This is a genomic window from Pseudomonas lundensis (genome assembly GCF_015377145.2).
GTDB lineage: Bacteria > Pseudomonadota > Gammaproteobacteria > Pseudomonadales > Pseudomonadaceae > Aquipseudomonas > Aquipseudomonas lundensis.
The window spans coordinates 2,118,847-2,349,532 of the sequence record NZ_CP062158.2 but is presented as its reverse complement, the minus strand read 5'-3'; the positions used below and the strand labels follow the sequence as shown (position 1 = coordinate 2,349,532).

Genomic DNA, 230,686 nt, shown 5'->3' with positions numbered 1-230,686 from the left:
ATCAACGAATTTTCCAACAAAAAACAGTCCGCCAGATAATCTCGCAGGTGCTGGAAGAGCACGGCATTCTGGCCTGCGATTATAAATTCCAGCTCAGCGCGACCTACCCCGAACGCGTGTATTGCGTGCAGTACGACGAGTCGGACCTGACGTTTATCCAGCGCTTGTGCGAAGAAGAAGGCATCCACTTTCACTTTGAGCACAGCCCGGATGCGCACTTGCTGGTGTTCGGCGACGACCAGACGATCTTCCCGAAACTGGCGCCGGTGCCCTATCAGCAGGACACCGGGCTGGTGGCGGACACCCCCGTGGTCAAACGGTTCGGTATGCGCCTGGCCACCCGCACCACCCGTGTCACGCGCCGCGATTACGACTTCACCAAGCCACGCATCGAGCTGCAAAGTGACGCCAAGAGCAAGGCGTTGCCGGACCTGGAGGACTACGACTACCCCGGACGGTTTGTCGATCGCGAGCGCGGCACTCACTTGGCCAACCGTAATCTGGAACGCCATCGCACTGACTATCAACTGGCCAAGGGCAAGAGCGACCAGCCGCTGCTGGTCAGCGGGCATTTTCTGCCGCTTACCGGTCACGCCAATGCAACGTGGAACGACCTGTGGCTGCTGACTGAAATCACCCACCACGGCAAACAGCCGCAGGTGCTGGAAGAGTCGGTGACCAGTGATGTCACCGATTCAAAAGACGACTTTCATCAGGGCTATCGCAACACCTTTAGCGCCATCCCGTGGGACGTGCCCTACCGTCCCCCGCTGAAAAACCCCAAACCCAAAGTGCTCGGCAGCCAGAGCGCCATCGTCACCGGCCCGGCCGGCGAAGAGATTTACTGCGACGAGTACGGGCGGGTCAAAGTGCAGTTTTATTGGGACCGCGAAGGCGCGTTCGACGATAAAACCAGTTGCTGGATGCGTGTGGCCTCGAACTGGGCGAGCCAGAGTTTCGGGTCAATCAACCTGCCGCGCATCGGCATGGAAGTGCTGATTACCTTCCTTGAGGGCGACCCCGACCAGCCACTGATCACGGGTTGCCTGTACCACGGTGTGAATTTGCCGCCGTACAAATTGCCCGAGCTCAAAACCCTCGCCACTGTCAAAAGCAAGGAATACAAAGGCAGCCGCGCAAACGAACTGCGCATTGACGACACCACCAGCGAAATCAGCATCGCGCTGCGCAGTGATCACGGCGCCAGTGCGATCAACCTGGGCTATTTGACCCATCCCCGGCCTTCGGGCGGGCAGCCTCGCGGTGAAGGGTTTGAATTGCGCACAGACCGGCACGGGGCCGTGCGCGCCGCCGCCGGTTTGCTGATTACCACCGAACCGCGCCCCAATGAGTCCAAGCATCACAAAGACCTGCCCGAAACCGCCGAGCGGTTGGCCACCGCCAGTGACCAGCAGGACGGCTTGTCGATGCAGGCCATGGAAAACAAGGCGCAGGAAGCCGGTGATCAGGATGCCGTGGCCAAGGCCCTGCACGCCCAGCATCAAGGGATTATCGGCAGCGGCCCGGCCAACGTCAGTGCCAATGAATTTCCGGAGTTCAGCGAACCGCATCTGGTATTGGCGAGCCCGGCGGGGATCGCGCTGAGCACGCCGCAATCGACCCACATCGCCACGGGCGAGCACCTGGGCTTGAGCAGCACCGGGCACACGAGTTTGTCCATCGGCAAGAAATTGCTCGCCAGTGCCAGTCAGGGTATGCGCCTGTTTGTGCAAAACCTGGGCTGGCGACTGGTGGCCGCGTCCGGCGACATTGATGTGCGAGCGCTCAAGGACAGCATCAACCTGCTGGCCAAACTGAACATCACCGCCAACGCCGACCGCATCACCCTGACGGCCAAAACCGAGCTGGTGATTCAGGGCGGCGGCAGTGCCACCACCTATAACGCCGGTGGCATCACCCACGTCACCACCGGCCCGTATACCGCTCACGCGTCCAACTTTGCGTACACCGGCGCCAAAAGCCTGGCCGGTGTATTCCCCGAACCGCTCAAGCCCGGCAAAGGCAATCTCGAACTGTTCAACCAGTACGCCAACCGCCAGGGCATCAAGGGGGGCGATTACGAAGTGATCGACGCGCTGGGCAAGCGCATCAAGGGCGCACTCGACCCCAAAGGTTTTGCGGCCGTGGCTGGTGCAGCCCCCGGCCCTGCGCGGGTCACGTTTGGGCCTGACCCGGCAGACACCTGGAGCGACGGCAGTTACATCGGCAAGCCCGAATGGCCCCTTCAAACACCCGGCGCATCCGCGGCAGACAGCCTTCCCGGCCCAATCCAGAGCATGGTCGCCGACCTGTTGCCGCGTCAGGGCAAAAGTGCCGACCTGCTAGAGCAAGGAAAAAGCCTGGGCAAAAGCGGCATGGACATGGCCAAGACCGGTATGGCCACAGTGCAGCGCGGCATGAGCGTGATCCAGACCGCCCAAGGCGCGATGCAATCGGCGCAGACCGTTAAAACCGCGCTGCAAGCAGGCGTAGCGGGTATCCCGCAACTGGCCAGTGCCGCGCTGCCCAGCGCGTCAAGTTTGCTGAGTCTGGCCAATAACAGCGGCGCATTGCCGAGCCTGCCGGCGCTGCCGACCTTCACCCCCCCTTCGCTTTCCTTCAAGACCCCCGGCCTGTTGGCGGGTGAGATGCTTTCATGACCACTGAAAATACGGCTGTAGAAAAACGCGGCCCGCAGGTCGCCATTGTTCCGCTCAGTGCCATCGACGTCAAAGACGTGGCCAGTGGCGCCGCCGTGTTCGATGCCTGGTTACAGGAGATGAGTGGCGGGATCGTCACCCTCGAACGGATCCAGGGGGTGGCCGGGGCTTTGCCCGTGGTCGGTAACATCATGGCGCTGGTAGACGCGTTGGGCGACGTCGTCACGCTGAGCAAGACTGAAAAACGCGACCTGCTGCTGTGGGCGAGCCTGGCGATTAACCTGATCGGCGTCTTGCCCTTGCCACCGACCATGGCCGCTGCGCGCATGACCCTGCGCCCGACCTTGCACCTGGTGCGTCAGGAGATGCGCTCTACCACCAAACTGATGCTCAGTGCCTCGGTCATCGAGATTCTGGTGGGCCACCTGAACGCGTCCATCGTCGGCAGTCTCGATGACTTCGTCGAGCAAGCCCGGGCCAAGCTGCCGCAGATCCTCGCCGACGCTGGCAAGCTCGGCGAAGACATGCTCAACGAAATCGCCAAGGGGCTGGAAGCCGCCGTCAACGGCACCCTCGATGCCGGTGGGGATCTGGAGGCAGCAAGTGCGCAGATCAGTACGGCGGGCGATCAGTTGCTGCATGACCCCAAAGCGGCCATCAGCAACATCTTCGGCGGCTTGTTCAGCGCCTACAAAGCCGCTGGCAAAGGCATGGCCAACAGCGCCTCGCAGCACCTGCTGCCCGACGACATCAAACGTTCCGTCACCGCCCACGCGGCTCAACTGCGGGCGATGGGGCCAGAGCTGCGCACGCAACTGAGCGCGCTCACCACCGAAGACGTTGAGTACTCGATTGGCTGGTTGTTGCTGATCCTGTCCAGCGCCACGGCCTTGTGGCGCAAGCGCAATGTCCATGGGCAAAGCACTAACGTCAAACCCACGGAAACCAACAAAGCCAAGCAAACGGCGGCTGAGGGACAGATCGACTCCACCGGTAAACAAGCGTCTGCAACAGGGATGGCCAATCCCGCAAAAAACTGCGCCTGTGACCGTACACCGCGCAGCATAAATTTCGCGCTGGGCTCCGAATCCCTGAGCCACACCGACTTCAGCTTGCCCGGCCCGTTCCCGATTGACTGGACACGCACCTACTACTCGCGCCTGAGTGCCTACGACCAAGGCGCCCTGGGCGCGCGCTGGATCACCGAATTCACCACCCGCTTTGACCTGCACGACAAGGGGCTGGTGTTCCACGATTCTGACGGCCGTGAGCATAAATACGCACTCAAACCCGTCGGCCAGGCGCACTACGACGCCATCGAAAACCTGACGCTGGTGCGCGTCACTGAAAATTCCTTACTCCTCTGCCGCGGCTTTGAGCGCAGGGAAACCTACGTGCGCCACGGCGACTGCTTCCTGCTCGCGCAAATCGAACTGCGCAACGGCGCAGGCGTCATGCTGCACCACGAATACCGCCACGCTGACCAACCGGTATTGTCCGACCTCATCACCTACCAGGGCGACCTCGACAACGTCCATTTACATCTGGGTACGATGATGGACGAACACGGGCGCCTCACAGGCCTGTGGGAAATCCGCGACAGCGCGCCGGTGCGCCAACTGGCGGCTTATTACTACGATGCCCACGGCGACCTGATCAACGCCCAGGACGAAAACGGCGCAGCCTGGACGTACGAATACCAGCACCACCTGATCACCCGCTACACCGACCGCACGAATCGCGGCATGAACCTGCAATGGCAAGGCACCGGCCCCGACGCGAAAGCAGTCCGTGAATGGGCCGACGACGGCAGTTTCGACACGCGCCTGGAGTGGGACGAAAACATCCGCCTGACCTACGTCACCGACGCCCACGGCCACGAGACCTGGCACTACTACGACATCCTCGGCTACACCTACCGCATCCGCCATGCTGACGGGCGCTCGGAATGGCTATTCCGTGACGACGCGAAAAACATCGTGCGCCACGTGCATCCCGACGGCAGCACCGACCGCTACGCCTACGACGATCGCAGCAACCTGCTCGAACATACCCGCGCCGACCACAGCGTCATGCACTACGCCTACGACGATCACGACCAACTGATCAAAATCAGCGACGCCGAAGGCGGCCTGTGGCTGCGTGACTACGATGACAGCGGCAACCTGATCGAAGCCGTCGACCCGTTGGGTAACACAACCGAATACGCCTACACCGCAGCGGGCTTGCCGAGCGCCATCAAAGATGCCAACGGCAACGAAAAAGCCCTCGCTTACAACGATGCCGGGCAACTTATCGAGTACACCGACTGCTCCGGCAAAACCAGCCAATGGGCCTACAACACCCTCGGCCAGATGGTCTGCTTCACCGATGCGGCGGGCAACACAACCGAGTACGAATACAAGTCCGGGCAACTGATCCTGATCACCCACCCCGACAATACCGAAGAACGCTTCAGCCGCGACGCCGAAGGCCGACTGCTGGCCCACACCGATGGCCTCAACCGCTGCACCACCTGGCGCTACACCGCCGCCGGTTTGATCGACGAACGTATCGACGCCGCCGAACAGACCCTGCGCTACCGCTGGGACCGCCTCGGGCAACTGCTCGCGCTGGAAAACGAAAACCGGCAACAGGCGACCTTTCATTACGACCCGGTCGGCCGCCTGCTCAAAGAGACCGGGTTTGACGGACGCAGCACCCTGTACGCGTACGACGAATCAACCGGGCGCCTGGCCAGCACCGTCGACGGCCAGCGCACCACCCAGGTCGAGTTCGACCCCACCGGCCGCCTCATCGAACGCACCGCACGCCTGGGCGGCACCACCCAAACCGAAACCTTCGCCTACGACGGCAACGGCAATTTGGTCATGGCCAGCAACGCCGACAGCCGCCTGCAATGGTTCCACGACCCGGCGGGCAACCTGCTGCGCGAACACCAGCACTACCTGAGCCTGCAAACCCCGGTGGTCGCCGTGTGGCAGCACGAATACGACGTGCTCAACCAACGCATCGCCACCACCCGCCCGGACGGCCACAGAGTGAGTTGGCTGACCTACGGCAGCGGCCACCTGCTGGGCCTGCGCCTCGACGAACACGAACTGATCGGCTACGAACGCGACGACCTGCACCGCGAAGTCGCCCGCCACCAGGGCAACCACCTGCTGCAGACCCAACAATGGGACCCGGCCGGGCGCCTGCAAGAACAGCTTTTAGGCCGCAGCGACGACAAAACCACCCTGCTCAAACGCGCCTACACCTACGACGCCGCTGGCCAACTGACCGACATCCACGACAGCCGTCGTGGGCCGCTGTCCTACCGCTACGACCCGGTCGGCCGACTGCTCAACGCCACCAGCCGTCTGGGCGTCGAAACCTTCGCCTTCGACCCGGCCAGCAACCTGCTGGATGAAAAAAACCAACAGGTCCAACGTCCACAGGACCAGGACGCCAAGCGCAACACCCTGATGGACAACCTGCTGCGCGAATACGCCGGCAGCCACTACGACTACGACGAACGCGGCAACCAGATCCGCCGCTGGCACAACGGCCAGCAAAGCCGCCTGCACTGGGACCTGTTCGACCGCCTGGTGCGCTTTGAAAACAGCCAACTGAGCGTCGACTACGCCTACGACCCGCTGGGCCGTCGTTTGTACAAACACTCCAACGCCCACCACCTAAACCGAAGCGAAGCCGGCTCGCAGTGGAACCGCAACGAACAGGCGCGCAAACAGCGGGAACTGGGGTGCGGCTTCACCTTATTCGGCTGGGACGGCGACACCCTCGCCTGGGAAAGCAGCCCCGCGCAGGCCGACGGCGCGAGCGGCAAAACCGTCCATTACCTCTACGAACCCGGCACCTTCGTCCCCGTGGCCCAGGCCCTGCGCCACCAACCGATGCGCCTGCTGGCCCAACCGAGTTACACCGGCGCCTACGACATCGACCAAGACCCGCTATGGACCCACACCCCGCAAGCGCTGCCGATTGACGTACTGGCGTGGTACCAGTGCGACCACTTGGGCACACCACAAGAACTGACCGACCCCACCGGCCAAATCGCCTGGAGCGCGCAGTACAAAGCGTGGGGAGAAGTCAAAGAACAACGCTCGGACTGGGCACAACGCCAAGGCCTGACCAACCCGATCAGGTTTCAGGGGCAATACCACGATCACGAAACAGGGCTGCACTACAATCGGTATAGGTACTATGATCCACGGGTCGGACGCTTTATCAGCAAAGACCCGATCAGCTATGCGGGTGGGTTGAACCTTTATGCGTATGCGCCTAATCCGGTGGGGTGGGTTGATCCGCTGGGGCTTCAAAATGAAACTCTCCCACTCGGTAGTGAAAAAAATCCGTTTGTAACATCAAGAGCTGCCCGACGTGAAGCGATGAGACAAGCACGAATACCAACTAGCCAGCAACCGATAAGTCAATCTAAAAACAACTCAGGATGGGAGTATCGTTATGAAACCCCTCAACCGGGTGGGGGTAAGGGATTAGCTTCTGTACAACAACAAACAATGGACGTTAGCCACCCCGATCAACCCCACTGGGAAGCCGGGAAAGTGAAGCTTGATGACGACGGAAACCCAAGAATGAGTAGGCACGGGCGGCCGCAAATTCGTAACGGTAAAGGAAAGGCCTTCTACATAAAGGAGTGCTGCAAATGAATATCGACCCTTACAAAAAAGAGCTTTTATATAGAAAGGCTCAAGAGAAAAAAATACTAAGCGCATTTGAAAAAAAAATTAGCGGACTTTTTTTAGATCGCCACCTGAAAAAGTTAAGATTAAACCTGCCAGAAACAGATCGAATTATAAGTTTTATTAGATCATTGCACGTGGCTCAATGCATAGAAAAGACTTACACCTCTCTTAGTGATTGCTTTGGTTTTGTTTCGGCTGAAATTGAAGAAAGAGAATTCTACGTGCTGGTTGATGAGGACTGGAAATACTGTGGAGCAGTATTGGTGAGGTCTGGCGGCACACTTAATTGCAGTTTTAATTTCGATGACAATACCAGTGACGAGCTAAGGTTTATCGTAGCGGATTTTTCCACTCAAATAACTGTAGATTACGTTCAGGACTCAGGCGAATGCCTGTATGAATGCTCAATCAAAAGATATATGAGGCCGAATATTTAAGCGCCATTACTTCTTGAGCTCAAACAGATTAAAGATATTGCCAGGCAACCTTCCCAAAAAAACAGGAAAATCCGATAATAATGAAGCTTAAAAAAGAAAAATATATGAGACTGCTTACAATATGATTGAAAACTACATAGGTGCGTTTAATAAAAAATATACTAAGCTCGAGACCGACTTTGATATGGCCCCAGCTATATATAATGAGGCGCGCGAATACCTAGATGACTATTTTGATACTGACCAATACCTGCTGAAGCCCCCCCAAAAAAACCACTTCCCCGCATCTTCTAGAACCTAACCTTTTAGATATCTACGGTGCCGATGAAGAAACTGATTGTTGGAGAATAAATTGCAGGCTGTTTAGCGAGCAGGGTGAAGAGGAGATCTCAGCAAGCTTTGATCTTTTCTATAGCAAAGGAGAATTTAAACTTAAATATCTATATACAGCATCCTGATATGCTTGATTGAAATATGCTAATAGCTTGCCTTAAATATGCCGCCGAGTACGACGGTGTAGTTACCGACAATCACCCCTCAACACTAACTTAGACTGCAGTTGATGGCGGATTTGGCTCACGGCTCAGCCATTCACACCAGCGCTCTTTAACAAATAAATGTCACCTGCAATGGCCCAGCGTCGCCAATCCAAGCTCGTTGTATGTTGATCACGCCATGCTTGGCTTCCTGTCCATGATAGGAGGTAATTCGATAGACAACCTTCGATTAAAGGATGCAGAAAAAATCTAAATCCCCCAGGAATATCAGTTCTTTACAGCTGCTGTTCTTCCGACGCATCAAGACAAATGCGAGAAGCGTTTCCCAAAGCAAGTGGCTTGCTACGTGCGGCAGAAACCGTCGCATCAGGATCCGCCGATAAAATCAGAGCAGCTGGCTTTGATGTTATAGAGGATCCCACGAACAAGTTTCCCAACCACGCGAGGATCATCCATCCAAATGGGGAAGCCGGGTTTAACGATTATAATTTAGGAAAACTATCTGACGCACTAGGGAGCACAACAAAATGCCTATAACTACTCATGCATTCATTCTAATGGACAAAAATGGAGCGATCATAGGGCGGATAGTTTCAGCAGGACTTACTCCGAGGGTGCAAGGTGCGTTTATACCAACCATTGAGTTTTCGAAATACGAGTCAGTCTTTTCCAAGCTGGAACATGCCGCAAACAATATGTTATTTACCCATACTGATAAAATACAGACAAAAATAGATAGGATGGATTTTTATGTAATTAGAGACGATCAGCCTGCAGCAAAACTTAAAGTAAAAGGCCTCCAGGTAATGGAGGGAGAAGCGATATTTTAACTTCAACAACCATTGAATCTATCACCTACGCCAACGTCATAGGTATCCCGATGGAGGGCGAACATAGCGTGATGATGTGTCAATTTGTACAAGGGGCATTCCGGATTGTCGAAGACAGTAGCACCCAAGCCGTCAATAACTTCCAGTGGCTCTGGACGGCATGAAGCCCCATCTGCCCCCCCCTTGACCGTCAGGGTGCTTGCGCGCCGAGCAGCACAGCTGACCATGCAATAGACTGCTCTTTAACAATCTGGTATCACAGGCATTGGCCCTGCCCGCCAATGCCTGCGACGCCCCAACAATCTATCGACGTATCCCCCGATCAATAGGCCTATCGCAATATGCGCCCCTGCGTCTAGAAGATCGCGTGTATAAATATGAGTCGCTCGGCCGCCTGATTGCCTGCAATACCGGACACTATCAGGCTCTGAGTGGCAGACCGAGACCTTAGTTTACGACCGCAACGGGAGTATCTTACTGGGCGTGGAAACCTTCGCCTTCGACCCGGCCAGCAACCTGCTGGATGAAAAAAACCAACAGGTCCAACGTCCACTGCACTACGACCCCAAACGCAACAACCTGCTGCGCGAATACGCCGGCAGCCACTACGACTACGACAAACGCGGCAACCAGATCCGCCGCTGGCACAACGGCCAGCACAGCCGCCTGCACTGGGACCTGTTCGACCGCCTAGTGCGCTTTGAAAACAGCCAACTGCGCGTCGACTACGCCTACGACCCGCTGGGCCGTCGTCTGTACAAACACTCCAACGCCCACCACCTAAACCGAACCGAAGCCGGCTCGCAGTGGAACCGTAACGAACAGGCCCGCAAACAGCGGGAACTGGGGTGCGGCTTCACCTTATTCGGCTGGGACGGCGACACCCTCGCCTGGGAAAGCAGCCCCGCGCAGGCCGACGGCGCGAGCGGCAAAACCGTCCACTACCTCTACGAACCCGGCACCTTCGTCCCCGTGGCCCAGGCCCTGCGCCACCAACCGATGCGCCTGTTGGCCCAACCGAGTTACACCGGCGCCTACGACATCGACCAGGACCCGCTATGGACCCACACCCCGCAAGCGCTGCCGATTGACGTACTGGCCTGGTACCAGTGCGACCACTTGGGCACGCCACAAGAACTGACCGACCCCACCGGCCAAATCGCCTGGAGCGCGCAGTACAAAGCATGGGGAGAAGTCAAAGAACAACGCTCGGACTGGGCACAACGCCAAGGCCTGACCAACCCGATCAGGTTTCAGGGGCAATACCACGATCACGAAACAGGGCTGCACTACAATCGGTATAGGTACTATGATCCACGGGTCGGACGCTTTATCAGCAAAGACCCGATCAGCTATGCGGGTGGGTTGAATCTTTATGCGTATGCGCCTAATCCGGTGGAGTGGATTGATCCGCTGGGCTTAATGGCAAAGATTGCTTGCCCAATATGCTGCGACGGGTCCCATGGAAGATCAAATAAGCAAGAAAGACTCCGAGCACTGGCTGATGATCCTAAACAACCACGTTATGTTCGCGGCTGGATACGAAATGAACTACGCCATATTGATACGCGAAATCGAAGGTCGATTCGGCTCCCCGGCAATTCCCGAAAATCCAAATCGCCCGGCCTTGAATTGGCGCATGGACACACTACACCAGCCAAAACAGGTCACTGCTATCGCCATTCTGAACCGCAAAATGCAGGCTTGCACAAAACTCAGCACAGGATAGGTGGCTACTAATGAATGTACACCCGAACAAAATTCAAAACGTCATATTTCTCACCAAAGAAGCGAGATATGACTATTTTTTACGAAAAATAGCAGATTCAATGTGCTTATGGGGTTTATTCAAAGAAGGTTGGGCAACCTCCAAAGGAAGTTCCATTTTAATTCCATTCTGGCCTGAGGAGTGTTTTGCAAATCTTTGTGCTACTGATGAATGGGGCGGGCTAAGTGCAGAGTGTATTGACACGGAAAAGTTTTTGAATGCCTGGATCCCGGGGATGGAAAGAGACAAGAGAAAATGTCTAATTTTTCCCACACCTACAGATGACGGACTTATAAAGTCACCTCAAGCTCTCAAGCTCGACCTAATAAATGAGATTAGTCAGTATAAATAGACGCTCCAATAGATATTGATAGGCCTCAATACTCAGAAAAAAGAGATCTCTCTATGACAGATACCCTCTGGACGGGCGATTTACGATCCGCGGCGGACGTCGTTCCAGAAACATTCTCGGACAGACTTTAACGAGAAACCGATTAGCATAGTGGCAGCGCTACTTACTGCGTAAATTGAGTTGCCCCCCCTGAAAGAAGCCCATAGAAATTATGAGTGGTTGAATATTAATACCGATCTTTAAAATTCAATTTGGATTAAATTATAACCTGCTAGAGTATGTCAAAACCTTTTGCAAGGTCCCTAGACCGTGCCCTCCCGTAGTTGATCCAACTAAGAAGATTCATGGAAATAGCCGAAACAGCGAGGCGACAACAACACTTTATGGTCGGTTTGATGCGGATGAGAAATTTCTAAAATGGGGTATTTCTCAGGATCCAAACACTAGATATACATGAAAAGAACTAGATGGCGGTGAAGTCCGACCATATCGATCAGGAAATCGTTCAGATATTCTTATGAGAGAGCGAAGGCTTGTTGAGCGGTTTCCCGGCCCTATGAACAAGGAATCGTGGGCTGGATCAAAAGCGCCGAAATAGGAGAGCAACATGGAAATCCAAATTAGCGGGCAGTACGGCGACCCATTATCGAGTAAAATATTTTCGCCATTGAGAATAGAATTAAATCAATGCTTTAAAAAAAATATAAGTCGAGAATATTTTAATACGCTCATAAAGCTTGCAATAGTGTTGCGAGTATCGGGGGAAATTAGCGATTTTAAATCACAGGGTGCAGAACGCCTTAGATACTGGAAGAAAGATAAGGTTCTTTCAATTGATCTAGTATTTTTTGAATCTCAGTGGCTGGGTGTTGACCTAAGTGTAGTGAGAAAAATAATGGCAGAAGGAATAAAAGAATGCCTTAACCTAATGATAGAGAGGGCAGTCAAACTGAATGAGGTAGTAGACAAAGAAGCTTTAATGGAAGGTATAGAGAATGCCTTAGCAGATTTCTTAGAATAGATTGGCGCATGGGATGGGCGATAGGCGAATTGCTCGCAGCTCAGACATACTCAAGAGAGGGCGAACACTTATTGAGCACTTTCAAAACATTGCGAATTATCTGTAGCCGGCTAACTATGAGGCCTTGTGCAGAAGATAAACCTCCCATAAGAGCTTAAGTCGTGCCGAATCATTATCACAAAATAATTTTCGAACTCACACCAGACGAAAACAACTATCCACCAGTCTCAGCAGAATCGCCGTGGGGTATATCTAAAGAATCAGGCGTATATGAAATTGATAATTCGCCATACTATGTTTATGGCGTCAGCAAGAGCGACTGCGTTTTGATCACCGAAAAAAATGGAGCCAAAAAAGCCATAAGAATAGTTCGCCAAGGAGGCCATTCCACACTCAGTGGTTTTTGCTGAAAAAGACGTCATTAAAAGACAGATAATAAAAAAACTTGAAACGCCAGGATGCATATGCTCAGAAAAAGAAGGTATCTCACTTTTTTCTGTTGATATTCCTGCGAGCTGTGATTTTTTAGAGATTGACAACTATCTTTCATCTATTTCAGATGGCGAGAAAATTGCTTACGAAGATGCATGCTTACAACATAAAGAAATTGACCCATCAAGAATCACTGAATCATTGTCAATCGCCTCATTAGTCAGTGAGTTACCCTGATGTAGTGGCTTAGTATTCGAAATTAAATCATGCAACTAATGGAGTACATCATCAGCCTTAAAGGCCCAATCACCCACGGTAGAGTGGTTCTTAAACTTTTCTTGGGCCAATCTCTAGGGCAAGCAAATTACATGGATTGGTTTAGACGTCAGTTGTGCGTTGTGCAAGGGGGGGGGGGGCATCTACCGAGGATACTCGGTCGAATTACGCGAGACGGAGACTATTTGTATTACCGCATTAATTGCCAGCGGCCTGATTAAAAGGTCGTAAACAGTTGAAGTGAAGAATTGTTCTTTAAAAATTAACTTGCATTAAAGAATTCCTGGGGATTGCATCTCGGTGATTTTGCACGGTCCCTTGGAGCGCGCAGTACAGCGCGTGGAGTGAAGTCAAAGAACAGCGCTCGGAATGGGCACAACGCCAAGGCCTGACCAACCCGATCAGGTTTCAGGGGCAGTACCACGATCACGAAACAGGGCTGCACTACAATCGGTATAGGTACTATGATCCACGAGTCGGACGGTTTGTCAGCAAAGACCCGATCAGCTATGCGGGTGGGTTGAATCTTTATGCGTATGCGCCGAATCCAACGGGGTGGGTTGATGCGTTGGGGCTTTGGAAAGGGCAACCAAGAAACCCTAACGGTACTTTCGGTAAAGGCGTAAACCCTGAGAGACCGTGCCCTCCCGTAGTTGATCCAACTAAGAAGATTCATGGAAATAACCGAAACAGCGAGGCTCCAGCTACGCTTTATGGCCGATTTGATGCTGAAGGCAATTTTCAGAAATGGGGTATTACTCAAGATACGAAGACCAGATACACAGCTTCAGATTTGAATGGAGGCCGTTTGAGACCATATCGAACAGGGAGCCGCTCTGAAATTTTAAATAGAGAGCGCAGACTCGTAGAACGTTTTCCAGGTCCAGACAATAATAAACCATGGGCCGGTTCGAGAACCACAAAGTAGGAGATATTAATGGAAATCCAAATAAGCGGACAATACGGAGACCCACAGGCGGACGATATATTCTGGCCTATGCAAAAAAAAATAAATGACTACTTTAAGAAATATATCGTAGGCGAATACTTTAAAAGCATTACAAAAATCGCAATAGTGTTTCGAGTGTCCGGCAAGATATGGGACTTTAAATCCCAAGGCGTGGAAAACCTGAGGTATTTAAAAAAAACCAAGACACTCACAGTTGATCTAGTATTCAGTCAATCTCAATGGTTGAATGCTGACTTGAACGAATTAAGTGAAATGATCGCACAAGGGACATTACAATGCTTTGAGTTAATGATAAAAAAAACAGAAAAACTGGGTGAGCTGGTTAAAAAAGAAAGTTTATTATCAGACATCGAGAAAGCAATATCTGAATTTATGCATTAGCCTTTCTTGCTGACATATACTAATCACACAGATCCGATCGCTCGACTTAGTGAATAGGATAGTACTAGAGGTACGAAACACACTGCACTACAACCGGTATAGGTACTATTATCCACGGGCCGGACGGTTTGTCAGTAAGGCCCCGATCAATGATGAGAACTCTACCCCTCCCCACTCGACTCTGTATCAAGCCAGATTGGCGTCTCTAATTTATCTCAACCCACACTTTAGCAACTGCTTAAACGGAGATGAAAACAATGTCACCTGCAGAGAGGGTTAAAATATTTAAAAATCAGATAATCGTGCGGGAAGCAGCCTTTCATGCTGAAAGACAAATCTTACATTACACACATAATACTAAATACAGCCGTCATGCTAACGCTGGTACGAAGGCGCAGTTGATTAATATTTTTCTGAAGAAATCAGTGCAGAAAGCTTGAATATTCCTGGCGCTGGTCGACTTAAAACCTTAGGTATTGGGCGGCATTCTGAGTATGATCAGGCTGTTTTAGTTGATACCGAGACTCGCTCCGGCATGGAGGGGACGGTTGAAACAATGAAATTTCACGGTATTAAACAGCGTTACCAATACGTGTTAAATCTGGAAAACGGCACGCCTAAAATGATTGGCGTAAATACCTGGCGTGACAGTGCAGAAAAATGGGAGCACCGTAACGTTATCCAGAGGATGCATTGAGTATTTTGTATTTTCGATGTGTAAAAACCAGAAGGAATTGAGTGTAATGAAAGACATCATTCGCCTAGGCGATACCACCACCCATGGGGGCGTCGTTCTTGAAGCTTTTTCCCGGACTGATCTCAACGGCAAGCCGATTGCGGGGGTCGGGCATAAGGTTAGTTGCCCTTTATGCAAAGGGATTTTTCCGATTGTCGAGGGCAGCGCAACTCACTCCGTAGACGGCATCGCAGTTGCGCTCGACGGGATGAAGACGGCCTGTGGGGCCGCGCTCATTGCCAGCGGCCCGAAAGGTGCTGTAAGCCGTTGAACAGCCTGTGCATCTCACGATAGGACACGGCACTTCAGCATTGAACCTGTTTGACGCTGTGGTGCTTTTTATCTGCCCGGGCTTTTCTGGAACTGGGCAGGCTTAACCCCTGCAAGTTTAAACTTGCATCAACATTAATGGACTAAACATGCACATCAAACTTTCGACCGTGTTAGTGGCTGCCTCCGCTTCGTTCTGCTCTGTGATTCAAGCGGCCCCTGCCCCGGCTATGCCTGATGCCGCAACCCTCAAACAAATTTATGACACCAGTCGTTCCATGTCGGGACTGATCGCCTACTGTGTCGATCAGAGCCACTTGAAGAAAGACAGTCTTGTGCAAGCCGAGAAGATGGTGGATTACGTCAGCAACATGCCTGCTACTTTCGATAAAAGCTCAGGTGACGCGATAGAGAAAGCCGGGCGCCAAGGCAAGATTCCGGGCAGTGATGGCCAACTGGTGAATATCAGCGATGCCCCTCAAGGTCTCGAGGCGTGGTGCAAAAGTGCGGATGAAGGCCTGCGTCTAGGTCTGAAATCCATTCAGCAATAAATGAACCTGATCCTTTAACCACGCTGTTTAAAAGTGGTTAATCGTTTCGACAGCCTATTGATTGTTGGGCTGTCGACGCGATGAACGTCAGTTGGATTTAATGCGAATAGATGCGCACTTTCTTATTTATCAGTCAGTAGGTATCTGGTTTACCCTCACAAGGACTTGTGTTGTCATGGAAAAAACATTCATTGCTCGCCTTATGCCTGTGGCGCTTTCGTTATCGGCGTTATTTCTGGCGGGTTGTCATGAAGACGCTGCGACCCACTCCACTGCCCCGCCCTCAGCTGTCCCTTTGGCTGCCATGGTGATCCCCGTGTGTGTGAACGGTGAGTGTCTGGTGCTGGACCAAAAGGGCTCCGTGTTAGTCAACGGCGATAACACCTACGCCGTCGCCCTCTCAGTGCCGTTGAACAGCACGTTCATTTATGCCGAAGACGGTCAATGGAACGTGGCCAATGCCGACGGTACACAGGTTATAAAACCCGCGTTCACCGAGGGGCTGCGCTTGCTGACACCCGGTTTTTTCGGATTTGAGCGTGACGGCAAGTGGGGTGTCATGGACCAGCAAGGCAATGAAGTGCAACCGCCAGCTTATGATGATATCTATCCCGGCGGCGGGACTGCGCAAGGCCAGTACATCGTCTACGGGCTGGACGATAAATACGGTCTGCTCAGCGCTGAGGGGCATGTGATCACAGCCCCGCTCTTCGACTCGCTCTTGACCCATAAAGACAGTGCCCTGGCGGGCGGTTGGGTGAGTGCTGAACGTGACGGCCAGAACTGGGCAATCAACCTGCAAACACGCGAGCTCAAGTCTGTCGGCTTCGACAAGTTCGTTGAATACGCCAATGAGCATTTCGTCGTTTCACAGGGCAGAAAAAAAGGCTTGGCAGACGCGTCGAATACGCTACTGACCGAGCTCAAGTATGACTGGATGGGCGTACCTGGCGACGGTTTGGTGGCCTTCAAGGAAAACTTCGACAGCCTCTGCGGCTATCTGGACTTCAAAGGTCAGGTTGCCATCGCGCCGAGCTACGACGCTTGCGAGGTGTTTGGTCACAAAGGCGCACTGGTCAAGGCCGTGGGCGACGATGGAAACAAGGGCAAATATGGCTTTCTCGCACGTTCAGGTGAGTGGCTGATTCAGCCAAGCTTCGATTCGGCAGAACCGGCGGTGCACTCACCGTTGGGGATGCTCACGTCTGTTCCGGGCTTTACCCAAACCGGTAACTTACAGAACATGTTCACCGTCTACTTCGGCCTGTTCGACACCGATAAAGGGGTTGAGCTGTTCAAGCCTGAATATGCACAGATCGGTGTTTTGACCCCTGATCGGTTTGTTTTCGCAAAACCTGATTCGCCGAAAAAGACCATTACTTTCCTGGGTTCGGCCAATCAATTGGCAACGCTGGGGCTCATGGACGCCAAAGGCAAAGTGCTGATTGAACCCGGGCAATACGTCGCGCTTACGCTGGATAAAAGTGGCCGTTTCATCCGTGCATGGACTGATACATCCCGCCTGGCAACGACCGCGTTGTATGACCTCAATGGCAAATTGTTGGTACCCGCCCACTGGCAAGAAGTGGTTATCGATGAACAGCGTGGCGCCCTCTTCGCCTATGAGCTGGAGGGTACGCCATCTGATGAGACCCGCAGCTTACGCGCCCTGTACAGCCTGGACGGGACCCCCGGTTTTGAAACCCGAACGGTAGGATGCGACGTGCAACAAGTGATCGATGGCAGCGGCAAGGTGTTATGGCCTACCGATCCAGAACACCTGTGCGGCGAGTCAGACGACGCAGCCGAGACCCAACAGCAGGGCTGAAACTATTGCCCCCTGCGCCCCTTGGAGTGCGCCAAGGGGCGCCAAGTGCACCCGTAACTTTCAAATGGAGTTGAGTGTGACCAATTTAAATGCACTGAGCGGTATCGAGCTGGATCAATTCATGGACCGGCTGGACACGCAATATCAAGATTGCGATAGCAGTTCCCTTTTGACCTCATTGCGGGCTCAGCCGCTAAAAGCAGACTCACTGGACGCGATAGAGCGTCTGCATGTGCTTTGGGTTAACGCCGGGGACTCGAATGCCGCTAAAGCCGTGTTGGAACATGACGCTGCCGCGCTATTGAGCAGCGTGCCGGATTCACAACAGCCTGAGTTGGCGATGAACCTGATCATGCTGCGCTTGCGGCTGGCCAATTATCTGAATGACGACAGCGCTCTTCTTGAGCAGCTTGAAACACTGGCGGCAATGGCTGAACGCTCTCTGAATTTCGATGTGGAACACTATCGTCACCATCACATGTTTGAAGAACTTGAATGCGGCAGCCTTGAAGTGGCGCTCAAAGCTATCGAGGTGCGTTACAGCCTGGCCACGTCCAATCCCGATCGCGCTACCGTACAGGCCTGGGATATGGCGGATCGTCTGCAACGCCGAGCGCGGGTGCTGGCTTCCTTTAATGACGATGAGCCAGCCCGTGAGGCCGCACTGGAAGCGGTTGCTGCGCTGCGCACGGCCGGCCCCGAACAGAGCGTGGATGCCACTGACTGGCTGTGGCTGGGCAATGCGCTGATTACCATCATCCCTTTACGACTGGCCATGTTCGAACAGCCCATCAGCCGCTTGATTGCACATTTGCCTGCGCCTCAACAACGCGAATGGGAAGTACGCATGGCGCGCCTGGCCGCGCGTTCGAAATACGCCCAGGGCGAGCTGGATCAAGCCCTGCGCCTTTGCGCCACTGCGTCATTAAGCCTGGACTCTGACGCCAGCAATAATTTTATCGAGTGTCACTTGCCTTGGTTGGTGGAGAGCGGGCAAATCGATGCCGCAGGGTATCGCGCATTTATCGATGTGTATGACCAGCGCACCGAGGTATGGCCCGGTACGGTGCGCTTGGTTCACGATCGCCTTCAAGACCCGGACGACCAACGCGTGTGGTGGCCTTTGTGTGTGATGCGGGCTTGTGATAGCCCCGAAACATTGCAGGCTTTTTCGGCCGCGTTGCCCTCTGTTGAACACTGCACCGTCGAGCCCTCTACCCTCCTCGCCCTGTTGTACCGGGCCGCTCGCGAGCCAGACTTGCTGAGCGACGTGTTTGCGCATGCCCGGGCTGAGGCACAGCGTCGCGCACCCGATCATCACTGGATCAAGCGGCTGGCCTCCGTGCATGATTACGCCGCGGGGGTTATTGAAGCATCCACACAAGTCAGGCTGTTGCAGGAAGCTGTACGCGATGGCTCGTTGCAAGACAACCGCACCGCCTTCAGCCTTTTTAGCGCCCACGTGCAGGTTGAGGGCGTCATTGCAGCACTGCGTCAGCCGACGCCTGTTCTGGCCAGTGGTTGGCATGCCTATAACTACGCCTTGACCATCGATCGCCTGGTCGAAGAAAAGGCTGAAACGTTGACTTCAACAGAGCGTCAAGAAGCGTCAGATCTGTTGGCCAGCGCTCAGATCAACGCTTATGAACAAGGGCGTACGCGCATGGAGCAGTACTTCGCCTGCGGCACCGGGCACCCGTACGATGCTTGCGCGCATCTGTACTCCATGCTCTGCAACAACCTGGCGATTCTATACAGATGCACGCGCAACCCAGCCACGCATGACCTGTGCCTCGACCTGCACCGGCGCGGTATTCAGGCCAGCCCGTTCGCGGAGCACTACCAGGGAGTTCTGAATGTTTACCGCGCACAGGATGACTACCTGGCCCTCATAGACGCTGCCGAACAGCTTTGGCATTACGCTCAGGACTACGGCTACAGCCGCCACGACCTCGACGATTATATTTGTGACGTTGCCTACGCCCTGCTTATGTTGAATCGCAGTGGCGAAATTCTGATCTGGGTAGAACGCCTGCTTAAATGCCAGCAAGAACAGGGCATTAGTGATCAACAACTGTCTGTGTGCCAATTGCATACCCGCGTCGCATTGGCTCGTTTCCTGGCCCAGACCTACCCCGACAACGCCTATGGCTTGTGGTTGCGTTATGCGCGCTGCGTCGAGGCCGCGAACATGATCACGCTGATGCTCGAAGTGGCCAAAATGTTTGAATACTTGGGTCGCAATGCCGAGGCCATTGAGTATTACTTGCGCATTCAAGTCACGCCACCCACCGAGGCAGACTGGGTAGATCCGGACTGGCCAGCGATTGAAAACACCCTCGCCAGCTTGCAACGCGCAGAAAAAGCCTCACACAAACGGTGGTGGCAAGTATGGAAATAGTGCCACCTGGCTCTCGCGGGCCGTACGCTGCACGTAACGCCCTTAATGCAGATCAACTCAAACAGGGTATTACTCAACGAAGTGGCGAACGGGGGGACACCGCTTCGATTCGCGCCTGGCTGCAGAACCACTTTTATCGCCATTTAGTGAGTAATTTTGAGCCGGCGCGTCGCCTCCACTCTTTGGAAGAGAGCATGGCAGTACTGGGCTCAACCCCTGCTCCGCCCTGGCTGAGCCGGTTTTTCAATGCGTCCGGCAATAACGTTCCACTGGTCTGGGTTGCCCCTGAAGATCCGTTACTGTTGCAACAGGAAGCCCTGCTGGTCGAGTTTCTGACGGCACGCAAAGGTACACCCCTTGAAGGAAAACTGGAGCGTATCAACTGCCCTCAAGCGCTGATGCTATGGGAAAAAGAGCACGCGCAAATGACAACCCGTACGGCACAAGGTTGGCGCACCAGTCAGCCCGATGCGCTGGGTCGTATCGTGACGTGTACAGACCATGCCTGGGTTGAGCTGCTGCCCGACAGCCATGCACTTCGCGCCGAAATGGCGTTTGAAAGCTATGTCATGCGCCATTGCCTCGGACAGTTCGCCGATCGTAAAGCGCTGACTGGCGGCTATGGCGGGCACTACGCCGATGCTGTCGAACAAGGTCATATGCGCCTGTTCAGCTTGCGCGATGCTCAAGGCCAGCCGCACATCACCGTCAGTTTGACGGTACAGGCCAATGGCGATTTGACGGTTGATCAAGTCAAGGGGAAACAGAATCGCCCGCCCGTGGAGCGCTACCTGCAACCCTTGTTAATGTGTCTGAACGCGCTGGGCACTGATCAACAGTCACCACCAGACTGTATTGCCATCGGTGTGGTACGCACCCAGGCGGGCTGGTTACGCCTCGAACAGGTAAACGACCCGACCGCCCAAACGCAACTGGTGGCGCGCTACCCGCAGTTGTTCTCTCGGCTCGAATCGCCATCGGCCATGACGCAATGGCTGGTCGCTGCCCGACAGGTCGAGATGTTGCAGCGAACCGCGCCCGCTGCTCCGTCGGTCAGGTACGCCGCACGCCACGTACTCGATCCCCTCAGCCCACCCGACCTGTCGGATAACCGGCACTTCACCACCGAAGGAGTACCTTGGGTCGGCCTGTCCTCCGGGCACGCAGCGGCCATCATTGACTGGCAGGCATCCATAAGGTGAGAAATTTCACATGACTACTCTTTTGATTATTGCGTGCGTGTGCCTGATCGTGTGGCGTATAAGACGCCCGCCAGCTTTGCCTGAAAAGGCTTTCACTCAACGCAAACACTGGGCGCTGATGCTGTCACAGCCCATGGTGGATGCGGTGGGTTTGACAAGGTTTTATGACGCTGGCACTACCGGCTTTATCGAACAGATTCAGGCTGCGCTCAGAGCGCCACTTTTGCATCAACTGGGTTTTCGTAGCCACGCAACGGATGACGAAGTTCGTGCCCATTTGGATGCAACCTTGGAGCGCCATTGGTTTGGGCTGGATCTTGAGCACTTATCACCCACTGACGATCCTCGCGCGGCCATGGCATTTGCCTGTATCCGCACGGCGTTTTTGATGCGTTGCATCATGTTGTTGAACTGGGTACCGCAGGACACGGCCTGGCGTGTGTTGTTGCTCAATGCGCAACGCGCCCAGGAGTGTTTTTCGGGCTGGGAAGACTTGGGCAAGGCCTTCATTGACGGTCGTCAGCAATGGATAGCCGCTTTCCGGGCCGATCCGCTGGGTCAGCGCTTCAATGAAACCTTATTAAATCAACTGCTCGCGCCCCGTACTGGCGCATGGGCCGCTCTGCCGTGGCGCGAATTGCCTGCCTTCAACCCGACACCCGCCTGAACAGCCCCACCTGCGGATCAACCCGGTATACGCGCCAGCATCAAAGGTGCGATATACCGGTGAACCGGAGCGACCGGCAGCATGTACAGGCGGCCAAGACGGTTATGGGTATGCACCACGGTGGCCACTACGATTTCTCGCGTGCCGTCGGCTTGAACGTCAGAACGGCTCAATGACACGTACACATCAAGATGCTTGTCTTTGTCTGCGACCAACACCTCATTGGGGGTGTTGGCCAGCAAGGTGAAGATGCCAAGCCGGTCATGCACCTGATAGGTGCTTTCTTCCCGGTTCAAATCGATATGCCCCAATCGGCCGAGGTCTTTGAGCCCCAACAGCTTGACCACACGATTGCGCGTCGTCATCAGTGCGTCGATCCAGCCCGGCGTGGCCGCCATGAGATGCAACAAGTGGCTTAACGCTGTGCGTTCTGCCTCCCGGGTGAACGTGCGCTGACTGTCAACGAATTGCGCGCCTTCAACGTAGGCGCTGATCAGCGTACCCGGCGGCACTGCACAGGGGGTGACGCGTGGGTTCATAAGGTTGCGCTCCTTGCCAGATAGCTTCATTGCCTTCAAAAGCCAAACGGGGCCTGCCATACATCTTCACGGGAAACGTCTTTTAACCGCTGCTGAAAGCTGGGGCATTGCCCGTGACTGCGCGCTGGGCAGGCCGCTGCACTGCGCAGCTCATCGCGTACTGCGGCGAGCTTGGCCATTAGACGGTCCAGCTCATCGGCTTTGCGGGTGAGTAACTGCCGGTCAAGGGTGACATGGCCATTGGCTGTCAGCATGGGGGCAATTTCTTCCAATGAAAACGTCAGCGACTGCGCGAAGGTGATTAACGCGAGCTGATCCAGTACATCTGCCTTGAATACCCGGCTCAACCCCCGTCGTCCCGCGGAACGGATCAGCCCTTTTTCTTCGTAGTAGCGCAACGTCGAAGCCGGAACCCCCGAACGCCTCGCGACTTCCCTAATGCCGAACTCTTTCATGCTTGACCTCAAGTCGACTTGAACTTGCACACTGGCCATTCAAACAACTCGCTACCTGGCCGACAAGGGGAACGTGACATGGACACTACGCAGTGGATTGCAAGCGCCACGGGGCTTGGCTTGGGGGCCACGTTTTTCATGGATCTCGTCGCTCTGCTTCGCCGGCGCTTATTCAACGTGCCATCGCTTGACTATCGGTTCGTTGGCCGCTGGCTGGGGCATATGCCTTCGGGCCGATTTCGCCATGACTCAATAAGCCGCGCTCAAGCGGTACGGCATGAGCGACTGACCGGCTGGCTGTTTCATTACCTGACGGGCGTCGCCTTCGCGGCGGTGCTGCTGGCGGGCGCAGGCGAGCGCTGGCTTTATCAGCCAACGCTGGTGCCAGCACTGCTGGTGGGCGTACTCAGTGTTGCAGCACCGTGGCTGATCATGCAGCCGGCGCTGGGGATGGGGGTTGCCGCCTCAAACACGCCGCACCCACGACTGGCGCGACTCAGGAGTCTGGCCACGCACCTCTCGTTCGGCATTGGATTGTATGTAACGGGCTGGCTATGGGCTCAGTGACAGGAGATTCTCCACAGCTGATCCAGCCGCGTGGTGTAACTCTGACTCATCAAATCCCGGCGCATGCCCCAGTCCGGATGGGCCGGTACGCTTGCCGCACGCAGTGTTCCCCGGCCCCAGCGGTTGTTGATCTGGTCCAGCACGGCCATCACCCGTGAGGCTTCGGCGGGCTGATTGAGGGCAAACAGGTCATCGGAAAACTCGCCGGGCTGACGCAAGTCCAACAGCATGACTTCAGCCTTGCTGTAGTTGAATCCGGGTTGAAAAACATGCTCCACGGCGTCGACGGCGGTTTTTGTCAGCAGACGCACGTCATCGGTGGGATAGGGCAACGTCACGACGATGCCTTTGGCGTATTTGGCTTCGTGCGGGTTGAACATGCCGGTACGGATACTGACCCGCACCTTGTGGCAGTAAGACTGTTGCGCCCGCAGTTTTTCCGAGGCACGCATCATGTATGTCGCGACTGCTTCTTTGATCGGCTCGATGGCTGTCAGACGCCGGCCGAACATTCGGCTGCAGCAGATTTCCTGCTTCGGCGGATCGGGTTCGTCCAGCTCCAGGCACGGGGTGCCCGCCAGCTCGCGGGCCGTTTTTTCGATGACCACGCTAAATTTTTTACGCAACGTCCACGGGTCGGCCCGCGCCAGGTCCATCGCCGACACAATGCCCATGCCCTCCAGATGCGCCGTCATGCGCCGTCCGATCCCCCAGACATCCGACACTGAGGTATTGCGCAGCGTCCAGGCCCGTTCGTGATCCGGGCACAGATTGACCACGCCTCCGGTGTGCGCCTGCAAGCGCTTGGCCGTGTGGTTGGCCAGTTTGGCCAAAGTCTTGGTAGGACCAATACCGACCCCCACCGGGATACCGGTGCATTGCAGGATGCGCTTTCGCAACTGGCGACTGACCTGCGTGACATCCGCAATGCCGGTCATGTCAGCAAAGGCTTCATCAATGCTGTACACCTCGACGGCAGGGACTTGAGCTTCGATCAGGCTCATCACCCGCTCACTCATGTCGCCGTACAACGCGTAGTTCGAAGAGAACGCCATGATCCCCTGCTGCTCCAGTTGCTGTTTGATCTGGAAATAAGGCGCGCCCATTTTGATATACGGTTTGGCGTCATAACTGCGGGCAATGACGCAACCGTCATTGTTGCTCAGCACCACGATCGGCACCTTTGCCAGGTCCGGCCGAAACACGCGCTCACAGCTTGCATAAAAGCTGTTGCAGTCAATCAGGGCAAAGACCGGCCGGGGTTCAGTGGCCATGGTTGCGCACCGTATGGGTGATCACGCCCCAAATCGACAGCTCATCACCTTCCATGATGTAGCGATTGGGGTATTTGGGGTTGTCAGAGACCAGCATGACCGTGCTGCCTTTCAACCACAGGCGTTTACAAATCGGATCATTATTTAGCAGCGCCACCACCACATGGCCGTGGGCCGCTTCAATGGCACGATCCACCACGGCCAGATCCCCGGAAAAAATCCCCGCGTCCTGCATGCTGTCGCCGTCAATGGTGACCAGGTACACGTGTGCCGCTCGAATATTAAGTGCCTGATCGAGCGAGATATGTTTCTCGACATGGTCAGCCGCGGGCGAGGGAAAACCGGCCGGCACTTTGAACGAACACCACGGACGGCGAACACCACCTTCAGCCAGAGGACCCAAAACCGTGAAACCCATGACGCTCGCCTTTCTGTTAACTGTATGTTCATACAGTTAACTGCGCCGCGGGCCGAAGGTCAATTTATCTGTAGGAAATTACGACGAGAGGCCATGTAAATCAGCCCTGAAATAACGAGTCTTTTCTCTGGGTGAACCCTGCAATTATCACTGCAAAACAATATTTAATTATCGTTTTACAATCATTTTTTCTGCGCTTATGATTCCGCCGTCGCCCACTTGCCGCGACCCGATTCACCTCTACTCCCCACTACAAGATTTCCCACACAAGAAGGATTGTTGAATGAACACAGATCGTTTGGCGAAGTACAGCAAAGTCCTTGCAACCGCGACGCTGGGCCTGGTTGCCCTCATGCTGCTTTCCAATATTGCCTACTGGCTGTTTCCGGACGTGATGAATCTGTATGGACCTGGTTTCAATCTCACGGCCCTGACCGAAACGCTGGACGCCAATATCCATCAGATGCCCTGGTGGCAGATTACAGGCGGCATTGTCCTGTCCAGTATTCCGCTTTTGATTCTGGCCAAGGGGTTGGTGGCGTTGAGTGCATTGTTCAAGTTTTACGCCAACGGGGAATACTTCGAACCCGAATCAGCAGACCTGTTGGGCAAGGTCGGAAAAAGTGTCGGTCTGTGGGTATTGATCAGCTTCTTGCTGGGCCCTGTGTTGAGCGTATGGATCACGATGATGCGCCCGGCGGGTGAGCGTTTGTTTACCATCAGCTTTGGCCCTTCGGATGTGGTGGCGCTGTTTCTCGCGGCAAGTGTCATGATTGTGGCCCGTAGCCTGCATCGTGCGTGCATGTTGGCACGTGAAAATCAGCAGTTTGTTTAAGAGGTCAAAATGCCCATAGAAATCAAACTCGATGTGATGCTGGCAACGCGCAAGGTCAAGTCCAAGGATTTGGCGCAGATCATCGGCATCACCGAACAGAACCTCTCGCTGCTCAAGCAAGGCAAGGTCAAAGGTATTCGGCTCGGGACGCTGGAAGCCATTTGCTGCGCGTTGAATTGCCAGCCGGGGGACTTGCTGCATTACCAGGCAGAGCCAACCGATTAAGACAAGCGCTCGCTCACACCCCGTAAGGAATCGCCCGTTTACTGCTCCTGCGAGCGTAAGCGGGCAATATTTCGCCTGGAAAATAATCCATCAAAATAAAATCCATTAATCCACCAACTAATAGAAATAAAATCTAATAACCGCCCAACAAACAGAAATAAAAGCAAAATTAAACACGCTGAGCGTCCGTATCATTCTCCTACGTTCATTGAGGAGAGACGCCCATGCATGACGCCACCCACTACCTGCATTGCGGTCGAGATTCCGAAGCGTACGGCGGACTCATCAATACACCGGTGTTTCGGGGTTCTACCGTTCTGGCCAAAGACTTCAACAGTTGGGAGGCGAGCAAGAAGGACGGTAATCCGTACGCCAACTATGGCCGCTTTGGCACGCCGACCACCCGCGCCTTTGAAGATGCAATGGCCGGGCTGGAAGGTGGTCATGCCAGCCTGGTATTCCCTTCAGGCCTGGCAGCCTGCGTTCATGCCCTGTTGGCGTTTGTCAGCGCCGGTGACCATGTGCTGATCACCGACAACATTTACGGCCCGACGCGCACGTTTGTCAGCACGGTACTGACCCGTCTTGGCGTAGAGGTGGAGTTCTTCGCCCCCGCTGCCGGAGCGGGTATTGCCCGCCAACTGCGCCCCACTACTCGGGTCGTATTTACAGAGTCGCCGGGGTCACTGACGTTTGAAGTCTGCGACCTGCCGGCCATTTGCCAGGCGGCCCATAGCGTGGGTGCCTTCGTACTGCTGGATAACACGTGGGCCTCGCCGCTGTACTTCAAGCCCTTTGAGCATGGCGTGGATGTGTCCATACAGGCGGCGACCAAATACATCGTGGGGCATTCGGACGCCTTGCTCGGCGTTGCCACCGCCAATGAACGAGCCTGGCCACTCTTGAAAGCCGGGGCGCATGATTTTGGCCAGACCGCCAGTCCTGATGACCTGTTCCTCGCGTTGCGCGGGCTGCGCACATTGCCCGTGCGCCTGCAACGCCACTGGAGCAATGGGGTCACGCTGGCACGCAGCCTTGAACAGCACCCACTCATCACCCGCGTCATGCACCCCGCACTGCCCAACGATCCCGGCCATGATCTGTGGAAGCGCGATTTTCTGGGGGCCAGCGGCTTGTTCGGGATAGAGGTCAACACGCAAGACCCGATGGTTTTGGCGCGCCTGTTCGATAACCTCAAGCTGTTCGGGATTGGCCTGTCGTGGGGCGGTTTCGAAAGTCTTGTTGTGCCCGTCGGGCACCCTGTCCGTCAGCACACCCCCGCACCGCGGGGGTATCTGATCCGTGTGCATGCCGGGCTTGAGCATGTCGACGACCTGATGCTGGACTTCCAGCGAGCGCTGGACATTGCCGTGCAAAAACCGTGTGTCGCTGCGTAAACCGGGACTGAGCTATGGGTTTTAGGCGCTCAAGGCGCGTAGCGCAGAGGCAGGCTGGTTGAATACTTGATTTGCTCCATGGAGAAACTGGAACTGATATCCGACAGTCCGGGGACCTTAATAAGCTGTTTGTAGACGGCGTCATAGGCGGCCACATCAGGCACTGCAACGCGCAACAAATAGTCCGTGTCCCCGGCCATGCGATAAACCTCGACCACTTCTTCGATCGAAGCCACGGCAGCGCGAAAGCTATCGAGCCATTGGGCATTGTGCTGAGTGGTTTTGATCGACACGAAAACAATCACCCCCACGTTCAGCTTTTTGCCATCCAGCAACGCGACCCGACCGCGAATGATTCCGGCCTCTTCAAGCTTTTGAATGCGCCGCCAGCAGGCCGTCGTGCCAAGACCGATCTGCTCGGCGATATCCCCTACCGCACGTGTGCAATCGGTCTGCAGGATGTGCAGAATTGCCCTGTCAAGCTTGTCCATGAGAAGTCGAGGCCTTGTACGGATCAAAAGAAAACAACGGTGCGCGAAAGCCCGGCATTCTCCAGCAGCTCACCCTGCCCGCGCTACCCCGTCCTTCCCTGTCTGTCGCCTGAAAACCCTCAATGCGGCGCCAGAACTTCGCGCACACCTGCAACGCCAAGGATCTCTTTGATCATTTGGTCCGCCACCACACGGGTGACGCCCCGGAACTCGATGGTCACTGTTTCGGTGTCCTTGACCGGGCCTTGCTCAACGATGAATTGTCTGATTTTTTTGGACCGCTCACCCAGCAGTTGCTCAAGCTGACTTAACGACAGCGTATTGGACGGCGCCACCAGCTTGACCACCTGGATCTGCACGATATCCCTGAGCACGCGTTCCATGGGCCGAATGGCGATCAGGATGATCAGAATCAAAAAGGTTGCCGCAGTGCCCAACACATACAGTCCGCCGCCCACGGCCAGGCCGATAGCTGCAACCGCCCACAAACTGGCGGCCGTGGTCAGGCCCTTGATGACCTCACCGCGCATCAGAATCGAACCGGCCCCCAGAAAGCCGATCCCCGAGACCACCTGTGCGGCAATTCGCGAAGGGTCCAGCTGCGTGCCTGGCATGGTCAGCGCCTGTTGAAATCCAAACGCCGACACAATCATCACCAAACACGCCCCCGCACACACCAACATGTGCGTACGCAGGCCTGCCGTCCAAAACAGGTGTTCGCGCTGAACGCCAATCAAACTGCCGAGAAAAGCCGCCAACAGCAGCCGTATGCACATTTCCCAATCAGAAATCATTCAGTCCCTTCCCGCAAATAACCTGTGGTGTGTTTAAACAAGCTCTGGCGAGCATAGTTAAGGATTAACAGGTGTGCCCGATCAGGTTTTTAGGGAACGCGCAGGTCTGTACACTGCACGCCTTCGCCGTGGCTGCGATCAATGCCGCCACCCTTACCCGTTCAAGCAGAGGTGTTCATGGCCCATAACGAACTGACTTTTACCCCTGATCCTGATCCTGAATCCATTTCGTCTGACGTCGCCAGCTTTGGTGGCGTAATGGTTTCGACGCAAATCCCTACACGTGCCGATGGCAGCCTCGAACTGGGCGGCATCACTGAGCAAAGCGAATGCACGTTGCAAGCGCTGAAAGTGGCCCTGGAACGTGCGGGCAGCTCTATGGACCGTGTCATGCACTTGACCATCTACCTGACCGATATGGCAGACCGTGCGGCATTCAATGAGGTGTACAAACGTTTCTTCAGCCAGCCATGGCCGGTGCGTGCTGCTGTAGGGGTCGCGTCGTTGGCCGTCGAAGGCATGCGTGTTGAAGTCACCGCCATGGCAGCCAAAGGCTAATACTGAGCCCCTGTCGGCGATGGAAGCGGCCGCTGATGCAGGCCGCTTCTGTACGCCTGAAAGACCATTCACGTTCATTTCCTTTAGCAGCCCCCCTGCGCATAACGCTGATTGCAAAAGAAAATCCGCCACTCGGTGAATTTTTTCGTATCTGCATGTATCTCATCCCCAAGAGCGCGTGCCATCAGAACGATAGCATTCGGCGCTGGCAAAACGCGTCTACCCTTCATACGACTGGGGTTTAGCGGTTTTAAAAGGATAGATCAGCTAATAAAGGGGCTTGCATGAGATCTCGTAAGAAAAAGGTCAATCCAATCGGATTGCAGGACATCACCATTGTCGATGACGCCAAGATGCGTAAAGCGATTACCGCTGCGGCACTGGGCAACGCGATGGAGTGGTTTGACTTCGGCGTGTACGGCTTTGTTGCCTATGTGCTCGGGAAGGTGTTCTTTCCCGATGTGTCTCCCAGCGTGCAAATGATCGCAGCGCTGGCCACGTTCTCGGTTCCCTTCCTGATCCGCCCCCTGGGCGGGCTGTTCTTCGGTGCGCTGGGTGACAAATACGGGCGACAGAAAGTCCTGGCCGCGACCATCGTCATCATGTCCCTCAGCACGTTCGCCATTGGCTTGATCCCCTCCTATGCCACGATTGGTATCTGGGCGCCGATCCTGCTGTTGCTGGCCAAGATGGCCCAAGGCTTTTCGGTGGGTGGCGAGTACACCGGCGCGTCGATTTTCGTGGCCGAGTATGCGCCTGACCGCAAGCGCGGGTTTCTCGGCAGTTGGCTGGACTTCGGCTCCATAGCCGGTTTCGTGCTGGGGGCCGGTGTGGTGGTGCTGATCTCCACACTTCTGGGCGAAGAGCAGTTTCTGGAATGGGGATGGCGCGTGCCGTTTTTCCTGGCCTTGCCGCTGGGGATGATCGGGCTGTATCTGCGGCACGCCCTGGAAGAGACACCCGCCTTCCAGCAGCACGTGGAAAAACTTGAACAAGGGGATCGCGAAGGTCTCGCACGGGGCCCCCGGGTTTCTTTCAAGGAAGTGGCCACCAAGCACTGGCGCAGTCTGATGACCTGCATCGGCGTGGTAGCAGTCACCAACGTGACCTACTACATGCTGCTCACGTACATGCCCAGTTACCTGTCGCACAACCTGCATTACAGTGAAAACCATGGGGTGCTGATCATCATTGCAATCATGGTCGGGATGCTGTTCGTTCAGCCCCTGATCGGTTTTGTCAGTGACAAGATCGGCCGCCGTCCTTTCATCATCTGCGGCAGTGTCGGTCTGTTTTTCCTCGCCGTCCCGGCGTTTTACCTGATCAACAGCGGCAAGCTGGGGCTGATCTTCGCCGGGTTATTGATGCTGGCCGTGTTGTTGAACTTCTTCATCGGTGTCATGGCCTCGACCCTGCCGGCGATGTTCCCCACGCACATCCGCTACAGCGCGCTGGCCAGTGCGTTCAACGTCTCGGTACTGATCGCGGGCCTGACGCCGACGGCGGTGGCCTGGCTGGTGGAAAGCACCAATAACTTGTACATGCCTGCCTACTATCTGATGGTGATCGCGATCGTGGGGCTGGTTACCGGGGTCACCATGAAAGAAACCGCCAACAAACCGTTGCGCGGGGCCGCACCGGCGGCTTCGGATATTGAAGAAGCCAAGGAGCTGCTTCAGGAGCACCACGACAACATCGAACATAAAATCGAAGACATCGACGCCGAAATTGCCGAGCTGGAAGCCAAACGTAAAAACCTGGTGCAGCAACATCCCCGTATCAACGACTGAAACGGGCACTGACGTAAAAATCCCGCCGGGTGCAGTGAACAACCGGCGGGATTTTTTTTAGCCTGCGCTCTGCGCCTGTGCCAGCAGGTCAGTGATCCAGCGCACCTGGCGTGCGGTGTCCTGTACTTTTTCTTCCGGGACAGTCAAACGGGCCCGGCTCAAGCTGAGCAGAGTCTTGTGCTTTTGAGACAGCTGACGCTGCCACTTTGCAAGAAAAGCCGGGCTGCGTGCTTGCATGTGCAGCGGACCGAAGTACAGCTCCTGCGCGCTGTACTTCACCGTGCCGGAACGGGCAGCGACGATAATTTCGTAATCAAAACGGTTTTCCCGTAGCACTTCTTCACAGAGGATACGGTAGCCATTTTCCATCAACCATTGGCGCAGAGGGTGTTCACCGCCATTGGGTTGCAGGATCAGGCGCTCCTCACCGCTCAAGCGCGACTTACCCTGCTCAAGGATGTCCCGGATAGTCTCCCCTCCCATCCCGCACAGGGTAATGGCAGTGATAGCGTCTTCGGGTTCAATCGCCATCAGGCCATCAGCCCTGCGCACCGTAATGGCGTCGGCCAGATCATTTGCTTGAACCGTACGCCGGGCCGCAGTGAAAGGCGTCAGCGCCACCTCACCGGCTACTGCGCCTGCGATTGCACCCCGACGCATCAGCGCCACCGGCAAATAGGCATGGTCCGACCCGATATCAGCCAACCGGGCGTTAACCGGAACGTGTGCGGCGACGCGCTCCAGGCGCATGGACAATGTGTGGGGGTTCAACAGTTGTTCCTTCCAAAACCAGTGCCAGACCTGCGCGGCATTTATCAAAGGGCGCCATCATGCATACACAGTCGCGCCGGGTAAAGCATCGGGGCCGGGGTGGATCCGCCCCATCCGCATTGTTAAGGTGCAGGCGTCATCAAGAGGATGTGTTTATGGACTTCACAGGGAAAACCGCAATTGTCACAGGTGCCGGCCGTGGCTTGGGCTGGGTCTATGCCCGGGAACTGGCGAAATTGGGCGCAAATGTCGTGATCAGTGATATCGGCGCCGACAATGTGGGTGACGGGGCTGACGCCAGCATCGCACGAGAGGCAGCTCAAGCCCTTCAAGCTGAGGGATATCACGTGATTGGTGATTCCAGTGACCTCTCCAGCGAGCAAGGTTGCCGAGGCTTGATTGACGCCGCTGTCGACGCGTTTGGGCAACTGGATATCGTGATTCACAACGCCGGTTGGGTGGGTTACCAACCCATTGAACAGGCCGATGCGGCATTCATTGCCCGCGCACTGGACATCAACCTCTATACGCCGGTCTGGCTCTGTAAATACGCCTGGCCTCACCTCAAACACTCATCGGCTGCACGTATAGTGCTGACAACTTCGGACCGCGCCATGTATCAGTGCTATGCGCAGACCGGTCTGGTGGCGTACGCCGCAGGCAAAATGGCGCAATTGGGCATCATGAATGCCCTGAGCATGGAAGGCGCACCGGACGGCATTTTGGTCAACGCGGTATCGCCCGTGGCCAAAACCAGAATGTGGGGTGTGACCCAAACACCGGAAAACCTGAAACCCGAGTGGGTGGCGCCCGGCGTGGTTTACCTCGCGTCGCCAGCGTGTCAGGACACGGGTTACATCCTGCGGGCCAGTAATGGCCAGTTCACCGCCACCCGATTCGCTGAGAACCCTGGCGTTGATTACCCTGTGGATTTGGCGCGGGTCAAAGCCGCCAATGCAGAACAGGTGGCAGCGCTGTGGGGGCAGATCAAAGAAGCGGGCGCATCATAAAGACGTCTGACACTCCACAATCAAGCACACTCACTGATTACGCAGCTTCCAGCCCGTCAGCATGAACGTGACACCCGGGATCAACAGGCCGGGTGCCATGTAGAGAAATGTACGCTCGGTCAGCAGGCCGTTAAGGGCAAAGGTGCCGCCGCAGATGACCAAGGCGAACCCCACCAGAAAGAGCGGGTTGCGAAAAGCTTTATCCATGGGTTCAGGTCCTGTGATGAAAATGGCGGCACATGATAAAACCTGCGCAGCCGTAAGGGCCAGTCGACTCTCGCGACGCAGGTCGTTAAGCTGGCGTTTTTTGAGGCCCTATGCACGTGAACAAGGTCTATCTGGGTAGCTGCCTGTGTGGCGGCGTCCGCTACGAGCTGCTGAGCGAACCTAAAGCAGTCAGTCACTGCTATTGCAGCCAATGCCGCAAGGGCCATGGCGCAGCGTTTGCGTCCTATGGCAGCGTGCCGCGCAGCGCCTTCACCTTGCTCAGCGGCGCCGAAGACCTCAAGGCCTACCGATCATCAGAATCGGTAAGCCGGGAGTTTTGCATGCAGTGCGGATCGACATTGTTCTGGTCGTGCTCCCAAGGGGATCGCGCCGGGTGGATTAGCGTGGCATTAGGGACGCTGGACACACCTTTCAAGCCCAGCAAACAAAAGCATATTTACACCAGCGACACAGCAACCTGGTTCGAGATCCCTCACGCGTAACGGCCAAACCATGGCAGCAAGGCTCGCCTCTGCTTGGGCAGTGGGTACATCCATCCTGTAGAGGGAAGTACCCGAGCCTTTAAGACTGACTTATTCAACACTGACACACTGAGCAAAACCTATGAATCGTCGTAAAAAAATCAACCAAATTTTGAAAGCTAACGCCAAAAAAGCCAGTGCCAAACTGGCTCCCAAAAATAAACCTAAATACATCTGCAAAGCGGATCGCTTGAAAATGGCCGCTGAATCCAGCAGTGACTTGACCGCCGCTGCTCCAGAGTGAACAAGGTCCACTCAAGAGAAAAAAACAAAGCTCGCCAAACGACTTCCGCTCTTTGCCGCTGCAAGTCGGGGTTTTAGGTACAAGGTTGTGGGCAGTGAAACACAGCATGGCTGGCAGCGTCTTGATGACAAGTGGGCTCTAAAGCCAGCCAATTCAGGCTTCGGGCACTGCCAGTCGCGATGATCCTTACAACCTGCACGCCATGCGCGTTGATCTGAATGATCTATAAACCAGGTCTGGATAATTGCGGCGCGCCCGGTAAGAGCACTTCATCAGGCTCATGCAGAGGTTGCATTCAGAACGTGGTAACCCACCCAGCCATCTTGGCCGCCTTAACGAGGTTTAAGGCCGCAAGGCTGCGACCTCTTTGCCAGCGCTATCGTCCCATTCCAGCACTTTGATACGTTGATCCAGAAAGTGCTTCCAATGGGCGGTCGGGGTCATGTCGTCCAACTCAACCCACTCCTCCAGGCCTTGTCTGAGCCATCCGTCAAAACCGTCTGCGTACACAAACGGGTTTTTGATGGAAATGGGGCCCAGATCAACGTACATCAGACGCATGTTCAGGGGCGTTCCATCCATATACCTGACACCTGCGTATTGGCAAGTCACGTCTTCGATCGGTGGAGCCCCCACGTGATTACCCGCCCTGAACGCAAGCTTGACTGCAGGGTAAACAAAGGTCGCCATGCCCCGCTGAACCAAGGTTTTGTAGCGAGACTTGACCTCAAATGCATCCGTGTCCGTCTTGGGCAACGTATCGAAGCCATCCGGGAAGATCCTCGCGCTGAGCAACCTCATGTCTAAAGGTGCGCGCACCAGACTCAGGACCGCTGCTTCGCAATTCTCCAGAACCCCGAAAGCCAACCGGGGGTTGCTGCCAAAACGGTAATAGCTAAACAATGCGACCAACAGGCCAAGGCCCGCTACGACGACACATGCACTCAACGTTTTTATATAGATAGGCCGCACGTTCATGCTCTCAAAGGAAAGCGCTGAACTTAGCACCTACCTTTTTTGCTGTATGCCAGCCGGTTCTGTCAGATGGTTCTTCAGTGAAACCTCGCCTACTTCCTGCTCGTCTGCGTCGATCCGTCCGCCAGCCCAGACAGGCAGTAGATCCAGTGCGCGGACTTTGGCTCCTTGAGCTTGAAATAAAGCGGCACCCGTCATGGCAACACGTGCATTGTCACGCTGTGGAAGGACCCTGACACCGTAGAATCTCCAGCTTATGCTTAGACGATTCAAAGCAATTAGGCGTAATTCTGACTTAACCACCCGCTGTTATTTCTTCACTTCCACTTCCCCTGCAATCAGACGGCAGGCGCACTCGCCCGGATATACCCTCTCTGTGAGCAAGGCTCCGTTCTAACAGGTTGCTAACGCCGTTCTCAGTCTGACTAAATTTCGTGTAATGGAGATCCACCATGACTTCTACCAAAACTCTGCAAGGCAAAGTGGCTTTCGTACAAGGTGGCTCTCGCGGTATAGGGGCGTCCATTGTCAAACGCCTGGCCCGTGAAGGCGCGAAAGTGGCTTTCACTTACGTATCGTCTGCCAAACGGGCCGACGCTCTGGTCAATGAAGTGATTGCCGACAGCGGTGAGGCCTTTGCCATTATGGCTGACAGTGCGGATGCCGCAGCCGTACAGCAGGCGATACGCACTGCTGTCGCACACTTTGGCGGTCTGGATATTTTGGTAAACAATGCGGGCGTGCTGGCTTGGGGAAGCACCGAAGAACTCACCCTGGAGCAGCTTGATCACACCTTGGCGATCAATGTGCGCAGTGTGTTCGTGGCCAGCCAGGAAGCTAGCAGGCATATGACCGACGGTGGGCGAATCATCAATATAGGTAGCACGAACGCGCAGCGCATTCCGGTTGCTGGCGGCGCAGTGTACGCCATGAGTAAATCGGCACTGGTCGGATTAGCCAAAGGTATGGCCCGCGATTTAGGGCCGCGCGGCATTACTGTCAACAACGTACAACCGGGGCCGGTGGATACCGAGATGAACCCTGCGGATGGTGAGGGCGCCGAGTACCTGAAAGGTCTTATGGCTCTGGGGCGCTACGGGCGAGCAGAGGAAGTTTCCAGCTTTGTTGCCTATCTGGCTGGTACCGAAGCAGGCTTCATTACTGGCGCCAGCTTGACCATTGATGGTGGCTTCTCCGCCTAAAAGCTTGCCACTGATACTAGACGGGCGACCCATTTATTGCCAAAGGGTTGCCCTTCTCAATTTCAGCCATTTATCACAGGCAGTTACCCATTTGCTCCAAAATTCCACCCCCAACGGCTCCAGCTCCCAATTTAATGCGATCAACTCCTCAGCCTTCCGTAAGCGGATGGCGAACACATCTTTACTTCGCTCTGACATCGCTCGCCTTCCAACTGCTATTTAAGGCACTGGATCGCCCTTGATGTCGTGGGCATATCCTACTGACTGCATTCTGGCCGGTTAGCAACGACCTGACTCCGACCGTCGCCATGCGGCCAAAAGTGGTCATAGGAGGCTTATAAAAGGCTAGGCAATTCAATTGATGACGTTTATTTTCCCATTAGATAAATTTACAATCCTATCGAGTCACCATTAAAAAAATTAAAAATTTAAAATCCATGTATCAGGGAAGCTCATGAAAAATATTTTTATTGCATCTCTCTTGTTCAGCTCCGCGCTTCCTTTAAAGGTGTTGGCGGGCGGATTAGAGGTCGAGCACAGACTAATTGAGCAGCGCTGGTATACGTTCGAAGACGTGATAGAAAAGAGAAGCAAATATAATAGGGTCGATATTTCGCGAGGGTATATCGAATATTATTTCGAGGGTGAGAAATATACTCCAGAGTATCCCGAAGAAAAATTGTCGCCGCGCCAAAAATTCTATTCCAATCATGGCAGCGTTGGAATATATGCGGCTGCTGATTATGAAACTGAGCTAGACAAGGCGTGCATAGATGTTGTCTCTGGTTCTTTAGGATCATTTATAGGTGACTATAAAAACTCCAAAAGACCGGATAGACAACAATATAAGCGCATCGTAGTCGGCATAAGGTCTTTAACGTACAAAGGCCCCGAGTATAACTTCAAGAGCCCTTCATCCTGGTCACCTGTAGCGTTACCCAAGAACAATAGAAGTCTTCTTTGTGATATTTATGAAGTCAATAACAAAGAGAGTGATGTGAAATACATTGTTTATGCTGCTTCAGTGGCAACCGCTATGTTTGACGAAATTCACGCTACCTCACTGCCAGATAATAAGGTCGAGTAACAATAACTCTTCGCTCTCATGCTGCAGCATCCATTGTTGCGGCATGAGCTGGATCAACCTTGAGGCGGTGAACTGAATAATGGGCTTGAGCAATTGGCTCAGCTACGTGACCTGCTTCGGGCTGGGGAAGAGCAAGTGCTCTCTGTCACGAAGGGCGGTAGCGGCAAAAGCTCTTTGATTGACCTGCAACTGTCCCCGGAGGTTGAAGCCGGTGCACTGCGTGTAGTGGCATTCCTGTTCAGCTATTACGACACCAGTGATGCAAGCGATATTGCAGCGCCCGCACCAACTATTACCACCCGTGACCGCTTGGCACTGGTCACCGTGACCATTAAAGGCACGCCGTATGTGATCGTCGATATCTGCCTGCGGATGCTGCAACCGGCCGAGCGGTACAAGGCCCAAGGTTTCCCGGCCGACTACATCATCAGCCACGTCGCCGACGGCAAGCCATTCACCAAAACCCAACAGGTGCACATGTGCGGAAACAGCGTCAGCCCGCCGCCGATGGCTGCACAGTCCCGGGCGAATGAATCATGGCGAGCAATGGAGCGTCAGGCGAAAGCAGCATAAATCAAGCTTAAGGTACCGCCTCCGCCCACTCGGTAATACGAATCAGCAATTGACTCAATAGCTCGATCAGGACGTGGTACATCAGGCCTGCAATAAATCGCTTCATTTGGTAATGCCTCAGCTTGGTTTGAGACATTGAGCCACCGGCCCTGCACTACTTCCTCTGGGGTTTTTTCCACGATTTCACTACCGCCCGGGCATGCCCTCACTGCCGCTACTTGGTCCGATTTCGTGCAGCGCCTGCGCTACGACTGCAAGGGTGAGCGTGTCCACGATCATTGCACAGCTGACGCTATCTTTATTGTCGAGGCGCGCAGAATCGTGTGCGGGCTGGACATGGATTACACCGAACAGCGCATGGTGTATTGGGATAGCGGCGAGTCGGATGCTGAATCGATTAAAGATTACTGGGGAGGTTTATCCAGGCACGAGAAACTCTTCCACTCCATATGCAGAGATTTCGCGTGTGCTGCTGTGGCGTTGTAGCAGAGTTGAAAGCTTAAGCCGCCGCGCTGGATCGGGAAATTCAGGCGATGGAGGAAGACATGCGCAACGAGCGCGGATAGTTAGGAAAATACGGTGAACAGATTCCGCAGTAAGCCGCTACGCGATCAGTACGCAGCAATGGTCGATGCCTACCGCAGCGGCCATCAAGGTCTGTTCACCGACGCTGGCCAGCCTCACCGCGCAAGCGGTCTTGCATTGGCTTTCTGGAACGGCTTTGACGGCGTTTCGATAGTACCAGGGCCGAGCGCAGTTCGCCTGCCTACGCTTGCTGGAGAGCTGGCCAAGACTGCAAAAAATTGACCGTCGTGGCTCAGGCCGCAAGTTAAGGGAACCGTCACCAATGATGCCAATTCGAAATCGCAGCCCGCGTAGTCAAGTAGGAAAAAAACGCTCGTTACGCACTCAAGCCCGGCCGATGCATCTGGTGCAACCACTGAATCCCATCCACGTGAAGCGATTCGAAGGCCCTGTGTCCCCCTGGCTGGAGCTTTTCGTTTGGGATTCTGCGTGGTAGTGAGATTATGTGGATGAGATGAATAAAAGGGTGAACGAGATGCAAAACGACAAAGTTGAGTGCCAGTGCTGCAAAAAGATGATGATCCCTAAAGTTATCACTAGCCCCCCTTTTTACTTCTGGGGCGTCCCTGTTGGTGGACGTGACCCAGAGTATTCGGTTTGTCCGTTTTGCTTGTCGCCCAAGTGGATGCTAACTTAGAAACAAGTTCTCATTGGCACAAAGGCGAATGCTGAATTTTTCGGAATTATTGTGTTGCTTTTGATCAACATCGTTGTGTTCACCCGCTTGGGTGCTGAGGCGCTCGGTGTAAGCGTAGGCCTGTCAGTTTTGCTGTTCCTGTTCCGGGACCGTATCGCAAAGGCGGCGAAGGATCGGCTAACTGAAATTATCAAGGGTTGAAACATGCAATTAGTTAAGAAAAACATATGAACGATCAAGCCAACAAGTACTTCAACCAAGCCCAAATGATGCTGCTGGATCTGCACAGCTCGATACTCCGTCATCTGATGGCTACGCAATCCATGGAAGAAGCACGGCAAGATAATCAAGACACGGTTGATCTATTCGATGGTGTTGTACAACGTGATGTGCTTAGAGATGTATGCAGCGTAGGTTTGGACAGGGTCAAGCTTAAGCTCAACGGCAATATCCGTGCGATTGAAACCTATGGGATTTTGGTCAACATTGCAGCAGGCGCGTTACTCCAAATTTCAAAACAAGCCCTCTCTATCGCATACGGTAAAAGAGAAAATGCTCCCACAGGAGCGAGCGTTTCGTCCACGTGCGTTAGGGATTTGATTTGACATGGGCGCAATCAGTCGATGCATTATGAAGAAACACGCTTAATGCCATTGCGGAACGAGAAGGGCAAGGTAATTACTGGTTGCAGCTCCTGGGTTGAAATATTTCAAAAACTGAACGATCAGAGACCCGGTAGTTTTGAAATGTCGCCTCCTTACCGATCGCTTGCTAAGGATGTTCTAGACACTCTGGAGTGGACTTACGATTACACCAAATTCGAGCGTGACATGAGGCATTTGCTCGGGATTTGCACTTGATTGCTGAAGTTTAGGAATAGAACGTGAACAAGCAAAAAGCACACGATGAGCGTCTAGCAGCAAACATTCATGTCTGGGGGATTTCGGTTTTCTTGATCGGTTTTGTCGCGTGCATAGCCATTTGGGCTTTTTACTAGGGAAAAAGTTCGATGACCTTTGATTCAGCGATGAAGGCTTTCATAAGGCCGATAACAATTGCTTGCGACGACGACTATTACCAGTTCATCGGCAGTGGCACAGCCTTCATCTGCCAGTATAGAGGGCAGGTTTTCGTAATTTGTGCCCGTCACACTTGGGAAAATATGGGGATTACGATTGAGAATTTTCGCATATTTATCCCTGGGTATGATTGGGCGCTATCGTTCGATTATGAAGCCGTTGTTGGTCCCGAAGAGCGCAGTGATCTGAAGGTTCTGCGGGTCGATAGCCAGATAATGGGCAGCTACCCAACAGCCCTGATGAGAGCGTTTGATTTGAATTCCTTCGTGGTTCCGGCCGAAGATTTCAAAGAGGGTTCAGTGTTTCTGGCTGTGGGATACCCGCAATGTCGAAGAGAATTTCACTACGATAAAAAACGATTTATGGCTGACTTGGCAGCGTTCAGTGGACCGCTGGTAGGGGGGCTTACTGACGCGGTAATTACGATGCGTACTGATTTTGGTCATGTGGATGATATTGATGGTTTGAGTGGATCTCCCGTTTTCATATCAGGCGACCCTCACTTGTTTGCAGGTGTAGTCATCAGAGCTGGACAAGACGCTGGGCTTATCCATTTTATCCACGGAGCATGTCTCATCCATGCGATGGACGCACTGGTAGTGCTTCCCCCTCGGCTAATGATGAATTGATCTAGGAAAACTATGACGATCTATGGACGGCTGTCAGTCCCTATTATTACGACTATTTTGCTATCGGCCTGTGGCGGGGACGAGGTTCATGACACGAGCCCGCAGGAGCGCATGATGAGGGAGGCAATGTGCGTTGCGGCGTCAGAACGCTTTGCCCTGTATGACGATGCAAAAAAACATTTCGCTCACGGGATGGATGCAGCTTCGGACCATTTCAGGACGTCTGGCGAACCCCCGCATTTTCCGAAAATGATCAATGCTGTGCGTTCATCGCTCGTTTCTAAGCAAAATGAATTCGTAGTCGAGCTGATCGCGACAAAGTGCAATGGCCAAGTGACATTCGGGCAGGTGGCTGATTTTTAGCCGCTAAATAGCAACCTGCACCAACGCAGCTTAAGCTCAAGGAAAAGAACGCGAGACATGGAAAGCCGAGTGAAACGATGAGTAAGATAATTCTGATAGGTCTGGTACTGGTGGCTTTGGGTGCTTGCCAAGCAAGTCCACCAACTAAAGTGCTGGACAGTGAACGGCAGTTTTTGATAGACAGCGCTCGTATCAACGCGTTTACCGATCGTCACCCCTGGAGCGCTGAAGAAGTGTCAGGTGACATGGGAGATGCAGTCACGAAGATTGAATACTTGGAACACATGGGGCCGGGATATCTCAAGCAGCGTGACGACGAATACACCAAGCAGGAGTATGTCGATCAGCAGGAGCGAACGGCAGACCAAAATGTTGAGCGGAAGAGAGTCGCGCAATACGAACAACGGGTTGCAAGCAAGGTACATAAGCGGCCCATGGGATCTTTTGGAGAAGCCTATTACCGGCTGTACGCCGCTAATCAATTTGCTGGGCGATCTATGAAAGCACCAATTCTGCAATCAGGCCTGCTCGACGGGATATTCAACCTCGACCTAGCATTTCGCGTACGTCGCTGTAACGACAATGCGTGCTATGCAGTTGCTGAAACGGGTATAGGGAAAAATTCTGAAAGGATCACAGTTTCTTTCATACGCCCTGTGCCTTTGGTAGCTGGTGACTTAGTACGTCCCTCTTATGTCGAAATTCTGGGGGAAGATGCTCAAGGAACACTCGTAGCGCGAGTGCTGGCACCTACGCTTAATTAGGTGCGATGACTTCTAGGAAATCGCCCAGGTCCCCAATCCGGATTGCTCGGAACACTCGCCGCCCTCAACGTCCCCCTCCCCCAGCGTCCGTTGATTTCATCCAGCACGGCCATGACCCGTGTGGCTTCTGCAGGTTGATTTACGGCAAACAAATCATCTGAAAACTCTCCGGGCTGTCGCAGGTCCAGCAGCAAAACTTCTGCCTTGCTGTATTTGAATCCCTCCCGAAAAACATGGTCCAGAGCCTCTACTGCTGCCTTGGTCAGCAACTGCACATCGCCAGTCGGATATGGCAAAGTCACCACAACACCTTTTGCGTATTTGGCCTCATCAGGATTGAACATGCCCGTGCGGATGCTGACACGGACTTTTTTGCAATAGGACTTCTGCGCCCTGAGCTTTTCGGAGGCGCGCATCATGTAGGTGGCCACAGCTTCCTTGATCGGTGCCAGTTCAGTCAGTCGCTTGCCAAACATTCGGCTGCAGCAGATTTCCTGTTTCGGCGGATCCGGTTCATCCAGCTCCAGGCACGGCGTTCCTGAAAGCTCTCGCGCGGTTTTCTCAATCACCACGCTGAATTTTTTGCGCAGGGTCCATGGGTCAGCCTTGGCCAAGTGCATCGCAGTGGTGATGCCCATGCCTTCAAGGTGTGCGGTCATGCGCCTACCGACACCCCACACTTCAGACACAGCCGTGTTGCGCAGCACCCAGTCCCTTTCGAAATCACCGCACAAGTTGACCACGCCGCCGGTGTGGGCCTGGAGCCGTTTGGCAGTATGGTTGGCCAGCTTGGCCAAGGGCAGCTCAGCCTGAAGCCGATCTAACCACTAACGGTCCGGCTAAGCACTCAGACGTGCCGTCACTTCATTCAACTGCCCTGATAACCCGTGAAGGTTCCGGCTTGCCGCTTCGGTGCGCTGCATGTTGTCTAGGTTTGTACTGGCAATCGTGGTGATTTCGGTGAGGTTGCGCGAGATATCTTCCGCCACCGAGGTTTGCTCTTCGGCAGCGGTGGCAATTTGGCGGTTCATGTCTCGAATGGCTTCCACAGAATGGGTGATGCGCTGCAGCATCGCTCCGGCCTCATTCACTTGCGCGACACTTTCTTCGCTGCGCGACTGGCCACTTTCAATGGCCTGAGCCGCGTCCACCGCGCCGGTTTGCACCGTTTGGATGATCTGGTTGATTTCGATGATCGACTCGGCCGTACGCTGGGCAAGGTTTCGCACTTCGTCGGCCACGACCGCAAAACCGCGTCCGGCTTCACCGGCACGGGCCGCTTCGATCGCCGCGTTAAGCGCCAGCAAATTAGTCTGCTCGGCGATGCCGCGAATCACTTCCAACACCTTGCCTATGCGGCCACTGTCGGTTTCCAGGCGACGGATGACCGTGGCTGTGTTGGCGATCTCACCACGCATTTGGGTGATGGTGTGAATGGTGCCCTGCATGACTTTTTCGCCCTGCTGCGTGGATTGGTCGGCATCATCGGCGGCGCGTGCAGCATCGGCTGCGTGACGAGCCACTTCCTGGGCGGTGGCGGACATTTCGTTCATCGCCGTAGCCACCTGATCGGTACGGTTGAACTGCTCGTTAGTGCCGCTGGCCATGAGACCTGCGATGGCGCTTAACTCGCCACTTGCGCTGTCCAGATCCTTGGCGCTGCGCTGCAAGCGGTTGAAGGTTTCGGCGAGAAAGTCGCGCAAAGTGTTGGCGGCCATGGCTAGTTTGCCCAACTCGTCTTCACGGCTGCTGGCAACGCGTTCGGCAACTTTCCCTTGGCTCAGTTGCGCCACGTAGTCGATCAGCTTGCGGATGGGGTCAATCAAGTTGCGGTTAATCAGCCAAAGGCTCAACAGGCCGATCAACAGACCCGAGGCGAGCATCACGATAATCCCCAGCATCACCGTGCGATTGGCAGCGGCGCTGATCAGTGTAGATTGCTCGGTGCCCTGCTTGCGCAGTTCGCCAACAAGTTCGCTCATCTGATCGCTGGTGGTACGGTCAACTCCTTTGACGGCGGCGTCGCCTGCAGTGGGGTCTGCACCCGCGGCGATATAGGCATCGCGACCTTTCTGGTAAGCGCTGCCCAACTGACGGTGTTCGTCACGCAGGCGCTCGATGCGGGTCTTGAGTTGGCCCTCCAGTCCTTTCTGGTTAGCCAGTTCGCCAAGGATCCCTTGTACGTCGCGCTGACGGTCTTCGAATTGCTTCCAATATTTATCCAGGTCTGCCGGCTGCTTGCCCCGTAGTAATACGTTTTTCCATTCCTGAACCTGCACCTTGAATTGCAGGTTGGCCTCGTCGATCAATTGCGAAGTGTGCAGCGGACCTTCGATTAAGTTGGCGTAGTTTTGCACGCCGTTGGACAGGAAATTAAAGCATGCTAAAGCAATCAGCAACATCGCCAACAGACTGCCGCTCAGCAGCGCGAGGATTTGAGTTCTCAGGGATTATTGCAGCATCGGATGATACTCATGACAGGAATGAAGTACGCCTGGTTAGGCGTGAAAGACGTCCAAACATCCCTGTCTGCGGTTCAGGTTTGTGGCCGGAGCCGCGCAAACTAACACTTACGTCATCGGCGTGCCAGAGCGCTTCTTGAGGGGAGTCAGACCGTTGGTGCCTTGGAAATTCTCGGTTATCGTCCTTCCTATTATTTCCGTTGGTTTGGAGATCAGATGAATGACAGCTTTTGGCCGGTAAGCGGACGCTTACAAGCGGCGACCGCTAGTGGCCGGGAGCCGCCCTTCGTGACAGGCAGCTATCGGCCGATTCTGTTGAAAAAGTAGCTCCCCTGTCTGGCCTGCGGCAAAATTCGCGCAGCGGCCAGCAGGGAAGCACGCAGCATGATGGGACAGTTATCGAGTGGGCAGGAACGGCTGTTTTACTCGTTCAACCTTGAAGACCACACCCCGCCAATCACCTTCTGCGTAGCATTGATCGGTGTCTCGATCTGAGCGTTTTACGCCATTACCTCGCCGATTTTTACAGCCCAATTGGGCGTCCTTCGATTGACCCAGAGTTGATGATCCGCATGCTGATCGTGGGCTATTGCTACGGCATTCGCTCAGAGCGTCGGCTGTGCGAAGAGGCCCATTTGAACCTGGCGTATCGCTGGTTCTGCCGGTTAAGCCTTGAAGATGAAGTCCCCAATCACTCGACCTTTTCCAAAAATAGACACGGCCGTTTTCGGGACAGCGATCTGTTTCGCTGGTTGTTCAATGAAGTGCTGCGTCGCTGCATGGACGCCGGTTTGGTTAAAGGCGAAGGCTTTGCCGTGGACGCCAGCATCATCAAAGCGGATGCGAGTCGGCAGCGCGGCATACCGGGTGATGAACAGGTCAACTGGAGCGATCCGGCCCTGAGCACCCGCGCCGTGCGAGAGTACCTTGAAGCCCTCGATGAAGAGGCTTTGGCCGAAACGCTACCGAAGCGCCTGTCGCTGACGGATCCTCAGGCCCGCTGGACCGCAGCTCCAGGCGGCCCAGCGTTCTACGCGTACTCCACGAATTATCTGATAGATACCGAGCACGGCGTGATCATGGATGTGGAACCCACACCGGCTCATCGAACCGCAGAAGTCGAGAGCACCAAGACGATGATCGACCGGGTCGAAGCGCAGTTCGACATCAAGCCGGAACGCCTCATTGGCGACACCGCTTACGGTACAGCGCCGATGTTGGCCTGGATGGTGGAGGAAAAAGACATCGAGCCGCATGTGCCGGTGTGGGACAAAACCGAGCGCAAGAACGACAGCTTTTCGAGTAACGATTTCCACTGGAATGAAGAGGCCGAGGAATACCGCTGCCCAGCCGGCAACGTATTACGCAGCGAATGGCGAGCCTTCAAAAACGAGCGTTCGCACGTCACCAAAGCCAACACTATCATCTTCCGATCCCGGCAGACCGACTGCGCGACATGTCCGATGAAAGCCAAGTGCTGCCCGAATACTTCGATTCGTAAGATCGTCCGCAGCGTCCATGAAGCCGCTCGTGATGTGGCTCGACGCATCGCAGCGACACCGGAGTACGTGCGCTCTCGCCACGAACGTAAGAAGGTCGAAATGTTGTTTGCCCACCTCAAGCGCATCCTGAAAATGGATCGCTTGCGACTACGTGGCATGAGTGGCGCGACCGATGAATTCACGCTGGCCGCTGCGGTGCAGAACCTGCGTCGGTTGGCCAAATTTACCTCTCAAGGGCCACCGGTTACGGGATAGGTGCGTCTGCACAAAGCAAAAACCCTCAAACCAACCCAATAACCGAGCTGCAAAGCTCAACGAAGGGCCAAAAAACCACTCAATGTGGTGATTAGGTTCTCCGGTGGTGATCGTGCGTGAGTTCAGCCGATCTGCAAATCAGACTTTTTCAACAGAATCGGCCAATAGGAGCCGCTGGACAGCTTGGGCAGGTGTTGTCGTTCTGCGTTTGCCTTCAACGTTCGCGGGTTCGCACTGGGTTGGGGGCAAAGAGAGCATGGCGGCGGCCTTTTCTCTCTCCCGAAGTGTCGCGCGTACAGTCTGCCCTGTTATGCTGATTCAGCCGTCCGGCGTGTAGATAAGATGCTATACGGCGTTAAGTGACAGGTATGTTGGCTAATTGATAGTTAGGGAAAACTGAGTATGCGTCGCTTAAAAGCCAACGGGTTTGTGTTTGTCAGCATTGCGATACTCTGTTGCGGCTGCACATCTTATTCGTCCCAGCCGACAATCAACGAACCCGTTGAACCCGAAACACAAGAAATCATCTCCAGCTTCAGTTACGCAATAAACTCCCCATGGAAAGACAGTCGCTTCGGCAAGGACGCATACGCAGCGACACTCAACGTTATTCCCGATGCACAGGATAAGAACTCCAGCCTTGCCGCCCCGAGCCTGCCGGCATTAGAAATAAAGATCTCGGAGTTCTCATCTGGCGGCGCTTGCGGACAAGATTACTTGACGGGCCTGAGTCTGGGTTTGATCCCCAGTTGGTGTACGCGGACAAACCTTTTCAAGTTTGATTTTATATTGAATAAGGACCAGCGCTTTTGCAGGCAGAAAACCTACTCGATAAACTCCACGTCGTTTTCACATCTCACGATGATTCCGTTTGCACTCTTCAATACGGGCAATCAGCCATTGACGCTCTATCAGGCGGCGCTTAAAGATTTTCTTCGCAGAGGTCAATGTGCGACGCGTTAAGAGGCTGCTTTTGGCCGAAAGCAGGCTACCCAGGCTATAGGGCAAAAGGCACACCCCAGCCCTCCGTCACAAGGCTCCAGCTTACGGAATAAAGAGGCTGCTTGCGGAAGCGATCCCAAAAATTGCGGAAGTGATCGTCAAATCGCAGCCAATAAAAAACCCCGCAGACCGTGATCTGCGGGGCTTTCAGGATGGAGGCCGAGGCCGGAATCGAACCGGCGTGGGCGGATTTGCAATCCGCTGCATAACCATTTTGCTACTCGGCCATTTGTACATGACATTTAAAACGTCAGATACAAAAAAAAATCGTAATGCTGTAAACCTATGATTCTTCAGCGGTTAAGGCTGTGTGCCGTGCTGATGGCGCGCATTATGTACTAGAAGAAAGAAGCTGGCAACCCCCTGAATTCTAATAATTTTTAGCCTCTCAATCCGGTGCTGTTTCTACCTGAAGCTACGCAGCGGGGGGATAGAGAGCAGGTAGTAAATCCCACCTTTACGATCACACATCCGAGACCCGCACTTTCATGCATCTATTCACCTGTCGCCATGTGGGTGCTGTTACAGGGCGCAGCACAAATCCTACCCAATGGAGTTACTACTGCCCTCAACCTAGCAGGATTTGACCGACTTTATTGCTAGAGCCTCTCACGTAAAGTCTCGCCGCCGTTAACGAACGGACCGACACCTTTACTGGAGCTTTACGATGAAAAAAATATGGATGCCCGTGGCTATTGCCGCAGCAGTTTTGGCTACCAGCGGTTGCATGAGCCATAACGTGAGCCAGCCCAACGCTCCTATTGCCGGTACTGTTACAGCTGACCTGAAAGCGAAAATTGAAGTGGGTGGCGAAATTACAGGCCAATCCACATCGAACGTTCTGTTCGGTGTATTGAAAATCAGTGGCGACAGTGAATTCGCCGATGGCGTGACTTACGGCGGCCCAGCGCCTGCATTTAGCCTGCCTGATCCTGTTTCTGCGACAAAAGCCGCTGCCGCTTACAAAGCAGTTAAAAGCTCAGGCTCTGACCTGATTGTTGCACCACGCTATGCGGTGTCGGTTGAAGACTATTTCATTTTCAAAAAAGTGAATGTCACCGTGACTGGCAACAAAGGCAGCATCAAGAACATCCGCTAAACCGCAATGTTCCAGGCAGCATCAAGTGGGCAGTAGCTCGGGCTGATCCCCATTCAGCACATACTCAGCTGTGACAGCACAACCTAATGAACTGGCACTGCTGCGAGCAACTGCCTATCAAGCCGCCTGGTTCGGCGGGACGTAAGTCCCGCCACCTGCCTCAAATCACTACATTTCGTATAAAGCGCACGACTGTATCACCTGCATTTCGATAGCTATGCGGCCTGTTACTGGCATAGGTATAAAAATCACTGGCATTAAAGTGCAGCACCTGATCATCCAGCACCAAGGTTAAGCAACCTTCAATAATGTACAGCTGCTCGCTCCATCCTTCTGCATCAGCCTCTGATACGTATTCCTCTCCCGGCTCCAAACGCCATTCCCACAATTCGACCTCTTTTGTCGCGGCAGCCTTGGCCAATAACACAGCCTTGCTACCCGAAACGGAGCCGCTCCAGGCCACTTCGTTAATACGTCCGGGGTCCGGCGACCCGGGGGCCTGAATCAAATCACTGAATGCGGCATTCAGGGCTTCAGCTACTCGATCAAGCGTGCTCAGGCTGACATTTTTTTCACCCGCTTCTATCGCAACCAGCATCCGACGACTGACTCCGGACGACTCCGCCAACGCGCTTTGACTGAGCTGTGCGAGCAGCCGCAGCCGTCGTACGTTTTGACTGACGTGCTGAAGAACCGATGCACGCTGGGAAATTTCTTTGGGCACTATATTGCTCACTGTGTGGGGCTGCGCAGTATACTGCTCAGCTTTGGCGCATTGTGCGTCTCACCTTTGTAACGCGCAAGGTCGTGACACCATTGAAAGCTTCCAGACTGTCGTCTTTGACATCTCGCATCAGTAAAGCCGAATGCGTGCTGATCCTGATCACTATCGTGTGGGGGGGCACATTTTTGCTTGTACAACATGCTCTCACTGCAAGCGGCCCCCTGTTTTTTGTCGGGTTGCGATTTGCCGCTGCCGCCAGCATCGTTGCGCTGTTCTCAATCCGCAGCTTAAGCGGCATGACCTTGCTTGAACTGAAAGCCGGATTATTCATTGGCATTGCCATCATGCTGGGCTACGGTTTGCAAACCATTGGTTTGCAGACTATCCCCAGCAGTCAGTCGGCCTTTATTACTGCACTCTATGTTCCTTTTGTTCCATTGCTGCAATGGTTGGTTCTGGGTCGCCGCCCGGGATTAATGCCCAGTCTGGGCATCATGTTGGCTTTTACGGGGTTGATGTTGCTCTCAGGCCCCAGTGGAGCGTCGTTAAATTTCAGCGCCGGTGAAATAGCGACATTGATGAGTGCCATCGCCATCGCTGCCGAAATCATCCTGATTAGCGCCTATGCCGGTCAGGTGGACGTGCGCAGAGTGACCGTAGTGCAATTGGCGACAGCTTCCGCGCTTGCCTTCGCAATGACCGTACCTACCCATGAAGCAGCCCCCGAATTTTCATGGCTACTCTTAATAAGCGCAGTCGGATTGGGTATTGCCAGCGCAGTCATTCAGGTCGCCATGAACTGGGCGCAGAAAAGCGTATCCCCTACCCGTGCCACGTTGATTTATGCGGGAGAACCCGTCTGGGCCGGTATCGCCGGGCGTCTGGCGGGCGAACGTTTGCCCGGCATTGCACTGCTGGGTGCCGCATTGATTGTTGCAGCGGTGATCGTGAGTGAGTTAAAAACAAAAGGTAAAAACATCGACATGCCCGATGAGAGCGAAAGCAATAAAGCATGCGATTGATTCTGCAGCGCTGAAATCAGATGCACACACCCCTGTCCGGGCGTGCTCATACAAGGATGCTGCTGGGCAAGCCATTAAACAGCTTGTACACATTTTGTAGGATTCGTCCTCAGCCTGACTGTTGGTGATCCCCTGCCCGCCACGTATGATCGCTCACAAACTCCTGCAGATTAGAAGCCTATGTCCCTGATAGTTCTACTGCTTCTGCCCTTTATCGGCAGCTGTCTGGCGGCTGTTTTGCCGCACAACGCGCGCAACAGTGAATCACTGTTGGCCGGCCTTATTGCACTCGTAGGCACCATTCAAGTCGCTATGTTCTATCCGCAAATCGCCCATGGGGGTGTGATTCGGGAAGAGTTCATGTGGCTGCCCAGTCTCGGCCTGAATTTTGTATTGCGCATGGACGGGTTTGCCTGGCTGTTTTCAATCCTGGTGCTGGGCATCGGTACGCTTGTGTCGTTGTACGCCCGCTACTACATGTCACCTGAAGACCCCGTCCCCCGCTTTTTCTCGTTTTTCCTGGCCTTCATGGGGGCAATGCTCGGTCTGGTGCTGTCAGGCAACTTGATCCAGATCGTATTTTTCTGGGAGCTCACCAGTCTCTTCTCATTTTTGCTGATTGGGTACTGGCACCACCGCTCGGATGCACGCCGTGGCGCTTACATGGCATTGATGGTCACAGGCGCGGGAGGGCTGTGCCTGCTGGCAGGGGTCATGCTGCTCGGCCATGTTGTCGGCAGCTACGATCTGGATGCCGTATTGGCGGCGGGCGACCAGATTCGCGCCCACAGCCTCTATCCGATCTTGCTCACTCTCATCCTGATTGGCGCGCTCAGCAAAAGCGCGCAATTTCCGTTCCATTTCTGGCTTCCCCACGCGATGGCGGCTCCCACGCCGGTGTCGGCGTATCTGCACTCAGCAACCATGGTCAAGGCCGGTGTGTTTCTGCTGGCAAGGTTATGGCCTGCGTTGTCCGGCAGTGAGCAATGGTTCTGGATCGTCAGTGGGGCCGGTGCCTGCACGCTGGTATTAGGTGCTTATTGCGCCATGTTCCAGAACGACCTCAAAGGCCTGCTGGCCTACTCCACGATCAGCCACCTGGGCCTGATTACACTGCTACTGGGCCTCAATAGCCCGCTGGCTGCGGTCGCGGCCGTGTTTCATATTCTCAACCATGCCACCTTCAAAGCTTCCTTGTTTATGGCAGCCGGCATCATCGATCACGAGAGCGGCACCCGCGACATACGCAAGCTCAGCGGCCTGTTCAAGCTCATGCCTTACACCGCGACGCTGGCCATGGTTGCCAGCGCTTCCATGGCCGGTGTACCTCTGCTCAACGGTTTCCTGTCCAAAGAGATGTTCTTCGCTGAAACCGTGTTCATCAATTCCACAAAATGGGTAGAAATCGCACTGCCGGTGATTGCCACCGTCGCCGGGACCTTCAGCGTCGCCTATGCCCTGCGCTTCACGGTGGATGTGTTCTTCGGACCGCCCGCCACTGATCTGCCGCACACGCCCCATGAACCACCGCGCTGGATGCGTGCGCCCGTTGAATTACTGGTGTTTACCTGCTTGATGGTCGGTATTTTCCCGGCCCAGACCGTTGGACCGCTCCTCGCTGCCGCTGCCCAGCCTGTCGTCGGTGGCCAATTGCCTGAATACAGCCTGGCCATCTGGCATGGCCTCAACGCACCGATGATCATGAGCCTGATCGCCATGTCGGGCGGTATCGTGCTCTATGTCCTGTTGCGCAAACAGCTCAAGCTCAATCGTTTCCCGCTACCGCCCCTGATCCGCTTCTTCAATGGCAAGCGTTTCTTCGAGCGCAGCGTGGTGGTCATCATGCGAGGCGCGCGACGCATTGAGCGCCGTGTCAGCACTCAACGCCTGCAAAGCCAGCTGTTTCTGCTGGTACTGGCCGCTGTGGTGGCAGGTTTGATACCCATGATTTACAGCGGCCTGAGCTGGGGGGATCGTCCTAAAATCCCGGGATCGATCGTGTTTGTCACCCTGTGGCTGATGGCAATTGCCTGCGCCCTCGGCGCCGCCTGGCAAGCCAAGTATCACCGTCTGGCCGCACTGACCATGGTCAGCGTATGCGGGCTGATGACCTGTGTCACATTCGTCTGGTTCTCGGCACCGGACCTGGCGCTGACGCAACTGGTGGTTGAGGTGGTGACCACGGTCTTGATTCTGCTCGGCCTGCGGTGGCTGCCACGTCGGATCGAAGAAGTCTCCCCGCTGCCAAGAATATTGCGCAAGGCGCGCATCAGGCGCCTGCGTGACTTGCTCTTGTCGACTGTGGTTGGCGGCGGCATGGCGTTGCTGTCCTACGCGATGCTGACCCGTCAGACCCCGAATGATATTTCTTCGTTCTACCTCAGCCGCGCACTGCCTGAAGGCGGCGGTAGTAATGTGGTGAATGTGATGCTGGTGGACTTCCGGGGCTTCGATACCTTGGGTGAAATCACCGTGCTGGCGGCGGTGGCGCTCACCGTTTTCGCCCTGTTGCGCCGCTTCCGTCCCCCCAAAGAAAGCATGGAGCTACCCGCCCAGCAGCGTTTGCTGGCCAAGGATGTGGTCACCGATCTGGTCAACCCGCGCAGCGCCAGCGACACCGCGCTGGGTTTCATGATGGTGCCCGCGGTCCTGGTGCGTTTGTTGCTGCCGATTGCGTTCGTGGTGTCGATGTACCTGTTCATGCGCGGCCATAACCAGCCAGGCGGCGGTTTCGTCGCCGGGCTGGTGATGTCAGTCGCGTTCATCCTGCAATACATGGTTGCCGGCACCCAGTGGGTAGAAGCTCAGATGAGCCTGCGTCCGTTGCGCTGGATGGGCACGGGCTTGTTGTTTGCCACGATCACCGGCCTGGGTGCAATCGGCTTCGGTTACCCGTTTCTCACCACCCACACCGCGCATTTCAGCTTGCCGGTACTGGGCGATATCCACGTCGCCAGCGCCCTGTTTTTTGATATCGGCGTATTTGCCGTGGTGGTCGGCGCCACCCTGCTGATCCTGACCGCTCTCGCGCACCAGTCAGTCCGGGCCCACCGCCCGAGCCTGCAAGCCAATGCACAACCTAAGACAGGAGCCGCCTGATGGAAGAAGTCATCGCGATCGCGATCGGCGTACTGGCCGCCTCCGGCACCTGGCTGGTGCTGCGTCCCCGGACGTTTCAGGTCGTCATGGGACTGTGCCTGCTGTCCTACGGGGTCAACCTGTTCATATTCAGTATGGGCAGCCTGTTCATCGGCAAGGAGCCGGTGATCAAGGACGGGGTTCCGCAAGACCTGCTCAACTACACCGACCCGCTGCCCCAGGCACTGGTGCTCACTGCAATCGTTATCAGTTTTGCCATGACCGCGCTGTTCCTGGTGGTCTTGCTGGCCTCACGGGGCCTGACCGGCACCGACCACGTGGATGGCCGGGAGCCTAAAGAATGAACCTGATGCCGCATTTGATTATTGCGCCCATTCTCTTGCCGCTGCTGACTGCCGCGTGCATGTTGCTGCTGGGCGAGAAACACCGGCCAATGAAGGCCCGCATCAACTTGGGCTCAACGCTGCTGGGGCTTGCCATTTCCATCACCCTGTTGCTTTGGACACAGCAACAAACCGAACCCGCCTCCATTGGTGTGTACCTGCCCAGCAACTGGCAGGTGCCGTTTGGCATCGTGCTGGTCGTCGATCGCCTGTCAGCCTTGATGCTGGTGCTCACCGGGATCATCGCCAGTTGCGCCTTGCTGTTCGCCATGGCTCGCTGGGACCGGGCCGGTGCCAGTTTCCATGCGCTGTTTCAAATACAGTTGATGGGGTTGTACGGCGCGTTTCTGACAGCCGATCTGTTCAATCTGTTTGTGTTCTTCGAAGTGCTGCTGGCAGCGTCCTACGGGCTAATGCTCCACGGTTCGGGCAAAGCCCGGGTGTCAGCCGGGTTGCATTACATCTCGATCAACCTGCTGGCATCGTCCCTGTTCCTGATCGGTGCCGCGCTGATCTACGGGGTCACCGGCACGTTGAACATGGCTGATCTGGCCCTGAAGATCCCGCTGGTGCCTGAAGCCGACCGCGGTTTGCTGCACGCGGGTGCGGCCATTCTGGCCGTGGCGTTTTTGGCCAAGGCCGGGATGTGGCCGCTCAATTTCTGGCTGGTGCCGGCCTACTCTTCGGCAAGCGCACCGGTGGCTGCGTTGTTCGCGATCATGACCAAGGTCGGGATCTACACCGTGCTGCGCCTGTGGACGCTGATGTTTTCCGGCCAAGCGGGCGCTTCCGCCTACTTTGCCAGCGACTGGCTGATCTATGGCGGCATGGCCACGATCGTCTGTGCTGCGATCGCAATCGTGGCGGCTCAACGACTCGAACGCATGGCCAGCCTGAGCATTCTGGTGTCGGCAGGCATTTTGCTCTCGGCTGTCGGGTTCGCCCAACCCAACCTCACCGCAGCCGCCCTGTTCTATCTGATTAGCTCAACGCTCGCCCTCAGTGCGCTGTTCCTGCTGGCCGAACTGATCGAGCGATCTCGCTCCTCCAATGAAATGCTCCTTGAGGATGATGTTGAGCAGCTCCCCAGCTTGATGGAGTCGCTTAACCCGCCCCGTGGCACCAACCTGGATGACGAACAAAAGGCCGTGGTGGGCCAGATCATTCCCTGGACCATGGCGTTCCTTGGCCTGAGCTTTATCGCCTGCGCGTTGCTGATCATCGGCATGCCGCCACTCTCAGGGTTCATCGGCAAGTTGACCCTGCTCAATGCGCTGCTCAACCCCGTGGGGCTGGGCCACCTCAGTGAACCTCCGGTTTCCACAGCGGCCTGGTGCCTGTTGGCCCTGCTGATTCTTTCGGGTCTGGCTTCGCTGATCGGCTTCTCGCGACTTGGCATACAGCGCTTCTGGACGCCACTGGAGCGCCCCTCTCCGCTGCTGCGCCGTTATGAGTGCATTCCCATTGTTGTATTGCTCGGGCTCTGCGTTGTCATGACCTTCAAGGCTGAGCCCGTGATGCGTTACACCCAGGCGGCCGCTGATACGTTGAACAACCCGGAGCGCTATGTCATGGCGGTCATGGGCTCACGCCCGGTGCCCAGTCCTGAAGCGAAAGCCGCCATGCAGAAGGTGCAGCCATGAAACGTCTGTTTCCCGCGCCGTGGTTATCACTGGCCTTGTGGGCATTGTGGTTGCTGCTCAACCTGTCACTGAGTGCGGGGAACCTGTTGCTAGGGGCCGCGCTAGGTTTTTTGGGGCCGCTGATGATGGCACCGTTAAGACCGTTGCCCATCCGCATTCGTCGTCCGGGCGTGATCATCAAATTGTTTTTCCTGGTCGGGCGTGACGTCATTCTTTCGAATCTGGCCGTGGCCTGGGGCGTGCTCAACACCGGGCGCCGACCGCCACGCTCACGGTTCATCAAAATCCCGCTGGATCTGCGCGACGCCAACGGGCTGGCGGCCCTGTCGATGATTACCACCGTAGTGCCCGGCACCATTTGGTCCGAATTGGCACTGGACCGCAGCATTTTGCTCTTGCACGTGTTCGATCTGGACGACGAAGCGCAGTTCATCCAGCACTTCAAGTCCACCTATGAACGCCCACTGATGGAGATCTTTGAATGAGTGCGCTGCTCTCCAACGCCATTTTGCTGAGCCTGTTCATCTTCAGCCTGGCCATGGTGCTGACCCTGATCCGTCTGTTCAAAGGCCCTTCTGCACAAGACCGGGTACTGGCGCTGGATTATCTGTACATCGTGGCCATGCTGATGATGTTGGTGCTGGGCATTCGGTATGCCAGTGATACCTATTTTGAAGGCGCGCTGCTGATTGCCCTGTTTGGCTTTGTCGGGTCGTTTGCGCTGGCCAAATTCCTGTTGCGCGGTGAGGTGATCGAATGAGTTCCATCAGCGAGCTATCCCTGTGGATTGAGGTTCCAGTGGCGGTGCTGCTGGTGCTGAGCAGTCTGTTCGCCTTGTGCGGGGCAATCGGCCTGTTGCGGCTCAAAGACTTTTTCCAGCGCATGCACCCGCCTGCACTGGCCTCCACCCTCGGCGCCTGGGGCGTGGCATTGGCCTCGATCCTGTATTTTTCGGCGCTTAAATCCACCCCTGTTTTACACGCCTGGCTGATACCAATCCTGCTGTCCATCACCGTACCCGTGACCACCTTGCTGCTGGCGCGCACGTCATTGTTCCGCAAGCGCATGGCGGGTGAAGACGTTCCGGCAGAGGTCAGCAGTAAAGGCGGCAGTTGACGCAATCCCCCAACGGCTGACTGCTCCGACGGTCAGCCCGCCGGTAGCAGCCTCGCGTTATCCGCCGGCGCCGGGTCTACATCAAGCCCAACCATTTCCAGTACGTTGCGCCAAAGCCCAACATCAAGACATACCCCACCACGGTGACAATCAGTCCGACTTTGGCGAACTGCTTGGCGGTGAAGGTCTGCGTGCCCAGACACACCATGTTTTGCGGCGCATTGATCGGCAGAATGAACCCGTAACTGACCACAAAACCCAGCAACATGGTCATGCCCAAACGGTTGAACTCACCGGGCAAGGTTTGCAGCACGGCAATCAGGATCGGCAGTAATGCCGAGGTCAATGCCGTGGCACTGGCGAACCCCAAGTGAATCAAAATCAGGAACGCCCCCAGAATCGCAAAAATCCCCAGCGGCCCGAGCTGATCCAGCCCGGTATGCTGCACCACCTGCCCCCCCAGCCATTGACCGGCCTGAGTGGTGAGCAACGCCGTCCCCAAACTGATGCCGACCCCGAAAACAATCACCGTGCCCCACGGGATGCGCGACTGCACATCCTTCCAGGTCATCACCCCATAGCGCGGCAACAGCAGAAAGACCAATCCGGCGTAGGTGGTCGAGGTGGTGTCAAAACTGTGCAGCTTGCCCTCGGTGGCCCACGCCAGCAGCAAGGCGACAGAGACGGCCATCAGACGTTTCTGCGGCGCGGTCATCGGCCCCAGCGCGATCAGCGACTGCTCCACGGCTTCCTTGCCACCCGGAATGCTGTCGCTTTCTGGCGGCAACATCTTGAGCACCACAAACAGCAACACCGCCGACATGATGATCGCCCAAGGCGCACCGGCAATCAGCCAGTCGATCCAACTCACCCGTGCGCCCAGCATTTTGTCCATGAACCCGACCGTCAGCAGGTTTTGCGCCGCCGCCGTTTGAATGCCCACGTTCCAGATGCTGGTGCCCTGCGCCACCACGATCATGATCCCGGCCGCAATGTTGGAGCGCTTATCGACACCAAACGCCAGAATCACCCCCATCATGATCGGCACCACACACGCGCTGCGCGCCGTAGCGCTGGGCACTACGAGGCTCAGTAAAATGGTCACGGCAATCGCCCCAAGCAAAATTCGCCGGGTACTGGTGCCGATTTTTGACAGGGTTACCAACGCAATGCGTCGGTCCAGCCCGGTGTGGGTCATCGCCGCGGCAATAAATAACGCCCCGGCCACCAGGGCCAGGGCGGCATTGGAAAACCCGGTCAGGGCCATGGTGATCCCGGCCGATGTCCCGTAGAGGCGCGACGGGTCGTCCAGCATCGGCGCCATACCGATCAAAAACGCCATCAGCGACGTGATCATGATGGCGCTGGCTTCGTACGACACCGCCTCGGTGATCCAGACCACCACCGCGAAGGCCAGGATGGCCAGCATGCGGTGCCCGGCGACCGGCAGGTCAGGCGGTAATGGCAACAGCAAAATCCCGACCATGACCAGGACAGCAATCACCAGACCCAAGGGCAGTTTCAATTTTGCCGGGGTCGGCTCCGGGGTGGTTGCAGGCGCATTCATGGCCATCTCCTTATGCATAAAATCGCCTGCAGCATAGGTCAGGAATGCAAATCGGGCGTTGATGCCTGTCAGCTTCACGCCAGTCGGGACGGCGCCCGACGTCAAACAGGTTTAGTGGATTTTGTAGTGAAAGGTGTTTCGCACGCCCGCCACGCTGACGGCCTGACCGTCCACCATGCGCGGCTTATAACGGAAGGTCGCCGCAGCGAGTAGCGAAGGACGAATAAACATCGGGTGGCAATTGCCCACCACTTTCGGGTTCTCGACCTTGCCTTCAGGCGTCACCGAATACTCCACCGTGCAATCCCCTTCGATGCCTTTATCCAACGCCCGCTGCGGGTAATCCGGCGCGTCCTTGCTGATGGGTAAATATTGGCGCACGTCGGCAGCCGCTGCCTGCTGTTGCGCACGCCGGGCGTTATCTGCTGCAACCCGCGCCTGATCGGCCAGCGCCTGCTGACGCTCCGCCTGCGCCTGTTGCTCGCGTAGCCGGGCTTGCTGCTCTTCAAGCTGACGGGCTTCAAGTGCCTGCTTTTGCTCAGCGACCCGTTTGCGCGCCAAAGCAGCCTGTTCAAGTTTGCGCGCCTGAATCTGCGGGTCGATCGGCGCAGGTTTGACCTCGGGTTTAGCCTCGACCACCGGCGCCGGTACCGCCACGGGCAAGGGATCCGGCGCTGGCGCGGCCACCGGTTCGGCAGGCAGGGTAATCAAGCGGGTCTTGAGTACAGCGGGCGCGCTCACCGGCGGCTGTTGCAGCGTCCAGCCGACCACCAGCAGCGCCACCACTGCCCCGTGCAACGCAACCGTGACGACCCACGCCTGTGCGTTACGCCACAGTCGCCCCCAAGGCATGTGCCGGGCCGGCGTGACCGCGCACCCCATGACTGCGGCGCTCATTGCGGCGCCTCGGTCACCAGCCCCAGGTTGCTCACGCCGCCCTGCTGCAAGGCAGCCATCGCCTTGACCACACTGCCGTAACCGGCGTCGTTGTCGGCCCGGATATACACCTGCGTGTCGCCGTTTTGCGCCACCACCTGACCGATCTTGGCCTGCAACTCCTCAAGGTTGACGGCGCTGTCCGTCTGGTTTTTGGTGTCCAGTTCACGGCCCAGGTTCCAGTAGTAACCGCCGTCGGCCTTCACCGATAACGTCAGGATCGTCTGCTGTTTGTCATTGACCAGCGCCTCACTGGCCACCTTCGGCAATTCGATTTTTACCCCCTGGGTCAGCATCGGCGCGGTCACCATGAAGATCACCAGCAATACCAGCATCACGTCGATATACGGCACGACGTTCATTTCGGCCTTGGGCCCGTGTTTACGCTGTGGTCGAGCGAGCATGATCAAACTCCCTGTCAGGCAACCGCCGCCATGTTTCGCGCGCCTGCATGCAGACCCCGGTACAGGCGCATTTGCACTTCATTGCCGAGGCTGTAATAGCGGGTGAGCAACGTCTGGCCCCTGGACGAAAAACGGTTGTAGGCAATCACCGCCGGAATCGCCGCAAACAAACCGATCGCGGTGGCAATCAAGGCCTCGGCAATCCCCGGGGCCACCGTGGACAACGTGGCCTGCTGCACCTGAGACAAACCGATGAACGAATTCATGATCCCCCACACGGTGCCAAACAGGCCGATGTATGGGCTGACCGAGCCCACCGTCGCCAGAAACTGCAAACCCTTTTCAAGGCGCACTTCCTGCTCGGTAATCGCTACGTATAACGCGCGTTCGACCCCCTGCATCACCCCGTCAGGATCAATCCCCGGCTGCTGCTTCAGCTGTGCGTACTCGCTGTAGGCCGCTGCGAATACCTGCTCGGCACCGGCATCGTCGTGGTGATTGTCGCGGCTCTCGCGATACAGCGCGTTCAGCTCGCCCTGACTGCGCAAGCGCTCAGCGAAGGCGTCCATGTCCCGTTCACTGCGGCGCAAAATGGCACTGCGGCGCACGATCAAAAACCAGCTCAGCACAGAGGCCAGAAACAACACCAGCATGACCCCTTTCACCAACAGACTCGCGTCGCTGATCAAACCCCAAATCGTCATATGTTCCATGGTTGCTTGCATACCTGACTCCTTGCTCAAGACGGCGCCGCTCAGCGGGAGTGGCGCACGGATTAAATTCAAAACCCCAGCGGTGACCGGTTGATGACAACCGGCTCAAGGCAATTTCAGGGTCTTGGCCACTTCGGCCCACGGGATGTACTTGTAGTTCTGGCTTTGCTCCGGCATGCGCTTGCGGCCGTCCTGCACCACCAGCATGCCTTGGGCAAACGGGCCGCCGAGGTTGGCCGAGGTCACGTCCAGACCGTCCGTTTCCGACGTTCCGTCAATCCCGGCGTCAGCGTTGACCCCGACACGAAAAGCGCCGCGCACGGCATACGGTGGTGCGGCATCCAGCACGACGTAGCTGTCATTGCCCTGGCTGGAAATCACCAGATAGGACTGTTTGGCGGTCTGATACAGCGCCAGCCCTTCGATGTCGTCCTGCACCTGATCGCCAACGCCGATCACACGGGTCAGCGTGACCGGCTGATCGGGGCGCGCATCCACCGCCCACACCGCCACATCTTCTTCGCCCACGAACAACCGTTGCTGCCGGTCGTCCGCTACACAGCCTTCCGGTTGGGTCTGAACCTTGAACTGACGCACCAGCTCACCATGCACTTGATCGCCCCTGGCGCTCAGGCGGTGCTGGACGAACGTGCCGTCTTTGTCGTTGGCGAAGCTGTAGAGTTCGCCCCCCGGCGCTTTGAACAGGCAGAACCCGTAGATGTCCTTTACCGGTGTCGGCACTTCACCCACTGCGCGCACCTCACCCGTGGCAGGGTCGATGCTGAACACACTGAGGCTGTTGTGGTCACGGTTGGTGGCCACTGCCAGGTCCACGGTGCGTTCGCCCAACGTGAATCCGGGGCGCACATCGACATTGTTCAGGCGCCCCACTTCAAGGTGTTGCAGCCGCTTGCCTTGCAGGTCGTACACCTCAAGGCCATTCTTTTTATTGGTGCCCAAGACCCGGCTCAGGGCCGGATTTTGCGGGTTAACCCAGATGGCCGGGTCATCCGCTGCATCGCCCTGACTGACCACCGGTTCGGTTTGCACCACGGGTTTGATCACCGGCAATGGCGCAGGGGCACGGGCCGGGGTCGGCTGCCAGTTCAACAGCCCCTGGAACACCTGTTGGTTGCTGTCATCCTGCACCAGCACCTGCAACCCTTGAGGCGTCTGGCGCACCGCCAGGTGTTCCGGCTCTTTGAACGTGTCCAGCGCCAATCGGGCCACTGGCGACCAACCGTTACCGTGCTGCTGGTAGAGGTGCAGGTGCGCCGCTTTCGGGTCCAGGCCGAGCATCCCGCCCGGTACCAGCGCCATGGCCCCGGCGGCCTTTTTCACCTCACCAAAGGGCTCGATCAGCGCCACGGGCACCCGCGAGGCATCGGCCTCGGCGTGGGCCGGGTACACCCACCAGCCGACCTTTTCTTCATTCACGAACAACTGTTGCCCGGCATCGTCAACCTGACAGAACTCGGCATTCGGCGGTAACGGCAGGCTGCGCACCAGACGTGGCTCGGCCAGTCGTTTGCGGTCAGCCGCCACCAGCCATTGTTCGCCCTTGCCCTCTTCACCCACGGTGAACAGATAGACATTGCTCGCCTCGTCGCGGTACAGGCACACGCCGTTGACTGCGTAATCACGGGGCGGCAAGTAGACCGGTGCCTGCCACTCATGGCTGCGCGGGTCGAGGCTGAACAGGGCCACTTGCTGCTTTTTCTCGTCATGGCTGGCAACCAGCACCTGATCGCCCATCGGACGGCTGTCCAGCGACGCGAAAGCGCCCGCTACGTGGCTCAGGGTTTTGCCCTCTGCGTCGAGCAGCAACACCCCGTCACGCTTGCTCACGGCCAGCCGCTGGTGATCGGGGGCAAAGCCCAGTGCCTGCACGTTGCCCGTCCCCCAGGCCTGCAAAGTCGGCGCTGCGATGTCAGGTGCGGCCTGCGCCGTGGCTGCGCTGAGGCAGGCCAAGATCGGCAACAGACACGGTTTACGGATAAAACGCATGATGGGAAATTCCTTCTACTGGCCCGCTCGGGCCGCCTTTAAAAATGGGTGAACGTCAGGCCCAGCGAATAGGTCGGTCCGTACTCTTCGTACTGGTTGTTGTAACGACGGTGGCCGCTGTAGACGAAGTAAGGCTGGTCCGTGAGGTTCTGCGCCTCGAAGCTGACTTGCAGGTTTTTGGTCAGCGAGTAACGGGCGCTGAAATCGACAAAGGTTTGCGCATCGACATGCAGGTCGTGGGCTTTGTCACTGATCCCCGCCAGCTCATAGAGGTACTGCGATTTGTAGTTGGCAGAGAGGCGCAAGCTCAGTGTGTCGTCCTCCCAGCCGAGCATCAGGTTGCCCACGGTGTCGGACTGGTTGGGCAGGTCGATGTCGCGCTTGCGGTTTCGCCCCGTGGCCTGATCGAACCCTTCAATGCTCGCGCTGGAACGGCTGAAGGTGGTGTTGGCGCCGAGCAACAGGCCATTCCACGGTGCGGGCAGCCAGTCAAACTTCTGCGAATAGGCCAGCTCCAGCCCGTACAGCTTGGCGCTGTCGCCGTTGGCGTAGGTATGCGCCTCGGTGAAATCGACCCATTCGCCACTGCCCGCCAGGTCGTTGTTGTAGACAAAGTTCTTGATGTCTTTATAGAAGAGGAACGCCGACACCGTGCCCGCCTGCCCCATGTAATGCTCAATGCCCAAGTCGAAGTTGCTCGATTCCAGCGGCTTGAGGTTGGGGTTGCCGAAACTGGCCTCGTCATCGTCAATCACAAAACCCGGCGCTAACTGGCCGAAGGTCGGGCGCACCACGGCGTTGGTCCACGCCGCCCGCAGCTGGGTGTTTTTGTCCAACTGATAGCGTGCGTGCAGCCCCGGCAGCCAGTGGTGGTAATCGCGTTGAGTGTCTTGTGCTTCAAAGGCGCCATCACGCACACCTGTGCCTTTGGCCTCGAATTCAGTGCCCTCGTAGCGCATGCCGGCGATAAAACGCCAATCGTCGATATCGACGGTGTTCATCACGTACGCAGCATTGATGTCTTCGCGCATTTTGAAATCGTTGGCCCGCGACTCCTGTTCATCGTAGTAATCGCCGGGGTTGAGGCCACCGATCAGGTCTTTGATCGCACCACCGCTGATGCCGGGGCCGAACTGGCCCAACTGATAGTGCACATTGCCTTTGTCGAACGAGGTCATGTTCAACTGCGCATCGTTAAAACCGGCGTCATCGAAATCCTTGTAGACCCAGGCATTGAGGTCATTGTCCTTGTTGCGACGGCTGACCTTGCCGCCGAATTTGACCTGCGAGGCATAGCCCTCAACGTCGTAGTCACGGGCCAGGTCCAGGCGAAGGTTTTTCTCGGTGTCGCGGGTGTCCTGCTCTTCCCAGTCCACTTTGTCGAGGGTGAAGTTGGACGGGTCATAAAAGCCCGCGCCAATGATCGGCCGGGGCTTTTCAGTAATGATCGGCCGGGGCTTTTCAGTGTCGTAAAAACCGCTGTTGGGGAAGCTGGAATTGCCTTTGAACGTGGCCCCCGCGATGTGCCCCGGGCTGTCTTCGCTGGAGGTGCTGTAACCCGCCTGCCCGCTGAGGGTCCATAAGCCCAGCATGCGTTCACCACCGAACACATACGACTGGATTTCCTGGGTCTCTTCGCGCTGCTTGAGCTTGCGCTTGGCTTTGGCCTTGCCCAACTCACCTGCCGCCTGTGGCTTGTCGAATTCGAGGCTGGTGGAGTTGCGGGTTTCGCTGTCCTTGAAGCGGCTGTACAGCGTGCGCAGGTACAGTTGAGTCGCGTCATCGGGCTTGTAGTCGAAATTCAGCCCGCCGCCGGTGCGTTCACGGCTGATGTCGTACACGCGTTGCTCGAAACTGTTGAGCCGGGCGCCGTCATTGAAATCCCACGCGCCGCCGGTTTCGACGTTATCGGAGCCGAAGTCACGTTTGTTCCAGCTCAGGGCAGCGGCCACACCGAAGTTGTCGATACCGTCACCCAGGCTGAAACGATCACTGATCGCACCTGAAAACTTGGGGCTGGTCTGGTGGGTGTTCTGGTTGTAACCGGCCTCACTGGTGCCGGTGTAAAACAGCCCTTTGTGGTCGAACGCCGACAGGCTTTGCACGTCCACGGTGCCGCCCAGCGAGTTGGCATCCATGTCCGGGGTCAGTGTTTTGATTACCGACAGGGATTGCACCAGCTCGGAAGGCAACACATCCAGCGCCACAGCCCGGCGCGCGCTTTCCGGCGAAGGCACCAGCGTGCCGTTGATGGTGACGCTATTGAGGTCCGGCCCCAGGCCGCGCACGCTGACAAACCGGCCTTCCCCCTGATCGCGCTCGACACTGATGCCCGGCAGGCGCTGCACGGCTTCGGCAACGTTGGCGTCGGGCAACTGCGCCACGCCATCGGCGTGCACTACGCTCTCGATGTTGTCGGAGTTACGTTGTTCCTTGAGCGCCTGATCGATGCTCGCCGCCTGCCCGACCACCTCCACATGCTCGGTGGCGCCTGTGGCCGCCGCATCGGCGGCGCTCAGGCGTTCACTGGCAATCGCGATGGCCAAGGCGCTCACTGTAAACCCGACCCACTGTGCCTTACTGCGACACTTGTACATGCTTGTGCTCCCCCAGCGTCCCGTGACCGGCCGGGCAAGTGGCCCGGCAATTGGTAGCGAAAACTAGGCAGCGCGGATGACAGTGCTGTGACAGCAAGTGGCGCGAGCCCCCGGAATCAGCGGGTTTGGACCCAGATGAAGGGCGAAATGAGCTGATTTGACCTCACGCGGTGCGCAATGGCTGTTCACGCACGCCACCGCGATCAGAGCCAAGCCCCCGTGCCGACTCCGCCCGGTGAATGGCGCCTCAAGTGTTCAACTCGGCAGGCCCTGCACACGCTGTTGTTTACAGAAATTTCTTGCAACAGCTCTGAGCTGATTCGACCCGGCGCGCCCGTCACACGGTTGTCACATGGCTCTGTTCTGCTGACCGGCAATACGTTTTGGTAGAACTTTCATGAGCGGGTTAAACGTGCTGACACATCATCGCTGGAAGCTCGCCCTGCTGGTACTCGGGGCCAATATCGGCCTGCTGCTGAATCTGGCCTTCGGCAGCGTAAAACCGGTCAGTGAGTGGCAGTGGCTGGACATTCTGGGCGAAGGCGGCACCGCGCTGTTTATGCTGTTCTGGCTGGGACTGGTGCTCAAAAGCCGACCTGCCGGGCGCGTCACCAACTACTTGGCCAGCGGTTTATGCTTCATGTTTTTCTCGTGGTGGATCGATGTGCTCGACGAATTCATCCGCTTGCCCAAGCACATCGGCTGGGACCACTGGCTGGAGTCGGCACCGATGCCGGTGGGCATGATCTTGCTGACCATCGGCCTGTTCCACTGGCACCGCGAACAATTGGCCATCAGCCAGCAAATGGAGAAGCGCGAGCGGGTATTTCGGGAGCACCGCCTGTTTGACAAGTTGACGCCGCTGGGGGGCGCCGATTACCTCAAGCGTCAGGTCAGCGATTGCCTGAGCCACAGCCTTGAGCATCAGCAACCGTTGTCGCTGCTGGCGCTCGACCTCGATCATTTCGCGTCGATCAATCAGCAATACGGGCACCCAGAAGGCGATGCCGTGTTGCAAGCCATCAGCCAGTTGTTGTTGCTCAACCTGCGCCGCCACGACCTGCTGTGCCGTCTGGCCGGGGATCGCTTTGTGATGGTGTTGCCCAATACCGGCGAACGTCAGGCGCGCCTGCTGGCACAGGAAATGGAACAGGCGGTGCAAAGCCTGGCGCATAAAACCCGTCTCCAGGGCGAACGGGTTTACCTGTGCGCGAGCACCGCAGTGGTGATGGCGGTCGACGAAACCCCTGACGCCCTGCTCAAACGCCTGAACCTGGCACTGGCCCGCGCCAAGCCGCCCCGGATCCAGCGCGCATGAGCCGGCCCGGCGGGTGGTACGAGGCCGACACGCGCTTCATACCCGGGCATTATCAGCCCGCGACGCTAATCGATCTGGCGCTGTCGCGGGACATCGACAGCCATCGCCTGTTACGCGGCACCGGGCTGTTTTACGAAGACATTCTGGCGGGCACGACCTGCGTCAGCCCGCAGCAGTTTTTCAGCCTGATCGGCAATGCCCGCCGTCTGCTGGACGCCGATGACAGCAGCTTTCTGTTCGGCCAGCGCTTGTTGCCGGGGCATTACGGCCCCGCCAGCCACGCCCTGCAACAGGCGCCCAACCTGCATCAGGCGCTGGAAACCGTGATCCACCATCGCGCCCTGCTCAGCCCGCTGCTGACGCCGCGCCTGGTGCTCGATGACCATTACGCCTATGTGTATTGGCTCGACAGCAGCGGCGCCCAGGAGCACGCGCGCTTTGTACTGGAAGCCAGCATGACTGCCCTGCTGGCCATGAGTCGGTGGCTCAGTGGCGAACGGCTGCCGTGGGAATGCCGGTTCAGCCATGCCGAACCCCGCTATGTGGAGCAGTACTGGGTGCACCTGGGCGAAAACAGCCAGTTTGGCTGCCAGCTGGACATGATGCGCATCCCCCGGGAGTGCCTTACCCGGCCATGGCCCAAAGCCTCAGCGATTGCGCGGCAAGTGGCGTTGCAACACGCCCAGCGCGAACTCGACAGCCTGGGGTTCAGTGCCAGTCTGCTTGACCGTGTGTACGTGTATTTGCGTCACAACGCGCACCACGCGCCGAGCCTGGAACTCACCGCCCAAACCCTGGGCATGAGCCAGGCCACCCTCAAGCGCAAACTGAGTAAACACGGCACACACTTTCAGGCGCAGCAGGATCAGGCGCGTAAACACATGGCGCTGTACCTGTATCAGATCAAAGGGATGAGCAACGAAGACGTCGCGCGCTACCTCAATTTCAGCGATCCGGCCAACTTCCGGCGCTCGCTCAAGCGCTGGACCGGCTGTACGCCCAATCTGATTCGGCAGTTGTTTTCCTAGCCGTCAAGCCCTCTTCGTGGCCACGTACTGCGCCAGCGCTGTCCACCGCTCACCCACACACGAGGCCACGAAGAAGGCGAACACCTGATGCGGAGTTACTGGGCCAATGCCCGCAACTTGGCCAGTTCGTCGATCGCCAGCGGTATCCCGTGCTCCAGCGATTGGGCGCGCGTCTTGAACCGACGATCCCCCGGCAGCCGTTCCAGGCCTACCGCGTGCATCTGGCGCACCAGCTCAGCGCTGCGCCCGGCAAAGCTGTTGCCTCCGGATTTGCTCGGATCAATCACGATCAGTAGCTGGCCGGTCCACGGCGTTTGCGCGCCGGGGTGTTTGGACCAGTCAAACTCGAACGAGAAATTGCCGCCGGTCAAGGCCGCCGCGAGCAACTCCACCATCATCGACAGCGCCGAGCCTTTGTGCCCGCCAAACGGCAATAAAGCCCCGCCGTCGAGAATCGCTTTCGGGTCCTGGGTCGGCTCACCCCGACGGTCAACGCCCATGCCCGCTGGCAGTTCATGACCTTTACGCGCGGCAATTTGCACATCGCCATGGGCAATGGCGCTGGTGGCCAGATCGAACACAATCGGGTGGTCATCGGCACGCGGCGCAGCGAAGGCAATCGGGTTGGTGCCAAACAAGGGCTTTTGGGCGCCGTGGGGCACCACGCACGTCATGCTGTTGACCACGCTCAACGCCACCAGCCCCTCTTCAGCGAAGGGTTCAACGTCGGGCCAGAGCGCTGCAAAGTGGTGCGAATTGCGAATGGCCAGCACCGCAATCCCGGCGCTGCGGGCTTTTTCGACCAGCAGCCCGCGAGCGGCCGCCAACGCCGGTTGAGCGAAGCCATTGGCCGCATCCACCCGAATAAAACCCGACGCCACATCTTCAACTTGAGGGCTCGCCTGGCCATCAACCCAACGGCTGGCCAGTGAGGACAAATAGCCGGGAATGCGGAACACCCCATGACTGTAGGAACCGTCGCGCTGGGCTCGCGCGCAGTTATCCGCCAGTACCCTGGCCACGGTGTGCGAGGTGCCGTGGCGTTCAAAAATCTGTTGCAGCAAGGTGGTCAGTTGCTCCAGAGACAGCGATTCAACGGCCTGTACGCTAGCGTCGGATTCAGACATGCGGTGCGCTCCAATCGAGTTGTTATTGTTGTGGGCAACTATCCGGCGATGACAGATATCTGTCAATTGTTGACTTAATGACAGAAAACATTCACTTTCTGCAACGCGCTGAAATAAAAACAGGAACAACAGCCGTGAGTCAGTCGATCAAACAACGCCTGGAAAGCAGCCTGTCAACCGCCGCCCCGTCGGGTCGGGCGATTGCCAGTTACATGCTGGCCAACCTCTACGAGCTGCCTTTTCAAACGGCCGCCGACATTGCCAGCAAGCTGGGCGTCAGCGAGTCGAGTGTCGGGCGTTTTTGCCGGGCGCTGGGTTACAGCCATTTCAAAGAACTGAAAAACGACCTGAAAGACGACCTGGGTGATGGTCCCTGGCTGGTCGGTGATCGCCTGCAAGAATTCCGCCAACAATCGAGCCAAAGCCCGCAGGCGCTGCCGCGCAGTTTTGAGCTGGAAGTCGGGGCACTGGTCAAGGTCTACGAGTACAGCCTGACCCCCGAGTGGCAGATCGTCAGCCAGCGCCTGGCCACACGCCGCAAAGTCTTTGTCGCCGGTTTTCAGACCGAGCGCGGCATCGCGGCCTCGATGGTGCATTTGCTGCAATACATCCGCGACGGCGTGCACCTGGTGGACGGTGCGGCCGGGCATTACGCCGATGTCCTGTTATGCCCCAACCATGACTGCGCACTGGTGGTGTTCGAAGCGCGGCGTTATTCGCGCCACGCCCAGCACCTGTGCCGCAAGGCCCGCGAAGCCGGTATCCCGGTGACGCTGGTCACAGACACCTTCTGCGATTGGGCCGACCAGTACGCCGATGAAGTGTTTCGCGTACCGACCGAATTCAATCTGTTCTGGGAATCCACGGCGGCCATGCTGTCGCTGGTGCACCTGTTGGTCAATGAAGTCTGCAAACAACTGGGACCGGACGTAGAAAAACGTCTTGAGGCAACCGCGGCCTTGCACAACGAGTTCGTGGGCTACACCTCCTCACCCGGCACAAAACAATAAAACGAGGTGCTAGATGAAAAACGTCATTCGCTTTGCAAGTGCATGTGCAATGGTTGTAGCCGTAGCGTCCAACGCTCAGGCCGACAAACTGACAATCGCCACGGAAGGCGCCTACCCTCCGTTTAACTACGTGGACTCGGACAACAAGCTGCATGGCTTTGACGTCGACATCACGATGGCCGTGTGCGAACGCATGAAAGCCGACTGCACCCTGGTGGCGCAGGATTGGGACGGCATTATCGCCGGCCTGATGGCCAAAAAATACGACGCGATTGTGGCCTCGATGATCGTCAACGATGAGCGCAAGCAGAAAATCGCGTTCACCAATCATTACTACCGCACCCCGCTGTCGATTGCCGTGCCCAAAGACTCGGACATCACCGATGCGCAAAGTGACTTCAGCGGCAAAACTGTCGGCGCGCAAAGCGCTGCCACCCAAAGCATCTATGCCGAAGAGCACTACAAAAAGGCTGACCTGAAGCTGTACCCAACCCTCGACGAAGCCAACAGTGAACTGGCCAATGAGCGGGTCGATGTGGTGATTGCCGACAAATTCCCATTGCTCGAATGGGTCAATAAAACCGGCAAGGACTGCTGCAAGATCATTGGTGACGTGAACGGTACGCTGGCCGACGCCGCAATCGCGGTGCGTCAAGAAGACAACGACTTGCGCGAGCGCTTCAACAAGGCTCTGGACGAGATCGTGGCTGACGGCACCTACAAAAAGATCTCCAGCAAGTACTTCGACTTCGACATTTATTAACCTGCCCGCCCTCGGTTGAGGGCAGCCTGCCTGACGCCTTGCCCTGCGCACCCGGTGTGCGCAGCGGCTGAATATCGGCCCGATTTTGTCCGGGGATTCGAGCATGCTCGATCAACTTTCATTGCTTTCCTTCGCCAGTGGCGGCTGGGGCTCGGCGCTGCTTGCCGGGTCGCTGGTCACCATCGCCCTGGCCCTGAGCTGCCTGCCCATCGGTTTGCCATTGGGGCTGCTCGTGGCGGTGGCCGCACGTTCCAAAAATCGCTGGATGCGTGCTTGGGCGACGACGTTTTCCACTGTGTTTCGCGGCCTGCCGGAACTGCTCACGCTGCTGATTATTTATTACGGCTGCCAGATCGCGGCGCAAAAAATCCTGGGCCTGATGGGCTACGACACACCCTTCACGATCAACACCTTCGTGGCGGCAATGATTGCCTTCAGCCTGGTGTTTGCCGCGTTCTCCAGCGAAATCTGGCTGGGCGCGTTTAAAACCATTCCCAAAGGTCAGTTTGAAGCCGCCTCGGCGCTGGGCCTTTCGCCGTTCACCACGTTCCGCAAAGTGGTGCTGCCGCAACTGGCGCGCATTGCCCTGCCTGGCCTCTCCAATAACTGGCTGTCACTGCTCAAAGACACCTCGCTGGTGTCGACCATTGCCTTGGTCGACTTGATGCGTCAGACCAACCTGGCGGTGAGCGTGACCAAAGAACCGATGCTGTTCTACAGCGTGGCGTGTTTCATCTACCTGTTCTTCTCAGCGATTTCCGGCCGCCTGTTTGCCTACCTGGAGCGCCATTTCAATCGTCATCAGCGGAGCGTGCAGCCATGAGCCTGACGGACCTGCAAAACCTGTTGCTCAGCCCCGACTTGCTGGACCGCTACGGCCCGCGCTTCATTGACGGCCTGTGGGTGACCTGCAAACTGGTGGGCATCTCCTTCACCCTCGGCGCCCTGCTCGGCTTGCTGATCGCCCTGGGGCGCCTGTCGAGCAGCCGCTTTTTGCGCAGCTTTACCGGCGCCTATGTGTATTTCTTCCGGGGTTCACCGCTCCTGGCGCAGCTATTTTTGCTGTACTACGGCCTTGGCTCGTTCAAAAGCCTGTGGCAAGACGTCGGCCTCTGGTGGTTCTTCCGTGACGCCTGGCTGTGCACCCTGTTGGCGTTCACGCTCAATACCGCGGCGTACCAGGCCGAAATTTTGCGCGGCGCCATTTTGTCCGTGGCCCAGGGCCAGCGTGAAGCCTGCAAGGCCTTGAACCTGTCGCGCTGGACCACCTTTCGCAAAATCGTATTGCCGCAATCGCTGTTGGTGGCCATCGGCCCGCTGGGCAACGAACTGATCCTGATGATCAAGGCCAGCGCCATTGCCTCGCTCGTCACCATCTATGACCTGATGGGCGTGACCAAAATGGTGTTCTCGCGCAGCTTCGACTTCCAGGTCTACCTGTGGGCCGCCGTGCTGTACCTGGTGATCGTGGAGGTGGTGCGCCGCAGCCTGAAACTGATTGAAGGCCGACTCAGCCGTCATTTGCAGTAAGCCCATTGTCCGGGCTGCGAACACGGCCCCCGTTTCAAGGATTTGTTTATGCATTGCGACACCATTGTTCTGGGAGCCGGCATCGTCGGCGTCAGTACCGCGCTGCAACTCCAGGCCCGAGGGCGCAACGTGGTGTTGCTGGACCGGGCCCAACCCGGCAGCGGAACCAGCCACGGCAATGCCGGGCTGATCGAGCGTGCCAGCGTGATCCCCTACTCCTTCCCGCGCGAAATCTCACGTTTGCTGCGCTATGGCCTGAATCAGCAATCCGACGTGCGCTACAGCCTCAAGCACCTGCCCAAGGCGGGGCCGTGGCTGATGCAGTATTGGCGCCAATCCGGGGCCAAAGGCTTGGCCAAGGCCACCCGCGCCATGTTGCCGTTGATTGAACGCTGCGTCACTGAACACGATGCGCTGGCGGGGCCGGCAGGTATGACCGGCCTGATCAGCGAAAGCGGCTGGGTGGAGGTGTACCGCACCCGCGAGGACTTCGACAAAGCGCAGCGCGATGCCGCCGCCTTACAAGCGTACACACTCAACTACCGCGTACTCGGGCAGGCCCAGGTGCACGCACTGGAACCCGGCCTGCACGCTGATGTGATCGGCGGCATTCACTGGCTCGACCCCAAAACCGTCAGCGATCCGGGCGGCCTGACCCGTGGCTACGCCGAACTGTTCATCAAGCGCGGCGGCACATTCGTCATCGGTGACGCCACCAGCCTGCGCCCGACGGCGGGCCAGTGGCAGGCAGACAGCCATAAGGGGTTGATCGTGGCCAACGAAGCCGTGATCGCCCTGGGACCACAAGCGCGGGACATCTTCGAACCGCTGGGCTACCGCATTCCGCTGGCCATCAAGCGCGGCTATCACATGCATTACGCCGCGAAAGACGGCCACACCATGCACCACCCGATTCTGGATTCGGTGGGCGGCTATGTGCTGGCGCCGATGGTGGGCGGAATACGCCTGACCACCGGCATCGAATTTGCCGACAGCGAAGACCCGATCAACGAGATCCAGCTGCGCCGTTGCGAAGCGCGCGCCCGCCACCTGTACCCGCTGGGCGAGCGGCTGGACCCCGAACCGTGGCTGGGCCGACGCCCCTGCCTGCCGGACATGTGCCCGGTAATCGGCCCGGCCAGCCGGCATAAAGGCCTGTGGTTCAACTTCGGTCATGCTCACCACGGCTTGACCCTGGGCCCGGTGAGCGGACGCTTGCTGGCCGAAATGATGACCGGTGAATACCCCTTCACCGACCCGACACCCTACAGCGCCGAGCGCTTTTACTGATTACTGGAGACACACAATGCATGCACAACCTGCTTACGTTCACACGCCCGTGTCTCCATCGTCGGACACCAGAAAGGTGGTCGTGGACATCGCTGGCCTGAACAAGTACTACAGCGCGTTTCATGTCCTAAAAGGCATCGACCTGACCGTGCGCGAAGGCGAACGCATCGTCCTGTGCGGCCCGTCCGGCTCAGGCAAATCCACCTTGATCCGCTGCATCAACCGCCTGGAAATCGCCGAAAAAGGCAGCATCCTGATCAACAACACCGACCTGTCCCAAGCCACCCGCGAAGCCGCCAGGGTCCGCAGTGAAATTGGCATGGTGTTCCAGCATTTCAACCTGTTCCCGCACATGAGCGTCCTCGACAACTGCATCTTGGCGCCCATGTCGGTACGCGGCCTGTCGCGTAAAAAAGCGGTTGAACTGGCGCAGCACTTCCTCAACAAAGTCGGTATTGCCAGCCAGGCCGACAAATACCCCAGCCAACTGTCAGGCGGACAGCAGCAGCGCGTCGCCATTGCCCGCGCCCTGTGCATGGAACCCAAAATCATGCTGTTTGACGAACCGACGTCTGCGCTGGACCCGGAAATGGTCAGCGAAGTGCTCGACGTCATGGTCAACCTGGCGGGCAGCGGCATGACCATGCTCTGCGTGACCCACGAAATGGGGTTTGCGCGGCAAGTGGCCGAACGCGTGTTGTTCCTCGATGGCGGCATGATCATCGAAGACTCGCCGCCCAACGACTTCTTCAACGCACCCAAAAGCCCGCGAGCCAAGGCGTTCCTTGCGCAAATCGTGCATTGATTTGACGCTGTTGCTGTTGCTTAAAGCAATCTCACTGCTGCTACCTAAACGGTGCAAACGATACAAAAGCCCCCTCACAGCAGGCTGAACGCAGGTGCTGTTGCGGGGGTGGGTCGGCAGGAGCCGAGCCAGCCGTGCTGGGCCATGGAAGGCCCGTCACGGCTGTAGGCTGCCCGCGCAACGCGCCTGTGCGCGCAGCCTGTCAAGTTTCATGTTGCAAAGCGGATTAATACCCCACGTGCTGGTAAGGTGTGCGCCGACTTTTCGCCGCTTGCCGCCCCTTGCGCAGACGGCTGCATTACCGTTTTTTGATGTGAGGCACCCCCACCATGCCCAAGCCGATCCCCCTCAAAGATCACGACACCGAGAAACGGCTGGTCAATAAACGACTTATCGCGTGCGCTGCACTGGTACTGGCGATCAGTTGCACGCTGGTGGGCAGGCTGTATTTCCTGCAAGTCACCGAGTTCGACTACAACTCCACCGTCTCCGAAAACAACCGCGTGCATGTGTTGCCGATCCCGCCCGAACGCGGCTTTATTTATGACCGCAATGGCGTGTTGCTCGCCGATAACCAGCCCAGTTTTAACATGACCCTGACCCGCGAACGCGCGGGCGATGCCGCCAATGTGCTCGATTCGGTGATCAGCATCCTGCATTTGCCCGCCGAGGAACGCGCCGTATTTGCCAAAGCGATGAAACAGGCGCGCCACCCTTTCGAGCCGTCCACCCTGCTCTACGACTTGACCGAAGAACAGATCGCGCTGCTGGCCGTCAATCAGTACCGTTTGCCGGGTATCGACGTGGAAGCGCAGTTTGTCCGCCACTACCCGCAGGGCAATCATTTTGCGCATTCGGTAGGGTATGTCGGGCGTATCAATGAGAAAGAAACCAAGCAGCTGGACCCCACGCAATACCGGGGCACGCAGTCCATCGGCAAGACCGGTATCGAACGTTTTTACGAACCCGAACTGCACGGCAAGGTCGGCTTTGAAGAGGTCGAAACCAATGCTCAGGGCCGGGTCATGCGGGTGTTGCGCCACACCGATGCAGTACCGGGCAAGAACATCGTGCTCAGCCTCGACATCAAGTTGCAGGAAGCGGCCGAAGAGGCCCTCGGCGACCGCCGCGGCTCGATCATTGCCATCGACCCGAAAACCGGTGAAGTGCTGGCGATGGTCAGTAAACCGAGCTTCGACCCCAACCTGTTCGTGACCGGCATCAGTTCCAGGGATTATTCCGGTTTGCGCGATTCCATCGACAAACCGTTGTTCAACCGGGCACTGCGCGGCCTGTATGCGCCCGGCTCGACCATCAAGCCTGAAGTCGCCATCGCCGGACTCGACAGCGGCGTGATTTCTGCCTCGACGCGGGTCTTCGACCCCGGCTACTTCCAACTGCCGAACGTCGACCATAAATACCGTAACTGGAACCACAGCGGCGATGGCTGGGTGGACCTGAACGCCGCGATCATGCGGTCAAACGACACGTACTTCTATGATCTGGCGTCAAAGCTGGGCATTGACCGCCTGCACGACTACCTGTCGATGTTTGGTGTGGGCCAGAAAGTGTCGCTGGACATGTTCGAAGAATCGTCCGGTTTGATGCCTTCACGCGAATGGAAGCGCAGCACCCGGCGTCAGGCCTGGTACCCCGGCGAAACGGTGATTTTGGGCATCGGTCAGGGCTACATGCAGGTCACGCCCTTGCAACTGGCACAGGCCACTGCGCTGATCGCCAATAAAGGGGTTTGGAACCGCCCGCACCTGGCCCGCACCATCGACGGTGCCCCACCGGTGGATGAACACCCGATGCCCAACATCGTGCTGCATGACCCCAAAGAGTGGGAACAGGTCAACCATGCCATGCAACTGGTGATGCACGATGCCCGGGGGATCGCCCGGGCATCGGCAACCGGCGCGCAATACCGGATTGCCGGCAAGAGTGGTACGGCGCAAGTGGTGGCGATTAAACAAGGTGAGCGCTACAACCGCCTGAAAACCGCTGAACGCAATCGCGACAACGCCTTGTTTGTGGGGTTTGCCCCGGCTGAAGACCCGCAGATCGTGATCTCGGTGATGATCGAAAACGGCGAAGCGGGTGGACGCGTTGCCGGGCCGGTGGTGCGCAAGGTGATGGATGCGTGGCTGCTCGACAGCCAGGGTGGGCTGAAGCCGCAATATGCCAGCCCGCACATCAAACAGGGCAACCCGCCTGTGTAGTGACAGCCCGGATCGTGAGAAAGCCCCCTCATGGGGGGCTCGTCAACGCACCGCGCCGGATCAGAACACCACCGAACGCTGACAGACCGAGGTTGCTACGATTTTCCCGCGTTTAAGCACCATCAACCGCGCGGGCAGGTCGAGAATCACATCGCCCACCGACCGTGTATCCAGCAACACCACATCGGCAGCCTTACCCGGCGCCAAGCCATAATCCTTGAGCCCCAGCGCTTTCGCCGGATGGGTCGTGAGCATCGACAGTACCGTGGCCTGGTCATCCGCCCCGCCCAGGTGGCAGGCCGGAATTGCCAGCTGCGCGATGTTGAGCAAATCACCGGTGCCAAACGGGGTGAACGCGTTGCGAATATTGTTGGTGGCAAGGCAGACATTCACCCCGCCGTCACGCAGCGCCCGCACCGGCGTCAGTGTGCGACGTACGTTATGGTCGTCGCCGCGCGCGCCGAGGTGCAAGTCGGTGGCGGGCAGGCACATGACGCTGATGCCCGCCTCACGCATCAAGCCAATGATTGCCTGCTGTCTGTGCGGCGGCACAGCGCCCAGGCTGGTCAGGTGACCGACGCACACGCGCCCTTGATAGCCTGCTTCGAGGGTCTTGCGGGCCAGGTATTCAATGGTCATGTGCTCGGCGTTGTCGGCAAAGTCCTGATGGAAGTCGATGTCCTTGTCGTACTCCCGGGCCAGGTTGAACACATAGTCGATGTGTTCATGGGCCGAGTCATCGTTGTAGGGAATACCGCCCACGACATCGGCGCCTTTTTCCATGGCCTCAACCATCATGGCCTGCATGCCCGGCAGTTTCAGGATGCCTTCCTGCGGGAAAGCCACCACCTGGATGTCGATGACGTCTCGCAGCGTGTCACGCAGTTCCAGCACCACATCAAAGCCGGTGAAGCCTTGCACCGGGTCGAATTCAGCGTGGGCGCGGACGTGGGTGGTGCCGGCCTGCACCAAGGCCCGCAGTGCCTGAGTCGAACGCTCAAGGATGTCGTCGCGCGTCAACGTCGGTTTGAGTGCGGCGGTAACCGCTATCGCCTCTTTCAACGTGCCGGAGCGATTGGCCTTGCGGTGCATGATATTGGCTTTTTCCAAGTGCAGGTGCCCTTCGACAAACCCCGGGATCAACACGTTGCCATGGCCCTCGATTTCCTGCGTGGCGCGCACTGAAAGGGTCGGCGCAATCTCGATAATCTTGCCGTCGTTCACCGCTACGTCCATCAGCGGTTTGGCATCATCGATGCGTACATTGCGAAAGATTAAATCCATGACGTAGGCCCTCTGTGTTGCTGCCCGCAGACACCTCAGGGCAACGGTAGACATATAAATAACCGGGTGTTCAACCGTTGGAACAGCCGTTACCCATCACACGGTATTCCAGTATGTGTTTTTGGCCATTGGCGTCTTCATAGGTCATACGCACAGGCACGACGGCGCAGACATTGGCGATGTCAGTGGTGGAAATGACGTGGGCGATGTCCAGGTGCTGGCTGTAGCTGTAGTGCTCAACCGGTAGCGGCTCGTCGGCCATGGCCGCAGCGCTAAACACGCTGGCTATCAGTAGAAGTAACGCTTTCATGCTCAGAAGCTCTCTTCCAGATGGTCGGAAAAAGGGAACCCGGCAGCCTTATAGCGCCGGGTCCATGGGGCATTGATCAGAACGGTTTGGTCGGCAGGTACTTGCCATCCAGGGTAATGACCGCACGGGAGCCGCCGTCCGGGTCATCGACCTTCTTGACGTCCAGTTTGAAGTTGATGGCGCTGATGATGCCGTCGCCAAATTTTTCGTGAACCAGCGCCTTGAGCGTGGTGCCGTAGACCTGAATCATTTCGTAGAAACGGTAGATGGTCGGGTCGGTGGGAATGCCGTTACCGATACTGCCGCGCAGCGGAATGCTTTGCAGCACAAGGACAGCGTCTGCGTCGAGGCCCAGGGTGTCGGCCACCACTTGCGCGGCGTCGGCTGGCAGCGGGTGTTGACCGAGCAGCGCAGCGGTGACGAAGGCTTCATGCAGGCCGGTGCCTTCGGCGATTTGTGCAAACGACAAGTCTTTGCGGGCCTTGGCCAACAAGATGACGTCGGTCAGGGCATGGCGAGCGTTTTGGTTGATGTGGGACTGGATCATGGTGGGTTCTCCGTGGGTAAAAATCAGGGTTAGTGCGAAACAGCGCGAACCGTGGGGTTTTCGGCCAGTGGCACAAACGTGCCGGTGCCACGATCGAAGGCCTGGATGCAGCCGCTTTCGATGTCGTAGACCCAGCCATGCAACGTCACGCGCTGTTCTTCGAGTGCGAGGCGTACTGAAGGATGTGTCTGGATATTGGCTAACTGGGCGATGACGTTTTCGCGCACCATCGAGGCGACTTTGGCGTGCTGGTCGACATGCTGACGCGCCTCATTGACCACCCGACCGGAATCGGCGTAGCGCAACCAGCCGGCCACGGCGGGCATGTGATCCAGGCACTTGCAGGTGGCGATAGCGGTCATGGCGCCGCAGTCGGAATGCCCGCAGATCACGATGTCGCTGACTTTCAGGGCGGCGACGGCGTATTCCACCGAGGCCGACACGCCGCCCGGCTCAGGGCCGTAGGACGGGACGATGTTGCCAGCGTTGCGGATGACAAACAGGTCGCCCGGTTCGCGCTGTGTGACCAGCTCCGGCACCAGCCGGCTGTCTGAGCAGGAGATGAACAACGCCCGTGGGCTCTGTTGGTTGGCCAGGCCTTTGAACAGGCCGGCCCGTTCCGGGAAGGCATTGCGCTGAAATTTAAGGAAACCGTCGATGATGTCTTGCATGGGTGACTCCGTTGGTTCGCGATGCGATGAAGCAAAGGTTACGGAGAACGTGAAATAAGGTAAAAGTCTGATATATGATCGCAAGCATTAGATAATCTTATAGGTACGAGCATGCTCGCGCGTCATATTCAATATTTCCTTGCGGTTGCGCACCACCAAGGCTTCACCCGTGCGGCGGCCGCACTGCATGTCTCGCAGCCCGCACTGTCACAGCAAGTGCGGCAACTGGAAGAAAGCCTCGGCGCGCAGTTGTTTGACCGTACAGGTCGCAAGACGCGCCTGACCGATGCCGGAGAGGTTTACTTGCGCTATGCCCTGCGCGCGGCTCAGGAACTGCGCGAAGGCCAACGGGCGATCCATGACGTGGGCGATCTCAGTCGAGGAACGCTGCGCATCGCAGTGACGCCGACCTTCACCACTTACCTGGTCGGGCCGCTGGTGGAAGCCTTTCACTGCCGCTACCCGAACATTGTGCTGAACGTGCATGAACTCGCCCAAGAGCACATGGAGCACCAGCTGCTGGCGGACGAACTGGATGTGGGCATTGGGTTTGATGAAGTGCATGCACCAGACATCGAGGCCTTTGCACTGCTGGTTGAAACGCTTGCCTTGGTCGTGGGCAGCCAACACCCGCTGGCCGGCGAACGAACCATCGGGCTGGAAACGCTGAATGCGCAATCTCTGATTCTGCTCAGCAAAGCGTTCGCCACCCGCGAGCAGGTCGACCGCTATTGCACCCAACACGGCATCCGCCCGCGCGTGGTCATGGAGGCCAATGCGATTGGTGCATTGATTGAGGTAGTGCGCAGAACCCCGCTGTCGACCTTGCTGCCCGCCGCCATCGCACGGGCGCACCCCGCGTTAGTTGCTGTTGAGCTGGGACCGCACCGGTTGGAACGCACGGCAGTATTAATGCAGCGCAAGAATGGCTATCAATCCTCGGCGGCACGGGCGTTTATGGCACTGGCCAAGGAAGTGGCCAGCGACCTGACGGCCTATTGAAAATAGCGTCTTTCGGATAGTCAGTGGCGCTGACTTGGCCGACACGTGATGACGCGCCCATGGCCCAACACGTTGCTGGGTCTCAACGTAAAACAAGTCCGTCATGCTCCAGCGCATCAGACGATTCTTCCTGCCAAAGCCCCTGTTCAGGCGCTTTTTGGGTTGCGCGCACCGCGAAGACCGGCACACGCTGACATTCGGATTTGAGCGAACAATCGCTACCTGCGTCTCCCAGAGCAAAGGCGCAGACTGACTGCTACTGTCGCCCAAAACCGGGTACTCAATCAGCCGTAGAGAGTGGACCTGAAGTTGCCCATGGCGAATTTCAACGCGTGTACTTCTCTACCCTGCGGCGATACTGACGCGTGCGAAAAGCCCTGCCGATCTGCTGCAAAACCATCGCACGTAAGGGTGATATCGGTTGAATAATCGCGTGAGGCGTAGCGAAATGCTTAGGCATGTTGCCCATACCCATCGATACCGCCGACGGCGCCCACGCTATTTGCCCCAGGTTGGCCTGCATCTAACGGCCGGGGTGATTGATCTGCAGCCAGAACTGAGCACCGCCGGACTGGCCAATTCACTCCCCGCGCTTGAATTTGTCCCGTTGCAGATCCTTTTTCAACACCACGCCGCAGGGTCTGGTCATGGCAAGGCCATCGACCATCATGTTGCCCGTTATGATCAACCCAGCACCGCCGTCGGCCCAAGCCTGATACAGACGCATCAGGTGTACCGAACGCGCCTGGTAGGCGTCCGCCATATTTTCTTCCATAGCGGCTTTGGCGATGCGGTTCTTGATGGTCCAACCTTTGGGTAGGATCAGCCATCTCCAGCACGTCATCAACCGCACCCCCCAGATACCGAACGGTGCTCTCCAGCTTCATATGGCCGAGTAGCAATTGCACCGCCCGTAGGTTCTTAAGAAAAATCGGATTTGTACCACAGTCGATCTGGATGCAAACAACCTGGGCGGTAATTCCGGCTCGGCGGGGGGTATAGGGAATTACATGATTTTTTAAGGGGACTGATCAGAATACTTAGGAATCTTCCTACAATAAGTTCGTTATTACTGCATTAGGGTGGTTGGTAAATTTAAGGAATATGAAATGGCTAATCACGGATACATGTCTATTACAGGAAAAAAACAAGGCCTAATTTCTTCAGGCTGTTCTAGTCAAGTTTCTATCGGCAATAAATGTCAGATCGGCCACTTTGATGAAATCATGGTGTTGGCTTATTCGCATGACATGATTGCAGGAAATGATGGAACAGTAACAGGCGGTCGTGGGCAACACAGACCTGTTGTTATTACTAATAACATTGATAAATCCTCTCCATTGATTTCCAATGCTCTGCAAGATGGTGAGAAAATTAAATGCGTCATTGACTTTTACCGCACATCGCCGACGGGCAGTCAGGAAAAAATTATACTGTTTGTTTAGAGGGCGCACGAATTGCGTATATAAATGTTCAAGTACCGCATGCGATCAATATGTCAGGCGGTCAGCCGCAAGAAGTCGTCGCGATTCGCTATCGGGATATTACATGGATACACGTTGGGGCTGGCACCAGCGCGCATAGCACATGGAACAATGGCGTATGAGTGACCAACAGTGTGACATCCATGACGTCACGAAAGCAGCCTCAGACCTGATGTCTTTTGGCTGCACCACGAGCGCCACGTACCTTGATAGCATCATGCAGCTGAAGTTTAGCTCGATTATTGCAAACTATGTAAACGAGGTCATTCGCGACGTTAACGACGGTGTTATTAGTGCCTGGGACGGGATGCAGGAACTTATAACTGAGTATGACGAGCTAGCCAATAAAGCGTGGTTTTACGCTAAAAATGATGCTGGGATTGCCGGTGGATTCATGCAACTTAAAACAGGTATTGAATCCGCCATTACAACAAGAGGACTTAGCCTCCCGTATAGCGGCCCAATGATTGCCCACGGAATTAACAACCTATATGAAGGAGGAATGAATATTTACAATGACACCAACAGCACTGTAGGGCCCGTGAAAAAAGTCTACCGAGAAATACTTAGAAGTGAGCATTATGGCGATATAACTTATTATTCTTTTGACTTAGTGCTAGCGGGAGTAGGGCTTGGTAGAAAAACCCAAAAGACCGATACATTTAAGCTATTTAGAAGTATGCCTGAAGATTATGAGAGGGCTTACAAGCAAACGGGGAGAATCTCCTTAGCCTTAGAAGCCTTAGTTGATGGAATCTCCATAAAATCAATATATGAATTAAAAAAAGAACACCCCTCCCAAACCACTGATGGCGAGCAGTAAATTTATACAAGTCAGAAAAAACCTCTTAATCGCGGAATAGCGTGAATCATCCCGACCAGACATATGACAATATAAGTCACGACAACTGTGACATAGAGAGCACTATCAGACAATGTAAAAAATATCTCGACAACCCAAACTACGATCATCGTATTTAAACCAGCCGACCCTAAAACCAGCAGTGTCACTATCGTGTAATACCGCAGATCTTCCATTCTCATAAAAAGCGCTCACTGCAATTAATTTGAATGCGCCTTGCTTCTCGATAATACCCTCCTATAATAGCATGATCTTGAACAGAGACAATTTTATCATACTACTAACCCATGAGATCAACGCACAACTAACACATGGCCTGTCTAAATTTAATAGCTTCCTCACGAAATACCCTTAATATTCAAGTGCTCGGCGGGTGCTTAGTGCACCAGATTCAAAGCCTCCATGCACCAAATTGGCCGTTTCAAGCTGTACCAGCGTGCACACGCCACAGTGGACACACTTCATTTCTCACGTTTCCAGCCGTCGCCCATAACTACCATTATTAACCTATGACACAGAGCCTATACCGAGTCTGAAGGTTCTGCACTTAGTGATTTTTTAACTGCAGGAAACATTTCACTTTCATCACTCGGTATATTCCTGATTCGAAGAACATTTTCAAGCACCTCCTTAAAAATCGGGGCTGCCACGGCGCCGCCGAAATAGCCATTCGCAGTAGGCTCATCCACAAGTACGGCCATGATAAATTCTGGCTCGTTGGCGGGAGCAATACCTACGAACATGGCCCTGTATTTATTATGTTTATAACCGCCACTGGATGCCTTACGTGAAGTCCCACTTTTGCCTGCAATGGAATAACCTTCGATTCCTGCGCGCTTCCCACCTGCCCCAGGTCCCTCCACTGCATTTACCATCATGTCCAGAACGCTGTTAGCAACCTCCGGGCTTATGACATTACGTGGCAGCTTCGCCTCACCTTTTATGAGCGACAACGGGATGAGATCCCCGTCATTGGCAAAGACGGTATAGGCCTGAGCCAGTTGAGCCAAGTTAACCGACACGCTATATCCGTAGGAGAGGCTCGCTGTAGCAATATCTGACCATGCTCTCTTGACTGGAACCGTGCCGCTACTTTCCCCAGGAAAATAAACCGCGGTGTTATTTCCGAATCCAAGATCAGTCAGTAGTCGCGAAATGACTGCTCCACCGGTTGGAATAGCAACCTTGCTCATGCCAACATTAGAAGAGCGGCGAATAATACCTGCCAAATCTAACTGACTGTCTCTGCCGACGTCCCGAATAGTATATCCGTTAATTTTTACGAAACCTGGCGCTATTTTTACAATGGCGTTCTTATCAATTACATTGGCGATCAGAACAGCTGCCATGCTGAAAGGTTTTATGACCGAGCCTGGCTCATAAACATCAGCAAACACACGATTTCGAATAAACTTCGCGTCAAAGCTTCTACGTGCATTTGGATTGAATGAAGGCACTGTAGACAATGCCAGAATCTCTCCTGTTTTGGCGTGCACAAGAATAGCGCTGACCGACTTTGCCGCATGTTCCTCAAGCCCTTTAATGAGTGCTTTTTCAACGTAATATTGAAGGGTAGAGTCAATGGTTAAATAGACATTACGTCCGGGCGTTACGGGTTTGTATACACGGTTCTCACGGGTGACGCGCTTGTGCAAGTTAAATGTACGTTCCTCTAGGCCAGGTATGCCCGAAAGTTGGTGATTGTACAGTAATTCAATACCTTCGATCCCTTTCTGGTCAATATTCGTAAAGCCTAACGTCTGAGCAAGCATCGAAGATTGAGGGTAAAATCGTTTGTGCTCCTGGCGCTCATAAACACCTGGAATAGACAACTGTATAATTCTGCTGGCTACCTGCGGGTTAATCCTTCTGGCCAAATAGGCAAACGACTTGTCTCCAGGGTTGGATGCTAATGTTCTGATCCTCACCTCATCAACAGCAAGATACTTATTCAACAGCTCAACTTGCTGATGCGTCGGGGCGAACTGTTTAGGATTTACCCAAAGCGTGCTCACAGGCGTGGAAACAGCCAGGGGCTGATTGAACCTATCAAAAATAGTACCCCGAACAGGGGCTATTTCAATCAGCCGCGTTGAACGTTTACGCCCCTCATTACTTAAGAAATCATGAGAAAAAATCATCAGGTAAGTGATTTTGGCCGCAAGAACGATTGAAAGTGAATAAAAAATAATAATAACGAGGGTGAATCGAGGGTTAGTTGCTTGGAAAATCACACTGCACATCCTGACGTATACGCTAAAAACAAGACCAGCCTAACTAAATTATTCCAATCCTGCTTTGTAATATCAGGAAACAAACACTGATAATCGATTAGTTTAAAGCGTGTTAAGTGGCGACGTTTGGCGATGGCCTCTAGCAGAGTGGGAGATAGGCCATCGGGCCAGTTGTAGTCAACTGCTCCCCAATGTCCCGCTGGCCCATTCCACCCTCAGCGCCGTGAGCCACGGCGAGCAGGTCTTCATTGCCGTGCTGGGGGACTCCATCATGGAAACCGTATGCTCTCGGTCTATCGCCTCACCGATGAAGTGACGCTGTGGAGCATCACCGAAGGGGATCGCTCGGTCACTACCCTTTTGTAGCCCGACGCGTATTGAGCCTGAAACAAACAACGGCCTCTATCGAGGCCGCTGTGCTGTCTGCGCTCAACGTCTGACCCAATTCAGATCCACTGCTCCCTGGATACCATCAACCTGCCCCTTGCTGCTGTGCTGCCACCACTGCCAGCGCTTGCCGTGGCTGCTCCAGGTTTCCGGCACCTTGGGCTGGGCGGCATCCCAATGAGCAATCCACAGCGGGCACTCGCTAAAATCGTACTTGCGCCAGGCAACGCTGTTGCTCCAGATGCTTGGTGAGGTGTAGAGGAAAGGATAAGCCCCGTCCAGCAACGACTCCCGGATCAGCGTCACCAGCTCATACAGAGCGTCGGCCATCTGGTCCGCACTGGCGCCTTCGTTGCCCTGGGTCTCGACATCGATGGCCAGGATGTCTTCACCGACCCTGAACCCCACCTCGGCCAACCGCGCCTGGATATTGGCCAGCTGTTGGCCAGGCGTGCTGCTCAGCGCACGGAAGTAGTGATAGACCCCGCCCTTCAGGCCAGCGGCGCGCATGCCTTGAAAGTTGTCGACAAACTTGGGGTCGGTATAGGTGCCGCCCTCGGTCATCTTGGCTATTGCGTGGTTGATGCCGGCAGCCGCGACCCTCGCCCAGTCGATGTCCCCCTGCCAGCGCGACACATCGATGCCGCGCGCATAATCATGTTTGATCGGCTCTTTGCAATTCATTTCTGCTCTCCTGCATTGGATGGTCCAGCGCATGATCTTCCTCCCGCCGACCGTCACCCATGCACTATCGGGCTACCACCCTTTGCTTATTCAATGTGGTTCGGGACGCGCCACGGCATCCCCCTACGCCATGACAGTCTTGGTGCCCATCCTGTTGAAACGTCTGGATTATCATCTGCAACGCAACGGCGCCCCAATCCCGAGCAGCGCAACCTGCAGCAGCAAACCATCGACTTGTATAAGCCCTGCGTTATGTGAGGCAGGGAGAAATGAGACAACTGTCTGAACCCGGTCCGACATTTCTCGATCGTGGTGAAGGCGCCGCACCGCTCAATCCTCGCCAGTACCTGCGACCCCACGGCCGCCGCCCTGACCGATAGAGCGCAATCCCAGTGACGGTGATACAGGGCTGTTAAAGAGACGGCGTATGTGAGACAGCTTACTTGGGGTGCCTTTCTTAGAACGAGAGTGCGTGATGTTCGATCCAGCGATCGAACATGCCAAGGAAGGAATTTACTTGTGCCAGCCGGTCGGCTTATCGGTTGCGTCGGCGCTGCAACTGAGAGTTGTCGTCATTGCCGATGGGCTAAGCGTGCCGGATAGGAGCCTTCGAAAGAGCCATGCTCTAGCCTCCTGAAGGTTCATTTCAGGGCTAGATATTCAGCAAATGACTGGTCAGGCTCGCGCAACAAACCGCTCTCAACACCATCCTGAAATGGACTGACTCAGTCGAGCTACCCGTGGTTTTTTAATGGATTCTGGCGGAACGAAAAAAGACGCCGAAGCGTCTATTTTCAATGACTTACAGAATTCCATGAAACTCTGTAGATCGATATTTGGAGCGGGAAACGAGACTCGAACTCGCGACCCCGACCTTGGCAAGGTCGTGCTCTACCAACTGAGCTATTCCCGCGTCTTGGTGGTGGGCATTCTATAGTGTTCAAAGAATGCGTCAACCCCTTGATTCGAAAAGTTTTCTTTATTTTTCGGAAGTGGTCTTCAAATGCGGCCAGGCAGCCCGCAAATATTGGAGCATCGACCACAGGGTCAACCCCGCAGCCACAAGCAGCAAGCCGTACCCCACCAAGACCCAGAAGCTGAAATCCGAAGGATTGGCCAACAAAATTACCAGTGCCAGCATCTGCGCCGCTGTTTTCCATTTGCCCATGTTGGAGACAGCCACTTGAGCGCGTGCGCCCAACTCGGCCATCCACTCGCGCAATGCCGAAATGACAATTTCACGACCAATAATCACTGCAGCAGGAAGCGTTAACCAGACGTTGTGATGCTCTTGCACCAGCAATACCAGCGCCACCGCAACCATTAATTTGTCGGCAACCGGATCAAGAAAGGCACCAAATGGTGTGCTTTGCTCCAGCCGCCTGGCCAAGTACCCGTCCAGCCAGTCTGTTGCAGCCGCAAAGGCGAAGACCGAGCTGGAGGCAACATAGCTCCAGCTATAAGGGAGGTAAAACAAAAGGATGAAGATAGGAATCAGGAGAACGCGTAAAACGGTGATCAAATTAGGGATATTCATCGGCACAACTGGCTACGAGGTGAGGTGGCATTCTACTCGCTGTGCAGGTTTGCATAAATCAACTCAGCGAGCTTTTTACTGATCCCGGGTGCTTTGGCGATCTCCTCGATGCTTGCACGAGACAGCTCCTGTAATCCACCAAAATGTTTCAATAAATCTCGGCGGCGTGTCGGTCCCACCCCCGCGATGCCTTCAAGCGTCGAGGTTCTGCGCGTTTTACCGCGCCGCGCCCGGTGGCCGGTGATAGCAAAACGGTGAGCCTCGTCGCGTATCTGCTGGATCAAATGCAGTGCGGGCGAGTCGCCTTTTAACGTAAATTCGTGCGCGGCGTCGTTCAAGTACAACGTTTCGAACCCTGCCTTGCGGGTCGCGCCTTTGGCAACACCCAACAAAATAAGGTCCGGAACCGCCAACTCATTCAGCACGTCCCGGGCCATGGACATTTGCCCCTTGCCGCCGTCCACCAGCAAAATGTCCGGCAGCTTGCCCTCGCCTTCCTTGAGTCGACTGAAGCGTCGCATCAGTGCCTGGTGCATGGCGGCATAGTCGTCGCCCGCCGTCACGCCTTCAATGTTGAAGCGCCTGTAATCCGACTTGATAGGGCCTTCCGGGCCAAACACAACACAGGAAGCAACCGTCGCTTCGCCACTGGAGTGGCTGATGTCATAACACTCCAGCCGTTGCGGGATCTCGTCGAGCTTCAGAACTTTGGCCAATGCCTCAAAGCGGGCGGCTACATGTTGACGATTCGCCAAACGGGCACTGAGGGCCTGTTCGGCATTGGTTACAGCCAATTGCTGCCAGCGTGCGCGTGTGCCTCGCACTCGATAACTGATGGCGATTTCTCGACCACGCAGTTCTTCGATGGCAGCACTGATGGCTGCAAAGCTTTCGTGCTCGACGTTAACGATCAATTCGCCCGGCAAATCACGCTCCGGACTACTGATGTAGTACTGCCCCAGAAACGCCGCCATCACCTCTGCGACGTCTTCTTCAATCCCCACTTGCGGGAAGAAGTTCTTGCTGCCGAGCACCCGTCCACCACGCACATTGATCAAATGCACACAAGCCCCACCCGGGTTAACGAAGGCTGCGATGACATCCACATCGCCATTACCGCCCTCCATGCTCTGTTGATCCTGGACACGCCTCAACAAGGAAATTTGATCGCGTATTTGCGCAGCCCGCTCGAAATCCAGCGTACTGGCCGCCTGCTCCATCTCGGCGTTCAGTTCATCGGTCAGGGCGCTGCTACGACCTTCAAGGAACATTACCGAGTGACGCACGTCTTGAGCGTACTCCTGTGGATCAACCAAACCCACACAGGGGCCTTTGCAGCGCTTGATCTGATACTGCAAACACGGCCGGGTTCGATTTTTGAAGTAGCTGTCTTCGCACTGGCGCACCAGAAACGTCTTTTGTAACAGGCTCAAGCTTTCTCGAATCGCGCCAGCACTTGGATAAGGTCCAAAATACTTGCCTTTAGGCTTTTTGGCGCCCCGGTGAATACTCAAGCGAGGGTATTGGCCGTCAGACAGAAACACATAGGGGTATGACTTATCGTCACGCAGCAGAATGTTGTACGGCGGCCGCCATTCCTTGATCAGGGTCTGCTCAAGCAACAAGGCTTCGGTTTCGTTGGCGGTGATCGTGGTTTCGATCTGCGCAATACGCCCCACCAACGCCGCAGTCTTGGGCGCCAGCCCGGTCTTGCGGAAGTAGCTGGCCAAGCGTTTTTTAAGGTTTTTGGCTTTGCCCACATACAGCAGGCGCGCCTCGCCATCGAACATGCGATAGACGCCGGGCCGACCGCTGCACGTCGAGAGAAAGGCACTTGGATCAAACACGTCAGTCATTATCAACCGGCATCTACCATGCCATGCCGAACGGCCAGCAGCGCCAGCTCCACATCACTTTTGACTGAGAGTTTTTCGAAAATCCGATAACGGTAGGTGTTGACCGTTTTGGGCGACAAACACAGTTTGTCCGAGATGACCTGCACTTTCTGGCAACCAACGATCATCAAAGCGATTTGAATTTCACGTTCGGACAAGGCATCGAAAGGCGAATCGCTGGCAGGCTGAAAGGACTTAAGGGCCAGTTGCTGAGCCACTTGCGGGCTGATGTAACGCTGACCCGCAAAAACCAGGCGGATGGCCTGCACCATCTCTGCCAGACCAGCTCCTTTGGTCATATACCCTGCGGCGCCCGCTTGGAGCAGGCGCGTCGGGAAGGGATCTTCCTCACAGACCGTCACGGCAACCACTTTGATGTCCGGATGGCTACGCATCATTTTGCGCGTCGCCTCAAGCCCGCCAATGCCTGGCATTTTGACATCCATCAGAACGACGTCCGGTTTCAACTCACGCGCTTTGATCAGTGATTCTTCGCCGGACTCGGCCTGGCCGACCACTTGAAGGCCGTCAATATCAGCCAGCATTCGTGTGATGCCTGTACGCACAAGATCATGGTCATCGACCACTAGAACCCGAATCAAGTCGACACCTCGTAAATTGGTCTTCTTTGGTTGCCGACACCTTAGCAAAAAACCAATGCCCCAACCTACTAACCTGCACCTCCTGTCCATGGAAAATTAAAAAATGCTCAAGTCAGCTGTATTTATGGCCTTCAGACGTCACTGGGCTCCTGACGATTCTTGGCAGCGTGGATAGCCGACAGATCAGCCAATGTGGTCGTCAATCGGCGGATGGCATCCTGGTCTTCTTTCTGCAGCACGCGATAACTGACCAGCACCTTTTCTTCAATCTGACTGAGGTTGTCGACCAGTGTCGGGGTCGGGGTCCCCGTCAGCACATAAAGAACATCCACACCGCGCTCAGCTACCCGTGACAGATAATCGGCCTTGGGTGCGCGATCGCCATTTTCATATTTGCCCTGTGCGTTAGCTTCGACGCCACCGATTACGCCAAAAGCTTTCTGCGACAGACCCAGCCGCTCTCTCTCTTGCCTCAACCGCGAACCGATCCCACTCATTTGGATGTAAGTTCCCATTTTCAACACCCGCGAGGATGGTATAATCAAAAAATATTAAACAACTTTGAACGGTTTTGAACTATGACCGGAATTCGTACTGCCGCACAAGCCAAGGCATGGCTGGAACATCAGGAAAAGTCGGTTCAAGAGTTTGCTCGAGAGCACGGCGTTGACCCAGCGACCACCTATCAAGTGCTCGCCGGGCGCAAAAAAGGGAAGCGTGGAGAAGCCCATAAAGTGGCGGTACTTCTGGGCATGAAGGACGGCATCATTGCGCCTGATTCTGCGGCGAAATACGATGAACTTCCTTGAGTATGCGCTTAATTGGGAATGCCACCCCATTTAGTATTGAACCGAGGTCAGGCCCTGTTCAATTCCCCAGCTATAAGCACCTCGGCCGCGCCTGAATCACTTGTCGCACTCACGTGCAAAATCGCTTATAGCCCGCGGGATCAGCACTCATAGAAATTTTTGATTGAATCTGTTGACTTGCCTCGCGTAAGCTTCAGCCATTCATCGGAGAGCACCCATGTTGCACAACGCCATCACCCACATGTGCCAGATCACCAGCGTTTCTCGCTTGGTCGGCACTGTGTGCGCGAACAACACAGGCTCTGCTGCACGATTTTATTTTGGGTATTGGTTTAGCCACTGGCGCGCCTGATACCCAATCGGCGCCCACGTTTCAGGGGTCGCCTACCAGAGAATTCTCACCCCCGGTCGGCTACCCGACCGGGGGTTTTGTTTTTTCAGCCCCTGACCATTTATTGAATTTGAGGATTGACCCATGAACTACGCCACTTATTACCGCTTCGACCTCTGCGCTGCATGGCGATTTATCAACCGTCGTTCGGGACAGTCTGCCGCCTCCGAACGGAACCACTTGGGTGGCACGCATCCCCTCTCAGCCAGCCCGGCCCACTGTCGAACACCCCACTAGGGCTGAGCGCGCGGGAACACCCGCCGCCTGCCCAGGAAGCCAGAACCATGAACGCCACCGTATCCACACTGAACATCGCATCAACCCCTGCCAACCCTGTGTTGACCCGGCGCTTGCCAAGCGCAGCCCAGCTCAAGCAGCAATTGCCCCTCGGCGAACCCCTGCGACAGCGGGTTCACGCGCAACGTCATGCCATCCGCGCCATTCTTGAGGGCAAAGACGACCGCCTGTTGATCGTCGTCGGCCCCTGCTCCCTTCACGACCCGCAATCAGCCCTCGAATACGCCAGCCATCTGGCCGCCCTGTCCCGCGAAGTGAGCGAGGACATGCTGCTGGTAATGCGGGCCTACGTCGAAAAGCCACGTACTACTGTTGGCTGGAAAGGTCTGGCCTACGATCCCCATCTGGATGGCAGCGATGACATGACTCACGGCCTGACGCTGTCACGCGAGTTAATGATCGAGATGCTGCGCATGGGACTACCGGTCGCCACTGAGCTGCTGCAGCCAATTGCGGCGGGCTACTTCGACGACCTGCTGGGCTGGGCGGCCATTGGCGCACGCACCACCGAATCGCAGATTCACCGGGAAATGGCCAGCGGGCTGGACCTGCCAGTGGGTTTCAAAAATGGCACCGACGGCGGCGTGGCGATTGCGTGCGATGCCATGCGCAGCGCCGCTCACAGGCATCGGCACTTCGGCGTGGATGAACAGGGCCATCCGGCAATCATCCTGACACCAGGCAACCCCGACACTCACCTGGTGCTGCGCGGTGGGCACAGCGGCCCCAACTACAGCCAAACCCATGTCGCCAATGCCCGCGCCGGACTGGAGAAAAACGGCATACCCGCGCGCTTGATGGTCGATTGCAGCCACGCCAACAGTGGCAAGGATCCTCTGCGTCAACCGGACGTGTTCAACGACGTGCTTGAACAGCACCTGAGCGGTGATCGATCCTTGATCGGCATGATGCTCGAAAGCCATCTGTTCGAAGGCTGCCAGCCCCTGAGTGACAACCTGCGTTACGGCGTTTCCGTCACCGATGGTTGCCTTGGCTGGGACGCAACAGAAGCCTTGTTGCGCACTGCTGCCCATCAGCTACAACTGCAGCGGGCGCGCAATCAAGTAATCGGCTGAGCGAAAAAATGCCCCGGGCATGCAGCGCCCGGGGCCGAGCCAGAGGCCATTGCGAGTCAGATCTTTTTCTAAATGCAGGTTGAAAGCACAATGACTGCCTACAGATTTTGTAGACCCTAAAGTAGGAATATGACGCCAATGGCTCTGGGGCCTGCGCTCGCGGGGTGGCCTGGACAACATCTGCTGTCAGAGCGCTTATGAAACCCTCACCTAAGGTGATTTTTATGGATCAAACACCTTTAGAGGATATGCATGACATGGATACGTCAGCCAACACGCGCTACCCGATAGTGCTGGTACACGGCCTTTTTGGATTCGACCACATTGGCCCGTTCAATTACTTCAATGGCATCAAAGAAGCCTTGAACAAGGCCGGGGCCACGGTCTATGTGGCCAAAGTCTCAGCCGCCAACAGTTCTGAAGAACGGGGCGAACAGCTGCTTGAGCAACTACGCGCATTGGCCACACAAAACGGCTTACAGCGATTCAATGTGATCGGCCACAGCCAAGGCGCCCTTACCGCTCGCTATGCCGCTGCCGTCGCGCCAGAACAGGTGGCTTCTGTCACCTCGGTCAGCGGGCCCAATCAGGGGTCGGAACTCGCGGATCGCGTCCGTCAGGCACTCACCCCTGGCGCACTGCCAGAAACCGTCGCCGCCGCCCTGAGCAGTGCGCTGGGCAGCTTCATTTCAAGGTTGAGCGGTCGCCGGGAACTGCCGCAAGACGCCTTGGGTGCATTGAATGCCTTAACCACCGAGGGCGTGGCCGCCTTCAACAAAAAATACCCCCAAGGGCTGCCCGAGACGTGGGGCGCAATGGGCGCCGAACAGGTGAATGGCGTTCTCTACTATTCATGGAGCGGGATAATCAAAGGCTCGCTGTTCTCAGAATCCTTGAACATTTTTGACCCCCTGCACAATGCCTGCCGGGTGTTTGGCAGTTTTTTCACCCGCGAAAGCAAAGAGAATGACGGGATGGTCGGACGTTTCAGCTCCCACCTGGGGCAGGTGATTCGTTCGGACTACCCGCTGGATCATCTGGACACCATTAACCATGTCGCCGCACTGGCCAACAAAAGCGTCGATCCGGCCGGGCTTTACGTCGAACACGCGCGTCGTCTCAAGGCCAAAGGCGTGTAATACCCATAAGCACAACCGACGGGGGAACTTTTGCCGCGAAAAAAGCGCCTGAATCCGGTAGTCTCACCCCTTTATTGAAAGGAGCACTTCCCATGGCCAAAGCCACTGCCCGTCACATCCTTGTTGCCAGCGAAGCTAAATGCAACGAACTGAAAGCCCAAATCGAAGGCGGCGCTGATTTCGCTGAAGTCGCAAAAGCCAACTCCACTTGCCCTTCCAGCCGTCAAGGTGGCGACCTGGGTTCATTCGGCCCAGGCCAGATGGTTAAAGAGTTTGACACTGTCGTGTTCAGCGCACCGATCAACGTGGTTCAAGGCCCGGTCAAAACCCAGTTCGGTTATCACCTGCTTGAAGTGACCAGCCGCCAGGATTAATCCTCAAGCGCTGCGTGACAACGGCCCGCCTTTTGGTGGGCCGTTTCGTATCCGCTGCCTTTAACCTCGTGCTACGTTTCCTCACTCACGAACCCAACGTGTCTCACCTGAGGAAATGATCATGAACCTTAAGGGTAAAACTGCGCTGGTCACCGGCTCCACCAGCGGGATAGGCCTGGGTATTGCATTGAGCCTTGCCAAAGCCGGTGCCGATCTCATTCTCAACGGCTTTGGTGATGCCAGCAAAGTCATTGCCGACGTAGAACAGTGGGGGGGCCGAGTGGGCCATCATGCGGCCGATGTCAGTGACCCGGCGCAAATTGCCGAGATGATCGACTACGCCGAACGCGAATTCGGCGGCATTGACATTTTGGTCAACAATGCCGGCATTCAGCATGTGGCCAGCGTTGAAGCGTTTCCGGCAGAGCAATGGGACGCCATCCTCGCCATCAACCTATCCTCGGTTTTCCACAGCACCCGCCTCGCCCTGCCCGGCATGCGCAAACGCAATTGGGGGCGCATCGTCAACATCGCGTCAGTCCACGGCCTTGTAGGCTCGGTCGGCAAAGCGGCCTATGTAGCCGCTAAACACGGCGTCATTGGCTTGACCAAAGTGGTCGGATTAGAAACGGCGACCAGCAACATCACCTGCAACGCCATCTGCCCCGGCTGGGTTCTGACACCGTTGGTGCAAACGCAAATAGACCAACGCATCAGCCAGGGCATCGACCCTTATCAGGCTCAGCACGACCTGCTGGCCGAAAAACAGCCTTCGCTGGAATTTGTCACCCCGCCGCAATTGGGCGAGTTGGTGTTGTTTCTGTGCAGTGAAGCCGCCAGCCAGGTCAGAGGTGCTGCGTGGAATGTCGACGGCGGCTGGCTGGCTCAATGACCACGTGTATTTGCGCAGGCCGAGCATGCAAAAATGCATGCCAGCGCTGCACTTATTCGGGTTGTACTTGGCAAATTTGCACTGTTAGCATCGACCATCGTTCGTCTACGAACAGCCCTTAATAACAAGACAAAGCAGGGAGTTAGTGATGACTGCACAGGTTTCATCCTCAGCGACACAGGATGTCGAGGCCACGCATTGCGAGATTCTGGCCGAGGTGCGCAACCACATTGGCCACCTGACCCTGAACCGCCCCGACGGCCTTAACGCCATCAACTTGAACATGGTCCGTGCGCTACAGCGCCATCTCGATGCCTGGTCCAGCGACCCCGCCATCAAGGCCGTGATATTACGGGGAGCAGGTGAAAAAGCCTTCTGCGCCGGCGGTGATATCCGCTCGCTGTACGACAGTTACCAGAGCCAGGGCACACTGCATTACACCTTCTTCGAAGAGGAATACGCCCTCGACCTGACCCTGCACCATTACCCCAAGCCCATCGTGGCCCTGATGGACGGTTTTGTGCTCGGCGGTGGCATGGGGCTGGTGCAGGGTGCCGATTTTCGTATTGTCACCGAGCGCAGCAAGCTGGCGATGCCCGAAGTCGGTATCGGTTATTTCCCTGACGTCGGCGGGAGCTACTTTCTTACCCGAACACCGGGAGAACTCGGCACGTATCTCGGCGTTAGCGGCGTGCAAATCCGTGCGAGCGACGCGCTGTATTGCGGTCTGGCTGATCGCTACCTCGACAGCAGCCGACTGCCGGAGCTTGATGCTGCACTGAACGCGCTCACATGGGCCCAATCACCCGCCGAGGACCTCAAGGCCCTGCTTGACCCCTTGACTGTCACCTCGCTGCCAGACCCTGCGCTGGCCTCACGGCGCGCCCTCATCGACGACGTGTTCTCGGCACCCAATGTGCCCGCGATTGTGGATCGCCTGCGCGCCGTCACGCTGCCGGATCAACGGGAGTGGGCCACCGCCACGGCTGATCTGCTGCTCACGCGCTCGCCGCTGGCCATGGCCGTAACCCTTGAAATGCTGCGCCGGGGACGCGAGCTGCCTCTGGAACAGTGCTTCGCGCTGGAAATACACCTGGATCGCCAATGGTTCGACCGGGGCGATCTGATGGAAGGCGTGCGCGCACTGATCATCGACAAGGACAAAACCCCACACTGGAACCCGCCGTCTCTGAATCAGCTGGATGCCGCGCACGTTGCCAGTTTTTTCTCTGATTTCAAGCCGACAGGAGCCTGAGCCATGCAGGACATCGAACTGAGTGAAGAACAAGTGATGATCCGCGACATGGCCCGCGACTTCGCCCGCCGCGAAATCGCGCCCCATGCCCAGGCCTGGGAAAAAGCAGGCTGGATTGACGACTCACTGGTGACAAAAATGGGCGAGCTGGGGCTGCTCGGCATGGTGGTGCCCGAGGAATGGGGCGGCACTTACGTCGATTATGTGGCCTACGCCCTGGCGGTCGAAGAGATCTCCGCAGGGGATGGCGCCACGGGCGCGCTGATGAGCATTCACAACTCGGTGGGGTGTGGCCCCATTCTCAAATACGGCAGCGAGGCGCAAAAACAGACCTGGCTGGAAAAACTGGCCAGCGGTCAGGCCATCGGTTGCTTTTGCCTGACCGAACCCCAGGCGGGCTCTGAAGCCCACAACCTGCGCACCCGCGCAGAGCTGCGGGACGGCCAGTGGGTGATAAACGGTGCCAAGCAATTTGTCAGCAATGGCAAACGCGCTCAATTGGCCATTGTGTTTGCCGTGACCGACCCGGATCTGGGCAAAAAAGGCCTGTCGGCGTTTTTGGTGCCGACCGATACACCGGGGTTCATCGTGGACCGTACGGAACACAAAATGGGCATTCGCGCATCGGACACCTGCGCGGTCACCCTGAACAACTGCACCGTGCCCGAAAGCAGCCTGTTGGGGGATCGCGGTAAAGGGCTGGCCATCGCGCTGTCCAACCTTGAGGGTGGTCGTATCGGCATTGCCGCGCAAGCCCTTGGCATCGCCCGCGCCGCCTTTGAAGCCGCGCTCAGCTACGCCCGTGATCGCGTGCAATTCGATAAAGCCATCATTGAACACCAGAGCGTCGCCAACATGCTTGCCGACATGCAGACCCGGCTCAACGCCGCGCGCTTGCTGATCCTGCATGCGGCCAGATTGCGCAGCGCCGGTAAACCATGCCTGTCAGAGGCCTCGCAGGCCAAGTTGTTTGCCTCGGAAATTGCCGAGTATGTGTGCTCCAAAGCCATCCAGATTCATGGCGGCTATGGCTACCTGGAAGATTACCCGGTGGAGCGTTACTACCGGGATGCGCGAATCACGCAAATTTATGAGGGCTCGAGTGAGATTCAACGCATGGTCATTGCACGCGAGCTGAAACACTATTTGGTTTAAGCCGCAATCAGGCGGTTCTCCCGTCCGTGCAACGCGGTCCGTCCAGACCGCGTCGCACCGGATCAATCACTGATGCTTGAAGTCGGCTTCGCGCTTGGCAACAAACGCCGCCATGCCTTCTTTCTGATCCTGCGTGGCGAACAGTGAATGGAACACACGGCGCTCAAAACGCACGCCTTCGGCCAAATTCACTTCGAACGCGCGGTTGACGCATTCTTTGGTCAGCATCAACACCGGCAGGGATTTTTTGGCAATCACGGCCGCCACTTTCAGGGCTTCTTCGACCAACTCATCCACCGGCACTACGCGTGATACCAGCCCCGAGCGTTCAGCTTCGGCAGCATCAATCAAACGCCCACTGAGGCACATTTCCATGGCCTTGGCCTTGCCTACCGCACGCGTCAAACGCTGGGTGCCGCCCATGCCCGGCAGTACGCCGAGGTTGATTTCAGGCTGGCCAAACTTGGCATTGTCACCGGCCAGAATGAAGTCACACATCATCGCCAGCTCACACCCGCCACCCAAGGCGAACCCGGCAACGGCGGCAATGATGGGCTTGCGGCGGGTCGACACGCGCTCACTGTCCGAGAACAGATCGTCCAGGTAAATCTGTGGGTACGTAAGGTCAGCCATTTCCTTGATGTCAGCACCGGCGGCGAAGGCTTTCTTCGAACCGGTCAGCACAATGCAGCCGATCTCGTTGTCCGCTTCCAGGCGGTCAAGCGCGTGATTCACTTCGCTGACCAACTGCGCATTCAAGGCGTTCAAGGCTTGCGGCCGGTTCAGGGTAATCAGGCCGACGCGCCCGTGAATGTCCAACAGAATGGTTTCGTAACTCATTGATAACTCCTCGTTCAAAGGTTGCGCGAAATGACCATGCGCTGAATATCGCTGGTGCCTTCGTAAATCTGGCACACCCGAACGTCGCGATAGATCCGTTCCAGCGGGAAGTCGCTCAAGTAGCCATAACCGCCCAGGGTTTGCAATGCTTTGGAACACACGCGTTCCGCCATTTCCGAGGCAAACAGCTTGGCCTGGGACGCCTCGACCAGCGCGGATTGCCCGCTGTCACGCAAGGCGGCGGCATAGCGAACCATTTGCCGGGCAACGGCAATTTCAGTGGACATGTCGGCCAGACGAAACGCCACCGCCTGGTGCTCCACCAATGGCTGGCCGAAAGTGGTGCGCTCGCGAGCGTAGTCCCGGGCCGCTTCAAACGCGGCACGGGCCATCCCGACAGCTTGCGACGCAATACCGATGCGCCCACCCTCCAGATTGCCCAGCGCGATTTTGTAACCCTGGCCTTCTTCGCCCAGACGATTGGCCAGCGGGATCTTCATGTCGGTGAAGAGGATCTGGCAGGTGTCCGAGGCATGCTGGCCGAGCTTTTCTTCTACCCGTGCCACGCTGTAACCCGGGGTATCGGTGGGCACGATGAACGCGCTGATCCCGCGCTTGCCTGCGGCCGGGTCCGTCACGGCAAACACAATCACCACGCCAGCGTTTTGGCCTGACGTGATGAACTGCTTGCAGCCATTGAGCACGTAGTGATCGCCCTCGCGCCGGGCCCGGGTTTTCAGGTCGCTGGCGTCGGAGCCTGCTTGCGGCTCGGTCAGGGCAAACGCGCCTAGCATGGCGCCGCTGGCCAACGGGGTCAGCACGTCACGCTTTTGTTGTTCGGTGCCGTAGGTGAGGATCGGCACGCAGCCCACCGAGTTATGCACGCTCATGATCGTCGAACAGGCACCGTCGCCCGCGGCGATCTCTTCAAGGGCCATGGCATAGGCTTGGTAGCCGGTGTCACAACCGCCCCATGCTTCAGGCACCAACATGCCAAAAAAGCCCAGTTCGGCCATTTCCTGAAGGGCTTCGCGGGGAAAGCGGTGCTGCTTGTCCCACTCGGCAGCGAACGGCTTCAAACGCTCCTGGGCGAACTGGCGGGCCGCTTCACAAATTTGTCGTTGTTCGGGTGTGGGCAGCATAAAGAATTCCTTAATACAGACATTCCACGGCAATCGCCGTGGCTTCGCCGCCGCCAATGCAAATGGCGGCTACGCCCTGCTTGAGTTTTTTCTGGCGCAAGGCCGACAGCAACGTCACCAGAATGCGTGCCCCGGAAGCCCCGATCGGATGCCCCAAAGCGCAGGCACCGCCATGGATGTTGACCTTGTCATGGGGCAAGTCCAGCTCACTCATGGTCACCAGCGTGACCACCGCAAAGGCTTCGTTGATCTCGAACAAATCGACGTCATTGAGGTTCCAGCCGGTTTGGCTCATCAAGCGCTTGATGGCGCCCACGGGTGCGGTGGGAAACAGGCCGGGTTCATCGGCAAACGCCGCATGCCCGTGGATCACCGCCAACGGCGCAAGCCCACGCTTTTGCGCCTCGGAACGACGCATCAGCACCAGCGCCGCTGCACCATCGGAGATAGAGCTGGAGTTGGCCGCCGTCACCGTGCCGCCGTCGCGGAAGGCTGCTTTGAGTGTGGGGATTTTTTCGGGTTTGGCTTTGGGCGGTTGCTCGTCGTCAGTGATCTCACGCTGTTCTTTGCCTACCGTGACCTGCACCGGGACGATTTCAGCACTGAAGCTGCCCTCCCTGATCGCCTGTTGGGCACGGGCCAGCGAGGCGAGCGCAAACGCATCCTGGGCCTCACGGCTGAAACCGTGGGCCTGCGCGCAATCTTCGGCAAAGGTGCCCATCAAACGACCGCGGTCGTAGGCATCCTCCAGGCCGTCGAGGAACATGTGATCCAGCACACGGCCATGGCCCATGCGGTAGCCGCTGCGCGCCCGGTCAAGCAGATACGGCGCGTTGGACATGCTTTCCATGCCGCCCGCGACCACCACATCCGCCCCGCCCGCCAACAGGCGATCATGGGCCAGCATCGTCGCCTCCATGCCCGACCCGCACATTTTGTTCAACGTGGTGCAACGGGTTCCCTTGTCCAGGCCCGCGCCCAAGGCAGCCTGCCGCGCAGGTGCCTGTCCAAGACCGGCCGACAGCACACAACCGAACAGCACTTCATCAACGCTGTCGCTCGAAACCCCGGCGCGCTCCACCGCGGCGCGAATCGCCGCAGCGCCCAGTTGTGGCGCGGTCAGGCCCTTGAAGTCACCTTGAAAGCCGCCCATGGGGGTCCGTGCCACACTGACAATCACTACCGGATCATTTGACATCGTCATCACCCGCTCCTTATTTGGCTGCCATGCGCAAGGCACCGTCGAGACGGATCACTTCGCCATTGAGCATGCTGTTTTCAATGATGTGACGCACCAGCGCGGCATACTCCGCCGGCTTGCCCAGGCGCGGCGGAAACGGCACGCCCGCCGCCAGGGAATCGCGCACTTCAGGGGTCATGCCTGCCATCATCGGGGTTTCAAAAATGCCGGGGGCAATGGTCATCACCCGAATCCCGAAACGCGCCAGCTCGCGGGCTGCGGGTAAGGTCAGGCTGGCAATCGCGCCTTTGGACGCTGCGTACGCCGCTTGACCAATCTGCCCGTCAAACGCGGCCACCGACGCGGTGTTGATGATGACGCCGCGTTCGCCATCGGGGTCCGCAGCGGTTTGCGCGATGGCCGCCGCGGCCAGTCGCAGCATATTGAAACTGCCGATCAGGTTGACGTTGATCACCTGACTGAAGCTCTCCAGCCCGTGAGGCCCGCCCTTGCCGAGGATCTTTTCGCCGCGCACGATGCCCGCGCAGTTGACCAGACCGTTCACGCCGCCAAACGCCGCGACCGTGGCGTCAATGGCGGCCTGCGCCGCCTGCGCCTGACTGATGTCCGCCACCGCGCTGCGCGCCTGAGGACCCAGACGCGTGGCCTGTGCGGCGACGGCATCGGCGTTCACGTCCACCAGCATGACCCTGGCGCCGGCATTGACCAGCATCTGTGCCGTTGCAGCACCCAGGCCCGAAGCTGCGCCCGTAACGATAAAAACCTTGTTCTCGATCTGCATGATTTTTCCTGAAGGTTAAGCCGTGGCCCGGGCGTTTGCCGCCTGTTCAGCCTTGGCGATTTCCTGATTGCGCAAGATGAAGCGCTGCAGCTTGCCGCTGGGTGTTTTGGGCAGCTCGCTGACAAATTCGATTTCACGGGGATAGGCATGCGCCGCCAGTCGCTGGCGCACGTGCAAGCGCAGGGTTTCGGCCAATTGCGCATCGCCCAGGTAATGCGGGCTCAGCACCACGAAGGCTTTGACCAACTCCGTGCGTTCCGGGTCGGGCTTGCCGACCACGGCGCTCTCCACATCAAAGGGGCCCACGCGGTAGCCGGAGGTGGTGATCACATCATCGCTGCGCCCGACAAAACTGATGCTGCCATCCGGGTTCAACTCCACCGTGTCGCCGCTCAGGTAGTAATTGCCGACGAAGGCCTTGGTCGGGAAGCCCTGATAGCCGCCAAACCAGCACATCGGCGACTGGCTGCGGTCCACTGCCAGAATGCCCGGCTGCCCGACAGGCAGTTCCTGGTGATGCTCATCCAGCACCACGATGCGGTGCCCCGGCGAGGCAAAACCGGCCGCCCCCAAGTGCACCGGGTGCCCGAGCCCGTGGTGATTGCACAGCACCATGCCGATTTCAGTCTGGCCGTAGTGGTCATGGATGGTGACGTCCAAATGCTCGGCAAACCAGCGGATGACTTCCGGATTAAGGGGTTCACCTGCGCTGCTGACGGCCCGCAACTGGCCTTTGACCTTGCTGGAGAACGCATCACCGGCTGCAATCAACAGGCGATACGCTGTCGGGGAGCCGGTGAGGTTGGTGATGGCGTACTTTTTGATCACGCGGCACGTGCTTTCGACCGTGAACGGGCCGTCGTAGAGCGTGATCGGGTGGCCCATCGACAACGGGCCGGTAATCCCGAAATAGATACCGTAGGCCCAACCGGGGTCGGCCAGGTTCCAGAAGGCGTCTTGCGCACGCAGGTCCACGGCGTCCCGGGTGTAGGCCTGAAACGCGACGATGGCTTTGAGAGGAACAAGCAGCGGTTTGGCCGGGCCGGTGGTGCCCGAAGTGAACATCAGCAGAAAAGGGTCTTCGCCGCTCAGCATCACGGGCTCGCAGACCGCCGGGTAGCGCTCCAGCTCAGCCCAAAAGCTGTAATCGCCGCGCACGAGCCCCTGCCCTTTCGGACCGCTCACGGTGACGATGGTCGGGCAGTCATTCACGTCGTCCAGCTTGGGCCGATTGGCGGCGTCCGTGACCACCAGCGCCGCGCCGGAACTGTTAAGGCGGTGCTCGATGGCTTTGGGGCCAAAGGCCGTAAACAACGGTTGGTAGACCGCACCAATGCGCCAGCTTGCCAGTACCACAACCAGCAACTCGACATTGCGGGGTAACAGGCCGGCTACGGTGTCGCCGCGCTTGACCCCTTGGGCCAACAGGAAATTGGCAAAGCGGGCCGCGTGCGTCTGCAACTCGGTGAAGGTGTAGGACGCGCTGCTGGCGTCACGGCCTTCCCAGAACAGTGCAATGCGCCCCGGCAAGGCATGGCGGTCACAGCACTCGACGCAGGCATTGAGAGCCGTCAAATCGCCGTGCAGCGAATGGCTTACGGCACGTTGATAGTCAAAGTCGCTCATCGCGGTCAGATAATCGCGCATCAGCAGAATCCCTCGGTCTTTTTATAGGAATGGGAACCGTCGAAAATCCTGCTGATAATCGCCTTGCGAAGGCTCTGCAACAATGGTCAAACCGCTCAAGCTGGTTGACTGCTTTGGCCAATGAGCGATTGAGCGTGCCTAAAGACGCGGCTTAACGGCCCTCTTTCTGGCGGGCGTTCTCGCGCAAATACGCCAACACGGCCGCTTGATCCCCCGCAAACGCGATTCGACCGGCTTTCTTCTCACGCTGAAACGCATACATCGGATCGTAATATTCGCGCAGCAACGCTTCGATCCACACCCGGTGCATGTCCACCGAGCCGCAACGTTCCTGCTCTTGCAGCGCGCGGGTCATCACGTCCTGCAAACGCTGAAAGCGTTCACCGCCGAGGCGTTTTTGAATATTGGCCAGGCTGTCCAGCAACCGCTGAGAAAACAGCGCGAAACCATGTTCAGCATTTTTAGCCGTGAATTCGGCACACAATTCAATGACGTAATCACGCAGGATGCGCTCGACCCGGCTGTTCAGGCTGTCTTCGAGCCACACCATCGGCGCGGTCTGCATGGTTTGGTAGAGCGGCAACGGCAAGGCGCAACTGCCCACCGTGCGGCTTTCGTCTTCCAGCACAAAGCGCTCAATGCCTTTGTCGCGCTTTTTCAGCACATCAATGGCCAAGCGATTTTCAAAATCAATGTTGGAAGGCTGGCCGGTGGCGCGCTTGCCAAAGCTTGAACCGCGATGATTGGCGTGACCTTCAAGGTCCAGCGCATTGTCGAGCTGCACCAGCACGTCGGTCTTGCCGGTGCCGGTCATGCCGCCGAGCACCAGCAGATCGCACTGCGCCACGGCCTCGTCGAGGGTCTGGATCAGGAACGTACGCAGCGCTTTATAGCCACCGGTGACGCGCGGGTAATCAATGCCGGCATCGTGCTTGAGCCACTGCTGCACGATCTGCGACCGCATGCCGCCACGAAAGCAATACAGGCACCCGTCGGGATGGGCCCGGGCAAAATCGGCCCATGCTTGCAGACGCTCAGCCTTGACCTTGCCCGAGACCAATTGATGCCCCAGGACCACGGCGGCTTGCTGGCCTTGCTGCTTGTAGCACGTGCCCACGCGCTCACGCTCGTGATCGGTCATCAGGGGCAGGTTGACCACTCCCGGAAACGCCCCTTTGTGAAACTCAATCGGCGCACGGGTGTCCATCATCGGCCGGTCATTGAGGAACACCTCGCGCAAGTCGGTTACGTCATGAGCCATCATGCAACCTCAACCGCGTACGTCTGTCGCTCCACCAGACGGCCGATCGGCTCAAGGTGCAAGCCATGCTCGCGAGCCATGTCCAGGAACGCCTCGTTGCCTTGCGGGGTAACAGCGACCAATAACCCGCCGCTGGTTTGCGGATCGCACAATACGCGCTTGTGCAGCTCCTGGATCGGCGAAATCTTGCTCGCGTAACTGTCATAGTTGCGCAAGGTGCCGCCCGGCACGCAGCCCTGCTCCAGGTAGTATTCCACCGCGTCCAGCTGCGGCACCCTGGCGTAATCGATTTGCGCGCTCAAGCCACTGCCGTCGGCCATCTCGACCAAATGCCCCAGCAGGCCAAAACCCGTCACATCGGTCATCGCCGTGACGCCATCGAGCTTGGCAAACTGACTGCCGATCCGGTTCAGCGTACACATCCAGTCACGGGCCACGCCCACGTCCTGCGTGCGCAATTTGCCTTTCTTCTCGGCCGTGGTGAGGATGCCGATCCCCAAGGGTTTGGTCAGGTACAGCAAGCACCCGGCGGTCGCGGTGTCATTGCGTTTCATCTGGCGTTTGTTGACGACACCGGTCACGGCCAGGCCAAAAATCGGCTCGGGGGTGTCAATCGAATGCCCGCCCGCCAGCGGGATGCCTGCGTCATCACACACGGCCCGGCCCCCGCGGATTACTTCCCGTGCCACTTCAGGCGGCAACAGATTCACGGGCCAGCCCAGAATGGCAATCGCCATCAACGGATCGCCGCCCATGGCGTAGATGTCGCTGATTGCATTGGTGGCCGCAATGCGCCCGAAGTCGTACGGGTCATCGACGATGGGCATGAAAAAATCGGTGGTCGACACCACGCCGCGCTCGTCATCCAGGGCGTAGACCGCCGCATCGTCGCGCGATGAATTTCCGACCCACAACTTCGGATCAAGGTTTTGCGCACCGCTACCGGCAAGAATGACTTCAAGCACCTGAGGCGAAATTTTGCAGCCGCACCCTGCTCCGTGGCTGTACTGCGTCAGGCGAATCGGCTCGCTCATAGGGCACCTTCAATGGGTATCAAAGTGCCAGATACTAACAGAGCGGCCGGTGCAGCTGGCGCACGGCATGCGAGACCCGCAACAAATCAGGAAAGATCAGGGCAGTTCCTCAGACGTCAGGGCGATTGCCCCAACCCTCGCGAGCCCGCGCAGGATGACCGGCATGCTGGAAACAGACCCGCCAGTCACATATGTAGTGCCTTAAAATAATCACTACATATGTATTGACGAGGGCTTTTTCCTTTTGCATGATGCAGACGTCTTCCCCACCGGAAGCGCTGGAAAAAGTAGTTGTAAGCATGTTCGACGAGCCGTCGGACTGTTCCGGGATAGGTACTGCCCACAAGGCAGAATTGATGAAGCTGACCTGGTTTGATCGTCCAGAGTCTGGATGAGAGAAGCTGGCGAGACGTCCTCAAGAGGCTTGTGGCTGATGTGTCATGTCACCCGTAGCATTCTGGCTCACGCTGCCCTCCTTCATTTCAGGCTGATGTTGTAGTAGCTGAACTTCACTACTACACGGGACGCGCTCAAGGCAGGATCTGCTTTAGATGGACCCCACGTAGCGCTGCATTGGCAGTTGCGCGAATCAATTGACAGATCAACGAGTGGTCAAGGAGCTAGCGATGAACCTGAATAACCAACCGACTATCAACGAACTGGCTGAACTGTTCGCCGGTCGTAAAGACACACTCGACGATCATATTGTGTGGATCAATGAGGCGGGTGAGGTTCGGGTCGACCCGCTCACCCACTGTGCAGAAGAAACCGAGTTCGAAAAGCAGCATCCACAGATGCGTGCCCGACTCAAAATGTACCGCCGCGGCCAGGGTTATGTGGGCAAAAAGGCCGCCGCGGACAAAGCGTTCATGGCAAAGGTGCTCCAAACCTTGACCCTGACCTGGGAAAAGGCGAAAGCAGAACCTGAGGTTATAAAAGTGAACAGCTACTGCTGATCGAAAGACGGCATTGAAAGCCCCGGAGTCGCTCCGGGGCTTTTTTTATGCCTTGCCGGCAACGGTCTTGACGCAGCTTTCTGTCCCTCGACCCGCCACACCGTTGTGTATGTAGTGCGGTTGATAGTACGACTTGTGCAGCGTGGTGGTGTACGTGCCCTGCGCATCCTGATCCTGGGTCAAGGTGGCCAACCCGATGCCGTAGTCCTTGGCCGCGCTCGCATCGTCATTGGCAAAGTACAGGGCTAGCGTTTGCCCTTTGGCCGCGCCATACCCTGAATACGTGACCGGCGCTGCGGACGTTTCAACCCTGAAGGTCAACTGATAGGCCCCAAACCCCTGTTCGGCGTGGCTGGCGCTCTCGTCCGTCGTCAGCGTCAACACGCCCTTATACGCACCGTCATGCCGGTCATACCCCGAGCATTCATAAGTACCGGCAATCTGTAACGGGTCGGCCGGTGCCGCCATCGTCAGGCCGCAAAACCCTCCCATTACCCCCCACGCAACCACACTCATGCTTCGTTTTGCAGTCACTCGCGACATCATTCATTCTCCACAGCCATTGATGGGGATTACGTTTGAAACGCGAGAAATCTACACCTCGTGACAGCGCGTCTTGTTACCGCTACAGAATGGATTGAAACAGCTTTTTGCAGCCTGCCTGCGTCTTCACGTCAGCTGTTTAACGGCTCACAGCGCCCGCTCCAGCTCAGGTACGGCTTCGAACAAGTCCGCCACCAGGCCGTAATCGGCTACCTGGAAGATCGGCGCTTCTTCGTCCTTGTTGATCGCGACGATCACTTTGGAGTCTTTCATGCCCGCCAAATGCTGAATCGCGCCGGAAATACCGACCGCAATGTACAGCTGTGGCGCAACGATTTTGCCGGTCTGGCCCACCTGCATGTCGTTCGGTACGAAACCGGCGTCAACCGCAGCACGGGACGCACCCACGGCAGCGCCCAGTTTGTCGGCCAGTGCGTACAGGTGTTTGAAGTTGTCGCCGTTCTGCATGCCGCGACCGCCGGATACGACGATTTTGGCTGCGGTCAGCTCAGGACGGTCCGATTTGGCCAGTTCTTCGTTCACGAACGAAGACGTGCCTGCATCGTGAACGGCCGCGACCGCTTCCACCGCTGCAGCACCGCCTTGCGCCGCCACCGGATCGAAACCGGTCGCACGCACGGTGATCACTTTGATCGGCGCTGTCGATTGCACGGTAGCAATGGCGTTACCGGCATAGATCGGACGCTTGAAGGTGTCAGCGCTTTCTACCGAAACGATCTCGGAGATCTGGTCAACGTCCAGTTGCGCAGCCACACGCGGCAGGATGTTTTTGCCGTTGGAGGTCGCCGCAGCCAGGATGTGGCTGTAGCTTTTGCCCAGTTCTGCAACCAGCGGGGCAACGTTTTCAGGCAACTGATGCGCATAAGCCGCGTTATCGGCAGCCAGCACCTTGGCCACGCCCGAAACCTGTGCAGCGGCTTCAGCGATGGCGCCAATGCCCTGACCTGCGACCAGAACGTGGATGTCGCCACCGATTTTGGCAGCGGCGGCTACGGTGTTCAGCGTGGCCGGGGCCAGGGCTTTACCGTCGTGTTCTGCGATTACCAGGATAGTCATGTTTACGCCCTCCAATTCAAAGCACCTTCGCTTCGTTTTTCAGTTTCTCGACCAGTTCAGCCACCGACTTGACCTTGATGCCTGCGCTGCGTGCCGCCGGCGCTTCGACTTTCAGGGTTGTGTGGGTCGATGCCGTGGAAACGCCCAACGCGTCAGGCGTCAGCACTTCAAGCGGCTTCTTCTTGGCTTTCATGATGTTTGGCAGGGACGCATAGCGCGGCTCGTTCAAACGCAGGTCAGTGGTGACGATGGCGGGCAGGTTCAGGGAAACCGTTTGCGCGCCGCCGTCGATTTCACGGGTCACCGCTACCTTGTCACCGGCCACTTCAACCTTGGAAGCGAAGGTGCCCTGGCCGTAACCGGTCAACGCTGCCAGCATCTGGCCCGTCTGGTTGTTGTCGCTGTCGATGGCCTGTTTGCCCAGGATCACCAGTTGTGGCTGCTCCTTGTCCACCACAGCCTTGAGCAGCTTGGCCACGGCCAGCGAGGTCAGGTCTTCGGCGGATTCGACGAGGATGGCGCGATCTGCACCCAGTGCCAGCGCGGTACGCAGCTGTTCCTGAGCCGTGGTCGGGCCGATGGAGACGACGACGATCTCAGTTGCCACGCCTTTCTCTTTCAGGCGTACGGCTTCTTCCACAGCGATCTCGCAGAAGGGGTTCATCGACATCTTGACGTTGGCGAGGTCAACGCCGGAGTTGTCCGCCTTGACGCGAACTTTAACGTTGTAATCGACAACGCGTTTGATACAAGCCAGCACCTTCATGGTTGCTCCTTTGAGGACGGACCCGCGCAACCGGGCCGTCCACGTCTGCGATTGAGAAAAACCGTTAAACCGTGGCCGGTTCGACCGGCAATATCAGTTGATCAGGCACGGCATGTGCGCTATTGCGTGCCACCAGGTAATACACCAACGCGGGCAGCGTCAGACCGATGATCCAGGAAATATCCGTGCCCCCCAGCGACGCCACCAGCGGCCCGGTGTAAAAACTGGTGGCGATAAACGGCAGCTGAATCAGCACCCCAAAGGCGTACACCAGAATACCGCGCAGGTTCCAGCGCCCGTATCGGCCATTCGGGTTAGACAGCGCCGGCACGTCATAGCGCTCTTTGCTGATCAGGTAGAAGTCCACCAGATTGATGGCGCTCCATGGCGTGAAAAACGCCAGCAGGAACAGGATGAATGCCGAGAAATCCTTGAGGAACGAATGCTGCCCGAGCAACGCCAGCGTGGTGGCAAACCCCACCATCAGCAGGATGTACACCAGACGCAGGGCTTTGGAGATCCGGTGATTGCCACGGAACCCGCTGACGATGGTCGCCAGCGACATGAAACTGCCGTAGGCATTGAGGGTGGTGATCGTCACCTTGCCAAACACCACACAGAAATACAGCAGCGCAGCCATAGCCCCGCTTGCCCCCAGCCCCACGATGTAGGACACCTCATGCCCGGCAAACTGGTCACCGGCCAATGCAGCCACAAACACGCCAAACACCATCGAGATCTGCGACCCCACCACCGAGCCCAGCCCCACCGCGAGGAAGGTTTTGAGCGACGAGGTGGTAGACGGCAGATAGCGCGAGTAATCGGCCACATACGGCCCGAAAGCAATCTGCCAGGACGCCGAAAGCGAGATGGCCAATAAAAAGCTGCTTAGCGAAAAGTGTTTATTGCTCAACAACAGGCCCACATCGTTTTGCGACAGCAAGGTGTAGAACAGGTAGAAAAACGCCAGCACCCCAACCACGCTGGCCACGCGGCCAATCATGTGAATCGTGCGGTAGCCCAGGATGGTCAGCAGGACAATCAGGGCCGCAAAAATCAGGATGCCCCACGAATCGCTCACGCCGACCAATTGCCCCACCGCCTGCCCCGCCAGCACCGAGCCGCTGGCCGAAAACCCCACGTACATCAGGCACACCAGCACAATCGGGATCACGGCCCCGTACACCCCGAATTGCACACGACTGGAGATCATTTGCGGCAACCCCAGCTTCGGGCCCTGAGCGGCGTGCAGTGCCATGATGACGCCGCCCAGCACTTGCCCGATCAGCAAACCGATCAGCGACCAAAACACATCACCGCCCAAGACCACGGCCAGGGCGCCCGTGACGATGGCCGTGACTTGCAGGTTCGCCCCGAACCACAGGGTGAACTGACTGAACAACCGCCCGTGTCGCTCGGACTCGGGGATGTAATCAATAGAGCGCTGTTCGACCAGCGAGGCCCGCGGTGAATCTTCGTTGTGCGTGGACATAAGCAGTTCCTTGGGGCTGTCACCGTCGGTGCGCCCATTGTTTTTGGAATGACTTTTCCGATCCTTGACCTGACCTTCACCGCATCCTTGCAACCCTGAGCAGGTGCCTGCGCACCTGCCACGTGCGCGTTACGGGCGGGCGTCGAGCAACGCCCGGGAAATGATGATTTTCTGCACTTCAGAAGTGCCTTCGAAAATCCGCAAAATCCGCGCATCGCGCACGTAACGCTCCAACGGCAAATCACGGCTGTAGCCGTACCCGCCGTGCAATTGCAGCGCAGCATCGGTGATAAACCCGGCGCACTCCGCCGCCACCAGTTTGGCCGTCGCAGAATCAAGGCTGAAACGCTCGCCGCTGTCACGCCGGGCAGCGGCTTTCATGGTCAGCAGGCGGGCACTTTCGAGCTGCGCATACATGTCCGCCAGGCGCCATTGCGTCCCTTGATACGCCGCCAGGGGTTTAGGCCCGATTTGACGCTCACGCACCCAGTTCAAACTGGCGTGCAACGCTGCGCTGGCGATCCCCAGCGACATGGCCGCCACCTCCACCCGCCCACGATCCAGCACCGCCATGGCCGTGTTGAAACCCTGCCCCTCGACACCCAGCAGCGCAGTCTCTGGCAACCAGCAATCGAGCGCCAACTCATAGATCGTGCTGCCGCGCAGACCCATGGTTTTCTCCGGGCTGGAGAAACTGATCCCGGCCGTGCCCTTGGGCACCCTGAATGCACTGATGCCTTTGTGCCCGGCCTCGGCGTCGGTTTTCACGTACAGCACAATGAAGTCGGCTTCCTTGGCATTGGTGATGTAGTGCTTGCTGCCGCGTACACGCCAGCCACCGTCTTCGCGCACGGCACGACTGCGCATGTCGGCCGGATTGGAACCGGCGGCCGGCTCGGTCAGGGCGAATGCGCCCAACCACTCCCCGCTGGCCGCCCGGGGCAACCACTCCTGCTTTTGCTGTTCCGTGGCGCCCAGCAGAATCGAATCGGTGGCCAAAAAGTGCGCCGTCATGGCCGAGGCCGTCGAGGCACAGGCCCCCGCGACCGCTTCCACCACGCGGCTCATCGCCAGGCTGCCGATGCCCAGGCCGCCATAGGCTTCTGGCAGGTTAATGCCCATAAAGCCCAAGTCACCCAACGCCTTGATGCTGGCCAGACAAAAACTTTCGCTCTCGTCGTAATGCTGCGCCAAGGGCTGAATCACTTCGCGGGCGACCTGTTCAGCGCTCTCAACCACCGCGAGCTCTTCTGCATTCATAGTGAAATTCACGGGTTCACTCCTGTTGGATTCAAACCAAAAATGGCGTTGTCAGCCCCCAAGCGTGGGGCTGCAGTAAGGGCGCGGGGTTTACGACCGTTGAAGAACACCGGTTGCGGCACACAAGGCACTGCCGCGCCGGGTGGCTGGAACTGCAACTGACGCACGCGGGCATGCTCGCTGCTGGCGGCTTCAGCCAAATCCCACACCGGCGAGGACGGCACCCCTGCCTCCAGCAAGCCGTCACACAGGTGCTCGACGCTGTGTTGCGCGGTCCATGCCTCAATGGCAGCCCGCAGTTGCGGTTCGTGCCGGGTACGACTGGCGTCGTCGATAAAGCGCGGGTCGATTGCCAGCTCAGGCTGGCCCATGCACTGGCACAGGCGCTCAAACAGCCGGTTGCTGGCGACCGCAATCACCACCAACCCGTCGGCAGCCCGGTAGGTGTCAAACGGGGTGGACACCGGATGCCGGTTCCCCACCAGCCCCGGTGCCACACCGTTGGCATACAGGTTGGACAAACCGGTCATTTGCAGGCTGAACAACACGTCGAACATGGCCACATCGATGTATTGCGCGCCCGGCGCATGGCGCTCGCGGGCAAACAAAGCCGAACTGATGGCCCAGGCGGCGTAGACCCCGGCACACAAGTCCCCGATGGACTCGCCGCTGCGGGTAGGCCCCGTGGCTGCAAACCCGGTGACACTCATCAGGCCCGACATGGCCTGGGCCACAATGTCATAGGCCGGGCGACCCGACAGCGGACCGTCCTGCCCGAAACCGGAAATACTGGCGTAGATCAGTCGCGGGTTGTGCTGCTTCAGCGTATCGAAATCAATGCCCAGACGCCGGGTGACGCCGGGTCGGAAGTTCTCCACCAGCACATCGGCGTCGGCCACCAGTTCGTAAAAGCGTTGACGCTCCGACGGGTCTTTGAAATCAATCTCGACGCTGCGCTTGCCGCGATTGATGAGGCCGAAGTACACGCTTTCGCCCGCCAGAAAAGGCCCCAGATGCCGTGCGTCATCGCCCTCTTGCGGCACCTCGAACTTAATGACATCAGCCCCCAGGTCCGCCAGCATCGCGGTGCAATGCGGGCCCGCCAGTACGCGGCTGATGTCCAGCACGCGCACGCCTTGCAGTTGTTGAGTAAACGGACTGTTGCTCATGGTTGTTGCCTCACAGGGTCGTCAGGTCAGCCATTGACGCAGGCAGGCGTGCACCGTGCAGCCTGTGTGGCCCACGTACGCGCTATCCCGACCTTCGTCAGCGACTATCAGGTGTGGGGGCGGCTCAGCCGTTAATCATCGGCAGGTTCAGGCCCTGTTCGTTGGCGCAGTCGATGGCAATTTCATACCCAGCGTCGGCATGGCGCATCACGCCGGTGGCCGGGTCGTTGTGCAGCACGCGGGCGATGCGTTCGGCCGCTTCGTCGGTGCCATCACACACAATCACCATGCCCGAATGCTGCGAGAAGCCCATCCCCACGCCACCGCCGTGGTGCAGCGAAACCCAGGTCGCGCCGCTGGCGGTGTTGAGCAAGGCATTGAGCAGCGGCCAGTCGGACACCGCGTCCGAGCCATCCTGCATGGCTTCGGTTTCGCGGTTGGGGCTGGCCACGGAGCCGGAGTCCAGATGGTCGCGGCCAATCACGATCGGCGCTTTCAGCTCGCCGCTGCGCACCATTTCGTTGAACGCCAGGCCCAACTTCGCACGCTGGCCCAAGCCAACCCAGCAAATACGCGCCGGCAAACCCTGGAAGCTGATGCGCTCGCGGGCCATGTCCAGCCAGTTGTGCAGGTGCGCGTCGTCGGCGATCAGTTCTTTAACCTTGGCGTCGGTCTTGTAGATGTCCTCGGCGTCCCCCGACAGCGCGACCCAACGGAACGGGCCTACGCCACGGCAGAACAGCGGGCGGATGTAGGCCGGTACAAATCCGGGGAAGTCGAAGGCGTTTTCGACGCCGACTTCTTTGGCCATCTGACGAATGTTGTTGCCGTAGTCGAAGGTCGGGATGCCCTGTTTCTGAAAGGCGAGCATGGCTTCGACGTGTTTACCCATCGACGCCTTGGCGGCGCTGACCACGGCCGCCGGATCGGTCACGGCGCGGTCGCGGTACTGCTCCCAGGTCCAGCCTTTGGGCAGGTAGCCGTTGAGCGGGTCGTGGGCGCTGGTCTGGTCGGTAACCATGTCCGGGCGTACACCACGGCGAACCATTTCAGGCAGCAGCTCGGCAGCATTCCCACACAGCGCAATGGAAATGGCTTTGCCTTCGGCGGTGTAGCGGGCGATCCGCGCCAGCGCGTCATCCAGATCGGTGGCCTGTTCGTCCACGTAGCGGGTGGCCAGACGGAAATCGATGCGGCTCTGCTGGCATTCGATGTTCAGCGAGCAGGCGCCCGCCAGGGTGGCGGCCAGAGGCTGCGCACCGCCCATGCCGCCCAGACCCGCTGTCAGGACCCACTTGCCCTTGAGGCTGCCGTTGTAATGCTGGCGACCGGCTTCGACGAAAGTTTCGTACGTGCCTTGCACAATCCCCTGACTGCCGATGTAGATCCAGCTCCCGGCTGTCATCTGGCCATACATGGCCAGGCCCTTGGCATCCAGTTCGTTAAAGTGTTCCCAGGTCGCCCAGTGCGGCACCAGATTGGAGTTGGCGATCAGCACGCGCGGCGCATTGCTGTGGGTTTTGAACACGCCCACCGGCTTGCCGGATTGCACCAGCAAGGTCTCGTCGTCATTGAGGTGAGTGAGGCTTTCGACAATTTTGTCGTAGCAGTCCCAGTTGCGTGCTGCCCGGCCAATGCCGCCATACACCACCAGCTCGGTCGGGTTCTCGGCCACTTGCGGGTCAAGGTTGTTCATCAACATCCGCAGCGGGGCTTCGGTCATCCAGCTTTTAGCCGTAAGACGGGTGCCACGGGCGGCGCGGATTTCACCGTCGCGGTGACGGGTGTGAGCAGTTGTCATGCAGTAATCCTTCATCAAATGGCATCAACGACATGAGGTGCAGTGCGCCAACTGCGCACTTATACCAACCTGTATGTACAAGTGAATGCAAGTGAAGGGCCAACATGCAACGCGCCTTCTCAGGCGCGTGCCATGACAATAGGGAAATATTATTTAAATCAGGACGTTATAAAAATTCAGATTTTCACGACTCAGCTCGCTCTTAGCGAAAGCACGTGAAAAGTTGCCGCAACTTGGTGCACAGACCGGCAAAAAGGTAACGGAACTGCACCAAAAGTAACGCGGGTAACACGCCCACCCGCGCCAACGCCCACTCAGTGCCCACACTGCCCTTGCAACCGATAGCGCGAGCCCGGATACACCAGTCGCGCGCACCCCACCACGCCTTGGGCCGACCAGGTGCGGCGGCGAATCATCAGGCACGCTTCGTTTCGTTTGATGCCCAGCAAACGGCACTCCGCCGAGGTGGCATGAATGGCTTCCACCACATGCTCGCCCCCGGTCAGCGGCGCAAGGTCCATCAAGTAGGCATAGGCCGTGGTGCGGGTGAAGTCCTGCTGCAAATAAAGAGGCGCAATCTGCGCATTGACGAAACGCTCCTCGATTTGCACCGGCACCTCGTTTTCGTAATGCACGATCACCGAATGAAACAGCCGCTCGATGCCGTCCAGGGCGAAGGGCAAGGTCGGGCTGGCCTTGGCCGGGACCTCTTCAAGCACCATCACGTCGCTGCGGTGTACATGGCCGCGATCAGCGATTTCCTGAGCGATATTGTGAATTTCGAACAGCGCCGCCGTGCCCTTGGGCATCGCCACAAACGTCCCCACGCCTTGCATGCGCACCAGCAGGCCTTCGATGGTCAGCTCGCGCAAGGCACGGTTGATGGTCATGCGGCTCACGCCCAATTGCTGGAGCAACTCGCTTTCGGACGGCAACTTCGTATTGGGGAGCCAGGCACCGGAGCGGATTTTCTGCACGATGGCCTGTTTGACCCGCGCGTACAGGGGCGCCGGGCTTTCAAGTGAGAATGACTCGAGGGGCGAATGGTCATCGACAGACTGGGACACAACAACTCCTGTTTATTGATTGGGGCAGGCCCGTGCGTCGCGCCAGTCTACCCGTCGCGCAGTCGCAGACAAACAGGGGCTTAACGCGGCATGTAATCGCGCTGCCAGCGGCGCGGGATGCGCAAGGAGATCACACCGAGCACGCAGGCAAACCCCGCGCTGAATAACATCGCCCTGACCCCGAACCGGGCCTCCAGCCAGGCGCCCAACACCGCGCCTAGCAACATGCCGCTCCAGGGCACCAGTTGCACGCGCCAGCCGCTCTTGCGCTCGCCCAGCAGCCAGCGCCCCAGACCCCGGCCGAAACGCGACAGCGCCCCGGTCACGTACGTGAGCCCCACCGGCAACCCGTTGACCTGCTCCACAGCCGCATTGAGCATGCCCATCGCCAGAATGGCCGCCAGCAAGGCCGGCACCTGCGACGCAAATGGCACCAGCCCGGCGGCACACAACAGCCCGGCAATGACCAGCATCAAGGGCAAGGCGCGGCGTCCGCCCCAACGCCCGAGCAAAATGCCCAGCGTGTTGCCTGCGATGAACGCCAGCACGGCAAAGAACAGGCGCAACACCAGGCTCGCATCCCCCTGACTGATCGCCACCGCCAGGCGCGTGGTGTTACCGCTCATGAACGACACGAAATCGCCCGTGGCCAGAAACCCGATGGCATCGGTCATGCCAGCCAGCACCGAAAGGCTCGCCACCAACCCCAAGCCGACCCGCCCTCGCCAGGCTCGCACGCGCAGGTGTACGGGGTTGATCGGGGGTCTGAGCGGAGCAGGTAACATCGGCACAACCTCTTAAGGATGAAGGCCGTTCAATGATGGCCAATTGAACAGCGCCTTACCAGTACTCGTCAGTTTAATCCCTGGAAGCATTCAGAAACGTCTGCAACTAAAGTGAGAGCGAACCAATTTCCAAATGCGCGTCTAATGAACACTTTGTTCAAGGATGACGGGCACTTCGGTGTTTGTACGACAAGGAGCGCACTCGCCCGATTTGATACAGAAGACCTTCATGTTCCCGATCGACTGGAAAAAAAACCGCTTCGCGTTAGCCGCCGTCCCGCTGCTGCTGATCGCGGGCACTGTCAGCCTTAGCTCCCACGTCGAAGACGCTTTCGCCCAACCGGCCGATGGGGTTCAGACCCTGGTGTTCATGCGCCACGCTGAAAAACCGGCTGACGGTCTGGGGCAACTGACCTGCCAGGGCCTGAACCGCGCCATTGATCTGGCAACGTTGCTGCCGCAGAAATATGGCAAGGCAGATTACGTGTTCGCCGCCAACCCGTCGCGTCAGGTCGAAGAAGGCGCCGAGGATGACGCCTACAGCTATGTGCGGCCGATGATGACCATCAACCCCAGCGCCATCAAACTGGGCTTGCCCATCAATCTGGAGTTTTCGGCCAACGATACACGGCAACTGGCCAACGAGCTGACAGACGACAAGTACCACAACTCGACCGTCTACACCGCCTGGTCCCATGGCTACCTGCCCGAGCTGATTAACACGGTCGCGGGCAAGGCCACCGGAAAAAAAGTCTCGCTGACCGAAGACTGGGCCGACAGCGATTTCGACTCCCTGTATGTACTGACCCTGACCTGGCACAACGGCAAAGCCACCCTGCTCAGCCGCGTCGATAAACAAGGGCTGAACAACGGCGCCAAAGCCTGCCCGAGCTGATCAGGCCAGTGCCTGGCGGGCGGGCGCATGACGGCGTACGGCCCAACTGACGCCACTTAACAGCAGGATCATGGCCAGTGATTCCAGCAACGTCGGCCAGCGCTGCACATAGACAAAGCCATAAAACAGCGCGAACAGTGTTTCAAACACGATCAACTGGCCGCTCAAGGTCAGCGGCAGCCGCCGCGAAGCCGCATTCCACAGCCGGTTGCCAAACCATGAGCCGACGACCGCACACGCCAGATTGATCGCCCAGAACCCCTGCCAGCGGGCGTCACTGACGTCGGCGTGCGCAGCCTCCAGCGACAGCGCATGGGCAACGGCCCAGATCAAAAGCCCCAGCACACCCGTGGTCACGCCCCACAAGCTCGACCATTCACTGCTGGTGAATGAACTGTGTTTCAAGTACCGCGCGTTGGCTGTGGCAAATCCCGTCCAGCACACCAGCGCACCCATGGCACAGGCAATGCCCAGTATTTTTTCAGCCAACGGTTGCCCGGCATCGGCGCCAGACAAGGCCTCAAGGTTGATGCACAGCATCCCGGCCAGCACCAGCAGCAGCGGCCAGATCAGGCGAGTCAGCGGCACGGCCCCCGCATCGCGGCGGCCCAGCCAACTGATGGTCAAGGGCAATACGCCGATGATCAGTGACGCCACGGCGATCCCCACCCACTGCACGGCGGCGGCCAGCAGCATGTAATAAATCAGGTTGCCCAACAGGGCGAGCTTCACCAGTGTCATTACGTCGCGCAGGGTCAGTTGGATCAGCAAGCGCTTGGCGTTGGGCAGTATCAACAGTGCCGACACTGCGCCGTACAGGATAAAACGGGCACAACTGAGGAGCAGCGGACTGAACTCCGGTAACAGCACCGGCACCAAAAACACCCACCCCCACACGGCACCTGCCATGCCGGCATAGACTATCCCGCGCTTCATTACGTATGCTCACAACCTGAAAGAGGCTGCAAGAATAGGCATTCAACGCTTGAGTGACTAAAGAGCATTTGGCATTCAGGCATTCCTTATAGGAATAATCCAACACACTTCCAGCCCACCTGCAGAGTCTGCCCCACAGGAAAACCCGTGAGCCGCTACCTGAAACACTTGCCACCGCTCGACACACTGATCACGTTCGAGGCGGTTGCCCGTAATGGCAGCTTTACCCGCGCCGCAACCGAGCTGTGCCTGACCCAAAGCGCCGTCAGCAAACAGATTCGCACCCTTGAAGATGCCCTCGGACTCTCGTTGTTCGAGCGTCAAGCCCGAGGTATCAGCCTGACCCGCGCGGGCGCCGGCCTGTTTGCAGAAGTCAGCGCGATGCTTGAGCGACTGCAACACAGTGTCAACCGGATCAAGGTGGAACATGCGCCTACTGCCGTGACGGTGCAGTGCACCCACGCCGTGGCACAGTTCTGGCTCTTTCCGCGTCTGCTGGCGTTCAACACCGCTCACCCCGGGATCACGGTCAACATCCACGCCAACAATGGTCTGGACGAGTCGAGTACAGCGGATTACGATTTCTCGATCTTGTACGGTAATGGCAAGTGGTCATCACTGGATGCCCATCTCTTGTTTGCCGAATGCGTGTACCCGGTGGCCAGCGCCGCCCTGCCTGTGGCAGACATTGGCGCACCGTCTGATGTGCAAACGCTGCCCCTGATCGAGCTGGATTCATCCGGCTGGAACTGCATGGACTGGCGCGACTGGTTCCGGCATTTCGCGATTGAGCACACCCCCTCGCCCGACAGCCCGCTGTTCAACCAAGTGACGCTGGCCTATCAGGCAATCATGCAAGGCATGGGCGTCGGGCTGGGCTGGGATTTTATGGTCAGGGACAAAATCGACAGCGGCGTGCTGCGGCGCGTCGGCCCTTATGAATGTATCAGCGGTAATGCTGACTACTTGGCGCACTCTCGGCATAAAACGTTGTCAGAGGCAGCAGTTATTTTCCGACACTGGCTTTTGCATAAAAGCCCGTGCGTTTAATCCTTACGTTTGAATGCTCAAGGAGCTTGCATGAAGATCAATGTGATCGCTGTACCGTTGGTGATGGTGGCAATGCTGGGGCTGGCCGGGTGCGCCTCGCCGAGCGTGGTAACCCTGCAAAACGGCACGCAATACCTGACCAAAGACCTGCCAAAAACCAAAACCAACGACGGCTTCTACGAGTTCGTGGACATTGCCGGCAAGCACATCAGGATCAAGGCTGACGACGTGGCCACCATCAAAACCGACGATTGACGCCCAGGCAACGGCAAGCAATTGCTTGCCGTTGCACAGGTCAGTTCAGGGCATCGAGCATTCGGTAGTAGGTGATCCCGGCGGCAACGTACAAGCGTTGCAGGCTGTGGAACGGGATGCTGCGAATGGGCGTGACCGGGAACGGGAAGTCACTGTCGGTTCCCGCCACGCGCGCCGCCAGGTGCTTGCCCAACATGGTCGACATGGCGATCCCCCGGCCGTTGTAACCCATCAGTATCGACAGCCCCGGCTGAGGCTCATGCAGCTGCGGCAACACACTCTGATTCAACGCAATGCGCCCGCTCCAGCGGTATTCGACGACTACCCCGGCCAGTTGCGGGAACAGCATCACCATCGAGCGTTCCAGATGCGTCCAGTCCCCGGCCCGGGTCGGCTCCGCAAACGGCCCGCGACCGCCCAGCAACAAGCGGCCCTGGGCATCCATCTTGAAGTACAGCAACAGGCGACGCGCATCCGAACACACTTCACCTCCCGGCAAGATGGTCTTGCGCAAGTCAGGGGGCAGCGGACGGGTGGCGATGATGAAGCTGTTGGCCGCCAGTACGGTCTGGCGCAAACCCGGCCACAGGTTGTCGGTGTACCCGTTGGTGGCCAACACCACCCGATCGGCGCTGACCGTGTTGCCTTGGGCCGTGGTCAATTGCCATTGTTGCCCGACACGCCGCAAATCGGTCACCCGGCTTTGGCTGTGAATGGTGACGCCACGGCCCAGCGCTGACTTGGCCAGCCCGCGGGCATAGTTCAGTGGATGCAAACTGCCCGCGCGCGGGTCGACCCAGCCGCCCAGATAATTGTGCGTTCCCAGCCGCTGACATACCGCATCACGGTCCAGAATCTCGGCGGCAATCCCTCGTTGCTGCCATTGCCGGGCCCGGTGTTCAAGCGCTTTCATCGACACGGCGGACACGGCGGGCTGGATCCAGCCTTTACGGCTGGCTTCGCAGGCGATGCTGTACTCGCGAATCAAGGCAAAGACTTCATCGGCTGCCCCTCCGCAGGCCTCGATGATGCGCTCGCCGCGCGTCTCACCGTAACGCTGGAGCAACTGATCGGGGTCGTACTTGAGGCCCGGAATCACTTGCCCGCCGTTGCGACCCGATGCCCCCCACCCGGGTTCGCCAGCGTCCAGCACGCACACGCTGATGCCTGCTTCGGCCAGCCTTAATGCCGTGACCAGCCCGGTGTATCCGGCCCCGACAATGGCCACGTCTACGCGTTTGTTTTCACTGAGCGGCGGTGTCATGGCGCCGGGCCGGGCCGTGGCTGACCACAGCGAAGGCGGCAACTGACCGCTGGAAGCAGATTTCATGAGGCAACCTCGTCCGTCTGGTTCAGCAGACGTCGCAGAAAATCCTGGGTACGCGGGTGTTGCGGGGCGCTCAGCACTGTTTTGGCAGGCCCGGCCTCGACAATGTGGCCGCCGTGCAAGAAACACACTTTGTCCGCGACATCACGGGCAAATCCCATCTCATGGGTGACGACGATCATGGTCATGCCCTCATCCGCCAGACGCCGCATGACCGTGAGCACTTCACCCACCAGTTCCGGGTCGAGGGCCGAGGTCGGCTCATCGAACAAAATGGCTTGCGGGTTCATGGCCAGCGCGCGGGCAATCGCCACGCGTTGCTGCTGCCCGCCGGACAAGACGTCCGGGTAAGCGTCCATGCGGTGGGCCAGACCGACTTTTTCGAGCAGCGCCGTGGCCTGCTTGCGCGCCGCTTGCGGGTGTTGCTTGAGCACGTAAATCGGCCCTTCCATCACGTTTTCGAGCGCCGTGCGGTGCGGGAACAGATTGAAACGCTGAAACACCATGGCCACACGCGTGCGTAACTGATGGATGCTCTTGTCGTTGCGGTCCACGCGCTGGCCGCTGACCAGGATCTCGCCCCGGCTGTAACTTTCCAGGCCGTTGATGCACCGCAACAGCGTCGATTTGCCCGACCCCGAAGGGCCGATCAGGCACACCACTTCGCCTTGCCCGACTTGCAGATCCACCCCTTCAAGCACCGGGACGCTGCCGAAATGCTTGTACACACCCTTAAGTTCAATCATGAGGTTCTCCGCGTCGCGAAGCGTGCTTCCAGGCGACGCAAACCGAAGGACAACGGCAGGCTCATCGACAGGTAAAGCAGGGCCACCAAGGTGTACACCGTCATGTTTTCGAACGTCGAAGAGGCGATCAACTGACCTTGGCGGGTCATCTCGGCCACGGTGATGGTGGACACCAGCGAGGAGTCCTTGAGCATCATCACCAGCGTATTGCCGTAGGGCGGCAAGGCGATGCGGAACGCTTGGGGCAATACCACGCGGCGCATGATCATCATGCCGCGCATGCCGATGGATTCGGCGGCTTCGATCTGGCCGTGGTCGATGGCCTGGATGCCGGCGCGGAAGTTTTCGGCCTGATAGGCCGAGTATGCGATGCCCAGACCAATCACACCCGCCTGCATGGCGCTGAGCTGGATGCCGAAGTCGGGCAATACGAAATAGATATAAAACAGCTGAACGATGATGGGCAGACCGCGAATCACGTTGACCACGCCTATGGCGAACAACGCCACCGCGCGGATTTTGGAAACCATCATCAAAGCGAATACAAGACCGATCAGCGAACTCAGCACGAACGATCCCGCAGTGACTTGCACAGTAACGACCGCCCCTTTCAACAACAGCGGGAGGAAGTCCAACGCGTCCTGGAGAAACATAAGTTACCTGCGAAACAACACATGAAACGGCCCGCAGCAGCGTGCGGGCCGAGGAATCATCAGTTCAGTTTCCACTGCTCAATGATGCGGTCCAACGAGCCATCAGCCTTGATCGCGGCGATGCCCTTGTTCACTTGCGCAAGTGTTTCGGGGTCGTTCTGGCGCATCACGATGCACACATCGCCCACCACGACCGACTTATAGGTGTCCGACAGTTTCAGCCCCTTGGTCTGCTTGGGGTTGGTGGCCATCTGGTACGCCACGATGGGACGGTCGCCGAATGCAGCCTTGATCCGGCCCAACCGCAGGTCGCGCATCATGTCGGCCACCGAGTCGTAGCTGCGCACTTCCTTGAAACCGCCATGCCTGTTCAAGGCATCAATAAAGACCGATCCCACTTGGGCACCGACGATTTCCCCTTTCAGGTCAGCCATGCTGGTATAGGGTTTAGGGTCTTTTTCCTGAAGGATCAGCCCTTCACCGTAGCTGTAAATCGGGTCGGAGTACTGCACGACCTTCTCGCGCTCAGGGGTTTTGAGCATGGCGGCCGAGATCAGGTCGATCTTGTTGGACGTCAATGAAGGAATCAGCGCAGAAAAGACGCTTTGTTGAATATCCGTCTCGAAACCGCCCGCTTTGCCGATCGCTTCAATCGCGTCAACCATCATGCCCTGGGTGTGCCCGCTTTTGATGTCAACGAAGGTAAACGGAATGCCTGTGGCGGTAGCCCCGACGCGATAGGTCGGTGTAGCCAGTACGCTGGCAGATCCCATCATGCCCGCGGCGATTGCACACACGAGCGTGAGCACTTGAAATTTTTTCTGCATGGCGAATCTCCCTGTGGTCGCTTTTATTATCCTGATGGCGCCTTGAAACAGCCTCCGCACCCTCTGGTGTTAAAAGCCGGCATCGACTATAAACAATTTACCTAAATCGTAAAGAGATTTATAAGTATCGGATATCGATATTTATAACGTACATAAACGCCAAGGAAGCGTCATGAGCGAACACAATAACCCCCTTTTCAATCAGTCGTTGGAGAAGGGCCTCGCGGTATTGCGCGGCTTTGGCGCAGCACGGCGAACCATGAACCTGGCCGATATTGCGCAGGTTGCGGGCATTAGCAAAAGCTCCGCCCAGCGAATGGTGCACACGCTCGAAGAGCTGGGCTATATCCGCAAGCATCCGCAAAGCCGCCGCTTCCAGTTAACGCCCAAAGTTATGGAAATCGGCTACAACTATTTAGCCGCGGACACACTCGTTGACGTTGCAAATCCTTACTTGGCGGAACTCAATCAACTCACTGGCGAAACCGTCAACCTGACCGAGCCTGACGGCGTGTCCATGGTGTATGTCGCGCGTTTTGTGGCGCCCAAGTTCATCCCCATTCATATGCCGATTGGCAGCCGCATCCCCATGTACCTCAGTGGCGGCGGACGGGCCTACCTCAGCGGACTGCCTGACGAAGACGTGCACGCGGCCCTGCAAGCCAGCGATATTCGGCCTTTCACCCAGCACACGCTGACCGATCCGGCGGCTATTTTCGAACGCATACAAGCGGCCCGGAGCAAGGGCTACGCCACCAATAAGGAAGAAATGTTCCTGGGGGACATGACCCTTGCCGCGCCGGTGTACGGCAGCCATGGCCTGCCAGTGGCAGCCGTCCACGTGGTGGCGCCCAGCAGCCGCTGGAGCATGGAAGACGCAGAGCTCAAGATGGGCTCGGCCATCGTCCAGTGCGCCCGGGCAATCAGCAACGCCATCAGAACCTTGTAAGGCTTCACTACAGATCGCGCCAGCTTGCGCGGTCTGACACCCCTTGCAGATAAATCAGCCTCCGGATTGGCGTATGATGCGCCGCAATTTCCTCATGTCCGGTAACTGTTTATGTCCAGTGTTTCCTCAGTCAAACCTACACGGGGCTGGTCATTCTGGTGCAAGCCCCTGCTGTTCCTGCTGATAGCAGGCATTGGCCTGTATTACGTCAAGTGGTCACCCTACTACGCCAAAGCCTTTTTGGCGGCAGACAACCACAGCATTGGCGCCTCGATCCTCAACGATAACCAGGGCGAGCCCCTCGCGGCGGCACTGGCGTATGCCCAGGTGTATTTTCTGGCGATCTGGAAAGCCGCCGTTCTGGCAGTGATTCTCGGCTCGCTGATTCAAGTGCTGATCCCGCGCGACTGGTTGCTGCGCCTGTTCGGCAAGGCCGGTCTGGGTTCGACCCTGCGCGGCGGGCTGTTCGCCCTGCCGGGCATGATGTGCACCTGTTGCGCGGCCCCGGTTGCCGCCGGCATGCGCCGACAGAAGGTGTCGGTGGGCGCCGCCCTTGCCTTCTGGATTGCCAACCCGGTACTGAACCCGGCAACGCTGGTGTTCATGGGCTTTGTACTGGGCTGGGGGTTCAGTGCATTACGCCTGGTGGCCGGGTTAGTGCTGGTGATTGGCGTCTCGCTGATTGCCCAGCGCATCTCACGCCCGGAGAGCATTCCTGACGCGGCGCTGGACGCGATCTCCGATGCCAGCCAGGGCAATCAAGACCCGTTCTTGGTGCGCTGGGCGCGCACGTTGTGGCAATTGTTCTGGAATACCATTCCGGTGTATTTGCTGGCCGTCTTGCTGCTGGGCGCGGCCCGCGTGTGGCTGTTCCCTCACGTCGATGGCGCCATGAGCGACAGCCTGCTGTGGCTCGTCCCCCTGGCGATTGTGGGCACGCTGTTCGTGATCCCCACTGCCGCGGAAATCCCGATTGTGCAAACGATGATGGCACTGGGCATGGGCACCGCGCCTGCTGTGGCCTTGCTGATGACCCTGCCCAGCGTGAGCCTGCCGTCGCTGTTAATGCTGCGCAAGGATTTCGACACCCGCGTGCTGGTCAGTGTGGCCGTGATGACCATGCTGGTGGGCATCCTCAGCGGGCTGGTGGGCATGTGGCTGCTCTGAATCAGCGCGCCCTGCACCGTTCCGGCAATTGCTTAATGCCATCATGAAAGCCTTGTTCCAGAGCGGTTAATTCAGTTTTAGTTAAGCTTCAACCGGTACTTTTTTCATTCGGGTCAATGACGGCCCGTTTCTGGCCTCCACCAGAAATCTCTTCGCTTTGCCAAAAGAGGATGAATGATGAGTACCAAGGATAATCAGTCGATAGCTGCAGCCACTGCCACCCCCGAAGCAGCGCTGCAGCACATCGTCGAAGGTTTTTTGCATTTTCATCACGACATCTTTCCGCAACAGAAAGACCTGTTCAAAAAGCTGGCCACCGCCCAACGTCCCCGCGCCATGTTCATCGCCTGCGCCGATTCGCGCATCGTCCCCGAACTCATCACGCAAAGCGCGCCCGGCGATTTGTTTGTCACGCGCAATGTCGGCAATGTCGTGCCGCCCTACGGTCAGATGAACGGCGGCGTGTCCACGGCCATTGAATACGCCAATCTGGTGCTGGGGGTGCAGCACATCATCGTGTGCGGGCACTCGGACTGCGGCGCGATGCGCGGTGTGCTCAACCCCGACAGCCTTGAAGCCATGCCCACCGTCAAAGCCTGGCTGCGCCATGCCGAAGTGGCCAAGACCATGGTTCAAGAGAACTGCGCCTGCGCCAGCGAAACGGACAGCATGCACCGCCTGACCGAAGAAAACGTGATTGCCCAGCTGCAGCACCTGCGCACGCACCCGTCCGTGGCCTCCCGCCTGGCCAATGGCCAGTTATTTATCCATGGCTGGATCTACAACATCGAAACCAGCGACATCAGCGCCTACGACGCCGAACAGGCGGCTTTCAGGCCCTTGAACGACGTGCACAACATCCCTTCTGCGACGCCCAAAGCGCGCTTCTGACCGACATTGACCGCGCCTCGTCCCGGCTGCCCGTCATGCAGCCGAAGGTGGCGTTGGCTTGAACCTGCTTTGGGAGCGTTTCCATGCGTGCTGAACACTTAGGAAAAATCTTGCCCCGCGAGTTGATGGCCTCGGTGGTGGTGTTTCTGGTCGCCCTGCCTCTGTGCATGGGCATTGCCATCGCCTCCGGCATGCCGCCCGCCAAAGGCTTGATGACCGGCATCATTGGCGGGCTGGTGGTGGGCTGGATGGCGGGTTCGCCGTTACAGGTCAGCGGCCCGGCCGCCGGATTGGCGGTGCTGGTCTTTGAAATCGTGCGCCAACACGGCATGGCCATGCTGGGGCCGATCCTGCTCCTGGCTGGCCTCTTGCAATTACTGGCCGGGCGTTTGCGGCTGGGCTGCTGGTTCCGCGTCACCGCCCCGGCCGTGGTGTATGGCATGCTCGCCGGGATTGGCGTGTTGATCGTGTTATCCCAACTGCATGTGATGCTCGACGGCGCGCCGCAGCCCTCAGGGCTGGCGAACCTGACGGGCTTTCCGCACGCGTTGCTGGCGGCGCTGCCGACGCTGGGCGGCGGCCTCGGTTGGCAAGCCGGAGCGTTGGGGCTGGGGACCATTGTGGTGATGGCGTTGTGGGACAAATGCCGCCCGCAGCGTTTGCGATTTGTTCCCGGCGCGTTGCTGGGCGTCGGCCTGACCACCGGGATCAGCCTGCTACTGGAGCTGTCGGTCAAACGGGTCGAGGTGCCGGACAACCTGGCCGATGCCATCGACTGGCTGCGCCCCGCCGACCTGCTCAATCTCGCTGACCCGACCCTGCTGCTGGCTGCCTTCACGGTCGCCTTCATTGCCAGTGCCGAAACCCTGTTATCGGCAGCAGCAGTGGATCGCATGCACAACGGCCAGCGCTCGGACTTTGACAAGGAGCTCAGCGCTCAGGGCGTCGGCAACATGCTGTGCGGCCTGTTCGGGGCATTGCCGATGACCGGGGTGATCGTGCGCAGTTCGGCCAACGTTCAGGCCGGCGCCACCACGCGGCTGTCGGCCATGTTGCACGGCGCATGGCTACTGGCGTTCGTGGTGTTGCTGTCCAGCGTGCTGCAACGGATTCCGGTGGCAAGCCTCGCGGGTGTGCTGGTCTATACCGGGATCAAGCTGGTGGACGTCAAAGCCTTTCGCGGCCTGGCCCGGTATGGCCGCATGCCGATGTTGACCTATGCCGCCACGGCACTGGCGATCATCTTCACCGACTTGCTGACGGGCGTGCTGGTGGGCTTTGCCCTGACGCTGGTCAAGCTGGCCTGGAAAGCGGCGCGCCTGAAAATCAGCCTCACCCCGTTATCAGCCCCGCATGAGATGGAGCTGCGTTTGTCGGGCGCGGCGACCTTCCTCAAAGTCCCCGCGCTGACGCGCACCCTGGGCCGGGTGCCTGCGGGTTCGATCGTGCACGTGCCACTGGGCAACCTCAGTTACATCGACCATGCCTGCCTGGAATTGCTGGAGGAATGGGCGCGGGCCAACGCGGCCAGCGGCTCAAGACTGATCATCGAACCCCGAGGGCTGAAACGTCGGCTGGAAGGACGAACCCGGACCACGGCCGGTCTCGGCTCGACCGCCAACTGACAGTGTTGAACAGGCCTGCCGCGGTCACTGCGGCAGGCTGTTCAATTGACGCCCAGAATCAGGCTGCGGTAATGCCCCGGGTTGGTCCCCGACCATTTGCGAAACGCTTTGTAGAACGAACTGGTGTCGGCAAACCCGAGGTGGGAGGCGATGTCGGCAAAACTCAATTCAGGCTCGGCCAGCCAGCCGATGGCCAACTCCTTGCGTACCCCGTCCTTGAGCCCCTGATACGTCTGCCCTTCTTCGGCCAGACGGCGGCGTAACGTCGAGGCTGACATGCACAGCGTGTGCGCCAGGCCTTCGGTCTCAGGCCACTGCGCAGCAGGCAGTTGTCGCAAACTGTGTTTGATCTGACTGGCCAGGCTTTGCGGGTCGCGGTACTTGACCAGAATATTGGCCGGTGCCTGCGCCAAAAAGCGCTGCAGTTCGCCCTCAGTGCGCTTGATCGGCGCATCCAGGCAATCGGCCGCGAAAATCATCCGCGTGCGCGGGCGCCCGAAACGCAAATTCTCTGAAAACATCACCGCGTAATCGTCGCCATGCTCAGGCGGCGCACACCGCAGCTCGATGGCCAGGATCGGAATCCGCCGCCCGACCAGCCAGCACGCCACCCCGTGCACAATCATCCAGTACGTAAAGTAGGTGAAGGCCCGCGCCGGGTTGTCGTCAGGCTCGTGCAAGACAATCTCGGCCAGGCTCTGGCGCCGCACCAACGTGGCGGGCAGGCGTTCGAGCATCAACGACAAAAAGCCCAGCACCAGCTCCAGGCCCTGCACCAGCGTGGGCTGTGCCATGGCCGCACGGCACATGAACGCCAGGCTTCCGGCGCGCAGCTTGCGCGGGTCCATGCCAAAAAATTCATCGTCCAGACGCTGCGCCAGCAAGCGCCACATGCGCGCATAGGTGTGGGCAGGCACGCGGCCTTCGGCGTCTTCCAGCAGCGCCGGATCAACCCCCACGGTGCGCAACACATCCTGCATGACGAGCGGCGAAGCGCAGCTTTGCAACAGCGCTTCGCGCACCAACTGAATGGCGATGGTGTCTTTGTTCAACATTGGCCTTGATCCAAGCCTGATGGTGTTTAACTGTGGGCCATCTTAAGCAGCGTGGATCAAAAAGCCAGCGTTGATCAGCGTTTATCCACCGTGGTGAACTCGCGACACTCGGCCATGCTGGCCGGGATGCTGGCCTCATCGGTGAAGAACTGCTGATACCACTCTCGCAGCTGGTACACCGGGCCGTCGCCTTCCGCCAACACCGGGTTGTTGACGCGAATCTTGTGGGTCCAGATGTCCACGTCCTGATAGAACGAGTCGCGGTTGCGCTGCACGTAATCGATGGCCAGCGCTTCGTTTTGCGCGTCACTCCAGCCCGGCACTTTTTTCACCATGCAGCCAAAGCGCAATTCGAAACTGTTGGGACCGATCGGCACGTGGCAGTTGAGCAGGATGGACTTGATCTCCTGACCGTCGAACATGGCGCGCATGCGGGTAAAGTGCGTGGCCGGGCCGTAGTACGCCGATTCGGCGACCAGATCACCGCCCAGGCGCTCGGAGTCGCCATGGAAAATCTGCTGGGCAATGTGGCCCTGAAAAACGTTGTGAAAGTACTTGGTCGGTGTGCCGTGCACCGGGCCGAAATGCTGCGCGTCCACCAGGTTATCGACCAGCTCGCGTGGTTGGGTGTTGATGATCAGTTTGTCCATGTGCCAGCTGTGCAGCCACTCGTCACTGTCCATCTCGGGCAAGTGCGGGATCACCACGTCTTCGGCGGGCGGCTTGCCTTCGGGGTTGTTCCACACGAACAGCAGCTTGTTGACTTCACAGGTTTGCCAGGCGCGGGTTTTGGCTTTGGGCGGGATGCGCTTGCAGTAAGGGATTTCCACGCACTTGCCGCTGGCGTCGTATTGCCAATGATGGAACGGGCAGACGATGCGGTCGTTCTCAATCGTGCCTTGGGACAAGTCCGCGCCCATGTGCGGGCAGTGCGCGTCGAGCACGCTGATCACCCCTGACGCAGTGGAAAAAGCCAGTAGCCGGGTGCCGAAAATGTTCAACGTATGCAGCTTGCCATCACGGAACTCGTCCGCTTCACCCAGGCAATGCCACCCCCGTCCGAAGCGCGGCGACAGGGCATTTTCGACGTGGATTTCTGCGAGCTTAGTCATTTTTATTATTCCTCCGGTTAAAGGCCACGGGACCTGCCCGATGATCTTCAACCAGGGCGGGCGCGGGTTCATCGTTCAGATGGACTAGAAGCCGCCCCTCACCCCGGCTCAACCTTTGGCTACCACTGCACAATCGCGTGCTCACGTGCAAAAGGCTGGCAATGAATGGTCTTGCGCTGATGATCCACCGCCGCAGGATCGGTGGCCAGCCACAGCATCACCGCCGCGGGCACCTCGGGCGGCGCTGACCCTGCCCGCAGGGCGATCACACCCTTGTCGCCAATGGTGGCCCGCAAGGCGTCTGTGGTGACCACCCCCGGATTGAGCGTATAGGCGCGGATGCCCTGCTCCCCCAACTCCACCGATAAAATCCCCGACAGCCTTGAGACCACCGCCTTGCCCGCACCATAGGCATAGCCCCAACCGCCCTTGCCCGCCGCCACGGGCGGGTCGCTTTCGCCTGCACCGGAGGTCACGTTAATCACCACCCCGCCGCCCTGCTCCAGCATCCCGTCGACCACGGCGCGGGTCAGCAAAAAGGGCGTCATCACATACCCTTGAAACACCCGTTCAAGGGTCGTCGGGTCCAGCGCCATAAAGGCTGCGTTCAAATCGCTGCCCTGATAAATGGCGTTATTGATCAGCACATCCACCCGGCCGTATTCAGCAAACACCGCCTTGCTGGCAGCCAATACCGACGCGCTGTCGAGCAAATCCATGGGCACCACCAGCGCCTTGCGACCCAGCGCGCGGATCGCCTCGGCGGTGCCGTTCAGACTGCCCGGCAACGGCGTGCCGTCGGGGTTTGACAACCCATGGGTGTGGCGCTCACCTTCTTCCACGCTGCGGGCGCTGATGGCCAGATCAAACCCGGCACGGGCAAACGCCAACGCGGTTTCACGCCCGATGCCACGGCTGGCACCGGTCACAAATGCGACTTTATTCATGGCAATTCCTTGGGTTTAAAACCGTTGTGGACGCGCCTTGGCATCCATCCCGCCATCGACAAACAGCACGCTGCCGGTGATGAAACTGGCCTGCGGCGATTGCAAAAAGGCCACGGCCTGCGCGATTTCGGCTGGGTCGCCCGCACGCCCCAGCGGCGCCACAAAGTCGCGCACCGCCTGACCGAAGCGGGCATCGTCCTTGGCGGCCTGGTGCAGCGGCGTCTCGACAGCGCCGGGGGCGATCACATTCAGGCGGATGCCCTGGGCGGCCCATTGCACCGCTTTGCGCCGCGCATCGCAGGTGACGGCGTATTTGGAGCCCGCATACGCGATGTGCGGCTGAGCCAGGGCATCGGCCAACGCCAGCGCCTGCGCTTCATCCCCTGCCAACAGGGCGGCCACCATCGGTTGTTGCTCAGCGCCGGCGTGGGTTGCAGCCACCGAACCGATCACCAGCGCGGCCGGTTGCGTGCCTTTTGACAGCGCCTCGGCCAACCCGTCGAGCAACTCACTGACGCCAAAATAATTGACCGCCAGCACCAGGCTGCTGGACGACGCGGTCACCCCCAGCCCGGCGCAACACACCAGCCCGTCCAGCACGCCCTCGCACTGTTCCAGCACCTGCGCCACCGCGCCTTGCCTGCCTGCTGTGCTGGACAAGTCGGCGATCACGTCGGCCTGGGCGCGATCAATCCCGATGATGCGATGACCGGCTGCGCGCAACACCTCACACACGGCCGCGCCGATCCCGGATGCAGAACCGCTGACAGCTGTAACTGGCATAGGGTTTTCCTCGTTAAGTGCAGGCCCTTGTCGGCCTGATGGGCATTGAGCCGACGGCGATATCCCACCTCGCCGTCCGCTCGCGAATACATCAGCCGCTCACGCCGTCTGGCGAAGGGGCCGGGGCAGTTTCGGGGCCAATTGCGGGGCGGGCACCAGCACCTTTTCAGGCGTTCGCAAGGCGCACTTGGGCTTTCCCAGCGCGACCACGCTGTTCAGCAGAATCCTCACCAGCTCGGTCTGGCGTCGCACGCCGGTCTTGGAAAAGATCGAGCGCAGGTGAGCCCGAGCAGTGTTGCGCCGGATGTTGAGGTTTTCGGCGGCTTCTTCCAGCGACAAACCATTGGCCAACTCCATCGCCAGTGCCGTTTCGGCCTTGGTCAGGTTGAACAGTTGCTTGGTCACCACTTCGCTGGCCAGCGACTTGCCCACCGCGTCGCGGATGTACACCACAGCGGCGGGCTTGCTTTTGCCCTCGGCCCATTCCAGCGACGGGATCGCCTCGACCACCACCCCAAGGCTGACCTGACCCGATGGCCGGGTGACGGACATGGCGTCCGCGGTGACCCCGCCCTCGCGCACTTCAGCGCTGAACGCGTGTTTGACGAGCCGCTGCAACTCGCGGTTGTCACTCGGGTAGGTGGCCTCCAGACGCCCGCCCACCAGCTTCAGGCCATCAGCGCTGCTGAGGATTTCTTCGGCAACCGGGTTCAGGCGCAGTACTTTGCCGGTCTCATCCAGCACGATGGTGGCCACGGACAAGCGGCTGATGGCCTGGGAATACAGCTCGCTGATGGACTCGCTGCGGTCCAGCAGGTTGTGCATGTGCAGGGCGCGGCGCAAATGCGGCAAAAACATGCTGCACAACGCGCGTTCAGAGGCTGAAAACGCGGGGGAAGATTTAGGCCGGGTGATGCGAAAACGCAGCTTGCCGCCATCGGGCGTCGAGATATCGGCCCCCATCACGTGGTACACGTTCTGCGGCCCGCAATACGCCTTGAAATACGCCGACGCCACCCAGTCGGCCTCGCTCATCAAGTCTTCGACCGTGAACACCTGATCCAGCGCCTGACCGGTAAACGGTGTGTTGGTTTGCGGGTAGGTCTGATACGTGAGTTCGCCTTCGCCTTCAATGTCCCCCGCCACGATCATCAGGCCGAGGTCAGGCTGGTCCGGCACGCGCAGGATCAGCGTGGCGTAGTTGGCCTTGAACATCATGCGCACGGCGCACAAGGTGCGGCCCATGACTTTGGGGTCCAGGGCGCCGTCATAAAAGCTGCCGACCATATGATCGTAATCGTTCAATTCGAGCCCCAGGTCGGCCAGGGTCTGCGGGTTCAGGGTCACTGTATCCATGGACGTTTCCTCGCAATGGGCGCGGTTCGAGACCTGCCCTTTTTTATTGTTATTGTTGCCAGTCGACACGCGCGCGAGCGCCTGTCAGGTAATCCGTAACACCTTGCAAAGCCGGCTCAGTGTGGGGTCAACGCCGAACACTGTGCAATCACGCCATAGGCTTTGTTTCATCGATTTGTGATGTCTTTGGCAGCGACGCTGGGTTTGAGCGGGTAATGCCCGCACGCGCCTTCTTTGGCACGCTGTTTGACCTTCACCAGTGGCCGTCCGAGGTTGAACCAGGCCGCCAGCGCCGGGAGCAGGAAGATCGCGCCCAGCACGTTGACCAGAAACATGAACGACAACAGCACGCCCATGTCGGCCTGGAACTTCAAGGGGGCAAACGCCCAGGTACACACGCCGATGGACATGGTCAGCGCCGTGAACACCGCCGCCGTTCCGCGCTGGCACATGGCTTCATAAAAGGCGGTGCGCAGGTCCTTGCCGTCGGCCATTTCATGCTGGATGCGCTCATACAGGTAAATGCCGTAATCGACCCCGACCCCGACCCCGAGTGCCATCACCGGCAAGGTGGCGACTTTCAGGCCGATGCCCAGCGTGGCCATCAGCGCATTACACAGGATCGCGACAATCGCCAGCGGCACCAGAATGCACAGCACCGCGCGGAACGAGCCGAACGTCAGCCAGCAAAACAGCGCCACCGAGCCAAACAGCGCCGCCAGCATCACCACTTCGGCCTGCTTGACCGCGTCGTTGGAGGCCGCCATCACCCCGACATTGCCCCCCGCCAGCAAGAACTCGACGTGTGGGCCTTGCACGCTGGCGATGATGCGTTTGGTTTCGTCGACCACATGGCTGACGGTGGCGCCCTCGTGGTCGGTCAGAAACACCAGGATCTGCATGCGCTGGCAGCCTTCGGTCACCAGACCGTCGTCCGGCATGTACGCGCGGGCGCCCTGGCTCAGGCCGCGCTCGGAACCGGGGATCGCTGACCAACGCGGGTTGCCTTCGTTATTACCGGCAATCACGTTTTTACTCATGCCTGCCACGCTCTGCACCGACTGCACGCCCGGCACGCTGCGAATCTGGAAGTCAAACGACTCCACAGCGCGCATCACTTCGGGCGCCAGGCACCCTTCGTCAATGCCCTTGACCTGCACGAACACCGACATCACGTCCAGACCGATGGAATAACTGCTGATGATCTTCTGGTTGTCCTGGTTGTAGCGCGAATCCGCCCGCAGTTCCGGCGCGCCGAGGCCGATATCGCCCACCGCCAGGTCCCGGGCTTTATAGGCGCCGATGCCCAATAACATCAGGCTCACCGCAAATACCGCCATCGCCGGGCGCGGCTCGGCCAGGGCCGACAGCCGCCACCACAGCGCATGTTTGCCACGGGCTTGCTGGCCCTGGCGCAGCGCACTGCGCTCAAGGCTCAGGTACGACAGGATGATCGGCAGCATCAGTTTGTTGGTGATGATCATCAGCATCACGCCGATACAGGCCGTCACCCCCAGCTCGTGGACGATGGGAATGTCGATCAGCATGATCACGCCAAAGCCCAAGGCATTCATCAGCAACGCCAGGGAGCCGGGGATGAAAATCTTGCAAAACGCACTGTGCGCCGCCTGAACCGCCGAACTTCCGGCCAGCACGTCCTGTTTCCAGGCATTGGTCATTTGCACGGCGTGGGACACGCCAATGGAGAAAATCAGGAACGGCACCAGAATCGACATCGGGTCGATCCCCAGCCCCAACAGCGGCAGCAAGCCCAGCAGCCAGACCACCGGCAACAGGGCCACCACCAGCGCCACCAGCGTCAGGCGCCACGAGCGCGAATACAGCCACAGCAACAGGCCGGTGATGACAAAGGCAATCACAAAGAAGCCGATCACCGTGTTCAGGCCCTCGACCACGTCCCCCACCAGCTTGGCGAAACCGACGATATTGATCTCAATGTTGTCATTGCCGTATTTGCCGCGAATGTCCTCCAGGCGTTGAGCGACCTCGGCATACGACACCGACTGGCCCGTCTTGGGGTCGAGGTCTTGCAAGTCGGCGCGGACCATCGACGACCTGAGGTCATTGGCCACCAACCTGCCGATTTGCCCCGAACGCCCCACATTGCTGCGCACCTGGCTCAGGTCATCGTCCGACCCGGTAAAGCGCGGCGGCACCACCACGTCACCGAAAAAACCGTCTTCGGTGATTTCGATGTAACGCACGTTGGCGGTGAACAGCGACGTGACACTGGCGCGGCTGACGCCATTGATGAAAAACACGTCATCGGTGACTTTGTTCAGGGTTTCAAGAAACTCGCGGTTGTAAATGTCGCCCTCACCCTTCCAGCGCACGCTGACCAAAAAGCGGTTGGCGCCGGTGAAGTACTGGCTGAAATTGAGGAAATTGACCATGTATTCATTGCGCACCGGGATTTGCTTGTTAAACCCCGGATCGAGCCGGGTGTGCGTGGCGCTGTACCCCAACGCCAGCGTCAGCAAGACAAACAGCGCCAGCAGGGCTTTGCGCCAGTGGATCAGCAGGTCGGCGGTGCGCTCGACCATGCGCGTGACAGTGGACTTGGCAACGTTCATTTGGCGCCTCTCATTGAGCTCGCGCAGCAACGCTGCTGTCCGTGCCCTGGAATACTCCGCGTTCGCCGCCCACCAACAGGCGGTTGGCCCCCACCAGCACGGCCGAGGTCAATGTCCCCAGCCCCGACAGACGAGTGGCGCTGACCAGTTGGCCCTGGCCATCAAGGCGCACCATCGAACTGCCTGCACCGACGATCAGCACACCCTCGCCATTGGGCAATAGCGCATGCCCATAAAGCGGCAGGCTGTTGCCCACCGCGACCTGTTGCCAGGAATGGCCGAAATCCCCGGTGACAAAAACATGCCCGCGCATACCGTAGGCCACCCAACGTTGCGCGCTCAAGCGCACCACGCCAAACAGCGAGCCGTTGTAGAACGGTGCCAGGGTTTGCCAATGCTGGCCGGCATCGTCGGTGCGCATCACCAACCCTTGTTCGCCCACCAGCATGCGCCGACCGTCCGGCCCGCCGTCCATACCATTGAGGTGGGCACTGTCCACGCTCAATTCGGCGGTTTGCCAGGTGCGGCCTTCGTCGTCGGACTGATAAAACTTGCCGAAGCTGCCAAATGCCAGCACATGCGTGCCGCCAGCGCTCCAGATCCCGAGCAGCGGCTCACCCAGCTCGCTGTCGTGGCGCACCTCCTGCCACTGAGCGCCCCGATCGGCCGAGCGCAGAATCCAGCCGTCATGGCCAACGGCCAATAAGTTGTCATCCGCCAGTGCCACCACGGCCGTGAGGGTCAGGTCGCGCTGCGGCTGAACCGTCGCGGGCTGCCAGGACACGCCCTGATCATCGCTGAGCAAAATCGTCCCGCGCTCGCCCACCGCCACCACGCGCTGGTCGAGGTAGAGCATGCCGTTGATTTGCAGGCGATCCGGGCGCAGCGGCTCGGCGGTGACGTCCAGGGCTTTGCGGGGGGCGAAGGTAAAGCCGATGGTGGCCGCGACGATCAGGCACACCAGATAACCGATCATCGAGCGCATGGTCGAGACCTCGTCACACGAGGCAGTAGCAGGGCGAATTGCATGCGGCCAGTCCTCTTCTTTTTATAGTCGTGGATGCTCTGGCGAACTCAGCGGCGAGGTCGCTGGAACCTGGCCCCGATCATCGGACTGGTCAGTCACAGGCACATCGTCCAAATGGCCTAGCAAGGGTTTGAAACAGCGCGGGTGGCCGTTACGGTCGGTAACGGCCACCGCTCACGGGGCAGATCAGATCAGGCGCTGGATCTGTTTGTGACGCCACACCAGACGGTAGTAGGCGGTTTGCAGGGCCAGCATGGTGAGGTAGGTGATCGGAAAAGCCATCCACACACCTTGCAGCCCATAGTGCGCATCGAGCAGGTACGCCACCGGCAGTTCCACGCCCAGCACGCAGAAAATCGTGATCCCCATGGGCACCAGCACCACGCCACTGGCGCGCATGATGCCGCCCACCACCGCCTGAAAGCCAAAAAACAGAAGGCTCCAGAGCATGATGTGCAGCAGGTGTTCGGCCCGTACCCGCGCCTCGGCATCGGTGATGAACAAGCCGAGCAGCCAGTGCGAGAGCACATAGCCCAGCAGCACCAGCGCACCGGTCAACCACAGGTTGATGGTCAGCCCGGTGCGCAGGATCGGCCCGATGCGTTCGAGTTTGCCCGCGCCAATCGCCTGCGCCCCGAGGATCGAGGCCGTAATCGCAATCGACAACGCCGGGAACTGCACGTAATTGACGATTTGCGTCACCGCGCCGTAGGCCGCCGTGGCCTGCGAGCCGTGGCTGTTGACCAGGGCCAGAATCACCAGCTCCGACAACGACAACACCACCATCTGCACCCCGGTCGGTAAACCGATGCGCAACACCTTGCCCAAAATGGCGCGATCAAGACGCAGCGCGGCCCACAACTCACGGTCTGGCGCCATCACGCTGTTTTTGTGACGCAGGCGCAGCCCGAGGAACAGCATGGCCAGCACGTTGCCAGCCAGCCCGGCGTAGGCGGCACTTTGAATGCCCATGCGGGGCAACCCGGCCCAGCCGAGAATCAGCGCCGGGGTCAGCAACAGCCCCACGGCGGTGGACACCATCAGCGCCAGCAACGGCGACACGGTGTCGCTGACGCCGCGCAACAGTTGGGTAAACAGGATAAACACCAACAGCAGCGGCATGATCAACATCATGATGCGCGCATAGGCCACGGCATCGTCCAGCACATCCGGCGGCGTGCCCAGGCCTTGCAGCGCGGGTCGCGCGAACAGACCGCCCAACACCGCCGCAATCAAACCGATGACTAAACCCAGGGTCAGCGTGGCGCCGGTGATTTTCTTCACCATCGTCGTCTCGCTGGCGCCCCACGCCTGCCCGATCAACACAGAGGCCCCGGCGCCCAGGCCAATCACCAGGGCAATAAAGAAGAACACGATCGGAAACATGCCCGACACAGCTGCCAGCGCCTGAGTCCCCAGCATCTGCCCGATGTAAATGCCATTGAGCGTGCCGGAGAAACTTTGCAGGAAGTTGGACAGCACCATCGGTGCCAGAAAAATCAGGTAGATCTGCCACAGCGGCCGTTGTGACGGGGAGCGCATAACCGGTTGACCTCAAAATAAAGCAATGAGGGGTTATACCGTAAATGGCGCGCAAAGGGCGGGTTGCGGGCCATCGCGGCGGGCGCAGGCGTTACGCCGCGTGGATCAGCCCGCCCCGCACGTGAGGCTGTTTCAGGTGAGTTCAAACAAACCCGCCGCACCCATGCCGCCGCCAATGCACATGGCCACCACGGCAAACCGGGCGCCGCGGCGTCGGCCTTCCAACAGCGCGTGCCCCACCATGCGCGCCCCCGACATGCCAAACGGATGCCCGATGGAAATGGCACCGCCGTTGACGTTCAAGCGCTCGTTGGGAATGTGCAGCGCGTCCCGGCAATGCACCACCTGACAGGCGAAGGCCTCGTTGATTTCCCACAGATCGATGTCCGAGACCGTCAGCCCGAAGCGCTTGAGCAATTTGGGGATGGCGTAGACCGGCCCGATGCCCATTTCTTCCGGGGCACAGCCGCTCACGGCTATTCCGCGGTACACGCCCAGCGCTTCAATCCCACGCTGCCGGGCTTCGGCGCGGCTCATTAACAGAACTGCCGAGGCGCCGTCAGAAAATTGCGACGCGTTGCCCGCCGTCACGAACTCGCCCTGCTGCACCCAGTGGCCGTCTTTCCACACCGGTTTGAGCGCGGCCAGATCGGCCAGCGTGGTGGACGGGCGATTGCATTCGTCGCGGTCGGCCACGACGTCCTGATGCCCGGCCGGCTGGCCTTCTTTATCAAACAGCAGCTTGCGCGCCGCCAACGGCACGATTTCGTCAGCAAACAGACCTGCCGCTTGGGCGGCGGCCGTGCGTTGCTGGCTTTGCAGCGAATACGCATCCTGCACCTCGCGGCTGATGCCGTAACGGCGCGACACGAGCTCGGCGGTTTCCAGCATCGGGATATACGCCGTCGGCATGCACTCAATGACGGCTTGGGACTGCGCGCGATAGGTGTTTTTGTATTTATTTTGCGTCAGGGACAGCGACTCGACGCCCCCGGCCACAGCAATCGAAAGATCGCCCGCCAGGATGCCATTCGCAGCGATGCCGATGCTCATCAGCCCCGACGCGCACATGCGGTCTATCGCCATACCGGGCACCGTGTCGGGCAAGCCGCCGGTGTAGGCACACAGGCGACCGATGTTGTAGCCCTGGGTACCCTGCTGCGCCGCCGCGCCCATGATCACGTCCCCGACCGCGCCCGGCTCGATTCCGGCCCGCTCGACCACCGCGCGTACGACATGGCCGCCGAGCACAGGCGCCTCGGTGTCATTGAAGGAACCGCGAAACGACTTGCTCAACGCCGTCCGGGCAGTGGAAACGATCACGACATCATTGGCATTCATGCACAGGCTCACTGTTCAAGAGGGTTGAAGGTGTAACGGCTGATGGTGTCCACCACACAGCCGGGGCGATCGCTGCCCTCGATTTCGACGCTGATGCGCACCACCGCTTGCAGCGTTTGGCCCAGGGTTTCCACGCGCAGGATTTCACCGTGCCCGCGCACCCGCGAGCCGACCCTGACGGGGGCCGGGAAGCGCAAGCGGTCGCTACCGTAGTTCACTCCCATGGCCAGGTTGGCGAACTGCATGAGCTGCGGCATAAACAGATTAGCCAGCGCCAGGGTCAAGTAACCGTGGGCGATACACGCCCCGAACGGCCCCGTGGCCGCGCGTTCGGGGTCGACGTGAATCCACTGGTGATCGCCCGTGGCTTCGGCAAACAGGTTAATGCGCGCCTGGGTCAGCAGCAGCCAGTCGGTGCGGCCCAAATCCTGCCCCTGCGCCGCCAGCAACTGCTGCGCATTGGTAAACAACTTACTCATGCGCGACTCCTCAGGCTTGCTGCGAACTGACCGGCAACACTTCACCGACCATGTACGAGGCGTAGTCACTGGCCAGAAACACCATGACATTGGCCACTTCCCAGACTTCAGCGGCACGGCCGAAGGCTTCGCGGCTGGCCAGTTGTTCCAGTAAGTCATTGCTGGAGGCTTTCTTTAAAAACTCATGCAAGGCAATCGACGGCGCCACGGCGTTGATGCGCACCCCGCTTTCGGCCGCTTCCAGCGCGCTGCAACGGGTCAGGGCCATGACCCCGGCTTTGGCGGCGGCGTAATGCGCCTGTTCTTTTTGCGCTCGCCAGCCCAGTACCGAAGCGTTGTTGACAATGGCCCCGGCGCCGCGTTTCTCCATGTGCGGCAGCATGGCGCGGGTCATGCGCATGGTGCCGGTCAGGGTGATATCCAGCACCGATGACCACTGTTGATCGGTCATGTCCGTCAGGCGCACCTGACCGCCGAGCCCGGCGTTGTTAATCAGCACATCGACACCGCCCAGCGCGTCTTCGGCGGCGGCGACCAGGGCTTGCACCTCGGCCTCCACGGTGACGTTGCACAGCTGCCCGAACACGGCCTGCAACCCGGTTTCGGCCTTAAGGCGTTCAACGGCTTCTTCGAGGCGGCGCGGATGAATGTCGGAAATCATCAAGGCGCGACAGCCTTCTTCGGCGCAGCGTTTGGCGGCGGCATAACCGATGCCTGCGCCAGCGGCGGCGGTAATCAGAATGGACTTACCGGCCAACAGTTGATGGCCGGGAACATAGGGAGGCGCCTGTTTCATGGTTGTGACTCTCTTGTGTCAGGTTTCAATCGTTCAGCTTCCCCACACCCGTTGCGCTGTGGGCGCTTCGGCAAGGATCTGATCCAGCGCGTGCCCGACTTCTTCAGGCCGCCATTGCGCCCCTTTGTCGCGCGTCACCCCGGTACGCCAACCGTCGCCCAACGACAGGCGTCCGCCCTGACTTTCGATGATCTGCCCGGTGACATGGCCCGACAGCGCGCTGCCCAACCACACCACCAACGGCGCCACGTTTTCCGGTGCCCAAGCATCGAACCCTCCGTCCTCGGGCTTTTTCACCACTTCGGGCATCGCACTTTCGGTCATCGAAGTCCGGGCCGCGGGCGCCAAGGCGTTGGCCGTCACGCCGTAGCGCGCCAGTTCCGCCGCCTGCACCAGGGTCAATGCGGCGATCCCGCCCTTGGCCGCGCTGTAATTGGATTGCCCCACCGAGCCCTGCAAACCGGCACCCGAGCTGGTGTTGATGATGCGCGCCGCCACTGGCTGACCGGCCTTGGCCTGATCGCGCCAGCGCTTGCCCAAAATCGTGGCCAGGCAAAAATGCCCCTTCAGGTGGACCCGCATCACGGCGTCCCAATCCTCTTCATTGAGGCTGATAAACATGCGGTCACGCAAAATCCCGGCGTTGTTTACCAGCACGTGGACCTCGCCAAACGCGGCCAGCGCGGCGTCGACGATGCGCTGCGCCGTGGCCACAGTGGTGATGTCGTCAGCGTTGGCGATGGCCTGCCCGCCGCCCTCACGGATTTCTCCGGCCACCTGTTCGGCGGCATCGTGGCGAATGTCATTGACCACCACATTCGCGCCTTCTTGCGCGAACGCCAGCGCATAGGCGCGCCCCAGACCACCGCCCGCCCCCGTGATGATCACGGTCCGTCCTTCACAAATCGCCATCTCGCTGCTCCTAAAGACGCTCAATAATTGTCACGTTGGCCTGCCCGCCGCCTTCGCACATGGTCTGCAAGCCATAGCGGCCGCCACTGTGCTCCAGTTGATGAAGCAGGCTGGTCATCAGCCGCGCACCGCTGGCACCCAACGGGTGACCGAGGGCAATGGCGCCGCCATTGGGATTGGTGCGTGCGGGGTCGTAATCGAGTTCGCGGGCCCATGCCATCACCACCGAGGCGAAGGCTTCGTTGATTTCCACCACGTCGATCTCGTCCATGCGCAGCCCGGTTTTCTTCAGCGCGGCGCGGGTGGCGGCAATCGGCGCGGTGAGGTGCCAGATCGGGTCATCGCCCAGCACCGATACATGATGAATACGCGCGCGCGGGGTGAGGTTGTAGCGTTTGAGCGCGGCTTCGGAGACCACCAACAGGGCGGCCGACGCATCACAGGTCTGGCTGGAAACCGCCGCGGTAATGGACGGAAACTCGGCAGACACCGGTTCCAGCTCGGCCATTTTGGCCAGGCTGGTGTGCCGGGGCGTTTCGTCGTCCACCAACCCTTCGCACGGCACGATTTGAGCGGCAAAACGACCGTCGGCCTGCGCCTGCAACGCACGACGATGACTTTCCAGCGCATAGGCTTCCATCTGCTGGCGGCTGAGCTGCCAATGATCGGCAATCCGCTGCGCGGCATAAAACTGGTTCACCGGCTGATTGCCAAACCGGGCCTGCCAACCCTTGCTGCCGGAAAACGGGTCGCTGAAACCCAGCGGCTGGCCCGCCAGCATCGCTGACGAAATCGGAATCTGGGTCATGGTTTGCACGCCGCCCACGGCGATCACATCCTGGGTGCCACTCATGACCGCCTGCGCCGCAAAATGCAGGGCCTGTTGCGATGAACCGCACTGACGGTCAATGGTGGTGCCCGGTACATTCATCGCCAGGCCCGCCGCCAGCCAACTGGTGCGGGCGATGTCACCGGCTTGCGATCCAATGGTGTCGACACAGCCGAAGATCACATCATCGTATTCGTCGGCGGGGATCGCGTTGCGCGCCACCAGCGCCTTGAGCACATGGGCGCCGAGGTCGATGGCATGCACATGGGCCAGCGCGCCTTTACGCTTGCCGGTCGGGGTGCGCAACGCGTCCACAATGTAGGCTTGGGGCATGGTTTATTCCTCGAAGGTATGGCCGGGGCCCAGGGGTGCGCCGCTCAGGACATGGGCGGCCACCCGGGCTTTATGCAGGGCGCGGTCGCCCCACGCGTTGTCGAGCGCCCAGGCACGCTTCATGAACATTTGCAGGTCGACTTCCCATGTGTAGCCCATGGCGCCGTGCACCTGAATGCCGTGACGCGCGGCCAGCCAAGCGGCTTCGCAACAGGCCAGACGCGCCTGCGAGACCCACACGTGGGCCGTGCTCTGGCCCTGCGCCAATGCATAGGCAGCGCGGTAGAGCACCGGTTTGGCAAACTCCAGTTGCGTGGCCACATCGGCCAGGTGATGTTTGACCGCCTGAAAACTGCCGATGGGTTTGCCGAATTGCTTGCGCTGGGCGGTGTAATCCACCGACAGGTCCAGCATGCGCTGGGCCAGCCCCAGCAACTGACCCGCCACCGACAACGCGCCGCGACTGAGTGTGTGCGCCCATAACGTGCGGCCCAATTGGCCTTCGGCCACCAACGTGGCGGCGCTCGGTTGCCAACTGACCTGTGCCAGACGCCGTGAGGCATCGAGGCTGGTCAGGTGGTGCACATCGACCTGCGAGCGCGGCACCGCATGCACTTCATCGTCGTGGGCCAGGAGCAACAGGTCCGCATGCCCGGCGTCGGCCACCCACGGGTTGACCGGGTGGCCGACGGCAACCCGCAAGCTGCCGTCGGCAATGCCCGCCAGCCATTCGCCGCGCTTGAACACGCTGGCCGGCAACCCGGCAATCAGCGCGCAGGCCACGTAGGCCGTGTCGGCCAGTGAGTCGGGGATCGCGTAGTAACCCAGTTCCTGGGTCATCAGGGACCACGCCACATCGTCCATGCCCAAACCGCCTGCGGCTTCTGGCACCGACAGCGCGGTCAGGCCCTGCTCGGCAATTTTGTTGCGCAGGTCCGGTGAACGGCCGACGTCGGTTTCCCAAATTTCGCGCAGCATTTCGGGTGCGGCTTCGGTCATCAGAAACCGGCTGATGGCTTCACGGAAGGTGAGCTGGTCGTCGCTAAAGGTAAAGTCCATACCCGGCCTCACTTCGGCAGGCCGAGCATGCGCTCGGCAATGATATTGCGCTGGATCTCGTTGGTTCCGGCGTAGATCGGCCCGGCCTGGGCGAACAGGAAGCCTTCGAGCCAGTCATGGCCATCGTTGGCGGGCCCCGTCAGCTCACCTTGGGCCCCCAGAATGCGCAGCGCGGTTTCGTGCATGCGCAGGTCCAGTTCCGACCAGATGATTTTGTTGGTGCTCGATTCGGCGCCGATCTGCGCGCCACGGCTCAGGCGCCCGACCGTGTGATAGGCCGACAAGGCATAGGCTTGCGCGTCCATCCAGGCTTTGCACACGGCCTCGCCCAGGCCCGGATCGCGGTCGGCGCTTGCGCGGTTGGCCTGGTACAGCTCCACCAGTTTTCGCGCGGTGTATTGGAAGCGCGCCGGGGAACGCAACAACAAGCCGCGTTCGAACCCGGCAGTGGCCATTGCCACATGCCAGCCCTGCCCTTCCTCGCCGATGCGGTTTTCCAGCGGGATGCGCACGTCATCAAAGAACACTTCCGCAAACGCGTCTTTGCCGTTGAGTGCCTTGATCGGGCGCACCGTCACCCCCGGTGCATTGAGCGGGACCATGACAAATGACAGCCCATGGTGACGGCTCGAATCCGGGTCGCTGCGAAACAGGCCGAACAGCCAGTCGGCAAAAATGGCACGCGTGGACCAGGTTTTCTGGCCGTTCAGCACATACCCTTCGCCGTCGCGGGTGGCTTTGCTGGTAATCGCGGCCATGTCGGAACCGGCGTTCGGCTCCGACCAGCCTTGCGCCCACATGTCGACACTGGCCGCCATGCGAGGCAGAAAGCGTTTTTTCTGGGCCTCGGTGCCGAACTCCATCAGGGTCGGGCCCAACAGCAACTGGCCGTTCTGGTTGACGCGCATGGGCGCTCCGGCGCCGTAATACTCTTCTTCGAAAATCAGCCACTCGATCAGGTCACAGCCACGCCCGCCCAGCTCCGTGGGCCACATGACCATCGACAGGCGGTTTTCAAACAACGTGGCTTCCCATTGCCGATGCTGTTCGAAACCTTCGCGGGTGTCATAGCTGGCCAGCGGCGCCTTGGGCGCATGGGCGGCGAGCCAGTCCCGCACTTCCTGGCGAAAGGCTTTTTGTTGCGGGGAGTACGTCAGATCCATCGTCAGCACCTCAAAACGTGGCGTCGCGTTTTTCGACAAACGCGCGGCGGGTTTCAGCGGAATCCGCACAGGTGTAGGCCTGCAGCGTGAACCCCTGCTCCCAGCGGTATTTATCTTCCAGATTGCCGTCTTCGATGCCGTTGAGCGCCTCTTTGGCGATACGGATCATGGCGGGGCTTTTGCTCGCGATGGTGCGGGCGATCTGCAAGGCGGTTTCACGCAGCTGCTCGCGGGGCACCACGCGCTCGATGAAACCGTACTGTTGCGCTTCGACGGCGCCGATCTTGTCGCCCGTGAAAAACAGGTAGCGGACCTTTTGCACCGGAAACAGACGCTGCAAATGCGCCCCGCCGCCCATGGCGCCGCGGTCGACTTCAGGCAAGGCGAACGTGGCACATTCAGACGCCAGCACGATGTCGGCGGCGCCGGTTATGCCGATCCCGCCGCCCAGGACAAAACCATGCACCGCCACGATGACCGGCACCGGGTTGCGGTGTACGGCTTTAAACGTGGCGTAGTTGCCTGCGTTGACGTCAACGATCAGCTCCGGGTGCGCGTCCAGTTCCTTGATGTCGACACCCGCGCAAAACCCCCGTCCTTCGGCGCGAATCACGATGACCCGCACGTCGGGGTTTTGCCCAAGGGCATCCAGGGTGTTGGCCAGTTCCCGCCACTCGCGACTGTTGAGCGCGTTGACCGGCGGCCGGTCGATCACCAGTTCAGCGACGCCCGCGTCGATACTGGTGTGAAATGCGGTTGAAATTGCGCTGTTCACATGTGCTCCTGAGGTGGCGAAGGCATGGGAGCAGTATGCGAACGCGTGCGGTCAGGATCATCGTCCGTTGAGACTAAACCCGCCCGCCCGAAACAGCGTGCGGGGCACTGCCGCAGGCCAGCCGCACGTGGCCACTTGCCCTGCGACAGCCTGCGGTTATTCGCCGTCTACGATGGCTTTGGCCGTGTCGTTGAGCAGGTTGTGTACCCGCTGGATTTCCTGGGGGCTCCAGTGGCCCTGATGGAGCTGCAAGGCATGGCGCAAATTGTGGATCGCCTGATGAATTTCCGCGGGCCGGTCCTGGCCACGCAATGAGCGGCGGCTGACGTCAATCCGCATCCAGACGCCATTGAGCGCCACGGTTTGCTGGTTTAAAGACACGCGTCCGGTATCGGTAATCCGATACTGCTTCTTGTCGCCATGGACGCTGACTTCCACGAACTGCCCTGCTTCCAGATGAGCCAGGGTGGGGTAGATGACGCCGGGGCTGGGGCTGTAAGCGCCGTCAAACAACGCTTCAATCTGCAAGATCAGGTCATACCCGTGACAGGGCTGCTCAGCGATGAGTGCCAGTAACAACAGTTTTAAATCACCCGGCGCAAACACCCGTGGGCTTCGAATGCCGCGTTCACGTACCCCGCGTCTTTCAAGTCCATCCGGATGTTCCAGCCCCTGCCGAACTGTATATTGACTGACCATAACCCCTCTCTCCTCGCGTTAAAAAAAACAACTTAAAACACAACTTAAAACACAACTCAAGCCACTATTTCAGCCCAATACAAAGATATAACCTACTGACTCGCGCGCGATATAGCTTAGTTACGCACCTCAACTATTACGCCTACTTTCGCGCACGATATAACGCCACATACCACTTCAAAAACGCCCTTCCCGCCCTACACGAGCGGAAGAATGCCACTACGGGGAGCTGTCAAATTGAAGGCAAAATGCCACCCAACTGAAATATAAGACTTTTATTAAACAAATAACGTTTCTAGTCACGTATCAGAGAAAATTCATACGGTCGTCAACGGAGTTGTACTACCTAATGAAAAGAAAAATATTACGCAAAGTTATATGGGCAATTTAAATAACTTAGTTAATACTTTGGCCGCTCTAAAAGTTTGCCGACACCTGATTGCCTTCCCAACAACCCGGCCTGAACGCTCTGTTCTTTTTGGCCTCTTCGGTTGACGCAGTCGTGTTTAAACACGCGGTGACTTATTGCACTTCACTTCTACTCATTACTGGACTTCAAACATGTTTAAAACACTTGTGACTGTTTCCCTGTTCGCTTTTTCCGTCGGCTCAACAGCGGCCCACGCTGCCGGCGAGGCCAGCAGCCTGATCAACATCAAAGCGACCGTCCCCACCAAAACGTTCTACGTCCTGCCCCACGACCCTGAATTCGGCAAGGATGAAACCCTGCACTACAACCCGGTCAACAGCAGCCTGAGCAGCTTGAAACAACCGTTCAATGTCAAAAACACCGACGGATCAATTCACGCCTACATCGAAGGAGGCCCGGCCAGCCTGTTTAACGGCAACCCGCTCCAGAACATCGCGCTGACCACCACTTTCAACGGCGTGATGCTGACAGCGACCCCTCAGGAAGTGGTGAGCGATGCGGCTTCAACGCCAGGGACGCGGGCTGATCTGGTCATCACCCCCGCCGCGCTCGAAGCCGAGCACGTGGGTGACTACACCGCGTCGTACACCGTGATCTTCGACAACGTACCCCGCGTCACCATGCACTAACACACTCCCCGTCGAGCATGGCCACTGCAGTCATGCCCTGCGCCCGGAACCTTGCCGGGCGCTGCGGGGCGCTTAAACGGCCTGCACTCAGAGAAGTTCGTGAATGTTACCGATGACTCCCATCGCGGCAGCGCTTGCCTTGATTGTTGGCAACTGCGCGTTTGCTGCTCCCGCGGCATCCGGCACCACGCCACGTAGCCTGCTGGCACAGGCCAAAGGCTTGCCTGCCGATTTCGAAGAACACCTGTTTGATGTGCCATTGGCCGTTCAGGTGGAGCGCGATCAACAGCGGGTGGGTGAAGCGATGATCGTCCTGACCCGCGATGATCGACTGACCCTGCTTGAATTCACCGACCACGAAGGCAGTCAACTGTCGCTCGACGAGCGTGATACCTGGGCCACTTTCCTTAAACAAGGTGTGCCATTGGGCACGTGCACAGGCGAGTGCCCGGCGCAATTACTGGCCGTGCATTACGACCTGGAGAACTCACTGCTATCCCTGCTGACTGAAAACGCGGAACGCGAAAACCAGATCAGCCAGTACTACGAACTCCCCGCGCAGGGCAGCCGGGGGCTGATCCTGCGGAACCAGCTCAACCTCAGTGGTGGCCAGGAAGAAGACCTCGGCGGGCGTTTCGCGCTGCAAGCCAGCAGCAGCCTGGGCCATTGGACCCAGGGCTTGAACCTGCAACTCTCCCGCCAAGGCGGGCCTGACGACAGCACGCTCTACCACGCTGTTTATGAAGCGTTTACGCAACGCGAGCTGGAAGGCAGTTTTTTACGCTTGGGCTATTTCACCCCGACCGCCGAGGGTTTGACCCGGCAGATCCGCACTTTTGGCGCCAACCCCGACACCGCACTGGGGGTGATGTACGGCAGCTCCGACAGCCTGGCAATCACACAGCCCAAACCCAGTATTTATCCCGTGTACGTCACGGCCAATCGTCAGGCCACCGTGGAGATCTACCGCAATGGCCTGCTGATCAACACCCAGATGGTCAACGCCGGCTTGCAAAGCCTCGACACCCGCCCACTCCCGGGCGGTATCTATGAAGTGCAGGTGCGGCTGATCGAGGATGGGCAAATAACCAGCACCACCCCGGAACTCATCTACAAACCCAATAACTGGCGCAACCATGACCAGCGCTGGCGGTACAACGTCTTCGCCGGACGCGAAAGCAAACTGCTGAGTAATTGGGAGGAGCAGGCCAGCGGCGAGATGACCGCCGGGGCCTCGCTCAATTATTTGCTGCATCCCCGGGTGGTAGTGGGCGTGTCCGGCCGTCAGGTCAAACAGGACCTGCAACTGGGCACCTCGGTGGACTGGTCCATCTCCAACAACGCCAACCTGTACGCCAATGTCTATGAGACCGAAAACTATGGCACCGGCATTGACCTGAACGGTCTCTACAACTACGGCAGCGGGAGTCTGGTGTTCAGCCACACCCGCAGCTGGCTGGACACCCGCCAAACTTATGAAACCTTGCCCGACGGCACACGCCTTCGGCAGCGCTCGGTGTTCATTGGCCAGACCAGTAACTCATCCCTTGCCCTGAACCACCGCCTTACCCCGAAAAGCAGCGTGAATGCCCGGTTATCCCATAGCCAGGGTTATACCGACGGCATAGGGCTGGATCTGGGCTGGACGCAGGTCACTCACTGGTTGGGCAGCGACGGCAACTGGCGACTTTCGGTATTTGACCGCCCCGCCAGCGTCAGCTCAGGGGCGGCCCGCAATCGTGGCTTTGACTTGACCTTCAGCCTGGCACTCGGCGCGCCGGGCGAGCGTTGGTCGGCCAGCGTGGGCAGCCGCACCGACCGAGATGGCGGACGCGACAACAATGCATCGCTCACCTACAGCAAGGACGTGACCGGTCACGTGTTGCAGAGTGTCTCGGCCACCGTTTCCACTGACAGCTATGGGCTGGGCCTTGCCGGTCGTGCCAGCGTGCAGACCGACACGTTTAACGGGGACGGGTTTGTGCAGCGCTCGTCCTATAACGGCAACCTGACCGGCGGCCTTAACCTGGAGAGCACCTTCGCGGTCGGCGCAGGCCAAGCGGTCATGACCAGCCAGCATCAGGGGCAAGGCTCAGGGATGATTGTCGACGTGGTGAGCGATGTGGAAGACATCCTGTTACGCGCTGACGACCTCAGTGGCGGCAGTACAACGTTGCGTCCCGGACGTAACTTCGTCCCCATCACCGCCTATAAAAGCAGTTCATTAAGTTTCGACTTTGAAGGCAACCACGCCCCGGCGGCCACCATTGAACCCGCGCGTCAGCGTTATCACTTGAATAAAGGGGGCGTGGACTATCAAACCCTGCAGGTCATGCAAACCGTGACGGTACTGGGCCGCCTGATCGATCAAGCGGGCAATCCGGTCAAGGGTCATCACATCATTAATCACGCCAGCCGTGGGGTCAGTGAAGTGGACGGCTTCTTTTCCATGGAGTTGAACGTCAAAGCACCGACCCTGGAAGTGCGCCGTGGTGAACAGTTGCTATGCACATTCCGAGTGGACATGACCCAAACACCCCTTGAACACAGCGTGATGATGATGGGTGATTTGATCTGCACGCCCGAAACATTGGCCCATACCGCGCTGCCGATAAAGCGTGCCGGGTAATGCTTCCGCTAATTGTTAATGGCATGAGGAACACCCCGTGAACCTGCTTTTATCCGTTTTACTCTTTGGCGTGATGTCAGTCATGAGCGCGCTCCCTGTGGCAGCCGCCACACTCACTATCACTGCCGCTTTTAAACCCGACCCATCCAAACCCAATCACAACATGTTTGAAAATACGACACCGAATACCGGATTCTGTCTTAACTATCCAAATTTTTGCAGAAATGGAAGTTTGTTCAGTTTGCGAGCCGCACCCACTATTTATGCAACGCAACCCATACCTGCCAATCATGAAAACCCACGCCAAGGCGTTATGTTAAAAGCACCAGCAGAATGGCGTGAAGTAAACGTTACCCATAGTGCCACTGGCCGCCAAGAAACCGTGAGGATACGCATCAATGGTTTAGGGGCTTCGCTTGTGACCGACCCTGTGGTCGATTTAGTGGGCGGTAATGTTTCTATCTCCGAAGCCCATGCGTTGTTGTTCGGAACGAACCTGTCTTATGCGCCTTCACCCTGCAAGGGGTTGGGCCCTAGCTGGAGTTTTAATAAAGTAGCGTTTGACTTTTTCTGGGCTTTCCCAACCAGTAGCGAGTGTGCAAAACATGCGAAATTCACTATTCCTACATCACGCCTTAATTACATTGAAATTTCATATCAGTTGATCACCCCCAACCCCTTAAATATGTCAGCAGGTCAATACACCGGCACGATCACGTACACGATGGGCCCTCATCAGGACTTTGACATGGGCGATAACTTCCTGCCCGACGATCCAGTATTGACATTGAATTTCATATTAAGCGTTGACCATGTTCTTAACATTGAAATACCACCGGGCGGCAACAACATTGCCCTTGAACCTAAAGGCGGATGGCAACTCTGGAGTGTCGGGCGTCGCCCGGAAAAACTGATGCGCGATCAAACCTTCCTGATCCATGCAAGTTCACGTTTCAAAATGCAATTGGCCTGCGAGCGCATTATTGGCGATACCTGCGGCTTGAGTAACAGCCGTCAGCATGAAGTACCTATCAATGTATCGGTGACATTGCCCAACGGATTGCGACACGCCAATGGCGCATCCGTTCATCGCCAACCGTTGTTGTTGAGTGGTGCCGGCACCGAGTTATTTGAACCCACGCAATACGTGGATCGAAAACCGGGCACTCTGCACTTCGAAATAGACAAACAATACACCGCCGAGATGTTATTCCAGGAGGGCACGTATAACGGCAGTGTCACCGTCATCTGGGATTCCGAAGTTTAAACACTCACACCGCACACTTTTTTGAGAATAAGAACATGATAAAAACAATGACTGGCATTATGGGCGCGTGGCTCATCTCCTTGAACTGTATGGCCGGGCCAACTATCAATGTCGGGATGGTGTATGACTATCTGGACGGGGATAAAAGTACGTATTTGAAGCGCGTCTTCAACGGCGGCGACAGCACCGCTTTTGTCAGGGTGTCGATCAAGGAAATCCTCTACAAAGCCGACGGTTCCTCTGAGGAAGTGGAGGTCAAAACCCAAACAGACAAACGCGTGCGCGACGGCTTGATGTCCAGCCCCGCGCGCCTGATCGTACCGCCCAACGGTACTCAAGGTGCGCGGCTGCTATTCATGGGGGATCGAGAGCAGGAGCGCTACTTCCGCGTGCGTTTCATCCCCGTGGTGCCCGAAAAAGAAGACGCGTTTGCGCTGTCATCTGAAGAGGCCAGTGACTATAAAAAAACCTTGTCGGCAGGCGTGAATGTATTGGCCGGCTACGGCACGGTGTTCTTTGTCAGGCCCAAACAGACCCGCTTTGATACGCAGATTGAAAACACGCCGAACCACTACCAGCTGCGTAATCAAGGCAACAGCGTGGTCGTGGTCGACGAGTTCAAGGACTGCGCGTCCAGCGACCGGCTGCACTGCAAGCCCACGACCAAAACCCACGTCTTGCCGGGGCGGACGTTGCGGTTCGACAAGCAGCCAGGGCGTCATTACCGGTTCACGCTGGTGGAAGGCCGTGCGCAGAAAGTTATCGAGGTTAAAGCCTGATGTTCCGGACGCGCTTGCGGGCAGTGCTGCTCACCGCGGCAGCCCTGTCCTTGTGGACATCCGTGACGCATGCGGCCCGCGAAGAACACCTGTTTGATGTCAGCGTAACCATCCCGACCTTCGAGTTTTATGCCATCCCCACAGACCCCGAGTTTGTTCTGCGCGAACAACCAATGCGCTGGAACTTGGTGAGTTCAACCCTTGAGCCCCTGCGTACGCAGTTCGATATGATCAGTTCTGCGGGCGCCATGACCGCCCGCCTGGGGTATGAACCCGTCTTGTCGAATGGCCACACCACCTTTGCTCTTCGGGTTACGTTCAACGAGCAGGTGTTGACGTTATTCGACAGCGTCGTGGTGTCTGCCGCCGACGCCTATAACGGCATACGGGTACCGGTACGCATCGACGCCCTGCCCCCCACCGAGGGGTTTGAGCCGGGGGACTATTACGGCAGTGTGCAATTGATCTTCGATACCGCAGCCCCTTGATGGCATTGGGTTAAAGGCTTCAAACGGACTAGTCCGGGTCAGGGTGTTCGCTGCTCTGAGGCCACTTCATGCTAGCGCCTTGATCTCAAGCATAGGATGAGGAGCCGGTATGCAGCTTGCCCTGACAGATGAGCAGCGGATGATCCAACAGTCTGCCGAGCGCTTTCTGGCGCAAGTCGCCAGCTCCGCAGCCGTGCGCAGCGCCATGGCCAGTGAGCGCGGGCACGACCCGCAGACCTGGGCGCGCATCGCCCGGGAACTGTATTGGCCCGCACTGGCGATTCCTGAAAGGTACGGCGGATTGGGGCTGGGCTTTGCCGAAGTCTGTCTGCTGCAGGAGCAATTGGGCCGCTGCCTGCTGCCCTCGGCGTTCTACGCCACGTGCTGCCTTGCACTGCCGGCTTTGCTGCTGAGCCGAAACGAAGCGCTCAAATCCCGTTGGTTGCCGTTGATCGCAGCCGGTGAGGTCACTGCCAGCCTGAGTTACACCAATACACAGCGCTGGGATGACAGCAGCATCGTGGTCTATGCCACCCCTCATAAAGATGGCTACCAACTCTGCGGCCAATACCTGAATGTAATCGACGGCGCCGACTGCGATCTGTTGATTGTTGCGGCACGCACGCCGGGCAGCGTCGGGGAAGCCGGAATCCGCCTGTTTGCCCTGCCTGCCGACACGCCGGGCCTGATCAGGCAAGCATTGCCCACACTGGATCAAACCCGGCGCCTGGCGAACATCACCCTGGATAACGTCGTACTCAGCGACGACCAGTTACTCAGTGAGCCGGGCCAGGGCTGGGCCTTGCTGCGTCAAACCCTGCAGTTTGCCTGCGTGGGGCTGGCGGCCGAACAAACGGGCGGCGCCCAACAATCGCTGGACATGACCCTGGCCTACATCACCGGGCGCCAGCAATTCGGGCGTAGCATTGCCAGCTTCCAGGCCATCAAACACCGCTGCGCGGACCTGATGCTCGCGGTGGAATGCGCACGTTCGGCCAGTTACTACGCCGCGTGTATCGCCGATGCTTGCCTGAACATTGATGCAGATCCCCACGTGCGCGGGCAACTGGCTGAAGCCGCCGCCACGGCCAAAATCCACGCCAGCGAAGGTTTCTTCCAGTGCGCCAGCGAGTCGATTCAATTGCATGGCGGTGTGGGGTTTACCTGGGAGTACGACCCGCATTTGTACTTCAAGCGTGCGCGCGCCAGTGAACAACTGTGGGGCGCGCCCGCGTTTCATCGCGAGCAATTGGCCAGACAGATCTTCGGGGAGCAGGCATGAATATTGGCTTCAGCGCGAAAGACGAACAGTTTCGTCAACACGTGGCGCAGTGGATGCAACAGCACCTGAGCGGTGAATTCAGCACCCTGCGTTTTCGCGGCGGCCCGGGCGATGAAGATTTTGCCCCGCTGTTACGTAAACGCTGGGAACAAGAGCTGGCCAAAGGCAACTGGATAGGCGCCGGTTGGGCCACCGAACACGGCGGCCAGGGGTTGAGCATCAATCAGCAGGTGATTTTTTACGAAGAGTACGCACGCGCCGGTGGCCCGGGACGCATGGGGCATATCGGTGAAGGCCTGGTGGGCCCGACGTTGGCGGCCTTCGGCACGGCGCACCAACAACAGCGGTTTTTACCGCCGATTCTGGCCGGTCAACAGTTTTGGTGTCAGGGGTATTCCGAACCCGGCGCGGGTTCTGATCTGGCCAACATCACCACCCGCGCCAGCTTCGACACGCAACGCAATGAATGGTTGATCAGCGGGCAAAAGGTCTGGACCTCACTGGCCCATGAAGCCGACTGGTGTTTTGTGCTGGCGCGAACCGAACCCGCCAGCAAGGGCCATCACGGGCTGTCCTTTTTGTTGGTGCCCATGGCCCAGTCCGGGATCACGGTGCAGCCCATCAAGCAATTGACCGGCACCAGTGAGTTCAATGAGGTGTTTTTCGACCAGGCGCGCACCTGTGCAAGCAACCTGATAGGGCAGCCCGGCGAAGGCTGGAAAATCGCCATGGCGCTGCTGGGGTTCGAACGTGGCGTCTCCACCCTGGGCCAGCAGATGCAGTTTCAGAACGAACTGGACGAGGTGGTGCGCATTGCCAAAGCCAATGGCGCGGCGCAAGACCCGATGCTGCGCCAGCGCATTGCACACGCCTGGAGCGGCTTGCGTGTGTTGCGCTACAACTCGTTGCGCATGTTGTCCGGCCCACAGGACGGGAGCCTGCGGCCCGAGGCGACGATCTACAAACTGGCGTGGTCCACCTGGCACCTCGAACTGGGCAAGCTGGCCATGGACGTGCTGGGGCCACAGGCCGAGCTGCTGGCGGGCGCGCCTTATGAACTGACACGCCTGCAATCGCTGTTTTTGTTCACCCGCGCCGACACGATCTACGGCGGCAGCAACGAGATTCAGCGCAATATCATTGCCGAGCGCGCCCTCGGGATGCCCAGGGAGCGGCGCTGAACCTGATCGTCAGGCCGCGTCCTGCAACCGGGCCAGCTCACGACGCACCATGCTTGCGTAGGCTGCCGGGCGCAACGTGTACAACTGCCCGGCGACCCACGTAAGCCACCCCTTGCCCATCTGGGGCTGGCAGGCCAACAGCTCGACCGCCTTGGCGGTCGCCTGTTCCTGATGCTGGCGATGAAACTCGCCGCGTGAGCCTGTCACTCTTTACTGGCCTTGAAGGTCAATTCACCTTTGCGCCACTTGGCCGCTTTGGCAGTGACCGCCTTCAGGGTTTTGCTCAGGCCGGTGGCCAGTTGTTCATGGGCGGCGAACACCAGCATCACCCGCTGACCTTCCTTGAACACAATCCCTTCGCCTTGCGCCGTGGTGACATAGGCATAGTCGCCAATGCCATAAATCGTCATTTTGATCTCGCGGAACTTGAGTTCGAACTTCCCGCCTTCACGGCTGGCAAGTACCGCTGCACTGAAATGATCCCCCACCTTTAACTTCAAGCCAGGCTTGTCATCGACCACCAATGCCGCGTCGGTATCGATTTCGGCCATGTAGGTGTCTTCAGCCGTCTGCTCGGTGACATACACAAAACGGGATTGAAACAGTTTGACCAGCCGCGCTCGCAGGTCACCCAACACAAATAACGCATGCATCTCCAGATTGCTGACTGCCAACGAAAAACCCTCGAAAAATGAAGTAAGACTGCCAAAAAAAAGACGGGCAGCCCATAGCAAGCCTTGACTTGCCGGTTGTGAAATCTGCGTTCGACAAAACCTTCTAAAGCCGTGGCTCAGAAGTGACTGCAAGCAATCAACGTGATGGATTCCCGCCCTGACACCCCGACCCAGCGGTATCGGCGCTTATGCAACGTCGGTACGCACTCGAACGGTGAAACGGACTAGTGCACTTAGGGGGGAAACCTGCTTTTAAAGACGTAATGTCTGACGCAGCGTTTTAAAAAAAAACCTTACAAATAGACAAACGCCAACGGCTGAGGTTTGCGTACGTGCCCAGCCTCGATCCGAACAACTTTTTGCTAAAACCATTCAATCAAAGGAAGTCGTTCCATGGACAGATCAGATTTTCATCCGTCATCCGCCAATGCGCTCCAGCACGTGGCTGATCCCGTTGACGGGGCGCCATTCTACCGGCTCAACACCGACTTTGGGTATACACAATCCCGCCACTATCAAGTGATACCGATCAGCCACGGCTTTTTTCATGTGCGAGAAGCCCATACAGGCCAGATCAGGGGCTTTCGGTGCTCGCATTACGAAGCCTGTGCGCTGGCAAGCCAGTTAGAGAAAATACAGCCCGATTTCAACCCGCCCGCCCCTCTGTGACAGCAGCGCTTTCGTCAGTTGGATGACTTAACTGCGCCACTGCCCGCCAACAACTGCCATACTCGCGCAACAATCGACCCGGCCCATGCCGCCGGGTTGACCGGCTCCATTACCTCCAAGGGAAAGTGACACGTGACGGAATTTGATATTGGCGAATTTTTTATCCGCGGTGAAGCCAGAGAAGTCGATGGCGAGTTTCAGGCGGTGATTGTGATGCGTGCCAAACCCCCTCTCAAAACCATCACCTATCATCAGGTCGAGAAAGACCGCTGGTTCAAAACGGCCGATGTGGCTGAAGTCGCTGGCAAAGAAGCCGCCAAAGCCCTGAAAGAAGCCGTGGATGCGGGTGCCCTGAACGCCTGAATCCTGGCCTTTCGCTCAAGAAACGCGGCGCCAGGCCGATAGCCGGGTGAGTCTCTGTCAAGGGCATCACTGATGATTAACGTCACTATCGCCACTCACCTTGCGGCCCCGCGGGCAGCGCCCCTGAACGACGCCGTGACACCTGCCGAGAAACCCGGGCGGTTTGAGCACGTGTTGCGGGCAGACACCGATGCCGCGCAAGCCGCTGGCGACACGCCGGTAGAAGCCCTGCAAAAACGCATCAAACTGCTGAAAAAACGCCTTGAACAGCTTCAGCAGCACCTGCGCCAGGCCAATGCGCGGATGGCCGCCGTCACAGCCGGGCGCTATCGCAATGATGAAGCTCGCACGGCCGCCATCATGAAGGCGAAAAGCCAGGTGGTCTCGCTCAACAGTGCGGTCTCTGTCGCCCTCAGTTCACTTTTCGAGGCCGAAAAAGCCTTGATTAGCAGCGTTAACCTCTCCATCTGACACCATGGTCTACAGTGCTACACGCACATTGAGTCGAACTCTGAGGGTTCTACGACCTCAGATACCCTGTACTCACTTAGACGCTTCTGGAGATGAACATGGACGAGACACCTGTCACGCTGGAAAACCTCTTCAACCAACTTGGCCTGGATTCAGATGAAGCCGCCATCGAGCAATTCATTGCAGGCCATTTTCTGGCTGAAGACGTGAAGCTGGTTGAGGCCCCTTTCTGGTCCCCGGCGCAAGCGAGTTTTCTGAAAGAAAAGCTGCTTGAAGACGGCCCTTGGGCACTCGTGGTAGACGAACTGAATGTCCGCCTGCACGAATCGCCTCACGCCTGAAGGCGCATTGCCACGGGGTTGGCGCTCAACTGCGCCAACCAGGCGCTTTGGCACTCTTGCGCTTCTGCGCGCGTTGAAAACGCAGTCCCGCGTTGTTCTCCATTGACCAGCACCACCCAGCAGGCCTTTTGTCCCGCTTCGCGCATGCCCTTGGGAACACCGCTTCCAATCATTACGGCGATATCAACTTGATTACGCATGATGGCCACTCCACCTAGTTAGTTAGTCTCCTAACGATGTGGGCCATCTTAGTGACAAAAGGACGCAGGAAAAAGCTATGCCACGCATAGCTCAATTGCATGAACGGTAACAATACCGGCGTGTTGTCAGGCCAAGGACGGGAGGCGTTGATCGTAAACCAGCCGACCGCCCTCCTGCGGGAGGTTGAAAAACGCGTTATCCAGCGCACCAAGCCCCTCGCCAATCGCGGCATTCCAGTTCGCGGACTGATGAATGTAACGCTGTCGCAGTAGCCGTTCTTCCTCGCTTGTCAGCGCAATACGCCCGCTGGACCATTGCTCCTGAATTTTGTCCGCAATGGGCAGCAACTCTTCCGGCAAACGGATCTCGGGTCTGTCTGAAAGCGGGATAAAAGGCACACCGTGCTCCATGGCCAGAGCGTGCATGACCCGTAAATACACCCGTGACAAATGCCCATCCACACGCCGCTGCATGTAAATGGCTGCCTGCACGCGCTGCAGCGGATCTCGGCGCGTGCCTTGCTGATGCGATGCCGTGCGGATTTCCAGCAAAGCCGCCGGGTCACGCTCGTCCAGCAAGTCTTTGGCCTGCCAAAACGGCAACTGTGCCGCCGTGGTCTTCCACGCGCGGGTCAGCCTGGGCGCAGTCCCCGGGCTCACCAGGTTTGTCTCCCAGCGGGTGAGAAACACTTGCTCCAGCATGTACGGCGCATAGCCGCCGCCCACATCCGCATGCGCGCCCGGAACGGCGACGTCCATCGGCCACTGCGGCGCAATTCGAGTGAGGGCAAAGTTGCGCCGCAGCTCATCCCGCGCGCTCATTTGCACCACCTGACGCGCACTGTCCGGGCCCAGATAAAGATTAAGACCCGGATTCACGTCATCGCTGATATCGCCCAAATCCACCAGGCCGCCCATCGCCGCGACCGTGTCAAACAGCCCGATAAAATTGATTTCGCAGTTAAACCCCGGCGCCAGCGCCAACCGGGTGTCGAACCGGGTGGCCTGCACCTCATTGGCAAAATGCCGCGCAGCCGCCGCACCGCGACTGAAACCGAAAATATCCAGCTCCAGGCGCTGCAAAGCACGGGACGGTAAAGCCTTCACGGCCTCCAGCAGGCAGTGCAACAATCGCGCGTGGGCCTCTTGCGCCTTGCCCACCACCCCGGTACTGCCGCGGCCGTACGTCTGCGCCGGAAAGCGCGTATCGGCCTGACCGGTCGTGGTTCCGATTCCGCTGATATAGAGCGACGTGACCCTGTGCCCATCCGCCTCAAAGGCGGGCTGCACGGGGTAGTGCTGATGAAGAAGGGCGATATTGGTGGGCACACTGCCGTAGCTGCTGGCGGCGTCTATCGTCAAGCCTTGCGCCAGACGCGCTTGCCCCGATTCGCTGTTGTACTGGTTATTGGCCGTTCCATCAAAAAAGACACCGACCCGCAACACGCCTCCTGTGTTGCTGGAATTGCTCATCACGCCTTTGCCCCTCTTATAAGTCGTCCTCACGCACAGTGCGCGAGCCAATATAAGGGTGCAAAAAGTCGCCAGCCAGCTCAATGTTGGCCGGGTGTGTACGCAGGTGTCACAAGAAGATGCCGAATGCCAGCCAGAACGGCGGCTTGGCCAAGAGCGCTACCGGGGCCGCTTTGCGCGGCCCGGCAACGTCAGGATCAGGCCTGACGCTGATGCTTGTCGATTTGCTCGTGACGCTCTTGAGCTTCGATGCAGTATTTGGTGGTCGGGCTGATCAACAGGCGCTTGAGGCCAATGGCGTCACCGCTGTCGTCACACCAGCCAAAGCTGTCGTCCTTGATGCGCTCCAGCGCTTGTTCCAGCTGAGGCAGCATGCGCTGGTCACGGTCAATCGCGTTGACCAGCCAGGTACGCTCTTCTTCAACCGAAGCGGCGTCTGCAGGGTCGGCCGGGGTGTCCAGGCTCTCGATCGCGATGCGATTCTGCTCAATCCGCTCGTGGGTTTCGACCTTCATGTTTTGCAACAGCTCAGTGAAAAAAGCATGTTGCTCGGCATTCATGTAGTCATCCGCCGGCATGGCCAGCAACTTATCCTTTGTCATTGATTTCTCTATAAAAAATACGTGCATTAAGGCGAATTAGGGAGCGTCCTGACCGATCTTCATCCCAACCAGTTAGGTGCTATCTATTTCAAGCGCCACCCGGCACTCAATTTACGAGGGGCGGCAGTCTACGGCCGAGTTATCGACTCAGCAACTGAAATGACAGCTATTTGTCCAGCAAAACCTGGAAAAAGACGAAAAACCTGTCCCGCAGGGCCTAATGGAGTACGCGGATGGCAGGAAATTCCATGCAAACACTGAAATCGCCCCCTTTTAATGCACGAAAAACCTGAGCATCAGGGGCGTTATCGCCACCGATGCTCAGGTTTTTTTAGGCCGATGTGATCGGAAAAAGCTACACCGCGCGGTCAGCGTTTAAGTTTGCGCTTGTTGCGGTACTGGTCGATCACCACCGCCACCACGATGATCAGGCCCTTGATGATGTCCTGAATGTAAGCATCGACCCCCACAAAGGTGAAGCCGCTGGCCATGACGCCCAGGATCAGCGCGCCAATCACCGTGCCGGTAATCCGCCCCACGCCCCCGGCCAGGCTGGTGCCGCCAATCACCGCCGCGGCAATGGCGTCCAGCTCGTAAGACATGCCCATGCCCGCCTGCCCCGTGGCCGCCCGTGCCGATGCCACGACCCCGGCCAGGCCTGCCAGCAACCCGGCAATGCTGTAGACGATAATCAAGTGACGCTTGACGTTGATCCCCGAGGTCCGCGCCGCCTGCATGTTGCCACCGATGGCATAGGTGTATTTGCCGTATTTGGTGTAACGCAGGGCAATGTGGAAGATCAGCGCCACCACCAGAAAGATGATCACCGGCATGGCGCCATGGCCGATGGCCGTGTAGGAATCAGACAGCATGCTGACCGGTTGGCCTTCGGTGTAATAACGCGCCAGCCCACGGGCGGACACCATCATGCCCAGCGTTGCGATAAAGGGCGGTATGCCCGTGATGGCGATGATGCTGCCGTTGATGGCACCGGCCAGCAGCCCGACCCCAAGCCCCGCGACCACCGGAATCCAGACCGGCAAGTCGGTCAGTGACGGGAACACGGCCCGGCTGAAATCCGAGGTTTGCGCCAGGCTCGCGGCCACCATGGCCGACAAGGCCAGCACCGACCCCGAAGACAGGTCGATCCCTGTGGTGATGATCACCTGGGTGACGCCAATCGCCAGCAAACCGATCACCGACACTTGCAGAATCATCAGCACCAGGCGCTGGGAGTTCATCAAAAAGCTCTGGTCACGCACGATCCAGCCGAACAGTTCGAACACCAGCCCGATGCCGATCAGCACCAGAAAGATGCTCAGTTCGGTCGGAAAGCGACGCCGGGATTTGCTGGGTGCCATGGCGGGTTTGTTATCCGTTATTGCGTTCATGGACATGTGCCCTCTCACTCTGCGGAGCTACCGGCGCAGTCGCCGCCGGCGCACTGAAATGGTTAATGAATCGCCGTGATGCCCGAGGCCAGTTGCATGACCCGCTCCTGGGTGGCGTCGGCGCGATCGAGGGTGCCCATCAGCTCGCCTTCATGCATGACCATGACCCGGTCGCTCATGCCCAGCACTTCAGGCAGCTCCGAAGAAATCATGATCACCGCCATGCCCTCACTGGCGAGGAATGAAATCAGCCGGTAAATCTCGACTTTGGCCCCCACATCAATGCCGCGGGTCGGTTCATCGAGGATCAACAGCCGCGGGTTGGTCATCAACCAGCGTGCCAGCAGGGCTTTTTGCTGGTTCCCCCCCGACAGGGTGTCGATGCATTGCTCCAGCGACGGGGTTTTGACCCGCAGCTTTTTACACATGTCCTCGCACAATGCGCGCAAGGCTTTTTGCTGGATAAAACCGTTGTCGGCGTACTGCGGCAGGATCGCCATTTCCATGTTTTCCAGCACCGACAGGCAAGGAAACAGCCCCGTCAACTTGCGGTCTTCGGTCAACAGCGCGAAGCCCTTCTCAATCGCCAGATTGGGGCTGGTGATGTGCACCGCCTGACCGTCAAGCTGAACCTCGCCGCCATCACACGGGGTGATGCCAAACAGGGTTTCAGCGATGTTGGTGCGGCCCGAACCCATGAGACCGGCAATGCCAAGGATTTCCCCGGCATGCAGGTCGAACGACACACCGTGAAACACGCCGTCCAGGCGCAAGTCACGAACCGAGAGCAGCAATTGCCCGAGCGGGTTTTCCCGCACCGGGAACAACTGCGTCAGCTCACGGCCCACCATCATCGAAATCAGGCTGTCGCTGTCCATGCTGTCGGCGCGTTGCAGGCCGATGTACGCACCGTCACGGAACACCGCCACTTCATCCGCGATGGCAAACACTTCATTCATTTTGTGGGTGATGTAAATGATGCCTTTGCCCTGCGCCTTGAGGTCGGCAATGATCGAAAACAGGTGGTCGACTTCTTTGTCGGTAATGGCCGAGGTCGGCTCGTCCATGATCAGGATGTCCGAGTCATAGGAGACCGCCTTGGCGATTTCCACCATCTGGCGCTCGGCAATGCTCAGGTGGCCGACCAGCTCCTGCGGATCAAGATTGATGCGCAAGCGCTCCAGCAGTTGCGCGGTGCAGCGGTACATTTCGCGGTGATCGATCATGCGCAGGCTGTTGAGCTGTTCGCGGCCAATCCAGATATTCTCGGCAATGCTCATGTGCGGCATCAGGTTGAGTTCCTGATGAATCATCGCGATCCCGGCCTGCAAGGCCGCCAGCGGCCCATTAAAGGCGACGGGTTGGCCACGCAACCGCAACTGCCCCGCGTCGGGCTGGTAGATACCGGCGATGATTTTCATCAGCGTGGACTTGCCCGCGCCGTTCTCCCCCATCAGCGCCAGCACGGTGCCCGCTCGCACGCGCAACTGCACGTCATCCAGGGCAATCACTCCAGGGAAGCCCTTGCTGACATTCACCACTTCCAAGAGGTAGGGCGCCTCCGCCGAGGTGGCCGGGGCGGCAGTCGCCACGGCCGGGGTCCTTGAAACAGTCGCTGACGCGAGCATAGCCAGTACTCCTCAGGTGCCCCGGTGTGGGCCGGGACTGCGGGCAAGGTTGAGCCTCGCCGCTTATTGTTGTTGTGGGGGTGAGTGAACGACTACTTTTTATACGTGCTGACGTTGTCCAGAGTAATCAGTTGGAACGGCACCCAGACCGCCTGCTCGTAAGGCGCTTTGTTGATCATTTTCAGCGCCGTCTCGACCGAGCCGTTGGCCTGCCCGGCGGCGTCCTGGAACACCGAAAGGGTTAAATCGCCCTTCTCGACCGCCCGCACACCGTCTTCAGTACCGTCGACACCGGCAATCAACACCTTGCCTTTTGCGATGCCAGCCTGCTTGAGCGCCATCGCGGCGCCAATGGCCATTTCGTCGTTGTTGGACACCACGGCATCGAACTCACGGCCCTGGGTGATCCAGTCATTGGTCAGGGTCATGGCCTTGTCCCGCAGCCAGATGCCGGTTTGCTCCTGATCGACCTTGATGCCGGGGTACTGGGCCAGTACTGCTTTCACGCCCTTGGTGCGGTTGGTGGTGGAGTTGTTGGCCAGATCACCGAGCAGGATCACGATGTTCCCCTTGCCGCCCATTTTGTCGGCCAGGTACTGCATCTGCATGCGCCCGGCCTCCAGGTCATCGGAGGCCACTGTGGCCACGCCCTGCGGCAGATCGGTGTTGTCCGGGCGGCGGTTGACGTAGATCAACGGGATGCCCGCGGCGACCGCAGCTTTGGTAATACGGTCGGTGGAAGCGGTATCCACCGGGTTGACGATGATCGCGTCGACCTTTTGGCTGATAAAGTTTTCGACTTGGCTCAGTTGCTTGACTACGTCGGCGCGGGCGTCTTCAAACTGCAATTTGACGCCTTCGGGGTAGGTCTTGGCTTTGTCGTTCATCGACTCGCGCAGGTACGTCAGGTAGGTGTCATCGAACTGGGACATGCTCACGCCAATGTTGACATCGGCCAGGGCCGCGCCGCTGGCGAACAGGATCGAGAGCGCAAGGGAAGCGATTCGTAAGCTGGGTTTCATTTGGGGCAGTCTCCACATTCTTGTTGGTTTTATAGATGCGGTACTTGGTGACACTGTGCTGAAATCGACTCTATTGGAAAATAATTTCCATATCAATCGATTTTAGAATTTATTGCGTTCTATTTTCTATTTTCATCCTGGGCCAACGTCACGACCTCGCCCCGCTGCGCACTCAGCCGCGCCGCATCCAGTACCTCAAGCGCCTGCACAGCCGCCTGCGGTAACACCGGCACAGGCGCTCGCCCCTCAACGGCCGCGATCATTTGCCGGTAAAACTGGTCCCAGCCGCCATGCTCGCTCGGCACCCGCTCGCGTTCTTCACCCTGTTCAAACCAGCCCCAGCGCCGATGCTCTTCGGCCCCCCAATCCTCGCCACACGTTGTGGGGGAGCGGCCTGCGAGCAGCGCCGCTTCCTGACCGTCCAGCCCCTCAACGCTGTAGCAACCAGAGGTGCCGCTGACCCGAAAGCGCGGGCGCGGGCTGTTTTGCAGCACGCTGGCACCCAGGTGGGACAGCACGCCGTTGCGGTGAGTCAACGCCATGAAGAAGGTGTGGTCCAGGTGCGGGGCTTGGGGGCTGCACGCCCGCTCGGCGTACACCGACACCACCGGGCCGAACAGTTGCAGCGCCTGATCCACTTGATGACTGCCCAGATCGCGCAGCAGACCGCCGCCGCTGGCATTGCCCACTGACGCAGGCGAAAACCGCTCAATGAACGATTCAAACCGCGTGACCGCTCCTAACGCACCGGCCTCGATCAGCTTGCGCACGGTCAGGAAGTCCGAATCCCAGCGCCGATTCTGATACACACTCAGCAACACGTTGTGATGCTGCGCCGCTGCCACCAGGTGTTGCGCTTGCTGCGCGTCAGCGGCGAAGGGTTTTTCACTCACTACGGCAAGCCCCAGCTCGATGGCTTGCATCACCTGCTCAGGCCGACCGCCCAGCGGCGTGGCGATCACCAACAGGTCAACCCCGGTCTCAGCCAACTGCCCCAGGCTGTCATAGGCCGACACGCCGGGGTACGCGCTGGCCAGGTGCTGGCGACGCTCAGCCGAACGCGTGACCACGCCGACCAACGTCACCCCCGGCAGGCTGGTGATCAACGGCGCATGAAAAAAACGACCTGCGTGGCCAAATCCAACCAGTCCGATGCGCATGGGAACACTCCTAGACAGGCCTGTGGTCGAGGTCCAGGCGCGTGAGGTGGCGTCTGTTGAACAGCTCGCAGCCTCACGCTGCCCGAGGGCGACCACGGCGTTGAGATCAGCCGTAAAAGGCCGGACGTGGCGGCAGTTCAACGTTGACAATCACCCCGCTCTGTTGCGCCTGGATGCAGGCATCGGCTGCCACCGCTGCGGCAAAGCCGTCCCATGCCGAAGGACCGCCCACCTGCCCGGCGCGCACGCCGTCAATGAAGGCTTGCAGCTCCACGTCGTAAGCGGCGATGAAGCGGTCTTTCCAATCCATCAGAATCGCGTTCGACAGTTTGGCCTCGCTGCGCAATTGCACTTGCGACGGCTCGGGCAGTTTGGCGATACCGGTTTCGCCCACCACTTCGCACTGAATGTCGTAGCCGTACTGGCAGTTCACAAACACTTCCACATCGATGCGCGTGCCCTTGGCGGTTTCGAGCAGCACCACTTGCGGGTCCCGCAGGTGCGCCAGCGCTTTGCTGGTTTTGCGCGGGAAGACCACTTGCACCGACACATAATCGTCGTCGAGCAACCAGCGCAGCACGTCCAGTTCGTGGATCAAGGTGTCGGTGATGGCCATGTCGGTTGTGTAGTGCTCACCCACCCGCGGGTTACGGTGAGCGCAGTGAAGCATCAGCGGTTCGCCGATCTGCCCGCTGTCGATGACGGCCTTGAGCGCCTGATAACCGGCGTCGTACGGGCGCATGAAGCCGACCTGCACCAACCGATGGCCATGGGCAATTTCCGCGTCGACGATGTTGCGGCAACCGGCAGCCGTGACCGCCAGCGGCTTTTCGCAAAACACCGGCTTGCCGGCGCGGATGGCCGCCAGCACATACTCTTCGTGGCTCGGCCCCCAGGACGTCACCAGCACGGCCTCGACATCAGCCGCCTGAATCAGCGCGTGCGCGTCCGGGTACACCTCGGCACTTAAGCCCAGCTCGGCAACCACCTGCGCCGCCTGTTGCTGATTGATGTCCGTGACCGCCACCACCTGACTGCCAAGCAGGGTCTGGCTGCAACGACGAATGTGATCACGGCCAATCGCGCCCGTCCCGATCACGCCCAACTTCAAGGCTTGAGTGTTCAACGACATGTGCAGACTCCTGGTCAATGTAATAAGAGAGCGTTGCAATCAGTACTGCCGCACGCGGGCGAGCTGACGGTTGAGGTGTTTCGCGGCGTCGGCCGTGCGGGCGCTGGTGGACACTTGCGCCACGCCCACGCGCCACCACGACAGGTAGCCGTGGATCATGGTTTTAGGGAGCACTTTGATATCAATGAGGGTGGACACGGTCTGCCGACGCGCATCGGCCAGCGCGGCGTGGAGTTGCGCAACGGTGGTCACCCGGTAGGTCTTGCAGCCATAAGCCGCTGCACTCATGGCGAAGTCCACCGGCACTAGGCCACCGTCCAGCTTGCCCGTGTCAGGGTTGCGGAAGCGGAACTCGGTGCCGAAGCTGTCCATGCCGTTGCCCATCTGCAAGTTGTTAATGCAGCCGAACGCCATATTGTCGAGCAGCACCACGTTGATTTTCTGGCGCTCCTGAATCGAGGTGGCCAATTCGGAGTGCAGCATCATGTAGGAACCATCGCCCACCAACGCGTAGACCTCGCGCGCCGGTTCGGCCAGCTTGACCCCCAACGCTGCGTTCACTTCATAGCCCATGCACGAATAGCCGTACTCCACGTGATAGGTGTTCTCGCCCTTGCTGCGCCAGGCCCGTTGCAGATCGCCGGGCAGGCTACCAGCGGCCGCGACAATCACGGCCGTGTCATCAAGGGTGTGATTGAGTACACCCAGCACCTGGCTTTGGGTCAGGCACGACCCTGTCAGCTCGATAAACTCGCGCAGCACCGCCGGGTCCATGTGGTCGCTGATTTCGGGGGTGAAATCCGGTTGTTGATAATTGGCCTCAAACACACGGTCCACCTCGGCCTCCAACTGCGCCTTGGCCTGATGCGGCGCCTCGCCCCATTGCGCGTGGTAGCCGCTGGCCGCCAGGCACTCACTCAGCCCTTCCAGCCCCGCGAGGGCATCGGCAATCAATTGCACGCCATCGAGCTTGAGCGCATCGCACGGGCTAACGTTGAGGTTGAGAAATTCGACCTCCGGGTGCTGAAACAACGATTTGGAAGACGTGGTGAAATCGGTATAGCGGGTGCCGATGCCGATAATCAGGTCAGCCTGCGGCGCCAGCAGGTTGGCGGCCAGGCACCCGGTTTCGCCGATGCCGCCCATGTTCAGCGGGTGCGCCGACACGATGGCGCTTTTGCCTGCCTGGGTTTCTGCGAACGGTATCCCGAAGCGCTCGGCAAACGCTTGCAACGCGGCACTGGCCCCCGCGTACTTGACGCCCCCGCCGCAGATGATCAGCGGCGTGCGCTTGCGCAGCAGGATCGCCTGCGCATCGGCCAGCATCGCTGCGGTCGGCAGGCGTCGGTCAATGCGGTGCACACGTTTTTGCAGAAAGTAATCCGGGTAATCGTAGGCCTCGGCCTGAACATCCTGCGGCAGGGCCAGGGTCACGGCCCCGGTTTCGGCAGGATCAGTGAGCACACGCATCGCGTGAATGGCGGCGCTCATCAATTGTTCCGGGCGGTTGATGCGGTCCCAGTATTTGCTCACGGCTTTAAAGGCATCGTTGGTGCTGATGCTCAAGTCATGGAACTGCTCGATCTGTTGCAAGACCGGGTCGGGCTGACGACTGGCGTACACATCCCCCGGCAGCAGTAACAGCGGGATACGGTTGGCGGTGGCCGTCGCGGCAGCGGTCAGCATGTTGGCCGCGCCGGGGCCCACCGAGGCGGTGCAGGCGTAGATCTTGCGCCGCCGGTGTTGCTTGGCAAAACCGATGGCGGCGTGGGCCATGCCCTGTTCGTTGCGACCTTGATGCACCAGCAAGCTGCCGCTGTCCTGTTCCAGCGCCTGCCCGAGCCCCAGCACATTGCCGTGGCCAAAAATCGTGAACACCCCGGCCACAAATTTGCTCTGGACCCCGTCCACCTCGACGTATTGGTTATCGAGAAACTTCACCAGCGCCTGGGCCATGGTCAGTCGTGTCGTCGTCATGTCTGCACCCTTGAACTTGCACAGCCGCTGCGGCAACCGCAGGGCTGTGACCGATGATTATTTGGCGGTTGGCATGCTGAATTCGGGGCCTTTGGCGATGCTGTCCGGCCAGCGCTGCATCACGCTTTTGTAGCGGCTGTAGAAGCGGATGCCTTCTTCGCCGTAGGCATGGTGATCGCCAAACAGCGAGCGCTTCCAGCCACCGAAGGAGTGCCAGGCCATGGGTACCGGGATCGGCACATTGATCCCCACCATGCCGACCTTGATCGTGCGCGCAAACGCCCGCGCCACGCCGCCATCGCTGGTAAAGCAGGACACGCCGTTGCCAAACTCATGCGCATTGATCAACGCCACCGCACTGGCGAAATCCGGCACGCGGACAATCCCCAGTACCGGGCCAAAGATTTCCTGCCGGTAAATGCTCATCTCGGGCGTGACCCGGTCGAACAGCGTGGCGCCGACAAAGAAGCCCTGTTCGGCCCCCGGCACCTTGAGCGCACGACCATCGACGATCAGCTGTGCGCCCTGGGCCACGCCCTGATCGATAAACCCGATCACCTTGGCCCGGTGCTCCGCCGTCACCAGCGGCCCCATTTCGCTATCGGGCTGCGCGCCGTTGCCGACTTTGAGGCGGTCGATGCGCGGCAGCAGTTTTTCAATCAACTGATCGGCCACCTCCCCCACCGCCACGGCAATTGAAATCGCCATGCAGCGCTCTCCGGCCGAGCCGTATGCCGCGCCCATCAGGGCGTCCGCCGCCTGATCGAGGTCGGCGTCCGGCATCACGATCATGTGATTTTTAGCCCCGCCCAGCGCCTGTACCCGTTTGCCCCGCGCAGTGCCCTGCTGGTAGATGTACTCGGCAATGGGGGTGGAGCCGACAAAGGAGATGGCTTCAACGTCCGGGTGTTGCAACAGCGCATCCACTGCGCGCTTGTCGCCTTGCACCACGTTGAAAACACCGTCGGGCAGGCCCGCTTCGGTCAGCAGCCGCGCCATCAACAGGCTGGCGGACGGATCACGCTCCGAGGGTTTGAGGATGAAGCAGTTGCCGGTCACCAACGCCAGCGGAATCATCCACAGCGGCACCATCACCGGGAAGTTGAACGGCGTGACGCCCGCACAAACCCCCAATGGCTGGCGCAGGTTCCAGTTGTCGATGCCGCCGCCAATGTTGTCGCTGAAATCGGTTTTCAGCAGCGTTGGCGCCCCGCAGGCGTACTCGACGATTTCGATCCCGCGCGTGACTTCACCCTTGGCATCGGCGAACACTTTGCCGTGTTCGCGGCAAATGATGTGCGCCAGTTCGTCGTGGTGCTCATCCAGCAATTGCTTGAACTTGAACATGACCCGGGCGCGGCGCAGAGACGACTGTTCCGACCACGCCGGGAACGCCTTGAGGGCTGAGGCGACAGCGTCATCGACGGTGCGCTGGCTGGCGAGGGCGACGCGGGCCTGCACGCTGCCTGTCGCCGGGTTAAAGACATCACTGAAATGTTCGCTACCTGAGTCCAGAACGTGGCCGTCAAGGTAGTGGCCAATCACCGGGGTCGTGCTCATGCGGTTTGTTCTCCGAAAAGTTAAAGGTCCATCAGCCAGCTGTGCTGCGGGTCGTTGTGGAAGTGCCAGACCCGCTTGGGCCCTGCCATCACGTTCAGGTAATACGACTCGTAGCCATAGGGCACGCTGACCGGGTGATAGCCCTTGGGCACCACCACCAGGTCGCCGTTTTCCACCGCCATGGCCTGATCGAGGCTGCGATCGTCGGTGTAGACCCGCTGGAACACGAAGCCCTGCGGCGGGTTGACCTGGTGGTAATAGGTTTCTTCGAGAAAGCTCTGGTGCGGCAAGTCGTCGGTGTCGTGCTTGTGCGGCGGGTAGCTGGAGGAATGCCCGGACGGCGTGCGCACCTCCACCACCAGCAGCGAATGGGCAGGTTCGGTGTCCGGCAGGATGTCGCACACGTAGCGGGTGTTGGCGCCCTTGCCGCGTACGCTGCGTTTCATGCCCTGCGGGGCAATCAGTCGCGGACCGAGCCCGGCCTCGCTGGCACCGGGGGCGGCGCAGACGGCGATATGCACGTCGTTCAGCGCCTGCACCTGCGCCTGACTGGCGGGCGGCAAATACACGGCAAAGGGCGATTTGTCCTCGAACACCGACTGACGATCGCCGATAGCCTCCCAATTGAAAGCGCCGTGCCCTGGCGCTTCGCCTGAAACATTGGCCAGCCCGCTGAGCAACACCAGGCACAGCTCTTGCTGCCCGGCCTGCACCGGCAAGGTCTCGCCCGCTTGCAGCCGATAGGCGCTGAACCCCACGTACTCCAGCGCGCCCGTGGGCAATTGCACAAGGGGCTGGCCCGTGTGCTGGCGCTTAATCAGTAAATTCATGCCCGCGCCCTCTCATCGAGCAGCGCGCGCAAGGTTTGATAGCCTTTTTGCGCGTAGGCAAAACTCGGCGCCACGGCCGGGTCTTGTTCGGCTTCTACCACCAACCAGCCGTGGTAGTCGGCGGCCAGCAGGACGTCCAGCAACTCGCCAAAATCAATGTCGCCGTCCCCCGGCACGGTGAAAGTGCCGTTGATGATGCAATCGGGAAAGCTCCAGAGATTGTTGCGGGCCAGTTGCACCACGGGCTTGCGCACGTCCTTGAAATGCACGTGGCAGACGCGATCAATGTGTTTGCGCAGCACCTGGACCGGTTCACCGCCGCCCATGTAGCAATGCCCGGCATCGAACAGCAGGCCGACTTCAGGCCCGGTCAGGCGCATCAGGGTGTCGATGTCCGAAGGCGACTCAACGTACGCGCCCATGTGGTGGTGGTACGCCAGGTGAATACCCTGCGACAGGGTGAAGCGCGCCAGTTCATCGAGCTTCTCGGCGTATTGCTGCCAGGCGCGCTCACTGTGAAAACGCGGGCGTTCAATCAAAGGGATGCGCTGGCCCTGAATCGAGTCAGCGACCTCGCCATACACCAGCACCGTGGCGCCATTTTGCGCCAGCAGCTGCACGTGGCTGGCAATGGCGTCGATCTCCTCGGCCGCCGAGCGGTGCGCCAGGCGGCCGGAGTACCAGCCCGAGACCAGCGCCAGCGTGTAAGGGCGCAGGACATCGCCCACGCCCTTGGCGTCCTTGGGGAATTTGCCGTTGAGTTCAAACCCTTCATAACCGATCTGCTTGCCTTCACTCAGCGCGGTGCTGAGCGGCGTCTCACCACCCAGCGAGGGCAAATCGTCGTTGCTCCATGAAATCGGATTGATGCCAATACGGATAGCGGGCATGGCTGCACCTATTATTGTTTTGAATGGGTTGCGCGGTGTGACCGGCGAATCAGGGACGGGCCGTTAGCCAGGCGTCGATCAATTGCACAAAGGTGCCTTGCACCCGCTCGATCAGCGTCGCGTCGTCGATTTCACCGGCCAGCCAGGCACGGGCCGGTTCCTGGAAAATCGTGCGCCCCACCGCAAAACCGCGGCACGTGGTGCTGCGCGCCGCCTGGCGAAAACCGTCGGCCAGCGCACTGGCAGGCGCGTTCAAGCCCAGCAGGACAACACCGCGGCAGTACGGGTCACGTTCTTCGATCAAGGCATCCAGTTGCTGCCAGACCTCGGCCGGTTGCGCTTCGATCTTCCACCACGCCGGGTAAATGCCCAGGTTGTACAAACGTTTGATGGCGCGATAGAGCACATCCGGGTGGGTCGAGGGGTGATCCTTGGGCGGGATGATTTCCAGCAGCAGTTCATGGCCGCTGGCCAGCGACGCCTGGTACAACCCCTTGATTTGCGCTTCCTGTTCCAGACGCAGCAACGGCTCATCGTCGGGATGAAATTGCACCAGGCATTTGATGATGTGTTCGTGCGGCCAGACAATCAGGTTGCTGCCCACCGAACGACCGTGCTCAAACGCCAGCGGTCGCGAACCCTGCACTTCCACCGGGCGGGCGATCCACCAGCCGCGACCGGTGGCGGCATTCAGCGCGTCCTGGCCGAAACGCTGATCGGCCAGCAGGCCCACATCGGCGTCGATGCCCTGACGCTGCAAATCGGTTTCAACGCGCTCGACCGCCTGGATGAACAGCTGTTTCAAGGTGCAAATACGGCTCGGGTCGCGGCCATGCTGCTGCGCGATTTCCAGCAGTTGCCAGCGATGATCGAAAGCAAACACAAACAGCTGTTTCCACTGTTTGCGCGGCACGCTGACGTGGTGCAGGCGTTGCAGCGCGACGTCCTGATCCGGTCGGGTAACAGGCACCGGGCTGTTGAACAGGTAGTCGAGTTCTGCCCGGGTGGGCATGGCCGGGGCGCAGGCATGCCGTGAGACCACCAGCGCACCGCACGCGTTGGCCAACTGGCAGCAACGCTCGTCGCTGGCGTCTTCGAGCCAGCCAGTGAGAAAGCCCGACATAAAGGCATCCCCCGCCCCCAGCACGTTAAGCACTTGCACACGCACACCGGGGTAAATGGCGCCGTCTTGCAGGCGGGCCGGAATGTCGCCATGGATCACGGTGCAGCCCAGCGGGCCCAGTTTGACCACCAGGGTGGCGTCGGTCAGCGAGCGCACTGTGCGCAGTGCTGCCAGTAAATCCGTGCCGCCACCCGCGATCAAAAATTCTTCTTCGGTGCCGACGATCAGGTCAAAACGCGGCAGGATCGATTGCACGTGGGCGCTGACTGTCTCGTCAGCGACAAAGCGCGTCTCGCCGTCCGCTTTGCCTGCCAGGCCCCACAGCACCGGACGATAGTCGATGTCCAACACCCGTCTGACGTTGTGCTGCTCGGCGTAATCCAGGGCCTGAAGACTGGCCTGGTACACGCCTTCGGTGGAAAAGTGCGTCCCGGTAATCAGCAGCGCCTTGCTCGACGCAATAAAGGCCGGGTCGATGTCTTCGGCACGCAGCGCCATGTCGGCGCAGTTTTCGCGGTAGAACACCAGAGGAAAGGTTTCGCGGTCTTTGAGGCCCAGCAGCACCAGCGCCGTCAAACGCTGCGGGTCGACCTTCACGGCGCTGACGTCACAGCCTTCACGCGCCAGCGACTCCAGCAGGAAGCGCCCCATGTGATCGTCACCCACCCGGCTGAGCATGGCCGAACGCACACCGAGGCGCGCCGTGCCGAACGCAATATTGGCTGAGGAGCCACCCAGGTATTTGGCAAAGCTACTGACGTCTTCCAGCCGCGCCCCGACTTGCTGCGCGTAAAGGTCGACACCCATGCGGCCCAGGCAAATGACATCCAAATCGCGGCCTGTGGCAAAACGAGTCTGTCCCATGGTGGCTCCTGTTATTTTTATCAGCCTGTGCTCATCACCCTCAGGGCCCGAGCACTCAATGTGGGATGAAGACTAAAACGTCCCGGCGCAATAAACAATATTTATTCCATTATTTTTTAATGTAGAATTTTTGTTCCATATTCGACGTGCCGGGAGGTTTTTCCAGGGTGCATCGTTTCAGCCAGCAGCGGATTGAACGGCTGGTCAGGATTTTATTTGCACCTACCCTGTAGACTGCGCAGCTAAAAAACCTGCTCCGTGACAACCCGCGCCATTGATAAGGACTCCACTATGTCATCCACCGATCAGCCGGCATCCGTCGAGCAAACGCCAGAGCGCGCATTGACCAGCCCGCCGGTGAGTGCCGAGCGTCTGTTGCAACTCATTACCGAGGAATACGAGAGCTTGCCGCGCCAGCTCAAGCGCATTGCCAGCTACATGAGCCAGCAAAGCGACCGGATCATGGTGGACCGCATCAGTGACATTGCGCGCGAGTGCGACGTGCATCCGTCGGCCATCGTGCGGTTTTCCCAGCGGTTCGGGTTCAGCGGTTTCAGCGAAATGCAGGCCCTGTTCCGCGAGGCGTACACCCACAAGACGACCCCGGTGCAGAACTACCAGCAGCGCATCCGCAACATGATTGCCAACAAGTCGCAAAAGGCCAGCGGCGGCGATCTGGCGCGCGAGTGCATCAACGCCACGCTGTCGGGCATTGAACGCCTCGGGCTGGAACTGGACGATCAGGCCTTCGACAAGGCCGTGGACCTGGTGGTCAACGCTGACAACATTTACGTGGTCGGCGTGCGACGCTCCTTCGCCGTGGCCGATTACCTGGTCTACAACCTGCAACACACCAATAAACGCATTCATCTGGTGTCCGGGCTGGGCGGCAGCTACCGCGAGCAAATGCGCAGCGTGCGCGCCAACGACCTGGTGATTGCCATCAGCTTCACGCCGTATGGCAAGGAAACCCAGCATTGCCTGCGCATTGCCCAGCTGCATCAGGCCAAGACCCTGATCATTACAGACAGCAACCTGTCGCCGCTGGCCAAGCGCGCCAACAGCGTATTGCTGGTCAATGAAGGCAGCTCGTTTGCGTTCCGCTCACTGAGCGCGACGCTGTGCCTGTGTCAGGCATTGTTCATTGCCGTGGCCTACCGCCTCGAACTGAAAGTCGACGAGATTCACGAACAGGTCGGGTTTGACGATTAACGCCACGTCGATGCAAACGCGTGCAACCTGATCCAGCGAGGGTGGTCGACAATCGCTGTAAGGCTTTTGCATCAGCGTGTGTACACCTTGCGCCTAAAGAGCGTCAGGAATGGGAAAACAAAAACTCCGTCCCCGAAATTTGAAAGCTCCTACGACTTTCTCCGTAAATCTTATCGCCAGCTACTCACTGCCTGACAACATGTCCCTTGCACACGGCCTTACAATCGCCCCTTTGGATCTAAGATCTCGGGCCGTGTAAACGCCGTTTGTGTCACCCGTTGTATCGCAACCGGATCTGCCGCCAGTTGCTGCACGCGATGTGTTCCCACCCTTAAACCGATTTGCTGAGCTCACCCCCCCAGAACTGTTGTTTCAAGGGATTGCACACCTGTGTGCGTCCCTTTGAATTGTCATCAAGGAAGCGCGCCCAAAGTCCCTGGATAAATGGAGTACAACATGACGAGTGAAGTTTTTTTGGCCAACGACCGTTACCTGCCCGAGCAATCCACCCATGCCCCTTCAACCCCGCGTGACGTCACCCGGCCAATGGCCGACAGGCGAGACATGATGCACAAGCCTGAACTGAGCAGGCTGGTAAAACTTCGCGATGCCTTGCTTGTGCTCAAAGGTTCGATGAGCCCCAGTGCCGACCTGCATCAGCTCCTTGAACGCCAACTGTTGAGCAATGACGTGCATGACCGGGTGCTGGGCAAATTGGCCGATTCAGGGGCAGGTTTGGTCAGCTAGCATTCGCCATCAAAATTAATGCACTCAACCCTCATTATTATGAATTTGCGGATTGTATCGGCAGTGGTCAGACTACGCCGGTCCCTTCCCCCATGAAGGAACTGTTCAAGGGCTTGCCGGGTCTCCCGCCAGGCCCTTTTTTGACCTGCTGACTGACCCTCCCGGACGCTTCCCACCATGCAAACCCGCTGGATCAGCCGCCTTTTGCCTGCGGCTACACATACCCGCCCTCTTGAATGGAGCCGCGCCGCCCTTGGCGTGTCCCTGGGCACCCTGTTTAGCGTGTGGCTGTGCAGCCTGTTTTTTGGCCTGCCCATCGCCATGCACCTGATCGGCCCGCTGGGCGCTTCCGCGATTCTGTTATTTGCCGTCTCCTCCGGGGCACTGGCGCAGCCGTGGTCGATCCTCGGCGGCTACTTGTGCGCCACTGTCGTGTCGCTGATCGTCGTGCATTTTTTCGGCCGGGACTTAGCCAGCGCCTGCCTGGCCGTTGGCATTGCGCTGTTGGTGATGTGCCTGCTGCGCTGCCTGCACCCGCCGGCCGGAGCGCTGGCCCTGCTGGTGGTCCTGGCGGACCCGGACAGCGCCCGCCTGGGCTGGGAGCTGCTGGCCCCGGTCATGCTCAGTGCCGTGTGCATGCTCCTCGCGGCACTGGCCTACAACAACCTGACCCGTGTGCGCTATCCGAAAAAGGCCGCCGAACCCGCCCCCAGCGTGATAACGCCCCCCGACGAAGGGGATCCCGGCATTACTGCCGAGGACTTGCAACAGGCGCTGGCCAAGATGGACGCGTTCATTGATGTCACCCCCCAGGATCTCGAAGAGCTGATCCGCACCAGTGAACACTACGCCCGCCGCCGCAGCGTGGGCGAGGTGCTTTCCCACGCCGACTGAGCGCGTGCTGCGTATTGCCAAGGCCCCTGAACGATCCGCACGGTTACCCCTCAAAGTCCTGCTAGGGTTATCGGTGCGTGGTCCGGGGGGCTTTATCTTGATGCCCTTGATGAGACGGATCCGCGACCGCTGGACGCCCTCTTCAACGACCGTGATCAAGGCTTGCAATGCTCAAGACCATCGAAAATGAAATCTCAAAGCACGCCGCGCCTCCTGCTTTGCAAGCTGAATTTGCCCAACACGATTTTGAAAAGCTGCGCACCTTCTGCAGGCTGACGTACATCGCCAGCATCGTGATCTGGCTGCTGTTCGACCTGATTGTCAGCTTCAAGGGCCAGCAAGGCTTTACCGCCCTCTCAATGCTCTATTTCGGGGCCATGGTGGTGTTGACCATCGTGCTCGGGTTTATCCGCAAGGCCCGTCACTTCAACGTGCTCAATCTGATTTATGTGCTGGTGATTACGTCGGGCATTCGCCTGATCGTGTTTGGCTTGCCCGACAACGCACAGCCCATCTGGTTGATCCTTGCCACGTCCAGCCTGCTGTACAACGCCTCGGTGCTGCCCCTGAGCCGCTGGGGCTTTCTGTCGGTGGTCGGGGCGACCTGGGTGGTGCTCAACCCGTTTTTGATGACCGATGTCGAGTTCTTCGACCTGCGCGGCACGTTGATCCTGTGTTACTTCGTGTTTCTCAGCGGCCTGACCATTTACAGTTTTTTCAAGCTGCGGCAAATCAAACTCTACAACTACACCATGTCCAAGCTGTTGCTGACTCAGGCGTACATCGACACCCTGACCGAGATCCCCAACCGACGTTCTTTCATGGCCCGCGCCACCGATTTGCTGACCCAGCTTCCGCGCGAACACGACCACTATCTGGCGATGATCGACATCGACAATTTTAAAAAAGTGAATGACCTGTACGGCCATGACATCGGCGATGAAGTGCTCAAGCGCACAGCCGCCAGCATCAAAGCCGTCATGCGCGGGTATGAATATGCACGATTGGGGGGTGAGGAATTCGCGGTGTACCTGTCCGGTGTGCGGCGCGAAGATGTCGAGGCACTGATGACGGCGCTGTGCAGCCGGGTGCGCAATGACCCGGCGGCCCATCCGGTGACCGTCAGCATCGGCCTGGTCAGGGTTGAGGATCAGGACACACTGAACCAGGCGCTGGCCAAGGCCGACAAAGCGCTGTACGCGTCAAAAAACGCTGGCAAAGACCGGTTTACGTTTCATCGTTAACCCCCCACGGCGTTACGGCTTGTCAGCCTTTTCACGGGCGCTCAGATCAGTGTTGCCGTCCCAGCCACCGCCCAGCGCGGCAATCAGTTTCACGCTGGCAAGCAAACGATTTTGCTCCAGCGTGAGCATGGTGCGCTCCGCATTCAGGGCCGTGGCTTGCACCACCACCACGTCCAGATAGGCAATCAACCCGGCCTTGTACTGATTGCGGGTCAAACGCAGTGACTCACGGGCCGACTCCAGCGCCTGACGTTGCACCACGGCCTCGTCCTCCAGCACTTTCAACTGCGCCAGGTAATTTTCCACCTCGCGAAAACCATCCAGCACGGTCTGGCGGTATTTGGCGACCGTCTGGTCATAGACCGCTTCATTGCGATCCACTTCAGCCGAGCGCTGGCCCCCGTCGAACAACGGCAACGACAGTTTCGGCCCCACCGACCAGAAGCGGTTCGGCACACTGATCCAGTCTTCGTAGGTACTGCTGCTGTACCCGCCCTGCAAGCTCAGGCTGAAATCCGGGTAGTAGGCCGCCTTGGCCACGCCGATATTGGCGTTGGCGGCGATGATCGCGCGCTCTGCCGACGCGATGTCCGGACGCCGCTCCAGCCATTGCGAGGGCACGCTCAGGGGAATGGAAGGCAACGCTGGCACGCTCTGGCTTTCAGCCAGCTTGAAACCGGCGGGCGGTTGACCGGTCAGCACTGCGATTGCGTTTTCAAACTGCGCACGTTGCCAGATCAGGTCGATCAGGTTGGCTTGCGTGTTACGCAACTGGGTTTGCGCCTGCGCCACGGCATCTTTGCCCGAGATCCCGGCCCGGTACTGGTTTTCGCTCATTTTCAGCGAACGCTCATAGGCCTGTACGGTGGCCTCCAGCAAGCGCTTTTGCTGGTCGATCACCCGCAATTGCAGGTAGTTCTGCACCAGCTCGGATTGCTGGCTCAGGCGCATGGCGGCCAGGTCGGCCAGGCTGGCTTCGGCGCTGGCGGTGTTGGCCTCCAGCCCGCGTCGCAATTTGCCCCACACGTCAGCCTCCCAGCTCACGCCGACCTGAGCATTGAGGGTGTCGCGAATGCCGCTGCTGGAACTGGTCAGGCTGGAATTGGAACTGCCCGTGCCCTGACTCGAACGGGTCTTGCCCACGCTCAGGTCGGCACTGGGAAAGAACGCACCGCGCGCGCTGCGCACCAGGGCTTGGGCCTGACGGAACTGGGCTTCGGACTGCGCCACGGTCTGGTTGGAGCGGTTGAGGGATTCCACCAGCCCGTTGAGCTGGGGATCACCGTACAACTCCCACCACGCGCCTCTTTCCAGCGCATCGCCGGGGGTGGCCTGGCGCCAGCCCGCGGCTTCCTTGAAGGCCACGGGCGTGGCCGCTTCGGGGCGCTGATAATCCGGGCCAACGGCGCAGGCACTGAGCAACAGCCCGGACAACACCAGCCCCAGCAGGCGCGAGCCACGGGCCAACGCCCAACGTTGAGGCGACAGGGCCGGGGCAAGGTCAAGCAAACGAGACGTCATAGCGGAGTTTCCAGGGCTGCATCAGTGCGCACGCCGCGCCATTGGTTGAAGCGATGGCGCACACGGTCGAGATAGAGGTAAACCACCGGGGTGGTGTACAGGGTCAAAATCTGGCTGAAAATCAGGCCGCCGATAATGGTTAGACCCAGTGGCTGACGCATTTCTGCGCCTTCGGCATGGCTGAGCATCAGCGGCAAGGCGCCCAGCAAGGCGGCGAGCGTGGTCATCAGGATCGGCCGTAAACGTTGCAAGCAGGCACTGCGAATCGACTCCTGCGGGCTCATGCCCGCGTGGCGCTCCAGCTGCAAGGCCAGGTCGATCATCAGAATGGCGTTTTTCTTGACCACGCCGATCAACAGGAACAGCCCCAGCAGCGAGATCAGGCTGAACTCCCCGCCAGTGAGGTAAATGCTCAACAGCGCGCCCACCCCGGCCGAAGGCAAGGTCGAGAGAATGGTCAGCGGGTGAATGTAGCTTTCGTACAGAATCCCCAGCACCAGGTACACCGCCACCAGCGCGCCCAGGATCATAAACGGCTGGCTTTTTTGCGTGGCAGCAAAGGCATCGCCGGTGCCGGCCATTTTGGCGATCACGTCTTCAGGCAAACCGAGTTTGGCAATGGCCCGCTCGATGGCCGCCGTGCCCTGCTCCAGCGACACGCCGTTGGCCAGGTCGAAAGCAATGGTTTCCGAGGCAAACTGCCCTTCGTGTTCGACCCGGTCGTCTTGCAGGCTGTTTTCATAATGGGCGATGGTGGACAGCGGGATGCGCTGCCCGTCCGCCGTGATGACTTGCACCTGATTCAGGGTTTCCGGGTCTCGGGCGTATTGGGGGTTGACCTCCATGACCACCCGGTATTGGTTCAGGCTGTCGTAAATGGTCGAAATCTGACGCTGGCTGTAGGCGTTGTTGAGCACGGCGGTGACCATGTTCATGTCCACCCCGAGGCGCTTGGCCTGATCGCGGTCGACCATCAGCGTGACTTGCTGCGCGCCGCGCCCCTCACGGGCGTCAATGGCGGTCAACTCTGGCAGCGCCTTGAGGGCTTCGACCACTTTTGGGTACCAGGTGCGCAGCTCGCTGAGGTCGCCGCTTTGCAAGATGTACGAATATTGCGAACTGGTTTGCTCGCGACCGCCGCCAAACTGCAAATCCTGATCGGCCATCAACATCAGGCGCCCGCCCGGGACCTTAGGCAGGGTTGCGCGCAGGCGCTCAATGACCTTTTGCGCCGAAATCTTGCGCTCGGAAATCGGCTTGAGGCGCACGATCATGAGGGCGTTGTTGGTGCCACCGTTGCCGCCAATGAAGCCCGCCACGCTCTCAACCGCCGGGTCAGCCAGCACGGCTTTGCGGAATATCTCCATCTTGGGTTGCATCACGCTGAACGACAGGCCGTCATCCCCGCGCACGAACCCGATCAATTGCCCGGTGTCCTGCTGCGGCATGAAGGTTTTGGGCACCACGACGTACAGCGCCACGTTGACCCCAATGGTGACCAGCAAACTGAACAGGGTCAGCCGCTTGTGCCGCAGCACCCAGTCCAGGCTGCGGGCATAACCGTTGACCATGCGCTCGTTGAGCCTGTTGCTCCAGCGCTGCATGGCGTTTTCAGTGCCCGGCACATGGGGCTTGAGCCAGCGGGCGCAGAGCATCGGGGTCAAGGTCAGCGACACCACCAGCGACACCACGATGGACGCGGCCAGGGTGATGGAGAACTCGCGGAACAGGCTTTCAATGATGCCGCCCATGAACAGGATCGACAGAAACACCGCCACCAGCGACACGTTCATCGACAACAGGGTAAACCCGACTTCCTTCGCCCCCAGGTACGCTGCCTTCATCGGCGCGATCCCGGCATCGATGTGACGCGAGATGTTCTCCAGCACCACAATCGCATCGTCCACCACCAGCCCCGTGGCCAGAATCAGCGCCATCAGCGACAGGTTGTTCAGCGAAAAACCGTAGAGGTACATGATGGCAAAGGTGCCCACCAGCGAAACGGGTACGGCCAGCGTCGGAATCAGCGAGGCGCGGAAATTGCCGAGAAACAGGAACACCACCAGAATCACCAGCGCCACGGCGATCAGCAAGGTCATTTCCGCTTCATGCAAGGTGGCCTTGATCACCGGCGAGCGGTCCATCGCCAGGTTGAGTTTCACGCTGGCCGGCAACACCGCTTGCAGCGCAGGCAACTGGGCCTTGATCGCGTTCACGGTCTCGATAATGTTGGCCCCCGCCTGCCGGTTGACCACCAGCAATACGGCCGCGTCATTGTTGAAAAAACCACTGTTGTAGCGGTCTTCGACACTGTCCTGAACCTTCGCCACATGGCTCAGGCGCAGCGCCGCGCCATCCTGATAGCGGATAATCAGCGGCTCGTAATCCTTGGCCTTCTCCAGTTGATCGTTGGCCTGAATCTGCCAATTACGCTCGCCATCGGACACCGCGCCCTTGGGTCGGCGCACGTTGGCGTTGGCAATGGTGTTGCGCACCTCGTCCAGCGACACGCCGTACTGGTTGAGCAATTGCGGCTCCAGTTCGATGCGCACGGCGGGCAGCGAACTGCCGCCGATCTGCACTTCGCCCACCCCCGGTACTTGCGACAGGCTTTGCGACAGGATGGTGGAGGCCAAGTCGTACAGCTCGCCCTTGGACAGCACATCCGAGGTCAGCGAAAGCACCATGATGGGCGCTTGCGACGGGTTGACCTTTTTGTAGGTCGGCATGCTGCGCATGCCGCTGGGCAACAGGTTGCGCGACGCGTTGATCGCCGCCTGCACTTCGCGGGCGGCGCCATTGATGTCGCGGTCCTGATCGAATTGCAGAATCACCCGCGTCGAGCCCTGACTCGAACGGCTGCTCATGGTGTTGACCCCGGCAATCGCGCCGAATGAGCGCTCCAGCGGGGTGGCCACCGTGGAGGCCATGACCTCGGGGCTGGCGCCCGGCAAGCTGGCCGAGACCACGATCACCGGGAAGTCCATCTGTGGCAAGGGCGAAACCGGCAACAAACCGAAACTGACCCCGCCCAGCAGCATGATCGCGAGGCTCAGCAGCAGGGTGGCAACGGGTCGCCGGATGAAAGGGCCGGACAGGTTCATAGCGGCGCCTGCTCAGGTTCGCCCGCGTCACCGCGCCAGCGGCGGCCCAAGCGGTCGAAGTACAGGTAAATCACCGGCGTGGTGAACAGCGTCAATACCTGACTCACCAGCAAACCGCCGACCATGACCAGACCCAATGGCTGACGCAGTTCCGCGCCAGAGCCGGTCGCCAGCATCAACGGCACGGCCCCGAACAGGGCGGCCAGCGTGGTCATCAGGATCGGCCTGAAACGCAGCAAGGCGGCCTGGTAAATGGCCTGCTCCGGGGCCATGCCCTGATTGCGCTCTGCGTCGAGGGCAAAGTCGATCATCATGATCGCGTTCTTTTTCACGATGCCGATCAACAGGATGATGCCGATGATGGCGATCATCCCCAGATCATTGCCGCTGAGGATCAGCGCCAGCAACGCACCGACCGCTGCCGACGGCAAGGTCGACAGGATGGTGATCGGGTGAATGTAACTTTCGTAAAGCACACCGAGCACGATGTACATGGTCACCACCGCCGCCAGAATCAGCAGTAAGGTGCTCGACAACGATGCCTGAAACGCTTGCGCCGCGCCCTGGAATTGGGTCTGCACGCCCACCGGCATGCCGATGTCTTTTTGCACCTGATCGATCAGCTCAACGGCTTGCCCCAGCGCCACGCCGGGGGCCAGATTGAACGACACCATGACGGACGGGAACTGGCCGATATGCGACACCGCCAGTTGCGCCTGACGCTCTTCGACCTTGGCCAGGCTGGACAAGCGCACCTGCCCGCCGTCGGTGGTTTTGACATGGATCTGGTCCAGCGCTTGCGGGCCGATTTTCTCGCCGTCTTGCGCCTGCAAGACCACGCGGTATTGGTTGGCCTGGGTGTAGATGGTGGAAATCTGCCGCTGACCGAAGGCGTCGTACAGCGCATCGGTGATATTGGCCACCGACACCCCGAGGCGCGAAGCGGCATCGCGGTCAATCACCAGGTACACCTGCAAGCCTTTGTCCTGCAGGTCGCTGGCGACATCCGTCAGCTCAGGCTGGTTGGACAACGCGGTGACCAGTTTTTGGCTCCAGGTGCTCAGCAAGTCGGCATCCGGTGATGACAGGCTGAATTGATACTGCGTACGGCTCACCCGGTCTTCAATGGTCAAGTCTTGCACCGGCTGCATGAACAGACGGATGCCCACCAATGTGTCGAGCTGCGGCTGCAGGCGCGCAATCACCTGCGCGGCGCTGTCGCTGCGTTCGCTGTGGGGCTTGAGGTTGATCAGCATGCGGCCGCTGTTGAGCGTGGCGTTATCGCCGTCGACACCGATGTACGACGACAGGCTTTCAACGTCCGGGTCTTGCAGGATGATTGCACCCAGCTCCTGCTGACGCTGGCTCATGGCGCCAAACGAAATCGACTGCGGCGCTTCGGAAATGCCTTGTATCACCCCGGTGTCCTGCACCGGGAAGAAGCCCTTGGGCACGATCAGGTACAGAAACACCGTCAGCGCCAGCGTGCCGATGGCCACCAGCAACGTCAGTGGCTGGTGCTTGAGTACCCACTGCAACAGGCGGCCATACTGCCCGATCATCCAGTCGATGAACGCACCGCTGGCCCGGTAAAAGCGGCCCTGCTCTTCTTCTTTGGGTTCAGGCTTGAGCAAACGCGCGCACATCATCGGCGTGAGGGTCAGTGACACCACCAGCGAGATCAGGATCGCCACCGCCAGGGTGATGGCAAACTCGCGGAACAACCGCCCCACCACGTCCGCCATGAACAGCAACGGAATCAACACGGCGATCAGCGACAGCGTCAGGGAAATCAGGGTAAAGCCAATCTGTTTGGCGCCTTTGAGCGCCGCCTGCATCGGGCTGTCGCCTTCCTCGATGTAGCGCGAGATGTTTTCCAGCATCACGATGGCATCGTCCACCACAAAGCCGGTGGCGATGGTGAGCGCCATCAAGGTCAGGTTATTGATGGAAAAACCCGCCAGGTACATCACGCCGAAAGTGCCGATCAATGACAGCGGCACGGCAATCGAGGGAATGAGGGTGGCGCTGGCACGGCGCAGAAACAGGAACGTGACCATCACCACCAGGGCGATGGCGATCAGCAGTTCATGCTGCACGTCACGCACCGAAGCGCGAATGGTTTGCGTGCGGTCGGTCAGCACCGTGACGTCGATCCCCGCGGGCAAGTTGTCGGTGATGCTGGGCAGCAACGCCTTGATGCGATCGACAACTTCGATCACGTTGGCGCCCGGCTGGCGCTGGATATTGAGCAGGACCGCCTGGTTCTCGTTGGCCCAGGCCGCGAGGCGCTCGTTTTCGGCGCCGTCGACAATCTCGGCCACGTCCTTGAGGCGCAAAGGCGCGCCGTTGTTGTAGGCGAGGATCAGCTCGGCGTATTCCTGCGGGGTTTTGAGCTGGTCGTTGGCGTCGAGCATCGACACCCGGGTCGGGCCGTCAAAGTTGCCCTTGGGCTGGTTGACGTTGGACGCACCGATCAACGCGCGCACATCGGCCAGGTTCAGGCCATTGGCCGCCAAGGCTTCAGGGTTGACCTTGATCCGCACCGCCTGACGCTGACCGCCCGCGATGCTGACCATGCCCACGCCGCTGATCTGGGCGATTTTTTGCGCCATGCGCGTATCGACCAGGTCATTGAGCTTGGGCAGCAGCATGGTTTTGGAGGTAATGGCCAAGGTCAGTACCGGCGTATCGGCCGGGTTGACCTTGTTGTACACCGGCGGTGCTGGCAAATCGCTCGGCAACAGGTTGCTCGCGGCATTGATCGCGGCCTGCACCTGCTGCTCGGCCACGTCCATGTTGATGTCGAGGTTGAACCGCAAGGTCAGCACCGAAGCGCCGCCAGAGCTGGTGGACGCCATTTGCGTCAGCCCCGGCATCTGCCCGAACTGGCGCTCCAGGGGCGCCGTCACGGCACTGGTCATCACATCCGGGCTGGCGCCGGGGTACAGCGTCATGACACGGATGGTCGGGTAATCCACCTGGGGCAAGGCCGATACCGGCAACAGGCGGTAGGCGATGATCCCGGACAACACGATGGCCAGCATGCACAGCGTGGTTGCGACCGGGCGCAGGATAAACAGCCGCGACAGATTCATTCGTGGGCCTTGGTCTTGGCAGCGTCGATGGCCGGGGTCGTAGCATCACCCGCCGCTGGCCCGCCTTGCAGGTGCGATGCCGGGGTCGCAGGCACCTCGGCGCTGTCGTTGACCACTTCGACCGCGCCGCCATCACGCAGGCGGTCCGTGCCTTCAAGCACTACGCGGTCACCCGGCGCCAGCCCTTCTTCAATCACGGTGACGTCGCCGTCAGTGGCGCCCACTTTGATGCTGCGAATCTTGACCTTGTTGTCGCCGTCCAGGGCGTACACGAACGAACCGTTGGTGCCGAACTGAATGGCAGCCGAAGGGGCGAGAATCACATCTTTGAGGGTGTCGGCCAGCAAGCGCACGTTCACAAACTGATTGGGGAACAGCGCCTGGTCACGGTTTTCGAACAGTGCCTTGAATTTTAGGGTGCCGGTGGTGATATCAATTTGGTTGTCGATGCTGCTCAACACACCCACGGCCAACTCTTTGCGGTCCCCGCGGTCCCACGCCTGAACCGGCAATTTGGCACCCGAACGATAACGCGCGATCACCAGCGCCAGATCGTTCTCGGGCAAGGTGAAGCTGACCACAATCGGCTCGGTCTGGGTAATGACCACCAGCGCAGTGGTGTCGTTGGCCGCGACCAGATTGCCGACGTCCAGTTGGCGCAGGCCTACGCGGCCGCTGATGGGGGCGCGGATCTTGGTGAATTCGAGGTTGAGCTTGGCGTCGTTGACCGCTGCCTGATTGGTTTTCACGGTGCCCTGGTACTGGCTGACCAACGCTTCGGCCGTGTCCAGTGTCTGCTTGGCGATACTGTCTTCGGCATACAGGCCGCGATAGCGCTGCACATCGACTTGAGCATTCTTGAGTTGGGCCTGGTTCTGCAACAGCGTGCCTTCGGCCTGGAGCAAGGCATTTTGGTAGCTGCGCGGATCGATTTCAGCCAGCAGGTCGCCCGCTTTGACCATCTGCCCTTCCTTGAAGTAAACCTTGACCAACTCCCCTGCCACGCGGCTGCGCACATTGATGGTGTTGAGCGCCGTCACGGTGCCCAGCGCCTTGTAGAACACCGGGAAATCCCCGCGCTTCACTTCAGACACCCTTACCGGCACCGCCAGGGTCGAGCCGCCAAAGCCGGGGCGCATCATGCCCGACTTGCCGGTGTGCCCTTCAGGCTGGGCGCCCTGCTGTTTTTTCGACGAAGACGGCCACAGCCACCAGCACAGGCCGACGACGACCAACACGAGCAAAAGGCCAACCAGCCAGCGACGGGATTTGTGTGAAACAGTGGATTGCATGGAGTGATCAACCATTGGGCGCGTGGGCTTATATTCAGGAAGGCTGAACGATAAGCAGTGTGGACCGTTAAGAAAAGGTTCTTTACCGGGTATTTACGTAAGCGGGGTGTCTGGGGCGGGTTCAGGGCAGCGATTTAGCGCTGTGCAGGCCAAAGCGACGCGCAGGCACTGAAATAAAAACGGCCTGACAGTGACTGCCAGGCCGTTTTGCGTTGCAGGTGTGACCTTACTTCAGAACAGCCAGCGCTGCTTCGTAGTCCGGCTCATTAGCGATTTCGTTGACCAGCTCGCTGTGCAACACATTGTCGTTTTCGTCCAGCACCACAACGGCACGGGCCGTCAGGCCTTTGAGCGGGCCGTCAGCAATGGCCACACCGTAGTTCTGAATGAACTCTGCGCCACGCAGGGTCGACAGGTTTTTAACGTTTTCCAGGCCTTCTGCACCGCAGAAACGCGCCTGCGCAAATGGCAGGTCGGCGGAGATGCACAGCACGACCGTGTTGGCGATCTCATTGGCCTTGGTGTTGAACGTGCGCACCGACGTGGCGCAGGTCGGGGTGTCAACGCTTGGGAAGATGTTCAGCACTTTGCGCTTGCCGGCAAAGCTTGCCAGCGTTACATCGGACAAATCACCCGCCACCAGCGAGAACGCAGGTGCCTTGGAGCCTACAGCTGGCAGCTGGCCGTTAACTTGAACAGGATTGCCTTTAAGCGTCACTTGAGCCATGAACGATGTCCTTCTTGACTGTTTTTGAAGAGGCCGAAGTTAAACACGAAACATTCCATCGACCTATGCCCCACTTGCAAAATCTCATGCGGCCCATCACAAAAAGACGATTCCTGATAAATCGTTGACCAATCCCTACAGGTCAGGGGCATAGCGCACAGACTGAGAACGGTCGCGCAAATCCCCTACAAATCCGCTAAGCCCACTGGCTAAGTGGCGATCTGCTGCTAGCGTCTTGGGACACTGCTTGAATGCCTTCGCCAAACGTTTCCCGCAGGCGCAGTACGGGCCGGATCGGCGCTGGGACACGGTGCTCAACACCAAAGGCAGGGTGTCCAAACCCCCGGGCTGGGCCAAACCTATTTGGGGGCTGACACGGACAACCACGGCGATTGGCTCGACGGCGGCGAACGCGCCAGCAGCTCAAACAGAACCCGGACGGTTCGGTGGACCTGTATTTCGGCCCCACCGCGCCTGCGGGCCTGGAAAGCAACTGGGTGCAAACCGTGCCGGGCAAGCACTGGTTCAGTTACTTCCGTTTGTATGCCCCGACTGAAGCGTATTTCGATAAAAGCTGGAAGCTCGATGACATTACGCGGGTGCCGTGACCTCGATAGCCCGCGTACAACGTAAGGGGGGGACGCCGCCCCCCTTACGCCGCCTTACTTCTTGAGTTTCAAATATGACTGGTGCAAGTCCGAGGCCCAGCCATCAATAACGTTTTTCACGTCATCGGCCTTCATCACCTGACTGTCGTTTTCCAGCGGTTTGCCGGTGCCTTTGCGCACCACCTGCGCCACGACTTTTTGCGAACCGCCGTCGATGAACACGGCTTCGGTGGCCAAGTCGGTTTCCTGATCGCGAATACCCGAAGCCGTGCTCACTGCCGCAGCCACCAACGCCACCGGAATGTACTCATACGGCTTGAGGCTTTGCGTCTGGCTGCTGACCGCCGTGATCGCCGGGCGTACCACGATCACACCCGGACCGGGCGCGCTGGCCAGAGGCAACGATTTGCCCAATTCACGCTTGAGGGCCTGATCGTAGTAATGGGTGATGGCCGTGAGTGTGCTTTGCGGGATTTTGGCGGTGGGCTTGGGGGCCGGGTAGAACTGGCTCGGCTCGATGTACACGGCGGTGTACTGGCCAGCCTTCAACTGGGGATCAACCCAACGCATCACGTCCGCACCCGAAGGCGATTTGGCTTCCTTGAGCCGGCTGTAGTCTTTCAAAAAACCGGAATACTCATCCGGCTGCGTGACATTGCTTGAACAACCGACCAGCCCGATCGAGGCCAGGCACAGCGTACCGATCATTAAGCCAAACTTCATTGTCAAACTCCTGTAGAAAGCGCCACCGCATGCGTACGGTGTTTTAGGTATAGCCAAGCCATGGAAAAGCGTCGTTCATTTGCACGCTTTTAATGCCGAGGGGGAATCTGCCTTCGAAAAAGCGTCACGCGCGGCCTGCGTCAATACAGCGCAGAGGCAGTATGAACAGGTTATGACGCCTGAAAAGCAGATCAGATACACACAAAAGCCCAATAAAACGCCTTTTAATCTGATCCGTAGTATTTAACTTTTTCTGGATCTGTTTTGTTCTGCAGTGGGTTCCTACAGTTCACCCTGCGCCAGACCACGTGGTCTGGCAGGACTTTGAACCGTGGAAGACTTGAGCATGAGCACAGCACTAAACGGGCAGGCCTATAACTATAAGGTCGTCCGCCAGTTCACCATCATGACCGTGGTGTGGGGCGTCATCGGCATGGCCATGGGCGTATGGATCGCGTCTCAACTGGCCTGGCCCGCCATGAACCTCGACCTGCCCTGGACCACCTTCGGCCGCTTGCGACCGCTGCACACCAGCCTGGTGATTTTCGGCTTTGCCGGCAGCGCGCAGTTTGCCGCCAGTTACTACGCCGTGCAGCGCACCTGTCAGGTGCGGCTGTTCAGCGACAAACTCGCGGCCTTCACGTTCTGGGGCTGGCAGTCAGTGATCGTCATCATGCTGGTCACCCTGCCGCTGGGTTACACCACGACCAAGGAATACGCCGAGATCGAGTTCACCGGTGCGGTGTGGATGACGGTGGTGTGGGTGGCCTACGCCATCGTGTTCTTCACCACGGTGGTGCAGCGCAAGACCAAGCACATTTATGTCGGCAACTGGTTCTTTGGCGCCTTCATTCTGGTGATTGCCATGCTGCACGTGGTCAACCACCTGGCCATTCCCGTGGACTGGTTCAAGTCCTACCCCGTGTACTCCGGCGCCACAGACGCCATGGTGCAGTGGTGGTACGGGCATAACGCCGTGGGCTTCTTCCTGACCACCGGGTTCCTCGGAATGATGTACTACTTCGTTCCGAAACAAGTCGGACGTCCGATCTACTCGTATCGCCTGTCTATCGTGCATTTCTGGGCACTGATTACGCTGTACATCTGGGCCGGCCCGCACCACTTGCACTACACCGCCCTGCCCGACTGGGCCCAGTCGCTGGGCATGGCCATGTCGATCATTCTGCTGGCGCCGAGCTGGGGCGGCATGATCAACGGCATGATGACCCTGTCGGGCGCCTGGCATAAGTTGCGCACCGACCCGATCCTGCGCTTTCTGGTGCTGTCACTGGCGTTCTACGGCATGTCGACCTTTGAAGGTCCGATGATGGCGATCAAGACCGTCAACGCCCTGTCTCACTACACTGACTGGACCATTGGCCACGTGCACGCCGGGGCGCTGGGCTGGGTGGCGATGATTACCTTTGGCGCGGTCTATCACATGATCCCCAAACTCTATGGCCGTGAGCAGATGCACAGCGTGGCGCTGATCAACCTGCACTTCTGGCTGGCCACGATCGGCACCGTGCTGTACATCGCCTCGATGTGGGTCAACGGCATTACCCAGGGCCTGATGTGGCGGGCGATCAACGATGACGGCACCTTGACCTACTCGTTTGTGGAGTCGCTGCAAGCCAGCCACCCGGGCTTCGTGGTGCGCCTGGTGGGCGGAATATTCTTCCTGACGGGCATGTTGCTAATGGCTTACAACGTGTGGCGCACCGTTCGCGTCCCTGACTTCAAAAAAGCCGAACTCTCGGCGCAAATCGCCTGACCTGCGCGGCGCACACCTGCGGGTGTGCGCCGCCACGGGCACGGAGCCGTGACCATGATAGAAATAGCCCTGAACATGCTGGCTGTGACCAGCCTCTACTTCTCAATCAGCTGGTGCCTCAAGCATCAGACCGAGCGCGATATCGATGACGCCAGCCTGATCCCGTTCGCGGACGACCCCGAGGTGGCGCGCCGGGTCGAACAAGCCACGGGCAAGACCATTGAGGCGGTACAGGTCAGCGACGAAGCCGTGCGCCCGCCAGGCTGGGGCACCCTGAAGCTCTAAAACGCGGGTTGCGAACACCTGTAAAGGCGCTTGAGCGCAGACATTGGTTGCATAACCCGGGTCATCGGCGGCATTCTGCCAGACCTGATGTTTTGCGAACTTTTGATCGACGACGCACTCAATCTGTACAGCCATTACACTTTTTCGGACAGAGCACGCCCATGACTTCCAAGCTGGAACAACTCAAGCAGTTCACCACCGTGGTCGCAGACACCGGCGACCTCGACGCGATTACCCGCCTTAAACCCGTCGACGCCACCACCAACCCGTCGCTGCTGCTCAAAGCGGCCGCGATGCCGGGCTATGCCGAACTTTTGCAAAACGCCATCAGCCACGCCAAGGGCGATGTCGGCCTGGCCTGCGATCACTTCGCGGTGTCTGTGGGTAGCGGTATCTTGAAAGTGATTCCGGGGCGCATCTCGACAGAAGTCGATGCCCGCCTGTCGTTTGACGAACCGGCCTTGCTGCAAAAAGCCAACCAGTTGATCGATCTGTATGACAAAGCAGGCGTGGGCCGTGACCGCGTGCTGATCAAGCTGGCATCGACCTGGGAAGGGATCCGCGCCGCCGAGAAACTGGAGAAGGCAGGCATTCAAACCAACCTGACCCTGCTGTTCTCGTTTGCCCAGGCAGCCGCCTGTGCCGACGCAGGGGTGTTTCTGATCTCTCCGTTCGTGGGCCGCATCTACGACTGGTACAAAAAGTCCACCGGCATCGACTACACCGGCGCCGAAGATCCGGGCGTGCAATCGGTAACCCGCATCTACAACTACTACAAAGCCAATGACTACAAGACCGTGGTCATGGGCGCGAGCTTCCGCAACCTCAACCAGATCGAGCAATTGGCGGGCTGCGACCGTCTGACCATCAGCCCCGACCTAATTGAAAAACTCGCGCAGGAAGACGGCCCGCTGGAACGCAAACTGAGCCCGGGCAATGCGGGCGAGCCGCGCCAGATCCTCAACGAAGCGCAGTTCCGCTGGGCCTCCAACGAAGACGCCATGGCCACCGAGAAACTGGCCGAGGGCATTCGTCAGTTCGCCCGCGATCAGGAAAAACTGGAAGCCCTGTTGTCGGTCAAGTAACCCGCCGACATCGATCCCATCCGGCGGCAGCGACGATCCGATCAGGCAGTCGCTGCCACGCTGCGCGCTCAACGACTCAACAGCGCTCCAGCAACCCCCTGACGTACCGGCTCACGCCCTCCTCCAGCCCCAGCATCGGCGCTCGGTAGCCCGCCTCACGCAGCTGAGTGAGATCGGCACAGGTATACACCTGATATTTGCCCTTCAAGCTGTCCGGGAACTCAACGTAATGAATCACCCCTTCCAGTAACGCGGTCTCCAAGGTCAGCGGTGGACGGCCTTCTGCCGCCCGCACTTCATTGATGGTAGCCAGCGCCAACGCATTAAACGCCCTCGGCCGCCCGCTGCCGACGTTGAAAATACCGCTGACGTGGGGGTTGTCCAGCCAGTGAAGATTGACGTTGACCACATCCTCGACTGACACAAAGTCGCGCAGATGCCCGCCCGCCGGGTAGTCGCCATATTCGCCAAACAACTCGACGTAGCCCCGCTCGCGGTACTGGTTAAAGCAATGCCAGACCATCGACGCCATGCGCCCTTTGTGCTGTTCGCGCAGGCCGTACACATTGAAGTACCGCAAGCCCACCACCTGACTGCGCGCCTTGGGCAGTAGCTGGCGCACCTTCTGATCAAACAGGCTTTTGGACCAGGCATACACGTTGAGCGGCCGCTCGCACTCGCGCACCTCGCGAAAATCTCGATGGGCGCCATAGACCGCCGCCGACGAGGCATAAATCAGCGGGATCGACTGGTCCTGACAGGCCTGCAATAACGCACAGCTGTAGCGGTAGTTGTTCTCCATCATGAAACGACCGTCACGCTCCACGGTGCTGGAACAAGCGCCCTGATGCAAAACGGCACGGATATCGCCCAACTGGCGATCCGCAAACCGCTGCACGAAGTCACGTTTGTCGAAGTAATCCGCAATATCACAGTCGGCCAGATTGCGGCATTTATCGCCGTCAGTCAGGTCGTCCACCGCAATGATGTCGCGTTCGCCGCGACCGTTCAGCGCCTTCACCAGGTTGCTGCCGATAAAACCCGCAGCCCCGGTCACGATGATGCTCATCCAGGACCTCCTGCCGATGCATGAAAGGTTTCAGCCTAGGCGTGTTTGCAGGTCCGACATTGATGCGGGTCAAGGCTTTTTCAAGCGCGCAGACCCGAAGGGATCGACGGCGCGCTGAAGGCGCCGTCGCGGTGCTCAAGGGGTGTCACTGCGCGCGTACGCAGTGACAACAGCGCCACTCAGGCGAGAAAGGTTTGCGCCAGGGAATAGACCAGCGAGGAGATGGCCACCAGCCCGATCACGGTGACGAACACGTTGGAGATCGTGCCCGAGTATTGACGCATGGCTGGCACGCGGCGGATGGCATACATCGGCATCAGGAACAGGATGGCCGCGATCACCGGGCCGCCCATGGTTTCGATCATGCCCAGGATGCTTGGGTTAAGGGTCGCCACGACCCAGCACACGATCAGCATGAAGGCGGCGGTCATGCGGTCCAGGGTTTTGGCTGCCGGACGCTTGCCGGTTTTCAGCACCAGGCCTTTCAAGCCTTCGCTGGCCCCGATGTAGTGCCCGAGGAACGACTTGGCAATGGCCACGAAGGCAATCAGCGGCGCAGCGAACGCGATGGTTGGGTTGCTGAAGTGGTTGGCCAGGTACGACAGGATCGACAGGTTTTGCGCCTTGGCTTCGGCCAGTTGCGCCGGGGTCAGGGTCAGCACGCAGCTAAAGACAAAGAACAGCACCATGACCACCATCAGCAGATGCGCACGGGACAGGATCTGCGAGCTGCGCTCATCGGCGTTGTCGCCGTAGCGGCGCTTCTGGTCGACGGCAAAGGCCGAGATGATCGGAGAATGGTTAAACGAAAACACCATCACCGGAATCGCCAGCCACAGCGTATGCAGAAACGCCGAAGGCTGCGGCAGTGTGCTGGCCGTGGTGAGAATGCCGCCGTTCCAGTGCGGGATCAGGAACACCGCCAAAAACAGCAGCGCCACGATGAACGGGTAAACCATCATGCTCATGGCCTTGACGATCACTTGCTCGCCGCAACGCACCACCACCAGCAGCCCGAGGATCAGCACCAGCGACAGAATCGCCCGGGGTGGCGGCGTAATCGACAGTTGGTTGAGCATGAAACTGCCGACCGTGTTGGTCAGCGCCACGCTGTAGATGAGCAAAATCGGGAAGATGGCCAGGAAGTACAGCAGCGTAATCACTGCACCGGCCTTGAGACCGAAGTGTTCCTCGACCACGTCCGTGATGTCAGAACCTTCGCGCCCGGAGAGGACAAAACGGGTCAGGCCCCGGTGGGCGTAAAAGGTCATCGGGAACGCGAGCAACGCCAAAATCAACAACGGCCAGAAACCGCCCAGCCCAGCGTTGATCGGTAAAAACAGTGTGCCTGCGCCAATCGCTGTGCCGAACAGGCCCAGCATCCAGGTGGTGTCTTGGCGGTTCCAGCGAGTGAGCGTCGCGGGTGTCTCGTCGAAACAATCGTCGACGCTATTAGCCTGGTCATTCATCCGGTCGAATCTCCGCTAGCCGGTCGTTACCACGCGGCCGGGGCGGACAAAACACACCTTACAGACAACGCCCCAGCCATAAGAAGGGCGCGATTGTCCGGGATTAGACATAAGAAGCAAAGGTTTAGCTGAGCAAAGGTAAAAAACATTTGCTAGGCCAAAGCCATCTTCAGACACCTATTGATACACTCCGCTGACTCAACCTACGCCCATAAGGCCTGTCCTCCCATGACTGTCTCGCACCGCTGCACAGCGCTGATCGGACTCATCTGCGCCCTCACTGTGCCTGCCGCCCTGGCCGACGCAACGCTCATCACCTGGCCCGTCGGCTGGGAGGTTCAAGACGTGCCGCCCGCCCCGGACGACAACGGCCAGCGCCAGCGCGCCGTGAAGAACGACGCCAACGGCGACCCGCTGATGGTGATGGAACTGACCCAGACCACCTTGGCGCCCGAGCACCAGGTCAACATGGAGGCCGTTTTGCTGCAAATGCGTAAAACCCTGCAGCAAAACTTCGCCAAGGGCGGCTACCAAAGCGCCTGCAACAAGATCCACCCGAGCACGCTGGGCGGCCTCAAGGCACTCGAAACCACCTGCAAAATCACCCAGAACGGCAACCACGTCATCACCCAGACGCTGGTGGCCGCGACCCGCGAGGCGCACGCCTACGCGCTGTCTTACGCAGGCCCCGCCGACGGCTATAAAGCCACCGAACCACAAGTGCAAGGGATTCGCGGCAGCCTGCGGTTCAGTCAATAAACGGCGCCTGGCACCTTGAATCCCTGGCAACCCTCCCCAACCTGACAAAACTGTCATCCAGCCATCAGTTGACTGACAGCAGGTGTCGGTCAGGCTGACATTTTCTCAAGGCTGCATCTGCGCCTTTAAGCTGAAGAGGACCTCAATGAAAACCCCACTGCGCGTTGCCGCACTCTCGGCCCTGTTACTGAGCGGCATGGCCCACGCCGCCGAACCCCTGACCATTGATGTTCACCGCGATGCCAATTGTGGCTGCTGCAAAACCTGGATTTCACATCTGCAGGCGAACGGCTTCAAGGTCAATGACCATGTCGAAGCCGACATGAGCAGCGTCAAGCAGCGCCTCGGCGTTCAGCCCCGACTGGCCTCGTGCCACACCGGCGTGATTAACGGCAAATTCGTCGAAGGCCACGTGCCCGCCGACCAGGTGGTTGCCTTGACCCGGCGCGACGACTTGAAAGGGATTGCCGTTCCCGGCATGCCGATCGGCTCTCCCGGTATGGAGATGGGCGATCGCAAAGACGCCTACCAGGTGATCGGCCTGACCCAAGAAGGTCGAGATGTGGTCGTTGCCGAGTACCCCGGTAACTGACCCTGAAAAGCCAGCCCGCGTACGCTTCAAGGCATGAAGCCAGTCACGGCGGGCTGGCGAACCGTCGGCGTTAAAACACCCGGTTCTGGCTCATTCCAAATCGTTCTAACCCCCGGTTGGCCCTCCCCCGCGTTCCTTGGTAGAACTACACCTATCGGCAGTCGATAAGCCCATATCGCACGATACGATTGAGTTCTGCATCGATCTACTGCCATCTACGTGAAAAAACCACGAGCACACTGCTTCTAATCCGGCTGCCTCGCGCCTACCGGTTTGCCCGATGGCAAGCGCGCCATCAGCGAAGATTGATCTGACGCAATTGGAGATAAATTTCCTACGCATTATCCATGACTTAGACGTCCGCAATCCGGCTTCTCTCCTACACTCATGGCTTCGTAAATCCTTCTGATGTTTAACGCTAAAAAAAACGAACCTTCTGCAATTGCACCGGGTCAGCTTAACAGTAGGGTCGTCGATTCTTGGTTCAATCCTTGCAACGCCCTCCTCACCCTTTGCGCATTACCACGCGATACACCAAGCAGTGTTGTGCCTGCCCACAGGAAGTGAGTAAGAACCCGACCAGGGGTCGGGGCAGATCAATAAAGATAACGGGAGAACACCATGATCAGTGCTGCTGCGACAAACCCACAGAATTGCCTGAATACGCTGGTCAATGAGGTGATAGCCGGTGCCACCCGGACACCGGCTGGCAAAGTAGCCGTACCGATCGCAGAAGCGCTCCCGATCAACCCGAATAAAAAGAAAGTCCTGTTTGTGACCTCCGAGCTGGCTGATCTGGTAAAAACCGGCGGTTTGGGGGATGTTTCAGCGGCATTGCCACGCGCCATGCGCCACTTGCACGATGTCCGTGTGTTGATTCCGGGCTATCCGCAGGTGATGAACAGCGACAACCCGATCCACGTGATTGGCGAATTGGGCGGCCATGCCGCGCTGCCACCGTGCAAGATCGGGCGCATGGACCTCAAGGACGGGCTGGTGATCTACGTATTGATCTGCCCCGAGCTGTATGAGCGCGAAGGCACGCCCTATGGCGCCAACAATGGCCGCGACTGGCCCGACAACCACATCCGCTTTGCCCGGTTAGGGCTGGCGGCGGCCGATATCGCCGCCAACCTGGCGCAAATTCACTGGCAGCCCGACCTGGTGCACGCCCACGACTGGCCCGCAGGTCTGGCCCCGGCGTACATGCACTGGCGCGGCCAGCGCACGCCGACGCTGTTCACCATTCACAACCTCGCCTATCAGGGCGTGGTCAGCCTTGCTTGCTGCCCGGAACTGGGCATCCCGTCCCACGCCCTGCAACAGGAAGGCATGGAGTTCTACGGCAAGTTGTCGTTTCTCAAGGCGGGTATGGCCTATTCAAGCCACATCACCACCGTCAGCGCCACCTACGCGCAAGAGATCACCACCCCGGCCTTTGGCTGCGGGCTGGACGGCTTTTTGCACAGCAAGACCCAGCAAGGCCTGCTCAGCGGCATCCCGAATGGCATCGATGAAAGCTGGGAAGCGTCCAGCGACCCGCACCTGATAGCACCGTTCTCCCTCGGTGAATGGCAAGGCAAGGCCACCAACGCCGATCACGTGCGCAGCCTGTTTGGCCTGGCCCCGTCCAAAGGCCCGCTGTTTGCCGTGGTCTCGCGCCTGGTGTACCAAAAAGGCCTGGACCTCACGCAAGGCGTGGCCGCCTACATCGTGGCCAACGGTGGGCAAATCGCAATCATTGGCCGTGGCGAACCTGAAGAAGAGCAAGCCATGCGCGAGCTGGCCTTGCGCTTCCCCGGCCAGATCGGCGTGCGCATCGGCTTCAATGAAACCGACGCCCGACGCATGTTCGCTGGCAGTGACTTCCTGTTGATGCCTTCGCGCTATGAACCTTGCGGCCTGAGTCAAATGTACGCGCAACGCTATGGCTCATTGCCCGTGGCGCGCAACACCGGCGGGCTGGCCGACACCATTGAAGATGGCATCACCGGCTTTCTGTTTAACGAATCCACCGTAGACAGCTACGAGCAGGCATTGAGCCGCGCTTTCAAGGTTTTCGCCTTCCCCGACCTGCTGAACGCCATGCGCTGCCGCGCCATGTCGGCCCCCTTCAACTGGTGTCAGGCCGTGGAACCCTACGCCCATCTTTATGAACAACTGGTGGTCAAATCCCTGAGCAGAGCCGGCAAACCCTGACCCGAGGCGTGTACCGATGCCTTTAAAAACCGTGGAACACGGCTCCCATGGTGCTCAGCGACTGGACGCGCATCACACGCGCTTCACTTTGTGGGCGCCCGATGCCTTTTACGTGAGCCTGGAGCTGCGCGACGGCCGCTCCCTGCCCCTCATTCCGCAAGCCGATGGCTGGTTTGCACTGGAAATCCCGTGCCCGGCCGGCACACGTTATCGCTTCAATATTGACGGCGAACTCGAGGTGCCCGATCCGGCGTCACGGGCGCAGGACGGCGGGCTGGCAGGCTGGAGCGTGGTGGTCGACCCTCGGGACTATCACTGGCGCCATCCTCACTGGAAAGGCCGCCCGTGGCAGGAAGCGGTGATTTATGAGGTTCACGTCGGCGCCATGGGCGGCTATGCCAATGTGGCCCGGCACCTGCCCCGGCTGGCTGAGATGGGGGTGACCGCCATCGAGTTGATGCCGCTGGCCCAATGTCAGGGCCAACGCAACTGGGGCTATGACGGTGCCCTGCTGTATGCGCCCCACGACAGCTACGGTTCGCCGCAAGCCCTCAAGCAATTAATCGACGACGCCCATGGCCTGGGGTTGATGGTGATGCTGGACGTGGTCTACAACCACTTCGGGCCGGAAGGTAATTACCTGTCGCGCTATGCCAGCCCCTTTTTTCGTAAAGACAGCCACACCCCGTGGGGCGCCGCGATCGATTACCAACGCCCGCCGGTGCGCGACTTCTTCATCGACAATGCCTTGATGTGGTTGTTGGAGTACCGCTTCGACGGTTTGCGCCTGGATGCCGTACACGCCATTGACGACCCGGCGTTCTTGCATCAGTTAGCCCATCAGGTACGGCGCCACACCGCGCCGGACCGCCATGTGTGGCTGACCCTGGAAAACGAGTTCAATCAGGCGGGCCTGCTGGAAAAATCCTTTGACGCGCAATGGAATGATGACGGCCATAACACCTTGCATGTGTTGCTGACCGGCGAAACAGACGCCTATTACGCGGAGTTCGCCGACAACCCCACGCAAAAACTGGCGCGCTGCCTGAGCCAGGGTTTTGTGTTCCAGGGCGAAGACAACCGACACGGGGTGGCGCGCGGTGAACCCAGCGGTCATCTTCCGCCCAGCGCGTTTGTGCTGTTCTTGCAGAACCACGATCAGATCGGTAATCGTGCAGCGGGCGAGCGTTTGCACCATTTGTGTGCGCCCCAGGCCTTGCGGGCTGCCACCGCCTTGCTGCTGTTGTCGCCGATGATCCCCTTGTTCTTTATGGGGGATGAAAGCGCGGCGCCCGAGCCGTTTCTGTTTTTCACCGATTACACCGGCGAACTGGCCGACGCCGTGCGTGAAGGCCGACGCAAGGAATTTGCCGAGTTCAGCACCTTCGCCTCGCCTGACGCGCATTCGACCGTGGCCGACCCGAACGCCCCTGAAACCTTTGCCCGCTCGCGCCCGGATTTTCGGGTGCCGGAGCGTGGTCCGCGGCGCGAGATGCTCACGCTGTACCAGCACCTGCTAGCACTGCGCCAGCAACAGATCGTGCCGCGCCTTGAAGGTTCGCAGGCCTTGGGCAGCAAAGTGCTGGCCGAAGGCGCCGTCACCGCCAGTTGGCGTCTGGGCGATGCCAGTGTGCTGCACATCACCGTGAACCTGAGCGGGCAGAGCGTGCCTTTTGTGGCGCCACTTGCCCAACCGGTCCTGTTCCAGACCCCACCCGATATGACCCTCGACGTGCAACAGCATCAGCGGCTGGTGCCTTACAGCGCGCTAGTCAGCCTGGTGCCGCCACCGACCCTTTCGCCCTTGATGGAGAGCGCCCATGAGTGACGCGCAACTGGAAATACTGGCGAGCCGTGCCGGACTGGCCGTGGACTGGGTAGATGCCAACGGCACCCCGCAGCGGGTTTCACCCCCTGTGCTGCGGGCGGTGCTCGCCGGGTTGGGCTTGCCCGCCGACAGCGACGAAGCCATCGAAACAAGCCTGCTCAACCTGCAACTGGAACAGCAAAACAAGCGCCTGCCGCCCCTGCTGACCGCCGACGTGGGCCGCAGCCTGGACCTGACCCGCTACTTTCACCCGCACAGCCAATGCGTGGTTCACCTCGAAACCGGCGGCTCGCTGGACATTGAGCTGGACGCCGACGCCTACCTGCCGGGCATGATCCCGGTGGGCTATCACCGGGCGCAAATCGGGGAACAACACTTCACGCTGGCCGTCGCCCCCGCACGCTGTTACAGCATCGCAGATGCGACGGACAGCGATACGCCGCGCACTTGGGGCTTAAGCACGCAGCTATACAGCCTTGTAAGACCGGGCGACGGTGGACTGGGCGACACCCAGGCGCTGGAAACCTTCGCCAAGGCCGCCGGAGAACGGGGGGCCGATGCACTGGCCATCAGCCCGATGCACGCCATGTTCAGTTGCGACCCCGACCGCTACAGCCCGTATTCACCCTCCAGCCGTTTGTTCCTCAACTATCTCTATGCCGCCCCGGCCAGCGTGCTGGGCGACAGCGTGGTACAGCAGGCCATTGATGACAGCGGCCTGCGCGAAGAATGGCAGCGCCTGGAACACCTGCCGCTGATCGACTGGCCCGCCGCCACCCGTGCCCGGCAAACCTTGCTACGCGCACTCTACGAAGAATTCGTGGTGGGCGAGCAGCCGCTGCGAGAGGATTTCAACGCCTTTTGCGACAGCGGCGGCGAATCACTGGAAAACCACTGCCGCTTCGAAGCCTTGCAGGTTCAGCGGCGCAGCGAGCAACTGAGCCAGGACTGGCGCGAGTGGCCCGAACAGTGGCGTGACCCCAACAGCCCTGCCCTGTTGCTGTTTGCTGAAGAACACCGCCACGACATCGGCTTTTACGCGTTTTGCCAATGGCTGGTCGCACGCTGCCTGGCCAAGGCCCACAAAGCGGCGCGCGACAGCGGCATGGCCGTGGGCCTGATCGCTGACCTGGCCGTCGGCGCAGATGGCGCCGGCAGTCAGGCTTGGTGCCGACAGGACGAACTGCTGTCGCAACTCACCGTGGGCGCCCCGCCCGACCTGCTTAACCGCCAGGGTCAGGGCTGGGGCATTTCGGCATTCTCACCGGACGGCCTCAAGCGCAACGGCTTTCGTGCGTTCATCGAAATGCTACGGGCCAACTTTGCCCACGCGGGTGGCCTGCGCATCGACCACGTCATGGGCTTGCAACGGCTGTGGGTGATTCCCCTGGGGGCAACCCCGGCAGACGGTGCTTATTTGTATTACCCGGTTGAAGACCTGCTGCGCCTGCTGGCCCTGGAGTCATTGCGCCATCGCGCGATTGTCCTCGGTGAAGACTTGGGCACGGTGCCTGAAGGCTTGCGCGACAAGCTCAGCGAACGCGCCATCCTCGGCATGCGCATCCTGTTGTTTGAACAGGATTACGGCGCCCGCTTCAGGCCAGTGCTGGAATGGCCCGACACGGCACTGGCCACCACCAGCACCCATGATCTGCCGACCCTCAATGGCTGGTGGCATGAACGGGACATCGACTGGAACGCACAACTGGGGCTGGTGGACGCCGACACCGAAGACCATTGGCGCGACAACCGTGCCCACGAGCGCAACGGTCTGCATCACGCGCTGAGCCTCGATCCGCAGAATTTTCAGGAGGAAGCCACCGGCGCCGATCAGGTGCTCAACGCCAGCGCACGCTTTTTGGGCCACACCCATGCGCCTCTGGTGTTGCTGCCTGTCGAGGATGCGCTGGGCGTGCTGGAGCAAGCCAACCTGCCGGGCACCGTGGGCACTCACCCCAACTGGCGACGACGCCTGCCGGTCGAGTGTGCTGCCTTGCTCGACCTTCCCCAGGTCGCCCGCCGCCTTGAGCTGCTGGCCTGTGCGCGCCTGCAGGCGCAGGAGCGTGATGAATGCACACACTGAGCACACCGATTCTGCGCGCCACCCAGCGTCTGCAATTTCACACAGGTTTCACCCTGGACGATGCGCGCCTGCAGGTGCCGTACTTTGCGCGCATGGGCATCAGCCACCTCTACGCTTCGCCGTTGCTGACGGCGCGGGACGGGTCGATGCACGGCTACGACGTGGTCGACCCGACCCGCGTCAGCCCGGCGCTCGGTGGTGAAGCCGCGCTGCGGCGCCTGGTGGCCGAGCTGCGCGCCCATGACATGGGGCTGATCCTCGATGTGGTGTCCAACCACATGGCGGTGGGCGGTGCTGATAACCCGTGGTGGCTGGACCTGCTGGCCTGGGGGCGCGCCAGCCCCTACGCGGAGTTTTTCGACATCCAGTGGCATTCCCCCGACCCCTTGCTCGAAGGGCAATTGCTGCTGCCCTTTTTGGGTAACGACTACGGCGCCACGTTAAAAGCCGGGGAACTGCCCTTGCGTTACGACGCGCAGTTGGGCCGCTTCTACACCGAGCACGGTCATCACCACTTCCCGATTTGCCCGCTGGATTATGGCTTCTTGCTGCACATCAGCGGCCAGCCCGACCTGCAATTTCTTGGCGAACGATTTACCGCGCTGCACCCGCTGCCCCACCCACGGGAGCACGCGGCGCCGCTGCATGCGGAGCTGGCCGCGCTCAGTGCCCGACCTGCGGTGCTGGCCGCCATTGAACAGCAACTGACGTGTTTCGATGCGCGCCACCCCAGCGGCCTGGAACGCCTGCACGCCCTGCTCGAACGTCAGTCTTATCGGCTGGCCAGTTGGCGCACGGCTGCCGACGACATCAACTGGCGGCGGTTTTTCGATGTCAACGAACTGGCCGGGCTGCGGGTCGAGCGGCCCCGCGTGTTTGAAGCCACCCATCAGAAGATCTTCGACCTGATCCGCGACGGGCTGGTGGACGGTTTGCGCATCGACCACGTGGACGGTCTGGCCGATCCCCGTGGCTACTGCCGCAAGTTAAGACGCCGCGTGGATGCCCTCGCACCGGACCGCCACGTGCCGATCTATGTCGAAAAAATCCTGGGGGCCGAAGAATCCCTGCCCGATGACTGGCAGGTTGACGGCACCACCGGCTACGAGTTCATGGACCAGGTCTCGCTGTTACAACACGACCCCGCAGGCGCCGCGCCGCTGGCCAGCCTTTGGGCCGAGCACAGCGAGCGCCCCGGCGACTTCCGCGAGCAGGCGCTGCTGGCCCGGCAACAGATCCTCAACGGTTCGCTGGCGGGCGATTGCGACCGCGTCGCCCTGGCCCTGCGTGACGTGGCCCGTGACGACCTGATGACCCGCGACCTGACGCTGGGCGCCATTACCCGTGCGTTGCAAGCGCTGGTGGTGCATTTCAGCGTGTACCGCACCTACATCAACGCCGCCGGGCGCAGGGCGGCCGATGACGAGGTGTTTCGCCGCGCCATGGAGGGCGCCCGCAATGACCTGAGCGAAGCCGACTGGCCGGTGCTGGAGTCCTTGCAACGCTGGTTGGGGGGCGATAACTGGCGCACCCGGCCTTACGGGCGCTCGCGCAAATTGCTCAAGCGCGCCTGCGTGCGTTTTCAACAACTCACCTCACCCACCGCTGCCAAGGCGGTGGAAGACACCGCGTTCTACCGCTATGGGGCGCTGCTCTCGCGTAACGATGTGGGCTTTGATGCCGAACGCTTCAGCGCCCCGGCGCAGGTCTTTCACCAGACCTGTGCCGAGCGCCTGCTGCATTTTCCCGACAATCTGTTGGCCACGGCCACCCACGACCACAAACGTGGCGAAGACTGCCGCGCACGGCTGGCGGTGATCAGCGAAAAGAGCGCCGACTACGCCCGGTGCATTGCGCGCTGGCGCCCGATGGCCCGCGCCCTGCGCAGCCACCGCGAAGGGCCATCGGCGGGCGATGAGTTGCTGCTCTACCAGATTCTGCTGTCGACCTGGCCACTGACACTATCACCCGATGACCCGCACGGCTTGGCGCACTACAACGAACGGGTGTGGCAATGGCAGCTCAAGGCCCTGCGCGAGGCCAAACTCGACACCCAATGGGCCGCGCCCAACGAGGCTTACGAGCAAGCGGTTCAGGCCTTCATTGAACAGCTGCTATTACATCCCCAAGGCGCCGCCCTGCGCGCCGAGATTCATGCCTTCAGTGAACAGTTGGCTCCGGCTGGCGCCCTGAACAGCTTGGCGCAATGCGTGCTCAAACTGACCACGCCGGGCGTGCCGGACCTCTATCAAGGCACCGAGTTCTGGGACTTCAGCCTGGTTGACCCCGACAACCGCCGCCCCGTGGACTTCGCCTTGCGCCAGCAACAGCTGGACATCCACGCGCCTGCGCCTGCGCTGCTCGATGACTGGCGCAACGGTGCGATCAAACAGGCCGTGATCGCCCGCACCCTGGCCATGCGCGCTGAACACCCGATGTTGTTCGCACGCGGGCGTTATGAGCCGTTGCACGTGACCGGCCCCCATGCCGATCGGGTGCTGGCGTTTGCGCGTGAGTGGCAAGGTCAATGGGCCGTGGTGGTGATCCCCCGTTTGAGTGCTCCACTGCTGCAAAACAACCCTTTGCCGTGGATTAATCCACGTGAATGGGCAGATACCCGCCTCGAATTACCGTTCGACGGAACTGAGCACAAATTAAATGGATTTTTTGCGCACCCCGTAGTCACTAACAATAAGGCGATAAGGGTCAGCGACGCTCTCGGTTCGTTCCCCGTCAACCTCATGATCACCACTTGATTCCAGGAGCTTTGCGATGAATAACGACGACAAACGCATTCGTGAATTTGCCTACCAGATCTGGGAATCCGAAGGCAAACCCGAAGGTCAGGAAGCACGTCACTGGGAAATGGCCCACACGCTGGCCCAGGCCGAAGCGCTGGCCCCTAAAAAAGCCGCCGCCAGCAAAGCCAAACCCAAGGCAGCCCCGGCCGCCAGCGTGAAACCGGCCGCTAAAGAGCCCGCGGCGAAAAAACCGCGCGCACCGCGCAAGCCCGCGTCTTGACTGCCCGGTGCGTCACGCCCTGACGCACCGCACCGCACCCCGTTTTTAACAGGACCGTAATGCCTGACGGCCGCGCTTTGCCTGCCGTTTGTGAAGCCCTCGATACAGCCAGGAGTCACTATGACCAAGCGCAAGTCAGCCCCACCCGTTACACCGGACGTTGAACCCTCACGCCTCAGGGAGGGCCTGCCCTTCCCGCTCGGCGCCACATGGGACGGGCTAGGTGTTAACTTCGCGATTTTTTCGGCCAACGCCACCAAGGTCGAGCTGTGCCTGTTTGATGAAACCGGTGAAGTGGAACTCGAACGCATCGAACTGCCGGAGTACACCGACGAGACCTACCACGGGTATTTGCCCGATGCGCACCCCGGCCAAATCTACGGCTACCGGGTCTACGGCCCGTATGACCCGCAAAACGGCCATCGCTTCAACCACAACAAATTGCTGATCGACCCCTACGCCAAACAACTGGTGGGCGAACTCAAGTGGTCAGAAGCCCTGTTCGGCTACACCATCGGCCACCCGGACGGCGATTTGAGCTTCGATGAACGCGACAGCGCGCCGTTCGTGCCCAAATGCAAGGTCATCGACCCGGCCCATACCTGGGGCCACGACCACCGCCTGATCGTGCCGTGGGACAAAACCATCTTTTATGAAACCCACGTGCGCGGCATCAGCATGCGCCACCCCGACGTGCCGGACGCCGTGCGCGGCACCTTTGCCGGGTTGATGGTAGACGAGGTGATCGAGCACATTCGCAAACTCGGGGTCACCAGCGTCGAGCTGCTGCCGGTGCATGCGTTCGTCAACGACCAGCACCTGCTGCAAAAGGGCATGACCAACTACTGGGGCTACAACAGCCTGGCGTTCTTCGCCCCCGACCCGCGCTACCTGGCCAGCGGCAAGATTGCCGAATTCAAGGAAATGGTCGCGCACCTGCACGAGGCCGGGCTCGAGGTGATTCTGGACGTGGTCTACAACCACACCGCCGAGGGCAACGAGCAAGGCCCGACCCTGTCCATGCGCGGCATCGACAACGCGTCGTACTACCGCCTGATGCCAGACGACAAGCGCTACTACATCAACGATTCCGGCACCGGCAACACGCTGGACCTGAGCCACCCGTGCGTGCTGCAAATGGTCACCGACTCGCTGCGCTATTGGGCCCATGAGATGCATGTCGACGGGTTCCGCTTTGACCTGGCCACGATTCTGGGCCGCTACCACGACGGTTTTAACGAGCGGCACAGTTTCCTCGTGGCCTGCCGTCAGGACCCGTTGCTGCGGCAAGTGAAAATGATCGCAGAACCCTGGGACTGCGGCCCCGGCGGCTACCAGGTCGGGGGCTTCCCGCCGGGCTGGGCCGAGTGGAACGACCGCTTTCGCGACACCGTGCGGGCCTTCTGGAAAGGCGATGACGGGCAACTGGCCGACTTCGCGGCACGCATGACCGCCTCCGGCGAGCTGTACAACCAGCGCGGACGGCGGCCTTATTCCTCGGTCAACTTCATCACCGCCCACGATGGCTTCACGTTGCACGACCTGGTGTCCTACAACGACAAGCACAACGAAGCCAACGACGAAAACAACCAGGACGGCAGCAACAACAACCTGTCATGGAACCACGGCGTCGAAGGGCCGACCGACGACCCCGAAATCAATGCCCTGCGCCTGCGCCAGATGCGCAACTTCTTTGCCACCCTGCTGCTGGCCCAAGGCACACCGATGATCGTCGCCGGGGATGAATTCGCCCGGACCCAGCACGGCAATAACAACGCCTACTGTCAGGACAGCGAAATCGGCTGGATCAACTGGGACCTGGACGAGGACGGCAAGTCGCTGCTCAAGTTCGTCAAGCGCCTGATCAAATTGCGCAACAGCTACCCGATCCTGCGCCGTGGCCGCTTTCTGGTGGGGCATTACAACGAGGAGCTGGGGGTCAAGGACGTCACGTGGCTGGCCCCGGATGGCAATGAAATGTCCATCGAACAGTGGGAAGACCCGCAAAGCCGCAGTTTCGGCATGCTGCTCGACGGCCGGGCGCAGGTGTCCGGGGTCCAGCGCTCAGGCGCCGATGCCACGTTGCTGATCGCGTTCAACGCCCAGCACGACGGCGTGGACTTCATCTTGCCCCACGTGCCCGAAGGCACAGGCTGGATCTGCAAGTTCGACACCTTCGACCCGGACTTCAAGAGCCCGCACACCCTGGCGTTCGGCAGCACGTACGGCGTTAACGGCCGTTCGGTGGCGCTGTTCGAACTGGAGCATCTCAAGGACGCGGGCTGACCATGAATCTGCATGATTTTCTCGAAGATTGTGCCTCGCCCCTGAACACCCCGCAGGCACTGGGGCAGTGCTTGCGGCACATGGTCGAGGCCGGGCTGGATCAATTACCCCTGCCCGGCAGCGGATTGACCCTGCAACGCTGGCAGCAACTGGCGCTGGTGGCCGGGCATGACCTGGGGCTGTGCAAAGTGTACGAAGGCCACACCGATGCACTGGCCACGCTGCGTGAACTGGGCGCCCGGCCGGTGCCTCCCGGCAGCACGTGGGGCCTGTGGGCCGCCGAGCCGCCCAACGCCCGCGTGCACCTGCGCGAGGTCAACGGCCACTGGCGGATCAGCGGGCGTAAAGCCTGGTGCTCGGGGGCAGGCGTGGTCAGCCACGGGTTGCTCACGGTCTGGGATGAACAAGGCGGCCAGCAACTGGTGGCGGTCGACATGCAACAGCCGGGGGTCAGCGTTTCCAGTGAAGGCTGGGAAGCCGTGGGCATGGCGGCGACGGCCAGTGTCGACATTCTGTTTGAGCAGGTGCCCTGCACCCGCGTGGGGCAACCCGGCGACTATTTGCGTCGCCCCGGCTTTTGGCAGGGCGCCATCGGCATTGCCGCGTGCTGGTATGGCGCGGCGTACCGGCTGGGCGAGTCCCTGCAACAACACGCTGCCCAACGCGCCGAACCCCATGCACTGGCGCATTTGGGCGCGGTGCAGGCGGCGCTGTTCGGGGCACGCAACACCCTTATCGTGTGCGCAGGGCAGCTGGACGAAGCGCCCACCGCCGACTGTCAGGCACTGGCCCGGCAAACCCGGGCGCAGGTCGAAGACGTTGCCGAACAGGTGCTTCGCCACGTCGGCCGCGCACTGGGGGCCGGGCCGTTTTGCAAAGACCCGCACTTTGCCCGTCTGAGCGCTGACCTGCCGGTTTACCTGCGCCAAAGTCATGCTGAACGCGACCTGGAAGCCTTGGGCGAATGGGCCGCGCAAACGCCTCGGAGGCACTGGCCCCTATGAAAGAAAACCTGATTGTGGGCAGCGGCACACCGCTGCAACACTGGCGCGACTCTCAACGGCTGGCCAATTTGCCGTCGGTGGAGGTGACCGAACTGGTGCCGCAAGGCTCGCGGGCGGTCATCGTCGCCCCTCACCCGGATGACGAAGTGTTGGGCACCGGCGGCCTGCTGCAATTGATCAACACCCTCAACCGCCCGCTGTTGCTGATCTCGGTCACGGATGGCACCGCCAGCCATCCCGGCTCCAGCTTATGGCCCGCGTGCGATTTGGCGTACCAACGTGCCCTCGAGTCGGAAGAAGCCTTGACCCGCCTGGGCCTGCCGGTGACTGAACTGCACTGGGTCCGGGGCGGTTTTGCTGACAGCCAGGTGGCGGCCGATGAAGCGTTGCTCACCGCCTTTATCGAACAGCACCTTAAACCCGACGATGTGGTGTTCAGCACGTGGTGCCGCGATGGCCACTGCGATCACGACGCCGTCGGCCGCGCCAGCCGCCAAGCGGCGGCCAACGTGGGCGCCTGCGTGCATGAACTGCCGATCTGGACCTGGCACTGGGCGCATGACGACGACCCGCGCGTGCCGTGGGAACGGGCTCGACGCCTCGACCTCAGCGCCCACGCGGTAGCGCGCAAACGCTATGCCGCGCAGGCCTTCACCAGCCAGATCCACGAAGACCCGAGCACCGGTGCCGGGCCGGTACTCGGCGCACTGGCGCTGGAACGGTTGCTGCAACCCTATGAAGTTGTTTTTGTACAGGGATGAACCATGAGTGTCTCGACTGCTTTTTTTGATCAGCTCTACGCCCACAACAATGACCCGTGGGCCTTTCGCGAGCGTTGGTATGAACAACGCAAGCGCGCCATCACCCTGGCCAGCCTGCCGCGCCAGCATTACCCGGCGATTTTCGAGGTGGGCTGCGCCAATGGCGAGTTAAGCGCCGGGCTGGCGCAGCGTACCGACTGGCTGCTGGCGTGCGACACCTCGGCCAAGGCCGTGGAACTGGCGCGCCAGCGTCTGAGCGACTGCCCCAACGTTGAAGTGCGCAAAAGCCGCGTGCCTGAACAGTGGCCCGAGCGCCGCTTCGACCTGATCGTCATCAGCGAAGTGGCGTATTACCTGGACCCTAAAGCGCTGGAAGAGTTGATCGAACTGGCGCTGCTCAGCCTGGCCCCCGACGGCCAACTGCTGGCCTGTCACTGGCGACCGGCCATCGAAGGCTGCACGCTCACCGGTGACGAGGTGCACGCCCTGCTCCACAACGCATTGGGCTGGCCGCGACTGGCGCAGCACGTTGAAGACGATTTCATCCTTGAAGTGTGGGGCCGCGACCCTATGTCTGTAGCCAGCCTGGAGGGATTGCGATGATCGGCGTGCTGATTCCCGCGCATAACGAACAGGCACTGATTGCCCATTGCCTGCATGCCGTGCTCAGCGCCAGCCGTCATCCGCAGCTCAAGGCAGAACCGGTGCGCGTGCTGGTGGTGCTCGACAGTTGCGACGACCTGTCGGCCGACATTGCGGCGCAATACGACGTCGACGTGCTGGCGATTAATGCCCGCAACGTGGGCGCCGCCCGTGGCGCCGGTGCGCAATGGCTGCTGGAACGCGGCGCACGCTGGATCTCGTGTACCGATGCCGACAGCCGCGTGGCCGAAGATTGGCTGGTGGCGCAGTTGGCGTTGGGCAAAGACGCGGTGTGCGGCACGGTGACCGTCGAAGACTGGGGCAGCGCCATCGATGAGGCCGCCCGCGCCCGCTACCAGGCGGCCTATGAAGCACGGGACGGCCATCGGCATATCCATGGCGCCAACCTGGGCTTCAGTGCCAACGCCTACCGGCGCGCCGGGGGATTCCAGCCGCTGGCGTGTCACGAAGATGTGCACCTGGTCAAGCAGCTGGAGGCGTGCGGCGCGTCCATCGCCTGGAGCCACCGCCCGCAAGTCATCACCAGCGCCCGGCTCGACTGCCGCGCCGCAGGCGGCTTTGGTGATTACTTAAGGTCACTGCTTAGCGTGGCCGAACATGACCAACATCAAGCGGGGTCGCGACCCGACGCGCTATAAAAAAGGCAGTGCCGCACCCGAACGGTCTGTCTCGGCCTGCGTCGAACCCAGGTGACCCCACGCACAGGAGAGACCATGACCCTCGATATAGCCGGTAACAACCTTGAACCCCCTGCTCCGCTGACAGCGCCTGCCGTGCACCGCATGAAGGTGCTGACCGTCAACACCCACAAGGGGTTTACCGCCTTCAATCGACGTTTCATCCTGCCGGAACTGCGCGACGCCGTGCGCAGCACCGGGGCCGATCTGGTGTTTTTGCAGGAAGTGCTCGGCGAGCATGAGAAACACGCGTCGCGCTACGACCAATGGCCTGCCATGTCGCAGTACGAGTTTTTGGCCGACAGCATGTGGAACGATTTTGCCTACGGTCGCAATGCGGTTTACCCGGACGGCCACCACGGCAATGCCGTGCTGTCCAAATACCCGATCAAATCGTGGCGCAATCTGGACGTCTCCATCACCGGCCCGGAACGCCGCGGCCTGCTGCACTGCGTACTGGATGTACCCGGCCATGACCAAGTGCACGCGATTTGTGTGCACTTGAGCTTGCTGGAGAGTCATCGCCAGTTACAGATTGTGTTGCTCAACCAACTGCTCAAATCCTTGCCGCCCGAAGACCCGGTCATCATCGCCGGGGACTTCAACGACTGGAAACAGCAAGGCAACGCCGCCCTCAGGCAGCGAGACGACCTGCATGAGGCCTTCGAGCGCCACCACGGCAAACTGGCGAAAACCTACCCGGCGCGCTGGCCCCTGCTGAGGCTGGACCGCATTTACCTGCGCAATGCCCGCAGCCGCAACCCGCAAATCCTCGACGGCAAACCCTGGACTCATCTTTCGGACCATTTGCCGTTGTCGGTCGATGTGCATTTGTAGTCACTGCCGCTAGTCACTGCCGGGGCGTGCCCCGGCAGTGGCCGGTCAGTGCGGTTTGAGGATCAACACCCCCAGCGGCGGCAGGTTCAGGGCCAGTGAATGGGTTTGCCCATGGCTGGGCAGCGCCTCAGTGCCCACGCCTCCGCCATTGCCATAGTTGGAGCCCGCGTAAGTATCGGCGTCGCTGTTGAGCACTTCTTGCCAAGTGCCCGCGAACGGCACGCCAATCCGGTATCCCTGACGCGGCACGGGGGTGAAGTTGGCCACCACCAACAGCGGCTGGCCGTCTTTGCTCCAGCGCAACCACGCATACACGCTGTTGGTGGCGTCATCGCCGATCAGCCATTGAAAGCCCTGCGCTACGTCGTCCTGATCGTGCAGGGCCGGGCAATCGCGGTACAGGCGGTTCAAGTCACCCACCAGCTTCTGCACGCCTTGGTGTTCGGGGTATTGCAGCAAGTACCAGTCCAGTTGCTGATCGTGGTTCCACTCGCGCCACTGGCCAAACTCACAGCCCATGAACAACAGCTTTTTGCCCGGATGGGTCCACATGAAACTCAGGTACGCCCGCAAGTTGGCAAACTTCTGCCAGCGATCGCCGGGCATTTTGTCGATCAACGAGTGTTTGCCGTGCACCACTTCGTCGTGGGAGATCGGCAGGATAAAGCGCTCGGTCCAGGCATACACCAGCCCGAAGCTCAGCTCGTTGTGGTGGTGCGCGCGGTAAACCGGGTCTTGCTGAATGTAGTGCAGCGAATCATGCATCCAGCCCATGTTCCATTTGTAGGAAAACCCCAACCCGCCTTCATCGGTGCGCTGACTGACGCCCGGCCAGGCCGTGGACTCTTCAGCGATCATCAGCGCGCCGGGGGCTTCAAGTGCCACCACGTCGTTGAGGTGGCGCAAAAAGTCGATGGCTTCCAGGTTCTCCCGCCCGCCATGCCGGTTCGGGATCCACTCACCGGGTTGACGCGAATAATCGCGGTACAGCATGGAGGCCACTGCATCCACCCGCAGCCCGTCGATGTGGAAGTCTTTGAGCCAGTGCAGCGCGGACGCCAGCATAAAACCGTGAACTTCGGTGCGGCCCAGGTTGTAGATCAGGGTGTTCCAGTCTTTGTGGAAGCCTTCGAGCGGGTTGGCGTATTCGTACAGCGCCGTGCCATCAAACTGGGCCAGACCGTGCTCGTCATTGGGGAAATGCGCCGGCACCCAGTCCAGAATCACGCCGATACCCGCCACGTGACAGGCATTCACAAACGCGCCGAAGTCATCCGGCGAGCCATACCGCGCACTCGGGGCAAATTGCGACAGCGGCTGATAGCCCCACGAGCCGCCGAACGGGTGCTCCATGATCGGCATCAGCTCGATGTGGGTGAAGCCCATCTCACGCACGTAAGGGATAAGCCGCTGCGCCAATTCGTGCCAGGTGTATTGGCGGGCCACTTCGCCCACCTCGTCCACTTCGCACTGCCACGACCCGACGTGCAGTTCGTAGATCGACAACGGCGCGTCGGGGCGTTGCAACTGGCCACGGGCCTGCATCCAGTCCTGGTCCTGCCAGTCCACCGCCAGCGGCGAGGCGACTTTGGACGCGGTCTGCGGCGGCCGTTGCGTGGCAAGGGCCATGGGGTCGGCCTTGAGCGGCAAAATCCCGTGTTCACCCAGAATTTCGTATTTGTAGGCTTCACCCGCCTGTAAACGCGGGATAAAAATTTCCCACACCCCGCTCGGATGGCGCAGGCGCATCGGGTGGCGGCGGCCATCCCAGATATTGAAATCGCCCACCACCGACACGCGCCGGGCATTGGGCGCCCACACGGCAAAGCGCACGCCGGGGACGCCGTCGACGCTCATCACCTGAGCGCCCAGGCAATGACTGAGGTCGCGGTGATTGCCTTCGGCAAACAGGTACAGGTCCATCTCGCCCAACAGCGGGCCGAAGCTGTAGGGGTCTTCGCTGGTTTGCTCGCCCCCGGCCCACTGGATACGCAATGCGTACGCACGCGGCTCGGCGAACTGGCCGACGAACAACCCCGGCACGTCAGGGCACGACAACGGCCCCAGCACGTCGCCTGTCTCGCGGTCGACCACATTGACGCTCAACGCCTGCGGTAAAAACGCCCGAATGTAATACCCGCCTAGCCCGTCCGCATGGGGGCCCAACACCGAAAAAGGATCGCGGTGCTCGGCGTTAATCAACGCCTCAATGTCTTGCCGAGTGGGCAATAAACCACCACGTGCCTTACCCAGATCCTTGCCAGCACTCATTGTTTCTCTCCGTTCAAAGGCTTGGACATGCCTGGCACCTGACTGAGCAAGGCGCTCAGCCCGCGCAGTGGAACCTGTAGCCAGGCAGGCCGGTTGGCCGCTTCATAGATCACTTCATAGGCCGCCTTTTCCAGGCTGAAGAGGGTCAGTGCAGCCTGCGGGCCACCCTCCACCTTCCAGCCTGAAGCCAGATTAGCTGTTGCGTGGGAATACGCCTGCGTCAAGGCACCGCGCGCTTGCTCAAGGTAACGCTCGACCACGCGCTGGCGGGCCAGGTCGGCTTCGGGCGAATGGTCCGCCTGTTGCACCTGTGCCACCGCCATGGCGGCGGCGTAGTCGAACGAACGCAGCAGCCCGCTGAGGTCTTTGTACGGGCTGTGGCGGCTGCGTCTTTCTTGCAAGGGCCGCGCCGGTTCACCTTCAAAGTCGATGAAATACGCATCGCCCTGCACCACCAGCACCTGCCCCAAGTGCAAGTCGCCATGCACGCGAATCAAGGGACCGCCAAGGGTGTGATCGGCCAGGGAGGTGACGTAAGCGCCGATCTCGCGCTCATGTTTGAGCCAGTGCTTGACCTGCGCCTGATCCTCGGCGGACAACTGCGACAGGTGAGCGTCGAGTTGCTGCAACGCCGCGTGGACCTGCCGACTGATGGCCGTGGCCCAATGGCGTGCCTCTTTCGCGCCGGTGGTCTGCGGCGTGAAATCCGGGTTGTCGGTCGCGCTGGCCAGCACCTGATGCATTTCGCCCAGCCGGCGGCCCAGCACGGCCGCAAAGTCGGCCAGCTCGCCCAGGGCGTTGTAGTGCTGATCGTGTTCGGACATGGCATCCGCCAGCTCGTCACGAATGGCGCGCTCCAGATTGTTTTGGGTCCAGGTCCACGCATCGCCCTGATTGCTCAGATAGCCTTGGGCGATCATCAGCAAGGTGCTTTCGCCGTCGGCGTCATGGCGCTCCACGGCACCGAGCAACGGGGAAATATTCGGGTAGCCCGCCGCCGTGAGGTAAGCGCCCATTTCCAGCTCCGGGTGCACGCCAGTGCTGAGCTGACGAATGAGTTTGAGCACCAGGGTGCCGCCGACCACCACCGAGCTGTTGGACTGCTCGGCCGACAGGTAACGAATCTCGCTGTTTTCATCCAGACCCTGTTTAGCCCACTGCGCGGTCGGGGTGAACCGGATCTGACCTGCGTCGCTGTCCAGCACCGTACCGGCGTGTAGGTGGCTCAACACCGTGCGCACAAACGGTTCAAGGCTGAACGCATCGGTAATGAAGCCGACCTGACGCACCCGTCGGGCGCGGCACAGGACCAATTGCTGAGCCAGGGCGCTGACGGGCTGATCTTCACCCACGACCCCGAGCGGCAGTTGGTAACGACGCGGCTGACCGCCCGCGGTCACCCGCACTTCGGTCAGCAACATCGGCGTGTCGGCCTGCCCCAGGCGTGTGCCGTACACCCACTCCACGTGCTCGATAGGCGCGCCTTTTTGCCCGTACCAGCGCTGCTTGGGCAGCCAGGCAGGCAGGGTGACGCGCTCCAGAGTGGTGCGGGTCGGCGCTTCGAGCACTTCTTCAATGCGTTTTTTGATCACCAGCGTGACCAGCTCCGGCAGGCTTTGTACCGGCTCGGCGTGCCAGCCCGGCATTTGGCTTTCCGGCGCCAGCAGGAACCAATAGAAGCCATACGGCGCCAGCGTCAGCATGAAGTGCAACTGGCCAATCGGCGGGAACGCATTGCCGCCGAGCATTTCCACCGGCACCCGGCCGCCGTACTCGCTGAGGTCCAGCTCAACCGCCTGCGCGCTGCGCGACACGTTGGCCACGCAGAGGATGGTTTCGTTCTTACCCTGGCTGTCGGTGTATTCGCGAATGTAGGCCAACACCCTGCGGTTGCTCGGTGACAGCATTTTCAGGCTGCCGCGGCCGAAGGCTTGCTGTTGCTTGCGCACGGCCAGCAACCGGCGAGTCCAGTTGAGCAACGAGTGCGGGTCGCCGGACTGGGCCTCGACGTTGACGGACTGGTAGCCGTACAACGGGTCCATGATCGGCGGCAGCACCAGGCTGGCCGGGTTGGCCCGCGAAAACCCGCCATTGCGGTCAATCGACCACTGCATGGGGGTGCGCACGCCGTCGCGGTCGCCCAGATAGATGTTGTCGCCCATGCCGATTTCATCGCCGTAATACAAGGTGGGCGTGCCGGGCATGGACAGCAACAGGCTGTTGAGCAGCTCAATGCGCCGACGGTCGCGCTCCATCAAGGGTGCCAGGCGCCGCCTGATGCCCAGGTTGATCCGCGCACGACGGTCCGCAGCGTAGTAATTCCACAGGTAATCGCGTTCTTTGTCGGTGACCATTTCGAGCGTCAGCTCATCGTGGTTGCGCAAAAAGATCGCCCACTGGCAATTGGCGGGGATTTCCGGGGTCTGGCGCAGGATGTCGGTGATCGGAAAGCGGTCTTCCTGCGCCAGCGCCATGTACATGCGCGGCATCAAGGGGAAATGGAACGCCATGTGGCATTCGTCGCCATTGATGCCGTCGGTGTCACCGAAGTACTGCTGGGTGTCCTCGGGCCATTGGTTGGCCTCGGCCAGCAGCATGCGGTCCGGGTAGTGGGCATCAATTTCGGCGCGGATCTGTTTCAGAATCTGATGGGTTTCGGGCAGGTTTTCATTGTTGGTGCCATCGCGTTCGATCAAGTACGGAATGGCATCCAGGCGCAGGCCATCGATGCCCATGTCCAGCCAGTAGCGCATCACCGCCAGCACTTCTTTCATGACCTGCGGGTTGTCGAAGTTAAGGTCGGGTTGGTGGGAGTAGAAACGATGCCAATAGTATTGGCCCGCGACCGGGTCCCACGTCCAGTTTGAGCTTTCGGTGTCGAGAAAGATGATGCGCGTGCCGTCGTACTTTTCGTCGGTGTCGGACCACACGTAATAATCCCGGGCCTTGGAGCCGGGTTTGGCGTGCCGCGCCTTTTGAAACCAGGGGTGTTGGTCAGAGGTGTGGTTGATCACCAGCTCGGTAATGACCCGCAGGCCACGCTTGTGGGCTTCAGCGATGAAGCGCTTCACATCGGCCAGGGTGCCGTAATCCGGGTGGACGCCGCGATAATCGGCGATGTCGTAGCCATCGTCACGCCGTGGCGATGGGTAGAACGGCAGCAGCCACAGGGTGTTGACCCCCAGCTCCGCGATGTAATCGAGTTTGCTGATCAAGCCCGGAAAATCGCCGATTCCGTCATTGTTGGAGTCGAAAAACGATTTCACGTGCACTTGATAAATCACCGCGTCCTTGTACCAGAGCGGGTCGTTGATAAAACTTGCGGTTGCGACGTTCTTTGCCATGGGTAATACCTGCTGATTCGCACGCGCGAGGCCGCCCGGGCAGCGGCTCAAGGCTCGGTTAAAGAGGTTTGATGCGCCAGATGCCGAAGGGCTGGACCGCTGGATCAAGCCGCGTCCATTGGGTTTTGCCGTACCAGGTCCAGCGATGGCCGCTCATCAAGTCTTCGCCGCGGGTGGCGGCATCGTCGGGCAACCCCATTTCCCACAAGGGCAATTCAAAATGGGCCTCTTGCACGTGATGCGGGTCCAGATTGATGGCCACCAGCACCCAGTTGCTGCCATCGGCGCTGCGCTTGCCGAAATACAGAATGTTGTCGTTCCAGGCGTTGTAGAACGTCACGCCCAGATGCGTGTGCAAGGCCGGGTTTTGTCGGCGGATGCGGTTGAGCTGGGCAATCTCGGCCACGATGTTGTCGGGCGCGGTGAAGTCACGGGGGCGGATCTGGTATTTCTCGGAATCCAGGTATTCCTCCCGTCCCGGCAAGGCGGCGGACTCGCACAGCTCAAACCCCGAATACATGCCCCATAACCCCGAGCCCATGGTGGCGAGCGCGGCGCGGATCAAGAACCCCGCACGCCCCGACTCCTGAAGAAAGCGTGGGTTGATGTCCGGGGTATTGACGAAGAAGTTGGGCCGAAAGCACTCACGCAACGGGCTTTGGTTGAGCTCGGTGAAGTACTGGGTCAGCTCGGCCTTGGTGTTGCGCCAGGTGAAATAGGTGTAGCTCTGGGAGTACCCCACTTTGCCCAGTCGCGCCATCATCGCCGGGGTGGTGAAGGCTTCGGCCAGAAAGATCACCTCGGGGTGCGCGCTACGCACGTCGGCAATCAGCCATTGCCAGAACGGCAGCGGCTTGGTGTGAGGGTTGTCCACGCGGAACAGCTTGACCCCTTCTTGCACCCAGCCCAGCACGATGTCGCGCAGGGCCAGCCACAGCGAAGGAATCGCATCCGGCGCATAGAAATCGACGTTGACGATGTCCTGGTATTTTTTCGGCGGGTTTTCCGCATAGCGGATCGTGCCGTCCGGGCGCCAGTTGAACCAGCCGGGATGCTGGGTCAGCCAGGGGTGGTCTTGGGAGCACTGGATGGCGAAATCCAGCGCGATCTCCAGCCCGTGGGAAGCGGCGGCCTGCACCAGACGGCGAAAATCGTCGCGGGTGCCCAACTGCGGGTGAATCGCCTCGTGCCCGCCTTCTTCGCTGCCGATGGCATACGGACTGCCGGGATCGTCCGGCCCGGCTTGCAGGGAGTTATTGGGCCCCTTGCGATGACGGCGGCCGATGGGGTGAATCGGCGGAAAATACAGCACGTCAAAGCCCATGTCGTGAATCATCGGCAGTCGCTCGATCACGTCATTAAAGGTGCCGTGCCGGGCGGGATCGTGGGTCATCGAACGCGGGAACAGTTCGTACCAGCTGGCGAACTCCGCGAGCGGGCGCTCCACCTCGACCGGGTAGCGAGGACTGAGGCTGACGTAGGCGTGATATTGCGCCTGTGCCATGAGGTGAGCGCTGCTTTCATGGAGAAACAGCGCCACCTGTTCGGTTTCGAGCAAACCGGCCAGTTGAATCAACAGCGTCTGCAACTGCGCCTGAAGCTCACCCTGGGTGCGCTCGATGGCGTGTTGCACCAGCACGCGGCCTTCTTGCAGCTCAAGGCTCACCGGCACCCCGGCCTGGTGTTTTTTCTCCAGCTCGTGGCAAAAACTGGCAAAGCGATCGATCCAGGCTTCGATGCAGAACTCATAGCGTCCCTGCAACGGCACCTCGAACTGCCCCGCCCAGCCATCATTGCCCACGAACGTCATGGCCGCGGTGGACCATTCTTGATGCTCGGCACGGCGCCAATGCAGCATCACGGCCAGTTGATCGTGGCCATCGGTGAAGACCTTGGTGGTGACGTCCACCGTCCGCCCTTGGGTTGCCTTGACGGCAAACTGGCCGTTTTCCAGCACCGGGGAGGTGCTTTCGATGGCAATGCGCGGCAGCAGCAGCGCATGGGACAGAGGCAATACAGCGGTTGAATCTGAATCCTGGAAATCAGCAGTCATCGAGCATCACTCCTCACGCCCATGGACGCTAACGTGTGTCGTTTCAAAGCACTTTCCGGCATTGACACCGGGCATCTAGGGGTCTGTTCCCAATCCGCTTGGAGCAACTCCGCCCTGCGTTACGTGGGCGTTCGTCCCTTCGGGTCGCATGTCACGGGTAGCCAACGACGCGGCTTGCCCTGAAACGGGAACAGACCCTAGCTTGGGAGGGAGCATCCGCTTTAAAAGTTCAGACTGTTTTAAAAGGCTCCGTTGGTCGTGTGGCGGGAGTGTTTTGTGCAGGTCACCGGTCAACCCCTATGAAGACCTGACGTTTATCCGCCGCTGAAAACAGCCATGAGGCCTACTGATGAGTATTCCGATTCCTGCGCACACGCCGGACCCGAACATTGACGATCCGGTGATCCCGCCCTCTGACCCGCCACCGGCTCCTGAACAGGACTCACCGCTGGCCGATCCAAAGCCGGTGGGCGACCCACCCAGCGAGATGCCGCCCATCAAGGGCAACCCCGCCGCTTAAGAGGCAGATTAAGGAGAGCCACCATGAGTTTTGTCATCGATCGAAATCGCGGCATCTGCGTCTTTTCACGCAGTGAAGGTGAGTTACAGGTGCCGTTACCCAAGATCATCGTCATGAACAACAACCCTTCAGGCCTATCAGAAGCACGGGTTGGCCACGTACTCATCAACATTACCGAGCAAGAGGCAGAAACCCTGGTCGGCGCAGGCGCGGTGGATCAACGGAACATGCGGCATGCCACCAGCCCGGATTCACCGATCTGAACCGTCCTTTTGCCCCCACGACGAGCACCGTTACCCCGGTGCTCGCCGCAACGCTCAACGCACGACGTACAGCGGGTATTCAGGGCTGAGGGTCAAGCAGGTACGCGGCTGGGCATCACGCATCAAGGCTTTGGTGCGTTCATTCATCAAACAGGCAATTTGCTCAGGCGGCGACACACGCCTCACGTGGAGGTGCAGCGCCTGTAACGGGTATTGTCGCTCCTCATCACACCGCTCGAGCGCCTGCACGATATGCGCTAACCCGGTATCGATCAGTGATTGCGGCGGCTCGCCTGACTGCACCGCTTTTTCCAGCGCCAGACAATACCCGCCATAGCTGTCGATCCACGCGTCGATGCAAAACACATGGGGCCCCGGTTGATCGATCAGGATCTGGCCGTACCACACGCGATTGCCCAAGGTATGCAGGTGCAGGCTGTCGCCGTCACTGCTGTCGACATGCCGCCAGCGCACAATCACTGCCAGTGGTCCGGACGTGAGGCAATACGCATGACTGGTGACTTTTAATAACTGGCCGACCACGGCCTTGGCCGGTTGCTGGCCGAAATCAACAACCGGCTCGGTGTTTTCGATCACGATCTGCGGCAGCTCCAGGCCGCTTTTTATTCCATCTGACTCTGAACCTGGTTCAAACCACGCCCCGGCTGACATTCATTGACTCCTCAACACACACATAAGCGCTGGCTCACCCTACTCAATTCTGGAGCTCTGTTGTCAGGTGAGTCGCATTTTCCTTGATCTCGATCAGCATCATCCAAGACGCATTCGGTTACAAGCTGACACCCCATAAATACTGCTCTTCAGCGGGGTGCAGCCGGTTGTCGCAGGCACCTCGAAAAAACCATCTGATCCGCTTTTAAAACAGATAGCTGAGTCTGTTATGCAAACAGTCCGCTCGGCATAGTGCTCCGGCCTGATGGAGGCTGATGAGCGAAGACCATGAGCGAACATATTCCCGTCCAGATTATTGAATCATTTGAGGCTTCTCGACCCAGAGCCGCAAAACCCAAAAACGCATCCAGCGATAACGCGATTCATACCCGCAGTTTTTCTGGTCTGTTCCGTACCCTTCGATTAATCGGTGCAGGGTTTCTGTTTCTGCTGTTCTTCGGCACTGTCTGGCTCAGTTGGGACGGGCGTCAAGCCGTCCTGTGGGACCTGTCCGAAAGCAAGTTCCACATCTTTGGCGCCACCTTCTGGCCTCAGGACTTCATCTTGCTGTCCGGGCTATTGATCATAGCCGCGTTCGGTTTGTTCACTATTACGGTGTTTGCTGGACGCGTGTGGTGTGGCTACACCTGCCCGCAAAGCACCTGGACCTGGTTGTTCATGTGGTGCGAAAAGGTCACCGAAGGCGACCGCAACCAACGCATCAAACTCAAGGCCGCGCCCTGGAGCCTCCCGAAAATCGCGCGCCGTACCGCCAAGCATGCGTTGTGGCTGGCGATCAGCGTGATGACGGCATTGACGTTTGTCGGCTATTTCACACCCATTCGGCCGCTGGCCACAGAACTGCTGACCCTGGAAATGGCTGGCGTCAGTCTGTTCTGGGTGCTGTTCTTCACCGGCGCCACGTACATCAACGCGGGATGGCTGCGTGAAGCCGTGTGCATGCACATGTGCCCGTATGCGCGGTTCCAGAGTGTGATGTTCGACAAGGACACGCTGGCCATTTCTTATGACGTGGCCCGTGGCGAATCCCGTGGACCGCGCAAACGCGGGACCGACCCTAAACAGGCCGGGCTGGGCGATTGCATCGATTGCCACATGTGTGTGCAGGTGTGTCCGACCGGTATCGACATTCGCGACGGCTTGCAGATGGAATGCATCGGCTGTGCGGCCTGTATCGATGCCTGTGATTCGGTGATGGACAAAATGGGCTATGCCCGCGGGCTGGTGCGCTACACCTCCGAACACGAATTGCAGGGTGGCAAGACCCACCTGCTGCGCCCGCGCCTGATTGGCTATGCGGTGGTGCTGGTGGTCATGATCGGTGCTCTGGTGGTGGCGTTGAACCAACGCAGCATGGTGTCACTGGATGTGATCAAAGACCGCGGCTTGTTCCGTGAGAACAGCCAGGGCCAGATCGAAAACATCTACAGCCTGAAAATCATCAACAAAACCCAGGATACCCAGCACTATCGTGTGTCGCTCAAGGACGGCGAGGGTTACCAGTTGCAAGGTAAAACCGAGTTGACCCTGGCACCCGGCGAAATCACCGACCTGCCGGTCTCGGTTGCCCTGCTGGCCGATCGCCCGACCAGCAGCTCGCAGACCATCACGTTCGTGGTCACGGACACCGATCAGCCCAGCGTGCGCGGTGTGGCTGACAGCCGTTTCGTAGCGCCGCTCAACCGCTGAGGCGTACCCGCCGAGCACACACCGGCCCGGTTGCCGCTGCGATGCGCGGCGGCGACAGGTAGAGTGTCGGTGCTGAACTTTTTGAATAACGCCGGACCGAGCCTTGCCCACATGAAACGTTACGAAAAATTTGCCGACGACATTGCCGAACTGATCCGCTCCGGGATGCTCGGCCCCGGCCAACGGGTGCCTTCCGTGCGCTATGCCAGCCAGACTTACGGCGTCAGCCCCTCCACGGTGTTTCAGGCCTATTACCTGCTGGAGCGCCGCGGTTTGATCCGGGCCAAGCCGCGCTCCGGGTATTTCGTCAACGCCCATACACCCAGCCCGTTTTGTGAACCGGCGTTCAGCAGCCACGTCACCGAATCCACGGAAGTGGACGTCAGCGGGCTGGTGTTTTCAGTGCTGGATTCGATCAAGGACCCGCACACCGTGCCCTTTGGCTCGGCCTTCCCGAGCCCGACATTATTTCCGTTGCAGCGCCTGGCCCGTTCCATGGCCACCGCCAGCCGCGAAATGGACCCGCGCATGGTGGTCACCGACATGTCCCCCGGCAACCCGCAACTCAGGCGCCAGATTGCCCTGCGTTACATGGTGGGCGGGCTGATGCTGCCCATGGAGGAGTTGCTGATCACCAACGGGGCGCTGGAAGCCTTGAACCTGTGCCTGCAAGCGGTGACCGAACCCGGTGATCTGGTGGCCATTGAAGCCCCAGCGTTTTACGCCTGCCTGCAAGTGCTGGAGCGACTCAAGCTCAAGGCCGTGGAAATCCCCGTGCACCCGCGCGACGGCATTGACCTTGGGGTGCTGGCACACACCCTGGAGCGTCACCCGATCAAGGCGGTGTGGTGCATGACCACCTTCCAGAACCCGATTGGCGCGAGCATGCCCGATGCCAAGAAACAGGCACTGGTCGACCTGTTGCGCACCCATCAGGTGCCGTTGATCGAAGATGACGTGTACGCCGAACTGTATTACGGCCAACACGCCCCTAAACCGGCCAAAGCCTTCGATACCGAAGGCTTGGTGATGCATTGCGGCTCGTTTGCCAAAAGCCTGGCGCCGGGCTACCGGATCGGCTGGGTGGCGGCGGGTCGCTACGCGCAAAAAGTCGAACGCCTGAAACTGATGACCTCGCTGTGCGCGTCAATGCCCGCGCAGGCGGCCATCGCTGACTACCTGCAACACGGCGGTTACGACCGTCACCTGCGTAAATTGCGGTACGCGCTGGAAGAACAGCAAAGCGCCATGCTGGCCGCGATCGGCCGTTACTTCCCGGCGCAAACCCGTGTCAGCCAGCCCACGGGGGGTTACTTCCTGTGGCTGGAGCTGCCCGAACAGATGGACTCGCTCAAGCTGTTTCAGATGGCGCTGGCCCAAGGCATCAGCATCGCGCCGGGGCCGATCTTCTCGGCAACCCAGCGATTTCGCAATTGCATCCGCCTCAACTACGGCAGCCCGTGGGATGAAGCCTGTGAAAAAGCCATGGAAACCCTGGGCAAGATCGTGCGCTCGTTTTAGCGCGCCCGGCACCGGGGCCTCACGCTAACCGGGCAGACAGGTGAAGTCCGCCGTGTGGGCCACTTCCTTGCCCTGCCCGTCGACCAGCCGGGCACTGATCTGCGCGCCCAGGCTCGATTCGATCAGTTGATAATGGCCGCCGGGCTTGAAGCCCTGGTAGCTGACGTTACCCTGGCAATCGACCTGATTTTGATCACCGCTGGCCCCTTCGTACAACGTGACGTCCAGTCGGTGGGAGCCCGGTGTCACCTCAAAAAAACGCCCGTCACGGGTGTTTTGGCCATCCACACGCTCGGCCATCAGGTCGCCAGTGCCCTCTTCCTTGAGGCCAATCCAGGCCTCGCTCGGGTCCTGCGCGGGCATGGGACCGGCGCAGGCCGACAGTAACAGTGCAAGGCTCAGGCCCGGAATCAACAGCAAGGGTTTGACAATCATCGCAACGCGCCTCGAAAACAGACCATGGACATGACGGGGCTGACCTGCCTCCGTCACACAGGCCATCAGCTTGGCCGCCTTCGGGCACAGCGCCAAATGAAGGTAAATGAAGGGATTTTCAGCCCTTTCTTAAAGGATCCTTCACCTGCCTGAAAGCGCCGCGTTAGGTTCCAGCGGCAAGACTGCCGGGGTTTGCAATTCCACTCCCCGGAGGTTCAGGCATGCTCGGGCTGGTAAAGACCGCACTGCACAAGCCCTACACCTTTATGGTGTTGGCGATTTTCATCTGCATCATTGGCCCCCTGGCCGCCGTGCGTACGCCCACGGACGTGTTCCCGGACATCGGCATTCCGGTGGTTGCCGTGGTATGGCAATACACCGGGCTGGCGCCCGCCGACATGGCGGGACGGGTGATTTACACCTATGAGCGCTCGCTCAGCACCACCGTGAATGACATCGAACACATCGAGTCACAATCGTTGCCGGGCATGGGCATCGTGAAAATTTTCTTCCAGCCCGGCGTCGACATTCGTACGGCCAACGCCCAAGTCACCGCGGTGTCGCAAACCGTGCTCAAACAAATGCCGCCCGGCATTACCCCGCCCCTGATCCTCAACTACAGCGCCTCCACCGTGCCGATTCTGCAACTGGCGTTCTCCAGCCCTACGCTGTCAGAAGCGCACATCCGCGACCTGGTGCAGAACAACATTCGCTTGCCCCTCAGCGCCCTGCCCGGGCTGGCCATGCCCACCCCCATGGGCGGCAAACAGCGCCAGATTACCCTCGACCTCGACCCGCAAGCGCTGGCCGCCAAGGGGTTGTCGGCGCAGGACGTGGGCACTGCACTGGCGGCCCAAAACCAGATCATCCCCGTGGGCACGGCCAAGCTCGGCACCTATGAGTACACGGTGATGCTTAATAACAGCCCCAAGGCCATCGACGAACTCAACGACTTGCCGATCAAAACCGTGAACGGCGCGTTGATTACCATTGGCCAAGTGGCCCACGTGCGTGACGGATCGCCGCCGCAAACCAACATCGTGCGGGTGGACGGCCACCGCGCGGTGCTGATGCCAGCGTTGAAAAACGGCAACATTTCGACCCTTTCCATCGTCGACGGCATTCGCGCGATGCTGCCGCGCATCAATGAAACCCTGCCGCCGTCACTGAAAACCTCGTTGCTGGGCGACGCCTCGGTGTTCGTCAAACAGTCGGTGGGCAGCGTGGCGCAGGAAGGGGTGATTGCCGCCTTGCTGACCAGCGCCATGATTCTGCTGTTTCTCGGCAGTTGGCGTTCGACACTGATCATTGCAGTGTCGATCCCGCTGGCGGTGCTGGCGGCCATTGCGTTGCTGGCGCTGAGCGGGCAAACCCTGAATGTGATGACACTCGGCGGACTGGCCCTGGCGGTGGGGATTCTGGTGGACGACGCCACGGTGACCATCGAGAACATCAACTGGCACCTTGAACAGGGCAAATCGGTGCGTGAGGCCATCCTGGATGGCGCCAGACAGATCGTCGGCCCGGCGTTTGTCTCGCTGTTGTGCATTTGCATCGTGTTCGTGCCGATGTTTATGTTGCAAGGCATTGCCGGCTACCTGTTCCGCCCGATGGCGCTGGCCGTGATGTTCGCCATGGGCAGTTCCTTTCTGCTGTCGCGCACGCTGGTGCCGACGCTGGCGATGTTTTTGCTCAAGCCCCATGTGCCTGAGCAAGGCGTCGGCCATCACCCGGAAAACAGCGACCTCAATCACCACGAAGGCGTACAGCCCAAACAGCCACACTCGGTGCCGGTGCGGGCGCTGCTGCGCTTTCAGCAAGGGTTTGAGCGTCGTTTTTCTACCGTGCGCGACGGCTACTACGGATTGCTGACACTGGCGCTGGCGTGGCGCAAGCGGTTCCTGCTGGTGTTTATGGGGTGTGTACTGGCCTCGTTCACGTTGTTGCCCAGCCTTGGGCAAGACTTCTTCCCGGCTACCGATGCTGGCGCCCTGGCGTTGCACGTGCGCCTGCCGTTGGGCACGCGCATTGAGGAAAGTGCCGCAGCGTTCGACCGTATTGAGTCGCGCATCCGCGAGGTGATCCCGGCCGATCAAGTGGACAGCATCGTCGACAACATTGGTATTCCATTAAGCGGGATCGACATGGCCTACAGCAGCAGCGGCACTATCGGGCCCCAGGACGGCGATATTCAGGTCACGCTCACGGCCGATCATGGGCCGACGGCCGCGTACGTGAAAAAGTTGCGTGACGTACTGCCCGACAGCTTCCCCGGCAGCCAATTTGCGTTCATGCCCGCCGACATCAGTAGCCAGATCCTCAACTTCGGTGCGCCCGCGCCGCTGGACGTGAAGATTTCCGGACGTGATGACGCTGCCAATCGCGCCTATGCCCTGCAATTGCAGCGCCGTTTACAGCAGGTGCCGGGCATTGCTGACCTGCGCATTCAGCAGTCGGTGGGTTACCCGTCATTGCAGGTGGATGTCGACCGTCAGCGTGCCAGCGGGCTGGGCATTACCGAGCGTGATGTGACCAACAGCATGGTGGCGTCCCTGGCGGGCAGTTCGCAGGTGGCGCCGACCTTCTGGCTCAACCCGCAAAATGGCGTGTCGTACGGGGTGGTCGCGGCCACACCGCAATACCGGCTGGACAGCCTGCCCGCCCTGGAAGCCTTGCCGGTGACGGGCAGTAACGGCCAGTCACACATCCTCGGCGGGCTCGCCACCCTGCGCCGCGTACACAGCCCGGCCGTGGTCACGCACTACAACATCCAGCCGACCCTCGACCTGTACGCCAACATTCAGGGGCGCGATTTGGGCGCCGTGGCCGCCGACGTGCAACAGGTGATTGATGGCGCCGCCGACCTGCGGCCCAACGGCACGATCGTCAGCCTGCACGGGCAGATCGACGCCTTGCACGAAGCCTTTAGCGGCCTCGGTGTGGGCTTGCTGGGAGCCGTGGTCCTGATTTACCTGCTGATCGTCGTCAACTTCCAGTCCTGGCTGGACCCGTTCGTCATCATCACCGCCCTGCCCGCAGCCCTGGCCGGGATCGTGTGGATGCTGTTCCTCAGCGGCACCTCGTTGTCGGTGCCAGCCCTGACCGGCGCCATCTTGTGCATGGGGGTGGCGACCGCCAACTCGATTCTGGTGGTGAGTTTTTGCCGCGAACGCCTGGCTGAGCATGGCGACGCGCTGAAGGCCGCGCTGGAAGCGGGCTACAGCCGATTCCGACCGGTCTGCATGACGGCGCTGGCGATGATGTTCGGGATGCTGCCGCTGGCGCTCTCGCAAGAACAAAACGCCCCGCTGGGCCGCGCCGTGATTGGCGGCCTGATGCTGGCCACCGTTGCCACCCTGTTATTCGTGCCCGTGGTATTCAGCCTGGTACACGGGCGTAAAGACACTCGCGCTGCTGGAGAAACGCCCCATGTCGTCTGATCAAACACCTTCGCACACGCGCTTGATGTACCTGGGCATCGGCGGCCTGACGCTGGCCGCCCTGCTGGTGGCCAACGGACTGGCGAGCCGCAGCCGGCATGAGCAGGCGGTCAGCCAGTGGACGCAAGCGGCTGCCTTGCCGGTGGTGAGCGTGTTCCAGCCCCGGCAAAACGCCGGGGGCGACACCTTGCGCTTGCCAGCCCACCTTGAGGCCTGGAGCAAAGCGCCCATACAGGCGCGGGTGAACGGCTACCTCAAGAGCTGGCAAAGCGATATCGGCAGCAAGGTGCAAGCGGGTCAGGTGCTGGCGTTGATCGACAGTCCCGATCTGGACCAGCAACTGGCACAAACCCGCGCCCGGATGCTGCAAGCGCAGGCCAATGCAAAGCTGGCGGCGACCACGGCCTCGCGCTGGCAACACCTGCTGGCGTCGCATTCGGTGTCACGTCAGGAAGCCGACGAGAAGCAATCGAATGCGGCCGCCGCCCATGCCAATGCGCAGGCGGCCGAGGCTGATTTCGCACGACTTTGCTCACTGGAAGCCTACAAAACCATTCGCGCGCCTTTCGCCGGGACCATCACTGCGCGCCATACGGACATTGGCCAGTTGATCAAGGCCGATACGGACAGCGACACCGAACTGTTTGACATCGCGGATACCCACCAACTGCGCCTGTATGTGCCGGTGCCCCAAAACTACGCCAGCGTGGTGCGCCCCGGTATGCAAGCTCAACTCTCGGTGCCGGAGCATCCGGGGCAAACCTTCAGCGCTCGCCTGATGGGCAACTCAACCTCGGTTGACCCGCGCTCGGGCACGCTGATGGCCCAATTTGTGGTCCCCAATCCCAACGATGCGCTAATGCCCGGCGACTATGCCGAAGCCGTGTTGGCGGTTGCGCCTGACACCCATGGGGTCAGCATTCCCGCCAGCGCGCTGATTTTTCGCGCCCAAGGTACCCAAGTGGCGCTGCTGGATGCATCGCAGCATGTGCATTTGCAGACCATCCATATCGGGCTGGACCTGGGGGATCGGCTGGTGGTCGATCAAGGGCTAAAGCCTGCTGATACCGTCATCGACAACCCGCCCGACGCTTTGCGCGACGGTGATGCCGTACGGCTCGCGAACCAGGGAGCGCCTCATGCTGCCAAGGCTTAAGTCTGCACTATTGCTGTGGGTCCTGGGGTTGCAGGGCTGTTCATTGGCCCCCGCCTACACCGTGCCACAGCTCGCATTGCCCGCGCATTATCGTGAACAGGCCGATGCTGGTGCCTGGCATCCTGCGCACCCCGCGGACCAACACTCGGCGCATTGGTGGTGGGTGTATCAGGACGCACGCCTCAACGCTCTGCAACAACAATTACTGGACGCCAACCCCGACCTGGCGGCGGCGCTGGCGCATGTTGATGCGGCCCAAGCGTATGCCAGCCAGTTGCATGCCGGTCTGTTCCCGCAATTGACAGCCAGCGCCCAGCCGCTGCGCGAACGTCAATCAGATAGCCGCCCGTTACGGGGTACGACACAACCGTCGGTGTACAACAGCAATACAGCAGGCTTCGCGCTGAATCTCGACCTCGACCTGTGGGGCAAAATTCGCAATCAGGTGGCAGCCGGTGATGCACAGGCGCAGGCGTCAGCCGATGATCTGGCGGTCGCTCGCTTGAGTTTGCAACGGCAATTGACCTGTTTGTATGTGCAGCTCGACGGTCTGGATGCGCAGCAGCGCATTGTGTCCCGCTCGCTGCAGGATTACAGCCAGGCCCTGCAACTGACCCGCGCCCGTTATCTGGGCCAGATTGCCTCTGAAGTGGACCTCACCCGCGCCCAGACCCAACTGGCCCAAGCCCAGGCGCAACTGGATGAGGTGCGCGGGCAGCGCAACTTGACTGAGCATGCCATTGGCGAACTGGTGGGCGAACCCGCCAGCACGTTTGAACTGGCCGCCCGCGAACAAACGCTGTCCCCGCCGGAGCAACCCGACACGCTGCCCGGCGCCCTGTTGCAACGCCGCCCCGACATCGCAGCGGCGGAGCGCAGGGTGTTTGCTGCCAATGCACAGATCGGGGTGGCGAAAGCGGCCTGGTATCCCGACTTTAGCCTGAGCGGATTAATCGGTGGGCAAACCGGGGGGGCAGGCAACCTGTTGGCGGCGGGCAACCGATTCTGGGCACTGGGGCCGCTGGTCAACTTGCCCATTTTTGACGGCGGCCGACTGAATGCGCAGGCGCGTCAGGCCAAGGCCGAATTTGAAGAGGCCAGCGCGTCGTACCGCAGCACGGTTCTGCACGCTGTGCGGGAAGTTGAAGACAACCTTGCGCAGTTGCGCGACCTGCGCCAGCAGCGGCTGGACGAACAGGCCGCCGCCAATGCGGCGCACAACACCCAGACGCTGGCCACCCGCAGTTATGAAGCGGGAGCGGTGAGTTATCTGGAAGTGGTCACTGCGCAAACCGCCGCGTTGCAGGCGCAACGTCAGGTGCAGGCCCTGCGCACCCGCCAGTTGCAGGCGAGTGTGGCGTTGTTGACGTCATTGGGTGGTGGCTGGCGTGCTCAGTGACCAACGCCACCGGGGCACGCTCAGGGTGCAAAAAAATTATGGCTCAAAGCCTGCGCCTGCGCCGGTTGCCGCTACGCTTAGGAAGCAAAACGGCACCGTGACTGCTTAGTGGGCGGGCTTGTCGACAGGCAACTCAAGGATCCGGGCTTGCAGGTTGTCGAGTTGGGTTATCAAGCGGGTCAACATCGCCTGCGCTTCGTCGCGGCTAGTGAAGGGGCCGAGCAGCACGCGTTGAACACCGTCAATTTCCGAAATATAAGAGCTATAACCATGTTCCAGCAGCCTTGCCGTCAAATCACTGAGCGCTTGAGTCTCGCCCAGTTTGACCTCTACCGCCCAGCGAGCCACCGGTGCTTGAACAGTCGATGTGTCAGAAGCTGCTTTAGCCCGTTGAATTTTATCGTTAGACTCCTGACCGCAAGCCGTCAGGGCCAATATTGCTGTCATCACGATGACTTTACGCACTGCGTTTCCCCTATCTTTTTGAGTGGGTCGATTTTATCACTGGGGCAGCGGCCTTTGCTCTCCTTGAACAAATCCGATACGCCCTTATCTAAGACACATAGGCGAGAGCTTTCCTCGTACAGGGAATTGCCACTCTGGCTATGACGTCTGTAATGAGCGGCGCATTTATATGCAGTTAGCAGTATTCTGTAGCCATGACCGAAGCCGCACCGTCTCAGAGACGTGCCATACAAAGCCATCAAGGAGAAAAAAATGCTGATACTCACCCGCAAAGTTGGTGAAAGCATAAACATCGGTGACGATATTACGATCACTATTTTAGGTGTCAGCGGCCAACAGGTCAGAATTGGCATCAACGCACCCAAAGATGTAGCCGTACACCGTGAAGAAATTTACCAGCGCATCCAGGCTGGCCTTACTGCTTCGGACAAAAACGATCAGCAATAAATCTCCGAGGTATCAGCCCTTGGAGTAAGTGTCAGGGCTGCTCAGCCAGCCCTCCTCTTCCTTTCTATTCCCCTCTGTGCTGTTTTCCCTTCTGCTCCCTGGTGCGACAACCCGAACCGGGTATCGACTTGACGGTTTCAAGGTCTGCGACCACGCTCATTGCTCGCAGCCGCTTCTCAACCGCTGCAGTGCTGCGCAACAAGGTGTTAAAGGTGTCATCACACTTTGAGGCCTACTTCTTCATTCAGCCCGTTGCGGGCTGGAACTGCACAGTCAAGGAATGAAAGACATGTCTGATTTGATCGTAGTGGGATTTGACGATACTGAAAAAGCTGACCGCGCCTTGACCAAAATGGTGTCGTTGAGCAAAGAGCATCTGGTGGAGCTGGAAGATGCGGTCATTGTTGTTCGTAACAATGAAGGCAAGGTGCACATCAAACAGAGCGTGAACCTCACCGCCCTTGGCGCGACCTCCGGTTTGGTCACTGGCGGCCTGTGGGGTGCTCTGGTCGGGCTGCTGTTTCTCAACCCGCTGGCAGGTTTTGCCATCGGCGGCGCGCTCGGTGCGGGCACTGGCGCGCTTTCGGGGTCGTTGAGCGATTACGGCATCGATGACGATTTCATCAAGTCGCTGAGCGAAACCATTCCCAACAACTCTTCGGCCCTGTTCGTGCTGTTGCGTAAGTTCCAGCCCGAGAAAGTGTTGAAGGAACTTGAAGATTCAAACTTCAAGGGCAAAGTGTTGCGCACCTCGCTTTCCCCCGAGCAAGAAGAAAAACTTCAGGCGGCACTCTCTCAAACCAGCCTGACGAAAGCGTAAAAGCCATCCGTTGCCGCTCGTTCGACCGCCTCAAGGGTGGTCGAACGGTTTGAGCCGATCTCAATCGGTAGGGTTATTGTCCGCAAACGATTTGTTGA

Annotated in this window: 202 protein-coding genes, 2 tRNA genes and 9 pseudogenes (2 of these 213 running past the window's edge); 111 read left to right on the top strand and 102 right to left on the bottom strand. The window is 59.0% G+C overall.

Annotated elements, in window-relative coordinates; all coding sequences use genetic code 11:
• The 18 genes and pseudogenes from IF654_RS11145 to IF654_RS11065 form a co-directional block, all read left to right on the top strand.
• Nucleotides 1-2,660, top strand: the 3' portion of a protein-coding gene (locus IF654_RS11145; protein WP_194862473.1) for a type VI secretion system Vgr family protein. The gene continues 307 nt to the left of window position 1, outside the view; the window shows 2,660 of its 2,967 coding nt (coding positions 308-2,967); the start codon falls outside the window, past its left edge; its stop codon occupies nucleotides 2,658-2,660.
• Nucleotides 2,657-7,333, top strand: coding sequence for an RHS repeat-associated core domain-containing protein (locus tag IF654_RS11140; protein ID WP_194862474.1), 4,677 nt, complete (start codon nucleotides 2,657-2,659; stop codon nucleotides 7,331-7,333). Before IF654_RS11145 ends, IF654_RS11140 begins: the two co-directional genes overlap by 4 nt.
• Nucleotides 7,330-7,806 carry a hypothetical protein gene (locus IF654_RS11135; RefSeq protein ID WP_094988154.1) on the top strand — a complete coding sequence of 159 codons (477 nt, stop codon included), beginning with the start codon at nucleotides 7,330-7,332 and terminating at the stop codon, nucleotides 7,804-7,806. The genes IF654_RS11140 and IF654_RS11135 overlap by 4 nt, the downstream gene beginning before the upstream one ends.
• Nucleotides 7,807-8,830: 1,024 nt before the next feature.
• The gene (locus tag IF654_RS11130) at nucleotides 8,831-9,133 is read left to right on the top strand and encodes a hypothetical protein (protein WP_094988152.1); all 303 of its coding nucleotides are present in this window, start codon (nucleotides 8,831-8,833) and stop codon (nucleotides 9,131-9,133) included.
• Nucleotides 9,134-9,586: 453 nt separating this feature from the next.
• Nucleotides 9,587-10,555: pseudogene (locus IF654_RS23150) on the top strand (RHS repeat-associated core domain-containing protein); the annotation flags it as partial.
• Between the two features lie 317 nt (nucleotides 10,556-10,872).
• Complete coding sequence (locus tag IF654_RS11120) at nucleotides 10,873-11,253, top strand: DUF2750 domain-containing protein (protein WP_194862475.1); 381 nt, start codon at nucleotides 10,873-10,875, stop codon at nucleotides 11,251-11,253.
• A 607-nt stretch (nucleotides 11,254-11,860) separates the two neighbouring features.
• On the top strand, nucleotides 11,861-12,274 hold the full coding sequence (locus IF654_RS11115; protein ID WP_194862476.1) for a hypothetical protein: 414 nt from the start codon (nucleotides 11,861-11,863) through the stop codon (nucleotides 12,272-12,274).
• Between the two features lie 161 nt (nucleotides 12,275-12,435).
• On the top strand, nucleotides 12,436-12,684 hold the full coding sequence (locus IF654_RS22940) for a DUF4265 domain-containing protein (protein ID WP_230683788.1): 249 nt from the start codon (nucleotides 12,436-12,438) through the stop codon (nucleotides 12,682-12,684).
• Nucleotides 12,671-12,943 carry a DUF4265 domain-containing protein gene (locus tag IF654_RS22935; RefSeq protein WP_230683787.1) on the top strand — a complete coding sequence of 91 codons (273 nt, stop codon included), beginning with the start codon at nucleotides 12,671-12,673 and terminating at the stop codon, nucleotides 12,941-12,943. Before IF654_RS22940 ends, IF654_RS22935 begins: the two co-directional genes overlap by 14 nt.
• Before the next feature lie 352 nt (nucleotides 12,944-13,295).
• Nucleotides 13,296-13,559: pseudogene (locus tag IF654_RS22930) on the top strand (RHS repeat-associated core domain-containing protein); the annotation flags it as partial.
• A gap of 360 nt (nucleotides 13,560-13,919) precedes the next feature.
• Nucleotides 13,920-14,333 carry a hypothetical protein gene (locus IF654_RS11100; protein WP_194862477.1) on the top strand — a complete coding sequence of 138 codons (414 nt, stop codon included), beginning with the start codon at nucleotides 13,920-13,922 and terminating at the stop codon, nucleotides 14,331-14,333.
• A gap of 436 nt (nucleotides 14,334-14,769) precedes the next feature.
• Nucleotides 14,770-15,030, top strand: a complete 261-nt coding sequence (locus IF654_RS11095; protein WP_194862478.1) for a hypothetical protein — start codon at nucleotides 14,770-14,772, stop codon at nucleotides 15,028-15,030.
• 46 nt (nucleotides 15,031-15,076) lie between these two features.
• A complete protein-coding gene (locus tag IF654_RS11090) occupies nucleotides 15,077-15,340 on the top strand; it encodes a PAAR domain-containing protein (RefSeq protein WP_047282173.1) in 264 nt (87 codons plus the stop codon).
• A 148-nt stretch (nucleotides 15,341-15,488) separates the two neighbouring features.
• Nucleotides 15,489-15,890, top strand: coding sequence for a hypothetical protein (locus IF654_RS11085; RefSeq protein WP_052892922.1), 402 nt, complete (start codon nucleotides 15,489-15,491; stop codon nucleotides 15,888-15,890).
• A gap of 175 nt (nucleotides 15,891-16,065) precedes the next feature.
• Nucleotides 16,066-17,718, top strand: a complete 1,653-nt coding sequence (locus IF654_RS11080; protein WP_194862479.1) for a WG repeat-containing protein — start codon at nucleotides 16,066-16,068, stop codon at nucleotides 17,716-17,718.
• 76 nt (nucleotides 17,719-17,794) lie between these two features.
• Nucleotides 17,795-20,119 carry a hypothetical protein gene (locus IF654_RS11075; protein WP_230683786.1) on the top strand — a complete coding sequence of 775 codons (2,325 nt, stop codon included), beginning with the start codon at nucleotides 17,795-17,797 and terminating at the stop codon, nucleotides 20,117-20,119.
• Nucleotides 20,120-20,313: 194 nt separating this feature from the next.
• Nucleotides 20,314-21,321: a PcfJ domain-containing protein gene (locus tag IF654_RS11070; protein WP_230683785.1), complete on the top strand. Its 1,008-nt coding sequence runs from the start codon at nucleotides 20,314-20,316 to the stop codon at nucleotides 21,319-21,321.
• Nucleotides 21,322-21,331: 10 nt separating this feature from the next.
• Nucleotides 21,332-21,988, top strand: a complete 657-nt coding sequence (locus tag IF654_RS11065) for a DUF1266 domain-containing protein (protein ID WP_047282170.1) — start codon at nucleotides 21,332-21,334, stop codon at nucleotides 21,986-21,988.
• A 17-nt stretch (nucleotides 21,989-22,005) separates the two neighbouring features.
• Here the strand turns inward: IF654_RS11065 and IF654_RS11060 are convergent, their stop codons facing one another.
• Both IF654_RS11060 and IF654_RS11055 read right to left on the bottom strand, forming a co-directional pair.
• Entirely contained in the window at nucleotides 22,006-22,527 is a 522-nt protein-coding gene (locus IF654_RS11060) for a DUF2867 domain-containing protein (RefSeq protein WP_047274529.1), read from the bottom strand.
• A gap of 35 nt (nucleotides 22,528-22,562) precedes the next feature.
• Entirely contained in the window at nucleotides 22,563-22,982 is a 420-nt protein-coding gene (locus IF654_RS11055; RefSeq protein ID WP_047274527.1) for a helix-turn-helix domain-containing protein, read from the bottom strand.
• Between the two features lie 78 nt (nucleotides 22,983-23,060).
• Between IF654_RS11055 and IF654_RS11050 the strand changes: the two genes are divergently transcribed.
• Nucleotides 23,061-23,549 carry a DUF2938 domain-containing protein gene (locus IF654_RS11050; protein WP_047274525.1) on the top strand — a complete coding sequence of 163 codons (489 nt, stop codon included), beginning with the start codon at nucleotides 23,061-23,063 and terminating at the stop codon, nucleotides 23,547-23,549.
• Here the strand turns inward: IF654_RS11050 and umuC are convergent.
• Both umuC and IF654_RS11040 read right to left on the bottom strand, forming a co-directional pair.
• Nucleotides 23,543-24,823: a translesion error-prone DNA polymerase V subunit UmuC gene (gene umuC, locus IF654_RS11045; protein WP_047274834.1), complete on the bottom strand. Its 1,281-nt coding sequence runs from the start codon at nucleotides 24,821-24,823 to the stop codon at nucleotides 23,543-23,545. The genes IF654_RS11050 and umuC overlap by 7 nt on opposite strands.
• Nucleotides 24,813-25,241 (bottom strand): LexA family protein, encoded by a 429-nt coding sequence (locus tag IF654_RS11040; RefSeq protein ID WP_047274521.1) that lies wholly within the window; start codon nucleotides 25,239-25,241, stop codon nucleotides 24,813-24,815. Before IF654_RS11040 ends, umuC begins: the two co-directional genes overlap by 11 nt.
• A gap of 283 nt (nucleotides 25,242-25,524) precedes the next feature.
• On the opposite strand from IF654_RS11040, the gene IF654_RS11035 reads away from it, so the two are divergent.
• The 3 genes from IF654_RS11035 to metC all read left to right on the top strand — a co-directional run bounded on the left by IF654_RS11035 (nucleotide 25,525) and on the right by metC (nucleotide 27,698).
• Complete coding sequence (locus IF654_RS11035) at nucleotides 25,525-26,076, top strand: DUF2975 domain-containing protein (RefSeq protein ID WP_047274519.1); 552 nt, start codon at nucleotides 25,525-25,527, stop codon at nucleotides 26,074-26,076.
• A gap of 9 nt (nucleotides 26,077-26,085) precedes the next feature.
• Complete coding sequence (locus tag IF654_RS11030) at nucleotides 26,086-26,301, top strand: helix-turn-helix domain-containing protein (RefSeq protein WP_047274517.1); 216 nt, start codon at nucleotides 26,086-26,088, stop codon at nucleotides 26,299-26,301.
• A gap of 224 nt (nucleotides 26,302-26,525) precedes the next feature.
• Nucleotides 26,526-27,698: a cystathionine beta-lyase gene (gene metC, locus IF654_RS11025; protein ID WP_194862480.1), complete on the top strand. Its 1,173-nt coding sequence runs from the start codon at nucleotides 26,526-26,528 to the stop codon at nucleotides 27,696-27,698.
• Nucleotides 27,699-27,727: 29 nt separating this feature from the next.
• Here metC and IF654_RS11020 read toward each other — a convergent pair whose 3' ends face one another.
• Both IF654_RS11020 and IF654_RS11015 read right to left on the bottom strand, forming a co-directional pair.
• A complete protein-coding gene (locus tag IF654_RS11020) occupies nucleotides 27,728-28,189 on the bottom strand; it encodes an Lrp/AsnC family transcriptional regulator (protein WP_047274512.1) in 462 nt (153 codons plus the stop codon).
• A gap of 119 nt (nucleotides 28,190-28,308) precedes the next feature.
• Nucleotides 28,309-28,983 carry an MgtC/SapB family protein gene (locus IF654_RS11015; RefSeq protein WP_047274822.1) on the bottom strand — a complete coding sequence of 225 codons (675 nt, stop codon included), beginning with the start codon at nucleotides 28,981-28,983 and terminating at the stop codon, nucleotides 28,309-28,311.
• A gap of 177 nt (nucleotides 28,984-29,160) precedes the next feature.
• Between IF654_RS11015 and IF654_RS11010 the strand changes: the two genes are divergently transcribed.
• Nucleotides 29,161-29,541: a RidA family protein gene (locus IF654_RS11010; RefSeq protein ID WP_047274820.1), complete on the top strand. Its 381-nt coding sequence runs from the start codon at nucleotides 29,161-29,163 to the stop codon at nucleotides 29,539-29,541.
• A 284-nt stretch (nucleotides 29,542-29,825) separates the two neighbouring features.
• Nucleotides 29,826-31,331, top strand: a complete 1,506-nt coding sequence (gene proP, locus IF654_RS11005; protein ID WP_047274506.1) for a glycine betaine/L-proline transporter ProP — start codon at nucleotides 29,826-29,828, stop codon at nucleotides 31,329-31,331.
• 57 nt (nucleotides 31,332-31,388) lie between these two features.
• On the opposite strand, the gene IF654_RS11000 is transcribed toward proP, so the two are convergent.
• Complete coding sequence (locus tag IF654_RS11000; protein ID WP_230683784.1) at nucleotides 31,389-32,102, bottom strand: tRNA (adenine(22)-N(1))-methyltransferase; 714 nt, start codon at nucleotides 32,100-32,102, stop codon at nucleotides 31,389-31,391.
• Between the two features lie 155 nt (nucleotides 32,103-32,257).
• Between IF654_RS11000 and IF654_RS10995 the strand changes: the two genes are divergently transcribed.
• Nucleotides 32,258-33,112, top strand: a complete 855-nt coding sequence (locus IF654_RS10995; protein WP_047274818.1) for an SDR family NAD(P)-dependent oxidoreductase — start codon at nucleotides 32,258-32,260, stop codon at nucleotides 33,110-33,112.
• 30 nt (nucleotides 33,113-33,142) lie between these two features.
• Here IF654_RS10995 and IF654_RS10990 read toward each other — a convergent pair whose 3' ends face one another.
• Nucleotides 33,143-33,319 (bottom strand): hypothetical protein, encoded by a 177-nt coding sequence (locus IF654_RS10990; RefSeq protein WP_194862481.1) that lies wholly within the window; start codon nucleotides 33,317-33,319, stop codon nucleotides 33,143-33,145.
• Nucleotides 33,320-33,435: 116 nt separating this feature from the next.
• Between IF654_RS10990 and IF654_RS10985 the strand changes: the two genes are divergently transcribed.
• Both IF654_RS10985 and IF654_RS10980 read left to right on the top strand, forming a co-directional pair.
• The gene (locus tag IF654_RS10985) at nucleotides 33,436-33,822 is read left to right on the top strand and encodes a GFA family protein (protein WP_095010006.1); all 387 of its coding nucleotides are present in this window, start codon (nucleotides 33,436-33,438) and stop codon (nucleotides 33,820-33,822) included.
• A gap of 121 nt (nucleotides 33,823-33,943) precedes the next feature.
• A complete protein-coding gene (locus IF654_RS10980; protein WP_070411743.1) occupies nucleotides 33,944-34,105 on the top strand; it encodes a DUF2986 domain-containing protein in 162 nt (53 codons plus the stop codon).
• A gap of 342 nt (nucleotides 34,106-34,447) precedes the next feature.
• On the opposite strand, the gene IF654_RS10975 is transcribed toward IF654_RS10980, so the two are convergent.
• Complete coding sequence (locus tag IF654_RS10975) at nucleotides 34,448-34,687, bottom strand: hypothetical protein (protein WP_159434379.1); 240 nt, start codon at nucleotides 34,685-34,687, stop codon at nucleotides 34,448-34,450.
• An 845-nt stretch (nucleotides 34,688-35,532) separates the two neighbouring features.
• On the opposite strand from IF654_RS10975, the gene IF654_RS10970 reads away from it, so the two are divergent.
• The 7 genes and pseudogenes from IF654_RS10970 to IF654_RS10940 all read left to right on the top strand — a co-directional run bounded on the left by IF654_RS10970 (nucleotide 35,533) and on the right by IF654_RS10940 (nucleotide 41,999).
• On the top strand, nucleotides 35,533-36,282 hold the full coding sequence (locus IF654_RS10970) for a 3-oxoacyl-ACP reductase family protein (protein WP_047274498.1): 750 nt from the start codon (nucleotides 35,533-35,535) through the stop codon (nucleotides 36,280-36,282).
• Nucleotides 36,283-36,736: 454 nt separating this feature from the next.
• Nucleotides 36,737-37,369, top strand: coding sequence for a hypothetical protein (locus tag IF654_RS10965; RefSeq protein WP_194862482.1), 633 nt, complete (start codon nucleotides 36,737-36,739; stop codon nucleotides 37,367-37,369).
• A 147-nt stretch (nucleotides 37,370-37,516) separates the two neighbouring features.
• Nucleotides 37,517-37,942: pseudogene (locus tag IF654_RS10960) on the top strand (DNA cytosine methyltransferase); the annotation flags it as partial.
• A gap of 1,449 nt (nucleotides 37,943-39,391) precedes the next feature.
• A complete protein-coding gene (locus IF654_RS10955; RefSeq protein WP_194862483.1) occupies nucleotides 39,392-39,769 on the top strand; it encodes a hypothetical protein in 378 nt (125 codons plus the stop codon).
• 404 nt (nucleotides 39,770-40,173) lie between these two features.
• Complete coding sequence (locus IF654_RS10950) at nucleotides 40,174-40,872, top strand: hypothetical protein (protein WP_194862484.1); 699 nt, start codon at nucleotides 40,174-40,176, stop codon at nucleotides 40,870-40,872.
• Between the two features lie 12 nt (nucleotides 40,873-40,884).
• Nucleotides 40,885-41,235 carry a hypothetical protein gene (locus IF654_RS10945; protein ID WP_047274484.1) on the top strand — a complete coding sequence of 117 codons (351 nt, stop codon included), beginning with the start codon at nucleotides 40,885-40,887 and terminating at the stop codon, nucleotides 41,233-41,235.
• 77 nt (nucleotides 41,236-41,312) lie between these two features.
• Entirely contained in the window at nucleotides 41,313-41,999 is a 687-nt protein-coding gene (locus IF654_RS10940) for a hypothetical protein (RefSeq protein WP_047274483.1), read from the top strand.
• Here IF654_RS10940 and IF654_RS10935 read toward each other — a convergent pair.
• Nucleotides 41,996-42,796, bottom strand: a pseudogene (locus IF654_RS10935) (DinB/UmuC family translesion DNA polymerase); the annotation flags it as partial. The gene IF654_RS10940 and the pseudogene IF654_RS10935 sit on opposite strands and share 4 nt — an antisense overlap.
• A gap of 42 nt (nucleotides 42,797-42,838) precedes the next feature.
• Nucleotides 42,839-44,401, bottom strand: coding sequence for a methyl-accepting chemotaxis protein (locus tag IF654_RS10930; protein WP_230683783.1), 1,563 nt, complete (start codon nucleotides 44,399-44,401; stop codon nucleotides 42,839-42,841).
• Between the two features lie 444 nt (nucleotides 44,402-44,845).
• On the opposite strand from IF654_RS10930, the pseudogene IF654_RS10925 reads away from it, so the two are divergent.
• Nucleotides 44,846-46,218: pseudogene (locus IF654_RS10925) on the top strand (transposase).
• Nucleotides 46,219-46,620: 402 nt separating this feature from the next.
• Complete coding sequence (locus IF654_RS10920; RefSeq protein WP_047280267.1) at nucleotides 46,621-47,181, top strand: hypothetical protein; 561 nt, start codon at nucleotides 46,621-46,623, stop codon at nucleotides 47,179-47,181.
• Nucleotides 47,182-47,373: 192 nt separating this feature from the next.
• Here the strand turns inward: IF654_RS10920 and IF654_RS10915 are convergent.
• A tRNA-Cys gene (locus tag IF654_RS10915) sits at nucleotides 47,374-47,447 on the bottom strand.
• A 440-nt stretch (nucleotides 47,448-47,887) separates the two neighbouring features.
• On the opposite strand from IF654_RS10915, the gene IF654_RS10910 reads away from it, so the two are divergent.
• Nucleotides 47,888-48,319 (top strand): hypothetical protein, encoded by a 432-nt coding sequence (locus IF654_RS10910; RefSeq protein ID WP_047273676.1) that lies wholly within the window; start codon nucleotides 47,888-47,890, stop codon nucleotides 48,317-48,319.
• Nucleotides 48,320-48,479: 160 nt separating this feature from the next.
• Here the strand turns inward: IF654_RS10910 and IF654_RS10905 are convergent, their stop codons facing one another.
• Nucleotides 48,480-49,043 carry a helix-turn-helix domain-containing protein gene (locus IF654_RS10905; protein WP_047273674.1) on the bottom strand — a complete coding sequence of 188 codons (564 nt, stop codon included), beginning with the start codon at nucleotides 49,041-49,043 and terminating at the stop codon, nucleotides 48,480-48,482.
• Nucleotides 49,044-49,058: 15 nt separating this feature from the next.
• Here IF654_RS10905 and IF654_RS10900 point away from each other — a divergent pair.
• The 7 genes and pseudogenes from IF654_RS10900 to IF654_RS10870 all read left to right on the top strand — a co-directional run bounded on the left by IF654_RS10900 (nucleotide 49,059) and on the right by IF654_RS10870 (nucleotide 56,306).
• A pseudogene (locus tag IF654_RS10900) lies at nucleotides 49,059-50,065 on the top strand (DMT family transporter).
• A 180-nt stretch (nucleotides 50,066-50,245) separates the two neighbouring features.
• Complete coding sequence (locus IF654_RS10895) at nucleotides 50,246-53,164, top strand: monovalent cation/H+ antiporter subunit A (RefSeq protein ID WP_047273668.1); 2,919 nt, start codon at nucleotides 50,246-50,248, stop codon at nucleotides 53,162-53,164.
• Nucleotides 53,164-53,508: a Na+/H+ antiporter subunit C gene (locus IF654_RS10890; protein ID WP_003446102.1), complete on the top strand. Its 345-nt coding sequence runs from the start codon at nucleotides 53,164-53,166 to the stop codon at nucleotides 53,506-53,508. Before IF654_RS10895 ends, IF654_RS10890 begins: the two co-directional genes overlap by 1 nt.
• Nucleotides 53,505-55,190, top strand: a complete 1,686-nt coding sequence (locus tag IF654_RS10885) for a monovalent cation/H+ antiporter subunit D (protein ID WP_047281779.1) — start codon at nucleotides 53,505-53,507, stop codon at nucleotides 55,188-55,190. The genes IF654_RS10890 and IF654_RS10885 overlap by 4 nt, the downstream gene beginning before the upstream one ends.
• A complete protein-coding gene (locus IF654_RS10880; protein WP_047281778.1) occupies nucleotides 55,187-55,675 on the top strand; it encodes a Na+/H+ antiporter subunit E in 489 nt (162 codons plus the stop codon). The genes IF654_RS10885 and IF654_RS10880 overlap by 4 nt, the downstream gene beginning before the upstream one ends.
• Nucleotides 55,672-55,950 (top strand): K+/H+ antiporter subunit F, encoded by a 279-nt coding sequence (locus tag IF654_RS10875; RefSeq protein ID WP_047273660.1) that lies wholly within the window; start codon nucleotides 55,672-55,674, stop codon nucleotides 55,948-55,950. Before IF654_RS10880 ends, IF654_RS10875 begins: the two co-directional genes overlap by 4 nt.
• A complete protein-coding gene (locus IF654_RS10870; RefSeq protein WP_047281777.1) occupies nucleotides 55,947-56,306 on the top strand; it encodes a Na+/H+ antiporter subunit G in 360 nt (119 codons plus the stop codon). The genes IF654_RS10875 and IF654_RS10870 overlap by 4 nt, the downstream gene beginning before the upstream one ends.
• 76 nt (nucleotides 56,307-56,382) lie before the next feature.
• Here IF654_RS10870 and IF654_RS10865 read toward each other — a convergent pair whose 3' ends face one another.
• The 6 genes from IF654_RS10865 to IF654_RS10840 all read right to left on the bottom strand — a co-directional run bounded on the left by IF654_RS10865 (nucleotide 56,383) and on the right by IF654_RS10840 (nucleotide 64,530).
• Nucleotides 56,383-57,873, bottom strand: coding sequence for a DASS family sodium-coupled anion symporter (locus IF654_RS10865; protein ID WP_094988286.1), 1,491 nt, complete (start codon nucleotides 57,871-57,873; stop codon nucleotides 56,383-56,385).
• A gap of 111 nt (nucleotides 57,874-57,984) precedes the next feature.
• A complete protein-coding gene (locus IF654_RS10860; protein ID WP_094988287.1) occupies nucleotides 57,985-58,770 on the bottom strand; it encodes an energy transducer TonB in 786 nt (261 codons plus the stop codon).
• Entirely contained in the window at nucleotides 58,767-59,213 is a 447-nt protein-coding gene (tolR, locus tag IF654_RS10855; RefSeq protein WP_094988288.1) for a protein TolR, read from the bottom strand. Before tolR ends, IF654_RS10860 begins: the two co-directional genes overlap by 4 nt.
• 14 nt (nucleotides 59,214-59,227) lie before the next feature.
• On the bottom strand, nucleotides 59,228-59,938 hold the full coding sequence (tolQ, locus tag IF654_RS10850; RefSeq protein WP_047275852.1) for a protein TolQ: 711 nt from the start codon (nucleotides 59,936-59,938) through the stop codon (nucleotides 59,228-59,230).
• A 93-nt stretch (nucleotides 59,939-60,031) separates the two neighbouring features.
• Entirely contained in the window at nucleotides 60,032-61,933 is a 1,902-nt protein-coding gene (locus tag IF654_RS10845; RefSeq protein ID WP_047273647.1) for a phytase, read from the bottom strand.
• A 38-nt stretch (nucleotides 61,934-61,971) separates the two neighbouring features.
• Nucleotides 61,972-64,530: a TonB-dependent receptor gene (locus IF654_RS10840; protein WP_194862486.1), complete on the bottom strand. Its 2,559-nt coding sequence runs from the start codon at nucleotides 64,528-64,530 to the stop codon at nucleotides 61,972-61,974.
• A 397-nt stretch (nucleotides 64,531-64,927) separates the two neighbouring features.
• Here IF654_RS10840 and IF654_RS10835 point away from each other — a divergent pair, with 397 nt between their 5' ends.
• Together IF654_RS10835 and IF654_RS10830 are read left to right on the top strand one after the other, a co-directional pair.
• Nucleotides 64,928-65,848 (top strand): GGDEF domain-containing protein, encoded by a 921-nt coding sequence (locus IF654_RS10835; RefSeq protein ID WP_047273643.1) that lies wholly within the window; start codon nucleotides 64,928-64,930, stop codon nucleotides 65,846-65,848.
• Nucleotides 65,845-66,876, top strand: coding sequence for an AraC family transcriptional regulator (locus IF654_RS10830; RefSeq protein WP_047273640.1), 1,032 nt, complete (start codon nucleotides 65,845-65,847; stop codon nucleotides 66,874-66,876). The genes IF654_RS10835 and IF654_RS10830 overlap by 4 nt, the downstream gene beginning before the upstream one ends.
• A gap of 95 nt (nucleotides 66,877-66,971) precedes the next feature.
• On the opposite strand, the gene IF654_RS10825 is transcribed toward IF654_RS10830, so the two are convergent.
• Nucleotides 66,972-68,003: an Ldh family oxidoreductase gene (locus tag IF654_RS10825; protein WP_047281771.1), complete on the bottom strand. Its 1,032-nt coding sequence runs from the start codon at nucleotides 68,001-68,003 to the stop codon at nucleotides 66,972-66,974.
• Between the two features lie 134 nt (nucleotides 68,004-68,137).
• Between IF654_RS10825 and IF654_RS10820 the strand changes: the two genes are divergently transcribed.
• The 7 genes from IF654_RS10820 (at nucleotide 68,138) to mrdA (ending at nucleotide 75,623) form a co-directional block, all read left to right on the top strand.
• Nucleotides 68,138-69,013: a MurR/RpiR family transcriptional regulator gene (locus IF654_RS10820; protein WP_194862487.1), complete on the top strand. Its 876-nt coding sequence runs from the start codon at nucleotides 68,138-68,140 to the stop codon at nucleotides 69,011-69,013.
• A 13-nt stretch (nucleotides 69,014-69,026) separates the two neighbouring features.
• Nucleotides 69,027-69,776, top strand: a complete 750-nt coding sequence (locus tag IF654_RS10815) for a transporter substrate-binding domain-containing protein (RefSeq protein WP_047273633.1) — start codon at nucleotides 69,027-69,029, stop codon at nucleotides 69,774-69,776.
• 103 nt (nucleotides 69,777-69,879) lie between these two features.
• Complete coding sequence (locus IF654_RS10810) at nucleotides 69,880-70,599, top strand: ABC transporter permease (RefSeq protein WP_047275843.1); 720 nt, start codon at nucleotides 69,880-69,882, stop codon at nucleotides 70,597-70,599.
• Nucleotides 70,596-71,306 carry an ABC transporter permease gene (locus IF654_RS10805; protein ID WP_047273630.1) on the top strand — a complete coding sequence of 237 codons (711 nt, stop codon included), beginning with the start codon at nucleotides 70,596-70,598 and terminating at the stop codon, nucleotides 71,304-71,306. The genes IF654_RS10810 and IF654_RS10805 overlap by 4 nt, the downstream gene beginning before the upstream one ends.
• Nucleotides 71,307-71,354: 48 nt before the next feature.
• Nucleotides 71,355-72,596, top strand: a complete 1,242-nt coding sequence (locus tag IF654_RS10800; RefSeq protein WP_094988289.1) for an NAD(P)/FAD-dependent oxidoreductase — start codon at nucleotides 71,355-71,357, stop codon at nucleotides 72,594-72,596.
• A 16-nt stretch (nucleotides 72,597-72,612) separates the two neighbouring features.
• Complete coding sequence (locus IF654_RS10795) at nucleotides 72,613-73,401, top strand: amino acid ABC transporter ATP-binding protein (RefSeq protein WP_047273626.1); 789 nt, start codon at nucleotides 72,613-72,615, stop codon at nucleotides 73,399-73,401.
• Between the two features lie 329 nt (nucleotides 73,402-73,730).
• Entirely contained in the window at nucleotides 73,731-75,623 is a 1,893-nt protein-coding gene (gene mrdA / locus IF654_RS10790) for a penicillin-binding protein 2 (protein WP_047281769.1), read from the top strand.
• 60 nt (nucleotides 75,624-75,683) lie between these two features.
• On the opposite strand, the gene IF654_RS10785 is transcribed toward mrdA, so the two are convergent.
• The 4 genes from IF654_RS10785 to IF654_RS10770 all read right to left on the bottom strand — a co-directional run bounded on the left by IF654_RS10785 (nucleotide 75,684) and on the right by IF654_RS10770 (nucleotide 78,435).
• Nucleotides 75,684-76,907, bottom strand: coding sequence for an amidohydrolase family protein (locus IF654_RS10785; protein ID WP_097192278.1), 1,224 nt, complete (start codon nucleotides 76,905-76,907; stop codon nucleotides 75,684-75,686).
• Nucleotides 76,908-76,977: 70 nt separating this feature from the next.
• Nucleotides 76,978-77,217, bottom strand: coding sequence for a DUF2790 domain-containing protein (locus IF654_RS10780; RefSeq protein ID WP_094989712.1), 240 nt, complete (start codon nucleotides 77,215-77,217; stop codon nucleotides 76,978-76,980).
• A 76-nt stretch (nucleotides 77,218-77,293) separates the two neighbouring features.
• Complete coding sequence (gene cynS / locus IF654_RS10775) at nucleotides 77,294-77,764, bottom strand: cyanase (protein ID WP_047275830.1); 471 nt, start codon at nucleotides 77,762-77,764, stop codon at nucleotides 77,294-77,296.
• A gap of 29 nt (nucleotides 77,765-77,793) precedes the next feature.
• Nucleotides 77,794-78,435, bottom strand: coding sequence for a carbonic anhydrase (locus IF654_RS10770; RefSeq protein ID WP_194862488.1), 642 nt, complete (start codon nucleotides 78,433-78,435; stop codon nucleotides 77,794-77,796).
• A gap of 111 nt (nucleotides 78,436-78,546) precedes the next feature.
• On the opposite strand from IF654_RS10770, the gene cynR reads away from it, so the two are divergent.
• Entirely contained in the window at nucleotides 78,547-79,437 is an 891-nt protein-coding gene (cynR, locus tag IF654_RS10765; protein WP_194862489.1) for a transcriptional regulator CynR, read from the top strand.
• Between the two features lie 427 nt (nucleotides 79,438-79,864).
• Here cynR and IF654_RS10760 read toward each other — a convergent pair.
• Nucleotides 79,865-80,281, bottom strand: a pseudogene (locus IF654_RS10760) (beta/alpha barrel domain-containing protein); the annotation flags it as partial.
• A pseudogene (locus IF654_RS22925) lies at nucleotides 80,250-80,360 on the bottom strand (integrase); the annotation flags it as partial. The pseudogenes IF654_RS10760 and IF654_RS22925, both read right to left, overlap by 32 nt.
• Nucleotides 80,361-80,546: 186 nt before the next feature.
• On the opposite strand from IF654_RS22925, the gene tssD reads away from it, so the two are divergent.
• Both tssD and IF654_RS10750 read left to right on the top strand, forming a co-directional pair.
• Nucleotides 80,547-80,882 carry a type VI secretion system tube protein TssD gene (gene tssD / locus IF654_RS10755; protein WP_336244840.1) on the top strand — a complete coding sequence of 112 codons (336 nt, stop codon included), beginning with the start codon at nucleotides 80,547-80,549 and terminating at the stop codon, nucleotides 80,880-80,882.
• A 157-nt stretch (nucleotides 80,883-81,039) separates the two neighbouring features.
• On the top strand, nucleotides 81,040-81,744 hold the full coding sequence (locus IF654_RS10750; RefSeq protein WP_169835888.1) for a DUF4225 domain-containing protein: 705 nt from the start codon (nucleotides 81,040-81,042) through the stop codon (nucleotides 81,742-81,744).
• Nucleotides 81,745-82,304: 560 nt separating this feature from the next.
• On the opposite strand, the gene IF654_RS10745 is transcribed toward IF654_RS10750, so the two are convergent.
• The 7 genes from IF654_RS10745 to IF654_RS10715 form a co-directional block, all read right to left on the bottom strand.
• Nucleotides 82,305-84,017: a peptidoglycan D,D-transpeptidase FtsI family protein gene (locus IF654_RS10745; RefSeq protein ID WP_418889554.1), complete on the bottom strand. Its 1,713-nt coding sequence runs from the start codon at nucleotides 84,015-84,017 to the stop codon at nucleotides 82,305-82,307.
• A 429-nt stretch (nucleotides 84,018-84,446) separates the two neighbouring features.
• Nucleotides 84,447-85,088 (bottom strand): glycoside hydrolase family 25 protein, encoded by a 642-nt coding sequence (locus IF654_RS10740; protein ID WP_094988296.1) that lies wholly within the window; start codon nucleotides 85,086-85,088, stop codon nucleotides 84,447-84,449.
• Nucleotides 85,089-85,925: 837 nt separating this feature from the next.
• Nucleotides 85,926-86,001, bottom strand: a tRNA-Gly gene (locus IF654_RS10735).
• A gap of 66 nt (nucleotides 86,002-86,067) precedes the next feature.
• Entirely contained in the window at nucleotides 86,068-86,625 is a 558-nt protein-coding gene (pgsA, locus tag IF654_RS10730; protein WP_047275824.1) for a CDP-diacylglycerol--glycerol-3-phosphate 3-phosphatidyltransferase, read from the bottom strand.
• A gap of 32 nt (nucleotides 86,626-86,657) precedes the next feature.
• Nucleotides 86,658-88,481, bottom strand: a complete 1,824-nt coding sequence (uvrC, locus tag IF654_RS10725; protein WP_047275821.1) for an excinuclease ABC subunit UvrC — start codon at nucleotides 88,479-88,481, stop codon at nucleotides 86,658-86,660.
• Nucleotides 88,482-88,483: 2 nt separating this feature from the next.
• Nucleotides 88,484-89,122 (bottom strand): response regulator transcription factor GacA, encoded by a 639-nt coding sequence (gene gacA / locus IF654_RS10720; protein WP_047273603.1) that lies wholly within the window; start codon nucleotides 89,120-89,122, stop codon nucleotides 88,484-88,486.
• A gap of 131 nt (nucleotides 89,123-89,253) precedes the next feature.
• Nucleotides 89,254-89,619: a helix-turn-helix domain-containing protein gene (locus IF654_RS10715; RefSeq protein ID WP_047273601.1), complete on the bottom strand. Its 366-nt coding sequence runs from the start codon at nucleotides 89,617-89,619 to the stop codon at nucleotides 89,254-89,256.
• A gap of 81 nt (nucleotides 89,620-89,700) precedes the next feature.
• On the opposite strand from IF654_RS10715, the gene IF654_RS10710 reads away from it, so the two are divergent.
• From IF654_RS10710 to IF654_RS10680, 7 genes are all read left to right on the top strand, one after another.
• Nucleotides 89,701-89,931, top strand: coding sequence for a DNA-binding protein (locus IF654_RS10710; RefSeq protein ID WP_194862491.1), 231 nt, complete (start codon nucleotides 89,701-89,703; stop codon nucleotides 89,929-89,931).
• 675 nt (nucleotides 89,932-90,606) lie between these two features.
• A complete protein-coding gene (locus tag IF654_RS10705) occupies nucleotides 90,607-91,695 on the top strand; it encodes a 3-deoxy-7-phosphoheptulonate synthase (RefSeq protein WP_047273597.1) in 1,089 nt (362 codons plus the stop codon).
• A 257-nt stretch (nucleotides 91,696-91,952) separates the two neighbouring features.
• On the top strand, nucleotides 91,953-92,834 hold the full coding sequence (locus IF654_RS10700; protein ID WP_047273754.1) for a triacylglycerol lipase: 882 nt from the start codon (nucleotides 91,953-91,955) through the stop codon (nucleotides 92,832-92,834).
• A gap of 92 nt (nucleotides 92,835-92,926) precedes the next feature.
• Nucleotides 92,927-93,208 (top strand): peptidylprolyl isomerase, encoded by a 282-nt coding sequence (locus IF654_RS10695; RefSeq protein WP_008150918.1) that lies wholly within the window; start codon nucleotides 92,927-92,929, stop codon nucleotides 93,206-93,208.
• Nucleotides 93,209-93,329: 121 nt separating this feature from the next.
• Entirely contained in the window at nucleotides 93,330-94,100 is a 771-nt protein-coding gene (locus IF654_RS10690; RefSeq protein WP_047273594.1) for a 3-hydroxybutyrate dehydrogenase, read from the top strand.
• A 148-nt stretch (nucleotides 94,101-94,248) separates the two neighbouring features.
• The gene (locus tag IF654_RS10685) at nucleotides 94,249-95,355 is read left to right on the top strand and encodes an enoyl-CoA hydratase/isomerase family protein (protein ID WP_194862492.1); all 1,107 of its coding nucleotides are present in this window, start codon (nucleotides 94,249-94,251) and stop codon (nucleotides 95,353-95,355) included.
• Nucleotides 95,356-95,358: 3 nt separating this feature from the next.
• A complete protein-coding gene (locus tag IF654_RS10680) occupies nucleotides 95,359-96,510 on the top strand; it encodes an acyl-CoA dehydrogenase family protein (protein WP_047275811.1) in 1,152 nt (383 codons plus the stop codon).
• 66 nt (nucleotides 96,511-96,576) lie between these two features.
• On the opposite strand, the gene IF654_RS10675 is transcribed toward IF654_RS10680, so the two are convergent.
• The 7 genes from IF654_RS10675 to selD form a co-directional block, all read right to left on the bottom strand.
• The gene (locus tag IF654_RS10675) at nucleotides 96,577-97,350 is read right to left on the bottom strand and encodes an enoyl-CoA hydratase (RefSeq protein WP_047273589.1); all 774 of its coding nucleotides are present in this window, start codon (nucleotides 97,348-97,350) and stop codon (nucleotides 96,577-96,579) included.
• Nucleotides 97,351-97,364: 14 nt separating this feature from the next.
• Nucleotides 97,365-98,492, bottom strand: a complete 1,128-nt coding sequence (locus IF654_RS10670) for an acyl-CoA dehydrogenase (protein WP_047273587.1) — start codon at nucleotides 98,490-98,492, stop codon at nucleotides 97,365-97,367.
• Nucleotides 98,493-98,502: 10 nt separating this feature from the next.
• Nucleotides 98,503-99,696, bottom strand: a complete 1,194-nt coding sequence (locus IF654_RS10665) for an acetyl-CoA C-acyltransferase (RefSeq protein ID WP_047273585.1) — start codon at nucleotides 99,694-99,696, stop codon at nucleotides 98,503-98,505.
• A 10-nt stretch (nucleotides 99,697-99,706) separates the two neighbouring features.
• Nucleotides 99,707-100,474, bottom strand: a complete 768-nt coding sequence (locus IF654_RS10660) for an SDR family NAD(P)-dependent oxidoreductase (RefSeq protein WP_047275806.1) — start codon at nucleotides 100,472-100,474, stop codon at nucleotides 99,707-99,709.
• A 15-nt stretch (nucleotides 100,475-100,489) separates the two neighbouring features.
• Entirely contained in the window at nucleotides 100,490-102,121 is a 1,632-nt protein-coding gene (locus IF654_RS10655; protein WP_194862493.1) for an AMP-binding protein, read from the bottom strand.
• Between the two features lie 151 nt (nucleotides 102,122-102,272).
• Complete coding sequence (gene mnmH / locus IF654_RS10650) at nucleotides 102,273-103,382, bottom strand: tRNA 2-selenouridine(34) synthase MnmH (protein ID WP_094988451.1); 1,110 nt, start codon at nucleotides 103,380-103,382, stop codon at nucleotides 102,273-102,275.
• Nucleotides 103,382-104,416 (bottom strand): selenide, water dikinase SelD, encoded by a 1,035-nt coding sequence (gene selD / locus IF654_RS10645; protein WP_047281759.1) that lies wholly within the window; start codon nucleotides 104,414-104,416, stop codon nucleotides 103,382-103,384. The genes mnmH and selD overlap by 1 nt, the downstream gene beginning before the upstream one ends.
• Nucleotides 104,417-105,042: 626 nt before the next feature.
• On the opposite strand from selD, the gene IF654_RS10640 reads away from it, so the two are divergent.
• Entirely contained in the window at nucleotides 105,043-105,372 is a 330-nt protein-coding gene (locus IF654_RS10640; protein ID WP_047281758.1) for a hypothetical protein, read from the top strand.
• A gap of 45 nt (nucleotides 105,373-105,417) precedes the next feature.
• On the opposite strand, the gene IF654_RS10635 is transcribed toward IF654_RS10640, so the two are convergent.
• From IF654_RS10635 to IF654_RS10595, 9 genes are all read right to left on the bottom strand, one after another.
• The gene (locus IF654_RS10635; protein ID WP_139053281.1) at nucleotides 105,418-105,888 is read right to left on the bottom strand and encodes a hypothetical protein; all 471 of its coding nucleotides are present in this window, start codon (nucleotides 105,886-105,888) and stop codon (nucleotides 105,418-105,420) included.
• Between the two features lie 174 nt (nucleotides 105,889-106,062).
• Nucleotides 106,063-106,992, bottom strand: coding sequence for an electron transfer flavoprotein subunit alpha/FixB family protein (locus tag IF654_RS10630; protein WP_047273576.1), 930 nt, complete (start codon nucleotides 106,990-106,992; stop codon nucleotides 106,063-106,065).
• Between the two features lie 16 nt (nucleotides 106,993-107,008).
• On the bottom strand, nucleotides 107,009-107,758 hold the full coding sequence (locus IF654_RS10625; protein WP_083333808.1) for an electron transfer flavoprotein subunit beta/FixA family protein: 750 nt from the start codon (nucleotides 107,756-107,758) through the stop codon (nucleotides 107,009-107,011).
• 64 nt (nucleotides 107,759-107,822) lie between these two features.
• Complete coding sequence (locus tag IF654_RS10620) at nucleotides 107,823-109,250, bottom strand: purine-cytosine permease family protein (protein WP_169881006.1); 1,428 nt, start codon at nucleotides 109,248-109,250, stop codon at nucleotides 107,823-107,825.
• A gap of 129 nt (nucleotides 109,251-109,379) precedes the next feature.
• Complete coding sequence (locus tag IF654_RS10615) at nucleotides 109,380-110,522, bottom strand: acyl-CoA dehydrogenase family protein (protein ID WP_047272944.1); 1,143 nt, start codon at nucleotides 110,520-110,522, stop codon at nucleotides 109,380-109,382.
• Complete coding sequence (locus IF654_RS10610) at nucleotides 110,519-111,679, bottom strand: CaiB/BaiF CoA transferase family protein (protein WP_194862494.1); 1,161 nt, start codon at nucleotides 111,677-111,679, stop codon at nucleotides 110,519-110,521. The genes IF654_RS10615 and IF654_RS10610 overlap by 4 nt, the downstream gene beginning before the upstream one ends.
• A 124-nt stretch (nucleotides 111,680-111,803) precedes the next feature.
• Nucleotides 111,804-113,480: a urocanate hydratase gene (gene hutU / locus IF654_RS10605; RefSeq protein WP_083333812.1), complete on the bottom strand. Its 1,677-nt coding sequence runs from the start codon at nucleotides 113,478-113,480 to the stop codon at nucleotides 111,804-111,806.
• A 314-nt stretch (nucleotides 113,481-113,794) separates the two neighbouring features.
• On the bottom strand, nucleotides 113,795-114,547 hold the full coding sequence (gene hutC, locus IF654_RS10600; RefSeq protein ID WP_047282457.1) for a histidine utilization repressor: 753 nt from the start codon (nucleotides 114,545-114,547) through the stop codon (nucleotides 113,795-113,797).
• 80 nt (nucleotides 114,548-114,627) lie between these two features.
• Complete coding sequence (locus IF654_RS10595; RefSeq protein ID WP_047274762.1) at nucleotides 114,628-115,332, bottom strand: YoaK family protein; 705 nt, start codon at nucleotides 115,330-115,332, stop codon at nucleotides 114,628-114,630.
• A 229-nt stretch (nucleotides 115,333-115,561) separates the two neighbouring features.
• Between IF654_RS10595 and IF654_RS10590 the strand changes: the two genes are divergently transcribed.
• Entirely contained in the window at nucleotides 115,562-116,227 is a 666-nt protein-coding gene (locus IF654_RS10590; protein WP_047274763.1) for a histidine phosphatase family protein, read from the top strand.
• On the opposite strand, the gene IF654_RS10585 is transcribed toward IF654_RS10590, so the two are convergent.
• The gene (locus IF654_RS10585; protein WP_194862495.1) at nucleotides 116,228-117,163 is read right to left on the bottom strand and encodes a DMT family transporter; all 936 of its coding nucleotides are present in this window, start codon (nucleotides 117,161-117,163) and stop codon (nucleotides 116,228-116,230) included. It lies immediately after the preceding gene.
• A gap of 147 nt (nucleotides 117,164-117,310) precedes the next feature.
• On the opposite strand from IF654_RS10585, the gene IF654_RS10580 reads away from it, so the two are divergent.
• Complete coding sequence (locus IF654_RS10580) at nucleotides 117,311-118,213, top strand: LysR substrate-binding domain-containing protein (RefSeq protein ID WP_094988110.1); 903 nt, start codon at nucleotides 117,311-117,313, stop codon at nucleotides 118,211-118,213.
• 30 nt (nucleotides 118,214-118,243) lie between these two features.
• Nucleotides 118,244-118,468, top strand: a complete 225-nt coding sequence (locus tag IF654_RS10575; protein ID WP_047274766.1) for a YgdI/YgdR family lipoprotein — start codon at nucleotides 118,244-118,246, stop codon at nucleotides 118,466-118,468.
• Between the two features lie 40 nt (nucleotides 118,469-118,508).
• Here IF654_RS10575 and IF654_RS10570 read toward each other — a convergent pair whose 3' ends face one another.
• From IF654_RS10570 to IF654_RS10555, 4 genes are read right to left on the bottom strand one after another with little or no spacing between them, the layout of a single operon-like run.
• Nucleotides 118,509-119,798, bottom strand: a complete 1,290-nt coding sequence (locus IF654_RS10570; protein ID WP_047274767.1) for an NAD(P)/FAD-dependent oxidoreductase — start codon at nucleotides 119,796-119,798, stop codon at nucleotides 118,509-118,511.
• Entirely contained in the window at nucleotides 119,795-120,541 is a 747-nt protein-coding gene (locus IF654_RS10565) for an amino acid ABC transporter ATP-binding protein (RefSeq protein WP_194862496.1), read from the bottom strand. Before IF654_RS10565 ends, IF654_RS10570 begins: the two co-directional genes overlap by 4 nt.
• Nucleotides 120,538-121,194 (bottom strand): amino acid ABC transporter permease, encoded by a 657-nt coding sequence (locus IF654_RS10560; RefSeq protein ID WP_047274771.1) that lies wholly within the window; start codon nucleotides 121,192-121,194, stop codon nucleotides 120,538-120,540. Before IF654_RS10560 ends, IF654_RS10565 begins: the two co-directional genes overlap by 4 nt.
• Nucleotides 121,195-121,253: 59 nt before the next feature.
• Nucleotides 121,254-122,021: an ABC transporter substrate-binding protein gene (locus IF654_RS10555; RefSeq protein WP_047274773.1), complete on the bottom strand. Its 768-nt coding sequence runs from the start codon at nucleotides 122,019-122,021 to the stop codon at nucleotides 121,254-121,256.
• Nucleotides 122,022-122,193: 172 nt separating this feature from the next.
• Here IF654_RS10555 and IF654_RS10550 point away from each other — a divergent pair, with 172 nt between their 5' ends.
• From IF654_RS10550 to IF654_RS10535, 4 genes are all read left to right on the top strand, one after another.
• Nucleotides 122,194-122,970 (top strand): IclR family transcriptional regulator, encoded by a 777-nt coding sequence (locus tag IF654_RS10550; RefSeq protein WP_047274775.1) that lies wholly within the window; start codon nucleotides 122,194-122,196, stop codon nucleotides 122,968-122,970.
• A gap of 111 nt (nucleotides 122,971-123,081) precedes the next feature.
• Nucleotides 123,082-124,137 carry a permease gene (locus IF654_RS10545; protein ID WP_047274777.1) on the top strand — a complete coding sequence of 352 codons (1,056 nt, stop codon included), beginning with the start codon at nucleotides 123,082-123,084 and terminating at the stop codon, nucleotides 124,135-124,137.
• Nucleotides 124,138-124,314: 177 nt separating this feature from the next.
• Entirely contained in the window at nucleotides 124,315-125,028 is a 714-nt protein-coding gene (locus IF654_RS10540) for a carbonic anhydrase (RefSeq protein WP_047274963.1), read from the top strand.
• A gap of 83 nt (nucleotides 125,029-125,111) precedes the next feature.
• Nucleotides 125,112-126,653, top strand: coding sequence for a SulP family inorganic anion transporter (locus tag IF654_RS10535; RefSeq protein ID WP_094988113.1), 1,542 nt, complete (start codon nucleotides 125,112-125,114; stop codon nucleotides 126,651-126,653).
• 41 nt (nucleotides 126,654-126,694) lie between these two features.
• Here IF654_RS10535 and IF654_RS10530 read toward each other — a convergent pair whose 3' ends face one another.
• The 17 genes from IF654_RS10530 to IF654_RS10450 form a co-directional block, all read right to left on the bottom strand.
• Entirely contained in the window at nucleotides 126,695-127,708 is a 1,014-nt protein-coding gene (locus IF654_RS10530) for an AraC family transcriptional regulator (protein ID WP_047280574.1), read from the bottom strand.
• A gap of 74 nt (nucleotides 127,709-127,782) precedes the next feature.
• The gene (locus IF654_RS10525; protein WP_047280573.1) at nucleotides 127,783-128,820 is read right to left on the bottom strand and encodes a Rieske 2Fe-2S domain-containing protein; all 1,038 of its coding nucleotides are present in this window, start codon (nucleotides 128,818-128,820) and stop codon (nucleotides 127,783-127,785) included.
• 119 nt (nucleotides 128,821-128,939) lie between these two features.
• Nucleotides 128,940-129,767, bottom strand: a complete 828-nt coding sequence (locus IF654_RS10520) for an SDR family NAD(P)-dependent oxidoreductase (protein ID WP_047274785.1) — start codon at nucleotides 129,765-129,767, stop codon at nucleotides 128,940-128,942.
• A 15-nt stretch (nucleotides 129,768-129,782) separates the two neighbouring features.
• Nucleotides 129,783-130,550, bottom strand: coding sequence for an SDR family oxidoreductase (locus IF654_RS10515; protein WP_047291405.1), 768 nt, complete (start codon nucleotides 130,548-130,550; stop codon nucleotides 129,783-129,785).
• 99 nt (nucleotides 130,551-130,649) lie between these two features.
• The gene (locus IF654_RS10510) at nucleotides 130,650-131,906 is read right to left on the bottom strand and encodes a helix-turn-helix transcriptional regulator (RefSeq protein ID WP_047277127.1); all 1,257 of its coding nucleotides are present in this window, start codon (nucleotides 131,904-131,906) and stop codon (nucleotides 130,650-130,652) included.
• A gap of 167 nt (nucleotides 131,907-132,073) precedes the next feature.
• On the bottom strand, nucleotides 132,074-134,500 hold the full coding sequence (locus IF654_RS10505) for an efflux RND transporter permease subunit (RefSeq protein ID WP_194862497.1): 2,427 nt from the start codon (nucleotides 134,498-134,500) through the stop codon (nucleotides 132,074-132,076).
• A 10-nt stretch (nucleotides 134,501-134,510) separates the two neighbouring features.
• A complete protein-coding gene (locus IF654_RS10500; RefSeq protein WP_047274792.1) occupies nucleotides 134,511-135,485 on the bottom strand; it encodes a WD40/YVTN/BNR-like repeat-containing protein in 975 nt (324 codons plus the stop codon).
• 228 nt (nucleotides 135,486-135,713) lie between these two features.
• Nucleotides 135,714-137,069, bottom strand: coding sequence for an MATE family efflux transporter (locus IF654_RS10495; protein WP_047274794.1), 1,356 nt, complete (start codon nucleotides 137,067-137,069; stop codon nucleotides 135,714-135,716).
• A gap of 132 nt (nucleotides 137,070-137,201) precedes the next feature.
• Nucleotides 137,202-138,410 (bottom strand): acetyl-CoA C-acyltransferase, encoded by a 1,209-nt coding sequence (locus IF654_RS10490; RefSeq protein WP_194862498.1) that lies wholly within the window; start codon nucleotides 138,408-138,410, stop codon nucleotides 137,202-137,204.
• An 8-nt stretch (nucleotides 138,411-138,418) separates the two neighbouring features.
• The gene (locus IF654_RS10485) at nucleotides 138,419-138,889 is read right to left on the bottom strand and encodes a MaoC family dehydratase (RefSeq protein WP_094988115.1); all 471 of its coding nucleotides are present in this window, start codon (nucleotides 138,887-138,889) and stop codon (nucleotides 138,419-138,421) included.
• Nucleotides 138,890-138,899: 10 nt separating this feature from the next.
• Nucleotides 138,900-139,685 carry an SDR family oxidoreductase gene (locus IF654_RS10480; RefSeq protein WP_047277140.1) on the bottom strand — a complete coding sequence of 262 codons (786 nt, stop codon included), beginning with the start codon at nucleotides 139,683-139,685 and terminating at the stop codon, nucleotides 138,900-138,902.
• Between the two features lie 33 nt (nucleotides 139,686-139,718).
• Nucleotides 139,719-140,597 carry an SDR family oxidoreductase gene (locus IF654_RS10475; protein WP_194862499.1) on the bottom strand — a complete coding sequence of 293 codons (879 nt, stop codon included), beginning with the start codon at nucleotides 140,595-140,597 and terminating at the stop codon, nucleotides 139,719-139,721.
• Nucleotides 140,598-140,607: 10 nt separating this feature from the next.
• The gene (locus tag IF654_RS10470; RefSeq protein WP_047280566.1) at nucleotides 140,608-141,759 is read right to left on the bottom strand and encodes an acetyl-CoA C-acetyltransferase; all 1,152 of its coding nucleotides are present in this window, start codon (nucleotides 141,757-141,759) and stop codon (nucleotides 140,608-140,610) included.
• A 3-nt stretch (nucleotides 141,760-141,762) separates the two neighbouring features.
• Nucleotides 141,763-142,818, bottom strand: a complete 1,056-nt coding sequence (locus IF654_RS10465; protein WP_047274805.1) for an acyl-CoA dehydrogenase family protein — start codon at nucleotides 142,816-142,818, stop codon at nucleotides 141,763-141,765.
• Nucleotides 142,819-142,826: 8 nt separating this feature from the next.
• The gene (locus IF654_RS10460) at nucleotides 142,827-143,981 is read right to left on the bottom strand and encodes an acyl-CoA dehydrogenase family protein (protein ID WP_094988117.1); all 1,155 of its coding nucleotides are present in this window, start codon (nucleotides 143,979-143,981) and stop codon (nucleotides 142,827-142,829) included.
• Between the two features lie 10 nt (nucleotides 143,982-143,991).
• Nucleotides 143,992-144,744 (bottom strand): enoyl-CoA hydratase family protein, encoded by a 753-nt coding sequence (locus IF654_RS10455; RefSeq protein ID WP_047282507.1) that lies wholly within the window; start codon nucleotides 144,742-144,744, stop codon nucleotides 143,992-143,994.
• A 168-nt stretch (nucleotides 144,745-144,912) separates the two neighbouring features.
• Nucleotides 144,913-145,455, bottom strand: a complete 543-nt coding sequence (locus IF654_RS10450) for a PadR family transcriptional regulator (protein ID WP_047282465.1) — start codon at nucleotides 145,453-145,455, stop codon at nucleotides 144,913-144,915.
• A 561-nt stretch (nucleotides 145,456-146,016) separates the two neighbouring features.
• Here IF654_RS10450 and IF654_RS10445 point away from each other — a divergent pair.
• The 7 genes from IF654_RS10445 to IF654_RS10415 all read left to right on the top strand — a co-directional run bounded on the left by IF654_RS10445 (nucleotide 146,017) and on the right by IF654_RS10415 (nucleotide 154,140).
• Nucleotides 146,017-146,514 (top strand): CS1 type fimbrial major subunit, encoded by a 498-nt coding sequence (locus IF654_RS10445; protein ID WP_083333824.1) that lies wholly within the window; start codon nucleotides 146,017-146,019, stop codon nucleotides 146,512-146,514.
• 103 nt (nucleotides 146,515-146,617) lie between these two features.
• A complete protein-coding gene (locus IF654_RS10440; protein ID WP_194862500.1) occupies nucleotides 146,618-149,143 on the top strand; it encodes a TcfC E-set like domain-containing protein in 2,526 nt (841 codons plus the stop codon).
• A gap of 37 nt (nucleotides 149,144-149,180) precedes the next feature.
• Nucleotides 149,181-150,410, top strand: coding sequence for a hypothetical protein (locus IF654_RS10435; protein WP_230683781.1), 1,230 nt, complete (start codon nucleotides 149,181-149,183; stop codon nucleotides 150,408-150,410).
• A gap of 38 nt (nucleotides 150,411-150,448) precedes the next feature.
• Complete coding sequence (locus tag IF654_RS10430) at nucleotides 150,449-151,189, top strand: molecular chaperone (protein WP_371300548.1); 741 nt, start codon at nucleotides 150,449-150,451, stop codon at nucleotides 151,187-151,189.
• Nucleotides 151,189-151,677 (top strand): hypothetical protein, encoded by a 489-nt coding sequence (locus IF654_RS10425; RefSeq protein ID WP_047282469.1) that lies wholly within the window; start codon nucleotides 151,189-151,191, stop codon nucleotides 151,675-151,677. The genes IF654_RS10430 and IF654_RS10425 overlap by 1 nt, the downstream gene beginning before the upstream one ends.
• A gap of 109 nt (nucleotides 151,678-151,786) precedes the next feature.
• Nucleotides 151,787-152,959, top strand: a complete 1,173-nt coding sequence (locus IF654_RS10420; protein ID WP_047282470.1) for an acyl-CoA dehydrogenase family protein — start codon at nucleotides 151,787-151,789, stop codon at nucleotides 152,957-152,959.
• Nucleotides 152,956-154,140 (top strand): acyl-CoA dehydrogenase family protein, encoded by a 1,185-nt coding sequence (locus IF654_RS10415; protein ID WP_094988119.1) that lies wholly within the window; start codon nucleotides 152,956-152,958, stop codon nucleotides 154,138-154,140. Before IF654_RS10420 ends, IF654_RS10415 begins: the two co-directional genes overlap by 4 nt.
• Nucleotides 154,141-154,149: 9 nt before the next feature.
• Here the strand turns inward: IF654_RS10415 and IF654_RS10410 are convergent, their stop codons facing one another.
• From IF654_RS10410 to IF654_RS10400, 3 genes are all read right to left on the bottom strand, one after another.
• On the bottom strand, nucleotides 154,150-154,347 hold the full coding sequence (locus tag IF654_RS10410) for a hypothetical protein (protein ID WP_047274824.1): 198 nt from the start codon (nucleotides 154,345-154,347) through the stop codon (nucleotides 154,150-154,152).
• On the bottom strand, nucleotides 154,344-154,814 hold the full coding sequence (locus IF654_RS10405; RefSeq protein WP_047282509.1) for a hypothetical protein: 471 nt from the start codon (nucleotides 154,812-154,814) through the stop codon (nucleotides 154,344-154,346). The genes IF654_RS10410 and IF654_RS10405 overlap by 4 nt, the downstream gene beginning before the upstream one ends.
• Nucleotides 154,815-155,231: 417 nt before the next feature.
• Nucleotides 155,232-155,411 carry a hypothetical protein gene (locus IF654_RS10400; protein WP_157774089.1) on the bottom strand — a complete coding sequence of 60 codons (180 nt, stop codon included), beginning with the start codon at nucleotides 155,409-155,411 and terminating at the stop codon, nucleotides 155,232-155,234.
• Between the two features lie 204 nt (nucleotides 155,412-155,615).
• Between IF654_RS10400 and IF654_RS10395 the strand changes: the two genes are divergently transcribed.
• From IF654_RS10395 to IF654_RS10385, 3 genes are all read left to right on the top strand, one after another.
• Complete coding sequence (locus tag IF654_RS10395; protein WP_047274826.1) at nucleotides 155,616-155,846, top strand: hypothetical protein; 231 nt, start codon at nucleotides 155,616-155,618, stop codon at nucleotides 155,844-155,846.
• A gap of 72 nt (nucleotides 155,847-155,918) precedes the next feature.
• A complete protein-coding gene (locus IF654_RS10390; RefSeq protein WP_094988120.1) occupies nucleotides 155,919-156,317 on the top strand; it encodes a hypothetical protein in 399 nt (132 codons plus the stop codon).
• A gap of 98 nt (nucleotides 156,318-156,415) precedes the next feature.
• Nucleotides 156,416-156,658 carry a DUF2789 domain-containing protein gene (locus tag IF654_RS10385; RefSeq protein WP_094988121.1) on the top strand — a complete coding sequence of 81 codons (243 nt, stop codon included), beginning with the start codon at nucleotides 156,416-156,418 and terminating at the stop codon, nucleotides 156,656-156,658.
• On the opposite strand, the gene IF654_RS10380 is transcribed toward IF654_RS10385, so the two are convergent.
• The 13 genes from IF654_RS10380 to IF654_RS10320 form a co-directional block, all read right to left on the bottom strand.
• Nucleotides 156,649-156,858 carry a hypothetical protein gene (locus IF654_RS10380; protein ID WP_047274830.1) on the bottom strand — a complete coding sequence of 70 codons (210 nt, stop codon included), beginning with the start codon at nucleotides 156,856-156,858 and terminating at the stop codon, nucleotides 156,649-156,651. The two genes, IF654_RS10385 and IF654_RS10380, sit on opposite strands and share 10 nt — an antisense overlap.
• Nucleotides 156,859-156,984: 126 nt before the next feature.
• On the bottom strand, nucleotides 156,985-158,331 hold the full coding sequence (locus IF654_RS10375) for a phospholipase effector Tle1 domain-containing protein (protein ID WP_094988122.1): 1,347 nt from the start codon (nucleotides 158,329-158,331) through the stop codon (nucleotides 156,985-156,987).
• A gap of 197 nt (nucleotides 158,332-158,528) precedes the next feature.
• Nucleotides 158,529-158,933 (bottom strand): TraR/DksA family transcriptional regulator, encoded by a 405-nt coding sequence (locus IF654_RS10370; RefSeq protein ID WP_047274833.1) that lies wholly within the window; start codon nucleotides 158,931-158,933, stop codon nucleotides 158,529-158,531.
• A gap of 368 nt (nucleotides 158,934-159,301) precedes the next feature.
• Nucleotides 159,302-160,324, bottom strand: coding sequence for an ABC transporter permease (locus tag IF654_RS10365; protein WP_047274971.1), 1,023 nt, complete (start codon nucleotides 160,322-160,324; stop codon nucleotides 159,302-159,304).
• Nucleotides 160,325-160,386: 62 nt separating this feature from the next.
• Nucleotides 160,387-161,952 carry a sugar ABC transporter ATP-binding protein gene (locus IF654_RS10360; protein WP_094988123.1) on the bottom strand — a complete coding sequence of 522 codons (1,566 nt, stop codon included), beginning with the start codon at nucleotides 161,950-161,952 and terminating at the stop codon, nucleotides 160,387-160,389.
• Between the two features lie 92 nt (nucleotides 161,953-162,044).
• Nucleotides 162,045-162,974 (bottom strand): sugar ABC transporter substrate-binding protein, encoded by a 930-nt coding sequence (locus tag IF654_RS10355; RefSeq protein ID WP_047274836.1) that lies wholly within the window; start codon nucleotides 162,972-162,974, stop codon nucleotides 162,045-162,047.
• A gap of 119 nt (nucleotides 162,975-163,093) precedes the next feature.
• Nucleotides 163,094-164,134 carry a Gfo/Idh/MocA family protein gene (locus tag IF654_RS10350; RefSeq protein ID WP_094988124.1) on the bottom strand — a complete coding sequence of 347 codons (1,041 nt, stop codon included), beginning with the start codon at nucleotides 164,132-164,134 and terminating at the stop codon, nucleotides 163,094-163,096.
• A 106-nt stretch (nucleotides 164,135-164,240) separates the two neighbouring features.
• On the bottom strand, nucleotides 164,241-165,266 hold the full coding sequence (iolG, locus tag IF654_RS10345; RefSeq protein ID WP_047282476.1) for a bifunctional inositol 2-dehydrogenase/D-chiro-inositol 1-dehydrogenase: 1,026 nt from the start codon (nucleotides 165,264-165,266) through the stop codon (nucleotides 164,241-164,243).
• A gap of 39 nt (nucleotides 165,267-165,305) precedes the next feature.
• The gene (gene iolD / locus IF654_RS10340; RefSeq protein ID WP_194862501.1) at nucleotides 165,306-167,243 is read right to left on the bottom strand and encodes a 3D-(3,5/4)-trihydroxycyclohexane-1,2-dione acylhydrolase (decyclizing); all 1,938 of its coding nucleotides are present in this window, start codon (nucleotides 167,241-167,243) and stop codon (nucleotides 165,306-165,308) included.
• A gap of 57 nt (nucleotides 167,244-167,300) precedes the next feature.
• Nucleotides 167,301-168,803 carry a CoA-acylating methylmalonate-semialdehyde dehydrogenase gene (locus IF654_RS10335; RefSeq protein WP_047280319.1) on the bottom strand — a complete coding sequence of 501 codons (1,503 nt, stop codon included), beginning with the start codon at nucleotides 168,801-168,803 and terminating at the stop codon, nucleotides 167,301-167,303.
• A 20-nt stretch (nucleotides 168,804-168,823) separates the two neighbouring features.
• Nucleotides 168,824-169,633, bottom strand: coding sequence for a 5-deoxy-glucuronate isomerase (gene iolB, locus IF654_RS10330; RefSeq protein WP_047274843.1), 810 nt, complete (start codon nucleotides 169,631-169,633; stop codon nucleotides 168,824-168,826).
• Entirely contained in the window at nucleotides 169,630-170,523 is an 894-nt protein-coding gene (gene iolE, locus IF654_RS10325; RefSeq protein WP_047280320.1) for a myo-inosose-2 dehydratase, read from the bottom strand. The genes iolB and iolE overlap by 4 nt, the downstream gene beginning before the upstream one ends.
• A 49-nt stretch (nucleotides 170,524-170,572) precedes the next feature.
• On the bottom strand, nucleotides 170,573-172,510 hold the full coding sequence (locus tag IF654_RS10320; RefSeq protein WP_094988127.1) for a bifunctional 5-dehydro-2-deoxygluconokinase/5-dehydro-2-deoxyphosphogluconate aldolase: 1,938 nt from the start codon (nucleotides 172,508-172,510) through the stop codon (nucleotides 170,573-170,575).
• A gap of 291 nt (nucleotides 172,511-172,801) precedes the next feature.
• Between IF654_RS10320 and IF654_RS10315 the strand changes: the two genes are divergently transcribed.
• From IF654_RS10315 to IF654_RS10300, 4 genes are all read left to right on the top strand, one after another.
• Nucleotides 172,802-173,722: a MurR/RpiR family transcriptional regulator gene (locus tag IF654_RS10315; RefSeq protein ID WP_047274848.1), complete on the top strand. Its 921-nt coding sequence runs from the start codon at nucleotides 172,802-172,804 to the stop codon at nucleotides 173,720-173,722.
• 456 nt (nucleotides 173,723-174,178) lie between these two features.
• Nucleotides 174,179-174,469, top strand: a complete 291-nt coding sequence (locus IF654_RS10310) for a type VI secretion system contractile sheath small subunit (RefSeq protein ID WP_139047509.1) — start codon at nucleotides 174,179-174,181, stop codon at nucleotides 174,467-174,469.
• Nucleotides 174,470-174,646: 177 nt separating this feature from the next.
• Entirely contained in the window at nucleotides 174,647-175,363 is a 717-nt protein-coding gene (locus IF654_RS10305; protein WP_047277183.1) for an HPP family protein, read from the top strand.
• A gap of 167 nt (nucleotides 175,364-175,530) precedes the next feature.
• Nucleotides 175,531-176,607: a GGDEF domain-containing protein gene (locus IF654_RS10300; protein ID WP_047274854.1), complete on the top strand. Its 1,077-nt coding sequence runs from the start codon at nucleotides 175,531-175,533 to the stop codon at nucleotides 176,605-176,607.
• A 12-nt stretch (nucleotides 176,608-176,619) separates the two neighbouring features.
• Here IF654_RS10300 and IF654_RS10295 read toward each other — a convergent pair whose 3' ends face one another.
• The 5 genes from IF654_RS10295 to tpx form a co-directional block, all read right to left on the bottom strand.
• Complete coding sequence (locus IF654_RS10295) at nucleotides 176,620-178,128, bottom strand: efflux transporter outer membrane subunit (protein WP_083293994.1); 1,509 nt, start codon at nucleotides 178,126-178,128, stop codon at nucleotides 176,620-176,622.
• Nucleotides 178,125-181,232 carry an efflux RND transporter permease subunit gene (locus IF654_RS10290; protein WP_047282483.1) on the bottom strand — a complete coding sequence of 1,036 codons (3,108 nt, stop codon included), beginning with the start codon at nucleotides 181,230-181,232 and terminating at the stop codon, nucleotides 178,125-178,127. The genes IF654_RS10295 and IF654_RS10290 overlap by 4 nt, the downstream gene beginning before the upstream one ends.
• A complete protein-coding gene (locus IF654_RS10285; RefSeq protein WP_194862502.1) occupies nucleotides 181,229-184,330 on the bottom strand; it encodes an MdtB/MuxB family multidrug efflux RND transporter permease subunit in 3,102 nt (1,033 codons plus the stop codon). Before IF654_RS10285 ends, IF654_RS10290 begins: the two co-directional genes overlap by 4 nt.
• Nucleotides 184,327-185,637, bottom strand: a complete 1,311-nt coding sequence (locus tag IF654_RS10280; RefSeq protein WP_047282485.1) for an MdtA/MuxA family multidrug efflux RND transporter periplasmic adaptor subunit — start codon at nucleotides 185,635-185,637, stop codon at nucleotides 184,327-184,329. The genes IF654_RS10285 and IF654_RS10280 overlap by 4 nt, the downstream gene beginning before the upstream one ends.
• 211 nt (nucleotides 185,638-185,848) lie before the next feature.
• Nucleotides 185,849-186,349 (bottom strand): thiol peroxidase, encoded by a 501-nt coding sequence (tpx, locus tag IF654_RS10275; RefSeq protein ID WP_047274860.1) that lies wholly within the window; start codon nucleotides 186,347-186,349, stop codon nucleotides 185,849-185,851.
• A 250-nt stretch (nucleotides 186,350-186,599) separates the two neighbouring features.
• Here tpx and IF654_RS23190 point away from each other — a divergent pair.
• Nucleotides 186,600-186,957 (top strand): annotated as a pseudogene (locus IF654_RS23190) (DUF1214 domain-containing protein); the annotation flags it as partial.
• Between the two features lie 54 nt (nucleotides 186,958-187,011).
• Here IF654_RS23190 and IF654_RS10265 read toward each other — a convergent pair.
• Complete coding sequence (locus IF654_RS10265; RefSeq protein ID WP_047274862.1) at nucleotides 187,012-187,680, bottom strand: DUF3313 domain-containing protein; 669 nt, start codon at nucleotides 187,678-187,680, stop codon at nucleotides 187,012-187,014.
• A 346-nt stretch (nucleotides 187,681-188,026) separates the two neighbouring features.
• Here IF654_RS10265 and ccoN point away from each other — a divergent pair, with 346 nt between their 5' ends.
• The 3 genes from ccoN to tal all read left to right on the top strand — a co-directional run bounded on the left by ccoN (nucleotide 188,027) and on the right by tal (nucleotide 190,824).
• Nucleotides 188,027-189,454 (top strand): cytochrome-c oxidase, cbb3-type subunit I, encoded by a 1,428-nt coding sequence (gene ccoN, locus IF654_RS10260; protein ID WP_047277293.1) that lies wholly within the window; start codon nucleotides 188,027-188,029, stop codon nucleotides 189,452-189,454.
• A gap of 54 nt (nucleotides 189,455-189,508) precedes the next feature.
• Nucleotides 189,509-189,739 (top strand): hypothetical protein, encoded by a 231-nt coding sequence (locus IF654_RS10255; RefSeq protein ID WP_047274864.1) that lies wholly within the window; start codon nucleotides 189,509-189,511, stop codon nucleotides 189,737-189,739.
• A 161-nt stretch (nucleotides 189,740-189,900) separates the two neighbouring features.
• The gene (gene tal, locus IF654_RS10250) at nucleotides 189,901-190,824 is read left to right on the top strand and encodes a transaldolase (protein ID WP_094988129.1); all 924 of its coding nucleotides are present in this window, start codon (nucleotides 189,901-189,903) and stop codon (nucleotides 190,822-190,824) included.
• 76 nt (nucleotides 190,825-190,900) lie between these two features.
• Here tal and rfaD read toward each other — a convergent pair whose 3' ends face one another.
• Nucleotides 190,901-191,893 carry an ADP-glyceromanno-heptose 6-epimerase gene (gene rfaD, locus IF654_RS10245; protein WP_094988130.1) on the bottom strand — a complete coding sequence of 331 codons (993 nt, stop codon included), beginning with the start codon at nucleotides 191,891-191,893 and terminating at the stop codon, nucleotides 190,901-190,903.
• 179 nt (nucleotides 191,894-192,072) lie between these two features.
• Entirely contained in the window at nucleotides 192,073-193,362 is a 1,290-nt protein-coding gene (locus IF654_RS10240; protein ID WP_094988131.1) for a serine/threonine transporter, read from the bottom strand.
• Nucleotides 193,363-193,590: 228 nt separating this feature from the next.
• On the opposite strand from IF654_RS10240, the gene IF654_RS10235 reads away from it, so the two are divergent.
• The 13 genes from IF654_RS10235 (at nucleotide 193,591) to IF654_RS10175 (ending at nucleotide 210,072) form a co-directional block, all read left to right on the top strand.
• Complete coding sequence (locus tag IF654_RS10235; RefSeq protein WP_094988132.1) at nucleotides 193,591-194,121, top strand: DUF4946 domain-containing protein; 531 nt, start codon at nucleotides 193,591-193,593, stop codon at nucleotides 194,119-194,121.
• 145 nt (nucleotides 194,122-194,266) lie between these two features.
• The gene (locus IF654_RS10230) at nucleotides 194,267-194,713 is read left to right on the top strand and encodes a DUF411 domain-containing protein (RefSeq protein WP_047274876.1); all 447 of its coding nucleotides are present in this window, start codon (nucleotides 194,267-194,269) and stop codon (nucleotides 194,711-194,713) included.
• Between the two features lie 621 nt (nucleotides 194,714-195,334).
• Nucleotides 195,335-196,912 (top strand): glycogen synthase GlgA, encoded by a 1,578-nt coding sequence (gene glgA / locus IF654_RS10225; RefSeq protein WP_047274879.1) that lies wholly within the window; start codon nucleotides 195,335-195,337, stop codon nucleotides 196,910-196,912.
• A 16-nt stretch (nucleotides 196,913-196,928) separates the two neighbouring features.
• Complete coding sequence (treZ, locus tag IF654_RS10220; protein ID WP_083333841.1) at nucleotides 196,929-198,740, top strand: malto-oligosyltrehalose trehalohydrolase; 1,812 nt, start codon at nucleotides 196,929-196,931, stop codon at nucleotides 198,738-198,740.
• Nucleotides 198,733-200,823 carry a 4-alpha-glucanotransferase gene (gene malQ, locus IF654_RS10215; RefSeq protein ID WP_094988134.1) on the top strand — a complete coding sequence of 697 codons (2,091 nt, stop codon included), beginning with the start codon at nucleotides 198,733-198,735 and terminating at the stop codon, nucleotides 200,821-200,823. The genes treZ and malQ overlap by 8 nt, the downstream gene beginning before the upstream one ends.
• A complete protein-coding gene (locus IF654_RS10210; RefSeq protein ID WP_095022773.1) occupies nucleotides 200,811-203,579 on the top strand; it encodes a malto-oligosyltrehalose synthase in 2,769 nt (922 codons plus the stop codon). Before malQ ends, IF654_RS10210 begins: the two co-directional genes overlap by 13 nt.
• A 16-nt stretch (nucleotides 203,580-203,595) precedes the next feature.
• Nucleotides 203,596-203,844, top strand: a complete 249-nt coding sequence (locus IF654_RS10205; RefSeq protein WP_047280330.1) for a DUF2934 domain-containing protein — start codon at nucleotides 203,596-203,598, stop codon at nucleotides 203,842-203,844.
• Between the two features lie 120 nt (nucleotides 203,845-203,964).
• Complete coding sequence (gene glgX / locus IF654_RS10200; RefSeq protein ID WP_047274886.1) at nucleotides 203,965-206,130, top strand: glycogen debranching protein GlgX; 2,166 nt, start codon at nucleotides 203,965-203,967, stop codon at nucleotides 206,128-206,130.
• A 2-nt stretch (nucleotides 206,131-206,132) separates the two neighbouring features.
• On the top strand, nucleotides 206,133-207,134 hold the full coding sequence (locus tag IF654_RS10195; RefSeq protein ID WP_047274888.1) for an acyl-CoA dehydrogenase family protein: 1,002 nt from the start codon (nucleotides 206,133-206,135) through the stop codon (nucleotides 207,132-207,134).
• Nucleotides 207,131-207,895, top strand: coding sequence for a PIG-L deacetylase family protein (locus IF654_RS10190; protein ID WP_047280363.1), 765 nt, complete (start codon nucleotides 207,131-207,133; stop codon nucleotides 207,893-207,895). Before IF654_RS10195 ends, IF654_RS10190 begins: the two co-directional genes overlap by 4 nt.
• A gap of 3 nt (nucleotides 207,896-207,898) precedes the next feature.
• Nucleotides 207,899-208,498, top strand: a complete 600-nt coding sequence (locus IF654_RS10185) for an SAM-dependent methyltransferase (protein ID WP_047280332.1) — start codon at nucleotides 207,899-207,901, stop codon at nucleotides 208,496-208,498.
• Nucleotides 208,495-209,196: a glycosyltransferase family 2 protein gene (locus IF654_RS10180; protein WP_047274892.1), complete on the top strand. Its 702-nt coding sequence runs from the start codon at nucleotides 208,495-208,497 to the stop codon at nucleotides 209,194-209,196. The genes IF654_RS10185 and IF654_RS10180 overlap by 4 nt, the downstream gene beginning before the upstream one ends.
• 75 nt (nucleotides 209,197-209,271) lie before the next feature.
• Nucleotides 209,272-210,072: an endonuclease/exonuclease/phosphatase family protein gene (locus tag IF654_RS10175; RefSeq protein ID WP_047274894.1), complete on the top strand. Its 801-nt coding sequence runs from the start codon at nucleotides 209,272-209,274 to the stop codon at nucleotides 210,070-210,072.
• A gap of 45 nt (nucleotides 210,073-210,117) precedes the next feature.
• Here the strand turns inward: IF654_RS10175 and glgB are convergent, their stop codons facing one another.
• From glgB to IF654_RS10160, 3 genes are read right to left on the bottom strand one after another with little or no spacing between them, the layout of a single operon-like run.
• Nucleotides 210,118-212,343 carry a 1,4-alpha-glucan branching protein GlgB gene (glgB, locus tag IF654_RS10170; RefSeq protein ID WP_047274896.1) on the bottom strand — a complete coding sequence of 742 codons (2,226 nt, stop codon included), beginning with the start codon at nucleotides 212,341-212,343 and terminating at the stop codon, nucleotides 210,118-210,120.
• A complete protein-coding gene (gene treS, locus IF654_RS10165; protein ID WP_094988139.1) occupies nucleotides 212,340-215,687 on the bottom strand; it encodes a maltose alpha-D-glucosyltransferase in 3,348 nt (1,115 codons plus the stop codon). The genes glgB and treS overlap by 4 nt, the downstream gene beginning before the upstream one ends.
• Nucleotides 215,688-215,745: 58 nt before the next feature.
• On the bottom strand, nucleotides 215,746-217,740 hold the full coding sequence (locus tag IF654_RS10160; protein ID WP_194862503.1) for an alpha-1,4-glucan--maltose-1-phosphate maltosyltransferase: 1,995 nt from the start codon (nucleotides 217,738-217,740) through the stop codon (nucleotides 215,746-215,748).
• Between the two features lie 349 nt (nucleotides 217,741-218,089).
• Between IF654_RS10160 and IF654_RS10155 the strand changes: the two genes are divergently transcribed.
• The gene (locus IF654_RS10155; protein WP_169835865.1) at nucleotides 218,090-218,260 is read left to right on the top strand and encodes a hypothetical protein; all 171 of its coding nucleotides are present in this window, start codon (nucleotides 218,090-218,092) and stop codon (nucleotides 218,258-218,260) included.
• Nucleotides 218,261-218,283: 23 nt separating this feature from the next.
• On the top strand, nucleotides 218,284-218,523 hold the full coding sequence (locus IF654_RS10150) for a DUF3203 family protein (RefSeq protein ID WP_047274902.1): 240 nt from the start codon (nucleotides 218,284-218,286) through the stop codon (nucleotides 218,521-218,523).
• A gap of 54 nt (nucleotides 218,524-218,577) precedes the next feature.
• Here IF654_RS10150 and IF654_RS10145 read toward each other — a convergent pair whose 3' ends face one another.
• The gene (locus IF654_RS10145; RefSeq protein WP_094988141.1) at nucleotides 218,578-219,195 is read right to left on the bottom strand and encodes a maltotransferase domain-containing protein; all 618 of its coding nucleotides are present in this window, start codon (nucleotides 219,193-219,195) and stop codon (nucleotides 218,578-218,580) included.
• A 288-nt stretch (nucleotides 219,196-219,483) separates the two neighbouring features.
• Between IF654_RS10145 and ccoG the strand changes: the two genes are divergently transcribed.
• Entirely contained in the window at nucleotides 219,484-220,905 is a 1,422-nt protein-coding gene (gene ccoG, locus IF654_RS10140) for a cytochrome c oxidase accessory protein CcoG (RefSeq protein WP_047274907.1), read from the top strand.
• A gap of 111 nt (nucleotides 220,906-221,016) precedes the next feature.
• Nucleotides 221,017-222,426, top strand: coding sequence for a GntR family transcriptional regulator MpaR (gene mapR, locus IF654_RS10135; protein WP_094988142.1), 1,410 nt, complete (start codon nucleotides 221,017-221,019; stop codon nucleotides 222,424-222,426).
• Nucleotides 222,427-222,450: 24 nt separating this feature from the next.
• Here mapR and IF654_RS10130 read toward each other — a convergent pair whose 3' ends face one another.
• Nucleotides 222,451-222,861 carry a PA0061/PA0062 family lipoprotein gene (locus IF654_RS10130; RefSeq protein WP_094988143.1) on the bottom strand — a complete coding sequence of 137 codons (411 nt, stop codon included), beginning with the start codon at nucleotides 222,859-222,861 and terminating at the stop codon, nucleotides 222,451-222,453.
• 221 nt (nucleotides 222,862-223,082) lie between these two features.
• On the opposite strand from IF654_RS10130, the gene IF654_RS10125 reads away from it, so the two are divergent.
• From IF654_RS10125 to IF654_RS10115, 3 genes are read left to right on the top strand one after another with little or no spacing between them, the layout of a single operon-like run.
• Nucleotides 223,083-226,301 (top strand): efflux RND transporter permease subunit, encoded by a 3,219-nt coding sequence (locus IF654_RS10125; protein ID WP_094988144.1) that lies wholly within the window; start codon nucleotides 223,083-223,085, stop codon nucleotides 226,299-226,301.
• Nucleotides 226,291-227,457: an efflux RND transporter periplasmic adaptor subunit gene (locus IF654_RS10120; protein ID WP_094988145.1), complete on the top strand. Its 1,167-nt coding sequence runs from the start codon at nucleotides 226,291-226,293 to the stop codon at nucleotides 227,455-227,457. Before IF654_RS10125 ends, IF654_RS10120 begins: the two co-directional genes overlap by 11 nt.
• Nucleotides 227,441-228,856 (top strand): efflux transporter outer membrane subunit, encoded by a 1,416-nt coding sequence (locus tag IF654_RS10115; RefSeq protein WP_094988146.1) that lies wholly within the window; start codon nucleotides 227,441-227,443, stop codon nucleotides 228,854-228,856. The genes IF654_RS10120 and IF654_RS10115 overlap by 17 nt, the downstream gene beginning before the upstream one ends.
• A 105-nt stretch (nucleotides 228,857-228,961) precedes the next feature.
• Here the strand turns inward: IF654_RS10115 and IF654_RS10110 are convergent, their stop codons facing one another.
• A complete protein-coding gene (locus IF654_RS10110) occupies nucleotides 228,962-229,321 on the bottom strand; it encodes an SPOR domain-containing protein (protein ID WP_047280343.1) in 360 nt (119 codons plus the stop codon).
• 252 nt (nucleotides 229,322-229,573) lie between these two features.
• Between IF654_RS10110 and csrA the strand changes: the two genes are divergently transcribed.
• Nucleotides 229,574-229,768, top strand: a complete 195-nt coding sequence (csrA, locus tag IF654_RS10105) for a carbon storage regulator CsrA (protein ID WP_047274922.1) — start codon at nucleotides 229,574-229,576, stop codon at nucleotides 229,766-229,768.
• A gap of 289 nt (nucleotides 229,769-230,057) precedes the next feature.
• Entirely contained in the window at nucleotides 230,058-230,588 is a 531-nt protein-coding gene (locus IF654_RS10100; RefSeq protein ID WP_047274924.1) for a DUF1269 domain-containing protein, read from the top strand.
• 60 nt (nucleotides 230,589-230,648) lie between these two features.
• On the opposite strand, the gene IF654_RS10095 is transcribed toward IF654_RS10100, so the two are convergent.
• Nucleotides 230,649-230,686, bottom strand: partial view of an Ivy family c-type lysozyme inhibitor gene (locus IF654_RS10095; protein ID WP_053069987.1) — the 3' end only. The gene runs 379 nt beyond the window's last position; the window shows 38 of its 417 coding nt (coding positions 380-417); its start codon lies off the right edge, out of view; it ends in the stop codon at nucleotides 230,649-230,651.

Coding starts and splice junctions, on each gene's coding strand:
- IF654_RS11140 (WP_194862474.1), top strand. CDS start 2,657: ATGACCACTGAAAATACGGCTGTAGAAAAACGCGGCCCGCAGGTCGCC.
- IF654_RS11135 (WP_094988154.1), top strand. CDS start 7,330: ATGAATATCGACCCTTACAAAAAAGAGCTTTTATATAGAAAGGCTCAA.
- IF654_RS11130 (WP_094988152.1), top strand. CDS start 8,831: ATGCCTATAACTACTCATGCATTCATTCTAATGGACAAAAATGGAGCG.
- IF654_RS11120 (WP_194862475.1), top strand. CDS start 10,873: ATGAATGTACACCCGAACAAAATTCAAAACGTCATATTTCTCACCAAA.
- IF654_RS11115 (WP_194862476.1), top strand. CDS start 11,861: ATGGAAATCCAAATTAGCGGGCAGTACGGCGACCCATTATCGAGTAAA.
- IF654_RS11100 (WP_194862477.1), top strand. CDS start 13,920: ATGGAAATCCAAATAAGCGGACAATACGGAGACCCACAGGCGGACGAT.
- IF654_RS11090 (WP_047282173.1), top strand. CDS start 15,077: ATGAAAGACATCATTCGCCTAGGCGATACCACCACCCATGGGGGCGTC.
- IF654_RS11085 (WP_052892922.1), top strand. CDS start 15,489: ATGCACATCAAACTTTCGACCGTGTTAGTGGCTGCCTCCGCTTCGTTC.
- IF654_RS11080 (WP_194862479.1), top strand. CDS start 16,066: ATGGAAAAAACATTCATTGCTCGCCTTATGCCTGTGGCGCTTTCGTTA.
- IF654_RS11070 (WP_230683785.1), top strand. CDS start 20,314: ATGGCAGTACTGGGCTCAACCCCTGCTCCGCCCTGGCTGAGCCGGTTT.
- IF654_RS11065 (WP_047282170.1), top strand. CDS start 21,332: ATGACTACTCTTTTGATTATTGCGTGCGTGTGCCTGATCGTGTGGCGT.
- IF654_RS11060 (WP_047274529.1), bottom strand. CDS start 22,527: ATGAACCCACGCGTCACCCCCTGTGCAGTGCCGCCGGGTACGCTGATC.
- IF654_RS11055 (WP_047274527.1), bottom strand. CDS start 22,982: ATGAAAGAGTTCGGCATTAGGGAAGTCGCGAGGCGTTCGGGGGTTCCG.
- IF654_RS11050 (WP_047274525.1), top strand. CDS start 23,061: ATGGACACTACGCAGTGGATTGCAAGCGCCACGGGGCTTGGCTTGGGG.
- umuC (WP_047274834.1), bottom strand. CDS start 24,823: ATGGCCACTGAACCCCGGCCGGTCTTTGCCCTGATTGACTGCAACAGC.
- IF654_RS11040 (WP_047274521.1), bottom strand. CDS start 25,241: ATGGGTTTCACGGTTTTGGGTCCTCTGGCTGAAGGTGGTGTTCGCCGT.
- IF654_RS11035 (WP_047274519.1), top strand. CDS start 25,525: ATGAACACAGATCGTTTGGCGAAGTACAGCAAAGTCCTTGCAACCGCG.
- IF654_RS11030 (WP_047274517.1), top strand. CDS start 26,086: ATGCCCATAGAAATCAAACTCGATGTGATGCTGGCAACGCGCAAGGTC.
- metC (WP_194862480.1), top strand. CDS start 26,526: ATGCATGACGCCACCCACTACCTGCATTGCGGTCGAGATTCCGAAGCG.
- IF654_RS11020 (WP_047274512.1), bottom strand. CDS start 28,189: ATGGACAAGCTTGACAGGGCAATTCTGCACATCCTGCAGACCGATTGC.
- IF654_RS11015 (WP_047274822.1), bottom strand. CDS start 28,983: ATGATTTCTGATTGGGAAATGTGCATACGGCTGCTGTTGGCGGCTTTT.
- IF654_RS11010 (WP_047274820.1), top strand. CDS start 29,161: ATGGCCCATAACGAACTGACTTTTACCCCTGATCCTGATCCTGAATCC.
- proP (WP_047274506.1), top strand. CDS start 29,826: ATGAGATCTCGTAAGAAAAAGGTCAATCCAATCGGATTGCAGGACATC.
- IF654_RS10995 (WP_047274818.1), top strand. CDS start 32,258: ATGGACTTCACAGGGAAAACCGCAATTGTCACAGGTGCCGGCCGTGGC.
- IF654_RS10990 (WP_194862481.1), bottom strand. CDS start 33,319: ATGGATAAAGCTTTTCGCAACCCGCTCTTTCTGGTGGGGTTCGCCTTG.
- IF654_RS10980 (WP_070411743.1), top strand. CDS start 33,944: ATGAATCGTCGTAAAAAAATCAACCAAATTTTGAAAGCTAACGCCAAA.
- IF654_RS10975 (WP_159434379.1), bottom strand. CDS start 34,687: ATGGATGGAACGCCCCTGAACATGCGTCTGATGTACGTTGATCTGGGC.
- IF654_RS10970 (WP_047274498.1), top strand. CDS start 35,533: ATGACTTCTACCAAAACTCTGCAAGGCAAAGTGGCTTTCGTACAAGGT.
- IF654_RS10965 (WP_194862482.1), top strand. CDS start 36,737: ATGAAAAATATTTTTATTGCATCTCTCTTGTTCAGCTCCGCGCTTCCT.
- IF654_RS10955 (WP_194862483.1), top strand. CDS start 39,392: ATGAACGATCAAGCCAACAAGTACTTCAACCAAGCCCAAATGATGCTG.
- IF654_RS10950 (WP_194862484.1), top strand. CDS start 40,174: ATGACCTTTGATTCAGCGATGAAGGCTTTCATAAGGCCGATAACAATT.
- IF654_RS10945 (WP_047274484.1), top strand. CDS start 40,885: ATGACGATCTATGGACGGCTGTCAGTCCCTATTATTACGACTATTTTG.
- IF654_RS10940 (WP_047274483.1), top strand. CDS start 41,313: ATGAGTAAGATAATTCTGATAGGTCTGGTACTGGTGGCTTTGGGTGCT.
- IF654_RS10930 (WP_230683783.1), bottom strand. CDS start 44,401: ATGTTGCTGATTGCTTTAGCATGCTTTAATTTCCTGTCCAACGGCGTG.
- IF654_RS10920 (WP_047280267.1), top strand. CDS start 46,621: ATGCGTCGCTTAAAAGCCAACGGGTTTGTGTTTGTCAGCATTGCGATA.
- IF654_RS10910 (WP_047273676.1), top strand. CDS start 47,888: ATGAAAAAAATATGGATGCCCGTGGCTATTGCCGCAGCAGTTTTGGCT.
- IF654_RS10895 (WP_047273668.1), top strand. CDS start 50,246: ATGTCCCTGATAGTTCTACTGCTTCTGCCCTTTATCGGCAGCTGTCTG.
- IF654_RS10890 (WP_003446102.1), top strand. CDS start 53,164: ATGGAAGAAGTCATCGCGATCGCGATCGGCGTACTGGCCGCCTCCGGC.
- IF654_RS10885 (WP_047281779.1), top strand. CDS start 53,505: ATGAACCTGATGCCGCATTTGATTATTGCGCCCATTCTCTTGCCGCTG.
- IF654_RS10880 (WP_047281778.1), top strand. CDS start 55,187: ATGAAACGTCTGTTTCCCGCGCCGTGGTTATCACTGGCCTTGTGGGCA.
- IF654_RS10875 (WP_047273660.1), top strand. CDS start 55,672: ATGAGTGCGCTGCTCTCCAACGCCATTTTGCTGAGCCTGTTCATCTTC.
- IF654_RS10870 (WP_047281777.1), top strand. CDS start 55,947: ATGAGTTCCATCAGCGAGCTATCCCTGTGGATTGAGGTTCCAGTGGCG.
- IF654_RS10865 (WP_094988286.1), bottom strand. CDS start 57,873: ATGAATGCGCCTGCAACCACCCCGGAGCCGACCCCGGCAAAATTGAAA.
- IF654_RS10860 (WP_094988287.1), bottom strand. CDS start 58,770: ATGAGCGCCGCAGTCATGGGGTGCGCGGTCACGCCGGCCCGGCACATG.
- tolR (WP_094988288.1), bottom strand. CDS start 59,213: ATGCTCGCTCGACCACAGCGTAAACACGGGCCCAAGGCCGAAATGAAC.
- tolQ (WP_047275852.1), bottom strand. CDS start 59,938: ATGCAAGCAACCATGGAACATATGACGATTTGGGGTTTGATCAGCGAC.
- IF654_RS10845 (WP_047273647.1), bottom strand. CDS start 61,933: ATGCGTTTTATCCGTAAACCGTGTCTGTTGCCGATCTTGGCCTGCCTC.
- IF654_RS10840 (WP_194862486.1), bottom strand. CDS start 64,530: ATGTACAAGTGTCGCAGTAAGGCACAGTGGGTCGGGTTTACAGTGAGC.
- IF654_RS10835 (WP_047273643.1), top strand. CDS start 64,928: ATGAGCGGGTTAAACGTGCTGACACATCATCGCTGGAAGCTCGCCCTG.
- IF654_RS10830 (WP_047273640.1), top strand. CDS start 65,845: ATGAGCCGGCCCGGCGGGTGGTACGAGGCCGACACGCGCTTCATACCC.
- IF654_RS10825 (WP_047281771.1), bottom strand. CDS start 68,003: ATGTCTGAATCCGACGCTAGCGTACAGGCCGTTGAATCGCTGTCTCTG.
- IF654_RS10815 (WP_047273633.1), top strand. CDS start 69,027: ATGAAAAACGTCATTCGCTTTGCAAGTGCATGTGCAATGGTTGTAGCC.
- IF654_RS10810 (WP_047275843.1), top strand. CDS start 69,880: ATGCTCGATCAACTTTCATTGCTTTCCTTCGCCAGTGGCGGCTGGGGC.
- IF654_RS10805 (WP_047273630.1), top strand. CDS start 70,596: ATGAGCCTGACGGACCTGCAAAACCTGTTGCTCAGCCCCGACTTGCTG.
- IF654_RS10800 (WP_094988289.1), top strand. CDS start 71,355: ATGCATTGCGACACCATTGTTCTGGGAGCCGGCATCGTCGGCGTCAGT.
- IF654_RS10795 (WP_047273626.1), top strand. CDS start 72,613: ATGCATGCACAACCTGCTTACGTTCACACGCCCGTGTCTCCATCGTCG.
- mrdA (WP_047281769.1), top strand. CDS start 73,731: ATGCCCAAGCCGATCCCCCTCAAAGATCACGACACCGAGAAACGGCTG.
- IF654_RS10785 (WP_097192278.1), bottom strand. CDS start 76,907: ATGGATTTAATCTTTCGCAATGTACGCATCGATGATGCCAAACCGCTG.
- IF654_RS10780 (WP_094989712.1), bottom strand. CDS start 77,217: ATGAAAGCGTTACTTCTACTGATAGCCAGCGTGTTTAGCGCTGCGGCC.
- cynS (WP_047275830.1), bottom strand. CDS start 77,764: ATGATCCAGTCCCACATCAACCAAAACGCTCGCCATGCCCTGACCGAC.
- IF654_RS10770 (WP_194862488.1), bottom strand. CDS start 78,435: ATGCAAGACATCATCGACGGTTTCCTTAAATTTCAGCGCAATGCCTTC.
- cynR (WP_194862489.1), top strand. CDS start 78,547: ATGCTCGCGCGTCATATTCAATATTTCCTTGCGGTTGCGCACCACCAA.
- tssD (WP_336244840.1), top strand. CDS start 80,547: ATGGCTAATCACGGATACATGTCTATTACAGGAAAAAAACAAGGCCTA.
- IF654_RS10750 (WP_169835888.1), top strand. CDS start 81,040: ATGAGTGACCAACAGTGTGACATCCATGACGTCACGAAAGCAGCCTCA.
- IF654_RS10740 (WP_094988296.1), bottom strand. CDS start 85,088: ATGAATTGCAAAGAGCCGATCAAACATGATTATGCGCGCGGCATCGAT.
- pgsA (WP_047275824.1), bottom strand. CDS start 86,625: ATGAATATCCCTAATTTGATCACCGTTTTACGCGTTCTCCTGATTCCT.
- uvrC (WP_047275821.1), bottom strand. CDS start 88,481: ATGACTGACGTGTTTGATCCAAGTGCCTTTCTCTCGACGTGCAGCGGT.
- IF654_RS10715 (WP_047273601.1), bottom strand. CDS start 89,619: ATGAGTGGGATCGGTTCGCGGTTGAGGCAAGAGAGAGAGCGGCTGGGT.
- IF654_RS10710 (WP_194862491.1), top strand. CDS start 89,701: ATGACCGGAATTCGTACTGCCGCACAAGCCAAGGCATGGCTGGAACAT.
- IF654_RS10705 (WP_047273597.1), top strand. CDS start 90,607: ATGAACGCCACCGTATCCACACTGAACATCGCATCAACCCCTGCCAAC.
- IF654_RS10700 (WP_047273754.1), top strand. CDS start 91,953: ATGGATACGTCAGCCAACACGCGCTACCCGATAGTGCTGGTACACGGC.
- IF654_RS10695 (WP_008150918.1), top strand. CDS start 92,927: ATGGCCAAAGCCACTGCCCGTCACATCCTTGTTGCCAGCGAAGCTAAA.
- IF654_RS10690 (WP_047273594.1), top strand. CDS start 93,330: ATGAACCTTAAGGGTAAAACTGCGCTGGTCACCGGCTCCACCAGCGGG.
- IF654_RS10685 (WP_194862492.1), top strand. CDS start 94,249: ATGACTGCACAGGTTTCATCCTCAGCGACACAGGATGTCGAGGCCACG.
- IF654_RS10680 (WP_047275811.1), top strand. CDS start 95,359: ATGCAGGACATCGAACTGAGTGAAGAACAAGTGATGATCCGCGACATG.
- IF654_RS10675 (WP_047273589.1), bottom strand. CDS start 97,350: ATGAGTTACGAAACCATTCTGTTGGACATTCACGGGCGCGTCGGCCTG.
- IF654_RS10670 (WP_047273587.1), bottom strand. CDS start 98,492: ATGCTGCCCACACCCGAACAACGACAAATTTGTGAAGCGGCCCGCCAG.
- IF654_RS10665 (WP_047273585.1), bottom strand. CDS start 99,696: ATGACGATGTCAAATGATCCGGTAGTGATTGTCAGTGTGGCACGGACC.
- IF654_RS10660 (WP_047275806.1), bottom strand. CDS start 100,474: ATGCAGATCGAGAACAAGGTTTTTATCGTTACGGGCGCAGCTTCGGGC.
- IF654_RS10655 (WP_194862493.1), bottom strand. CDS start 102,121: ATGCGCGATTATCTGACCGCGATGAGCGACTTTGACTATCAACGTGCC.
- mnmH (WP_094988451.1), bottom strand. CDS start 103,382: ATGGCTCATGACGTAACCGACTTGCGCGAGGTGTTCCTCAATGACCGG.
- selD (WP_047281759.1), bottom strand. CDS start 104,416: ATGAGCGAGCCGATTCGCCTGACGCAGTACAGCCACGGAGCAGGGTGC.
- IF654_RS10640 (WP_047281758.1), top strand. CDS start 105,043: ATGAACCTGAATAACCAACCGACTATCAACGAACTGGCTGAACTGTTC.
- IF654_RS10635 (WP_139053281.1), bottom strand. CDS start 105,888: ATGAGTGTGGTTGCGTGGGGGGTAATGGGAGGGTTTTGCGGCCTGACG.
- IF654_RS10630 (WP_047273576.1), bottom strand. CDS start 106,992: ATGACTATCCTGGTAATCGCAGAACACGACGGTAAAGCCCTGGCCCCG.
- IF654_RS10625 (WP_083333808.1), bottom strand. CDS start 107,758: ATGAAGGTGCTGGCTTGTATCAAACGCGTTGTCGATTACAACGTTAAA.
- IF654_RS10620 (WP_169881006.1), bottom strand. CDS start 109,250: ATGTCCACGCACAACGAAGATTCACCGCGGGCCTCGCTGGTCGAACAG.
- IF654_RS10610 (WP_194862494.1), bottom strand. CDS start 111,679: ATGAGCAACAGTCCGTTTACTCAACAACTGCAAGGCGTGCGCGTGCTG.
- hutU (WP_083333812.1), bottom strand. CDS start 113,480: ATGACAACTGCTCACACCCGTCACCGCGACGGTGAAATCCGCGCCGCC.
- IF654_RS10595 (WP_047274762.1), bottom strand. CDS start 115,332: ATGTTACCTGCTCCGCTCAGACCCCCGATCAACCCCGTACACCTGCGC.
- IF654_RS10590 (WP_047274763.1), top strand. CDS start 115,562: ATGTTCCCGATCGACTGGAAAAAAAACCGCTTCGCGTTAGCCGCCGTC.
- IF654_RS10585 (WP_194862495.1), bottom strand. CDS start 117,163: ATGAAGCGCGGGATAGTCTATGCCGGCATGGCAGGTGCCGTGTGGGGG.
- IF654_RS10575 (WP_047274766.1), top strand. CDS start 118,244: ATGAAGATCAATGTGATCGCTGTACCGTTGGTGATGGTGGCAATGCTG.
- IF654_RS10570 (WP_047274767.1), bottom strand. CDS start 119,798: ATGAAATCTGCTTCCAGCGGTCAGTTGCCGCCTTCGCTGTGGTCAGCC.
- IF654_RS10565 (WP_194862496.1), bottom strand. CDS start 120,541: ATGATTGAACTTAAGGGTGTGTACAAGCATTTCGGCAGCGTCCCGGTG.
- IF654_RS10560 (WP_047274771.1), bottom strand. CDS start 121,194: ATGTTTCTCCAGGACGCGTTGGACTTCCTCCCGCTGTTGTTGAAAGGG.
- IF654_RS10555 (WP_047274773.1), bottom strand. CDS start 122,021: ATGCAGAAAAAATTTCAAGTGCTCACGCTCGTGTGTGCAATCGCCGCG.
- IF654_RS10550 (WP_047274775.1), top strand. CDS start 122,194: ATGAGCGAACACAATAACCCCCTTTTCAATCAGTCGTTGGAGAAGGGC.
- IF654_RS10545 (WP_047274777.1), top strand. CDS start 123,082: ATGTCCAGTGTTTCCTCAGTCAAACCTACACGGGGCTGGTCATTCTGG.
- IF654_RS10540 (WP_047274963.1), top strand. CDS start 124,315: ATGAGTACCAAGGATAATCAGTCGATAGCTGCAGCCACTGCCACCCCC.
- IF654_RS10535 (WP_094988113.1), top strand. CDS start 125,112: ATGCGTGCTGAACACTTAGGAAAAATCTTGCCCCGCGAGTTGATGGCC.
- IF654_RS10530 (WP_047280574.1), bottom strand. CDS start 127,708: ATGTTGAACAAAGACACCATCGCCATTCAGTTGGTGCGCGAAGCGCTG.
- IF654_RS10525 (WP_047280573.1), bottom strand. CDS start 128,820: ATGACTAAGCTCGCAGAAATCCACGTCGAAAATGCCCTGTCGCCGCGC.
- IF654_RS10520 (WP_047274785.1), bottom strand. CDS start 129,767: ATGAATAAAGTCGCATTTGTGACCGGTGCCAGCCGTGGCATCGGGCGT.
- IF654_RS10515 (WP_047291405.1), bottom strand. CDS start 130,550: ATGCCAGTTACAGCTGTCAGCGGTTCTGCATCCGGGATCGGCGCGGCC.
- IF654_RS10510 (WP_047277127.1), bottom strand. CDS start 131,906: ATGGATACAGTGACCCTGAACCCGCAGACCCTGGCCGACCTGGGGCTC.
- IF654_RS10505 (WP_194862497.1), bottom strand. CDS start 134,500: ATGAACGTTGCCAAGTCCACTGTCACGCGCATGGTCGAGCGCACCGCC.
- IF654_RS10500 (WP_047274792.1), bottom strand. CDS start 135,485: ATGCGCTCGATGATCGGTTATCTGGTGTGCCTGATCGTCGCGGCCACC.
- IF654_RS10495 (WP_047274794.1), bottom strand. CDS start 137,069: ATGCGCTCCCCGTCACAACGGCCGCTGTGGCAGATCTACCTGATTTTT.
- IF654_RS10490 (WP_194862498.1), bottom strand. CDS start 138,410: ATGAATGCCAATGATGTCGTGATCGTTTCCACTGCCCGGACGGCGTTG.
- IF654_RS10485 (WP_094988115.1), bottom strand. CDS start 138,889: ATGAGTAAGTTGTTTACCAATGCGCAGCAGTTGCTGGCGGCGCAGGGG.
- IF654_RS10480 (WP_047277140.1), bottom strand. CDS start 139,685: ATGAAACAGGCGCCTCCCTATGTTCCCGGCCATCAACTGTTGGCCGGT.
- IF654_RS10475 (WP_194862499.1), bottom strand. CDS start 140,597: ATGGCGATTTGTGAAGGACGGACCGTGATCATCACGGGGGCGGGCGGT.
- IF654_RS10470 (WP_047280566.1), bottom strand. CDS start 141,759: ATGCCCCAAGCCTACATTGTGGACGCGTTGCGCACCCCGACCGGCAAG.
- IF654_RS10465 (WP_047274805.1), bottom strand. CDS start 142,818: ATGGACTTTACCTTTAGCGACGACCAGCTCACCTTCCGTGAAGCCATC.
- IF654_RS10460 (WP_094988117.1), bottom strand. CDS start 143,981: ATGGATCTGACGTACTCCCCGCAACAAAAAGCCTTTCGCCAGGAAGTG.
- IF654_RS10450 (WP_047282465.1), bottom strand. CDS start 145,455: ATGGTCAGTCAATATACAGTTCGGCAGGGGCTGGAACATCCGGATGGA.
- IF654_RS10445 (WP_083333824.1), top strand. CDS start 146,017: ATGTTTAAAACACTTGTGACTGTTTCCCTGTTCGCTTTTTCCGTCGGC.
- IF654_RS10440 (WP_194862500.1), top strand. CDS start 146,618: ATGTTACCGATGACTCCCATCGCGGCAGCGCTTGCCTTGATTGTTGGC.
- IF654_RS10425 (WP_047282469.1), top strand. CDS start 151,189: ATGTTCCGGACGCGCTTGCGGGCAGTGCTGCTCACCGCGGCAGCCCTG.
- IF654_RS10420 (WP_047282470.1), top strand. CDS start 151,787: ATGCAGCTTGCCCTGACAGATGAGCAGCGGATGATCCAACAGTCTGCC.
- IF654_RS10415 (WP_094988119.1), top strand. CDS start 152,956: ATGAATATTGGCTTCAGCGCGAAAGACGAACAGTTTCGTCAACACGTG.
- IF654_RS10400 (WP_157774089.1), bottom strand. CDS start 155,411: ATGCGAGCACCGAAAGCCCCTGATCTGGCCTGTATGGGCTTCTCGCAC.
- IF654_RS10390 (WP_094988120.1), top strand. CDS start 155,919: ATGATTAACGTCACTATCGCCACTCACCTTGCGGCCCCGCGGGCAGCG.
- IF654_RS10385 (WP_094988121.1), top strand. CDS start 156,416: ATGGACGAGACACCTGTCACGCTGGAAAACCTCTTCAACCAACTTGGC.
- IF654_RS10380 (WP_047274830.1), bottom strand. CDS start 156,858: ATGCGTAATCAAGTTGATATCGCCGTAATGATTGGAAGCGGTGTTCCC.
- IF654_RS10375 (WP_094988122.1), bottom strand. CDS start 158,331: ATGAGCAATTCCAGCAACACAGGAGGCGTGTTGCGGGTCGGTGTCTTT.
- IF654_RS10370 (WP_047274833.1), bottom strand. CDS start 158,933: ATGACAAAGGATAAGTTGCTGGCCATGCCGGCGGATGACTACATGAAT.
- IF654_RS10365 (WP_047274971.1), bottom strand. CDS start 160,324: ATGAACGCAATAACGGATAACAAACCCGCCATGGCACCCAGCAAATCC.
- IF654_RS10360 (WP_094988123.1), bottom strand. CDS start 161,952: ATGCTCGCGTCAGCGACTGTTTCAAGGACCCCGGCCGTGGCGACTGCC.
- IF654_RS10355 (WP_047274836.1), bottom strand. CDS start 162,974: ATGAAACCCAGCTTACGAATCGCTTCCCTTGCGCTCTCGATCCTGTTC.
- IF654_RS10350 (WP_094988124.1), bottom strand. CDS start 164,134: ATGCGCATCGGACTGGTTGGATTTGGCCACGCAGGTCGTTTTTTTCAT.
- iolG (WP_047282476.1), bottom strand. CDS start 165,266: ATGTCGTTGAACACTCAAGCCTTGAAGTTGGGCGTGATCGGGACGGGC.
- iolD (WP_194862501.1), bottom strand. CDS start 167,243: ATGACGACGACACGACTGACCATGGCCCAGGCGCTGGTGAAGTTTCTC.
- IF654_RS10335 (WP_047280319.1), bottom strand. CDS start 168,803: ATGAGCACGACCCCGGTGATTGGCCACTACCTTGACGGCCACGTTCTG.
- iolB (WP_047274843.1), bottom strand. CDS start 169,633: ATGAATTTACTGATTAAGCGCCAGCACACGGGCCAGCCCCTTGTGCAA.
- iolE (WP_047280320.1), bottom strand. CDS start 170,523: ATGCCCGCTATCCGTATTGGCATCAATCCGATTTCATGGAGCAACGAC.
- IF654_RS10320 (WP_094988127.1), bottom strand. CDS start 172,510: ATGGGACAGACTCGTTTTGCCACAGGCCGCGATTTGGATGTCATTTGC.
- IF654_RS10315 (WP_047274848.1), top strand. CDS start 172,802: ATGTCATCCACCGATCAGCCGGCATCCGTCGAGCAAACGCCAGAGCGC.
- IF654_RS10310 (WP_139047509.1), top strand. CDS start 174,179: ATGACGAGTGAAGTTTTTTTGGCCAACGACCGTTACCTGCCCGAGCAA.
- IF654_RS10305 (WP_047277183.1), top strand. CDS start 174,647: ATGCAAACCCGCTGGATCAGCCGCCTTTTGCCTGCGGCTACACATACC.
- IF654_RS10300 (WP_047274854.1), top strand. CDS start 175,531: ATGCTCAAGACCATCGAAAATGAAATCTCAAAGCACGCCGCGCCTCCT.
- IF654_RS10295 (WP_083293994.1), bottom strand. CDS start 178,128: ATGACGTCTCGTTTGCTTGACCTTGCCCCGGCCCTGTCGCCTCAACGT.
- IF654_RS10290 (WP_047282483.1), bottom strand. CDS start 181,232: ATGAACCTGTCCGGCCCTTTCATCCGGCGACCCGTTGCCACCCTGCTG.
- IF654_RS10285 (WP_194862502.1), bottom strand. CDS start 184,330: ATGAATCTGTCGCGGCTGTTTATCCTGCGCCCGGTCGCAACCACGCTG.
- IF654_RS10280 (WP_047282485.1), bottom strand. CDS start 185,637: ATGGTTGATCACTCCATGCAATCCACTGTTTCACACAAATCCCGTCGC.
- tpx (WP_047274860.1), bottom strand. CDS start 186,349: ATGGCTCAAGTGACGCTTAAAGGCAATCCTGTTCAAGTTAACGGCCAG.
- IF654_RS10265 (WP_047274862.1), bottom strand. CDS start 187,680: ATGAAGTTTGGCTTAATGATCGGTACGCTGTGCCTGGCCTCGATCGGG.
- ccoN (WP_047277293.1), top strand. CDS start 188,027: ATGAGCACAGCACTAAACGGGCAGGCCTATAACTATAAGGTCGTCCGC.
- IF654_RS10255 (WP_047274864.1), top strand. CDS start 189,509: ATGATAGAAATAGCCCTGAACATGCTGGCTGTGACCAGCCTCTACTTC.
- tal (WP_094988129.1), top strand. CDS start 189,901: ATGACTTCCAAGCTGGAACAACTCAAGCAGTTCACCACCGTGGTCGCA.
- rfaD (WP_094988130.1), bottom strand. CDS start 191,893: ATGAGCATCATCGTGACCGGGGCTGCGGGTTTTATCGGCAGCAACCTG.
- IF654_RS10240 (WP_094988131.1), bottom strand. CDS start 193,362: ATGAATGACCAGGCTAATAGCGTCGACGATTGTTTCGACGAGACACCC.
- IF654_RS10235 (WP_094988132.1), top strand. CDS start 193,591: ATGACTGTCTCGCACCGCTGCACAGCGCTGATCGGACTCATCTGCGCC.
- IF654_RS10230 (WP_047274876.1), top strand. CDS start 194,267: ATGAAAACCCCACTGCGCGTTGCCGCACTCTCGGCCCTGTTACTGAGC.
- glgA (WP_047274879.1), top strand. CDS start 195,335: ATGATCAGTGCTGCTGCGACAAACCCACAGAATTGCCTGAATACGCTG.
- treZ (WP_083333841.1), top strand. CDS start 196,929: ATGCCTTTAAAAACCGTGGAACACGGCTCCCATGGTGCTCAGCGACTG.
- malQ (WP_094988134.1), top strand. CDS start 198,733: ATGAGTGACGCGCAACTGGAAATACTGGCGAGCCGTGCCGGACTGGCC.
- IF654_RS10210 (WP_095022773.1), top strand. CDS start 200,811: ATGCACACACTGAGCACACCGATTCTGCGCGCCACCCAGCGTCTGCAA.
- IF654_RS10205 (WP_047280330.1), top strand. CDS start 203,596: ATGAATAACGACGACAAACGCATTCGTGAATTTGCCTACCAGATCTGG.
- glgX (WP_047274886.1), top strand. CDS start 203,965: ATGACCAAGCGCAAGTCAGCCCCACCCGTTACACCGGACGTTGAACCC.
- IF654_RS10195 (WP_047274888.1), top strand. CDS start 206,133: ATGAATCTGCATGATTTTCTCGAAGATTGTGCCTCGCCCCTGAACACC.
- IF654_RS10190 (WP_047280363.1), top strand. CDS start 207,131: ATGAAAGAAAACCTGATTGTGGGCAGCGGCACACCGCTGCAACACTGG.
- IF654_RS10185 (WP_047280332.1), top strand. CDS start 207,899: ATGAGTGTCTCGACTGCTTTTTTTGATCAGCTCTACGCCCACAACAAT.
- IF654_RS10180 (WP_047274892.1), top strand. CDS start 208,495: ATGATCGGCGTGCTGATTCCCGCGCATAACGAACAGGCACTGATTGCC.
- IF654_RS10175 (WP_047274894.1), top strand. CDS start 209,272: ATGACCCTCGATATAGCCGGTAACAACCTTGAACCCCCTGCTCCGCTG.
- glgB (WP_047274896.1), bottom strand. CDS start 212,343: ATGAGTGCTGGCAAGGATCTGGGTAAGGCACGTGGTGGTTTATTGCCC.
- treS (WP_094988139.1), bottom strand. CDS start 215,687: ATGGCAAAGAACGTCGCAACCGCAAGTTTTATCAACGACCCGCTCTGG.
- IF654_RS10160 (WP_194862503.1), bottom strand. CDS start 217,740: ATGACTGCTGATTTCCAGGATTCAGATTCAACCGCTGTATTGCCTCTG.
- IF654_RS10155 (WP_169835865.1), top strand. CDS start 218,090: ATGAGTATTCCGATTCCTGCGCACACGCCGGACCCGAACATTGACGAT.
- IF654_RS10150 (WP_047274902.1), top strand. CDS start 218,284: ATGAGTTTTGTCATCGATCGAAATCGCGGCATCTGCGTCTTTTCACGC.
- IF654_RS10145 (WP_094988141.1), bottom strand. CDS start 219,195: ATGTCAGCCGGGGCGTGGTTTGAACCAGGTTCAGAGTCAGATGGAATA.
- ccoG (WP_047274907.1), top strand. CDS start 219,484: ATGAGCGAACATATTCCCGTCCAGATTATTGAATCATTTGAGGCTTCT.
- mapR (WP_094988142.1), top strand. CDS start 221,017: ATGAAACGTTACGAAAAATTTGCCGACGACATTGCCGAACTGATCCGC.
- IF654_RS10130 (WP_094988143.1), bottom strand. CDS start 222,861: ATGATTGTCAAACCCTTGCTGTTGATTCCGGGCCTGAGCCTTGCACTG.
- IF654_RS10125 (WP_094988144.1), top strand. CDS start 223,083: ATGCTCGGGCTGGTAAAGACCGCACTGCACAAGCCCTACACCTTTATG.
- IF654_RS10120 (WP_094988145.1), top strand. CDS start 226,291: ATGTCGTCTGATCAAACACCTTCGCACACGCGCTTGATGTACCTGGGC.
- IF654_RS10115 (WP_094988146.1), top strand. CDS start 227,441: ATGCTGCCAAGGCTTAAGTCTGCACTATTGCTGTGGGTCCTGGGGTTG.
- csrA (WP_047274922.1), top strand. CDS start 229,574: ATGCTGATACTCACCCGCAAAGTTGGTGAAAGCATAAACATCGGTGAC.
- IF654_RS10100 (WP_047274924.1), top strand. CDS start 230,058: ATGTCTGATTTGATCGTAGTGGGATTTGACGATACTGAAAAAGCTGAC.